Below are 227,999 nucleotides of genomic sequence, written 5' to 3'. Positions count from 1 at the left end.
TGTGCGGACAGCGCATTGCCGCGCTTTTCGTCGCAGTCAGCCGGTGCCGCCATCGCCGGCTGGACACCGTGGACGCTGGGTGGGAAGGCCGCACCGGCCGACTTCCGCCTGAGCGCGCTGGACGGGCAGACCGTGCTGCGCGCCGAAGCCGTCAATGCCGCGTCGGCGCTGATCCACGCCGGCCGCTTCGACACCACCGCAACGCCCTGGCTGAACTGGCGCTGGCGCGCCGACCGTCTGCCGGCCGGCAACCGCTTCGCCACTCGCGACGGCGACGACTACGTGCTGCGCGTCTATGTGCTGTTTGACTACGACATCGCCAAGCTGCCCTTCGGAGCCCGCACGAAGCTGCGCATCGCCCGCGCGCTGCACGGCGACCAGGTGCCCGCCGCCGTGCTCTGCTACGTCTGGGACAACCGCGTGCCTGCGGGCACGCGCGCCTGGAGCGCCTACACCGATCGCGTGCGCATGATCGCGGTCGAGGGCGACGGCGCGCCGACCGGCGTCTGGCGCAATGCCAGCCGCAACCTGCGCGACGACTTCCGCGAAGCCTTCGGCGAGGACGCTCCGCCGGTGATCGGCGTCGTCGTCGCGGCCGACACCGACAACACCGCCGGCAGTTCGCTCGGCCATTTCGGCGACCTGTCGCTCGACGCCCAGCCGCTGCCATGACAAAGCTGGTACTGCTCGGCGGCGGCCACGCCCAGCTCTTCGTGCTCGAAGCCTTCGCCCGACAGCGGCCGGACGCCGACATCCGTCTGATCACGCCCGAGGCATTGACGCCCTACTCCGGCATGCTGCCCGGCGTGCTGGCTGGTCACTACGGTGCGCGTCAGGCCTGCATCGACCTGCGCCCGCTGGCCGAACGCGCCGGCTGCCAGCTCATGCTGGATCGCGCCATCGGCATCGACGGCACACACCGCCGGATCACGCTGGCCGGCGGCGAAGTGATCGACTACGACCTGCTGTCCATCGACACTGGTTCGACCCCGCAGCGCCCCGACATTCCCGGCGCGGCCGAGTACGCGCAGCCGGTGAAGCCGATCGCCGACCTGCTCGCGCGCTGCGCAGTCGTGACGCCGGCTGCCGTCAGCGTGCTGGGCGGCGGCGCGGCCGGCGTCGAGGTGGTGATGGCCTTGCACCACCGCTGGCCCGCAGCGCACTGCACATTGATCGAGCGCGGCGCCACGCCACTCGGCGGACTGGGAGAGCGGCTGCAGCGCAGCATCGGCGCCGAACTCGCTCGTCAGCACATCGATGTCGTCACCGGCGCAGCCGTCACGCGGATCGACGCGGACGCCATCCGGCTGGACGACGGCCGCACCCTCGCCAGCGATTTCACCGTGCTCGCCACCGGCGCCGCAGCACCGGCCTGGCTGCGGGGCAGCGGACTGGCGCTGGACGCGCGCGGCTTCGTCGATGTCGGTGCCACGCTGCAATCGACCTCGCACCCCGAGGTGTTCGCCGCCGGCGACGTCGCAACGCTGAGTGCATCGCCGCGGCCGAAGTCGGGGGTCTACGCGGTGCGCGCCGGACCACCGCTGGCCGCCAACATCGCACGCGTGCTGGCCGGTCAGCCGCCGCTCGACTGGCGTGCGCAGCGGCACGCGCTGATGCTCCTCGCCTGCGGCCGCCGCCACGCCATCGCCGCGCGCGGCGGCTGGGTGCTCAAGGGTGACTGGGTCTGGCGCTGGAAGGACGTGATAGACCGCGGCTTCGTGCGCCGCTTCGATCCGCAGGCTGACAGCGAGACGGCCGCGGGCTGAGGACGATCAGTTCGGGGGCACAGGCGCGGCGCCCGTGCCGAAGCCGCGTCGCGGCCAGTGTCGCTCCGGCAATCCGCGCGCGGGCACGGTCAGAGGCCCGCAGGCGACGGCGACCTCCGGCCGCTAAGCCGCCATGCGCCCGGCAGCCAGCCGGATGCGTCGGCTGCAGCGGGCGGCCAGCGCTTCATCGTGCGTCACCAGCACCAGAGTCGTACCCTGTTCGGCGTTCATTTCGAACATCAGGTCGATGATTGAGGCGCCGGTCGCCGCATCGAGGTTGCCGGTCGGTTCGTCGGCCAGCAGCAGCTGCGGCTCGGGCGCGAAGGCGCGGGCGAGTGCGACGCGCTGCTGTTCGCCGCCGGACAGCTGGCGCGGATAGTGGGTCAGCCGGCCGCCCAGGCCGACGCGTTCGAGCAGGGCGACCGAGCGCTCGCGCACACGCTCGGCGTTGGCCAGTTCCAGCGGCAGCATGACGTTTTCGAGCGCCGTCAGCGCCGGCAGCAGCTGGAAGGACTGGAACACGAAGCCCACCTTGTCGCCGCGCAATTCGGCCCGTGCGTCCTCATCGAGCGAAAAGATGTCCTGGCCGGCAATGCGAACCGAACCGGCGCTCGGCAGGTCAAGACCGGCAAGCAGCCCGAGCAGCGTCGATTTGCCGGAACCGCTGGCACCGACGATGGCCAGCGCCTCGCCGGCCCCGACCTCGAAGGCGATATCCTGAAGGATTTGCAGTGGCGCGTTGCCGCTGCTGACCTGTTTTCCCAGCCCGCTGACTTCGAGCAGCGGGCCTGATTGCGGAGTGTCTGTAGGCATGAAGAAGCTTCTGTGGTCCCTGTTTGTCGTGTTTCTTACCGCCCTGCCCGCCGCCGCGCAGACCGTGCTGGTGGTCGGCGACAGTCTGTCCGCGGGCTACGGCCTGCGCCAGCAGGAAGCCTGGCCGGTATTGCTCGGCGACAGGCTGAAGCAGTCCGGTTACGGTCATGCGGTGGTCAACGCCAGCACCAGCGGCGACACCACCGCCAACGGATTGTCGCGCATCGACGCCGCGCTGGCCGCACACAAGCCTGCCATCGTCATCATCGCACTGGGTGCCAACGACGGCCTGCGCGGCCTGTCGCTGAAAACGATGCGCGACAACCTGGAAAGCATGACGCGCAAGGCGCAGGCTGGCGGCGCCAAGGTGCTGATCGCCGGTATGCAGCTGCCGCCGAACTACGGCCCCGACTACACGCAAAAGTTCGCCGCCACCTTTTCCGAGGTGGCGAAGTCCACCGGCTCGGCGCTGCTGCCCTTCCTGCTCGACGGCTTCGCCACCGATCCGCAGCAGTTCCTGCCAGACGGCATCCATCCGGTTGCTGCGGCGCAGCCGCGCATCGTGGACAATGTATGGACGCCGCTCCGCGCCCTGCTCGGCAAGCCGCTGGCGCGGCGCTGAGCACGCCGACGCGCACACCACGAACAGACAGGACACCCGCTGCATGAACGCCCCTTCCGGCCAGCGCCGCCCGGCCGGCATCGCCCAGGTCGACCAGCTCTACGGCTTCGACGCCATCATCGACACCCGCTCACCGGCCGAATTCGCGCTCGACCATGTACCGGGCGCCATCAACTGCCCGGCGCTCGACAACGAACAGCGGGCGGAGATCGGTACGCTGTACAAGCAGGTGTCGCCCTTCGTCGCCCGGCGGCGCGGCGCGGCGCTGGTGGCGATCAATATCGGCCGTCACCTGCTCGAACGCTTCCAGGACAAGGGGCCGGACTGGCGGCCGCTGATCTACTGCTGGCGCGGCGGCAAGCGCAGCGGCGCCTTCGTCACGATATTCCGCCAGGTCGGCTGGGATGCCCACCAGCTCGAAGGCGGTTACAAAGCCTATCGGCGCGACGTGCTGGCGCGGCTGGCGGCACTGCCGGCCGCTTTCGATTTCCGCGTGGTCAGCGGCCCGACCGGCAGCGCGAAGAGCCGCGTGCTCGAACGCCTGGCCGCACGCGGCGAACAGGTGCTGGACCTGGAGGCGCTGGCGGCGCACAAGGGCTCGGTACTCGGCCGCCAGCCCGGCATCGACCAGCCGCCGCAGAAACTGTTCGAGTCGCGCCTGCTGCACGTGCTGTCGGCACTCGACCCGGCGCGCCCGGTGTTCGCCGAGGCGGAAAGCCGCCGCATCGGGCTGGTCACCGTGCCGGACGCACTGATCGACCGGTTGCGCGCCGCCCCCTGCATCCGCATCGAGGTGCCGGCGGCGCCACGCACCGAATTCCTTCTGCGCGACTACGACTACATGACGCAGGACGCCGAAGCGCTGATCGAACGGCTGGAGCGTCTGATCGAGCTACGCGGCCGCGACACTGTGGCGACCTGGTCCGCACTCGCGCGCGCCGGGCAGTGGGCCGAGCTGGTTGCGGGCCTGCTCGAACAGCACTACGACCCGCTGTACCGCCGCTCGCAGTCGAACAACTTCAGCCGCCACACCGATGCCCCGACCGTCACCGCCGAGCGGCTGGACGATGCAGGCATCGATAGTCTGGCCGGGCAGATCGCCGCCGCCGCCGCTCAGCTCAGCACCGGCAGCACGTCCGAGCGCACCGCGCAGATGCGCTGAATCATCGCTGGCACCGGACGGGCGATCTCGCCCTGTTCGAAAGCGATCACGCTGCCCCAGCCGCGCACCCAATCCAGCAGTTCGTGCGGGCGCAGCAGGAAATCGGGGTTCGACGGCTTGCCGAAGCGCGCATTGCCGTCCATGAAGGTTTCGTAGATCAGCAGGCCGCCGGGCTTGAGCAATGCGGCGACTCGATTCAGCCGCGGCCGGAACAGGTAGCGGGTCACCACCACGGCATCGAAGCAGGCTTCGCCCCACGGCCAGTCGCCCTCCTCAAGGTCGGCGCACAGCGTGCGGATGCGCGGCTGCCCGTCCAGCGTCGCCAGCGCGGCGGCGTCACGGTCGGCCGCCAGCACGTTCAGATCGCGCCCGGCCAGCCAGCGCGCATGGCGACCACCGCCGCAGGCCAGGTCGAGCACGTCGGCGCCGTGCGGGATCAGTGCGCCGAAACGCGCGACCCAATCCGACGCGTCCTGCATTGAAAAATGAGGATGAGATGCCATCTGCGGGCCCTTATTCGGGTTTTCGTGTCGAGGGGTCGCATTATCATCCCGGGCATACCAAGGACAATAATGTTCCGCTCTCCGGACCTTCCGCCGCCCACCCGTGGCGCACGGACATTCTTTCTGTGGCGCGCACTGCCGCTCGCCCTGCTCGCCGCTGCGCTCGCCGCCACCGAGTCGCTGCCGGTCGGGCTCGCGGTGCTGGCCGCCAGCCTCGGCATCGGCGTGCTCGCGCTGCGCGAGCAGGACAGGCTGTCACGGGAGGTCGAGCAGCACCGGCTCGACGCCGCTCGCCTGCGCGACTACACCGATCTGGCAACCGACTGGCACTGGGAAACCGACGCCGCGTTGCGCCTTCAGTATTCGCGCGCCGAAGGTCACCTGGCCAGCGCACTGGACCAGCGCGCCGTGCGCAACCGTCGCCTGTGGGAAATCAACGCCCTGTCGCCGGTGCACGGCGACTGGGAGGAATGTCACCGCCAGTTCCAGAGCGGCAAATCGCTGCAGCTTCACCTGGTGCTGCACCGGCCGGACGGCGTGGTGCGCCACATCGAGCTGCGCGGGCGCCCGATCACCGACGGCAGCGGCCAGCTGTGCGGCTATCGCGGTACCGGCCGCGACGAAACCGCCTTCGTGCAGTCAACCCGGGCACTGCGCGAAGTCGAGACGCGACACCGCGAAATGGTGAATCACCTGCGCGAAGTCATCTTCCGCATCGACGCCCGCGGCCGTTTCACCTACCTGAACCGCGCCTGGGAAACGCTGACCGGTCAGCCGGTGAACCAGGCCATCGGCCAGCGCATCCTGCGCTGGCTCAGCAAGGACGAGGCGCGCTATCTGCTGGCACGGCTGGAGCCCATGCTCGACGGCCGCCGCGATTCGATGCAGATCGAGGTGCGTACCGGTACCGGCAGCGCGTCGGCACGCTGGCTGGAAATCGCCATCGGCGCCCGTTTCGACGGCAACGGCAAGCTGGAGAGTCTGTCCGGCAGCATCGAGGACATCACCCAGCGCAAACAGGCCGAGGCGACGCTGTACGACATGAATGCCGAACTGGAGCGCCGCGTGAAGCGCCGCACCGCCGAGCTGGAGGCGTCCAACCGCGAACTGGAGGCCTTCTCGTACTCGGTATCGCACGACCTGCGCAACCCGCTGCGCGCGATCGACGGCTTTTCGCAGATCATCCTGGAAGACTACGGCGACCAGCTGGATACGCAGGCGCACAGCCACCTCGCACGCATCCGCGCCGCTTCGCAGAAGCTGTCCACGCTGATCGACGATCTGCTCGAACTGGGCCGGCTCACGCGCACGCCGATCAGCCGCGCCGAGGTCGACCTGTCGGCGCTGGCGCGCGCCATCATGCGCGACCTGCGTGCGGAGTCGCCCGAGCGCGAGGGCAAACTGGCCATCGGCATGCACCTGATGGCGCGCGTCGACCCGATGCTGGCGCGCGTGCTGCTGGAGCACCTGCTGCGCAATGCCTGGACCTTCACCGCCGGCCGCGAGACGGCCGAGATCGAGTTCGATGCCCGCCTGCGCAACCGCGAAGTGGTGTTCCACATCCGCGACAACGGCATCGGCTTCGACATGGCGCACGCAGCGCAGCTGTTCAAGCCTTTCAATCGTCTGCACGATCAGTCGGACCGCAGCGGCACCGGCATCGGCCTGGCCACCGTGCAGCGCATCGTCAACCGCCACGGCGGCCGCATCTGGGCCGAAGGCGCACCGGACAAGGGCGCCTGCTTCTACTTCACGCTGCCCGACCCGACACACTGACGGCAGCCGACGCAAGGATGTAGGCTGCGCACCACACTCGCCGCGAAGTGTGGATTTCCACAAGCGGCATTTATGTTGCAATGCAATATACTGGGGTCCAACGTGCACGGGCGCACTGCTCACGGAAGCGCGCAGGGCGGACACCCCACACTGCCTGAAAGCCTTCCCAGACACGGGAGTTCATGATGCAGTACGAGCACTACCTCAAATCCATGTTCGAGCCGCAGTCGGTGGCCATCATCGGCGCCAGCGAGCGGCCCGACTCGATCGGCGCGGTCATCGTCCGCAACATGCTGGACGCGCAGTTCAGCGGCGAGCTGCACGCCATCAATCCGAAACACAAGGCGGTATTCGGCGTGCCCTGCGTGGCGCGCATCGACGATCTGCGCAAGCGGCCCGACCTGGTCATCATCTGCACGCCGGCACGCACGGTACCCGGCCTGATCGACGAATGCGGTCGCGCCGGCATCAAGGCGGCCATCGTGATCAGCGCCGGCTTCGCCGAGACCGGTCCGGCCGGTGCCGAACTGGTGCGCCGCACCCGCTCCGCCGCCAAACGCAATGGCGTGCGCATCATCGGCCCCAACTGTCTGGGCCTGATGCGCCCGCCGATAGGTCTGAACGCCACGTTCGCGCGCTCGCCCGGCAAGGCGGGCAGCATCGGTCTCATCTCGCAATCAGGCGCCGTCTGCACCGCATTGCTCGACTGGGCGCAATCGAATGGCGTCGGTTTTTCGACCGTGGTGTCGCTGGGCGCCTCGATCGATCTCGATTTCGGTGAAATCCTCGACTACATGATTGCCGACCCGAAGACGGAAAGCATTTTCATGTACATCGAAGGCATCCGCGATGCGCGCCGCTTCATGAGCGCGGTACGCGCCGCCGCCCGGGTGAAACCGGTGCTGGCGATCAAGGTCGGCCGTCATCCGGCCGGCACCCGGGCGGTTGCCTCGCACACCGGCGCCATGGTGGGCGCTGACGACGTGTTCGACGCGGCGCTGCGCCGTGCCGGCGTGGTGCGCCTGTCCACGCTGGGCCAGATGTTCTCCGCCGCCAATGCGCTGTTTACCGGCTTCAAGCCCGCGGGCAAGCGGCTGGCGGTCGTCACCAACGGTGGCGGGCCGGGCGTGATGGCCGCCGATCGCGCCGCCGACCTCGGCATTCCGCTCGCCCAGCTGGCACCGGAAACCCTGGAGACGCTGAACCGCGCGCTGCCACCGACCTGGTCGCACGCCAACCCGGTCGACCTGATCGGCGATGCCGACGATGCGCGCTACCGCGCGGCGCTGGAAGCGGTGCTGGCCGACCCCGGCGTCGATGGCGTGCTGACACTGCTGACGCCGCAGGCGATGACCCATCCGACCGCGGTGGCGGAGGCGGTGATCGATATCGCCAAGACCGCCAACAAGCCGCTGATGACCTGCTGGATGGGCTGCGACCAGGTGCGCGCCGCACGCTCGCTGTTCGAGGCGGCGCACATTCCGACCTTCCGCTCGCCCGAGCCGGCGGTCGAACTGTTCCATCACATTTCGTCCTACTACCGCAACCAGCAGCTGCTGCGCCACGCGCCGGCCTCGCTGGCGCAGGACCTCGATCCGCCGTCGGTGGAATCGGCCCGGCTGGTGATCGAAACCGCGCTGTCGGAACGCCGCACCGTGCTGACCGAGATGGAATCGAAGGCGCTGCTGGCGGCCTTCCGGATACCGATCGCGCAGACCGTGGTCGCGCGCAGCGCCACCGAGGCGATGGTGTACGCCGAGGAGATGGGCCTGCCGGTGGCGATGAAAATCGATTCGCCCGACATCACGCACAAGAGCGACGTCGGCGGCGTGCGCCTGCACGTCGACAACCTGCGCTCGGTGCGTGACTGCTGGCAGGAACTGATGGCCGAAGTCGGCCGCCGCAAGCCGGACGCCCGCCTGCGCGGCGTGTCGATCGAACCGATGGTGACCAAGCGCAACGCGCGCGAACTGTTCGTCGGCGTGGTGCACGACGACGTGTTCGGCCCGGTAATCAGTTTCGGTCACGGCGGAACCCGCGTCGAAGTGCTGCGCGACCGCGCGGTGACGCTGCCGCCGATCAACGTCGAACTGGCGCGCGACGCCATCCAGCGCACCCGCGTGTCGGCCATGCTGGGCGAGTTCCGCGGCATGCCGCCGATCGACATGGAGGCGCTCGAACGGGTGCTGATCCGCGTGTCGGAAATGGTGTGCGAGCTGCCGTGGATACGCGAGATGGACATCAATCCGCTGCTGGTCGACGAGAGCGGCTGCGTGGCGGTGGACGCCCGCATCATCCTCGCCGACGTGCAGCCGACGGCCACGCCCTACTCGCACATGGCCATCCACCCGTATCCGGCACGGCTTGAGCACGTGGTGAACCTGCCCAACGGCACGCGCGCCATCATCCGCCCGATCCGGCCGGAAGATGCCGACCGCGAAGCCAAGTTCGTGCGCGAGCTGTCGGCGGAAACGCGCTACCTGCGCTTCATGAGTACGATCAAGGAACTGCCGCCGCAATTGCTGGCGCGGCTGACGCAGATCGACTACGACCGCGAAATGGCGCTGGTCGCGGTCAGCGAGGGCGAAACCGAGGAACAGCTCGGCGTCTGTCGCTACGTGGTGAATCCGGACGGCGAAACCTGCGAGTTCGCCATCGTGATCGCCGACGCCTGGCAGCGTCAGGGTCTGGCCCGCATCATGATGAATCTGCTGATCGAAGCGGCGCGCGAGCGCGGCCTCAAGGTGATGGAAGGCGTCTTCCTCGCCAACAACGAACGCATGCTGCGTTTCGTGCAGAGCCTGGGCTTCCATATCAACCGCGATCCCGAAGACAGTTCGCTGGTCAATGGCGAACTGCTGCTGCGCCCGGCATGAACGCGGCGACCGCTCGTTGCACCTGGTGCGGGCAGGACCCGCTCTACGTTGACTACCACGACAGCGAGTGGGGCGTACCGGTGCGCGACGAGCGCGAACTGTTCGAGCGCCTGATCCTGGAAGGAGCGCAGGCCGGACTGGCGTGGATCACGATACTGCGCAAGCGCGACGGCTACCGGCGCGCCTTCGCCGGTTTCGATGCGCAGCAGATCGCCCGCTATGACGATGATGACCGGGCGCGGCTGATGGCCGACGCCGGCATCGTGCGCAACCGGCTCAAGATCGACGCCACGATAGGCAACGCACGCGCCCTGCTGGCACTGCACGAACGCGGCGGGTCACTGAGCGATCTGCTGTGGGACGCCGTCGGCGGACAGCCGATGGTGAATCACTGGCGACGGCACGGCGACTGTCCGGCCAGCACGCCGCTGTCCGACCAGCTGTCGAAGGAACTGGCGCGCCTGGGCTTCCGCTTCGTCGGCAGCACCATTGTCTATGCGTGGATGCAGTCGGTCGGCGTGGTGAACGACCATCTGGTCGACTGCTTCCGCCACCGCGAACTGATCCGTCCGCTGGACTGAAGTGCCCGCCGCATTCAGCCGACTGCGCGCAGCGGTCTGTCCGGCTCGCCCTGTATGGCGTCCAGCCCGCGCCAGCCGTCGATGAAAGCGGCGATCTGCGCTTCCGGCAGCGGGCGCGACATCAGGTAGCCCTGCGCATAGGTGCAGTCCTTGCCGGCCAGCGCAGCCCACTCGGCCGCGGTTTCGACGCCCTCGGCGGTGGTATCCAGGCGCAAGGCGTCGGCCAGGTTGATGATGGCACGCACAATGGCGCCGCCACCCTCCTCGCTGTTCAGGCTGGTGACGAAGGAGCGGTCTATCTTCAGCTTGGTCATCGGGAAGCTGCGCAGATAGGCCAGCGACGAATAGCCGGTGCCGAAGTCGTCGAGCGCGATGCCGATGCCCAGCACACGCAGCGCACTCAGCGTGTCGCGTGCCGCTGCGCTGTCGTGGATCAGCAGCGACTCGGTCACCTCGATCTCCAGCCGGTCCGGTGCCAGGCCGCTCTGCGTCAGCGCATCCTGCACCACCTCGACCACCGCGCCGCGCGCGAACTGGACGGCGGACACGTTCACCGCCACATGCATGTCGTCCGGCCAGCGCACGGCCGCCTGACAGGCCTGCTCCAGCGCCCAGCGGCCGATCGGCACGATGAGGCCGGTTTCTTCCGCAAGCGGAATGAATTCGCCCGGCGACACCAGACCGCGCTGCGGATGGCGCCAGCGGATCAGCGCCTCGAATCCGGCGACGCGACCACTGCGCATGTGGATCTGCGGCTGGTAGTGCAGTTCGAATTCGTCACGTTCCAGCGCGCCGAGCAGGTCGCTGTGCATGCTCAGGCGACGGCGTGCGCGCTCGTCCATGTCCTGTTCGAAGAAGCGCCAGGTGTTGCGTCCGGCGGCCTTGGCCGCGTACAGCGCCATGTCGGCATTCTTCAGCAAGGCATCGGGATCGCCGCCGTGCTGCGGCGCCAGCGCGATGCCGATGCTGCTGCCGATCTGCACGCTGACGCCGTCGATCACGACCGGCGAGGAGAAGGTATCGAGCAGGCACTGCGCCAGTTCCGCTGCGCACTCCGGTGTGCGGCAGCCCCAGCAGATCAGCGCGAATTCGTCGCCGCCCAGTCGCGACAGCACGTCGCCGGCGCGGATGCGCTCCTGCAGGCGCTGCGACACCAGTTGCAGCACACGGTCGCCGGCGGCATGGCCGAGCGAATCGTTCACGTTCTTGAAATCGTCCAGATCGAAGAAGTACAGCGCGCACGGCCGCGCCTCCTCCGAACCGGCCGGACGAATGGCCGCCAGCTGGTTGCGGAAGTGGTGCCGGTTGGCCAGCCCGGTCAGCGAATCGAAATTGGCCAGCGTCGACATTTCGAGCGCGGCGCGACGGCTGTCGGTGATGTCGGAGCACACGCCACGCCAGCCGGCGTGATGTCCGCCCTCGTCGAACAGCGGTTTGGCGGTGAGCGCCCACCAGCGTCGCTCGCCCCCGACCACCAGCGCGACCTGCACGTCGCGGAAAGGCACCGGCTGCATCAGATGCGCGGCCAGCGCGCTCAGCGCATCGCGCTCGGTGTCGTTCATGTCGCGGCCACCCTGGGCGAACAGCTCGATGAAGGGCTGCGCGCGCAATTCGTCGAGCGGGCGACCGAAGGTTTCGGCCAACCGCGCCGACACGTGCTGCAGGAAGCCGTTGCGGTCGGTGTCCCACAACCAGTCGCTCGAATGCGCCTCGAAGTCGTGCAGCAGCAGGCCGACCAGCTGCTTCTGCCGCTCCGCCTCGGCTTCGGCCAGCAGTCGAGCGCCGAAGGTGCGGGCGCTGGCGATGGCGCAGGCAAGCGCCAGCGCGGCATAGAAATTCATCAGCACCACGAGATCGAGGTTGCGTACCGGGTGGTCGATGACGAAGGCGAGCGAACTGGAGGCGCACAGCAGCAGCACATAGAGCACGGCTGCGCGGGGAACGTTGGCGAGTACGAAGCTGCCGGCGCACATCATGCCGCCGGAAATCAGCGTCACCAGCAGCGCGCTGTCGGCCTCGGCGCGGGTGAAGAACAGCAGCGACGGCACCGACCACAGCAGTGCCAGCACGCCGGCGTGCAGCACGGCGCGGCGTATGGCGCGTTCGGACGCCCGCACCGGCGGCGAGGCCTGGTCGCGGCGCCAGGCGCGCAGCGTCGAGCGCATCGCGACGGTCAGAGCAGCGAGCCACAGCAGCAGCACCCACGGCGGTTCGCTGTCCCAGAACACGACCACGATGAGCAGCGCATTGAACAGATTGGCGGTCAGCGTGAGCGGCGCGAACCGGAGCACCGAGCGCAGTTGCTGCGCGCGGATGCGGGCGGCCAGATGCGCATCGGCATTGGCGGTGCCGATGACGTCGTCCAGCCAGCGGTTCAGCCGCGACGAGATGCTCGCGGTGCTCGCCGAGGCGATTCCGGTTGTGCGCATGATCTGCAGACTCTTCTTTCCGGGATATGGCCCGCTGCGGCCACCCCTGCTTGAACATCGATCCGACGCGTTGCTTCGCTCATATCGGCGCGGCGGCGCGCCGACTTGAACGCGCGGCGGCCCCGATCGTCGCCGCACTGCAGCAGATCGACCTTGGCGGCGACTGTGCCGGATCGCGCCGGGCGCACGGCGAGCCGCTGGCGTGAAATGCCGCATTCCTCGGCACGATGGCGCCGCCGGGCATAGAATGCGCGCCTGTGCGCGCCGGATCCGTCGGTCCGGCGACAGTCCGGTCCGAGCATGCCCACCCCGAAAACCCTCAACACCTCATCGCTGACGGCGCTGTACAACGCCGACGCGCTGCGACGTATCGAGCGCCACTACGCGCCCGCCAGTTCGCCGCGCCTGATGGAGCGCGCCGGTGCCACCGGTGCGGCCAAGGTGATGCAGATCCTCGGCGGGCGCCACGGTCGCGTGCTGGTCATGTGCGGTCCCGGCAACAACGGCGGCGACGGCTTCGTGCTGGCGCGCCAGCTGCGGCAGACTGGCTTCGACGTGGTCGTCGCCTACCAGGGCGACGAGCACCCGCAGGCGAGCGACGCGGTGTCGGCCTGGGCGTCGTGGCGCGCCACCGGCGGCGTCACCGTGCCGCGTCTGCCGCGCGGCGACTTCTCCATCGTCGTCGATGCGCTGTACGGTATCGGCCTGACGCGCCCGATCGAGGGCGAACACGCAGCCTGGATAGACGCGGTCAACGACATGGACTGCCCGGTGCTCGCCATCGACGTGCCCAGCGGCCTGAATGCCGACACTGGCGCCGTGCTCGGCCGCGCGGTCCGCGCCTCGCACACCGCCACGATGATTGCGCTCAAGCCCGGTCTGCTGACGCTGGACGGCCCCGACCACTGCGGCGAGCTGTCGGTGCACGACCTCGGGCTCGACTGCGCTGCCGTCGTACAGCCCTCGGGCTGGCAGGTCGGCCGCGGCCTGTTCGATCACCTGCTGCGACCACGCGCGCGCAACAGCCACAAGGGCACGCACGGCAACGCGGTACTGGTTGGCGGCGCACGCGGCATGGCCGGCGCCGCGCTGCTGGCCGGGCGTGCCGCGCTGAAGGTGGGCGCCGGTCGCGTCTATGTCGGCATGCTCGACCACGCCGCACTGCCGCTCGACCCGGAACAGCCGGAACTGATGATCCGCACACCGGCGGAAGTACTGACCGGCGACCTCGCCACCTGCGTGGCGATCGGCCCCGGCCTCGGCCAGAGCCCGGCCGCACTCGACCTGATGCGCGACGCGGTGCAGTCGCCGGCCACGCTGGTGCTCGACGCCGACGCGCTGAACCTGCTGTCGCAGCACGCGGATCTCGAAAAGGCGCTGATCGACCGGGGCGCCGCAACACTGCTGACGCCGCACCCGATGGAAGCCGCCCGTCTGCTCGGCAGCACGACCGCCAGGGTGCAGCACGACCGCATCGCTGCGGCACGCGAGATGGCGCGCCGCTTCCGCGCCTCGGTCGTGCTGAAGGGCTGTGGCAGCGTGCTGGCGCTGCCGGACGGACGCTGGTTCATCAACACAACGGGCAATCCGGGCATGGCGTCGGCCGGCATGGGCGACGTACTGACCGGCCTGATCGCCGGCCTGCTGGCCCAGGGCTGGCCGGCCGACCTCGCGCTGATCGGCGGCGTGCACCTGCACGGACTGGCCGGCGACCGTCTGGTCGCACTTGGCAAGGGTCCGAACGGCCTGACCGCCGGCGAGGTGATCGAATCGGCCCGCGCCGCCTTCAACGCACTGATCGCCGGTGCCGATCTGCAGGAAGTCGGCCATATCCACCTCTGACCGCAGGCATCCGCTGATCGGCGTGGCCTTCATGCTGGCCGCTCTGTTCTGTTTCGCCGTGCTGGACACCACCGGCAAATACCTGTCGCAGCGCTACCCGGTCGGCGTACTGGTGTGGGCGCGCTACCTGGTGCCCGCCATCGTGCTCGGTGCGGTGCTGTGGCCGCGCATGCGCCGCGACCTGCTGGCAACGCCGCGCTGGCGGCTGCAGATGCTGCGCGCCGCACTGCTGGCGGGCGTGTCCTTCCTGATCATGGGCGGGCTGAAGACGATACCGATGGCCGAAGGCACCTCGCTGTTCTTCGTCACGCCGCTGATCGTGACGCTGCTCGCCGGGCCGGTGCTGGGCGAACGGGTGACGGCCGCCAACTGGCTGCTGGCGCTGTTCGGCTTTTCCGGTGTGCTGCTGATCGCGCGTCCGGACGGTCATCTGCCGCTGCTTCCGGTACTGATGCTGCTCGGCGGCTCGCTGCTGTATGCCTTGTACCAGCTGGCGACGCGCAAGCTGGCGCCGACCGAGCGGCCTTTGACCACGCTCTATTACACGGCTGTGGTCGGCGCAACGCTGTCCTCGCTGGCGCTGCCGGCGGCCGCGCACAGCGAACTGCCGGGGCCGGTCGACGCGCTGCTGGTGGTGTCGCTGGGCGTGTCCGGCATGGCCGGCCACTTCCTGCTGATACGCGCGATGGCTTTCGCGCCGGCGTCGGTGCTCAGCCCGCTCATTTACGTGCAACTGGTGTGGGCGACGCTGATGGGCTGGCTGGTGTTCGGCGACCTGCCAGGCGCCAGCGCCGTCGGCGGCGCCGGCCTCATCGTCGTCTGCGGACTGGCCAGTGCCTGGCTGGCCCACCGGCGCTGACGCTCAACCGGCGGCCAGTTCGAGCGGCTGCGGCGTGTTGGCCGCGTCGGCCTGCAAGCCCTCGCCCAGGCTGCGTGCCCGGTTCGACAGCTCGCCCAGCTGCCGGCTCTGCAGCAGCGCCTCGATCTCGCCCGCCGGCACTGGCCGTGAGAAGTAATAGCCCTGTATCAGGTCGCAGCCGAGCGCGCGCAGCGCGATCACCTGCTCCGAGCGCTCGACGCCCTCGGCCACCACCTCCATGCGCAGCGAGTGCGCAAGGCGGATGACCGCCTCGACCACGTGGCGCGCCTCGGTGACGTGGTCCATGTCGATGACGAAGGTGCGGTCTATCTTGAGCTGACGTGCCGGCAGTCGGCACAGATAGGCGAGGCAGGAATAGCCGGTGCCGAAGTCGTCGATCGACAGCGTGACGCCCATGGCCTTCAGTTCTTCGAGCACGCGACGCACGCTGGTCGAACTTTCCATCACCACCGACTCGGTGATTTCCAGCGCCAGCAGGCCAGGATCGATGTCGAATTCGTCGATGCAGGCGCGCACGCGCTCGACCAGGTCCGGCTGCCGGAACTGCTGCGGCGACAGATTCACCGCCACCGGTATGCGCCGGCCGGCGTGCATCCAGCTGCGGATCTGGCCGCAGGCTTCGCGCAGCGTCCAGAAGCCGATTGCGTTGATCAGCCCGAAGCGCTCGGCCACCGGGATGAATTCGACCGGCGGCACCATGCCGCGCTCCGGGTCCTGCCAGCGGATCAGCGCCTCGACGCCACGCAACTCGCCATCGACCGCACTGACCTTGGGCTGGTAGTGCAGCACGAACTCGTCGTTGTCGAGCGCACGGCGGATCGCGCGCTGCATGCCGAGGATGTCGGCGCCACCGCCATCCATGTCCTCGCAGTACAGGCGCCAGGTGTTGCGGCCGGCGTGCTTGGCGGCATACATCGCGGTGTCGGCGCAGACCAGCACGCGATTCTCGTCGCCGTCGTCGGGAAACAGCGCGACGCCGACAGACGCCGACACCTGTATCTCATGGGTGCCGATCAGCATCGGCTGGCTGGCGGCATCGACCAGCCGCTGCGCCAGCCGGCCGGCACCTTCGGCATCGATCGCGCCCTCGGACAGCATGACGAACTCGTCACCGCCGATGCGGGCCACCAGGTCGCCCTCACGCAGACCGTTGCGCAGCCGGCGTGCGACACACTTGAGCACCTCGTCGCCGACGTGGTGACCGAGCACGTCGTTGACCGGCTTGAAGCCATCGAGATCGACGAACAGCACCGCCAGTCGCGCCCCTCGCCCCCTCACGCGCTCGGCCGCCTCGGCCAGCGCAGCGTCGAAATTGACACGGTTCGGCAGATCGGTCAGCGGGTCGTGCAGCGCCGCGTGCATCAGTTCGCTGTTGGCCGCCTTCAGACGCATCGCGAGCTGCCGCGTGCGATGTTCCATGCGGGCATCGAACAGCGCGGCGACGCTGCCTATCCAGGTGAAGCCGATGGCCGCGACGGCGATGGTCAGCCCCAGCCAGGTCGGATCGATCTCGTGCTTGGCCAGGCTGACCGCGTTCGCCTCGAAGCGGGTGGCCGCCATGCAGATGTAGTGCACTGCGCACAACACGAGCCCCATCGCCATCGACGCCAGCACCTTGAACAGATAGAGCGCGCGGCCATCGAGCGCACGCATCCTCAGCAGCGCGCGGGCTGTCGCCACCGCCAGTACCCAGGCCAACAGCACGGCCAGCGCCAGCAGACCCGGCCGGTATCCGACCGCGGGTTCGATGCGCATCGCCGACAACGCAAGGTGGAACACCATGACGACACCGGCGCCGACCACCAGCGCCAGCGGTGCGCGCAGCCGCTGCGCCGGTGCCAGCCGACTGGCGCCCAGCAGTGCGAGCAGCGATATGCCGACCGACGTCAGCCAGGACTGCACGGTGATGATCAGGTCGAAACCGGTCTGCATCGGCAGCGCGTAGGCGAGCATGCCGACGAAGTTCACCGACCAGATGCCGGTTCCGAGCACCAGCGCACCGGAAAAGAGCCAGATGCGCGCGGCGCGCCGGTCGGTGCTGTGGATGCGTTGCGACAGATCGAGCGCTGACCAGGCGGCCATCACCGCCACCAGCAGTGACAGCGCGACCAGAAGCGGGTGGTATTGCCCCGTCATGGCAGCGGCGCCCCGCATCGACGAGCCGATGCCGGGCCGCGCGCCAGCGGCGCGTCCACGTGGATGAACATTTCCTTCTCCCCAAAAGGACGATGCGAGCGGAGCCTGTTCGAGTCGGCTCTCGTATAGATCCCCCAGCTACGGCAGCGGGCGGCGCAACTTTAAGCGGCGGCGTCCACACGTGACGCCGATTCGTGACGAACTTGGGAGGAAGGCAGGATTGCCTGTGCCAGCCTTGCGGCTCGCATGGGCCGGGGCAGGCCGATGCTAGAATGCGCCGCGACAAATACAGAAGACGAGCCATGCGGGAAAACGATCAGCTGTCCATCGAAATACAACGCAACGTGTCGCAGGCGCTGGCCGAAGATGTCGGCACCGGCGACCTGACAGCACGGCTGATCCCGGCCGGGCGTGCTGCCACCGGCATGGTGACGGCGCGCGAAGAAGCGGTGCTGTGCGGCCGCGACTGGTTCGAGGCCTGCCTGCGCGCACTCGACCCGAAGGCGACCGTCGCCTGGCACGTGGCGGAAGGCGAGTGGGTCGAGCCGGACCAGAAGCTGTGTGAAATCCTGTCGGAAACCCGCGCCCTGCTGACCGCCGAGCGTGCGGCGCTGAACTTCGTCCAGCTGCTGTCGGCCACGGCCACCATTACGCGTCGCTTCGTAGACGCCATCGCCGGCACCTCGGCACGCATCGTCGACACCCGCAAGACCCTGCCCGGCCTGCGCCTGGCGCAGAAGTACGCGGTCACCGTCGGCGGCGGCCTGAACCACCGCATGGGCCTGTACGACGGCATCCTGATCAAGGAAAACCACATCATGGCCGCCGGCGGCATCCGCCCGGTGCTGGCGCGCGCACGCGGCATCGCACCGTCGAATGCCTTCATCCAGATCGAGGTCGAAACGCTGGCCCAGCTGGGCGAGGCGCTCGACGCCGGCGCCACCATGGTGCTGCTCGACAACATGTCCATCGAACAAATGCGCGAAGCGGTCGCCATCAACGCCGGCCGTGCCGAACTCGAAGCGTCCGGCGGCGTGAACCTCGACCGCGTGCGGGCCATCGCCGAAACCGGCGTCGACCGCATCTCCATCGGCGTCCTGACCAAGAACGTCCGCGCCATCGACCTCTCACTTCGCCACGTCGAACGCTGAGCGTCCGGCGCCAGCCTCGTCCAGCCCCTATCCGCGGAGATTCCGTCTGATGTGGTTCATCCTGTACTACGTGGTGGCAATCACGGTGCTCATCCTGCACTTCACCGGCTTCCTCGCCCGCAACAACCTCGAATGGCTGGTGTTCGTACTGGCTGTCACTGTCTTCCCGGCCGTGCTCTACCTCTGAGCGGAGCCCGTCCCTCCCCCGCCTGAACCGGCGCGCATCAGCGCGCCGCAATCGCTCCCCGTCCAGTTCGAAATCCTCCGGTGCATGGGGTGGTCCGCCCCGCGCATCGTCGTTTCGTCGTCCGTCCTCACTGCATACATATCGAGAGCGAATCCTTACCGACATTGAGAAACATTTGCATTTCGTTTACATTGCGCGCGAATTGATTCCGGGGCGACGCCGGCTGCGTCGCGATTCCCGCCCCCATGACGTCACCACGGAGAAGAAACCCCGATGTCCGCACACCTTCGTACCCGGCGCGTCCGCACGACAGCCTACGCCCGCAGGATCGACCGTACGCTGCTGCCTCTGGGCGCCGCTCTGATGGCAGGCAGCTTCGGCATGAGCGCGCAGGCGAACGAAGGCGGTGTCGTCACGCTGCCTGCCGTACAGGTGGAAGGCCAGGCACCGGCGCCCTACAAGGCAGAAGTGCTCAGCTCGCCGAAGCGGCCGCAGGCCATCCAGGACATCCCGCAGACCGTGCAGGTCGTGACCGAGCAGCTGCTCGATGAACAGGGCACGAAGACGCTGCGCGACGCGCTGCGCAACGTGACAGGCATCAGCTTCCAGGCCGGCGAGGGCAATCCGCCGTCCGGCGACCAGCTCAAGATCCGCGGCTTCTCGGCGCGCGACGACATTCTGGTCGACGGCGTGCGCGACGCCGGCGTGTTCTTCCGCGATCCGTTCAACACTGAGCGCATCGAAGTGACCAAGGGCCCCGCCTCGGCCTTCGCCGGCCGCGGCTCGACCGGCGGCACGATCAACCAGGTGTCCAAGCTGCCGTCACTGAAGCAGAAGCGCGAGATCGAGGCCGGCATCGGCACCGACAGCCTTTATCGCATCACCGCCGACATCAATCAGCCGATCGAAGGCCTGAACGGCGCGGCCTTCCGGCTCAACCTGATGTCGCACCAGAACGACCAGCCGGGCCGCGATCACGTCGAAAACAAGCGCTTCGGCATCGCGCCTTCGCTGTCCTTCGGTCTGGGCACGCCGACCCGCGTCACGCTGAGCTATCTATACACGAGGCAGGACAACCGACCTGATTCGGGCCTGCCGAACGCGCGCAATTTCAGCCTGCGCAATTCCGGCTTCGGCGGAGGCGTGGCGCCGGTGAGGTACTCGAATTTCTATGGTCACTCGTCCGACTACCAGGACCTCGAAGCGCATCAGGCGAGCTTCCGCTTCGAGCACGACTTCAACGACAAAGTGAGCATCCGCAATCAGCTGCGCTACGGCTATACGCACAACGACTCGATTTTCTCGTCGCCGCGCTATTCGCCGGGCAACATCACGACCATCACCGGTGCGACCAATGTGGTCGGCAACCAGAAGCCGCGCGACCAGAAGACCGACCTGCTGATCAACCAGACGGATCTGACCTTCAAGTTCGCCACCGGCAGCGTCAAGCATCACCTGGTGACCGGTCTCGAGCTGTCACGCGAGGACAACGAGAACAAGCGCCGCCTTGACGCCAACGGACCGGCAACCAATCTGCTCGATCCGCAGCTGCGTCCAGCAGCGCTGATTCCATACAACGGCACCCGCGCCCAGCTCGACCTGGAAACGACGGCGCTTTACGTGAGCGACATCATCTCGCTGACGCCGCAATGGGACATCAATGCCGGTCTGCGCTGGGACCACGTCAAGACGACGGTGCGCGCGCTGAACGACGGCACGGTGCCGGCGTACAGCCAACACCTGTCGCGCACCGACAAGGAGGTGTCGGGCAATCTCGGCCTGATCTATCGTCCGGTTCCGACGCTCAGCCTGTATGCCGGCTACGGCAGTTCCTTCGACCCGAGCGGCCGCGCTGACATCGTCCAGCTCGCGGGTGGCAACAACAATCTGCCGGTAACTCCGGAAACCTTCAATCTGAAGCCGGAACGCACGCGCAGTTACGAGGTGGGTGCCAAGTGGAACGCGCTGGGCGACGCGCTGCTGATCCAGACCGCGCTGTTCCGCACCGAGAAATTCAACGGCCGCACGCCAGGCCTGCCTGGTGAACCGCCGCTGGTGCTGCAGGGCGTACAGGAGGTGCAGGGCTTCGAACTGTCGGCCAGCGGCCGCGTGACCAATCGTCTGAACCTTTTCGCCGGCTACACTTTCCAGGACAGTCAGGTGCGCAAGTCGAACAACCCGATCGAGGAAGGTCAGACGCTGGACAACACGCCGCGCCACAGCTTCAGTGGCTGGGCGACCTACCAGCTGACCGAAGCCCTCAGCGTGGGCGGCGGTGCGCAGTACATCGATACGCGCAACGCCATCATCCGCAGCAGCCTGACCGGCGATCTGGTGACGACGGTCGATGACTACTGGGTGTTCGACGCGGTTGCGCTGTATCAAGTCAGCAAGGATCTCAAGCTGCGCCTGAACGTGTATAACCTGCTCGACAAGAAGTACATCTTCGAACTTGCCAGCGGCCAGAGCATTCCGGGTGCGAGCCGCGCGGCCGTGCTCTCCGCGATCTACTCATTCTGATGCTGCTGACGATAGACGACCTGCTTTCCGGCGACGAAGTCGCCGCCCTCCGTGACCTGCTCGATCGTTCCGAGTGGGCCAGCGGCGCCCTCACCGCCGGATCGCAGGCGACTGTCGTGAAGAACAACCAGCAGGTCCCGGAAGGTGCGCCGACGCTGCCGGAACTGCGCCAGCGGGTGCTGGCCGCGCTCAACCGCGAGCCGCTGTTCTTCAGCGCCGCACTGCCGGCGAAGATCCTGCCGCCCTTCTTCAACCGCTATGCCGACGGCAGCAATCGCTACGGCCAGCACATCGACAACGCGATGCGCGCGATGCCGGACGGCAGCGGCTATGTGCGTGCCGACCTGTCGGCCACGCTCTTCCTTGCCGATCCGGACGAGTACGACGGCGGCGAACTGGTGATCGACGACACCTTTGGCCGTCACAGCGTCAAGCTGCCGGCCGGCAGCCTGGTGCTCTACCCGTCGTCGTCAGTGCACGAGGTGACACCGGTGACGCGCGGCGCCCGCGTCGCCTGCTTCATGTTCATTCAGAGCATGGTGCGCGACGCCGAGCAGCGCCGCCTGCTGTTCGACCTCGACATGGAACTGCTGACGCTGCGCCAGCAACTGGGCGAGACGACGTCCATGGTCAAACTGACCGGCATCTATCACAACCTGCTGCGCCGCTGGGGTTCGGCCTGAACACGCCGCTGAACCTGCAGCAGTCGATCGCCGGCTATCGTGAGCGGGCGCGCGAACTGCTGCATCCGGACATCTGGCACTACCTCGACGGCGGCCGCGACACCGTATGCGGTCGCGCCAACCGTACCGCGCTCGATGCCATGCCGCTGTGGCCGCGACCTCTGGTCGACGTGCGCGGCGGCCATACGCGGATCGAACTTTTCGGTGAGTCGCTGGGCCACCCGCTGCTGCTGGCGCCGATCGCCTACCAGCGCCTGCAACATCCGGACGGAGAGTGTGCGAGTGCGATGGCAGCCGCCGCGCAGGACGGGCAGATGGTGGTCAGCACGCTGGCCAGCCAGCCGCTCGAACAGATCGCCCGTGCGGCCGAGAAGCCCTTGTGGTTCCAGCTCTACTGGCAGAGCGACCGCGAGCGCACAGCGCGTCTGCTCGATCGCGCGCTTGCCGCCGGCTATCGCTGCGTGGTGTTCACCGTCGACGCACCGATCAAGCTCGCCGCCTCACCGCTGCCGGCCGACGTGCGCGCGGTCAACATCGAGCCGCCAGGCCAGCGCCAGTTGCGGCCGGGACAGAGCGAAGTGTTCGACGGCTGGATGGCTGACGCGCCCGGTTGGGACGACCTCGTCTGGCTGCGCGCGCGCACGCCGGTGCCGCTGCTGATCAAGGGTGTGCTGCACGCGGCGGATGCCGCGCGCGCCGTCGATCTCGGTTGCGACGGGGTCGTCGTATCGAACCACGGTGGGCGTGTGCTGGACTGCGCGCCACCGGCCCTGTCCTGCCTGACAGAGGTGATCGCTGCGGTTGGCGACCGCGTGCCGGTGCTGTTCGACAGCGGCATCGACAGCGGTGCCGACGCGCTGCGCGCGCTGTCGCTCGGCGCGCGAGCGGTCATGGTCGGTCGCCCCTATCTGTGGGGTCTGGCGGCCGGCGGCGCGCTCGGCGTCGCGCACGTGATCCGGCTGCTGCGCGACGAACTGGAAATGTGCATGGCGCTGTGCGGCTGCGCCACGCTGGCCGACGTCAGCGCAGATAGGTGCGGCTGATCTCGCGGAATTCTTCGGATCCTGCCGCGCCCAGCCATTCGAAGGCGACCATTTCGCGCGACACGATGACAACGCCGTGCTGGCGCAGACGCTCCAGCGCAAGACCGCGGTTGGACGGATCGCGCGAGGCGACGCAGTCGGCTACGACAAACACCTGGCGACCTGAGGTCTGAAGATCCATCGCGGTCTGCAGAACGCAGATGTGCGACTCGATGCCGACGATGACAACCTGCTCGCGCGCAGGATCGAGCAGCGGTTTCAGGCAACCGTCGGATACGCATGAAAAGTGCATCTTGGGCACGATGGATTCCGCCGGGATCAGATCGCGCAGGGCCTGCACCGTCGGCCCCAGGCCCTTCGGATACTGTTCGCTGACCAGCACCGGCACCGACAGTCGCTGCGCGATCTTCACCATCCAGACGACGTTGTCCAGCAGGCGGTCGGCGTCGTCCATCGCCGGCAGCAGGCGCTCCTGCATGTCGATCAGCAGCAGCGAGGAACGTTGGCGGTCAATCAGCATTTGAAGCACTCCATCGGCAAGGCAGCGGCGCAGCGTAGCAGGCCGGCCCGACGGTGAGAACCCGTTGCGTCAAAGAACCAGCATGGTGGTGATCGACAGCTCGTCGAGCTGCGCCAGCTCTTCGGTCTCCTGCCAGGCACGGTACTCGAACACGCCGGCCGCCACGGCGAGCACCAGCGCGGCGAGCGCAACGCCGGTCACCCAGCGTGGGCGCGGCAACGCGGCGCGACGCGGCGCGCCGTCACGCACGCGCGCCGCCAGTGCGGCATGCACCGGCGGTGGCGGCAGCGAACGCAGTGCGCTGCGCAGCGCATCATCGGAAAATCGTTCAGTCATCGTCAGTCTCCCCGGCCAGCAGGGCCTTCAGGCGCGTGCGCGCCCGGAACAGCAGCTGATGCGCGGCATTGTCGGCAATGCCGAGCTCGCGCGCGATCGCTGCCACATCGTACTCCTGCCAGGCCCACATCATCAGTGCCGCACGCTGGCGCTCGGGCAAACCTGCCAGGGCGGCGCGTAATGCGCCGCTTCGCGCCGCCGCGTGCCAGTGCTCCTCCGGCGTGGGCCGTGGATCGGCCAGCAATTCGAGCTCCGCCTCGTCGGCGCGCGGCCGGCTGCGCCTGAAGCGGTCCATGCACAGATTGCGCACGATGCTCAGGAACCAGGTGGACAGCTGCGCCCTTCCTTCGAAGCGGCCAGCGTGCTGCCACAGGCGGCAGAACGCCTCCTGCACGACGTCATCCGATTCGGCGGCGTCGCCGGTCAGTTTCCAGGCCAGCGCATGGGCTGGCGGCAGCAGGCGTTTCACCAGTTCGTCACTGGCCACCCGCTCACCCGCCCTCGCCTGCTGCAGCAACAGCGCGTCGCTGCGCCAGCCGGTCGGCAGCAGCACACCGAAGCCGGACAGCGCGCCCTCAGCGTTCAAGTTCACGTTTGAGCCGCCGGCGTTCTTCGGGCGTCATCCGTTCGAGCATTTCGCGACGCTCGCGCAACAGCGCGCGCCGCTCATCCGGCGACAGCGACTGTATGTAGGCGCGCCGTTCGGCGCGCAGGCGCTCGCGCTCGGTCGCGCTCATCGACTTCCAGTCCTCGCGCAGCCGCTCGCTCATTTCCCGGCGCTGTTCCGGCGGCAGCGACGACAGTCGCTCGCGCAGCCGGGCGCGGAACTCGCGCCGCTCCTCTGGCGTGGCCGCCTTCAGCTTCTGCCGCAGTTCGTGCGCCTGCGCTTCCCTGCGGTCGGCGGGCAAGGCACTCCAGGCACCCGGGTCCGGCACCGCCGGCACTTCGGCCTGCGCGACACCTGTCCAGAGCAGGCCACACAGCAGGGTGAGACGGAAAATCATCATCGCAGGCAGAGGGAGGGACACAACAGTTTGACGCCGCGGCGCGGCATTCCTTACGCGCGTGATCGCACATTACATCCGCTTACAGCGCCGGCGCGTAAGGGCCGGCCCGGGCGGCACGTCTCACGGTCACAGCAGACGCATCCCGCCGACGCTGAACCTGCGGAGAACACCATGAAATTCATTCCCGGCCTGCTCGCCATCACCACCCTGTTCGTCGCCGGCGGCGCGCTGGCGCAGACGCCCTCCGAGCGCATGGAGCAACGCATCGATGCGCGTCAGGCGCGACAGGAACAGCGCATCGACGGCGGCGTCGAAAGTGGCAAGCTCACCCAGCGCGAGGCAACGCGGCTCGAACACCAGCAGGCGCACATCGATCACGCCGAAAACCGGGCACTGGCCGACGGCTCGCTGAACAGGAAGGAGGCGCTGCGCATGGAAAACATGCAGGACCGCGCCAAGCGCAACATCCGCCACCAGAAGCACGATCGCCAGCACGCGCGCTGAATGCGCTGCCGCGCGCGGGACACTCAGCCGGCGGCAAGCTCGTCGCGCGGCTGTGCCAGCGCCTGGCTGACCGCACGTTCGAACATTGGCGCGGCATCGACGATACGCGCTTCGCCCCGCGCCAGCTGCAGCGCCAGCGCGTCGGGCGCGATTGAGGTGGCCCGCGGCGAACCGGGATTGGTGAACAGGTAGATACCACGCTGCGGACTGACCCAGTTCAGGCGCATGCGCGAAAAACTGCCGTCGGGCTGCTTGAACTCGACCCAGTCGCCACGCTTCAGCTCGGCCACCCGGCCCTCGTCGGCGATATCGAGATGTGCCGGCAGATTGAGCGAAATGTCCTCGTACTCGAGACCATCCTGCTCGACGTGCTCGGTCACCACCTCGGGCGCCGGCACCGCGTCGTTGGCCGAGCCCTCGCCCGGCACCCACTGCTTCACCGGCGGCGGCGCGCCGGGCGACACACCCGGCTTGATCCACTGCGCGTGCAGATCGAACAGGCCGTTGAGGAGCAGCAACTTGTCGGCCGGATGCGCCTCGGCCGTGTCGAAACCCTGATTCAGTCGGCGCAGCAGGCCGGGCAGCGCCTGCACGAGCTTGCGCCGCTCTTCCGGATCGCTCTTCGGCTGCACGCTCCAGATCAGTTCGTCGGCCGTCACCAGGGCCTGCCGGTAATCGACCTCAGTATCGGCCCCGCGCTCTGCCAGCGTGCGCAGCAGGCGGCGCCATACGCCGTCGAGCAGGTTCTGCACCACCGCAGGAAGCGGCGTGCGCAGACGGTCATCGACAGCGTCGTCGGCGGCGCGACGCGCATCGTCGCGGCGCAGACGTTCCTGTTCGCGCTCTTCGGCCAGACGGGCGGCCGTTTCGGCGCGCTGCGTCTCCTCGGATTCGAGCGCATTGATGAAGCTTTCGAGGTCGGTGTTGCAGGCCTCGAACAAGCTCATGTCGCGTTCGAAGTCGCGCAGGATTCGATCGACGATCTCCGCCAGCTTCACGTAGAGCGGGTCATCGTGGCCGACATCGCGCCCCCAGCGCAGCATCGCCTGCGAAATCAGATCGAGCAGATGCCGGGCCGGGTGTGCCTTGCTGGAGAAGAAACTGCGGTCCAGCATGGCCACCTTGACCAGCGGGATCTGCAGCCGTCCAACCAGCGCCTTGATCGGATCGGCGATATTGGCGTCGTCGAAGATGAGGTCGAACAGCATCGCGACGATGTCGACCGTGATCGCGTCGAACTGCCCGAGATGCCGCCCCAGATCCGAACTGCGGAAGTCCCGGAGCACGTTCACGGGCACCGGCATGCCGAGCCCCGGCGTCATGGGCAGGTGATCGGCCTCGGCCTGCAGCGCGCTCAGCGCCTCGAATACGAAGGGCGAAGCGGGCGTGAGTCCGGCGGCCGGCCCGCTGCCACCGGCAGCCGGCATCGGAATGCCCTGTGCCGCCATCTGCCCCTGCACCAGCTGGGCCAGCATCGCGTAGATGTCGCCCTCGCCATCGAAGCCGCCAACGCCGGACAGCGACGGATCGCCGAAGCCCTGATGCATCGACGCCGTGCCGAATCCCTGCGTCATCGATGCACTGCCGAAGCCCTGTACCGATGACACGGTACCGAAGTCCGGCCGCGGCATCGCCGGCTGCTCGCCGCCCGGTGCCGCCCCGGCGCCGCGCGGCCGCGCGCCGGCCATCGGTGCGCGGCGGAAGCCGCGGCGCAGTCCGGGCAGCACGTTCTGGCGCACCAGGCGGGTATTCAGTTCCTGATAGAGACGGGCCAGTTCGTTGGAAATCTGCTGTTCGAGTGATTGCAGCAGCACCAGACGCATCTGCACGCCCGGGTCCACTTCCTCGGACGCCGCGCGCAGCGCGTTGGCGATGGCTTCGGTGCCGATCGGGTTGTCGGCATCGGTCGGATCCTGCTTGCCAAGCAGACTGCCGAGGCGCTGTTCGACCGCGTACAGGTCCTCGTCGCAATGTTCCTTGAGCTTGCGGGTGATCTCGCTGACCGCCAGATCCTGGGTCAGCACGTCCTCTTCGACCAGACTCAGCTCGTCGAGCGATTTCGGCGTGGCGGCAGCCGACGCCTTCAGCGGCTCACCGCGTACGCGGGCGTCGAAATAGCGCGACAGATTGTCGATGAAGGCCTGCTCGATGCCGGCCCAGTTCTCGCGGGCCTTGCCGCAGGTGAACATGTAGAGGTTGCGCTGGTCGCGATCGAGCTCGGCTTCTGCACGCGCGACCAGATCTTCCTCGATCTTGGTCAGCATGCCATGCAGCGATTCGCGCAGACGACGCAGCGTGAAATCGCGGCAGTCGTTGATTACGCGTCCGCGTTCGGGCGGCAGATTGGGAGGCATCGGTGAAGCGGCGCTCATTGTTTACCTTTGCGGTCGCTCAAAGCGACCTGAAAAGGCCGAAACCCGGGCAAGGTTCAGGTCGGAGCGCAACCTGTGGCGCAGTATAGCGGCGGCCCCGCTGTCATGGGGTGTCGTCACCCTGTAGACCGGAAACTTTGCGTCGCCGTCTTTCGACGGGTTTGCCCTGGTTCAGCTGTTATCAGATTTCACCGAAATTAACGGTCCGCCGGACGCGGACTTGAGCTCCTCGGCCGGCGGTCAATGCAATCACACCTGCAGCGTTGCGATGACGGAGTCGATTTCCTCCTGCGACTCGGCCACCACCGCGTCGAGCGTTTCGTTGTCGATGTCGGCGGTGACGGTTTCGGCAATCGCCGCGTCGTGCTCAGCCGTCGCGCAGCAGAAGGGGTTGGGGAAGGCCGCCATGCTCTCGGCCAGGAAAAGCACATCGGCAAGTGAACGCGGCGGCACGACCGGGCCGGTGATCGACGGATCGTCGACCGCATCGATGATCTGCGTCGGTACCTTCAGCGATTCGAGCACTGCCCGGCCGACGCTGCGGCTGAAGCTGAACATCAGGCCGCTCAGTTCCTCCTCGCGCTGCAGCAGCGCCGGGAAGGCGGAAGCGCGGGCCAGAAGATAGAACTGGCCGATCTCATGCACGACGCCGGCGAACATGGCCGCATCGGCGTTCAGTCGGGACAGTCGGCGCGCGATCACGAAACTGAGCGCCGACACGTGGATGGTGTGCTGCCACAGGTCGTGCGTCATGACGCGCAGCCGCTCGTCGGCCCTCGCATCGACCATCTGGCGGACGATGAGCGACATCGTGAGCATGCGGATCGGCTCCGTGCCGACCCGGTTGACCGCGGTGCGCACGTCGGTGATTTCGTTGCCGCTGCGGTTGTAGGCGACCGAATTGGCCAGACGCAGCGCCTTCGCGCTCAGCACCGGCTCGGCGCCGACCAGGCGCGCGACTTCGTTGATGTTGATGTCCGGGTTTTCGAGCGCCTGGCGGATGCGCAGCGAAACGTCGATGCTGGTCGGGAACACGATGTCCCCCGATTCCAGTTCGGCCGAAAGTCGTTGCAGTGCTTCAAGCGATGCGTTCACCGGCTCACCCATGAGTTGTCCCCGTACATACACAGTTCGATGTACGGGTCTACGGCAGGCCGGCGAATGTCTTGAATCCGTGGGGCGACCGCCCCCGCGCTCAGCCGGCGTGGCGCGCGATGTAATCCTTCATGGCCGCCACGTCGGCATCCATCACCTCGAAACGCTGCGGCAGCGACTCAAGGTCTTCCATGCCGGCCGGGCGTACCGGTTCGCGACCCAGCGCCTCGACCACGGTTTCCGAGAACTTCGCCGGCAGCGCGGTTTCCAGCACGATCATCGGCACGTCGGCCTCGCGCCGCTCCAGCGCGACCTTGAGGCCGTCGGCGGTGTGCGTGTCGATGGCGCGCCCCCAGCGTTCGTCGGCCAGCCGCATCGTGGCGACGCGGTGCGCATGATTGCTGGCACCGGACTGGAATCCGTATTCGGAAGCCACCTTGCCGAACAGCGACGACGCCGACAGATCGAACGGACGGCCGCGATCGACCTCGCCCCACATTGCACGAACCTGGGCAGCGTCGTGGCCGACCAGGTCGTAGATAAAGCGCTCGAAATTGCTGGCCTTCGAAATATCCATCGACGGGCTGGTCGTGTGCAGCGTTTCGGCGGTGGCGCGCGGACGATAGACGCCGGTGCGGAAGAACTCGTCCAGCACGTCGTTCTCGTTGGTCGCGACCACCAGGTGACGGATCGGCAGGCCCATCATGCGAGCGATGTGGCCGGCGCAGACATTGCCGAAGTTGCCGGACGGCACGGTGAAGCTCACCTGTGCGCCGTTGTGCTTGGTCGCCGCGAAATAGCCCTTGAAGTAGTACACAACCTGGGCCGACACGCGCGCCCAGTTGATCGAGTTCACCGTGCCGATGCAGTACTTCGACTTGAACTCGAGATCGTTCGACACCGCCTTGACCATGTCCTGGCAGTCGTCGAACACACCGCGTACCGCGATGTTGAAAATGTTCGGATCCTGCAGGCTGAACATCTGCGCCGTCTGGAAACGGCTCATCTTGCCGTGCGGGCTCAGCATGAACACGCGCACGCCGTGCTTTCCGCGCATCGCGTATTCCGCGCTGGAGCCAGTGTCGCCCGAAGTTGCGCCGAAGATGTTCAGCTGCTGGCCGCTCTTTTCCAGCGCGTACTCGAACAGATTGCCGAGCAGCTGCATCGCCATGTCCTTGAACGCCAGCGTCGGGCCGTTGGACAGTTCGAGCAGGTGCAGTCCGGGCTCCAGCGTGTACAGCGGCGTGATGTCGCACGCGTCCGACCCGGACACCGTGTTGCGATACACCTCCGGCGTATAGGTGCGGTCGATCAGCGCCTTCAGGTCGGCGGCCGGAATGTCGTCGGCGAAGCGCGACAGGATGGCGAAGGCGAGCTGGCGGTAATCCATGCCGCGCATCGCTTCGAGATCACTCGCCGAGAACCGCGGGTACTGCACGGGTATGGCGAGACCGCCATCTTCCATCAGGCCGCCCAGCAGGATTTCGGTGAAGCGCTTCTGCGGCGCCTGGCCGCGGGTGGATACGTAATACATCGCGTCGTGCATCGGATTCGTGGTCGAGAAGCGGCGCGCTCAGCGCGCGCAAGGGGCATTAATCTAGCACAGCGCACCCGCTGCCCCGCGCCAGCGTTCCCATGGGAGAGGAGCCGGTGGAGAGGGGCCCGCAGTTATGGATACATGTTCGCACCAGAATGGGGCGTGCAGGTACACTGCGCGGTTTTGTCCGGACCGTATCGATGACCGGCCTGACCGAACTGCTGCGGCGCCACCTGGTATCGGATGCCCCCCCGCTGTCCCGCGCAGAACGCTGGCGCAGCACGCTCGCCGGCTTCTTCGGCCTGCTGCTGTTCGAAGGCGTGCTCTTCGTGCTGCCGCTCGGCACCGAGGAAAAACGCATCCTGGCGCCGCTGGGCGCGACCTCGGTCATCCTGTTCGCGCTGCCGCACAGCCCGCTGGCCCAACCGTGGTCGGTGATCGGCGGCCTGCTGCTGTCCGCGCCGCTGGGCTACGCCTGCGGTCTGTGGCTGCCGGCCGGACCGTGGGTAATGGCGGTCGCACTGGCGGCGTCGATCTGGCTCACCGCCTGGGCGCGCTGCATTCATCCGCCCGCTGGCGCGATGGCGCTGACCATGGCCATGGCCGCCGCGCAGGGGGCGGCCATCGAGCCCGCCTTGATGGCGACCGCTGCGAACACGATCGCCATCATGGTGGCGGTGATGGTGGTAAACAATCTCGTCCCCGGCCGCCATTATCCCCAGGGCACGCCGCCTGCCGCCCAGCAGCAGATGCATCAGGCGCCGCCCGTCATCGCCCATCGCGACCTGGAGGCGGCGTTGAGCGAGATCGACAGCTTCCTCGACATCCGCGAGGACGATCTGGTCGATCTGTACGAGCGTACGTTGCGGCATGCCTTCAAGCGCGTGCATCGCATGCGCTGCGGCGACCTGATCGATGGCGCGGTGACGGCGCCCGCTGTCGAATTCGCAACGCCGCTGGCGGATGCCTGGCTGCTGATGCGCAAGCTGCGCGTCGACACGCTGCCGGTGGTCGACCGCAGCCGGCGGGTGATCGGTCTGCTGTCGCTGGAGGACTTCCTGCGCGAGGTGTCGCCCGAGCCGAACCGCTCGATGGGCGAGGCCGTGCGTCATCTGCTGGCGCGTTCGCCGCACACGCATTCGGACAAGGCGGAAGTGGTCGGACAGATGATGCGCGAGGTGCGCGACGGCGTACTGGTGCTGCGCCAGAACGACAGCGTGGCCGACGCGGCGGAGGCGCTGGCCTCCGGTCGTCAGCCGGCAGTGCCGGTGATCAATGGCGCCGATCGTCTGGTCGGCATGCTGGATCGCACCGACGTGGTGGCGGCGCTCTACCACCGCATCGAACTGGCCGACGCGATGAGCGCCGAGCCGGCGCCGGCCGGCTGAACGCCGGCCCGCCCTGCCCGCTCAGCCGTTCAGTTCTTCCAGACGCAGGCGCGTCACCGCACCCACCGTGCTGTCCAGCGCCTCGATGCGGGCGATCGCCGCATCGACCTGCTTTTCACGCGTGACGTGGGTGAGCATGATGATGTTGGCCTGCTGTTCGCCTTCCGACGGTTCTTTCTGCATCATCGCGTCGATGCTGATGCCCTGGTCGGCGAGGACGCGCGTGATGTCGGCCAGCACGCCCGGCCTGTCCTGCACACGCAAGCGCAGGTAGTAGGCGCTCTCGACTTCGCTGATCGGCAGGATGGGGGTATCGGACAGCTGATCGGCGCGGAAGGCGAGGTGCGGCACGCGGTGTTCCGGGTCGGCGGTATGCAGGCGGGTCACATCGACCAGATCGGCGATGACCGCGCTGGCCGTCGGTTCGGCGCCGGCGCCGCGGCCGTAGTACAGCGTCGCGCCCACCGCGTCGCCCTTCACCACCACCGCGTTCATCACGCCCTCGACGTTGGCGATCAGGCGCTTGGCCGGAATCAGCGTCGGATGCACGCGCAGCTCGAAGCCGTCGGCCTTGCGTTTGGTGATGCCCAGCAGCTTGATGCGGTAGCCCAGCTCCTCGGCGTAGCGGATGTCTTCCGCGGTCAGTTTGGTGATGCCCTCGATGTGGGCGCGCTCGAACTGCACCGGGATGCCGAAGGCCAGCGCCGACAGCAGCGTGATCTTGTGCGCGGCATCCACACCTTCGATGTCGAAGGTCGGGTCGGCTTCGGCGTAGCCCAGACGTTGCGCGTCGGCCAGCGCGTCGGCAAAGGTGAGGCCCTTGTCGCGCATTTCCGACAGGATGTAATTGGTGGTGCCGTTGATGATGCCGGCGATCCAGTCGATGCGGTTGGCGGTCAGGCCTTCGCGTACCGCCTTGATGATGGGAATGCCGCCCGCCACCGCCGCCTCGAACGCCACCATGACGCCCTTGGCCTGCGCTGCGGCGAAGATTTCCTGGCCGTGCACGGCGAGCAGTGCCTTGTTGGCGGTCACCACGTGCTTGCCATTGGCGATCGCCTCCAGCACCAGCTGCTTGGCCACGGTGTAGCCGCCGATCAGTTCGACCACGATGTCGATGCTGGGGTCACGCACCACCTCGAAGGCGTCGCCGGTCACGCGGGCGGCACCACCGGTCATCGACTTCGCGCGCTCGACGTCGCGGTCGGCAACGGCGGTGATCTGGATCGGGCGACCGGCACGACGGGTGATTTCTTCCTGGTTGCGGGTGAGCACCGTCCAGGTGCCGCCGCCGACGGTGCCGATGCCGAGCAGGCCTACGTTGATGGGTTTCATGCTGTCCCTCGTCTTGTAATGGGTGCCGCGGACCGGTCAGGCCAGGTCACGCGAAAAATGAAAACAGGCGATGTGCATGCCTTCGCGATGGTAGAAGCGGTGCGCATCGACGCGATGGGTGCCGGAATCCAGCCGCAGCCGGGTCGCGCCGCGCGACTTCGCCTCGGCCGCCAGCCAGTCGAGCAGCCGCTTGCCGACCCCGCGCGAGCGCGCCGCCGGATCGGTCACCAGATCATCGACGTAGAAGAACACACCGCAGGACGTGTTGCGATAGCTGCGGAAGACCGTGACACCGACGACCTCACCGTCGGCGACGGCGACCGCGATCTCGCCACCGTCGGCCACGATGCCCCGCATCGTGCCGGCATAGTCGGCCGGCAGATCCGGCCGCAGCGCACGATGCACGGTTTCGGCCCGGGCGAGCCAGCCCGGTTCCGTAACCGCGCGGGCGGCTGCCACGCGCACCACGTCCAGCGCCGGCGACTCAGGTGCCATGGCGCTTGCGGTAGCCGTCGAGGAAGCGTGCGATGCGGCCGATGGCGTCGCGCAGATCGTCCTCGTGCGGCAGGAAGACAACGCGGAAGTGGTCCGGGCGCGGCCAGTTGAAGCCCGTACCCTGCACCAGCAGCACGCGCTGTTCTTCCAGCAGTTCGAGAATGAAGCGCTGGTCGTCCTCGATCGGGTAGATCTTCGGATCGAGCTTCGGAAAGAGGTAGAGCGAAGCGCGCGGCTTGACGCAGCTCACGCCCGGTATGTCGGTCAGCAGTTCCCACGCCACGTCGCGCTGGCGCGCCAGACGGCCGCCCGGCTTGATCAGGTCGTTGATGCTCTGGTAGCCGCCGAGCGCGGTCTGGATCGCGAACTGGCCCGGCACGTTCGAACACAGGCGCATCGACGCCAGCATGTTCAGGCCGTCGATGTAATCGCGCGCGTGGCGCTTGTCGCCGGACACCACCATCCAGCCCGCGCGGTAGCCGCAGGCGCGGTAGTTCTTCGACAGGCCATTGAAGGTGACGAACAGCAGATCGTCGGCCAGCGAGGCGATCGAGGTGTGGGTCGCGCCGTCGTACAGCGTCTTGTCGTAGATCTCGTCGGCGAACACGATGAGCTTGTGCTCGCGCGCGATCTGCACCAGGTCGCGCAGCAGATCGTCGGAGTAAAGCGCGCCGGTCGGATTGTTCGGATTGATGATGACGATGGCGCGCGTGCTCGACGTGATCTTCGAGCGGATGTCGTTGAGGTCGGGCATCCAGTCGGCGCCCTCGTCGCAGATGTAATGGCGGGCGGTACCGCCGGCCAGCGTCACTGCGGCGGTCCACAGCGGATAGTCGGGCGCCGGCACCAGCACCTCGTCACCGGTGTTGAGCAGGCCCTGCATCGCCATCACGATCAGTTCGGACGCGCCGTTGCCGATGAAGATGTCGTCCACGCCGACGCCGGGAATCTTCTTCTCCTGGCAGTACTGCATGATGGCCTTGCGCGGCGCGAACAGGCCGCGCGAGTCGGTGTAGCCGGCGGCGTCGGGCAGATTGCGGATCACGTCCTGCACGATCTCTTCCGGCGCATCGAAGCCGAAAGGCGCGAGGTTGCCGATGTTGAGCTTGATGATGCGGTGGCCGTCCTCCTCCATCTGGCGGGCCCGGGCGAGGACGGGGCCGCGGATGTCGTAACAGACGTTGGCGAGCTTGGACGACTTGGTGACCGGCGGATGCACGATGGCGGACTCGGAGGACTCTTTGGGCGTATGGCGGGACATGTGGATTACCTATGCGGCGGCGCGCGCGCACTTGCCGCTGCCCTGGCAACATTGCCGGCAGGCGAAAAAGGTATGATTGTAAGCGACCGCCGAAAGCAGGGCAAAACCGTTCTGGCGGCCACGACGATACAGTTGCGAACCACCCCGGACTTCTCCCCACGCGACGTGAAGCTGCACCAGACTCCCCGCCCCACCATTCCGCTGGTCACCGGCTTCGGCGACGGCTATCTGCAGATCGGCGAACGCCGGGTCACGCGCACCATCCTGATCGCGCCGGAGCAATTGCGCGAAGACTGGGGCGCCGACGACCTCGACCGCCTGAAGCCGGAAGACTTCACCGAACTCGCCGCGCTGCCGGTGCAGATCCTGCTGCTCGGCACCGGCCCGACCCAGCGCTTCCCGCACCCCTCTCTGCTGCGGCCGATGATCGAGGCCGGCATCGGCGTCGAGGTGATGGACACCCTCGCCGCCGCCCGCACCTACAACATCCTGGTAGCCGAAGGGCGAGCGGTGGCCGCCGCGCTGCTGCTGCCCGACGCGACATCCTGACCCCATCTTTCTGCAAGCACTGGAGACCGATACACGATGAGCGAAATCCGGGCTGACGACTTCACCCTGCCCTCCACCTCCGGCGCCGACTTCCTGCTGTCCGCCGCCGGCAAGCCGCTGGTGATCTACTTCTATCCGAAGGACAGCACACCGGGCTGCACCACTGAAAGTGCGGACTTCCGCGACCGCTACGCCGATCTCAAGGCGCTCGGCGCCGACGTGGTCGGCATTTCGCGCGACAGCATCAAGTCGCACCAGAACTTCAAGGCCAAGCTCGAGCTGCCTTTCGAACTGCTGTCCGACCCGGACGAGACGGCATGCACGCTGTTCGGCGTGATGAAGATGAAGAACATGTACGGAAAACAGGTGCGCGGTGTGGAACGCAGCACTTTCGTCATCGGTCCGGACAACCTTATCCTGCGAGAGTGGCGCGGCGTGAAGGTGCCGGGCCACGCGGAAGAGGTGCTCGCCTTCATCCGCTCGCTCTGAAACGCCGCACCCACGACACCACCCGAGACTTCACGCCCACAGGATCACATGGCCACCCGACGCCCCGCAGCAGCCCCTGCCCGCCGTTCCCGCAAGTCGCTCCCGGCCACCAAGCTCTTCGTTCTCGACACCAATGTGCTGATGCACGACCCGACGTCGCTGTTCCGCTTCGAGGAACACGACATCTTCGTGCCCATCATGACGCTCGAAGAACTGGACAACAACAAGAAGGGCATGACCGAAGTGGCGCGCAACGCGCGCCAGGTGAGCCGCCTGCTCGACGAGATCGTCAGCGGTGCCGAAGACAAGATCGCCGAGGGCATCCCGCTGGCCGCGGCATCAAGCGACCTCGCCAGCGGTCATCTGCTGCTGCAGACCGAAGCGATCAACGGCGTACTGCCGACCGCACTGCCGACCGCCAAGGCGGACAACCAGATCATCGCGGTGGTGATGCACCTGTCCGAGCGTCACCCGGGTCGTCAGGTCATCCTGGTGTCGAAGGACATCAATATGCGCATCAAGGCCCGCGCGCTCGGGCTGCATGCGCAGGATTACTTCAACGACAAGGTGCTCGAAGACACCGACATGCTCTACACCGGCACGCGCGAGCTGCCGGAGAAGTTCTGGGACGAGCACGGCGGCAACCTCGAGTCGTGGAAGGAAAACGGCCGCACGATGTACCGGGTCAAGGGTCCGCTGTGCCCGGACCTGCTGATCAACGAATTCGTCTACAAGGAAGCTGGCGCCAAGCAGGACAAGCCCTTCCACGCGCTGGTGCGCGAGCGCGCCGGCAAGACGGCGGTGCTGGAAACACTGGTTGACTACAGCCATCACAAGAATTCGGTCTGGGGCATCCTGGCGCGCAACCGCGAACAGAATTTCGCACTGAACCTGCTGATGAACCCCGAGGTCGACTTCATCACGCTGCTCGGTCAGGCCGGCACCGGCAAGACGCTGCTGACGCTGGCGGCGGGCCTCACCCAGGTTCTTGAAACCAAGCTTTACAGCGAAATCATCATGACCCGGGTGACCGTGCCCGTCGGCGAGGACATCGGCTTCCTGCCCGGTACCGAGGAAGAGAAGATGACGCCGTGGATGGGCGCACTCGAAGACAATCTGGACGTGCTGAACAAGACGGACGATCCGAATGGCTCAGGCGAATGGGGGCGCGCCGCGACGATGGATCTGATCCGCAGCCGCATCAAGGTGAAGTCGCTGAACTTCATGCGGGGGCGCACCTTCCTGAACAAGTTCCTCATCATCGACGAAGCGCAGAACCTGACGCCCAAGCAGATGAAGACGCTGATCACGCGCGCCGGCCCTGGCACCAAGGTCGTGTGCCTGGGCAACATCGCGCAGATCGACACCCCTTACCTGACCGAAGGCAGTTCCGGCCTGACCTATGTCGTCGACCGCTTCAAGGGCTGGCCGCACAGCGGTCACGTCACCTTGCAGCGCGGCGAACGTTCGCGTCTGGCCGACCACGCTGCCGAAGTACTCTGACACCTACGGAGGACATCGCCATGACCTTCATCGACCCGATGCTGCTGGACCAGCAGCTGTGTTTCGCCCTGTACGCCGCCGCCCACGCGATCACGCGCTGTTACACGCCGGGTCTGAAGGCGCTCGGGCTGACCTATCCGCAGTATCTGGTGATGCTGGTGCTGTGGCAGGAAGACGCGCTGACGCTGAAGGCGCTGGCCGAGCGGCTGGATCTCGATTCGCCGACGCTGACACCGCTGCTCAAGCGGCTTGAAGCGAACGGCTATCTCACCCGGGCGCGCAACCGCACGGACGAACGGGCACTCGAGATACGACTGACCGAGGCCGGCCACGCGCTGCGGGAACGAGCCGAGGAAGTACACGCGGAAGTCGCCCGTCAGTCCGGCCTGCCGCCGGACGCGATGGCGCGCATGCGGGCCGAACTGCAGCGCCTGAGCGCACAGCTCAAGGGCGCCGAACAGGCGCGGACACAGGCGGGTTGACCCACGCCCGGCGAGTGCGGCGGATCGGACATCAGTCGCCGAACAGCTTGCCGACGGCCTCCCCCACACCCTTTACCACCGAACTGCCGGCGTTGCCGACGCCGCGCACCAGGCCGCCAAGACTGACGCCGAGCGAATCGGCCATGGCGCTGGTGACGCGCGTCGCGAAGCCTTCGTTCAGCGAGAATTTCGGATCGTCGATGCGCCCTTCGAGCGTGAAATCGACGCTGATGCGCTCGTTCCTGTCCTTCATCAGCCCGACCACCGCCGCCCGCGGCATGCCCATGAAGGTGTTGCCGGAAGCCAGTTCGAGGCCGGTCAGCGTGAGCGTGCCCGGCGCCGTCAGGTGCTTGTCGGCAACGACTGGACGGATGTCCAGATCCATCGTGCCGCGCTTGACGCCGGTTTCCGCGGCCTGGATCAGATAGGGCTGGAAAGCGACCAGATCGACGCCGCGCAGCGAGAACTCGAGCTTCGCGTCGCGCGTGGCCAGCACGACCTCGCCATTCAGCGCCAGCCGACCGTCCTGTCGTGGCCCCTTGACGGTCCCGTCGATGACCAGCGTGGTCGTGCTGTCGAGCGCCGGCAGGTCGATCGGGCCGATGTCCGCGTTGAGCGCTGTCAGCGCCAGCCGGTGCGGCGTGCGCCGCACGCTGGCGTCGAAGAAGTCGAGCGTGCCGTCGCGCAGTTCGACTCGCGCGACGTGCACCGGCGGCATGCTGCCATCCGTGTCGGCAGCCGAGCCCGTTTCGAGCAGGGCGGGCAGCACGCGCAAGCCACCTTGGCGGGTACGCAGCATGGACAGATAGGCGCCCTCGACGGTAATGCGCGCGATGCGTACGCGCGCCGACAGCAGGTCGCGCAGTTGCGGCACCACCTCGACACGCTGCGCGCGCAGTTCGTCCTCAGCCGGCCACGGCGCGTCGCCGTCACGCTGCGCACGGATGCGCACTGCATGCAGCACGACCGCGTCCAACCCGACCTCGATGCTTGCCACCTCACCGCGCGGCCCCAGCGCCGCCTCGACCTGGCTGCGCAACATGTGCAACGCGAACTGGAAGGCGGCGACACCGACCACCGCCAGAACGGCGATGACGATGGCGAGGCGACGCAGCCAGACCGTCACGCGCTGCCTCAGTAGGAACCGGGCCGTGCGGCGTTGACGAACTTCGTGTGCTCGCCCTGGAAGCCGAGCACCACGGTGCCGGTCGGACCGTTACGATGCTTGCCGATGATGATTTCGGCGAGCCCTTTGTCCTGGGTGTCCGGGTTGTATACCTCGTCCCGATAGATGAACATGATGATGTCGGCGTCCTGTTCGATGGCGCCGGATTCGCGCAGGTCACTCATCACCGGCCGCTTGTTCGGACGCTGCTCCAGCGCGCGGTTCAGCTGCGACAGCGCGATGATGGGCACGTGCAGCTCTTTCGCCAGCGACTTGATCGCGCGCGAGATTTCCGAAATCTCTGCGGTCCGGTTCTCGCCGTCGCGGGTGCCGGACATCAGCTGCAGGTAGTCGATGACGATCAGACCGAGCTTGCCGCACTGACGATACAGCCGGCGTGCGCGTGCGCGCAGGTCGGTCGGGTTGATGCCGCCGGTCTCGTCGATATGGATCGGCGCCTCGTGCAGCTTGCCCAGCGCCATGGTCAGCCGGCCCCAGTCGTCGTCGGTCAGGCGGCCGGTGCGCAGGCGCCCCTGATCGATCTTGGCAACGGAGGACACGAAACGCATGGCCAACTGGGTACCCGGCATTTCGAGCGAGAAGATGGCGACCGGCAAGCCGAGCTCGACCGCGACGTGTTCGCAGATATTGAGCGCGAACGTGGTCTTGCCCATCGCCGGACGGCCGGCCACGATGATCATGTCTCCGGGCTGCAGGCCAGCCGTCTTGTCGTCCAGATCGACGTAGCCGGTCGGCACGCCGGTGACTTCCGACGGATCGTCGCGGTCGTACAGCTCCTGGATGCGATTGACCACCTGCACCAGGATGGGCTGGATGGCGACGAATCCGGTACTGGCCGAAGCGCCCGCTTCGGCGATCTCGAAAATCTTCGACTCGGCTTCGTCGAGCAGCGTCTTTGCATCGCGTCCGCGCGGCGTCAGCGCATTGGCTGCGATCTCGTCGCCGACGCTGACCAGCTTGCGCAGGATGGCGCGCTCGCGGACGATTTCAGCATAGCGTCGTATGTTCGCCGCTGACGGCGTGTTGTTGGCGATCTCGCCCAGATAGGCAAGGCCGCCGGTCTGCTGCGCCTCGTCGCCCTTCTCGATCGATTCATAGACGGTCACGACGTCGGCCGGCTTGCCCTGCTCGATCAGCTTGGCGATGTGGCGGAAGATGCGGCGATGGTCGTCGCGATAGAAATCGGATTCGCTGACCTGGTCGCCTACGCGGTCCCAAGTGCTGTTGTCCAGCAGCAGGCCGCCGATCAGCGATTGCTCGGCCTCGATCGAATGAGGCGGCAGCTTCAGCGCCGCCACCTGTCTGTCCTGCGCGGCCTGGGCGGCTTGGGCGTCCGGACCGGGTGCGTTGCGCACGCTGCTCATGATGTCTTTTTCATTCTGGAGAACTTGCCGGGGCAATCCCGCAATCTAGCCGCGCAGCGTCTGCACGACAACTGCACAAGCTGTGGAAAAGCTGTGGGCTTCGCTGTGGATGAAACGCTCGTCAGGACGGACGTCAACGAAAAAGGCCACCCGCAGGTGGCCTTTCCGACGCAGCCCGAAGGCCGACGATCAATGCTCGCCGAGCACCGACACCGTCACGGTGGCGATCACGTCCGAGTGCAGCGCGATCTCGAACTGGGCGTCGCCAACGGCCTTCAGCGGGCCGTCCGGCATGCGCACCATCGACTTGTCCACCGCGAAGTTCTGAGCGGCCAGCGCTTCAGCGATGTCGGCCGTCGACACGGAACCGAACAGGCGGCCATCGACACCGGCCTTGCGGGTGATCTGCACCATGAAGCCTTCCAGCTTCTCGGCGACGGCCTTGGCAGCGGCCAGACGTTCGGCAGCGGCCTTTTCCAGTTCGGCACGGCGAGCTTCGAAAGCCGCCAGATTTTCCGGCGTCACGCGCTTGGCGCGGCCGGTCGGGATCAGGAAGTTGCGGGCGTAACCGTCACGCACCTTCACCACATCGCCCAGATCGCCGAGCTTGGCGACCTTGTCCATCAGGATTACTTGCATGGTCGTCTCCCTCGATTACTGGTGCAGGTCGGTGTAAGGCATCAGCGCCAGGAAGCGTGCGCGCTTGATGGCGGTCGACAGCTGACGCTGGTAGCCGGCACGGGTGCCGGTCAGGCGTGCCGGCATGATCTTGCCGTTTTCGGAGATGAAGTCCTTCAGGATTTCAACGTCCTTGTAGTCGATCTCTTCGATCTTCTCTGCGCTGAAGCGGCAGAACTTGCGGCGCTTGAACATGCTGCGCGAGCCGCGATCGTCCTTCTTCTTGCCGTTCTTCGGTCTGAAAGCCATGGTGGTTTCCTTCCACTGTTGCGACGCCGGGCTCAGTTGCCCGAGGTCACGAATTCGATACGAGTTATGTGCATGACGCCCTGTCTGCTTTTCGCACTGCGGGCTGCCATGAATCCTTCTGCGATCAACGACGTTCCGAGCGGGGCTTGAGCGAGCATCCTTGCCAGGTCTCCCAGCAGCACGAAATCGGTTTCAAACCGTACTTCGCGTTGCGCACCGTTTTCGATCTGCTGCGAGAAGTGCTCAAGGCATCCACGCAGGATCGGCACGCCGGCCGGGGTCTGTCTCAGTGCGTCGCGTTCGATCAGCGTGGCGGACAAGGTGAAGCTGTTTGCCGCCGGGCCGACCGCACCCTGCCCTTCGGTCAAGCCGCCGGCTGTTCCGCAGCCGGGGCAGCGGCTTCAGCAGCCGGTGCCAGCAGCGAACGCGACTTCTCTTCCTTCATCATCGGCGACGGCGTAACGACAGCCTTGCGCATCTTGATGGTGAGGTGGCGGAGAACGGCGTCGTTGAACTTGAAGGCGTGCTCGAGTTCCGCCAGCGTTTCGCCGTCGCACTCGATGTTCATCAGCACGTAGTGAGCCTTGTGCACCTTCTGGATCGGGTAGGCCAGCTGACGGCGACCCCAGTCTTCCAGGCGGTGGATGCTGCCGTTACGGCCGGTGACCAGCGTACGGTAGCGCTCGACCATGGCGGGCACTTGCTCGCTCTGGTCCGGATGGACGATGAAAACCACTTCGTAATGTCGCATGTAATCTCCTTGCGGTTCAGTGCCGGGCAGATACGAGCCTGTCCGGCGGTTACACCTCCCGGCATGCGAATCCGGTGAGGCAAGGTAAGCCCGCGAGTATAGCGCGCGGGTCGTGATTCTTACAAGCCGGCCGTCAGCCGCCCTTTGCCGTGCGCTGGCGCCGCGCCTCGAACAGGCACACGCCGCTGGCCACCGACACATTCAGGCTTTCGACCGTGCCGTGCATCGGGATCGACGCCAGCACATCCACCGTTTCGCGGGTAAGCCGGCGCATGCCGTCGCCCTCCGCACCGAGCACCCAGGCCACCGCGCCCGACTGGTCGACCGCGTACATCGACTTGTCGGCCTCACCGGCCGCGCCGATGGTCAGAATGTCGCGTTCCTTCATCTCGCGCAGACTGCGCGCCAGATTGGTCACCGTCACGTACGGTACGGTGTCGGCCGCGCCACTGGCCACCTTGATCGCCGTTGCGTTCAGGCCGACCGCGCGGTCGCGCGGTGCGACCACGGCGTGCGCACCGGCCGCATCCGCCACGCGCAGGCAGGCGCCGAGGTTGTGCGGATCCTGGATGCCGTCGAGCACCAGCAGCAGCGGCGGCTCGGACAGCGTGTCCAGCACGTCGTCGAGCGAGCGATAGGGAATCTGCGCCAGCACGCGCGCCACGACGCCCTGGTGACGCGCGGCGCCGCCGGCGAGCCCGTCAAGGCGCGCCGGCTCCATCTGCACCCACTTGACGCCGGACGCCTCGGCAGCGCGAATCAGGTCGCGCATGCGACCGTCCTGGCGTGCAGTGGAAACGAACAGCTCCTTCACCGCATCCGGGGCGTGGCGGATCTTCGCGGTGACCGCGTGGAAACCGAAGATGTAGCGGGTATCGCTCATTCGCGCACCCTCCGCTTCGGCACTGCCGACTTCGGTGTGCGGGAGCCGCTCTTCTTGGCGGCGGACGGCTTCTTCGCCGGGGCTTTGCTCACTGCGCTCTTCTTTCCAGTCGTCTTCTTCGTTACGCTCTTCGCCGTCTTCTTCGCTGCCGGCTTCGGTGCCGCAGCCTTGCTGCCTTTGGGCTTGGCCGCCCGGGCGGGCGGTTCAGTACGCGGCGCGGGCGCTGTCACGTCCGGCGCAACGGGTTTTGCCTTTGCGTGCGATACCGGCTTCGCCTCCCGCGCAGACGCGTCGCTCTCGACACGCCGGCGCGAAGCCGCGCCGGTCGGCCCCGGCTTGGGCATCAGCTTCGCCTGCTGCGGCACACGACCGAAGTCCCGCTCGGCACCGCCAGCGAGTCGGAAATCGATGCGCGTGTTGTCGAGATCGACCCGCACGACCTGGATGCGCACGCGATCGGCCAGACGATAGATGCGGCCGCTGCGTTCACCAACCAGGCGATGCTTGCCTTCGTCGTAATGGAAGTAGTCGGCGCCGAGGTCGGAAATATGCACCAGGCCTTCGATGAACACGTCATCGAGCGCAACGAACAGGCCGAAAGGCACGACCGCCGACACGCTGCCCTCGAATTCCTCGCCGACACGGTCCTGCATGAAGTAGCACTTGAGCCAGTTCGTCACGTCGCGGCTGGCCTCGTCGGCGCGTCGCTCGGTGGTCGAGCAGTGCAGACCGATGTCGGACCAGTCGCCCGGCTCGTACTTCTTCTTCGCCAGCGCCGCCTTGATCGCACGATGCACGAGCAGGTCGGGGTAACGGCGGATCGGCGACGTGAAATGAGTGTACGCCTCGTAGGCCAGGCCGAAGTGACCGACGTTGTCGGGGCTGTAGATGGCCTGGCGCAGCGAGCGCAGCATCACCGTCTGCAGCAGCTGGCGGTCGGGGCGGTCGCCGATGCGTTCGAGCAGCGCAGCGTAGTCCTTCGCGTGCGGCTTGTCGCCGCCGCCAAGCTGGAAGCCGAATTCGCCGAGGAAGGCGCGCAGCTTCTGCAGGCGGTCTTCGCTCGGACCTTCGTGCACACGGTACAGCGTGTCCTGCCCGCTCTCCTCGAGGAAGCGCGAGGCGCAGACATTGGCCGCCAGCATGCACTCCTCGATCAGCCGGTGCGCGTCGTTGCGCGCGTACGGCACGATGCGCTCGATCTTGCCGGCATCGTTGAACAGCATCTGCGTCTCGACCGTTTCGAAGTCGATGGCGCCGCGCTTCGCCCGCGCCTTGCCGAACACGCGGAACACCGCGTCCAGCGCTTCGAGGCGCGGCAGCAGCGGCTTGAGCCGCTTGCGCGCGTCGGCGTCCTTGTCGTACAGCGCGGCGGCGACCTCGGTGTAGGTAAGGCGCGCCTTGGAATTCATCACCGCGGCGTAGAAGCGGTAACGCTGGATCACGCCCGCAGCAGACACGTCCATGTCGCACACCATGCACAGGCGGTCGACCTGCGGATTGAGCGAGCACAGTCCGTTGGACAGCTTCTCCGGCAGCATCGGGATCACCCGGCGCGGGAAGTAGACCGAATTGCCGCGCTCGAAGGCCTCGGCATCGAGCGCGGTGCCGGGCTTCACGTAATGACTCACGTCGGCAATCGCGACGACGAGGCGGAACCCCCTGCCCTGTTTCTCGCAGTAGACGGCGTCGTCGAAATCCTTCGCCGTTTCACCATCGATGGTGACCAGCTCCAGGTCGCGCAGATCGACGCGGCCAGCGCAATCCTTCTCGCGCACTTCGTCCGGCAGACGCTTGGTTGCCGCCAGCACCTTGGCCGAGAACTCGTGCGGCATGTCGTGCTTGCGCAGCGCGATCTCGATCTCCATGCCCGAGTCGCCGTAGTTGCCCAGCACCTCGACCACGCGACCGATGGGCGGCGTATAGCGCGTTGGCTGTTCGATCAGTTCGACCTCGACCACGGCACCGGCCGTCGCCTTCAGCGCGCGCTTGCCCTTCTCGGGAGCGGCCAGCACGATCTGCTGGCGGATGCGACGGTTCTCGGCGATGCAGAACTGCACGCCGTGCTCCTCGACCACGCGGGCGATCAGACGCGTGTTCGCGCGCTCGGTCACCTCGACCACCTTGCCCTCGGGCCGGCCGCGGCGGTCGGTGCCGCTGATGCGCACCAGCACGCGGTCACCGTGCAGCACGCTGCGCATTTCCTGCGCGCTCAGAAAGATGTCCTTGCGCTCCGCCTTGGCCCCGGGCGGCGTCTTGTCGTCGCCGACGATGACGAAGCCGAAACCATCGGGATGCCCCTCCACGCGACCGGCGATCAGATCGGCCTTGTCGGGGATGATGTAGGCGTCGCGACGATTGCGCATCAGCTGCGCCTCGCGCTCCATCGCGCCCAAGCGACGCACGAAGTAATCGCGCTCGTGCGGCAGTATGTCGAGTGCCTGGACCAGTTCGTCGGCACTCATCGGAACCGCTGCCTGCTCAAGCACTTGAACGATGTACTCGCGGCTCGGCAAGGGGTTTTCGTAGCGAGCGGTTTCACGCTCGAAGAAGGGATCCGCGCGGCGGATCTTGCTCAGTTTCACTTTTTTCTCTTTTTCTCTTGACAACGTAGATGCCTAGTATAAAATGCGCAGCCTCTTGCCCAGGTGGCGAAATTGGTAGACGCGCTAGTTTCAGGTACTAGTGCCGCAAGGTGTGGAGGTTCGAGTCCTCTCCTGGGCACCAAACAAGCCAGCAGAAAAGCCGACAGAAATGTCGGCTTTTTTGTTTTCTGCTGCCGCCAAAAACAAAAAATCCGCACGCCCCTTCTGGGGCATGCGGTTCATCAGGCCCGTCAACCTCACTCGAAAGGATGACGCAGCACGATGGTCTCTTCACGATCGGGGCCGGTCGAAATCATGTCGACCGGCACGTCGCACAAGGCCTCGATGCGCGCGATGTAGGCGCGCGCATTGGCCGGCAGATCCTCCACCCGCTTCGCTCCCACCGTCGTACCCTCCCAGCCGGGCAGCGTCTCGTAGATGGGCTCGCAGGCACCGACGCGCTCCGACCCCAGAGGCAGCAGGTCGGACACCTCACCGTTGACGCGATAGCCGGTACAGACCTGCAGTTCCTCGATGCCGTCGAGCACGTCGAGCTTGGTCAGACACAGGCCGGTCACGCCATTGATCTGGATCGAACGGCGCAGCGCAGCCGCGTCGAACCAGCCGCAGCGGCGCACGCGGCCGGTCACCGTTCCACGCTCGTGACCGATGGTCGACAGGTGATGGCCGACGCTGCCCTCTTCCTCGATCGGCAGTTCGCTCGGGAAGGGGCCAGAACCGACACGGGTCGTATAAGCCTTGGTGATACCCAGCACGTAATGCAGCATGCCCGGACCGACGCCTGCTCCGGCACTGGCTGCACCCGCCACGCAGTTGCTCGACGTGACGAAGGGATAGGTGCCGTGATCGACATCGAGCAGCGTACCCTGGGCGCCTTCGAACAGCAGGTTGTCGCCACGCTTGTGCGCGGCGTGCAGCAGCGCCGACACGTCGGCCACCATGGGCAGCAGGCGAGGCGCCAGCGCAAGGACGTCGTCCAGCGTCTGCTGGTAGTCGACCGGCTTGGCGCCAAGCTGCTTCTCCAGCAGGAAGTTGTGGAATTCCATCACCTCGCGCAGCTTCTCGGCAAAGCGCTCGGGATGGAAGAGGTCGAGCACGCGCAGCGCGCGGCGCGCGACCTTGTCTTCGTAGGCCGGGCCGATGCCCTTGCCAGTGGTACCGATCTTGGCGCCGCCACGTGCGTCTTCACGCGCGATATCGACCGCGCTGTGGAAAGGCAGGATGAGCGGGCAGGCCTCGCTCACCTTCAAGCGCGAACGCACCTCGATGCCACCCGCTTCCAGCTTGTCGATTTCCGACAGCAGATGGGAAGCCGACAGCACGACGCCATTGCCGATGTAGCAGGCGACGCCGTCGCGCATGATGCCGGACGGGATCAGGTTCAGCGCGTACTTCTGCCCCTTGATGACCAGCGTGTGGCCCGCGTTGTGGCCGCCCTGGAAGCGCACGACGCCCTGCGCGTGATCGGTCAGCCAATCGACGACCTTACCCTTGCCCTCGTCGCCCCACTGGCTGCCGATGACCACTACGTTCTTTGCCATGCTCAAACCTTTCTTTCGAGCGGCTTCACCTGCCACTCACCTTCAACAAATACCAGCTGGCGAGTGCACGCCAGTTCCTGCACATCGTCGTCGTGACCGGGCAGTGCCGCAATCACCGTTTCACCTTGCACCCGCAGCGCACTCACGCGGGCACGCAGCGCGGCGTCAGAGACCGCCGGCGCAAGAATGGCCGACTTCGCCTCGACCGTCGGTGCAAGCTGCGCCAACTGACGCAGATCGAGGCTGAACCCGCTTGCCGGCCGCGACCGTCCAAAAGCCTTGCCCACTTCATCGTAGCGCCCGCCCAGCGCGATTGCCTGCGCCTGACCGGCGCAATAGACCGCGAAGCTCACTCCGCTGTGATAGTGGTAGCCGCGCAGATCGGCCAGATCCACACCCGCCACGGCCGGATCGATTGCCGCCGCGAGCTGCGCCAATGCGTCCAGCGCCTGGCCGATGTCCGGCCAGTCCGGCAATTCCGCACGCGCCCTCGCCAGTACATCGATCTTGCCGTACAGCCCCGGCAGCGCCATGAAGGCGTCGCGCACCTGGGCCGGTTCGTCGACGAGCAACTGGCGCAGCGCCGGCAGGTCCTTGCACTGCAGCGCGGCAAACAGCTCCTGCTCGCCGTCCTCGCTGCGCAGCGCCGCGGATTGCAGGCGCGAAGCCAGTGCGCGGAACACGCCGACGTGGCCGAGATCGACGCGCGCCGGTTGCACACCCGCCACCTCGAGCGCACGCAACAGCAGGCCGATCAGCTCGACGTCGGCTTCGATACCTGCGTGACCATACAGCTCGGCGCCGAGTTGTATCGGCTCACGCGTCGCATTGAAGCCGGACGGCAGCGCATGCACGACCGGACCGCAGTAGCACAGACGCACGACACCGTTTCGATTGAGCAGGTGCGAGTCGATGCGCGCCACCTGTGGCGTGATGTCGGCACGCAGCCCCATGGTGCGACCCGACAGCTGATCGACCAGCTTGAAGGTACGCAGATCCATGTCGCGGCCACTGCCGGTCAGCAGCGACTCGATGTACTCGACCAACGGGGGGGAAACCAGCTCGTAACCGTGCAGAGCAAATTCGTCGAGCAATCCGCGGCGCAGACGCTCGACCTGCCGTGCTTCATCGGGGAGCAGGTCTTCTATGGATTCAGGAAGCAGCCAGCGACGCATCACTTGAACAGCGCGATCAGCGCGATACCGATAATCATTGAAGTCAGGCCAACGAAGCGCAACTGGCCGTCTGCCAGTTCGGTCGCCCGTCGGAAGGTGTCGCGCCACAGACGGGGCGCGACAAAGGGGAGCACACCCTCGATGACGAGCATGAGCCCCACAGCGATCAACAGGATTGATTCCATCAGCAAAAAAGGCACAGCCCGCAATGCGGGCTGTCGCCTTCGATCCGGTTCCCTTGTGGAACAACCCGTGGACTATACAGCACGCCCACCGGCTTCACCCGCTGTGTTTACTTCCCGGGCGCCTTCGAACCATTCTTCAGATAGCGGAAGAAATCCGAATTCGGCTCGATCACAAGCACGTCGCTCTTGCTGCGGAAACTTTTCTGATAAGCGTCCATGCTGCGATAGAAAGCGTAGAACTCGGGATTGGAGCCAAACGCACTGCCGTAGATCGCGGCCGCTTGGGCATCGCCCTCGCCCTTGATCTTCTGCGCTTCGCGGTAGGCTTCGGCAACGATGATTTCGCGCTGGCGATCGGCATCGGCGCGAATCTTCTCGGCCTCGGCCGAACCACGCGAACGCAGTTCGTTGGCCACGCGCTTGCGCTCCGCTTCCATCCGGCGGTAGACCGATTCCGACACTTCGCTCGGCAGGTCGACGCGTTTGAGACGCACGTCGACGATCTCGACGCCAATCTTCACCGCATCGACGTTGGCCTTGCTGCGCATGTCTTCCATGATCTTGTCGCGCTCGCCGGACACGACCTCGTGCACGGTGCGGCGACCGAATTCCTCGCGCAGGCCCGCATTCACGGTCTGCAGCAGGCGCGTTTCCGCCAGCCGTTCGTTGCCGCCCACCGAAATGTAGTACTGCTTGACATCAGTGATGCGCCACTTCACGAACAGGTCGACCAGCACGTTCTTCTTTTCCGACGTGATGAAGCGCTCGGGGTCGGCACTGTCCAGCGTCAGGATGCGACGGTCGAACACGCGTACGTTCTGCACCAGTGGCCACTTGAAATGCAGGCCCGGCTGTTCGATCACGTTACGGACTTCGCCAAGCTGGAAAACGATCGCGTACTGACGTTGATCCACCGTGAACAGCGAGGTGGACGCGAGCACGATGGCGAGGATGATGCTGCCCAGCAGCAGCGGAAGCTTTTCCTTCATCAACGCTCTCCCCGCTCACGCGAGCGCAGCGCTTCACGGTTGCGCGCATCATTTGCCGTCTGGTCGCTCATCAGCGGCGGCAGCGTCATCGGCTCAGCCGGACGGGCAACGCCATCAGTCGACACACCCGACTGCTGCATCAGCTTGTCCAGCGGCAGGTACAGCAGGTTGCCGCTGCCCTTGGCGTCGATCATCAGCTTGCTCGTATTGGTCATGATCTGCTGCATGGTGTCGATGTACATGCGCTGGCGCGTCACTTCGGGTGCCTTCACGTATTCTGAGAGCACCTGCTTGAAGCGGCTGGCGTCACCTTCCGCGGTCGCGATGATGCGCTGCTTGTAACCGTTGGCTTCTTCCATCAGACGCGAGGCGGTACCGCGCGCCTTCGGAATGACATCGTTTGCGTAGGCCTGACCCTCGTTCTTCTGCCGTTCAAGATCCTGACCCGCCTTCACCGCGTCGTCGAACGCGGCCTGAACCTGCTCCGGCGGCTGGGCGTTCTGCAGCGTCAGCTTGCTGATCTGGATGCCGGTCTGATAGCGGTCGAGGATCTGCTGCATGATGCGCTGCGCATCGACGGCGATCTGTTCGCGCCCTTCGTACAGCACGAAGTCCATCTTGCTCTTGCCGACGATCTCGCGCATTGCGGTCTCGGCCGCGTGCACCACCGTGTCTTCCGGCAGGCGGTTCTGGAACAGGTAGGCGACCGGATCCTTCAGGATGTACTGCACCGCGAACTGGATGTTGATGATGTTCTCGTCGTCGGTGAGCATCAGCGCTTCGTTCAGCACCTTGTTGCGCTCACTGCCGCGGTAGCCGATTTCGACCGTGCGCACGCCGGTCAGATTGACCAGCTCGTGCGAATCGATCGGAAACGGCAGGCGCCACTGCAGGCCCGGCTCGGTCGTTTCGTGCAGCTTGCCGAAGCGCAGCACGACGCCGCGCTGGCTGGCATCCACGATATAGAGACCGCTGGCCAGCCAGACGATGAGCACCAGGCCGAGAATGATGCCGATGCCACCACCGAACTGACGTGGGCCGACCGGCGGACGCGCCTCGTTGCCTCCATCGCCCGAGGACTTGCCGCCGAACATGCCGGACAGTCGACGATTGAAGTCACGCCAGAGATCTTCCAGATCGGGCGGTCCCTGGTTGCCGCCCTTGTTGCCGTTGCCGCCCTGATTGCCCCAGCGGGGGTCATTGAGCGACATCAAGATCGCATTGAGCACGTTCAGACTGGATAAGTAAGGATGGATGAGTCGGGTGAAGCGTTCGCTCCGTCGGCTGACGAAGCTTCATCACCCGCCGACGGTGAGATGACTGGGAGTGCAGACCTCGGAGAGGGTTCCAGATTCAGCCCACGCGGATCGTCGTTCGGCGATTTCCGGTTGGCGGCAGCTATTCGTTCGTCAATCAGGCGCTGTGTGACTGCCGCCCTCAGATCGGCGAGCCCTGCGCCCGTACGAGCGCTTACACGCGCCGTTTGAATGGTATCACAGGCCCCGGAATCGGCCCCGGGCGCCAAAGCGGGCACCAGATCGACCTTGTTCAGCACACGTATCTGCGGCACCGCATCGGCACCGATTTCCGCCAGCACCTTGTCCACCGCTGCGATCTGCGCGTCACGATCAGGGGCCGACGCATCGATCACGTGCAACAGCAGATCGGCGCCCGCGGTCTCTTCGAGCGTTGCATGGAAGGCGGCGACCAGCGTGTGCGGCAGATCGCGGATGAAACCCACGGTATCTGACAGCACCACCTGGCCGAAGTCGCCGAGGTAAAGCTGGCGCGATGTCGTGTCCAGCGTCGCGAACAACTGGTCCGCGGCGTAGGTGCCAGCTTTGGTCAGCGCATTGAACAGCGTTGACTTGCCGGCGTTGGTATAACCGACCAGGGCGACGACCGGCGTTTCCCGGCGCTCGCGCGACTTGCGCCGCACGCCACGCTGACGCTCGACGCGCTCGAGCTTTTCTTTCAGCGCCTTGACGCGTTGCCCGAGCAGACGGCGGTCGGTTTCGAGCTGGGTTTCGCCCGGACCGCGCAGGCCGATGCCGCCCTTCTGCCGTTCCAGGTGAGTCCAGCCGCGCACGAGGCGAGTCGCCAGGTGTTCGAGCTGAGCGAGTTCGACCTGCAGCTTGCCCTCGTGGCTGCGCGCACGCAGCGCGAAGATGTCGAGAATGAGCGCATTGCGGTCGATCACACGACGCGACAACGCGCGCTCTAGATTGCGCTGCTGGCCCGGCGACAGTTCGTGGTTGAACAGGACGATGTCGGCCTCGTTGGCGTTGGCCAGATCGAGGATTTCCGCGACCTTGCCCTTGCCGGCGAAGGTGGCCGGGTCCGGCGACTGCCGGCGCCCACCGACGCGAGCGACCGGCTCGGCACCGGCACTGCGCACCAGCAGCGTGAATTCGTCGAGACGGTCTTCGTAGTCCCTCGCGCCAAGGTCGAGCTGGACGATGACCGCACGCTCCCCACCTGACGGACGATCAAACATCCGCGCAGGCTTTCATGGAAGAGATCTGGAACGGAATCAACTGCCCTCGCCCTGGTCGTGCTGGATATTGACCGGACGGGCCGGCACGACGGTGGAAATCGCGTGCTTGTAAACCATCTGGGTGACCGTGTTCTTCAGCAGCACGACGTACTGATCGAAAGACTCGATCTGGCCCTGCAGCTTGATGCCATTGACCAGGTAAATCGCGACCGGAACGTGCTCACGGCGCAGGGTGTTGAGGAAGGGGTCTTGTAGCATTTGCCCTTTGTTGCTCATGGGAACACCTCTTGTATATTTGAAATTCAACTGTACTGGATTTTTTGATGCACCGCAGCCTTGGACGCGGCGTCAGCCGATTTGATCCCGGAGCGGCCGATCATTTTTCCCGTGCGGCAAAAGGGTTGTGCGCGGTGCGGAACTGAACCCGCAAGGGCGTGCCCTGAAGCTTGAAGGTTTCGAGGAAACTGCGTTCGAGAAAACGCCGGTAACTGTCGGCAATGTGCTCCAGCGCGCTGCCGTGAATCACGATGACCGGCGGATTCATTCCACCCTGGTGCGCGTAACGCATCTTCGGACGGAAAAGGCCGTGCTTGGGCGGCGCCTGCTTTTCGACCGCTGCCTGCAACGCCCGTGTCAGACGCGGCGTCGGCAGCTTGATCATCGCCGCTGCGTAGGCGGCGTCCACGGCGCCGAAAATGCCGCTGACGCCCTGCCCCTCCAGCGCCGAAATGTAGAGCTGGCGGGCGAAGCCGAGGAAACCCAGCTTGCGCGCAATCTCGCGCTTGAAGATTTCGCGGCGGTAGCTGTCAACCGCGTCCCACTTGTTGACCACCAGCACCAGCGCACGGCCGCTCTCGACGATGAAACCGCCGATGTGGGCGTCTTGATCAGACACTTCCTGGGTCGCGTCGAGCACCAGTACGCAGACGTTGGACTGCTCGATCGCCTGCACTGTCTTGATCACCGAGAACTTCTCGATCGACTCGAATACCCGGCCTTTGCGCCGCAGCCCGGCGGTGTCGATCAGCGTGTACTCCTTGCCGCCACGCTGGAACGGAATGCTGATCGCGTCGCGCGTGGTGCCGGCCTGGTCGAAGGCGATCACACGCTCCTCACCGAGCAGCGCGTTGATCAACGTCGACTTGCCGACATTCGGACGACCGGCCACGGCAATCTTCGGGCCGCGGACATCGTCTTCGTCCTGCGGATCCTGCGGGAAAGGTTCGAGGCAGTGATCGACCAGATTGCGCACGCCCTCGCCATGGGCCGACGAAATGACGTGGATGTCGCCCAGTCCGAGTTCATGGAACTCGGCCGCGACGATTTCGCGCCGCATGCCCTCGGCCTTGTTCACCGCCAGCACCAGCGGCTTGCCGACGCGGCGCAGCCGGGCCGCGATTTCGCGGTCGTGCGCGGTCAGACCGGCGCGGCCATCGACGATGAACACCAGCACATCGGCTTCGGCGATCGCCTGCTCGGCCTGCTGCGCCATCTCGACCATGATGCCGTCGCGCGCGGTCGGCTCGAAGCCGCCGGTGTCGACCACCAGAAAGGGGCGGTCGCCCATGCGGCCGTTGCCATAGTGGCGATCACGGGTCAGCCCGGGAAAATCGGCGACCAGCGCATCGCGCGTCTTGGTGAGGCGGTTGAACAGTGTCGACTTGCCCACATTGGGGCGACCGACCAGTACCAGTACGGGTTTCAAATCAATTCCTCAGCGTGCCGACAGCGCGCGCACGCTGCCGGCGCGGCTCTGGGCGATGAATGCGCGTCCGTAAGGCTGCATCGCCGCGTTGATGGCACTGCCGTCACCATTCAGGCGGGCGGCAAAAGCGCCGTTCTCGCGCTGCAGCAGGTGCACGATACCTTCGACATCGCTGACCGCAACAAATCCCTCAAGTGCCAGCGGCTTGCCGGGGAAACGGCCGGCCAGCTTGTCCTGCTTCCACAGGCTGGCGCCGGTGGCGCGATCCAGCGCATGCACGGCACCCTTGTCATCGCTGATGTAGAGATTCTGTGCATCGATGTCGATGCCGGCGCTGCTCGAAATGTCGCGCGTCCAGACGGTGGTTCCGCTGCTCAGCTCGAAGCAGGCGACGCGTCCCTGGAAGGCGGCAGCACACACTTCACGGCCGGCGATCACCGGCGGGCTGGTCACGTCGGCGATGCGCTCCAGCTCAGTCGAGCCCTTGGGCAGCGCGACGTTCGATTCCCACACTGCGGAACCGTTGGTGCGATTGATCGCCACCAGCTTGCCGCCGGGGAATCCGGCCAGCACCAGCGACGGCGTCGTGATCAGTCCGGCGTGGGTGCGTAGCGTCAGCGCCGGATTGGCGCGCTGGTAGTTCCACTTGCGGGCACCGTCGGCGGCCGCAAAAGCCTGGATGCGGCTGTCGGCGCTGCGCACGAACACCATGTCGTCCGACACTTCGGGCGCGCTGAGCACTTCCGACGTGACGCTGCCCTGCCACATCGGCTTGCCGTCGGCGGAAAAGGCGAGCACTTCGCCCTTTTCGGTACCGACCACCAGCATGCGCTCATTGGCGCCGACGCCGCCCGACAGATTCTTGCCGGCGTCGATCTTCCAGATCTGCCGGCCGTCGTCGATGCGCGCGATCGAACCTTCGCGCGAGGCGACATAGACCGTCCCGCCGATCACCGCCGGTTCGAACACGAAATTTTCCGACTTGCCGGCGCCGAAGCGCCATACCTCGGCCAGCTGCGCCGTCGGCTGGATCACGCCCAGCGGCGGAACCTTGGGTTTGGACGGGCCGCTGAACGGATTCAGACTGTCCAGCGACAGCGACGAACATCCGCTCAGCGCCGCGACGAGCAGCAGGGCCGAAGCACGTTTCACTGCTTGCCTCCCACGGCGTCCAGCTTGATTTCGATCACGCTGCGGTAGCCCTGCTGGGCCAGCGAAGCGGCCGCGCCTTCGGCCTTGATCATGTCGTCCAGCTTGGTCAGCGCGGACTGATAGGCGGCACGCGCCTCGTCACGCTGGTCGCGCATCAGGTGCAGGTCGCCACGTGCTTCGAGGAAGCGGGCCTCCAGCGAGGCCTCGGCCTTGCCGTCGAGCAGCTTCGCGGCGTCGTCGAACGCCTGCTCCTCGATCAAGACGTAGGCCAGGCGCAGGCGGGCCAGATCGCGCAGCACGTCCTCCGGCGCCTTGTCCTTCACCCATTCGAGCTGCGCGCGGGCCGTCTTGGTATCGCTGTTCTCGACATGCACCTTGGCCGACAGCAGTGCGCCCAGCGACGCATACGGGCTGCTGGCGTAGTGTTCGGTCAGTTCTCCAGCCGCTTCGCGCGTCTTCTTCAGGTCGCCTGCCAGTGCCGCCTCCTGCAGCGTGTCGAACACGGCACTCGCCTTGACCGACTGGTCACGGTTGTACCAGCTCCAGGCCTGCTGGCCGATGATGGCAGCCGAAATGGCGATCACCACCCAGGTGATCGCATTGCCCCACTGGTTCCACCACGCCTTGATGGCGGAGAGCTGTTCCTGTTCTTCCAGATCGAGTGCTGCCATGGTGTCGGCTCCTGCCCGGTAATCCGGTTATTGAAAGTTCGTTATTGGAAAGTGTCGTCGCGGTCGCTGACGAAGTCGTCCAGCAGCATCGCAGCCAGATGTTCGCCGACGTCGTCGAGATTGACGCGCATCTGCTCGCCACCGCGCAGCGGCTTGAAGGTCACTTCGCCGGCAGCGACCTCGTCCTCGCCGAGGATGAGTGCCACCATGGCACCGGACGCATCAGCGCGCTTCATCTGCGACTTGAAGCTGCCGCCGCCGCAGTGCATCAGCGTTGCGAAACCGCCGTCACGCAGACGCTCGGCCAGCGTAAAGGCGGCCGCCTGGGTGCCGGCGCCGGAGTGCGCGATGTAGACCTCGACCCGATCGACCAGCGCGTCGGCCTGCGTCGCGTCCCACAGCGCCATCAGGCGCTCGATGCCCATGGCGAAACCGGCGGCCGGCGCCGGCTTGCCGCCGAGCTGGGCGATCAGGCCGTCGTAGCGACCGCCGGCACACACCGTGCCCTGGGCGCCGAGCTGATCGGTCACCCACTCGAACACGGTGAGGTTGTAGTAATCCAGCCCGCGAACTAGGCGCGGGTTGATGCGGAACGGGATGTTGGCCGCGCGCAGCGTGTCCTGTATCGCGGTGAAATGTGCCAGCGATTCCTCACCCAGGTAGTCGGACAACTTGGGCGCCGCTTCGACCAGCGCCTGCATGGCCGGGTTCTTGGTATCGAGGATGCGCAGCGGATTGCTGTGCAGCCGGCGCTTCGCGTCCTCGTCGAGCTGCGCCTGATGTGCCTCGAAATAGGCGATCAGTTCGGCGCGGTGCTTCAGTCGTTCTTCCGGCGAACCGAGCGAGTTGATTTCGAGCTTGATGCCCATCAGGTCCAGGTCGTCCCACAGGCGCTGGCACATGATGATCAGTTCGGCGTCGATGTCCGGCCCGGCATAGCCCAGCGCTTCCACACCGACCTGATGGAACTGCCGGTAGCGGCCCTTCTGCGGACGCTCGTGGCGGAACATCGGACCCATGTACCAGAGCTTGCGCGGGCTGTCGTACAGCAGGTTGTGCTCGGTCACCGCGCGCACGCAGGAGGCCGTGCCCTCGGGGCGCAGCGTCAGGTTCTCGCCATTGAGCGCGTCCTCGAAGGAATACATTTCCTTCTCGACGATGTCGGTCACTTCACCGATGGCGCGCTTGAACAGCGGCGTGTGCTCGAGCAGCGGCATGCGGATCGGCCGGTAGCCGTAGCCGCGCAGCCAGTCGCGCACGATGATTTCGAATGCTTCCCAGCGTTCCGCCTCGTCCGGCAGGATGTCGTTCATGCCGCGAACGGCTTGCAGTTTGCTCATTGTTCTTCGTTCAGGCGCCGGTGCTGCCGGCGATCTTCTTGGTGTAGGTGCGGGCTACGTAGGCATCGACGATGCCGCGGAACTCCGCCGCGATGTTGTCGCCCTTCAGCGTGACGGTCTTCTCGCCGTCCTCGAACACCGGCGCGACCGGCGTTTCGCCGGTGCCCGGCAGCGAAATGCCGATGTTGGCGTGCTTGCTCTCGCCCGGCCCGTTCACGACACAGCCCATGACGGCCAGCGTCATGCGTTCGACGCCGTCGTAATGCGTCTTCCACTCCGGCATCTTGTCGCGTACATAGGTCTGGATGTCGGCGGCCAGTTCCTGGAAGAAGGTCGAGGTCGTGCGACCGCAGCCGGGACAGGCGGCAACCATGGGCGTGAACGCACGCAACCCCATGGTCTGCAGCATTTCCTGGGCAACGATCACTTCCTTCGTGCGGTCGCCGTTCGGCTCCGGCGTCAGCGACACCCGAATGGTGTCGCCGATGCCCTGCTGCAGCAGCACCGACATCGCCGCGGTCGACGCGACGATGCCCTTGGAACCCATGCCCGCTTCGGTCAGGCCCAGGTGCAGCGGGTAGTCGCAGCGCTTGGCCAGTTCGGAATAGATGGCGATCAGGTCCTGCACACCGCTCACCTTGCAGGACAGGATGATCTTCTCCGGCGACAGCCCCCACTCAACCGCCTGCGCCGCACTTTCCAGTGCCGAGGTAACCATGGCTTCGCGCATCACTTCGACCGCATCCTTGGGCTGCGGCCGACGCGCGTTTTCATCCATCACGCGGGCGAGCAGCGCCTGGTCCAGGCTGCCCCAGTTCACGCCGATGCGCACCGGCTTGTCGTAGCGGCAGGCGACGTCGATCAGTGCGGCGTACTGCTCGTCGCGCTTGCTGCCCTTGCCGACATTGCCAGGGTTGATGCGCAGCTTGTCGAGCACCTCGGCGCAGACCGGGTGTTCGCGCAGCAGCTTGTGGCCGTTGAAATGAAAGTCGCCGACCAGCGGCACGTCGACGTTCATCTTCAGCAGCTGCTCGCGCACCTTGGGCACCGCGGCCGCGGCTTCCATCGTGTTCACGGTGATGCGCACGATCTCCGAGCCAGCGCGCGCCAGTTGAGCGACCTGGATCGCGGTCGAGATGTGATCTTCGGTATCGGTGTTGGTCATCGACTGCACCACCACCGGTGCAGCCGATCCGATCACGACGCCGCCGACGCGCACGGTGCGCGTCGCACGACGGGAAATGGCAGAGGACAGTTCACTCATCATTCGAGCCTCAGACGGGCGACATCGACCTTGGTCGCCGGCGCCAGATCGTGCGGCGTGCCGTCGACGCTCAGACGGACCGATTTCGCATTGCCGATCACCAGCGATACCGGGAACACCACACCGACACTGCGCGAACTGCCGGCGCGATTGAGTTCGGACAGGACAATCCGATCCTGCGCGTCGCGGATCTCGACCCAGGAGTCGGCCGTGAAGGTGAATGCAAGCTGCCGCTGCCCCGCCACCGGCGGCGCACTGGCGGTTTCGGCCGGCGGCGGCGGGGAAGCCTCGGGCAAGGCTGCCGCGAGCGTCGCCTCGGTCGCGACCGCATCGGCCGCCTGCGCATCCGCGCTCGGGGTCGCCGGCTCGGTCTCGTTCTCGGGCTCGGCCACGGCGTCCACCGGCGGCATCACCGCTTCCTGCTCCACCTGCACTGACTCACCGGGCGGCGCGGTCCAGAACTCGGACCACAGATAGAGCGCGATCGCCACGACGACCGGCACGCTGAGTGCGAACAGCGGCAGCAACCACTTGCGGCGCGAAGACTGCACCGGCATCGCGACACCGACATCGGCCTGTTCGACCAGCAGCGGCGTCGCCCGGACCTGCTGCTGGTCGAGCTGCACCAGCAACGCTTTCGGATCGAGGCCGATCAGGGCCGCGTAGTTGCGGATGAAGCCACGGGCGTAGGTCGGATTCATCAGCTCCGCGTAGGCGTCGGCTTCGATGGCCTCGACCTGGCGCGCAGCCAGCTTGATCGCGGCGCCCACCCCTTCGACGGTCATGCCACGCGATTCGCGCGCGCGCCGGAGCTGCGCCCCGACCGACTGCTGCAAAGATGACTCCTGCACTGCGTTATCGACCGTCATCAGTCGTAGTTCCCCTGCATCAGCGCCTGGTGCTGCGGCGTACCGGCAAAGCGGCGGCGCAACTGACCGGCAAACCCCGATTCCGACGCCTTGTCACCGAGCTTGCGTTCGATACGCACGGCCAGCCAGAGACTTTCCGCCACCGGGTCGGTCTTGGCGTGGAAGTCGCTCAGATACTTGCGCGCCTCGTAGAAGTTCGCCCGGCGATAGAACAGGGCCGCGAGGTTGTAGAGCGCCTGCAGGTTGTCCGGATCGGCGTTGATCGCACGCAGGAAATTCACCTCGGCCCCGGCCAGATCGCCCGCCTCCATCGCACACAGACCGGCATTCGTGTAGGGGCGGGTCGGGTGCGCATAAAGCGGGTTCTTGATCGCCGTATTGAACAGTTCCATCGCACGTGCGTGCTCACCGCTCTGGCACAGGAACCAGCCGAAATTGTTGTTGATGTCCGGGTCGCTGGGCGACAGGCGCAATGCCTTTTCGAAGTTCTCCCGCGCCTGCGGACGCTCCTGCAGGTACATGTGGGCAAGACCCATCAGATTGTAGGCGGGGCCGTAGGACGAATCGTCGCGCAAGGCCTGCCGGCCTTCGTCCAGCGCCACCGCGACATTGCCCGCCTCCAGATAAGCCAGACCGAGCTCGGTGTGCGATTTGGCGCGGGTGCGGGCGGCGCCGGTAACGATGTTCTCGACCGGCCGGTAGTCGGACGCCGGCGTAGACGGGGCGTTCGGTGCGGCGGTGCCCGGCCGGGCCGTCTGGCCACCGGCGCACCCGGCCAACAGCCATACCGCGGACAGCGCGGCGGCCGCGCCTGCAATCAATCTTTTCACCGTGCGGGAACCTCCTGGATCGGAATGGTCTTGCGGGTGCGCCGGGTGCGGTCGAGCACCTGGCCGGCGAGCTGGCCGCATGCGGCATCGACGTCGTCACCGCGCGTCTTGCGCGTCGTGGTGACGATGCCTTCGGCCATCAGGATTTCGGAAAAGCGGCGGATGCGCTCCTTCGACGAACGCCCGAAAGGCGCCTGCGGGAACGGGTTGAACGGTATCAGGTTGTACTTGCACGGCACCTGGCGGGCGATATCCACCAGCTGGCGCGCATGATCGTCACTGTCGTTCACACCGTCGAGCATGACGTACTCAAAGGTGATGAAATCGCGCGGCGCGCGATCGAGATAACGCAGGCAGGCGGCCAGCAGCTCGCGCAGCGGGTACTTCTTGTTGATCGGCACCAGCTCGTCGCGCAGCGCATCGTTCGGTGCGTGCAGCGACACTGCCAGCGCCACCGGGCAGGCGTCGCGCAGGCGATCCATCGCCGGCACGATGCCCGAGGTCGACACCGTCACACGACGGCGCGACAGGCCGTAGGCATTGTCGTCCAGCATCAGCTTGAGCGCGGCCACCGTGGCGTCGAAATTGGCCAGCGGCTCGCCCATGCCCATCATGACGACGTTGGAAATCACGCGCTCACCGTCGTTCTCGCCGCCACGCACGGCGCCAAGCGCACGGTTGGCGAGCCAGAGCTGGCCGATGATTTCCGACACTTCGAGATTGCGGTTGAAACCCTGCTTGCCGGTCGAGCAGAAAGCGCAGTCCAGCGCGCAACCGGCCTGCGTCGAAATGCACAGCGTGCCGCGACGCTCTTCCGGAATGAACACGGTTTCCACCGCATTGCCGGCACCGACATCGATCAGCCATTTGCGCGTGCCGTCGGTACTGGTGCTGTCACGCACCGGCACCGGGGCCTCGACGCAGGCAATGTCCGCCAGCTTGGCACGCAAGGACTTGGCGACATCGCTCATCGCGTCGAAATCGCCTTCGCCATTGCGGTGTATCCACCGCATCACCTGCCGCGCGCGGAAGGGCTTCTCGCCCAGACTCGTGAAGAAGTCGGCGAAGCCCTCGGCGTCGAATTGCAGCAGGTTGGTGCGGGTCACTCGTGTGCTCTCAGCGCGAGTAAACGTTCAGCGCCGGGAAGAAGTAGGCGATCTCGACGGCGGCGGTTTCCGGAGCATCCGAACCGTGCACGGCGTTGGCGTCGATCGAGTCGGCGAAATCGGCGCGGATGGTGCCCGGCGCAGCCTTCTTCGGATCGGTGGCGCCCATCAGGTCGCGGTTCTTCAGGATGGCGCCCTCGCCTTCCAGCACCTGGATCATCACCGGGCCGGAAATCATGAAATCGACCAGATCCTTGAAGAAAGGACGCTCGCGGTGCACGGCGTAGAAGCCTTCGGCTTCGGCGCGCGACAGCTGGGTCATGCGGGAAGCGACGATCTTCAGGCCGGCGTCTTCGAAACGCTGGTAGATCTTGCCGATCACGTTCTTGGCAACGGCGTCGGGCTTGATGATCGAAAGGGTACGTTCTGCGGCCATGGGTATCTCCGGTAAAGGCGGCTAGGGAAACGGAAGGACAACCTGAGATTGTACCAATACCGGCGCGCCCCGTCTGCCTGCGTGCTGCACCGCAACGCCGGCGCGCGGGCGGAGGCCGACACTGCCCACGATCACGGATCGACGCCAGCCGCCTTCACGCACGACCGGTCCGTGGCCAGAGTCACGATCAGATCTTTCCGAAATTTCAGTATTTTCTGAAATTTGATTTATATTAACGACCATTCAGATAGCACTTGAAAAGTCCGAAGACCATGACACCGCTGGTACATAGCTTCGTTGCGCACTTCGGCGAGATGGGCAGCCGCTGGGGCATCAACCGCACGGTTGGCCAGATCTACGCGCTCATCTTCGTGTCGCCGAAGCCGCTGTGCGCCGACGAGATCGCCGAGACGCTGTCCTATTCGCGATCGAACGTCAGCATGGGGCTGAAGGAGTTGCAGTCCTGGCGGCTGGTGAAGCTCAAGCACGTGGCGGGCGACCGCCGCGAGTATTTCGAGGCACCGAGCGACGCCTGGGAAATCTTCCGCACGTTGGCGGAGGAGCGCCGACGGCGCGAGATGGAACCGACCCTGTCGATGCTGCGCAGCGCGCTGCTCGAAACACCGAGCTGCGAGGAAGACAGGGTCGCCCAGGAGCGCATGAAGGGCATGCACGACCTGATCGAACTGATGAGCAACTGGTTCGACGACGTACAGAGACTCGACGCCCAGACATTGGCCAAGCTGATGCGGATGGGCGCAAGAGTCCAGAAACTGCTGGAACTGACCGGCCAGCTCAAATCCGGCAGCAAGGAGTGAGACACACCGATGGATCTTGACCCCGTCCTGCTGGCGCGCATCCAGTTCGCCGCCAACATCACCTTCCACATCCTGTTCCCGACGATCTCGATCTCGCTCGGCTGGATGCTGCTGTTCATGCGCTGGCGCTGGCTGAAGACCAGCCACCGGCCCTGGCTGACCGCCTACCGCTTCTGGACCAAGGTCTTCGCGCTCACCTTCGCGCTCGGCGTGGTCAGCGGCATCACGATGAGCTTCCAGTTCGGCACCAACTGGCCGGGCTTCATGGAGAAAGTCGGCAACATCGCCGGACCGCTGCTCGGCTTCGAAGTGCTGACCGCCTTCTTCCTCGAAGCGACCTTCCTCGGCGTCATGCTGTTCGGACATGGACGGGTAAGCGAGCGCGTGCACATGCTTGCAACTTTCCTGGTCGCCTTCGGCACGACGATGAGCGCGTTCTGGATCCTCGTGCTCAATTCCTGGATGCAGACGCCGGTCGGTTACGAAATCATCAACGGCGAATTCCATGTCACGAGCTGGATGGAAATCATCTTCAACCCGTCCTTCCCCTACCGCTTCGCGCACATGCTGCTGGCCTCCTTTCTCACGATGGCCTTCCTGGTCGCCGGCGTGTCCGCATGGCAGGTATTGCGCGGCAAGGCCAACGCCTCGACGCCGCTGGCGCTGCGCGCCGCGATCACGCTGGCGGCGGTGCTGATTCCGGTACAGATCCTGGTCGGTGACATGCACGGCCTGAACACGCTGCAGCATCAACCGCAGAAGATCGCCGCGATCGAAGGGGTGTGGGAGACCGAGAAGGGCGCACCGCTGCTGCTGTTCGCGCTGCCCAACGAGACCGAGCGACGCAACGACATGGCCATCGGCATTCCGAAGATGGCGTCCCTCATCCTGACCCATGAATGGGACGGCGAACTGAGGGGCCTCAATGAGTTCGAGGCGCACCCGCCGGTCAAGCCGCTGTTCTTCGGCTTCCGCATCATGGTCGCGATCGGCACGCTGATGCTGCTGGTGAGCTGGGCAGGCTGGTGGCTGCTGCGCCGCCAGGGCTGGCAGCCCGAACACGCGCCGCGATGGCTCATGGTCAGCATCGCCGCGATGACCTTTTCCGGCTGGATCGCCACGGTCGCCGGCTGGTACGTGACTGAGATCGGTCGCCAACCCTGGATCGTGCACGGCCTGATCCGGACGGCCGACGCCGCCTCGACGACGCCGGCGCCGCACATCGCGATCACGCTGGCCGGTTACCTGATCACCTACGTGCTGCTGATCGCCGCATATATAAGTGTGCTGCGCTACATGGCCGAGAAACCATCCGACAGCTACGACCCTGCGCCCACCGGCGGCGCGGCGACGCTGCTCGGCACCCAACCCGCAAAGAAGGAAGGTGGCGCATGAGCTGGGCCGAAATCCTGCCGGTGATCTTCATGGGCCTGATGGGCCTGGCAATGTTCCTCTATGTCGTGCTCGATGGCTTCGATCTGGGCGTCGGCATGCTTCTGCATCGTGCCGACGACGGACAGAAGGACATGATGATCGCGTCCATCGGTCCCTTCTGGGACGCCAACGAAACCTGGCTGGTGCTGGGCGTCGGCATCCTGCTGATCGCCTTCCCGAAAGCGCACGGCGTCGTCATGACCGCGCTCTACCTGCCGATCGCGCTGATGCTGCTGGGCCTCATCCTGCGCGGCGTGGCCTTCGACTTCCGGGTCAAGGCACAGGACACGCACAAGCCCTTGTGGAATTTCATCTTCTTCGCCGGCTCGACCGTCACCTCGGTCGCTCAGGGCTGGATGCTGGGCCGCTTCATCACCGGCTTTGCCGACGGCGGTGCCTACGACCTGTTCGCACTGGCGATCGCCATCGCACTGCCCTGCGCCTATGTACTGATGGGGGCGACGTGGCTGGTGCTGAAGACCGAAGGCGAACTGCAGTCGCGCGCAGCGCACTGGGGACGGCTTGCGCTGATACCGGTCGTCGTTGGGATGGGCCTCATTTCGCTTGCCACGCCCTGGGTCAGCGATACGGTGAGCGCACGCTGGTTCAGTCTGCCGCAGTTCATCGGCCTGCTGCCGATCCCGTTTGCCACCTTCGCCTGCTTCGTCGCACTGTGGTGGACACTGAACGGCAAACGCGCATTGGGCACGCTGTGCTGGCTGCCCTTCGTCCTGACCGTGGGCGTATTCCTGATGGGCGGGCTGGGCCTCGCCTACAGCCTCTACCCCTTCGTCGTGATGGATCGCATCACGATCTGGCAGGCAGCGAGCTCCACTGCTGCACTGAATCTCATCCTTGCCGGCTGCGCCATCACTGTGCCGACCATTCTCGCCTACACCTTCTTTGCGCACCGTGTGTTCTGGGGCAAGGCGACGGAACTGCGCTACGGATGATGAAGAAGGGGCGCCGGAGGCGCCCCTTCTTCATCGTTCCGACTAACGCGCTGGAAACACCCAGATCTCCTCGCCATAGTCGAAATACAGCACGACGCCGCTGCCCGCGCAGCGCTCCGATGCGTCGACCGCTTCGCGCCAGCCGACAAACTTCCGTGCCTGCTCGACCGAGGGGGTCCAGCCCCAGCCCGCAGGCGCACCGGCGGGATCACAGACGGCGAGGAAAAGCGCCCCATCGTCCTTCTGCACGCCGAAACCAAGATACGTCGCATGCTCGGGCACACCGAGCTTCGCCTTCAACCAGGCCACCGGCGTGACCCGCTCCTCCTCGAACCCCGCACTCTTTTTTCTTATGACCACCCGCTTCTCCCCCTGAACGAAGTCATGAAACGACTTTGTCATATTACCAAGGTCATTCCGCGCCGCCGCACGAAAGAACACCGACGGAATGTGACGAATGGATACACACCGGTCGATGCCGCACACGTCATACGCGTACGGTGAAGTGGAGGAATGAAGGACGGAAGCCGGTAGCTGCAGAGTGCAGCCCGAGAGAGGGAAGGACAAAAGAAAAAGGCCAGTCAATCGACTGGCCTATCTCTTTGTTTCCCTGCGGTAAATTGGCGCGCCCGGAGCGATTCGAACGCCCGACCCCTTGGTTCGTAGCCAAGTACTCTATCCAGCTGAGCTACGGGCGCGCTGCAGAGAGGCAGAACTATAGCACATCTTTTCAATACTGCAACCATTTAAAGAATCAATGGTTGTTTGGCGGAGAGGGAGGGATTCGAACCCTCGATACAGGTTTTGGCCCGTATGCTCCCTTAGCAGGGGAGTGCCTTCGACCTCTCGGCCACCTCTCCGGTACTGCAAAAGCGCGCGAATCATACCGGTAAGCCCCGCTCCGGTCAAACCCGCGCGCGATTTATTCCGGCTGATTACTGCGCCGGCTGATCGAGTTCGAACGCGCGATGCAGAACGCGCACGGCGAGCTCGAGGTACTTCTCGTCAAGCACCACCGACACCTTGATTTCGGACGTCGAAATCATCTGGATGTTGATGCCCTCTTCCGCCAGTGTGCGGAACATCTTGCTGGCCACACCCGGGTGCGAACGCATGCCGACACCGACGGCCGACACCTTGCAGATCTTGTTGTCACCCTTGATCTCGCGCGCGCCGATGTGCTGACGGACGCTTTCGAGGATTTCCATCGCCCGTGCGAACTCGCCACGATTCACCGTGAACGAGAAATCGGTCGAGCCGTCGTGGCCGACGTTCTGGATGATCATGTCGACGTCGATGTTGGCGTCGGCGATCGGACCTAGGATCTGATAGGCGATGCCCGGACGGTCCGGCACGCCGAGCACGGTCAGTTTGGCCTCGTCGCGGTTGAAGGCGATGCCGGAGATGATGGGTTGTTCCATATTGACGTCTTCCTCGACAGTAATCAGCGTGCCCGGGCCTTCGTGACCCTCGTCCTCGAAACTGGACAGCACGCGCAGCTTGACCTTGTACTTGCCTGCGAACTCCACCGAGCGGATCTGCAGCACCTTGGAACCCAGGCTCGCCATCTCGAGCATCTCCTCGAAGGTGATGCGGTCGAGGCGACGGGCTTCCGGCACGATGCGCGGGTCGGTGGTGTACACACCATCGACGTCGGTATAGATCTGGCACTCGTCGGCACCGAGTGCGGCAGCCAGCGCGACACCGGTCGTGTCGGAACCACCGCGACCGAGGGTGGTGATGTTTCCCTTTTCGTCCACGCCCTGGAAACCGGCGACGACGACGACGTGACCTTCATCGAGATCGCGGCGGATATTGTGTTCGTCGATCGACAGGATGCGTGCCTTGGTGTGCGCGTCATCGGTCAGGATGCGCACCTGGCCGCCGGTGTAGCTGCGCGCCTTCAGGCCGAGATCCTTCAGGGCCATCGACAGCAGGCCGATGGTGACCTGCTCGCCGGTGGAGGCGATCACGTCGAGCTCGCGCGGATCGGGCGTCGGCGAAATCTCCTTGGCAAGGCCCAGCAGGCGGTTGGTTTCGCCGCTCATGGCCGACACCACGATGACCATCTTGTGGCCGCGGGCGACGTAGCCGGCGACCCGGCGGGCAACGCTCTTGATGCGGTCGGGCTTGCCGACCGAGGTGCCGCCGTATTTCTGGACGATGAGAGCCATCTGAACTTCCGGGACGTTGTACGAAAACCCGCGATTGTAACTGATCCGCCCGCGGTGACATGGCGCCTTGGCTTTTCCGGTTCAGGGCGCCCGAAGTCTGCGCGAAACGTCTTGCGAAAAACGCTGTCCACGACAATACCAAGCGACTTGCAAACATATGCAAAGCTGTTTGGTGCAGGACGTTGTGATCATTTATACTGGGTTTTGTCTATGACTTTAGTTATAGGCACGGGAGTAAGCAGCTATGCGAAGCGGCAGGCAGCCAGGCACCGGATTTTCAAGGATCCCGGCACCGAAGTTTCGATGTTCAACTCATCAAGGACAACGAGCATGAAAGCAACCGATACCATCGACGCACGTGAAATCCGCAAGAAGCTGGGCATGAACCAATCGCAGTTCTGGTCGCGCCTCGGCGTGACGCAAAGCGGCGGCTCCCGCTACGAAAGCGGCCGCAATATGCCGAAGCCGGTTCAGGCGCTGCTGCGTCTGGTGCACGTCGAGCAGATCGACATCAGCAAGATCCGTCGTGAAGACGTGGAAGTCGTCGAATACCTGCGCGCAACCGATCCGGATACGTTCAAGCGTCTGAAAAAGGAAGCCCGCGCGCACCGCAAGGCTGGCTGATAAAGCCTTCGCGGAGCGCGAAACGGACAAGGGGAAGGCAAACCGCCTTCCCCTTTTCTTTTGTGCGCGCGCCGCAGTATCTGCGACGCGTTTGGCTTACGGGCGGATCACGATATCCACCGGCGGCGGCGCGCTGATCTGCAGCGGATTGCCGTCTGCACCGATTGCCACGACGTTGCCCACCTGCACGCTGCTGGCGCCGGCCGGCGCATTCGGTGCGGCGCGGAAGCGCAGTTCGGCCCGCGCCTCCTGCCCCGCGCCCGCGGCGGACAGGGTTACCGCCGCCCGACCGGGCGCCGTCACCGTTCCGAGAGCCGTCAGCACGTTCGGATCATAGGCAATCTCTACCGTCGCGTTGCGCACGCCGGCGCCCGCCGTCATCGACACGATGACGCCCGCCTCGCCACCCGGCGCCATTTCGCCCGAGGACTGCATGCGCAGTTCAGCGCCACCCGCCTCTTCCTCGGGCTCCGGCGCGGGCGCCGGTTCCGGCTGAACCGCCCGCGACGGCGACGCGAACTGCACCGCACCGGCAGCCGGCGAGACACCGCCGCCCGAACTCGACAGACGCATGCCCTGATCCTTGCCCGACTGACGGATCGACAGCGACGCGGCGCCGACAGCCGCCTCGGTGCCGGCGGGCAAGGCGGGCGAGATGTGCGCCGGCCGGCTCAGGTTGCGCACGATTCGCGGCGTGATCAGCAGGACAATCTCCGTCTTGTTGTTGCTGCCACGCTCGCTGGAGAACAGCTTGCCGATCAGCGGCAGGTGACCCAGGCCCGGCAGGCGCGAGGCGCTGGTGCGCTCCTCGTCCGAAATCAGGCCGGCGAGGATCTGCGTCTCGCCGTCCTTCAACCGCAGCGCGGTCGCGGTCGAGCGCGTGCCGACCTGATAGGCGAGCGAACTCTGCGGGCCGGTTACCTCCTTGACGATGCTCGACACCTCCATCGTCATCTTGATGTCGACGTCGTCCTCCGGGTGGATCAACGGCTCGACGTCGAGCTTCAGACCGACGTCAAGGTAGGTGACCGACGCCGACACGCCGACGTTGGCGGTCGAGGTCGTCGTGAACACCGGCAGCTTCTCGCCGATATGCACCTTGGCCTTTTCCTTGTTCTTGACGCGGATGCGCGGATTGGCGAGCAGGTTGGCGGCGCCGTCGGTCGCCTTCAGATTCAGGATCAGACCGGGATTGCTGACATAGGGCACGACCAGCCCGTTGGTGTCCTTCAGATTGATATTGCCTTGCAGCAACTGACCGCCCAAGGTCGTCGAATTGGTCGTGACGCCAAGATTGCTCGTCGTAGTGCTGATGTTCGGCGTCAGGATGCCGTAGCCGATCTGGTCCGGGAAATCGATGCCCAGCTCCTTCATCTTGTTGCTGCTGACTTCCAGCACCTCGACTTCCAGCATCACCTCGGGCTCGGCAACGTCGACCGACTCAACCAGCTGCTCGGCCAGGCGCACCGCGTCGACGGTGTCCTTCATCACGATTACGTTCAGTCGCTCGTCGATGTAGATGTCCTTGGTCTTGATCACCGTCTTGATCAGGTTCTGCACCTGCTTCGCTTCGGCGTTGACCAGGAAGAAGGTGCGGGTGATCAGCTCCTTGTACTCGCGCACCTTGGCCGCGGTGTTCGGATAGATGAGTACGGTGTTTTCCGACAGCACGCTGCGCTCGAGCTGGTTGGTGATCAGGATGAGGCGCATCACCTCGGCCACGGTCGTGTTGCGCACGAACAGCGTCACCTTGATGTCTGGGCGCACATCCTTGTCGAACACGAAGTTGATGCCGGTGGAGCGCGCGATCGCCTCGAACACGTTGCGCATCGAGGTGTCGCGGAATTCCAGCGTCACCGTCTTCTGGAACATGTCGCCCAGTGCCGCCGGCGTCTGCTGTTTCGGCCGCGCCTCCTCGATCTGGCGCAGCAGTTCGCGCGCACCGGCGTGCGAGCCGTCCTGCCCCAGCACGTTGCGCACGCGGGCCTCGGCACCGGACACGTCCTTGCGCACGAACATCGCGTTCGCCTCGGTCACCATCGCGTCGTGACGCACGCCGCGCAGCAGCTGGTCACGCATCGAAATCGCGCGCGGGTTGCGCGCATCCATCGCCAGCACGCGGTCGAGTGCAGCAGCGGCGGCTTCGCGGTTGCCGGCGATGCGCGCGGCCTCCGCCTGTGCCAGCTGGCGCGCGATAGCCACTTCACGCTGACGGAACAGCGTGGCGCGGATTTCGGCGTTGTCCGGCGACTGCTTCGCCGCCTGTTCGAACAGGCCGAGCGCGCGATCCTGGTCGCCGGCCATCAGCGCCTGTTTGCCGTCCTCGAACGCCTTGTTGGTGGCGCAGCCGGCAAGTGCAAGCAGCGCCGCGAAAAGCAGGAAAGCCGCGCGCAGGCGGGGCGGGAAGAATGCAGTCATTTGGCGTTTCCGATGGACAAGGTCTGCCGCTGCTTGAGCGGCTCGAACATGAAGGTGACAGCGTTGGCGCTCACCGATTCGACGCGGTACTGGTTGTTCAGCAGATCGCCCTGGCGCGCGACCAGCATGCGCTCACCCTGGGCGAGGAAGACGACGGTGGCGTTGCCTTCGGTCATCCGGCCCTGGTAACGGAAGGGCAGCGGTGGCGCGACCGGCGCCGGCGGTGGTCCGGCCTGCACGCTCACCTTCGGCGGCGGCGGCAGGAAGCTGTGCGCGGCGAACAGGTCGTGCCCGACCTCGGCCGCGGTCCGCACCGGCAGCGCGGCGATCGCACTCCCCTGCTCCACCGCCGCCGTGCGGGCCGTCGTCCCGGCCGTGCTGCGCGAGGTGCGCGGTTCCGCGACCAGGCCAGCCGCGTCGCCAGCATCGTCCTCGATGCCGGCGGCGTACCACACCGCGACCAACGTCGCGATCAGTGCAATGACGAGGCTGCGGTTCATGGAGCCTCCTTCATCAGGATCGACACGCGCACCGTGGCATCGACCGTATCGCGCGCGATGTCTTCGCGGCGCAGCAGCACGTCATCGACCAGCACCGCCGGAGACAGGCGCTGGATGTCGGCCAGCCATGCGCGCAGAGCCGGGTAACTGCCGCGCAGCGGGAACACGTATTCCTGGCGTGCGTAGCCGGAACCCAGCGGCTGCGACTCGCGACTTTCGACGCGCGCCAGCGCAAGCTTGCCGGCGGTCGCCGTCTTCGACAGATCGGCCAGCAGCGACGGCAGGCGCTTGCGCTCGACCAGTGCCGCGTCGAAACGCGCCAGCTGTTCGCGCGGCGATTCGACCTTGACGCCCTGCGCCACCCGCTCGGCCAGCGCCTCTTGTTCGGCTTCGAGCGTGTCCAGTTCGGCCTGCAGCGGTGCTGCCGCGCCGAAGTGGATGGCCAGCGCGAACGCCAGCAGCGCCACGCCGACGGCGCCCGCCCAGCCGGCGCGGGCCACGGCGTAGATCAGATGTGCCTGCAGCCGCTTCATGCGCGCCTCCAGTTCAGACGCAGCGAGAACGCAACCACCTGCACGCCCTCGCGCTGCTTGAACTCGAACACCTCGATGCGCGGCGCCGCCAGCGACGACGCGTCGGCGAAGGACTCAGCGTAGGCGAACAGCGCATTCAGATCCTTCGCCTCGCCGGTCACGCGCAGCAGTCCGCGCGCGGCGTCCGGTTCCACCGACAGCAGCGCGACGTCGGCGTGTTGTCCGGCGAGTGCTTCGAGATCGGCGAACAGTGGCTGCCAGTCGCGTGCCATCTGCAGCGACAGCGTGCGCGCGACGTCGAGACGGGCGCGCAGACCGGCGTCCTCCTGGTCGCGTCGCGCCAGCACGCGCGCCTGCTCGGCGGCGCGCGCGGCGCGGCGATTGTCGGCGCGCTGCGCCTCGACCTGCCCACCGAGCGTGTCGTAGCGCTCGGCCGCGAAGGCGGCGGCGGCACAACCGAGTGCGAGGGCCAGCCAGCCCAGCCAGCCGGGCGCACGCCGGCGGATGACGAAATCGATTTCGGGAACGGCCGGACGCCTGCTCATGCGCCACCTCCGGCCACGCAGCGCCAGCCGCGCGGCAGCGTCACTGACGGCGAGCCGTGCAGGAAGAGCTGACCGCCCGACAGTTCGCCGTCGAACAGGCTGAGCCGGCGCTCGAGCACGGCCCCGATGCCGGCCGGGTCGGCCAGCGCCTCGCCACGCACGTGCAGCCAGCGGCCGCCCGACCACAGACCCATGCACAGCCAGCCGTGGCGCAGCTGTGCGAAGCCGCCGGTCGCCGCATCACCGCGCAACCCGGCGTAGGCGCGCAACCAGGCCGGCTGCATGCTCTTCAGCTTCACGCTGCGTGCGGCACACCAGGCCTGCAGGCGCTGGACCAGCGCGGCATCGAGTGCGCAGGCGAGCACGCTGGCCGCCGGCCGTGCGTCCCAGCTGAACACCCAGCTCTGGGCGGCGCTGCCGAACACCTCGATCATGCGAGCACGCACCAGCGCGTGCTGTTCGTCGTGGCCGACGATGCCGGGCGGCACCTCGATCACCTGCCAGCGCGCCCACGCATTGTCCACCGTCACCTGCAGCGCAGCGCGACGCGGCGTCGCCTCGGCCGGCAAGGCGTCGAGCGAGGCGGCCAGATTGTCCAGCGACAGCATCTGCGCCGCGCCGTGGCGGCCCAGCGACACGCCGTGCGGACCGACTTCGAGCGTCAGCGCCTCAGACGACAAAAGTGACACGGTTCAATTCCGCCAGACTGGTTTCGCCGCTGGCCACCAGGGCCAGACCGGCTTCGCGCAGGGTGCGCGTGCCGCGCGCACGCGCGGCCTCTTTCAGTTGTCGCATCGGGGCGCGGGTGACGATGAGCTCGCGCAATTCGTCGTCCAGCACCAGCAGTTCGGCGATCGCCCGCCGGCCCTTGTAGCCGGTGCCCCGGCAGTGGCCGCAACCGGTGCCGGCGCGGAAGTCGTAGCCGCCGGCGCCGATCAGTCCGGCCAAGCCGGATTCCTCCAGCAGCGCGGCCTCCGGCACCTGCGGTGCGGCGCAGTGACGACAGTTCAGCCGCAGCAGACGCTGGGCGACGATGCCATTCAGCGCAGACACCAGGTTGTACGGGTCCACGCCCATGTGCAGGAAGCGGCCGATCACGTCGAACACGTTGTTGGCGTGCACCGTCGTCAGCACCAGGTGACCGGTCAGCGCCGCTTGCACCGCGATCTCCGCGGTTTCGCCGTCGCGGATTTCGCCCACCATGATCTTGTCCGGGTCGTGCCGCAACACCGATCGCAGGCCACGGGCAAAGGTGAGGCCTTTCTTCTCGTTCACCGGAATCTGCAGCACGCCCGGCAACTGGTACTCGACCGGGTCCTCGATGGTGATGATCTTGTCCAGGCCGTGGTTGATCTCGCCGATGGTGGCGTACAGCGTCGTGGTCTTGCCAGAGCCGGTCGGGCCGGTCACCAGCAGCATGCCGTAGGGCTCGGCCGCCAGCTTGCGCAGCGCGGCGCGCGCGATGTCGTCAAAGCCCAGGCTTTCCAGCGTCAGCGCCTTCAGCTCTTCGGTCAGGTGTTCCTTGTCGAGCACCCGCAGCACTGCGTCCTCGCCATGCACGCTGGGCATGATGGACACCCGCAGGTCGATGTCGCGGCCGGCGTAGGCCACTTTGAAGCGACCGTCCTGCGGCACGCGACGCTCGGCGATGTCCAGTTCGGCCAGCACCTTGATGCGCGACACGACCTGCTCGGCGGTGTCGGCGCCAGCGATCTGGCCGACCCGCACCATCACGCCGTCGACCCGGTACTTCACCTGCATGCCGGCCGGCACCGATTCGAGGTGGATGTCGGACGCACCCTGCTTCAGCGCGTCGTACAGCGTCGAGTTGACCACCCGTACGACCGGACTGGCGTCGTCGGCGATGCGCGCCAGCGACAGCACCTCGGCCGAACTGCTGCTGACCTGCTCGCCTTCGTCGAGCAGGCCGGCGGAGGCGCGCTGACTTTCCTCGAAGCGCGCCAGCGCGGCGGTGATGTCGTCGCGCGTGGCGACGCGCAGCTCGAAGCTGTCGTGCAGCGTGACCGCCAGCCAGTCCTGCAGCGCAGCGTCGTAGGGATCGGCCACCACCGCGACGCGGGCGCCGGCCTCGTCGGTCGCCACCACCACCGAACGCGCAAGCGCCTCGGAGAAGCGGATGCTGCCCAAGGTCATCGTCAGCGCGTTGAGATCGGCGCTGTGCATCACGGGCAGACCCAGCTGGGCAGCGACCCGGGCGCACATGTCGTCAGACGTACTGCCGGACAGCTCGATCAGCGCCTGCATCACGGAGCCACGCCCCGCCTGGGCACGGGCGCGCGCCAGCAGATCGCCTGCAATCGGGGACGGCACGGTGATGGCGGGCAGCGCGCTCATTGCAGGCTCTCCGCCAGCTGGAAGATGGGCAGGTACATCAGCACGACGACGCCGCCGATGGCCAGACCGATCACCAGCATCAGCAGCGGACCGAACAGCCGGGTCGCGCGGTCGAGCCAGCGCGTCATTTCCTCGTCGTGGAAGGCGGCGATGCGTTCCATCATGTCGCCCAGGTTGCCTGCCCGTTCGCCGACGCGCAGCATGCGCGACGCCACGGCGGTGCTCAGGCCGACTTCGGTGAAGGCGTCCGACGCCGCGCGGCCCTCGCGTATCGACAGCAGCGCGCGCGTCAGACTCTGCTGCATCGGCAGCGGCAGCAGTTCGCGCACCAGTTCGAGCGACTGCACGACCGGAATGCCACCGCGCAGCAGCATGCCCACCGTGCGGAAGAAGCGCGCAAGGCGGAACACGCGCATCCGGCTGCCGATACCGGGCACCCGCTCGAACTGCGCCATCAGCCCCTGACGGAAGGCCGGCTGACGCACCGTCCACACGACACCGATCACCACGACGAGCAGGCCCAGCCCGAGCGAGGCCGAATGCGCCTTGACGAAATGGCCCCAGGCAAGCAGCCACTGTGACGCCAGCGGCAGTTCGGTGGAAATGTCTTCATACACTTTCGAGAACTCCGGCACCACGAACACCAGCAGGAAAAGCACCACCAGCATGCCCACCACCAGCAGGATGACCGGATAGGTGGCCGCTGCCACCAGCTTGCCGCGCAGGCTGTCGAGCTGTTCGCTGTAGGCGACGTAGCGTTCGAGTGCCTGGTCGAGGTCGCTGGTGCGTTCGGACGCACGGATCATTGCCACCAGCAGGTCGGGAAAGATGGCGGTCTGGGCGGACATCGCCATCGACAGCGTCTTGCCCTGGCGCAACGCGTCGATCAGCGCGCTCAGCACGGTGCGCGACAGCGTGCGCCCCTCCTTCTCGGCCATCACCTCAAGACCTTCGACCAGCGACAGGCCGGAGCGCAGCAGTGCCAGCAATTCCTGGCAAAACAGCAGCACCGGAAAGCGCTGCCGGTTGAACGACAGCGTGTGCGCACGCGAGGCCGACAGCACGGTCAGGCCGTCGGCCTGGACCTGTGCGCGTGCCGACGCTTCGTCGGACGCTTCGACCTGCAGCTGCGTGATGCGATTGGTGACGTCGAGTGCGCGGATGCGGAAAAGCATGTCACCAGTTCGTGATGTCGGCGGCTTCTTCGGTGCCACCTGCCTGGCCGTCCTTGCCGAGCGAGCTCAGATCGAATTCACCGTGTTCGCCAGGTGCCTTATATATATAGGGGCGCTCCCACGGGTCGAGCGGAACCGCCTTCTTCAGATAGGGGCCCGACCACTTGCTGGTCGTCGATGGACGCTCGACCAGTGCCTTCAGGCCCTCTTCGGTGGTCGGGTAGCGCCCGTTGTCGAGGCGGAACTGGTCGAGCGCCTTTTCCAGCGCGTCGATCTGCGCGCGCGCCGCCTTGACCTCGGACTTGCCGATCTGGCTGAAGAAGCGCGGGCCGACGTATCCGGCCAGCAGGCCGATGATGACCATCACCACCAGCAGTTCGAGCAAGGTAAAGCCGCGTTGAGAAATCCGGTTCATAGCCGTAATGTGACGTGTCATGATCGTATCGAGTCTAGTCGCCGTGCATCGACCGCATCAAGCAAACAAGGCCGATGCTTTCCGCTTTATTTCAATATCGCTGAAAACATTCCGCAGCATGCTTGCAATACCCGCAACTCTATCGCCCGCGTATTTCCTGCAGATGACTTCAACGACCACCCGATCCGTTTTCCTGCTGCTCGCGCTGCTGTGGGCCGTCGTGGCGCAGGCCGACGTCTATGTGAAGGAAGACGCCGACGGCGCGCTGGTGCTGACCGACGCGCCGGGCGGTGAAGGCTTCGAGCTGCTGCTGCGCAGCGAGCGTGACGCTGCCGCTGCGCCGGTGGCGGCGCGTGCCGAACATCCGTCGGCCCGGCTGCACGCGCCACGGATCGAACGCGCCGCACGCGCGGCCGGCGTCGACGCCAGTCTGCTGCACGCGGTCATCCGTGCCGAATCGGCGTACAACCCGAAGGCGGTGTCACCCAAGGGCGCAGCCGGTCTGATGCAGCTGATGCCGGCCACCGCCCGCCGCTATGGCGTGGCGGACCGTTTCGACCCCGACCAGAACGTGCTCGGCGGCGCGCTCTATCTGCGCGACCTGCTGGCCCGCTTCGACGGCCAGCTCGAACTGGCGCTGGCCGCCTACAACGCCGGAGAGGGCGCGGTGCAGAAGTACGGCGGGCGCATTCCGCCCTACGCCGAGACGCAGCGCTACGTGCCGCAAGTGATGCACAACTACCGCTCGCTGCAGTAAGCGAAGCCGCTGACGGACAAAAAAATGGCCTGCGCGAGCAGGCCATTTTCATTCCGGCGGGCGTCTCAGGCCCTGCGCCGGCGCGCCACCGCCGCCAGCACACCCAGCCCGGCGAGGAACATCGCGTACTCAGCCGGTTCCGGCACTGGCGCTGCCTGCCAGCCGATGTCGCGCAGGATGGCGTAATCGAGTGCGGTGAGCGCACGGCGCTCGCCGGTATTCAGCGTCTGCGTCATCAACGCGGTCTGCGCCACGCCATTGACGGTGCTGACCACGCTGTCGTCGAGGAAGCGCTCGTCGATGATTTCCTGATCGTTTTCCTCATCGTAACGGTAGTACACCGGCACGCCCTCGCCGTACTCGGCCAGTGCGTTGGCGCCGACGAAGGTGAGGTTCTCGCTGTCGACATTGGCGTGGTAGGACGCCACCGGGGTGCCCGCACCGCCGACGCCGTACCCCAGGATGCCGAGCAGACCGCGCAGCGCGACGGTGTAGAAGTCGTACTGGCCCTCGAAGGACTCCAGCGTCGAGATGTCGTCGTCGACGTAGAAGCTGGCTTCGCTGTCGAAGGCGAGCGAGCCGCCCCAGGGTGAATAGTCGGTCGGCGTCGAGGCGATGGCGCCAGGTTGGCCGCGGCTGCGCAGTTCGTCGCGGTAAGCGAGGAAGGCGGGGTCGTTCGCCGGCACCGAAGCCGGCCGCGTAGCGTTGCGCACGGCGCCGCTGAGCGCCAGGTGTGGCGCGCCGAGCGCAGAGCGCCCGCCGACGTACACATAGATCTGGTTGGCACCGATGGTATCGACCGCCCGCGACGAGGTGCCGGTGTCCGGCGGCGTGAAGAATATGCTGGGCGCGAAGTCGCCCTGCGGCGCGATCGCACTCAGCTGGTCGGAAATGCTCGCCTCTATCGTGCCGGCCGCCTGTTCGAGCAACGCCTTCATTTCGTTCGTCATGACGCCGTTGCCATCACGGCTGTAGTCGAACACGAATTCGATATTGGCCTGCGCGCCACCAGCCAGCGTCATCGACGCCAGCACACCGGCCAGCGCCTTGAATACGGGTCGCATGTCCATCCTCCTGTCTGTGAATGTTGTGCGGCGATGCAGCCGCCGTGGTCTGACTGTCTGCAGGAAGCATGCCGACTGACCGGGAGTCGATCCCCCGGCGCTGCCTTCCCCACAAACCGGCGACGCATTCCCGCCCGCCCGGTGTGACATGCCCGATGCGTCACCGGTCATGACGAAGGCAAACAACCACCCTGGTGCATTTCAACCACCACAATCGCGCCCGGAAGCTGCCTCACGCGCAAAGGCAGCGGTCGCGCCGTCGTCGGCGCAACTGGCCCCGCCCTTGCTTCTGGCCTCCAGCCCCGGCAGACCCGCCCGCACGCGGACGCTGCCGGGCTGCACACAAGGAAAACGTCCCGCCGGCTGGCGAGGGCGTTCGCAGCAGGTCACCGCGCCTGCCAGGAGGAGGAGCCGTTGCAATTCAATCTGCGTATCGCGGCGTACTGCCTGGCCGCGCTCTGCATCGACGCCGCTCAGGCACAGGCGCCGACCGAGAGCCCCGACGAGGTCGCAGGGCCGCCGGCGCCGGCAGCCGAACCCGAACCCGGGGCAGACGCCATCATTCTCGACCCCATCCTGATCCGCGAACGGCGGCCGCAGGACATCGGTCCGATGCCCGGCCTCGGACTGACGCGGGAGGAAATCCCGTCCAATGTCCAGAGCATCACGGCAAAGGACATCCGCGACAGCAACAGCCTGTCGCTGACCGATCTGATGAATTCGCAGATGCAGTCGGTCACCGTCAACGACTACCAGGGCAACCCCTTCCAGGTCGACGTGCAGTTCCGCGGCTTCACCGCCGGCCCGCAGGTTGGCACGCCGCAGGGGCTGTCGGTCTTCCTCGACGGCATCCGCATGAACGAGCCCTTCGGCGACGTCGTGAACTGGGACATGATCCCGATGAACGCACTGTCGCGCTTCGACGTGTTCCCGGGCTCGAATCCGCTGTTCGGCCTCAACACGCTGGGCGGCGCGCTGTCGATGCGCACCAAGAGCGGCTTCACCGACCCCGGCGTCGAGGCGAAGTATCTCGGCGGCTCGTGGGGGCGCAACCAGGTGCAGCTGTCGGCCGGTGGCAGCAAGGGGCCGGTCGCCGGCTTCGTCGCGCTGCACGGCTTCGCCGAGGACGGCTGGCGCGACAACTCGCCGAGCGCGCTGCGCCAGCTCTTCGTCAAGAACGAGATCGCCATCGACCGCCTGCTGCTGGGTTTCTCGATGCTCAAGGTCGACACCGACCTCGTCGGCAACGGCCTCATCCCGCTGGAGGACTACCAGCGCCGGCCGGAATCGGTGTTCAGTTCGCCCGACGAAACGAAGAACGAACTGAACCAGTACCAGTGGTCGGCCATGTTCGAGGTGTCGGAGAGCTTCAACATCACCGCGATGAGCTACCGGCGCAACAGCGAGCGCTCGGGCTTCAACGGCGACATCGACGAGGAAGGTTTCGAGGAACTGGACGACCGCCGCTCGGTGACCGCGCAATACAACCGCTACTGCGCCTATGCCGACCTGGACGAGGACTACTTCGCCGACAACAACATTCCGCTGAACGCGCCGTGTGACGCAGCACCCGTCAACTCCAATTTCGGGCAGGTGCGCAATGGCGCCAACGGTGCCGCCAACAATACAGCCGGGCCGGGCGTAGTGAACGGCACGCCGATCGCGGTCGGCACGCGCACCGCGCTGGACCAGGCCGGCCAGGGCATGTCGCTGCAGCTGAACTGGAACTTCGAGCGCCACAAGTTCATGGTGGGCGCATCGCTCGACCGCAGCGACACCACTTACTACAGCAGCCAGCGCCTCGGCCTGCTCGACGCCGACCGCCACTTCTATTACGGCAGTGTCGGCTACGGGCCGGGTCAGATCGATCCGCGGTTTTACGCCGCGCACAACGAGGTCGAGGTGAACGACTTCGGCGGCAGTTCGAAAACGCGCAGTTTCTACCTGAGCGAAACATGGACGCCGCGCGACGACCTGCATCTGTCGTTCGCCGCCCGCTACAACGTGACCAAGGTGAACAACTGGCTGCGCGGCCGTTCATCGACCGGAGAACTGACCGAGCTGAACAACGCGCCGCCAGCACAGAGCTCCATCCTGTGCTGGGGCAACTACCCGGACGAGTGTCACTACTTCCCGGAGTGGATTTCCTACGACCCGGCCGACGTGGCCCGCGCGGAAAAGCGGGAGAAGCACGTCTATCGCTCGTTCAACCCGTCCGCCGGTGTGAGCTGGCTGCCGAGCGAGAACGTGAACCTGTTCGCCAACTACAGCCGCGGGGCACGCGTGCCGTCGGTGATCGAACTCGGCTGCGCCATCGACCGCTCGACGGTGATCCGCGGTGGCTTCGAAATACCGGCGGCCACCGTGGCGCCGGTCTGCCATCTGCCGAACACGATGTCGGGCGACCCCTTCCTGCCGCAGATCCGTTCGCACTCCTACGAGATCGGCGCCCGCGGCACGCTGGACAATGGCATAGGCTGGAACATCACCGCCTTCCGCACCGATCTGAGCAACGACATCTACATGATCGGCGTGTCGCCCAGCCGCAGCTACTTCGACACCATAGGCAACACCCGCCGCCAGGGTCTCGAAATGGGCGTGAATGGCAAGCTCGACAAGTTCGACTTCCGCGTCAATTACGCCTACACCGAAGCGACCTTCGAATCCGATTTCTACATGAACAGCCCGCACAACAGCAGCGCGGACTTCGACCGGAACTCGCGGCCCAACGCCCCCCTCCCCGGCCCCGGGGCATCGCTGAACAGCGGCTACGGCACCTACCGGATGATCCACGTCGAACCCGGCGACACGCTGCCCGGCGTGTCGAAGCACAACATGAACCTCACGCTGGGCTACCAGGCGACCGAAAAGCTGCATTTCAAGCTGGGCATGGTCGCGCACTCGCCGTCCTTCCTGCGTGGCAACGAGAACAACGACCATGAAACCGGCGGCACCGACAAGGAAATCGGCACCTTCAGCTGCGGCAACCCACCTGCTTGCACCGTCCTCACGCAGGGACTTACGCCACCCGGCCGCGCCTTCCGCTACGGCGGCAAGCTGCCGGGCTACGCCATCTTCAACCTGACGACCACCTACAGGATCGATCGTCGATGGACGGCGCTGCTGCAGATCAACAACCTGCTCGACAAGGACTACTTCACCGCCGGCCGCCTGGGCGTCACGCCCTTCGCGCCCAGCGTGAACGGCGCCATCGGTGAAAGCGGCTGGAACTACAACTCGGCCGACTGGCTGAACACCACCATGGTCGCACCGGGCGCACCGCGCGCCGTGTGGCTGGGCATGAGCTATCGACTGGACCTCTAGGGCCACTCCTTTCGCGCGTGACGAGGTCACACGGGCAGCATCCCTGCATACCGGGGAGGGCTTTGCACGCCCGTACAAGATCATATACAAGTCATTGTTTTGCAATATTTTTCAAAGTGAAAACATCCCAAGCACTTGGGGGCATATATCCCTGAAGGAATCGCGTTTCACCTCCTAGTCTGCATAAGTCCATGCCAACGGGAAGGGCGGAGCCGGTCGCGGTTCCGGCAGGCAGCGGACACCGATCCGGCGGGCAGACCGCGCCGCCGGCCCATGTCTCGTCAGGAGGAATAACGATGCGAAGAACCTTGCTGTCCGGTGCACTGCTGGTCGCCTGCGGTGCGCTGTCCGCACCGGCGATGGCCGATTTCGTCACGCTGAACATGTCCGGCGCACTGGTCATGACCTCGTGCAACCCGACGCCCACCTGCCGCACCAGCGCATGGCCCGGCTCCAACCCCGGCGGCTATCTGCTGCTGAACGCTCGGCGCACCAACATCGTCGTGAACGCGGTGACGGTGGGCAAGGTGCTCGACCGGGTGTGGAAGAAGCCCTTTTCCAACACCTACGTGTTCGCCACCCGCGTCATCCTGAACGACAGCGACTGGGGCACCGGCTACCCGTTCGAAGTCGATGACATCTTCCGCTACGGCTTCTCCGGCAGCGCCTCGCTGGCGGCCGGCTGGCGCAATGCGCGGGTCAGTGACCAGGCGATCGACCAGGTCGGCCGCACCAGCGTCGGCCTGAACGAAGGCGAAAAGACCTTCGACCTCGGCGTGGTCGACTTCTTCTCGCCGCTCTTCGTCCAGATCCCGGAAGAAGGCGGCGGCGATGACGACGACGATGAGGAAGAGGTCGCCGGCGGCGAGGACGAGGACGAAACCCTCGACACCGGCTCGCCCGGCAAGGTGCGCACCGCCTGGTACTACGTCCGCACCACCGCCAGCGGCTACCAGCTGAACGCCAACGCGATCCGGCTGTGGAACGCCGGCGAAAGCGAGGGTCAGGAGCAGACCTCGCTGTGGTTCAGCGGCTTCGTGCCGACCCACTGAGCGCAGATCGCAGCCGGCGGCATTGCCGTCGGCCTCCATCGCAACAGAAATCAGCGTATCGGGGCCATCCGGTTCCCGTTTCAACAGCCTGTCCACTCAAGGAGAGCACCATGAAACATCGCCTGATCTGCGCCGCCGGCGCACTCGCCCTGGCCGGCGTCGCCGCCCCCTCGCACGCCGCCTTCGTGTCGCTGCCATCGACCGGCACCATCATGCAGGTGTGCGGCGACAGCGGCACCGGCAACTCGACCAGCGTCGCCTGCGGTGCTGGCTCGGTGTCCACCGCGACCTCCGGCTTCAGTCTGCTCACCAGCACCACGCGCACGCTGACCGCCGGCACCACGACGGTCGGCAGCCTGTCCGACCGTGTGTACGGCGACGGCGCCGGCACCTACATCTTCGGCATGCGGCTGGACATGAATGCCAGCGTGTGGGATTCGACTGGCTTCAGCTTCGAAGTGAACGACGCCTTCCGCAGCGGCTTTGCCAGCGCGACGAGCGTGCAGGGCGGCTATTCCAAGGTCGATATCACCGGGCCGGTCACAGACGAATACGCGCGCTCGATCGGCCGCTCGGCCGAAGGCATGAACGAGCCCGGCATCGGTACCTACGACGCCGACTGGGTGCGCTTCGAGACCGACGTAAACGTGGACGACCCGGATGGCAGCAGCCCGGGCACCTCGGCCTGGTACTGGGTCAAGATCACCGGCGCCAACGGCTGGACGACGGGCGAAGAAGCCATCCGCCTGCTGGAAGGCGGCGAGGAAGACCAGACTGAGTACTCGATCTTAGTGTCGGGCTATGTGCCGACCTATGCCAGCGCCCGCCTCGCGGCGTCGGCACTGGCGCCGGTGCCGGAGCCGTCCGAGTACGCAATGTTCCTGGCCGGCCTCGGCGTCCTCGGCTTCGCTGCACGCCGTCGCATGCGCTGAGCGCAACGTCCGGTCGCCGCGCCCGCCGCGGCGGCGGCCGGTTTTTTGCTTTGCAGCCACACGCCCTTCGCACACTCAACCCGAGGCCACGATGTACCGATCCCTGCTGCATGCGCTCGCTCTCTCCGCCGCCCTGTTGCTGGCGGCGCCTTCGTACGCCCTCAACGGCGGCAGCCCTACGAACGCCTTCAGCCACCTTGGCACGGTCGGCAGCAACGGCCTGGACGGCATCCTGATCGCGCCGAACTGGGTGCTGACCGCGGCCCATGTCGCGCACAGCGGCACCACCTTCCAGTCAGCCTACGGCAGCGCCACCATCGACGCCGCCTACGTCGCGCCCGGCGCCGCCTTCCCGAGCCATGACATCGCCCTGCTCCACCTCGACACACCGCTCGACGCCCCGCTCTTCCCGACCCTCAACGCGACCGTGATCGACTTCGCCGCCGCACCGGCCGGTGCCGAGGCGACGGCGGTGGTTGCGGCGCGCAGCGGACAGAACAGCCTTGCCTACACCACGCTGGTCGATGCCTTCGAAACTGCTGTCGACGACGACGGTGCGCAATTGACCGTCTGGTATATCGCAGTCGGCCCCGCCTCCAACGGCAACGTGCTGCTGCAGGGCGGCGACAGCGGCGGTTCGCTGTTCGCCGGCCAGGCCGACGACAGCAGCGGCCTGCTGATCGGCATCGCCTCCGCCAGCGACGGGCAGCTTTCCTATTTCGTGCAGCCCGGCGCCTACCGCGCATGGCTGGACAGCACGATGGCGACCGCCGGCCAGAGCGCCCTCTGGAGTGCCAGCCCGGTGCCCGAACCGGCGCCCGCACTGCTCTGGCTGGGCGCCCTGCCACTGCTGATCGCCAGCGCGCGACAACACCGGCGCTGAGTACACGACGGTCAGCAGAGGTGGTTGTGATCGACCACCCTGCATGACATCAACCACCGCCGGCAAGGCTCCATACGCACGGAGCATTCGGCCACTGCGCGCCGGGCCGCGTCGCACAGCGCAACGGTGATTCGCTCCCGCGGAAGGAACGGAATTTGCGTTGTGCCGCATGAAGTCATGACTGCGCGCAGCCACCCCTTGCGCGGCACACGTATCCAACAAACAGGAGGACAGACCTTGAACAACTTCCGCAGACTGGCACTTGCGCTCGCATTAGGATCGACCTTCGGCAGCGCCCACGCCTACGTGAACATCGTGTTCGATTACAGCTACGACAGCAGCGGCTTCTTCACCGCCGACCGCAGGGCGACGCTGGAGCAGGCCGCACAGGCCTTCGAGACACGGGTGTTCGACGACCTGACAGCCATCTCCTCGACCCCGGGTGGCAATGGCGTCGTACTTAATCTGGGCCCCCTCGGTAGCTCGAACGTCGGACAGCAGGTCACGAACGCCAACATCGCCGCGAAGGAGCTCCGCATCTACGTCGGCAGCAACAGCAATGGCGGTCTGAACTATGAAGAGAAGATTCCCGTATCGGCCGTATCAGGTGGCATGGGCCTCACGCCGACGACCACCGACATGGGCTATGGCAACGCCGCCTTCTCGCGCGGTCAGACGGGCTGGCCGGACAGCGAATCCGGTACCTGGGGCGGCACGCTGAACTACAGCAGCAATGTCAGCTGGTACGCCGACACCGACGTCAGCACGACCGAATCCTTCGCCGGGCAATGGGATCTCTACACGGTGACGCTGAAAGGGCTGGTCAGCATCCTGGGCGCCGCCGACGACGGCATCGACACCGGCTGGCTGTCGCTGATCAATGGCGTCGGCAACTTCAACGGCGCAAAGGCAAAGGCCGAATACGACGTGCGCAACAGTCGCGGCATTCTGCAAGCGGTGCCGCTGGAGGAGGTCTTCTCCGCCAGCACCCGCCTCCAGGCGAATATCCAGGGCGAGCTGGACGACGGCAGCATGCAACTGGCGCTGCTGGCCTGGGGGCTGTCCATGGGCGAGCGACGCCATATGACGGAACTGGACTACGCCATCCTCGACGACATCGGCTGGGACGTCACCGGCTTCACCGAAATGCCCAACACGCCGCCGGTGCCGGAACCGCAGACCTGGGCCATGCTGGCTGCCGGTCTCGGCCTGATCGGCCTGCAGGCGCGGAAGAAGATGCACGGCTGATCGCGCCGTCGCGTAACGAAGGGCTCCGCCAGGGCGGAGCCCTTTTCATTTCCGGGCCTGCGGCCGGCGCCGTTCAGTCCTCGACCGCGCCGCGCAAGCCGTGTTTTTCGATGCGATAGCGCAAGGTCATCCGGCTCACGCCGAGCCGACGCGCGGCCTCCGACACATTGCCGCGCACGCGGTCGAGCGTGCGTTCGATCAGCCAGCGCTCTGCCTCGTCCAGCGTCATCGACGCGAAGGGCACCGCGGCGGCCTCGGCGCCGGCGGCGCCGACCGACGGCAGGCCGAGGTCGGCCGCGCCGATATCCCGTCCCTGGCACAGCAGCACAGCACGCTCGATCAGGTGCTTCAGTTCGCGCACATTGCCCGGCCAGTGGTAGCGCTGCAGCGCCGCCAGCGCGACCGGGTCGAAGCCAGGCTGGTCGAGCGCGTAGCGGCGCGCCGTCTGTGCGGCGAAGTGACGGGCCAGCAGCGTCACGTCGTTGCCGCGCTCGCGCAGCGGCGGCATGGTCAGCGTAACCACGTTGAGCCGGTAGTAGAGGTCGGCGCGGAACTGCCCGGCGGCGATCATCGCCGGCAGGTCGCGGTTGGTGCCGGCGACGAAGCGCGCGGCAATCGGCCGCTCGCGCACCGAACCAACGCGCCGCACGACGCGTCGCTCGATCACGTTGAGCAGCTTGGCCTGCATGTCCAGCGGCAGTTCGCCGATCTCGTCGAGGAAGGCGGTGCCGCCCTCGGCCGCTTCGAGCAGACCGGCGCGCGCGCCCTGGGCACCGGTGTAGGCGCCCTTCTCGTGGCCGAACAATTCGGCTTCGATCAGTTCGCGCGGCAGCGAGGCGCAGTCGATCTGCACGAAGGGACGGTCCTGCAGCGGCCCGGCGCGATGCAGCAGGCGCGCCGCGACGTCCTTGCCGGTACCGGTTTCGCCGACGATGAGCACGGTGGGCGGCGGTGCGAAGCTGCTGCCGGTCAGGCCGGCCAGCGCCACCACCTGTTCGCGCGCCGCCCGCATGGCCGGGCTGTCGCCGAGCAGCAGCGCGTTCTCGCTGACCTGGCTGTGATGGCTTTCGCGGCTGCGCGAGTAATCCACCTTCTGCCGCAGGCCGGCGGTGCGCAGCACGCGCTCGACCACCAGTTGCAGCTCTTCCAGATCGACCGGCTTCTTCAGATAGTCGGCCGCCCCCAGCTTCATCGCCCTGACCGCGTCCTCGACTTCGCCGTAGGCGGTCAGCACGACCACCGGCGCAGCACGATTGTCGGCATTCAGTTCGGCCAGCAGGTCGAGGCCGTGGCCGTCCGGCAGACGCAGGTCGAGCAGTACCACGTCGGGCGCAAAGCCGCCCAGCGCCTCGCGCGCCTGCAGCAGCGTCGTCGCGTGCTGGCAGGCGTAGCCGGCGCTGCCGAGCCGGCGCGTCACCGCGCGCGCAAACAGCGCCTCGTCCTCGACCAGCAGCAGGCGCGCCGCGCTGGGCGGCGCCGGCGGCAAGGTTTCGTCGACGTCAATCGTTCCAGGGTTCGACAACATGCGCTTCCTTCGATGGCAGCACCATGACCGCTTCGGTGCCGGGGTCGTGATGGATGAATTCGAGCCGGCCGCCATGCACGTCGCACACCTTGGCGGCGAACGGAATGCCCAGGCCGCTGCCCTGCAGCTTGGTGGTGGCAACCGGCCGCAGCCCGCGCAACGCCGGACTGCCGTTCATGCCGCTGCCGTGGTCGCGTACCGACAGCGACACCTGGCCGCCAACGCTGGCGTGCCGCAGCACGATTTCGCCACCCGGCGACGACGCCTCGATGGCATTGATCAGCAGGCCGAGCAGCGCCTGTTCCATCAGCTGGGCATCCAGCTCGACCATGCCGCCCTCGCCCCAGCCGATGCGCCGCAGCCGGATTTCCCGTGCCTCCATGCGGTCGCGCGCCAGCTGGGCGACGGTGTCGAACAGCGCCGTCACCTGCAGCGGCACGCGCTGCGGCTGCAACGGATGCAGGTAGGACAGCAGTGAATAGGTCCACCCATCCAGGCGGTCGGCGGCGGCAATGATGCCTGCCAGCCCTTCCCTTACGTCGGCCGGCAGCGCCGCGTCGTCGATCACCTGCGCGGTGGCCCGTATGCTGGCCAGCGGATTGCGGATGTTGTGCGCCACCACCGGCACCAGCGCGCCAAGCGTGGCCTGCTTCTCGGCACACAGCAGCGCTTCGCGGCTGGCCGCCAGATCGGCCGCCATCGAATTGATCGCGTGCGACAGCCTGACCAGTTCGGCCGCACCGCGCTCCGGCACCCGGTGCTGCAGCTGCCCGCGACTGATGTTGCGGGTGGCCTCCATGATGGCGGCAAGCGGCTCGGCCACGGCGCTGCGCAGATAGCGCCGGAACACGATGAAGATGACGGTGGCCAGCAGCAGCGGCAAGGCGAGCAGCCAGGGCACCACCGCCTGCAGCACGCCGAGCCGGCGATCGACCGCGCGACGCTGTTGCTGCAGCTGGCTTTCGAACTCGCCAAGCCGCTGTTCGAAATCGTGGAAGGCGCCACGCTCCAGCTGCAGGTCGAGCCAGCTGCTCTCGGCACGCGCCGCGTCGGGCGACGCGCGCAGCAGCACTTCGCCGTAACCGCGCACGCCCTCGTAAGCCAGACGCAGCGCGTCGACGACTGTCCGTTCTTCAGGCTGTCGCACCTGCCGATAGACGAGATCGAAGTGGCGATCGATGTCGTCGGCGTAATGCGCGAACTCAACCGCCGCGCCGACATCGCCGAGAAAGGCGTGGTCGAACACCTCCTTGATCTGACGGTAGAGGCTGCCGCGCATCTCCAGTACCTCCGCGCTCATTCCGGCCAGCCGGTCGCGTTCGCCGGCGGCGTCCTGCCACAGCTGCAGTCCGCCCCAGCCCATTGCGCCGGAAAACAGCAGCAGGCCGAGATAGAACGCGGCGTAACGCAGCTGCAGTCTTTTCAGGGAATGCGCTTCACCGACGAAATGGCTGGCCAAGGCCCGGACACGCCTCATGGTTGGTCGGCGAAGACAGTGCAAGAAGCACGCCCGGAACCACACGGCGTGCGGCGATCGACGGCGACCGGCGCCGCCGTCACCCGCGGCGGCAGCGCGCGGACACCACATGACGTTGGCGAGACCTCGCTGACGCGGCCGACAGGCACCGCGAGGACGACGTCACCCGCGGAGAAACCACCCGAGGTACACAGCCGGATGGCTGATTGAAACCAGATCGTGTCATATCAACCACCATGAGAAACCGTCTGTCATGGTGGACCGACACCTCGCGGCGCGCCCGGGAAACACACCTGCATTACCGGTGAGCACCACCTTGAGCAGGTGACGTCGGCATCTGCGATGGCAAGGGATGCGTCGGCGACGACCGGGCAAACGCGCGCGCGAATTCGCGCATGGCCGGTCAAGGCGGCGCTGGCGCCCGACGCAAGCCTCCGGAACCGGAAACCGTAAACGAAAAAAGCGCCTGGAAGAATAACCAGGCGCTTGATTCGAAAGGACTTTTCAGTGGCGGAGAGGGCGGGATTCGAACCCGCGTTAGGTTTTCACCTAAACACGCTTTCCAGGCGTGCGACTTAAACCACTCATCCACCTCTCCGCGAAGACGCGAGACTATATCAGAAACCCTGCCGCTTGTTCGCACCCGGACGCGCCGCAAATGCGGTGGCCCGGAAAGCAGAAGGCCCGCTTTTGGCGGGCCTCTTGCCTTACAGGTGCCGGCTTTCGCGCGGGTTGCGCGGTCGGTCTAGGGATAGGCGGGGTCGTGCCTTCAGTGATCTACACCTCCGCCGGTCGGCGCGCTGCGCGCCGAAGTGCCGAGATTGGGGTAACGGACATGTTCGACCAGATCCTGCGTTTCGGCGTCAGGTGCAGGGGTCAGCAGGCTGACGACGATGAGCACGACAAAGCCGGTCGGAATGCCGAAGAAGCCGCTTGAAATCGATTCGATGCCGAACCAGGCGTTGCTGATGTCGCCGCCGAAGAAGGGATGGGTGATGGCCGCGTAGTAAAGGCACATGCCGAGCCCGGCTACCATGCCGGCGACGGCACCTGCCATGTTTGCCCGCTTCCAGAATACGCCGCACACCAGCGCCGGGAAGAAGGCGGAGGCGGCAATCGAGAACGCCAGGCCGACCATGAACAGGATGTTGTCCGGCTTCAACGATGCAGTGTAGGCGGCGATCAGCGCCACCACCAGCAGCAGCGTCTTCGAAATGACCAGCCGGCGCTGGGTCGAGGCGTTCGGGTCGATCACCTTGTAATAGACGTCGTGCGACATCGCGTTGGCGATGGTCAGCAGCAGGCCGTCGGCCGTGGACAGCGCTGCCGCCAGGCCGCCGGCGGCAACCAGTCCGGAAATCACATAGGGCAGGCCGGCGATTTCCGGTGTCGCCAGCACGATCACGTCGGTGTTCAGCGTCAGTTCGGCCAGTTGCAGGATGCCGTCGGCGTTGATGTCGTCTATCTTCACCAGCCCGACCTTGCCCCACGAAGCGACCCAGCCCGGCAGCGTGGAAATGGTCGAACCGACGAGGTTGTTGTACACCTCCCACTTCGCGAACACCGCGTAAGCAGGCGCCGTGAAATAGAGCAGGAAGATGAAGAACAGCGACCAGAACACCGATTCGCGCGCTTCCTTGACGCTGGGCGTCGTGTAGTAGCGCATCAGGATGTGCGGCAGCGAGGCGGTGCCTATCATCAGGCAGATCACCAGCGCGATGAAGTTCAGGCGCTTGCTGTCCGAGTCCGCCTGATCCTTGCCGGCGTGCGCTTCGGTATGCGCAAGCGGCGGCTTCGCCTTTGCTTCGGCCAGCTTGCGCGCCTCGCCCCACTTGCGGCGCGCTTCGGTTTCCGTCTTCGGAATGTTGCGCAGGGCCATTTCGGCGGCGGAGATCTGCTTGGCCGGCGCGTTGGCCGACTTCAGCTGGTCGAGTTTCGCGGTCAGCTGCGCGCGCTCGGCGTCGAGCGAGCCGGGCAGGCCCTGGATCTTCCTGTCGAAGTCATCGGCCCTGGCCTTGTACAGCGCATTGACCTCGACCTCCTTGGGCGCTGCGAACAGTTCGGTCTCCTTGACCGTGAGTTTCTGCAGCACCTGGCCGTACATCGCCTGCGGCACCGGCACGCCGGTCACCTTGGTCGACAGGATGACCACCGGAATCAGGTAGGCGACGATGAGGATGATGTACTGCGCGACCTGGGTCCAGGTCACCGCGCGCATGCCGCCAAGGAAGGAGCACACCAGGATGCCGGCCAGACCGACGAACACGCCGACCTCGAATTCCAGGCCGACGAAGCGGCTGGTGATCAGCCCGACACCGTAGATCTGCGCGACGACGTAGGTGAAGGACGCGAGGATGGCGGCGACGACGCCGATCAGGCGGGCCAGATTGCCGCCGTAGCGGGCGCCGAGGAAATCGGGAATCGTGAATTCACCGAACTTGCGCAGATAGGGCGCGAGGAAGAGCGCCACCAGACAGTAGCCGCCGGTCCAGCCCATCACGAAGGCGAGGCCCTGGTAGCCGCTGAAATACAGCGTGCCCGCCATGCCGATGAAGGAGGCGGCGGACATCCAGTCGGCGCCGGTCGCCATGCCGTTGAACAGCGCCGGCACCCGGCGGCCGGCGACGTAGTACTCGGCGACGTCGGCGGTGCGGCTCATGACGCCAATGCCGGCGTACAGCGCGATGGTCGAGAACATGAAGATGTAGCCGATCCACTGCGACGACATGCCCAGCTGTTCGGCAACCGCCAGGAAGGCGACGAACAGGAAGAAGCCGCCGGCGTACCAGCTGTACATCTTCTTCAGCTGCTGATTGAAGGTGGCCTGCGAATGCGGCATGGTCAGCGGTCCTCGCTCACGCCGTACTCACGATCGAGCCGGTTCATCACGCGCGCGTAGTAGCCGATGATGATCACATAGACGATGAGCGCGCCCTGCGCCCCCATGTAGAAGGCGAGCGGCCAGCCGAGGAAGGTGATTTCGTTCAGCGAACGCGCGAAATAGACCGGCACGAAGGTGACCAGGAACCAGATCGCCAGCAGAACGGCGGTGATGCGAAGATTCCGGCGCCAGTATTCGCGGTGCCGTTCTGACAACTGCATACAGGTCTCCTCCTGTGGCCTCGTGTCGGCGAAGTCGTCGCAACGCCTTGTTGTCGTCATGCAGATGCGCCGGCGTATTGCCGCGACACGAATACCGATGACGTGACGCACATCATGCAGTCCAATCTTACTGCCCGCTTACATCGGCTCGATATGGCGGTGCAGCATGCATTCAGGGTAGCTGCCAGTCGACACGGACGCGGTCGAGCAGACGCTGCGCCTGGACCAGCGCCTGCTTCAGCACGGCCCGGTCGAGCGCATTCAGCGCACGCGGGTCGACGCGGTTTGCCGCCGGATGCGCACCGGCTGACGCGCTCTCGCCCTGGTGCAGCAGCCGCAGTTGCTGGATGAAGAAAAAGGCGCGGATCATCGCCTCGACATCGTCGCCGGCCAGCCCGCCCTGCCGCGCCAGCGCCCGCAGCCGCGCACTGGTCGAGCGCGCTGCGACGCCGTCGCGCAGGGCCAGCAGCCGCGCGCAGTCGGCAAAGATGCGTGCGCCCCCCGCCTTCAGATCCAGTGTGTGCGGCGCATCGCGCGCGTCGTCGACGCGGAAGCGCCCCAGCAGGCCCAGCGGCACGCGTGCGCGCATCGCGTTCTGTGCCATCAGACGCAGGAAGCGGGTGCCGGCAGCCGCCTGGACCACCTGCTCCGTCAGCAGCGCGTCGGCCAGTGCGGCATCACCGTGCAGCGACCGCAGATCGAAGAAGATGTTGGCCGCGAGCAGCGCCTCGGGCTGCGGTTCGGCGATCCAGTCGACGAAGGCCTGGCGCCATTCGTCGAGCGACAGGCAACAGCGGGGCTGACCGGCCATCACGCCACCCTCGCACAGCGGAAAGCCGAGCCGTGCGAGCGCACGGTTGATGTCACCGGCGACACGCAGCAGTGCCGGTCGCACATCGTCCGCGGCAACACCGGGCGGCGTCTCGAACACCAGTCCGTTGTCCTGATCGGTGCAGAAGGTCTGTTCCATCCGCCCTTCCGAACCGAAGGCCAGCCAGCACCAGCGCACGCGGTCGAACACCGCGCCGTCCGGGTGCGCGGCGCGCACCAGATCGATGGCGCGTGCGGTCAACGCGTCGTTCAGCGCAGACAGGTGCAGCGTCAGCGCCTCGGCCGAACAGCCGTCGCTCAACTCGGCCAGGCCGAAACGACGCACCGCGCGCGCGGCGTCTTCCAGCGCGTCGATATCGCCCGCCGCGTGGATGCGACCGGCGAGCGAGCGGATGTCGCTGCGCAGCCGCGCGTACAGATCGTTCTGCGCAATCACGCCGAGCACGCGCTGGTCGTGATCGGTCACCGCGATGTGGCGCACGTCGTGGCGAGCCATCAGTCGCGCCGCGTCTTCGCCGCTGCAATCGGCGTCGAGCACATGCAGTGGGCTGCTCATTACTCGCGCTACCGGGGTGTCGAGCGACAGGCCGGGCAGTAGCACGCGCCCCGGCAGATCGGGCAGCGTCAGGATGCCGACCGCACGCCCCGCCTCGGTCACCAGTACCGAACCGACACGCTCGTCGTTCATGCGCGTCAACGCTTCGCGCAACGACGCATCCGCAGGCACGCAGACGGCTGCGCGACGGATCAGGCGATGCAGGGGAAGGTGGAGATCCGGCCCGCCGAGCGGCGGGCCGGAGGTCGGTGTGGTGTCAGCGGCACTCATCGACACCCCACCGGAACAGGCAGAGCCGCGGCGCAGGAGACGCGCCGCGGGCCCCGATCAGAGGGTTTGCGCCAGCTGATCGAGGATGGCCGGATTTTCCAGCGTCGAGGTGTCCTGCGTGATCTGCTCGCCCTTGGCGATCGAGCGCAGCAGGCGGCGCATGATCTTGCCCGAGCGGGTCTTCGGCAGGTTGTCACCGAAACGCAGATCCTTCGGCTTGGCGATCGGACCGATCTCCTTGCCCACCCAGTTGCGCAGCTCGTTGGCGATCTGCTTGGCTTCGTCGCCGGTCGGACGCGAACGCTTCAGCACGACGAAGGCGCAGATGGCTTCGCCGGTCAGATCGTCCGGACGACCCACCACGGCAGCTTCGGCCACCAGCGGGTGCGCCACCAGCGCCGACTCGATCTCCATCGTGCCCATGCGGTGACCCGACACGTTCAGCACGTCGTCGATACGGCCGGTGATGGTGAAGTAGCCGGTCTTCGCGTCGCGGATCGCGCCGTCGCCCGCCAGGTAGTAACGACCCTGGAAGTCGGCCGGGTAGTAGCTCTTCACGAAGCGGTCCGGATCACCGTAGATGGTGCGGATCATCGACGGCCACGGCTTCTTGACCACCAGGATGCCGCCCTGGCCCCAAGGTACGTCATTGCCGGTTTCGTCGACGATGGCGGCCTGGATGCCCGGGAAGGGCAGCGTGCACGAACCCGGCACCATCGGCGTGGCGCCCGGCAGCGGCGTGATCATGTGGCCGCCGGTTTCGGTCTGCCAGAAGGTATCGACGATGGGGCAACGGCTGCCGCCGACGTTCTGGTAGTACCACTCCCAGGCCGCCGGATTGATCGGCTCGCCGACCGAACCGAGGATGCGCAGCGACGACAGGTCGTAGCTCTTCGGGTGCACGGCGTCGTTCGCATCGGCCGCCTTGATCAGCGAGCGGATGGCGGTCGGCGCGGTGTAGAACACGGTCACCTTGTGGTCCTGGATCATCTTCCAGAAGCGGCCGGCGTCCGGGTAGGTCGGCACGCCTTCGAACACGATTTCGGTCGAACCGCAGGCCAGCGGGCCGTAGGTGATGTAGGTGTGGCCGGTGACCCAGCCGATGTCGGCGGTACACCAGAAGACATCGGAGGGCTTGATGTCGAAGGTCCACTTCATCGTCAGGATAGCGTGCAGCAGGTAGCCGCCGGACGAGTGCTGGACGCCCTTCGGCTTGCCGGTCGAACCCGAGGTGTAGAGCAGGAACAGCGGGTGTTCCGCCTCGACCCATTCCGGTTCGCAGGTGTCGGCCTGGCCTTCGAGCGCCTCGTGCAGCCACACGTCGCGGCCGGCAACCATGTTGCAGGCGCCGCCGGTGCGCTTGTAGACGATGACCGTCTTGCACGATTCGCAGCCGCCCATGCCGAAGGCTTCGTCGACGATGGGCTTGAGCGGGATGTTCTTGCCGCCGCGGCACTGTTCGTCGGCGGTAATCAGCATGACCGCGCCGGCGTCGCTGATGCGGTCGCGCAGCGACTGGGCGGAGAAGCCGCCGAACACCACCGAGTGGGTGGCGCCGATGCGGGCGCAGGCCTGCATCGCGACGATGCCTTCGATCGACATCGGCAGGTAGATGACGACGCGGTCACCCTTCTTGACGCCCTTCGAACGCAGCGCGTTGGCCAGGCGGCTGACGCGCACCAGCAGGTCGCTGTAGCTGACGCGGGTGACGGTGCCGTCGTCCGCTTCGAAGATGATCGCGGTCTTGTCGCCCAGACCCGCTTCGATATTGCGGTCCAGGCAGTTGTAGGACACGTTCAGCTTGCCGTCTTCGAACCACTTGAAGAACGGGCGATTGTCTTCATTCAGGGTACGCGTGAACGGCGTCTGCCAGGTCACATGCTCGCGAGCCAGACGAGCCCAGTACCCCTCATAGTCGCGTTCCGCCTCGGCGCACAGAGCCTTGTAGGCATCCATGCCGGACACGGCGGCATTGCTCACCATGTCTTGCGAGGGCTGGTACACGCGAACTTCCGTAGCTTCAGACATACAACCTCCTCCGTCATCTCAAATCTGCAAGCAGGCGGATGGAAACCGCCGTGCAACGTACGGCCTTGTGGGCCGCCGACAGGCGCAGAACTTCGCGCTCGTTTTTCTTCCATCGATTACAGCCTTTGCGGCTTACAGACCGCTTACGCTCGCGGACCGAAGCTGCAAGAACCGGATGGTAATATCGGCGCCGTCTTTTGTCTTATATTCGACTGCGCATGACTAATCTTGGACGTGTTCTAAAAAGCCTCATCTTTGCCAGTCGCTGGCTGCAGGCCCCGCTCTACTTCGGACTGATCGTCGCCCAGGCGGTGTACGTCTATCTGTTCATGGTCGAGCTGTCGCACCTGATCCACAAGATCGGCAACCTGACCGAAACCGACATCATGCTCATCGTTCTGGGCCTGATCGACGTGGTGATGATTGCCAACCTGCTCATCATGGTCATCGTCGGTGGCTACGAAACCTTCGTGTCGCGGCTGAACCTGGAAGACCACCCGGACCAGCCCGAGTGGCTGTCGCACGTCAACGCCGGCGTGCTGAAGGTGAAGCTGGCCACCGCCCTGATCGGCATTTCGGCCATCCACCTGCTGAAAACCTTCATCAACGCCGGCCAGCTCGACGACCGCGTCGTGCTGTGGCAGGTGGTGATCCACATGGTGTTCGTCGTGTCGGCCATGGCCATGGCCTACACCGACAAGCTGATGACGCAGACGCTGGTGCTCAACAAGGCGCACCACTGAGCGCAGCCCGGGCCGCCACGAGCGGCCCTCTTCAATACCCGAGGACCTTCCCATGAGCCAACCCATCCGCCAGGACGACTTCATCCAGTCCATCGCCGACGCCTTCCAGTTCATTTCCTGTTATCACCCGCTCGACTTCATCCAGGCACTGGGTGCGGCCTACGAGCGGGAACAGTCGCCGGCGGCACGGGACGCGATCGCGCAGATCCTGACCAACTCGCGCATGTGCGCCGAGGGCAAGCGCCCGATCTGCCAGGACACGGGGATCGCCGTGGTCTTTCTGAAGGTGGGCATGAATGTACGCTGGGATGCGTCGATGAGCGTGACCGACATGGTCAATGAAGGCGTGCGCCGCGCCTACATGCACCCGGACAACACGCTGCGCGCCTCGGTGCTGCTCGACCCGGCCGGCGCCCGCAAGAACTCGAAGGACAACACGCCGGCGGTCATCCACTACGAAATCGTGCCGGGTGACCACGTCGAAGTAATCTGCGCGGCCAAGGGCGGCGGCTCGGAGAACAAGTCCAAGATGGTCATGCTGAACCCGTCCGATTCCATCGTGGACTGGGTGCTGAAGACGGTGCCGACCATGGGTGCCGGCTGGTGCCCGCCGGGCATGCTGGGCATCGGCATCGGCGGCACGCCGGAAAAGGCCATGCTGCTGGCCAAGGAATCGCTGATGGAGCCGGTGAACATCCAGATCGTCGCCGACAAGGCGGCGCGTGGCGAAAAGCTCACGCGCATCGAGGAACTGCGGCTGGAGCTGATGGAGAAGGTGAACGCGCTGGGTATCGGCGCACAGGGCCTGGGCGGCCTCTCCACCGTGCTCGACGTGAAGATTCTCGACTACCCGACGCACGCCGCCTCGCTGCCGGTGGCGATGATTCCGAACTGCGCGGCGACCCGCCACGTGCATTTCCACCTCGACGGCTCCGGCCCGGCGAAGCTCGAACCGCCGCGCCTCGAAGACTGGCCGGCGGTGACCTGGCAGGCCGACACCAAAACCTCGAAGCGGGTCGACCTGAACACGCTCACGCCGGAAGAGGTCGCCTCGTGGAAGCCGGGCCAGACCCTGCTGCTGAACGGCAGGATGCTGACCGGCCGCGACGCCGCGCACAAGCGCATCGCCGACATGCTGGCCCGCGGCGAAAAGCTGCCGGTCGATTTCACCAACCGCGTCATCTACTACGTCGGCCCGGTCGATCCGGTGCGCGACGAAGTGGTCGGCCCGGCCGGTCCGACCACGGCCACCCGCATGGACAAGTTCACCGAGATGATGCTGGCGCAGACCGGCCTCATTTCGATGGTGGGCAAGTCGGAGCGCGGCCCGGCGGCAATCGAGGCCATCCGCACGCACAAGAGCGCCTACCTGATGGCGGTCGGCGGCGCCGCCTACCTGGTGTCGAAAGCGATCAAGGCTGCGAAGGTGGTCGGCTTCGAGGACCTCGGCATGGAAGCGATCTACGAGTTCGACGTGGTCGACATGCCGGTCACCGTCGCCGTTGACTCCGGCGGCACCTCGGTGCACGAAACCGGTCCGAAGGAATGGCAGGCGAAGATCGGGAAGATTCCTGTCGCCACCGCGTGATAGTCTCCAGCGCTACCTGAGGCCGGCACCGCCGGCCCGATAAGCGGACCGGCGCCAGCCGGTCCGCACAGCAACAACAGAGGCCGCCTGGAAGCGGTCCGTATTCCCCGCAGAAAAATCCGCCGTCGTGCCGCAGGCACGGCTTCTGTCTTCCCGCGCGCAGTGCGTGCAGAACGGAGGCGACGCGATGATCTTCGAAGCAGGTCGCATATTCACGCTGGTCGGCTGGCCGGCCGTTCTTCTGCTCGCCTGGCTGGCCGGCGAGATCTTCCATCGCGGGCTGGCGATACCGCGCGTCTGCGCCTATTCGCTCGCCGGCATCGTCTACGCCGCCTGGGGCGGCGCGCCACATGACGCCGAAACCCGGGCCGCCATGTCCTTCCTGGCCAATTTCTCGCTCGCGCTGTTCCTGTTCGAGCTGGGTCACCGCATCAACCTGCGCTGGCTGGTGACCAACTACTGGCTCACGCTGACCGGCATTGCCGAATCGCTGCTCACCTTCGTCGTGGTGCGCGCCATCGCCCTTGCAATGGGCCAGTCGCCGGAAATTGCCATGGTGCTCGGCGCGCTGTCGGTGGCGACCTCGCCTGCGGCCTTGGTACGCGTGGTGAACGATCTGCGCGGCTCCGGCCAGGTGACCGAACGCGCGCTGCATCTGTGCGCCATCAACTGCCTGATTTCAGTGCTGCTGATGAAAGGCGCGATCGGCTACTGGCAATTACTGGCGTCGGGCAGCGTGGTCAGCGCGGTGTGGAACAGCGCCGCCATCCTCGCCGTATCGGTCGGCTGCGGCATCCTGGTCGGCGTGCCGCTGCCCTGGCTGCTGCGCCGGCTGCGCGCCGACGAGCGCGGCGTCACCATCGTGTTCGCGCTGGCGGTCATGCTGGTCACGCTGCTCACCCAGGGCGTCAACGTATCGCCTCTGCTCGCCGCGCTGACGCTGGGCGTGCTGATGCGCCGCAAGCGCCTGGTGCTGACGCCGGCGCAGCGCAACTTCGGCGTGCTGGGCGAACTGCTGACGCTGTTCCTGTTCGTATTCGTCGCCGGCATGGCGACCTGGCCGACCACCGCCGCCGGCCTGGCACTGGCCGTGCTGCTGTCGCTCGGCCGCATTGCGGCGAAGATGAGCGCCACCGCCGCCTTTGCGCACGTGAGCGGCACCAGCACACGCAAGGGCGCACTGACCGGACTGGCGCTGGCGCCGCTGTCCACCTTCGCTTTGCTGCTGCTGGAATACAGCCGCACCGCCGGTTTCGGTCTCGCCGACAGCGCGCTGTCGGCCATCGCCGGCATGGTGATCGTGATGGAATTCATCGGGCCGGTGTTCGCCCAGTGGGCGCTGGTGCTGGCCGGCGAAGCACAGAGGACGGAGAACGCCTGATGCCGCTCGAAACCTTTCACGCCTCGTCGGCGCTCAGCATGGGCGTCGAACTCGAACTGCAGCTGGTCGGCGAACACGACCGCGACCTCGCGTCGGCCGCGGCCGACCTGCTGGAACTGGCACAGCGCCAGACCTTTCCCGGCGACATCAAGCCGGAAATGACCGACAGCATGATAGAGGTGGCCACCGGCATCCACGACAGCCACGCCACACTGCTCGCTCAATTGCGCCTGATGCGCGATGCGCTGGTGAAGGATGCGACACGGCTCAATGTATCGCTGTGCGGCGGCGGTACCCACCCGTTCCAGCAGTGGTCGGAACGGCGCATCTTCTCGGCCCCGCGCTTCCAGCAGCTGTCCGGCCTCTACGGTTATCTGGCCAAGCAGTTCACGGTGTTCGGTCAGCATGTGCACATCGGCATGCCCGATCCGGACAGTGCGCTGCGCGTGCTGCACGCGCTCGGACGCTATGTGCCGCACTTCATCGCACTGTCCGCCTCGTCGCCCTTTTCGCAGGGCAGCGACACGCTGTTCGACTCGGCCCGGCTGAATTCGGTATTCGCCTTCCCGCTCAGCGGCCGCGCGCCCTTCGTGCTCGAATGGTCGCGCTTCGAGCGCGACTACTTCGCACGGATGGAGGACACCGGCATCGTGCGCAGCATGAAGGATTTCTACTGGGACATCCGGCCCAAGCCCGAGTACGGCACGATAGAACTGCGCGTCTGCGACACGCCGCTGGGCGTCGATCGGGCAGCGCAGATCGCGGTTTACCTGCAGGCGCTGTGCCGGCTCATCCTGTCCGGCGAAGACCCTGAACCGGTCGAGGACGACTATCTCGTGTACACCTACAACCGCTTCCAGGCCTGCCGCTTCGGTCTCGACGGGCTGATCGTGCATCCGCGCAGCCACGCAGCGCTGCCGCTGCGCGACGACATCGCCGCCACGCTCGAACGGCTGGCGCCGCACGCCGACGCACTGCGTTCGTCGGACGCACTGGACGCGCTGCACCGCATGGTCCGCGGCGGCGGCAACGACGCCACGCGACTGCGCGCGGTGCACGCCCGCACACGCAACCTGCTGGCGGTGGTCGACGACGCGGTCGCCGCCTTCGCCCAGTGAGCGGCATGGACATCCTGCTGTGGGCAATCGCGGCACTGCTGGTGCTGATCGGGCTGGCCGGCGTCGTGCTGCCCGCCCTGCCCGGCATTCCGCTGATGTTCGGCGGCTTCCTGATGATGGCCTGGCTGGACGGCTTCGCTCACATCGGCACGGTCACGCTGACGCTGCTGGGCGCACTCACCGTGCTCGCCTGGCTGATCGATTTCGCGTCGGGCGTGATCGGCGCGCAGCGGGTGGGCGCCAGCACGCTGGCGCTGGTCGGTGCAGCGATCGGTACCGTACTCGGGCTGTTCGCGGGCTTGATCGGCCTGCTGTTCGCACCGCTGGCGGGCGCGGCGATCGGAGAGTTCATCGCACGCCGCGATGCCTTGCAGGCCGCGCGCGTCGGTGTGGCCACCTGGCTGGGCATGCTGATCGCGGCAGTCGCCAAGGTGGCCATCGCCTTCATGATGCTGGGGATCGCGCTGGCCGCCTGGCTGATCTGACGACCGCTTCAGCGCTTGCCGGTGTATTGCTCCTGCAGCGATCCTGCTGAACCGTCGGGTTGCGAAGCACCGCTGCCATCGCCGCCCTCTCCGACCGCGACCGGCGTGCTGCCCGCCGCAGATCCGGGCACGGACGGCGACGAACCCGGCGTGTCCTGCTGCGCAGGCGTGTCGGCCACCGGCACGAACAGCCAGTCGGCATGACGCAGATCGCCCGCCGGACGGGCGGCGGAGCGCGCCGTCGGACTGAGCGGTCCGGGCACGGTCTGCGGCTGACCCGGGACGGTCGCGGACGGCTGCGTCAGCGGCGTCTTGAGGCTGGTCGCCACCTTGTCGCCGGTCGCATCGACCCAGCGCGGCAGCACATGGATGCGCGCCACCTTTTCCGATCGGCTGTGTATCGCGCGTATCTGCCCCTGCGACATGACCAGCCCCCAGTCACGGTTGTTGGTCATCGGATCGACATAGATCTTGCGCAGATGGCGCATCGGCACCTGATGCCGCTTGTCTTCGAGCAGATCCTCCAGCCGTGCCGGATAGGCTTTCGGCTCCGCCGGCGAGGCGTCGTAATAACGCTGCAGCGCACGCGAGAACTCACCGCCGATGAACAGCAGTTCGCGCTCACGCTCGGTCTGCGACAGCGTGCTCCACATCAGCGCACTGCCGGCCGCGGCGATGCCCAGCGCGGCAACTGCGAACAGCAGCAGCAGATAGGAAAAGCCGCGCTGGTCCGCCCGCATCGCGTCAGAGCTCGGAATAGGCGACGCCGTCGCGCGACGTGCCTTCGGCACCGCTCTTCAGGTCGGCCACACCGCTCTCCGTCGCAGAATCGCGCGGCGGCACGACGATCCAGGTTTCGCTGCTGTCGGTGACCGGATCGAAAGGCAGCTTGCGCAGATACTGCTTGTCGACCAGTTCCTGCAGGCTCTGCGGCCAGGCACCGCGGTCACCGCGGAACTTGTCGATGGCATCGCGGGTGACCGCCAGCGTCTGCTTCAGCGTAGCTTCCTTCGAGCGATCGAGATGTTCGAAGTAGCGCGGTGCGGCGATGGTCAGCAGCACCGCGATGATGGCCATGACGACCAGCAGTTCGATCAGCGTAAAACCACGCTTGCGGACGAAGGAGAACATCACCAGTTCCGGTACGGGATGCCGTTCAGGCCGGTACGGCCGGACAGCGAGTAGACATCGAACACATCGGCGCCGGGCACGGGCTCGTCTGGCGGGCTGGCGTAGCTGCGCAGGCCCCAGGTCTGCTCGGGCGGCGTCGATGTATCGGTATGGAAGGGGTCGCGCGGCACACGGCGCAGGAAATAGATCTTCACGTCGTTCGGCTGCTTGACGTCGCGCACGCCATTGACCAGTACGTCGAGGCTGGGCGGATAGCCGCTGGCACCGACCTTCTTCTCGATGCGCCCCTCGTCCCAGGCCTTCTTGTAATCGTCGAGCGCGGTGCGGATCTGCCTCAGCGAGGTACGCAGTTCGGCCTCGTTCGCGCGCACGCGCGCCAGTTCCATCATGGGCATGGCCATGGTGGCGAGAACGCCGACGATGGCGATCACCACCATCAGTTCGATCAGCGTGAAACCGCGGGAAAGACGTGTATGACGCAGCATGCACCGCAGGTTAACACAGCACCATCACGGCACCGTGACAGCACAGCGCGGTCTTCCGCATCGGATCGGGAACGCACTCATGCAGCCGGTGCACTGCGTGACGAGGCGCCCTCAGGTGAGGCGATGCAGGAGGCGCGGAACGCCTCTAACTCAGATGACTGCGCCAGGGCTGAGGGCCGTCATGTTCGCGCAGCCATACGTAGCGCTGCGAACGCCACTCGCGCAGCGCGTTGAGCGCGGTGTCGAAGTCGGCATAGGGCAGCTGATACAGCAGCTGCAAGTCGAATGGCGCATCGTGCTCGAGCGCGTCGAGCAACTGCCGGAAGATGGATGCGCTGTTTCCGCTGTCCGCGGCGTGCGCCTTTTCGAACACGACTTGCAGGTGCATGAGCAATCCTCCCGGGCTGGTTCCGACCGACGGCGAGTTGCTGATTTAGCACGAAGCGGCGGTCGTCATCTATCGCGGCGCGCCGAGACTTTCTGCTCTCCGCGCGCGACGCGCGTCAGGCATAGCCCTGCGGGTTGCTGCGCTGCCAGTTCCACGCATCGGCGCACATCTGCGCGAGGTCGCGCCGCGCAACCCAGCCCAGAAGCCGGTTTGCGTGCGCCGGGTCGGCGTAGCACTGAGCGATGTCCCCCGGCCGCCGATCGACGATGCGGTAGGGCACCGCGCGTCCGCTCGCCTGCTCGAAGGCGCGTACGACCTCAAGCACGCTGTAGCCACGACCGGTACCCAGATTCACCGTCAGCAGGCCGGCATGCTCTGCAAGGTAGTCGATGGCGCGCACGTGGCCTTGAGCGAGGTCAAGCACGTGGATGTAGTCGCGCACGCCGGTGCCGTCCGGCGTCGGCCAGTCACCACCGAACACGCGTAGCTCGGCCAGCTTGCCTACCGCCACCTGGCTGACGAAGGGCATCAGATTGTTCGGCAGGCCATTGGGGTCTTCGCCGATCAGGCCGGATTCGTGCGCGCCGACCGGATTGAAGTAGCGCAGCAGTGCGATGCGCCAGGACGGATCGGCGACGACGAGGTCCTGCAGCAAGTACTCGACCATCCATTTCGAACGGCCGTAAGGATTAGTTGGCCCGGTCGGGAAATCCTCGCGGATGGGCACCGACGCCGGATCACCGTAAACCGTAGCCGAGGACGAGAAAGCCAGCGTCTTTACGCCGGCTTCGGCCATCACCTCGCACAGCGCCACCGTCCCGCTGACGTTGTTGTCGTAGTACTCGAGCGGCTTCGCGACCGACTCGCCGACCGCCTTCAGGCCCGCGAAGTGGATCACCGCGTCGATGTCGTGCGCCGCAAACACCGCGCGCATCGCGGCGCGGTCGCGGACATCGGCCTGCACGAAGGCCTGCAGCGCCTGCCCGGCAATGCGTTCGACGCGCGTCAGGGATTCGCGCTTGCTGTTGCACAGGTTATCTACAACCACCACCTGGTGGCCCGCAGCCATCAGTTCGATGCAGGTGTGCGAGCCGATATAGCCCGCGCCACCGGTGACCAGCACACGCGACATGGATGCTCCCTGACAGGATTTCGACGCAGCGCCCGACGGTGGGCGGAGAACGCCGGGGCCCTCGTCGGCGCCCGGCGGGGGACGATCTCAGTGGTGGTGGCCGTGGTCGCCGTGCACGTGACCGTGCGACAGCTCTTCCGCCGACGCCTGACGCACTGCCGACACCGAGCACGAGAACACCAGGGCGGTGCCGGCCAGCGGGTGATTGCCGTCGATCACGACGCGGTCGTCGGCAATGTCGGTCACGGTGTACAGGCCCTCTTCCTCACCATCTTCGCTGACGCGCTCGAACTGCATGCCGACTTCGATGTTGTCCGGGAAGTTCGCGCGCGATTCGATCTCGACCAGTTCTTCGTCGTACTCACCGAAGGCATCTTCCGGCTGCAGCTTCACGACCACTTCGTCGCCGACGGTCTTGCCTTCAAGTGCTTCCTCGATCGGCTGGAAAATACCGCCGTAACCGCCGTGCAGATAGGCCAGCGGGGCTTCGCCCGGATCGACCATATTGCCGTCCGGATCCGTCACGCTGTACTTAAGGGTGACGACCGAGTTCTTGCTGATGAGCATTCCTGATTCCTTTCATGTGCAGTGCGCGCACGCGTTCGAGGACTTCCCCGGCGTGCCCGCGCGGATTCACGCCATATTGCGCGTAACGTATGACACCCTTCCGATCGATGATGAATGTCGAGCGGGTCATGCAGAACCGCAGCTTTCCGTCGACCTCGCGCTCGCGCCAGACGCCATAGCGCCGGCTGACCTCGCCGTCGATGTCCGACAGCAGCCTGACCGTCAGGCCGTGCTTGTCGCGGAAATCTGCGTGTGTGAAACATTCGTCGCGGCTGACACCGAGCACGGTGCAGTCACAACGCCGGAAATCGTCGTCCAGATCGCTGAACTCGATGGCCTGAGCCGTACAGCCCGGCGTGTCGTCCTTGGCGTAGAAGTAGAGCACCATCAGATGCTGCCCGAGCTGGTCGCCCAGATTGAACAGCTCCAGATCGGCATCCGGCAGTTCGAACAGCGGAGCGGGTTGTCCTGCATTCAACATGCGCACCTCCCATCCACACGACGCGACCACGAAACATCGCACGCTCTGGAGTCCGGCGGATTCTAGCAGGCAGGCTTGCCGCGCCGTTGTAAAAAAAGCCGTCGCCGCATTGCACAAAAGTGGCCCTGACGCACCAAAGAGCATCACACCCCGGCTGAGTCGAACGTCCGTCAAAAAGAAACTTTATTAAATAAATTCAAATGGTTGAAAATTTATCTTCAGAAAGAGCAATGACAAACAGAAAGTGGTCTGAGTCTTGCATACCTGTTTCACCAGAACGCTGAGCTTCTCGCAGTGTGCGGAATGACCTCCTTACTTGTCGTTGCAAATGAGGGCGTCATCGCGGATTGTGGGGGGCTGATGTTCTTGCAAAAATCTGGGCTCCACTTTGTCACTTTTTGTGAAAGGACAGGATATGAAGAAAACCTTGGTCGCAGCTGTTGTATGCGGTCTGTTTGCAGTGGGAAGCGCGAATGCCGCGACGACCAGCTGGGACGACCACGCCACGATCGAAACCGGCATCGCCTCGCTGTCCGGCTCCTTCTCGGAAATTTTCACCTTTACGCTGACTGCTCCGACCACCTCGTTGTCCACGCTGGCCGTATCGGCAGAAGCATCGCCGTTCTTCGGTCTGAGTGAAGACAGCATGGTGTGGCTGTACAAGGAAACCGGAGCGGTGGACAAGTTTCTGTCCGCCTACAGCTTCGGCACCCTGTTCACCGCCAACGGCCTGCTCGCCGGCGATTACTACTACAAGGTGACCGGTTCCACGACCGGCAGCCTGGGTGGTGTGCTCGCACTGACCTCGACGACCGCTCCGGTCGCCGTGGTGCCGGAAGCAGACACCTACGCGATGATGCTGGCTGGCCTGGGCATGATCGGCCTGATGGCAAAGCGTCGCATGGGCTGAGCTTCACCTGCCTGAAAACAAAAAAGCACCTTCGGGTGCTTTTTTGTTGCCTGATCGAAACATCCGGGGCTGCTGCGCCGCAGCACTGTCAAGAATATCGACAGCCGGAACCTAGTACTTCTGTATTAGATGACCCGCCCGAACATCCTGTCATCCGGGCGCCACGGCAAAAATCCATTTCTTTTCATCGCACTGCACAAACCGCACTGACCTGCCTTGGCTGGCAGGGTGCACGCGAACACATCCCGCTCTGTAACAATTGTCGACAATCGACACCCGGCCTGCTTGCGTCATTATCGATAACTGTATAAAAATACAGTCCTCGTACAGCAAGCGCCCATCCCATGTCGAACGACAGCCTGACGTCCCGCCAGCAGGAAATCCTGCAACTGATCCGTGACGCAGTCAGCGAACGCGGCAGCCCACCGACGCGAGCCGAGATCGCGCAGGCCTTCGGCTTCCGTTCGCCGAACGCCGCCGAAAGCCATCTGCGCGCACTGGCACGCAAGGGTGTCATCAGTCTCGACGAAGGCCGCGCACGCGGCATCCGGCTGTCCGAGCCCGCAGGCATTCCACTGATAGGCCGGGTCGCGGCCGGCAATCCCATTCTTGCCGACGCCCACGTGCAGGGGCGCTATCAGGTCGACCCGTCGATGTTCTCGCCGCGCGCCGACTATCTGCTGCGGGTGCGGGGTTTGAGCATGCGCGACGCCGGCATCCTCGACGGCGACCTGATCGCCGTCCATGCCACCTCCGAGGCGCACAACGGCCAGATCATCGTCGCCCGGCTACACGATGAAGTGACCGTGAAGCGGCTGCGTCGCTCTGGCGCACAGGTCGAACTGCTTCCGGAGAACCCCGAGTTCAGCCCCATCGTCGTCGACACCCGGCGCGATCCGCTGGTGATCGAGGGCGTCATGGTGGGGCTGATCCGCAACGGCAGCGCGGTCTGACGCGATGAGCGCCTCCAGCCTGCATACCCTGTTGCACCGCCCGGATGTCTGGCGTGCCAACGACACGGCTACGGACGCGTGCCCCACCGTGTCCACCGGTCATCCGGCGCTCGACGCCGAACTGCCCGGCGGAGGCTGGCCGGTCGGCGACATGAGCGAAGTGCTGACCGACTGCTGCGGGCACGGCGAGGTGTCGCTGCTGCTGCCCATGCTGGCACAGGCCAGTCAGGCCGACGGTTGGGTGGTCTGGGTGGCACCGCCCTGGTATCCGAATGTTTCGACACTCGCCGCTGCAGGGCTGCGCACGCACCGCATGCTGGTGATCCAGGCGGGCAGCGCAGGCGAACGTGTCTGGGCGCTGCGTCACGCACTCAACTCGAGGGCGTGCAGCGCGGTCACCGGCTGGCTCGACCGGGTGGACACGGCCCTGCTGCGCCGGCTGCAGCTGGCGGTGCGCGAGGCCGCGCTGCCGCTGCTGCTGTTCCGCCCCGCCTCCGACGCACATATAGCCTCGCCAGCCGCCTTGCGCCTGCAGGTATCCGTCGCTGCGGAAGGCGAGGTACGCATCGACATCCTGAAGCGACGCGGTCGCCCCGCCAACCGGCCGGTTCACCTCGGCACACGTCCGGGCATCCCGGTACGGCGGGCCGACATCGTGCGACGACGCCCTGCCCTGGCGCTGGTCGGCTGACAGGCCTGCGCCATGGATCTGCGTACAACATGCTCTGGCTGGCACTGGTCTTTCCCGAATGGCCGCTTCAGGCGCGCTTCCGCGCCCAAGCCCATACACAGCCGCTGGCGGTGGCGGCGAAGCAGCGTGTGGTCGCGCTGGATGCGACAGCGCTGGCTCAGGGCGTGCGCCCCGGCCAGCGGCTGGCCGACGCACTGGCACTAGCGCCCGACCTGCTGATCAGCCCGCGCGAAAGTCAGGTGGAAGATGCGGCTCTGAAGGACGCCGCCGGCTGCGCACTGCATTTCACCCCTCATGTCGCCCTGGCAACCGACGGACTGCTGCTGGAAATCGCCGGCAGCATCCGTCTGTTCGGCGGCCTCGACGGTCTGCTGCGCGCCTTGCGCAGCGCGCTGGCCGCCGCTGGCTTTCATGCCCTCAGCGCCTGTGCCCCGACACCGCGTGCCGCGCGCTGGCTCGCCCTCGGCACACCCGGTCGTACGATACGCGGCCGTGGAGCCTTGCCGGCAGCGCTGGCCGCATTACCGCTCGACGTGACCGAAGCCGGTGAGGCTCGACTGGCCACCTTGCGCGAAGCCGGTCTGCGCAGCGTGGGAGATGCGATGAAGCTGCCGCGCGACGCACTGGCGCTGCGTGATGCACAGGCCCTGCGTCGCCTGATCGATCAGGCGCTCGGGCAGACCGCCGATCCGCGCACCTTCTTCTCGCCGCCTCCGGAAATCGACAGCCGGCTCGAACTCCCGGTGCCGCGTCACGATGCCGATGTACTGCTGTTCGCCGCCAGCCGGCTGTTCAACAGTGCGTGCACCCAGCTGGCCGCGGCACACGCCGGCATCGCCGAGTGCCTGCTCGAACTGCAGCACGAGCACGAAGCACCCACCCGGCTGGAACTGCGCACCGGTACCCCCACCCACGACGCCCGCCTGCTTGCATCGCTGACACGCGAGCATCTGGCGCGCATCGCCCTGCCGGAAGCGGTCACCGCGCTGAGACTGCGGGCACCCGACTGGATCGAACAGCCCGGTCGCAGCCGCGACCTGTTCGGCACCCAGGCGCCGTCGCCGCAGGACAGGCAGGAAGCCCGCGACGTACTGGTCGAACGGCTGCGCGCCCGCCTCGGGCGCGATGCGGTCTACAGCCTGTCGGCCAGCGGCGACCACCGTCCGGAACGGGCGCAGCAGCGAGGTGAGCCGGGTCGTGCGCAGCCGGCTGCCGGCAAGCCGCAGCGCCCACTGTGGCTGCTGCCGGAACCCGAACTGCTGGCCGAACGCGACGGTCAGCCCTGGCGCAACGGGCCGCTGCATTGCCTCGGCCGCGCCGAACGGATCGAGGCCGGCTGGTGGGACGATGCAGGCGACAACGACCATCCGGCCGAAGCGCTGCGCGATTACTACATCGCCGTCGGACCACGTCAGGAACGGTTGTGGATCTATCGCGAACACAGGGCACCGCATCGCTGGTATCTGCAGGGGCTGTTCGCCTGAAGTAGCATCCGTCCCGACACATTGCGCACGATGAAACGACAATCATGGACACCTTGCAGACACTCACTTCCACCTTCGCACACGCCGGACAGGTCACCTGGATAGGCGTACGCCCGGCGCGGATGCAGCCGCTGCGCGTCGTCGACACGGTACAGGCCATCGAATCGCTCGGGCTCGAAGGTGACCGCTACGCCAGCCCGGACGGCAAGCGGCAGGTCACGCTGATACAGGCCGAACACCTGCAGACGGTGGCCGACATGCTGGGGCTGGGCGAGGTCGATCCCGGCCTGGTGCGACGCAATATCGTGGTCAGCGGCCTGAACCTGCTGGCACTCAAGGGCAAACGCTTCCGCGTTGGCGATGCGCTGCTGGAATACACCGGCCCCTGCGATCCGTGCTCGCGGATGGAAACCAATCTGGGCAAGGGAGGCTACAACGTGATGCGCGGTCACGGCGGCATCACTGCGCGCGTGCTGCGCAGCGGCCTGATCCGCCAGGGCGATGCGGTGACGCCCGAGAACGAATGAACGGGTCCATTCTCCCACCCGCGCGATAATCGCTGCATCAGAAGAAGGAGAAAACGACATGGATCGACGACGCGTACTGACCACCCTGCTCGCCAGTGGTGCCGCCGCCCCGCTTGCCTTCGACGCACTGGTGCGCGAAGCCCTCGCCCGTGACAGCCGTACCGGATTGCGCGGCTTCCGTGGCGACGTCAGCGTCAATGGCGCACCGGCCAACTTTCACATGGAAATCCGTCCGGGCGACACGATACGCACCGGCCCGGGCGCCGAAGCGATCTATGTGCTCGGACGCGACGCCTTCCTGCAGCGCGGCGAATCGCACGTCGCCTTCGGCAGCGGTGCCGCCGCCGATCTGATGCGGGTGATCACCGGCAAGCTGCTGTCGGTATTCGACCGCGGCCAGAAACGCATCGCAACGCCGGCGGCGACGATAGGCATACGCGGCACCGGCTGCTACATCGAGGCGGCCGAGGAGCGGACCTATTTCTGCCTGTGCTACGGCGAGGCGGAACTGGCGCGCAACAGCGATCCAGCCCAGCGCGAAATCGTGCGCACCCGGCACCACGACAAGCCGATGTGGCTCAGCGACAAACCCGGCGCCGACATGATGTCGGCCGCCGGCGTGATCAACCACACCGACGCCGAACTGACCCTGCTCGAAGGTCTGGTCGGGCGCAAGCCGCCCTTCGCCGGCATCGGCTGGCCGCCGTCCACCGGTTATTGATCCACGCTGCCGGCTCAAGCCGGCGGTGCCACCTTCATCACTTCTTCCATCGTCGTCACCCCCTGCGCGATCTTCAGCGCACCGGACACGCGCAACGGGTACATGCCCTCACGATAGGCCTGGTCGCGCAGTGCCGCGATGTCCGCGCCGGCCGACACCAGCGACTTGATTTCCTGCGACATCAGCAGGATTTCGTAGATGCCGATGCGCCCCGAGTAACCGGTCATGCGACAGTCCAGACAGCCGACGGCCTGCGTGAAGCGTTCCGGCCGGGTGGCCTTCCATGGCGCCACCAGATCCTTCCACGCCTGCGGATCGGTGTCCTGCGGCGACGCCGGCTTGCGGCAGTGCGGGCACAACGTGCGCACCAGCCGCTGCGCCATCACGCCGAGCACGGTGGCGTTCAGCAGATAGCTGGGCACGCCCAGATCGAGCAGGCGGGTGATGGCGGACGGTGCGTCGTTGGTGTGCAGCGTAGACAGCACGAGGTGGCCGGTCAGCGCCGCCTGGATCGCCATTTCGGCAGTTTCGAGGTCGCGGATCTCGCCCACCATGATGATGTCCGGATCCTGCCGCATCAGCGAACGGATGCCGGCCGAGAAGGTGACGCCGATGTCTGCCGACACCTGCACCTGGTTGAACGCCGGCTCGATCATTTCGATCGGGTCTTCCAGCGTGCACACATTGACCTCGGGTGTGGCGAGGTTCTTCAGCGTCGAATACAAGGTGGTGGTCTTGCCGGAGCCAGTCGGGCCGGTCACCAGCACGATGCCGTTCGGCTGCGTGGTCATCTGCTTCCAGCGCCGCGCGTCCTCGTCGGAAAAGCCGAGGTCGCGGAAGTCGCGCACCAGCACTTCCGGGTCGAACACCCGCATCACCAGCTTTTCGCCGAAGGCCGTAGGCAGCGTGGACAGCCGCAGTTCGATCTCCTGGCCGTCCGGCGCGCGCGTCTTGATCCGCCCGTCCTGCGGCCGGCGCTTTTCCACCACGTCCATGCGCCCCAGTATCTTGATGCGCGAGGTCATCGCGCCCAGCACCGGCATCGGAATCTGGTAGACCTGATGCAGCACGCCGTCGATACGAAAGCGCACGACGCCGAAATCGCGCCGTGGCTCGATGTGGATGTCGCTGGCGCGCTGCTCGAAAGCGTATTGCCACAGCCAGTCGACGATGGTGACGATGTGCTGGTCGTTGGCATCCAGCGGCCGGTTGCTGCGCCCCAGTTCGACCAGCTGCTCGAAGTTCGACGCGCCTGCACCGCTGACGTCGCCCCGCTTGGCAGCCCCCTTGACCGACTTGGCCAGGCTGTAGAACTCGACCACATAGCGGGCGATGTCGTCCGGATTGGCGATGACGCGACGGATCGGGCGGCGCAGTATCGGCGCCAGCTCCTTTTCCCACTCGGTCATGAAAGGTTCGGCGGTGGCGATCACCACCTCCCGCGCCGACGCCTGCACCGGCAGGATGCGGAAGCGGTTGGCGTAGGCGCTCGACACCACCTCGGTCACCGCCGCGAAATCGACTTTCAGCGGATCGATGTGGTAGTAGTCGTGGCCACTCCAGCCGGCCATCCACTCGGTCAGCGCATCGAGATTGAGCACGCGGTGCGGCGGGTGCAGCGATTTCCACTTCTGGCCGGCCAGCACCACCAGCGGGTGGTCACCGCCCCGCCAGTAGCGACGGTCGTGCAGGAACACGCGCGCCACCGACTCGCCGAGCAGGCCGTCGGCCACCATGCCCTCCACCAGTTCCTGCAGCGTGACCTTGTGTTCCCGCGTGTCCTTGCCGGACGAAGCCTGTTTCATCAATGTCTCCGTGGATCGGGTCCGCATGCTCTGCGCCCGGCAGGCGCCGGGGGCGGATACCCCATCCTGTGCGCCCGACTATAGCCGAGCGGGCGCCGTCCGACGGCGAGCTGACGACAGCGGATCGTGCACCGCATCACCCGGGTGCCATCGTCAGGCAAGGCGACCGGCAAGCGCAGCCTGGGCCGTTCCGGCGAGGTGCACGACACCCTGCGCGGGTCATCCGGTGGCCCGCCGCAGGGTGCAATCAAATTTTCAAGCAAAACTGTTCCGCCTTGTCGTAACATGCACTTACAGGGTCAGACTCTGTCTGGATTCGTGCACCAGACAGCAGGAAAAAAAGGCAGGAAAACTGCCTCTCCAATTCGCCTCAAGAGGCGATTGTTTTCAGCATGCTTAAAGTCGGACATGCCGACGGAGGCTGAAATGGATCTGTTGACCCCGCGCCATGGAGCAGGACGGCACCTGCCGTATCGCTCCGGAAAGAGTATCGACGCTGCCGCGCCTGCCCGCGATGTATTTCGTATGGAGGCGTGCAATGCAGATCATTGATCGCACCCGTGCTCATCTGCACACGGTGCCGCTGCCGGGCATGGCCGCCAATGCGCCACGCCTGCTGTCCACACCCATCCTGACTTCACGCTACGAGGCGGAAACGCGCGCCTTGTGGATGTACGCCCACCCGACCGGACGCCCCTGCTTCACGCCGGAGCTGCTGGCCGACGTCGTGGCGCAACAACAGGAGGTGGAACTGGCACCGGGCACGGTGGATTTCTTCCTCAACTGCTCGGGCGTCCCCGGCGTCTATAACCTCGGCGGCGATCTCGACCTGTTCCAGAAGCTGGTCGAGGCAGGCGACGAGGCCGGACTGATGCGCTACGCCGAAGCCTGCATCCGCGCCATCAACAACAACGTCGCCGGTCTGCATGCCGACGCGGTGTCGATGGCCGTGGTCCAGGGCGACGCGCTGGGCGGTGGTTTCGAGGCGGCGCTGTCCTGCCACGTGGTGATCGCCGAACGCGGCGCCAAGCTGGGCTTCCCGGAAATGATGTTCAACCTGTTCCCGGGCATGGGCGCCTACAGTCTGGTCGCGCGCAAGGCGGGTCCGCGCGTGGCGGAAGACCTGATCCTGAACGCGAAGGTGCTGCCGGCCGAGAAGATGCACGAACTGGGTCTGGTCGATCACCTGGCCGAACCGGGCCGCGGCGAGTGGGTGGCGCGCGACGTCATGCGTTCGATGGCGTCCCAGCTCAAGGGCTTCCGCGCCTTCCAGCGCGCCAAGATGCACGCCTACGTGCGCCTGACCTACCAGGAACTCGAGGACGTGACGCGCGAGTGGGTGCGCGGCGCGATGAAGCTCGACCGCAAGGACCTGCGCACGATGGAGCGTCTGGTCAAGGCGCAGAACCGCATGCACGCGGCGAATCATCCGGGCACCGGCAGCGTCAGCGCCTGAGTACGCCTTCCGCCGGCCGGTGCGAGGCATGCACCGGCCGCTTCCTAACCATCAGTTCGCGTACTTCACCGAGCAGCCATAGGGCCGCGTCTGCGCCTTGGCGACCGGTTTCCCCGCCAGTACCGCATCGATCGCCAGCCGCGTCAGCGGCTCGGCCTTCGCAATGTCGTTCACCTCGGTCGACGCGATGCTGTCGATGCCGCCCATATAGGCGAGCCGGCCGTCCGGCGCGATGACGTACATGTGCGGCGTTACCTGTGCCGCGTAGGCGCGACCGACCTTGCCTTCGTAGTCCAGCAGGTAGTGGGTCGGCGCCGCGCCCTGCTCCTTCATCATGCGGTTGGCCGTCGGACCGTCGACGTGACCCTGCGTGCCCGGTGCCGAACTGAGCACGGTGAGCCACACCGCCCCCTTGCCGGTGGCGTCCTTCTGCAGCGCCTGCATGCCGCCGCCGTACCACTTCTGCACATAGGGACAACCGTGATTGGTCCATTCCATCACCACCGTCCGGCCGGCGAAATCGGACAGCTTCACCGTCCGGCCGTTGGAATCAACGGCGGTGAAGGCCGGTGCCGGCTCGCCGATGCGCGGCGCAGCATGGACGGCAGCAGCAAACAGTAGGCTGGCCAGCAGGCCGGTACGGAGCGCGGCTTGGGTGTTCATCGACGAAATCTCCTCATGAAGCGATGTGATCGAGCACGATCTGCGGCGTCAGGATCTGCGGCAGTACGACACCCTCCCGGCCGGGCGCGTAATACACGTAGAGCGGTACGCCGTCGCGACCGTGCGACTGCAAGAAACGGGTGATGTCCGGGTCGGCGCGCGTCCAGTCGCCTTTCAGATAGACGATGCCGCGCGCGGCGAAGGCGCCCTGCACGGCGTCGGTCGACAGGGCGACCTTCTCGTTCATCAGGCAGGTGACGCACCAGGCGGCGGTCATGTTCACGAACACCGGTGTGCCGGCAGCGCGCAGATCGGCCAGCCGCTGTACCGAGTAGGCACCTTCGGCTGTCTGCGCGACAGGCATCGTCGCCGCTGGCTCCGGCGTGCGACCGAGCGCCAGCAGGCCGGCCAGCAGTGCCAACGCTGCCGCACCGCGCCAGCTCCAGTTGCCCGCAGAGGCGCGCTGCGCGACACCGAACAGCCAGGCTGCCAGCGCCACCAGCAGCAGTGCGGCCAGCACGTGCAGCACGCCATCGGCCCCGCTCTGCTGGCTCAGCACCCAGACCAGCCAGGCGGCCGCACCGTACATCGGGAAGGCCAGCGCCTGCTTCAATCTTTCCATCCACGCGCCCGGTCGGGGCATGTGCGCAGCCACCGCCGGAAAGAAGGCGAACAGCAGATAGGGCAGCGCCATGCCCAGTCCGAGCGCGACGAAGATGCCCACGGTCACCGGCGCCGGCGCGCCCAGCGCCGCCGCGATCGCCCCGCCCATGAAGGGCGCGGTACAGGGTGTGGCGACCACCACCGCCAGCACGCCGGTGAAGAAGCTGCCCGCGAGCCCACCGCGCGAGGCCAGCGACTCGCCGGCCGACGCGAGCCGGGCGCCGATGTCGAAAACGCCGGAGAGGTTCAGTCCGATGCCGAACAGCAAGGTGGCCATGGCGGCGACGAACACCGGCGACTGGAACTGGAACCCCCATCCGGCCTGCGTGCCGGCGGCACGCAGCGCGAGCAGCAGAGCGGCCAGCAGCAGGAAACTCGCAACCACCCCGGCGCAGTAGGCCAGCGACTGCAGGCGCACTGCCGCGGCGTGGTCGCCCCCCATCTTTGCGAACGACAGCGCCTTGATCGCCAGCACCGGGAACACGCAGGGCATCAGGTTCAGCAGCAAACCGCCGGCGAAGGCGAACAGCAGCGGCCACAGTAGCCCCTCGTCGGCGGGCGCAGCGACCGGGCTCGCCGGTGCCGCGGGCGGCAAGGCATCGGCCGCCGCCAGACTGAGTGCCGGCGTGCGTACCGTCGATGCACCGGGCGTCGTCACCCACAGCGCCCGCTCGATGCCGTCGGCACCGCGCACGCGCAGCACGCCTTCGAGCGCCTTCTCCGGATCGAAGTCCGGGCCCGGCGTCAGCGCGATGCGCGCGGTATCGCCCGTCGTGCTCAAGGTCTGGGCGGCCCCGTGTTCGACACGCCCCCAATCGGCCGGGAAGAAGTCGGCCGCCTGCAGGGTGCCGGTGCCCGCCCCCTCCAGTGTCAGCACGCCCTGCGCATCGACCGTCGCACGCCACTCACTGCGTGTCGGCACGGCTGCGCGCGCCGCCTCGAACAGCGGTGCCTCGGCACTGTCCTGCGGCGAGCCGGCAGGCAGAGCCAGCCTGAACACACCCTCTTCCGGAATGCAGATGTCCTTGCACACCAGCCAGTTCGCCTTCACCGACAGCGCGGCTGCGCCGGCGAGGGCCGGCGGCAGCGTCACCGTGAAAGGCAGCAGCACCTCGCCCTGATGGACGAAAGTGGTGATCGGCCCATCGACATGACGTTCCGGCGCCGGCCAGTTCACGTCACCGAGCGCGCTGCCGGCGGGCGCGAACACCTCGATGCGCGGCGGCTGGCCGGCGTCGCCCGGATTCATCCAGTAGATGTGCCAGCCCGGCTGGAAACGGAAGTGCAGACCCAGATCGAGCGTCTGACCGGGGGCGGCCACGTCGCTCGCCGACAGCAGGGCGACGCTTGCGCGCGGACTGATCTGCGCTTCGCTGCGAGCGGCGTACAGCGCCGGGGCGGCGCTGGTCAGCGCAAGAACGCAACAGAGGTATGGGATGAGGGACATCGTGCGGAAGGCGAAAGTGGGGTTCCGAGCGCCAGACGCTCGTGTACGTGTCGGTCAGTCGACCATGATCGGCGATGCGGGTTCGCAGCTGTCGAACGGCGCACGGCACGCGCGCCGGGAGCGGCGCCCGCCATCCCGGGCACCGAGGAACTGCGTCACGGAAGAACGGGAGTTACGGCACTAACGATGCTCATGAATCCGCGCCCGGCGATCGTTATGACCCGGGATGCAGAGCGAAAACAAGAAGCGGCGCCCTCCGGGTGCGTCAGCACACATCGCACATGAGGAGCGCCGAGCCATGGCCCAGTACAAGAACATCGAAGTCGATACCGAGTTGGCGGGCGTCATCCGCCACATGGACAACGTCGAGGAGTACCGCGAACTGCTGCGCAACCTGCAGTCGGTCTGGGACAACCTCACCATGCTGGGTCAGCTGTCCGGAACCGGCACCGACATGAGCGGGACCCGGCACGCTTTCGCCGAACTGACCGGCACGCTGCTCAACCAGCTCGGCCACGAGGAACTGCGCACCTGCCGGCTGGACATGTCGGCCAAGGCACAGGTGGCGATCGATATCCTGGTGCGCAACCTGTTCGAGCGCACCGCCGACATCGGTTTCCTCGCCTGCGACGCCGACATCCGGCAGTTCATCGGCAAGGTCCGCCAATGCGCTGGAAACGTGCTGCTGGCGCGCGACCTGACCGCCGCGCGGACGCAACTGCGCGCGCGCTTCGCCGAGTACGCGGCGAAGTACACCGTGTATTCCGACATCGTGCTGACCGACACCGACGGCCACATCCTGCTGCGGCTGGACGACGCCGCGGCACCGGTGCAGTCGCACGACGCGCTGATCGCCGAGGCGCTGACGACCGACGCCGGCTACGTGGAGACCTTCCGCGCCATCGACTTCCTTCCGGCACAGACACAGTCGCTGGTCTATTCCTGCCGCGTCAGCGACGAGGCCGGCGATGCGATCGGCGTGCTCAGTCTGGTGTTCCGCTTCGACGACGAAATGCAGCGCATCTTCGACGGCCTGCTGACGGCCGACGACTGGGCCGTCATCCTGGTCGTCGACGCCGACCACCGGGTGATCGCCAGCTCCGACCGCTTCCACATTCCGCTCGGCGCCCGTCTGCCCTGCCCCGACGGTCCGGAAGTCCAGCGGCTGCGCTTCGCCGCGCGCGAATACCTCGCCATGCGCTGCCCGAGCCGCGGTTATCAGGGCTACGCCGGCCCCGGCTGGTGCGGGCTGGTGATGCTGCCGGTCGAGCACGCCTTCGCGCGCGAAGCGGCCGCACCGCTGCGCGCGCTGGGCGACGACGTCCGCCGCGCCATCATGTCCAGCCCGACACTGTTTTCCGAACAACTGCGGCGCATCCCGGAACAGGCCGACCGCATCCAGCGCACGCTGAACCGCTCGGTGTGGAACGGCAACGTCCGGCAGAGCAGTTCGCAGCGCGCACTGAACCCGGCCTTCTCGAAAATACTGCTGTGGGAAATCAGCAATACCGGCGACCGCACGCGCGACGTGTTCGAGCGCTCGATCGCCAATCTGCACGAAACCGTGGTGTCGGCCATCCTGCACGACAGCCGCTTCGCGGCGTCGCTGGCCATCGACATCCTCGACCGCAATCTGTACGAGCGCGCCAACGACTGTCGCTGGTGGGCGCTCACCTCGGTGTTCCGCGAGGTGCTGGCGGCACCGGTGGACGAAGCGGGTCGCCAGCGCGTAACCGAAGTGCTGCGCTACATCCACTCGCTATACACCGTCTATGCCAACCTGCTGGTGTTCGACGCGCAAGGCGTGGTCATCGCCGAATCGGGTTCGACCGCGGGTGGCGCGTCGTGGAGCGGGCGCGCGCCGGGTGAGGACTGGGTGCGCCGGACGCTGGCGCTGGAAGACTCGCAGGCCTGGGCGGTGTCCGCCTTCGCGCCAAGCGCGCTTTACGGCAACGCACCCACTTATATATATGGCGCAGCGCTGCGCGCGCCTTCGGCCGGCGACGAAAAGGCGGCGGCCATCGGCGGCGTCGGCATCGTGTTCGACAGCGCGCCGCAACTGCTCGCCATGCTGCGCGACTGCCTGCCGCGCGGCGCCGACGGCGCGGTCCGCAACGGCTGCTTCGCGGCCTTCATCGACGCCGACGCCCAGGTGATCGCCTGCACCGACGAGCGGTGGCGCCCCGGTCACCGTCCGCAGGAGGCTGTCGAGGCGCTGGCGCTGGCCGACGACGGCAGCGGCGTGCTGCGCATCGACGACCAGTACTTCGCAGTCGGCGTGGCGAACTCGCACGGCTACCGTGAGTACGGCAGCGGCGCGAACGCCGCCCGCACACGCGTTACCGCACTGGTATTCATGCCGCTGTGCATGGTTGCCGTGCAGTCCGCCGAAACGCGTTGCTCAGCGCCGGCGATCCGCGGCGACGCGAGCAGCGACGACACGGTGGAAATCGCCACCTTCCGCGTCGGCCGAAACTGGTTCGGACTGCGCACCGAGAAAGTCATCGAGGCGGTCGATGCGGCCGGTCTGACCGGCGTGCCCGGTGCCGGTGAAACCATGGCCGGCTATCTGATGTACGACGGCGTGCCGATCGCCGTATTCGATATCGCCAGCATGCTGCACGACGACGAATCGGTTGTCCCAGCCGCCGCCGACTCGACGCGACAGGTACTGGTGCTGCGCCGCGACGACGACACTCGCATCGGCATACTGGCCGACGCGCTGGGCGACATTCCGGAAGTATCGACCGCCCGCCTGCGCCCGATACCGGCCATGCTGGCCGGCGGCAATGTGCTGGGCGAATCGGTGCTGGGCGGCAGTGGCGACGGCGACGAAGCGCTGCTGCTGGTGCTCGGCGTCGAGCGCATCGTCAATCGCCTCGCCGGTGGGAGCACGCCGCCGGCCGCGGCCATTCCGCTGCCACGACGCGAAGCGGCGGCCGGTCGCTGAGACCGTGCCGGCTCAAGCGACGCCGAAAGCCCCGCTGCGCAGCTTGAAGAGCCGGTCGCGCGCCTCGGCCGCCTTTTCGAATTCCAGGTTCTTCGCGTGCTCGACCATTTCCTTTTCGAGCTTCTTGATCTCCCGCGCCAGATCCTTCTCGCTCATCGCCTCGAAGCGCGCGTGTTCCTCGGCCACCATCAGTTCGCGGGCGACCTCTTCCTGGTCGTAGACGCCGTCGATGATGTCCTTGATCCGCTTGACCACGCCCTTCGGCGTGATGCCGTGCGCCTCGTTGTGCGCGATCTGCTTGGCGCGCCGCCGCTCGGTTTCGGCGATGGCGCGCTTCATCGAGTCAGTCATGTTGTCGGCGTACAGGATGGCCGTGCCGTGCAGATGTCGGGCCGCCCGGCCTATGGTCTGGATCAGGCTGCGCTCCGAACGCAGGAAGCCCTCCTTGTCGGCGTCGAGGATGGCGACCAGCGACACCTCGGGGATGTCCAGGCCTTCGCGCAGCAGGTTGATGCCCACCAGCACGTCGAATTCGCCCAGCCGCAGGTCGCGGATGATTTCCACCCGCTCGACGGTGTCGATGTCCGAGTGCAGATAGCGCACGCGCACGCCGTTCTCGCTGAAGTAGTCGGTCAGGTCCTCGGCCAGTCGCTTGGTCAGCACGGTCACCAGCACCCGCTCGGACGCCTCGACCCGCTTGCGGATCTCGCCCAGCAGGTCGTCCACCTGCGTCGACGCCGGGCGGATATCGACCACCGGGTCGACCAGGCCGGTCGGCCGCACCACCTGCTCCACCACCTGGCCCTGGTTGGCGGCCTCGTAGGCGGACGGCGTGGCCGACACGAACACGGTCTGCGGCATCAGCTTCTCGAATTCGTCGAACTTGAGCGGTCGGTTGTCCAGCGCCGAGGGCAGGCGGAAACCGAAATCGACCAGATTGGTCTTGCGCGCCATGTCGCCCTTGTACATGCCGCCGATCTGCGGAATGGTCACATGCGACTCATCGATGAACATCAGCGCGTCCGGCGGCAGGTAGTCGATCAGCGTCGGCGGCGGCTCGCCCGGCTGGCGGCCCGACAGGTGACGCGAGTAGTTCTCGATGCCCTTGCAGAAGCCCAGTTCGTTCAGCATTTCGAGATCGAAACGGGTGCGCTGTTCGATGCGCTGCGCCTCGACCAGCTTGTGCTGGCTGACGAATTCCTTCGAACGCATTTCCAGCTCGGTCTTGATCGCGTCGATCGCCCGCAGCACGGTCGCGCGCGGCGTCACGTAGTGGCTGGACGGATAGACGGTGAAGCGGCCGATGCGGCTGCGCACCTGGCCGGTCAGCGGGTCGAACAGCGACAGTTCCTCGATCTGGTCGTCGAACAGCGACACGCGCAGCGCGTTCTCGGCGTGTTCGGCCGGGAAGATGTCGATCACGTCGCCACGCACGCGGAAAGTACCGCGCTTGAAGTCGATGTCGTTGCGCTGATACTGCATCTGCACCAGCCGCGCGATGATGTCGCGCTGGTGCAGCGTGCCGCCTTCGCGCAGGTGCAGGATCATCGCGTGGTAATCCACCGGGTCGCCGATACCGTAGATCGACGACACGCTGGCAACGATGACCACGTCGCGCCGCTCCATCAGGCTCTTGGTCGCCGACAGCCGCATCTGTTCGATGTGCTCGTTGATGGCGCTGTCCTTCTCGATGAACAGGTCCTTCGACGGCACGTAGGCTTCCGGCTGGTAGTAGTCGTAGTAGCTGACGAAGTACTCGACCGCGTTCTCAGGGAAGAACTCGCGGAATTCCGAATACAGCTGGGCGGCCAGCGTCTTGTTCGGCGCCATCACGATGGCCGGGCGACCGGTGCGCGCGATCACGTTGGCCATCGTGAAGGTCTTGCCCGAACCGGTCACGCCGAGCAGGGTCTGGAACATGAGCCCGTCGTCGATGCCCTCGACCAGTTTGGCGATGGCACCCGGCTGATCGCCGGCCGGCGGGAAGGGCTGGTGCAGCCGGTAGGGGCTGTTGTCAAAGGTTAACAAGGCGGGTGCGGCGACAGTTTCCGACATGGTAGAATTTTGCGTTGCACAAATCGTTTGCAGCCTGATGACCGCGCGACTTCGGCGGCGTCTAGGCAAAGGCAGACATTAGCGCGATTGTTGTCGGTTTTTCGACCTATCTTTAATAGCACGACGCACCGCCCGTACCGGGCAAACCAACCCTGCACACCGGAGCACGCATGAACCCGTCCGTTTTCTCGTCCGTCGAGATGGCCCCGCGCGACCCCATCCTGGGCCTGACCGAAGCCTTCAACGCCGATACCCGCACCACCAAGGTGAACCTGGGCGTGGGCGTGTACTACGACGACGCGGGCAAGCTGCCGCTGCTGCGCGCGGTGCGCACGGCCGAAGAGGCGCGCATGAAGAATGCGCCGCCGCGCGGCTACCAGCCGATCGAAGGTGCGCCGGCCTACAACAAGGCGGTGCAGGACCTGCTGTTCGGTCAGGGCGCGGCCCTGACCGCCGACGGCCGCGTGGTCACTGCCCAGGCCCTGGGCGGCACCGGCGCGCTGAAGATCGGCGCCGACTTCCTGAAGCGTCTGCTGCCGCAGGCCAAGGTGTATATCAGCGACCCGAGCTGGGAAAACCACCGTGCGCTGTTCGAAGCCGCCGGCTTTGAAGTCGATGTCTACCCGTATTTCGACGCTGACACCCGCGGCGTGCGCTTCGACGCGATGATCGCCCACCTGAAGGCGCTGCCGGCCAACCAGATCGTTCTGCTGCACGCCTGCTGCCACAACCCGACCGGCGCCGATCTGACCGACGCCCAGTGGGGCGAAGTCGTCGAGGTGTGCAAGTCGCGCAACCTGGTGCCCTTCCTCGACATGGCCTACCAGGGCTTCGCCGACGGCATCGACCAGGACGCCGTGGCGGTGCGCCAGTTCGTGCAGTCCGGCCTGAGCTTCGTCATTTCCAGCTCGTTCTCGAAGTCCTTCTCGCTGTATGGCGAGCGCGTCGGCGCGCTGTCCATCGTGACCGCGTCGAAGGACGAGTCGGCGCGCGTGCTGAGCCAGCTCAAGCGCACCATTCGCACCAACTACTCCAATCCGCCGACCCACGGCGGCGCCATCGTCGCTTCGGTTCTGGCGACGCCGGAACTGCGCACGATGTGGGAACAGGAACTGGGCGAAATGCGCGAGCGCATCCGCGCCATGCGCACCGGCCTGGTGGACAAGCTGTCGGCCCGCGGTGTGGCGCGCGACTTCTCCTTCGTCGTGCGCCAGCGCGGCATGTTCAGCTACACCGGCCTGACCGTGGCCCAGGTCGACCGTCTGCGCGACGAATTCGGCATCTACGCGGTGAGCACCGGCCGCATCTGCCTGGCCGCGCTGAACTCGAAGAACATCGATTACGTGGCCGACTCGCTGGCGACCATCCTGAAGTAATCGGCGCGCAGCTCCATACAAAAAGCCCACTCCGAGGAGTGGGCTTTTTGTTGGTCCTGACTCTGCCGCCGCGGACTGCGGCTTCGGTTCAGGCCGCTGTCGGGGTCAGAAGACCCCTCCCACAGAACCCCGGCTCCGACCACGGATCGCGCGCGATCCCTGTGGGAGCGGCCTTGGCCGCGACGCGGCTGTTGCCGGTCGCCGGCGCTACTTCAGGCGGCCAACGCCGGCACTCGTCCACTCCCGCGCGGCGGCGCGCGCGGGCGAACCCGTCAGACCACGCCCTGCCCCAGCATCGCCTCCGCCACCTTGACGAAGCCGGCGACGTTGGCGCCGTCGAGATAGCTGACGCGCCCGTCCTTGCGTTTGCCGTACTGCAGGCAGGCGCCGTGGATGCCCTGCATGATGTGCAGCAGACGGGTATCGACCTCGTCGCGCGTCCAGCTCATGCGGAGCGCGTTCTGGCTCATTTCCAGACCCGAAGTCGCGACACCCCCGGCATTCGATGCCTTGCCCGGCGCGTACAGCACGCCGGCCGCTTCGAAGGCCTTGGCCGCTTCGATGGTCGACGGCATGTTGGCGCCCTCGGCCACGCAACGGACGCCATTGGCGATCAGCGTGCGCGCGTCGTTCTCGTCCAGTTCGTTCTGCGTCGCGCAAGGCAGCGCGACATCGACCGGCACGCGCCACGGCCGCATGTTCGCCTCGAAAGCGGCGCCGACCTTCTTCGCGTAGTCGCTGACGCGGCCGTATTGCACGTTCTTCACTTCCATCAAGATGGCCAGTTTTTCCGGCGTGAATCCGTCCTCGTCGATCACCGTGCCACTGGAATCGGACACCGTGACCACCTTGGCGCCCAGCGCCATCGCCTTCTCCACCGCGTACTGCGCCACATTGCCCGAGCCGGACACGGCGACGCGCAGGCCGGCCATCGAATGGCCGGCGTGGCACAGCATTTCCTCGGCGAAATAGACGGTGCCGTAACCGGTCGCTTCCGGCCGGATCAGCGAACCGCCGAAGCTCAGCCCCTTGCCGGTGAACACGCAGTCGGCACGGTTCGACAGCTTCTTCATCATGCCCGCCATATAGCCGACCTCGCGGCCGCCGACGCCGATGTCACCGGCCGGCACATCGGTGTCCGAGCCGATGTGGCGGAACAGCTCCGACACGAAAGCCTGGCAGAAACGCATGACTTCGCCCTGGCTGCGTCCTTTCGGATCGAAGTCCGAACCGCCCTTGCCGCCACCCATGGGCAGCGTGGTGAGCGCGTTCTTGAAGGTCTGCTCGAAGGCGAGGAACTTCAGGATGGACAGGTTCACCGACGGGTGGAAGCGGATGCCGCCCTTGTAGGGGCCGATGGCCGAGCTGTGCTGGATGCGGTAGCCGCGATTGACCTGCACCTCGCCTTTGTCGTCCACCCAGCTGACGCGGAAGATGATGACCCGCTCCGGTTCGACCAGCCGCTCGAGCAGCGCCTGCTCGGCGTAGCGCGGATGCGCCTCGATGAAGGGCCACAGGCTTTCCATCACCTCGGTGACCGCCTGCATGAACTCCGGCTGCCCCGGATTGCGCGCCTCGACGACGCTCACGAACGACCTGAAATTGCTGTACTTCAACACTGTCTCCTGAATCTCGCACAAAGCTCTTTGCACCACAGCGGGGCATTTTGATCGATTTTGTTTCAGCAGGCACACTTTTAGTGCCATCAAACGGGCAACGCCCCGCCGCAGTGCGGACCACGCGCCGTCCATGACCCGCATCGGGAGCACGGCCCGGTGCGGCACGCCGGGCAATGCTCAATCGTCGTGCATCAACCGTCACCGGACCGTCACATTCTGGTGCGCTCCTTGCTAAACGCACCGCGATTGTGATTTCCGGAGCCCTCATGGACAGTTTCAAGACATCGACCGACGTGTTGTTCATCCTGCTCGGCGCCATCATGGTGCTGGCGATGCACGCCGGCTTTGCCTTCCTCGAAGTCGGCACGGTGCGGCGCAAGAGTCAGGTGAATGCACTGGTGAAGATTCTGGTCGACTTCTGCGTATCGACGCTGGTGTATTTTTTCATCGGCTACGGCATTTCCTATGGCGTGCACTTCTTCGGCAGCGCAGCTTCGCTGACACAGTCGAGTGGTTACGACCTGGTGAAGTTCTTTTTCCTGCTCACCTTCGCGGCCGCGATCCCGGCCATCGTGTCCGGCGGCATCGCCGAACGCGCGCGCTTCTGGCCGCAGGTGATGGCGACCGCGCTGATCGTCGGCCTGCTCTATCCGCTGTTCGAAGGCATGGTGTGGAACGCCAACTTCGGCTTCCAGAAATGGCTTGAAACGCAGTTCGGTGCCCCTTTCCATGACTTCGCCGGCTCGGTGGTGGTGCATGCCTTCGGCGGCTGGGTCGCGCTCGCCGCCGTGCTGCTGCTCGGCGCGCGGCGCGGCCGCTATTCGCGCGACGGTGGCATCTCCGCCCACCCGCCATCGAGCATTCCCTTCCTCGCCCTGGGCGCCTGGATACTGACCGTGGGCTGGTTCGGCTTCAACGTGATGAGCGCGCAGAAGCTGGAAGCGGTGAATGGCCTGGTCGCCGTCAATTCGCTGATGGCCATGGTCGGCGGCACGCTGGTCGCACTGGTGGCCGGTCGCAACGACCCCGGTTTCGTGCACAACGGCCCGCTGGCCGGGCTGGTCGCGGTCTGCGCCGGTTCCGACCTGATGCACCCGCTCGGTGCGCTGGCCACCGGTGCGGTCGCCGGCGGCCTGTTCGTACTGATGTTCACGCTGACGCAGAATCGCTGGAAGATCGACGACGTGCTCGGCGTATGGCCGCTGCACGGTCTGTGCGGCGCCTGGGGCGGCATCGCAGCCGGCCTGTTCGGACTGGAAGCGCTCGGCGGTCTGGGCTCGGTCACCTTCATGACTCAGCTGGTCGGCACCGTGGCCGGCGTCGCCATCGCGCTGGCCGGCGGCTTCGTCATCTACGGCACGATCCGCGTCTTCGTCGGACTGCGCCTCGACCCGGAGCAGGAATTCGAGGGGGCCGACCTCGCCATCCATCGCATCAGTGCGTCGCCGGAGCGGGAAACGCTGTGGTGAACACGCGGTAGGACGGCGCCTGCGTGCGGTCGGCTCATGCCGACAGCGCAAGGTGCCGGCGCCGAGGCAGAATCGCGGGCAGTCCACCCAGGAGCCTCGCCATGATCCGCCCGCGCCACGCCGCGTCCTTCCGTCCCGCCGCCACGCTGTTCGCGCTGCTCGGCGCACTGCTCGCCGCCCCCGCACAGGCTGACCTGCTGCTTGCCACGCGGCAGACCGTGGTCGATCCGGGTCTGCCGCTCACGCTCACCGTCGTGTCGACCACCGGCGACACACTGCCCGACGAACTGAAGGCGCGCATCATCGTCGGCGCCCGCGCCGCCGACGTGACGCTGCGTGCTGCCACGCCGACACAGGGCGGGCGACGCGACTACTCGGCAGTATTCCCGACCGATCTCGACGGCACCGGTCGTCTGGAACTGACCTCGGCTGCGTCCAGCGTACTTCTGGTGCAGCTCAGGCCGGCGCCGCTGGCCGCCGGCGCGGTCGCCGTCACGACGCCCGGCGCCACACGACCCGCCGCGACCGACGACCCGGACGCCGAACCGGCGGGCGTGGTCAATCTGGGCCGCAATCGCATCGGTCTGGGGACGCACGAACCGGTCTATTTCGTCGCCGGCTCACGCGGCGACACCACGGCGCGCTTCCAGCTGTCGTTCAAGTACCGCATCTTCGACCCGGAGGGCTGGGCGACCGAACTGCCGCTCGGCGATCTGCTGACCGGCCTGCACTTCGGCTACACCCAGACCTCGACCTGGGACTGGAGCGGCGACTCCAAACCCTTCCGCGACACCACTTACAAGCCCAGCTTCTTCTACGAGTTCGGCCCCTACCGGCAGATCGGTTCGCGTCACACGGTCAGCGCGCAAGCCGGCTACGAGCACCAGTCGAACGGACGCGACGGCAGCGAATCGCGCTCGATCGACACCCTGTTCGTGAAGCCCTCATGGCGCTGGGACATCGACCACAACACGCACGTCGGCGCCTCGGTGAAGCTGTTCGATTACACCGACCGCGACCCGACCAACCGCGACATTTCGAAGTACCGTGGCTACGCGCTGGTCGGCCTCGAAGTGGGCAATGACGACGGCTGGCTGCTGAAGGCGGAAAGCTATCCGGGCGACCAGGGCTCGCTGCAGCTCGACCTGTCCTACCGCCTGAAGCGCCGCCTGCTGGCCGATGCCGGCGCCGGCGGCTTCCTGCACTTCCAGTACTTCAATGGCTACGGCGAGAGCCTGATCGACTACAACCGCAGCGGTCCGGCGCAGTTCCGGGTCGGTTTTTCCATCGTGCGCTGAGGCAGCGGCAGGAGACGGGTCGGCGACTCGAGCGAAGGTTCTGTGGGAGCGACCTTTGGTCGCGATTGCGGCATGTACCGAAGCCGGCGGCCCTCGATCGCCGCATCGCGACCAAAGGTCGCTCCCACGAACACACTCCCGATCCGCGAGCTGAGCCGGGTTTCTGTGGGAGCAAGCTTGCTCGCGATTGCAGCCGACATCGAAGCCGACCACGTCGCGACGCCGCCCTTACGCGTGCGCCGGCCCCTCGGCGCCGCGGAACTGCGGTTCGGCCAGCAGGTGCACGCTGAAGCAGGTGCCCTCGCCCGGCGTGCTGCTGACCGTGATGGTGCCGCCATAGCGCTCGATCAGACCGAGTGACACCGACAGCCCGAGGCCGGTGCCTTCCGAGCGCTTGGTGGTGAAGAAGGGGTCGAATACGCGGCCGATGTGTTCGGGCGCGATGCCGTGGCCGGTGTCGCGCACGTCGATGCGCGCGCCGGGCGGATCGACGCTGTCGCGCGTGCTCAGCGTCAGTGTGCCGCCGTCGGGCATCGCGTGCAGCGCATTGACGACGAGGTTCACCAGCACCTGCTGCAGTTCATCGCGATTGATGCGCACGCGCGTCGTCGCCGCGGTATCGAACACGATGTCGACGCCCGACTTGCGCGCCTGGTGCTGCACCAGCGGCAGCGTGTCGTGCAGCAGCGCGCCGGTGTCCAGCTCGTCCACATAGCCGGCGAACTCGCCCGGTCGCGCGTACTGCAGCAGCTTGGTCACGATGACGCGGATGCGGTTGATCTGTTCGTCGAGCAGCCGGATTTCGGTCTTCACCGTATTGCCGGCCGGGCCGAGCAAGGCGCGCATCAGGTCGAGATTGCCCTGCATGACGGCGATCGGGTTGTTGATTTCGTGTGCCACGCCGGCGGTGAGCTGGCCGATGGCGGCCAGCTTTTCCGAGCGCACCAGCTGGCGCTGCGCCTCGCGCAGTTCGGCCGTGCGCTCGACCACCTTCTGGTCCAGTTCGGCATTGAGCTGTTTCAGCTCGGCTTCGCGCGCGGCCACAGTGTCGAGCAGCGTGTCGAGGTGACTGGCCAGACGGGCGATCTCCTCGCCACCCTCGACCGCACCGGTGCGCGCCGAGGGGTCGCCTTTCTCGACGGCGCCGATGGTGGCGTCCATCCGCTCGATCGGTCTGAAGATGCTGCGCGCACCGCGCAGCGACAGCACGACGCCGGCCGCCATGATGAGCGCGAACAGCCCGATCAGCGCCGCCAGGATGTTCTGCTTCACCTCGCGGAAGGGCGCTTCGAGAAAGCCGACGTAGAGCATGCCGATGCGCCGGTCGTCGCCATCGACCACCGGCTCATAGCCCGACACATACCAGTCGTTCACGACGAAGGCGCGGTCCAGCCAGCGCTCGCCGTTGTCGAGCACGCGGTGGCGCACCGCCGCCGATACGCGCGTGCCGAGCGCGCGGTCACCGCCGAACATGCGCACATTGGTGGCGATGCGCACATCGTCGAGAAAGAGCGTGGCGGTGCCGCGCGAGCCCAGCGGCAGTGCGCCGTCGTTGTAGACGAGGTCGTTGATGGTGTCGACGAAATCGAGATTGCGGTTCAGCAACTGACCGCCCTCGAGCACGCCGATCTGTTCGCCCTGCGCGTCGAGTATCGGCACCGCGATGTGGATCACCATGCCGCGGTCTTCCTCGCTGCGCGGATCGGGTCGGGCGTTGGTGGTCGGTACGATGGCGAGGCGGGCGCGCTCCAGCAGCGGCGGGCTGATCGCTTCGAGCCGAGCGGCGTCGAACACCGACAGCACGACCTTGGCGTCGCCTGCGAGCGCACCGCGCACCACCGGCCAGTCGGTGCGCGTCTCACCGGGCTTCGCGCCGTTGGATGCTGCACGCACCCGCCCCTCGCGATCGAGCACGTACAGATAGTCGAAGTGCTGCGAGCTCGCTTGAGCGCCCAGCAGCGCGCCGAGCTTCGCCGGGTTGTCGAGCACGCTGCGCAGCCTGCCCGATGCGGCGAGACCGGCAATCGCCTGTTTCTGGCCATCGAGTACGCGGTCGAAATACTGGCGCGCGATGGTCAGTTCGGCATTCACCTTGTAGATGAGCAGCTGGTCGTAGGCCGAATTGCCCCAGTGCACGACCAGCCCGATCAGCAGCGGCAGCATCAGCAATGGCGGCGCCAGCACCAGCATGACCAGCCGGGTGCGCACCGAACCGCGACGCAGGGAGTGGATGAATCGCATCCGGCGATGCTACTTCAGGCCTCGGGTTTGCGCTGCCGCCCGCTACACTCGCGCCTTTCGTCCATCCGCCCTCCCCGTCCATGCATGTCGACGTGATCGTGATCGGCGCCGGCGCGGCCGGCCTGATGTGTGCCGCCACTGCGGGAAGCCGCGGCCGCAGCGTGCTGCTGATCGACCACTATCCGAAGCTGGCCGAAAAGATCCGCATTTCAGGCGGCGGCCGCTGCAATTTCACCAACCGCGACCTCCGGCCGGACTGCTTCCTGTCGCAGAACCCGCATTTCTGCCGCTCGGCGCTGTCGCGCTACACGCCGCGCGATTTCGTCGCGCTGGTCGAGCGGCACGGCATCCGCTACCACGAGAAGACGCTGGGCCAGCTGTTCTGCGACGACAGTTCGCAGCAGATCATCGACCTGCTGAAGGCCGAGTGCGACATGGTCGGCGTGCGCTGGCAGCAGCCGTCGGCGGTGCTGGGCGTGACGCGCGAAGGCGATCTGTTCCGCGTCGATACCGACCAGGGCGTGCGCTTCGGCGCCTCGCTGGTGATCGCCACCGGCGGGCTCACGGTGCCCAAGATCGGCGCCACGCCCTTCGGCTACAAGGTGGCCGAGCAGTTCGGCCTCAAGGTGGTGTCGCCCAAGCCGGCACTGGTACCGCTGGCGCTGGACCCGGACTGGCTGGCCCGCTTCGGCGAACTGTCCGGCGCCTCCTTCGATTCGATCGCGTCCTGCGACGGCCCGGAATTCCGCGAACAGACCCTGCTCACCCACCGCGGCCTGTCCGGTCCGGCCATCCTGCAGGCTTCGAGCTATTGGCAGCAGGCGGGCGGCCGCGAGCCGGTACGCATCGACCTGCTGCCGGACGTGGACGACGCGGAAGGCTGGCTGCAATCGGCGCGTGCCGGCCGGCAGACACTGGCTGGACTGCTGGCGGAACACCTGCCGAAGCGCTTCGCCCAGCAGTGGGTGGATTTCGAAGGCGGCGGCCGATGGGACAGCGCACTGGTCGAGCTGCCCCGCGCTGCGCTGGCCGACATCGCGGCGAAGCTCAAGGGCTGGGCGCTGCATCCGTCCGGCACACTCGGCTACAACAAGGCGGAAGTGACGCTGGGTGGTGTCGATACGCGTGACCTCGACCAGAAGACGATGGCCGCTCGCCGGGTACCCGGCCTGCACTTCGTCGGCGAGGTGGTCGATGTGACCGGCTGGCTCGGCGGTTACAACTTCCAGTGGGCCTGGTCGTCGGGCTGGTGCGCCGGTCAGGCCGCCTGAGCGCGCCCTGTGCAGTTCAGCGGGCGAACGGGAAGAACACCGGCACCAGCAGCAGTACGGTCGCCCCATAGGCGACGCTGATCGGCAGGCCGACACGTACGAAATCCAGCATGCGGTAGCGCCCAGGCGAATAGACCATCAGATGGGTCTGGTAGCCGAAAGGGATCAGGAAGCCGGCACTGGCGCCGTACAGCACGGCCATCACGAAGGGCATCGGGTCGGCGTCGAAGGCGCGCGCGGTCGACAGTGCGATCGGAAAGGCCAGCGCGGCAGCGGCGTTGTTGGTCACCAGTTCGGTCAGGATGACCGTCAGCAGATAGATGCCGATGAAGGCGCCCACCACGCCGTGACCGTCGTACAGCGCACGCAACGCGCCGGTCATCAGTTCCGCGGCGCCGCTGTTCTCCAGCACCTGGGCGATGGCCAGCGACGAGCCGATGGTAAGCACCAGGTCGAACGGAAAGCGTCGCCGCATTTCGCCCAGCGTCAGCAGACCGCTGACCACGAGGCCACCGAGCAGCAGCAGCAGGCCGGTGAACAGCGGCACGATTTCCAGACCGGACAGCGCGATCACCGCTGCGAAGGCGCCCAGCGTGAGCCGGCTCTGCAGCGGCGTGAGCCGCGGTCGCACGGTGCCGCCGACCAGATGGAAGTTGCGGTCGATGTTGCGGTGATTGGCGAAATCGGGGCCGACCGCCAGCAGCAGGCTGTCGCCGACGTGCAGCGGCACGCGCCCGAGCTGGCCGGTCAGGCGCTTGTCGCCGCGGCGTATGCCGACCACGCCAGCGTCAAACATGGTGCGGAAATCAACTTCGCGCAACGTCTTATTCGCCAGTTCCGACTGGCTGGACACCACCACTTCGAGCAGGTTGGAGCGCAGCAGCGAACCCGCCTCGACGCCGAACACCTGCAGGCCGTCGAAGCGCTGCAGCGCGGCCATCTTGTCCACCTCGCCGGTGAAAATGAGCACGTCGCCCGACTCGATCACCTCGGTCGGCGCGACCGGCGAGATGAGCCTGCCGTCGCGCATGATTTCGAGCAGGAACAGGCCTTCGAGATTGCGCAGCCTGTTCTGCTCGATGCTGCGGCCGATCAGCGACGACGCCGGCTCGACCCGCGCTTCCAGAAAATAGGCCTGCTGCAGTTCGCGGTCGTTCGCCGCGTGCCGCGGCAGCAGGCGCACGCTCAGTGCCAGCACCGCCACGCACACCAGCGCCACTGGCACGCCGACCCAGCTCGGGTCGAACATGCCCAGCGGCTTCATGCCGGCATTCACCATCAGCGAACTGACCACCAGATTGGTCGAGGTACCGACCAGCGTCGTGACGCCGCCGACGATGGCGGCGAAGGAGAGCGGGATCAGCAACAGCGAGGCCGGGTGATGACGCTGCTTGGTCACCACGCCGAGCAGCGCACCCACCACCGCGGTGTTGTTCAGGAAGGCGGAGAACAGCGTGGTGACCGAGGTGAAGCGCACGACCGCCCAGCCGGGCGAGCCGCGCAGCAGCCGGTCGGACACGCGCTCCAGTATCGGCGAGCGCTCGATCACCAGCGACACCAGCAGCAGCATGACCAGCATGGCCAGCGCCGGATTGGTGTAACTGGCCAGCCAGGCCTTCTGGTCGAGCAAACCGGCCAGGTAGTAACTGGTGGCCAGCCCGGCGAACAACGGTGCCGGCGGGATACGCCCATGCACCAGCAGTGCGAGCAGCAGGCCGATGGAGGCGAGAACCAGCCAGGCGGTCATGACAGGGAACTCAGGCGCCGAGCCCCCAGGCCGCGAAGTGCGGGTTGGCGAAATCCGCTTTGCCGTAGCTGAACGGCGAGCCGTCGACCTGCTCGATGCGGCCACCGGCGGCGACCAGCACCGCGTGTCCGGCGGCGATGTCCCATTCCATCGTGCGGCCGAGGCGCGGATAGACGTCTGCTTCGCCGGCCGCGACCAGGCAGATCTTCAGCGACGAGCCGGCATTGCGCAGGTCGGCCACCTTGCGTCCGGCGAGGTAGGCGTCGAGCGCGGCCGCGTCGCCGTGCGAACGGCTGGCCACCACGGTGAGACCTTCGGCTGGCGGCACGCGACAGCGGATTTCGCGCGCGCCATCGGCATCCTCCAGCCAGGCGCCGACGCCGGCGATGCCGGAGAACAGGCGGCCCAAGGCCGGCGCCAGCACGACCCCGAGCACCGGCTGACCGTTTTCGATCAGCGCGATGTTGACCGTGAATTCGCCGTTGCGGTTGATGAACTCTTTCGTGCCATCCAGCGGATCAACCAGCCAGAAAGGCGCGCCATCCGCAGGGCGCTGACCAGCTTCGGTCGACTCTTCAGACACGATGAAAATATCCGGTGTCAGCGCCTTCAAGCGGGCAACGATCACCTCATCCGCCTTCTTGTCGGCTTGCGTAACCGGCGAATTATCTGATTTATCAGTAACTTCAAAGTCAGTCGCATACACATCCATCACGCACTTGCCCGCATCCCGGACGATGTCCAGCAGCGCCATGTGCAAGGTTTTCAGTTCGGCGACGTCCTTCATGTTCTCTCCTGACAAGCCAAGTTGTCCGTCGGTTTAACGGCCACTAAATAATTAATGCACATCATCTGCGCACTGAATGCTTGTACTCTACATGACGGATGACAACCCTGTCCGTGAAGAATGGACGCTAGAAACCTGCCTGCCGAAGAGTTGAACGAACGCCGCCGCGAAGCCGTCAGGCTGCGCCTGGCCGGCATGACCGTGGCCGCGGTGTCGGCCGCGGTGCGTCTGAGCGCGCCTACGGTCATCGCCGCCCACAAGGCCTATCTGGCCGGCGGCTGGGATGCGGTGCTGCTGCGCCGGCGCGGCCGCACCGCCGGCAGCGGCCGCAAGCTTGACGCCACGGTCGAGCGCACGCTGCTGACCGCCATGGTCGGACACCTCCCCGATGCGCTCGGCCTGCCGCAGCGACTGTGGAGCGACGAGGCGGTCGCTGCCTGGTTCGTGCAGCAGGGTCTGTCGGTACCGCCGCGGCGCAGCCTGGGGCGATACCGCGCTGGCTGGGGCCTGCAGCCCGTGCTGTCCGACGACGACGATCGGCAGGTGCACGCGCTGATGAAATCGGTCGCGCGCGACCACGACCCCTTCTGGTGCGGCGTCCTGCCGGGCACCGCTGCCGGGCGCCGTCACTGGCTGCTGTTCGCGCGCGGAAGCCGCGGCCAGCTGCACTGGGCGGCATGCCCACACGTGCCGGAAGCCGACGACTGGACACGCTTCTGGCAACGCCTCGCTGCCGAACGGCAGCGGCCGGTGCACCTGTTGCTGAGTGGCCTGACGCTGACACCGGGTGGCGAACTGGACCGCTGGATGTCGGCACAGACGCCACCGATACGCTGGACTGCGCTGCCGATGTCACCGACCGTGACGTCCGCCGCAGCCCGGTCGTCGAATCCGCCGCAAGTCGTGACGCGCTCGAACGCGCCCATCGCGGCTGCGCCCCATCATTCCGCGATCAAACAGAGAGCGCCCATGCAGACCACACCCGAAGTGATCGATCCCGACACCCTGACCCACCTGCAGCGACTGGAGGCCGAGAGCATCCACATCATGCGCGAGGTGGTGGCCGAGGCCGAAAACCCGGTCATGCTCTACTCCATCGGCAAGGACAGCGCGGTCATGCTGCACCTGGCGATGAAGGCCTTCTACCCGGCGGTGCCGCCCTTCCCGCTGCTGCACGTGGACACCACGTGGAAGTTCAAGGCGATGTACCAGTTCCGCGACGAAATGGCGAAGAAGCTGGGCATGGACCTCATCGTGCATATCAACCAGGACGGCGTCGCCAAGGGCATCAACCCGTTCACCCACGGCTCGGCCATCCACACCGACATCATGAAGACCGAGGGCCTGAAGCAGGCACTCGACAAGTACGGTTTCGACGTCGCCTTCGGCGGCGCCCGCCGCGACGAGGAAAAGTCGCGCGCCAAGGAGCGCGTGTTCTCCTTCCGTACCGCGCAGCACCGCTGGGACCCGAAGAACCAGCGGCCGGAGCTGTGGAATCTGTACAACGCACGCAAGCACAAGGGCGAATCAATCCGCGCCTTCCCGATCTCGAACTGGACCGAGCTCGACATCTGGCAGTACATCTACTTGCAGAACATCCCCATCGTGCCGCTCTACTTCTCGGCGCCGCGCCCGGTGGTCGAGCGCGACGGCACCCTCATCATGGTGGACGACGAACGCATGCCGCTGCGCGCAGGCGAGGTGCCGATGACGAAGAACGTCCGTTTCCGCACCCTGGGCTGCTACCCGCTGACCGGTGCGGTGGAGTCGAATGCATCCTCGCTGACCGAAATCATCCAGGAAATGCTGCTGACCAAGACCTCAGAGCGCCAGGGTCGCGTGATCGACCACGATTCCGCCGGTTCGATGGAAAAGAAGAAGCAGGAAGGGTATTTCTGATATGGCACACGTTTCCGACCTCATCGCCCAGGACATCGGCGCCTACCTGAAGCAGCACGAGCACAAGAGCCTGCTGCGCTTCATCACCTGCGGCAGCGTCGATGACGGCAAGAGCACGCTGATCGGCCGCCTGCTGTACGAGTCGAAAATGCTGTTCGAGGACCAGCTGGCGGCGCTCGAAGCGGACTCGAAGAAGGTGGGCACCCAGGGCGGTGACCTCGACTTCGCGCTGCTGGTCGACGGCCTGGCCGCCGAACGCGAGCAGGGCATCACGATCGACGTCGCCTACCGTTTCTTCTCGACCGACCGGCGCAAGTTCATCGTCGCCGACACGCCGGGGCACGAGCAGTACACCCGCAACATGGTCACTGGCGCCTCGACCGCCGATCTGGCCATCATCCTGGTCGATGCGCGCCACGGCGTGCAGACGCAGACCCGCCGCCACAGCTTCCTGGTGTCGCTGATCGGCATCAAGCGCGTCGTCGTCGCCATCAACAAGATGGATCTGGTCGGCTATTCGGAGGCCACCTTCCGCCGCATCCTCGACGACTACCGCGCCTTCGCCGCCCAGCTCGGGCTGGAGGACATCGTCGCGATACCGATGTCGGCGCTGAAGGGCGACAACATCACGTCACAGAGCGAACAGATGGGCTGGTACCACGGCCCGACGCTGATGGGCTATCTGGAAACGGTCGAGGTCGACCAGAAGCGCCGGCTCAAGGGCCCCTTCCGCCTGCCGGTGCAGTGGGTCAATCGCCCCAATCTCGATTTCCGCGGCTTCGCCGGCACCATCGCCAGCGGCGTGATCGAACCGGGCGCAGCCATCCGTGTGCAGCCATCCGGCCGCACCAGCACGATCAAGCGCATCGTCACCGCCGACGGCGACCTGCCGCGTGCCATCGCCGGTCAGTCGGTCACGCTGGTACTGGACGACGAGGTCGACATTTCGCGCGGCGACGTGATCTCGCACAAAGACGCGCCGGCCGAAGTGGCCGACCAGTTCGAAGCCACGCTGGTGTGGATGCAGGACGAGCCGATGATGCCCGGCCGCGCCTATCTGATGAAGATCGGCACGCGCACGGTCACCGCCACGGTCACCGACATCAAGCACAAGGTGAATGTGAATACGCTGGAACATCTGGCGGCCAAACAGCTGGCGTTGAACGAGATTGCAGTGGTGAAGCTCGGCATTGACCGGCCGGTCGCCTTCGACCCCTACGAATCGGTGCGCGAAACCGGCGGTTTCATCCTGATCGACCGCATCAGCAACGCGACCATAGGCGCCGGCATGCTGCGTTTCGCGCTGCGCCGCTCGCACAACATCCATGTGCAGCACGTCGATGTGGACAAGGCGACCCGTGGCGCGATGAAGGGCCAGAAACCCTGCGTGCTGTGGTTCACCGGTCTGTCCGGCGCCGGCAAATCGACGCTGGCCAACCAGCTCGAAAAGCGTCTGAATGCGCTCGGCCGTCACACCTATCTGCTCGATGGCGACAACGTGCGCCACGGCCTGAACAAGGATCTGGGCTTCACCGAGGCCGACCGCGTCGAGAACATCCGTCGCGTCGCCGAGGTGGCCAAGCTGATGGTGGACGCCGGCCTGATCGTGCTGACCGCCTTCATTTCGCCCTTCCGCTCGGAGCGCCGCATGGCGCGTGGTCTGCTGGAGGACGGCGAATTCATCGAAATCTTCGTCGACACGCCGATCGCGGTGGCCGAGGAACGTGATCCGAAGGGGCTTTACAAGAAGGCGCGACGCGGCGAGATCAAGAACTTCACCGGCATCGATTCGCCCTACGAAGCGCCGGAGAACGCGGAAATCCGCATCGACACCAGCGGCCGCGACATCGAACAGACGGTCGATGAAATGATGCAGCGCCTGCGCGATCTGGGCATCCTGATCGACGCCTGACGCCGGCAGTCGCCGCTATCAGCCAGTGAGCGCGCTGCGCCGTGCAGCGCGCTGCAGCGCGTCGATGCAGACCGTCACCCGTTCGCGCGCAGCGCTCAGACTGAGCGCTGCGGCCTGTGCTCCAGCCGCGTCGCCACGCTGCAGGCAATCGATGATGTCGGCGCCCAGTTCGTGCAGTTCACGGTGCGCCACATCGAGGCGCCGATACTCGTCGAGGCTGCCGTAGCGCTGTTCGCCCTCGGCGTGGAACCACAGTCCGAAGCGGCATTGCGTCGGGTCACGCACCTCGACGTCGCTCAGGCGCGCCGTCTGGCCGGCGGCGATCGCCAGCACGTCGTCAGCCCAGCGATTGAAGTCGCGTATCGCGGTAAATAGCGGCCTGTCGTCGATATCCCAGCTGAAATCCCGCCATTCCGTCCACCGCGGGTCCGGCACCCAGGCCGCCAGCCAGGGCAGCAGATCGGCCGCCGGCATCGGTCGCGCGATGCCGTAGCCCTGCACCTGGTGACAGCCCAGACGCATCAGCAGCAGCCCGTGCTCCGCAGTCTCGACACCTTCGGCCACCGATTCCCGACGCAGCGCGCGCGCCAGCGCGATGACCGCCTGCACGACCTCGAAATCGTCCTCGTCGTCCAGCATGTCGAGTACGAAGGACTTGTCTATCTTGACGACGTCGACCGGCAGCCGGCGCAGATAGCCCAGCGAGGCGTAGCCGACACCGAAGTCGTCGATTGCCACCCGCACGCCCAGTCGACGGATGTCGCTGACCACGTTGGCGGCGCGCTCGATGTCGTTCAGCGCCACCGATTCGACCACCTCGATCTCGAGCACGCGACGCGGCAGTTGCGGCTGTTCGGCCAGCAGTTCGGCCAGCCGCATGACGAAGCCCGGCGCCAGCAGATGCGGGGCTGAAATATTGACCGACACGCTGAAGTGCGCACCGGCCGCCCACCAGGTCGCCAGATGGCGCAGCGCGTCGCGGATCACCCACTCGCCGAGACGGTGGATCTCCAGATCGTTGTCGATCAGTGGCAGGAAGCTGTCCGGCGACAGCAGGCCTTCCTCCGGGTGCTGCCAGCGCACCAGCGCTTCGGCACTGACCATGCGCCCTTCGCGCATATCGATGCGCGGCTGGAAGTACAGCCTCATTTCGCCGCGCGTGATCGCCTCGCCGATGCGCTCCTTGCGGCGCAGGCGTTCGACCGATTCCTGGCTGTGCTCGAAATCGAACAGCCGGTAGCAGCGCCCGCCGGCTTGCTTGGCCGCGTACATGGCCTGGTCCGCGTGGCGCAGCAGCGCGTCGGCCTCGCTGTCGTTGAGCGGGTAGAGCGTGACGCCGATGCTGGCCGGCGTGCTCACTTCCTCGCCGGCGAGATGCAGCGGCTCGGCCAGCGCGGCCAGCATGCGTTCGAGACAGGCTTCCATCTCGCCGACATCGCCGAGCGAACCGAGCAGCACGACGAATTCGTCGCCGCCCAGCCGCGCCACCGTGTCGTCCATGCGCACCGACGCGCTGAGGCGGTGCGCGATGGCCTGCAGCAGTTCGTCACCGGCTTCGTGGCCGAGCCGGTCATTGACCGCCTTGAATTCGTCGAGGTCGAGCACGCATACCGCGAGCAGCTTGTCCTGGCGGCGGGCGCGCGCCATGGCCTGGGTCAGGCGATCCTCCAGCAGCAGCCGGTTGGCCAGACCGGTCAGCGGGTCGTGCGTGGCCTGCCAGCGCAGGCGCTCCTGCATGCGGTGGCGGTCGGTGGCGTCACGGAACACGACCACCGCACCGCAGACGCCGCCCTGCGCATCGCGTATCGGCGCGGCCGAGTCCTCGACCACACGCTCCTCGCCACTGCGCGACACCAGCAGCGTTTCGCCTTCCAGCGGCGTCACGACCTGCTGGCGCAGCACCTCGATCGCCGGATCGGGACGCGGCTGTCGGGTGACGCCGTCGACCAGGCGCAGCACCTCCGCCAGCGGTCGGCCCGCCGCCTCGTCGTTGGACCAGCCGGTCAGGTGCTCGGCAACCGGGTTCAGGAAATCGATGCGGCCGTCCTCACCGGTGGAGATCACCGCATCGCCGATCGACAACAGGGTGACGCGCAACCGCTCCTTCTCCGCCGACAGATTCCGCTCCAGCCGGATCCGGGCCGAAATGTCGCGCAGCGTCCACAGCGCCCCCTGCTGCGCGTCGCCGACGCGGATGGGCAGGAAATCGCGCTCGATCACGCGGCCGTCCTTCAGGTGCACGCGCTCGCCGATCACTGCCTCGCCGCGCTGCGCGATGTCGAGTGCACGCTGCACACCGGCCGCACCGTCGGCGAACAGCGCCTGCGCGTCGATCAGCAGGTCCTCGCGTCGCCGACCGATGAAGTCGGCCGGATCTCCCGACACCGACAGCAGATCGCAGAAAGCGTGGTTGCACAGTGCGATACGCCCGTCTGCATCCTCCATCACGACGCCGATGTACATCTGCGCGAGCAGGCTGTAGAGGCGCGATCGCTCGAGCGCGAGGCCGGCTTCGGCGTTCTTCAGCGGCGTGATGTCGGTGTGGGTGCCACTCATCCGCCGGGCGTGTCCGCCGGGGTCGCGCACCGCCGATCCGCGCGACATGATCCAGCGCCAGCCGCCGTCGCGATGTCGTACGCGAATGATGATTTCGTAGACCGGGATGCGCCCTTCGAGATAGTCGTTGATGCGATCGAGAAGGCGCGGCAGATCATCCGGATGAACGCGATCGAGAAAGGCGTCGGGACGATTGCCCAGCTCGTCGTCGGAATAGCCGAGCATCTGCTTCCAGCGCGGCGAGTAATAGACATCGTTACTCGCCAGGTCCCAGTCCCACACGCCGTCGTTCGAGCCCTTGACGGCGAGCTCGAGCCGCTCCTGAGTCTGCTGCAGCACGCGGTCGTTGCGCATCAGCGTATCGAGCGTGTCGTTGATGCCGTCGAACAGGTGACCGAGTTCGTCCTGGCGGCGATGCGACAGACGCTGCGACAGATCGCCTTCACGCACCCGCTCGAACAGGCCGCGTGCGCGGCGCAGGTCCGCGGTCAGACCGCGCGCCAACAGCATGGCCAGCAGGGTGCCGATAACGATGGCCGTCAGCGCATAGAGCGCACCATCGAGCACTGCGCGCTGCAGCGCAACCGCCTCGCTCTGGTGGTTGCGTGCGATGCGCACCCAGCCGACCAGCCGGTCGCCGTAGTGCACGGGCGCCAGCGCGTCGCTCAGTTCCGCCGTCTGCTGCAACAGCCGCGCACCTTGGCCCACGCCCGCAGAAAGAGCGGACAGGCTGAGCGTGTCCGACAACACCGTACCGCTGCGCTCGGCCTCGGTATGGACCAGCACCCGGCCGTCAGGATCCAGATACATCGCGTATTCGATGCCGGGCGAACTGCGCACGCTCTGCAGCAGCTCGTCGAGGCCGGCGAGATCGTTCGCCAGCACCCATTCCCGGCCGCTGCGTGACAGCAGTTCGACCTCGGCCAGCAACGCCTCGCGCGACTGTGCCAGCAGCACCTCGCGCTCACGGCGAACCAGATCGCTGACGAAGAACGAAATCAGCACCGCGTGCAGCACGGCGATCGACAACACCAGCCGACGCGTCAGCGATGCCGTAAACAGCGTGCGCAGTCGGGCGGTGAAGGTAGCGGCGAGCGTCATGGTCCGATCGGGCCTATCAATTCCGCGTAGCGGGCGAGCATCGCCTTCACCGGCGCGTAGCGGGCATCGGTCGCCGGTTCGAAGCCGGCAATCTCGGCATTGACCAGCAGCCGCCGCCCTTCGTCGGTCGCCGCCAGACCGAACAGGAACTGCGCAACACGTTCGACCAGTTCAGGCTCCAGATCCGCCCGCGCCATCAGGCTGTTGTTCGGAAGGTTGTCGGTAACCCAGGCGACCTCGAGCTGGGCAGCGAGCTCCGGGTAGTCCTTCTGGAACGCACGCCAGGGCGGCGGCCAGGTTGCACCAGCGTCAACCAGGCCACGCGCCACGTTCAGGATACTGGATTCCTGCGAGCCGACCGTCCTGACGTCGAGCTGGCGAGCGACGTCGAGACCCGCCTCGCGCAGATGCAGCAGCGGCAGCATGCAGGCCGCCACCGCGGTGCGCGACGGACAGCTGAAGGTCGCCCCGCGCAGGTCGAGCGGCTGCCTGATCGGACTGTCGCGACGCCGCAGTATCAGGCCATGAAAGTCCTCGTCGCCAGACACCTTGCCGAAGACGCGGTAGGCAGGCGCCGCGACCGAGACCGTCTGATAGGGATTGGGCAATGCCAGATCGAGCGTCCGCTCGCGCAGCTTGCGTTCGTAATCCGCGTAGTCACGCGAGGCCTCCAGACGGATCACGACATCGGGCAGCGCTTCGTTGAGCGCTTCGACGATAGGGCCGTAGAGCGCCATCAGACGCCCGGGGTTGTGCAGAGGGTGCACGCCGAAGCTGAGGCGACGCAACTGCGGCACCGCATCGGCTCGTGCGTACTCGGGCCGCTGCACAACCGGCGCGTCGTCGGCACAGCCGGAAAGCAGCGAAACGGCAATTGCGCCCAGTAAAGCGCGCACGCTGCGGCGCAACGTTTCGACGTATCGCCGCTGCATTCGAGCGGCTTCAGGCACCGTCGCAGTTATCAAGTGGTCTCCTGTTCCGCGTCCACGTCAGTGCACATCATGCATTCACTTTGTACCGGATAACGTCAGTCCGTGAGCCGTACTGAAGCGTTGCCGGCAATCGCTGCTTACGTGCAAACAATGCATCAGTGAAAATACCATTTGCGTCGCGCGCGCTATTCCCGTATAAGCACGTCTGTAGGTGATTTCAAGCATGAACGTGTTGTGCGTCGGTTCTCGATTTTCAAGTCAGTACTCCGCTTGCCATATTCCCCTTGAGGTTTCCCTGCGCTACGGTCTTCGCGTGTCGCGATGACTTGTTCAAAACTACGTATTCAAAGGAATTCAAAAATGGCAACTGGTACTGTCAAGTGGTTCAATGACGCCAAGGGTTTCGGTTTCATCTCCCCGGACGACGGCGGTGAAGACCTGTTCGCGCACTTCTCCGCGATCCAGGGCAACGGCTTCAAGTCGCTGCAAGAAAACCAGAAGGTGTCGTTCGAAGTGACCCGCGGCCCGAAGGGTCTGCAGGCCTCCGAAATCAAGCCGCTCTGATTCTTCAGACGGTTGAGATCGCCGCAAGGCGATCCGCACTGAAAGAAAGCGCACCTCACGGTGCGCTTTTTTTTCGCCCCTAGCCCTCGTCCGGCAAATGGTGCAGGCGAAAAAAAAGCCCCGCCGAAGCGGGGCTTCCTGCTGCAGCGCCGATTACTTTTCCTTGGCGTGCGCAGCGAACTTCAGCCAGGTATCGACCACCGTGTCCGGGTTCAGCGACACGCTCTGGATGCCCTCGTCCATCAGCCACAACGCGAAATCCGCGTGGTCGGACGGGCCCTGACCGCAGATGCCGACATACTTGCCCAGACGGTTGGCGGTACGGATCGCCATCGACAGCAGCATCTTGACCGCGGGGTCGCGCTCGTCGAAGGCGCCAGCCACCAGGCCGGAATCGCGGTCCAGACCCAGCGTGAGCTGGGTCAGGTCGTTCGAGCCGATCGAGAAGCCGTCGAAGTGCTCGAGGAACTGTTCGGCCAGCAGCGCGTTGGACGGGATCTCGCACATCATGATCAGGCGCAGGCCGTTCTCGCCGCGCTTCAGCCCGTGCTCGCCGAGCAGCTTCACCACTTCGGCCGCCTCGCCGACGTTGCGGACGAAGGGCACCATCAGTTCGACGTTGGTCAGACCCAGCTCGTCGCGCACGCGACGCATCGCGCGGCACTCGAGCTCGAAGCAGTCGCGAAAGCTGTGCGCGATATAGCGCGACGCACCGCGGAAGCCCAGCATCGGGTTCTCTTCGTCCGGCTCGTAGATGTCGCCGCCGAGCAGCTTCTTGTACTCGTTCGACTTGAAGTCGGACAGGCGCACGATGACCGGCTTCGGCCAGAAGGCGGCGGCGATGGTGGCCACGCCTTCGACCAGCTTGTCCACGAAGAAGGCTTCCGGATTCGCGTAACCGCGGGCGCGACGGCGGATTTCCTCGCGCAGGCGGGCCGGCGCCTGGTCGATCTCCAGAATCGCCTTCGGGTGAATGCCGATCGTGTTGTTGATGACGAACTCGAGCCGGGCCAGACCGACGCCGGCGTTCGGCAGCTGGCAGAAATCGAAGGCCAGTTCCGGGTTGCCGACGTTCATCATCACCTTGAGGTCGAGGTCGGGCAGATTGGACAGGTCGGAGGTGACCACTTCGAAGTCCAGGCGGCCGCGATAGATGTTGCCGGTATCGCCCTCGGCGCAGCTGGCGGTGACTTCCTCGCCTTCGGTCAGCGTTTCGGTTGCGTCGCCGCAGCCGACAATGGCCGGAATGCCCAGTTCGCGGGCGATGATGGCCGCGTGGCAGGTACGGCCGCCACGGTTGGTGACGATGGCCGCCGCCTTCTTCATGACCGGTTCCCAGTTCGGATCGGTCATGTCGGTGACGAGCACGTCACCGGCCTGCACCTTGTCCATTTCGGCTGCGCTCTCGACGATGCGCACCGGGCCGGCGCCGATCTTCTGGCCGATGGCGCGGCCGCTGGCCAGCACCTTGCCGTACTGCTTCAGGCGGAACTTCTGCTGCGACATGCCGGACTCGTGCGACTTCACGGTTTCCGGTCGCGCCTGCAGGATGTAGAGCTGGCCATCGACGCCGTCCAGGCCCCATTCGATATCCATCGGACGCGCGTAATGCGCTTCGATGGTCATCGCGTAGCGCGCCAGTTCGAGCACCTGTTCGTCGGTCAGCGAGAAGCGCTGGCGGTCGGTGTCGGTCACGTCCACCGTCTGCACGCTGCGACCGGCCGCTGCGGTTGCCGCGAACTCCATCTTGATCATCTTGCTGCCGAGGGTACGGCGGATCACCGCCGGACGGCCCTGGGCCAGCATGGGCTTGTGCACGTAGAACTCGTCCGGATTGACCGCGCCCTGCACCACCGTTTCACCCAGACCGTAGCTGGAGGTGATGAACACGACGTCGCGGAAACCGGATTCGGTATCCAGCGTGAACATGACGCCGGCCGCACCCTTGTCCGAGCGCACCATGCGCTGCACGCCGGCCGACAGCGCGACACCCGCGTGCATGAAGCCTTTGTGCGCGCGGTAGCTGATCGCGCGGTCGTTGTAGAGCGACGCGAACACCTCGCGGATCGCGTGCAGCACGTTGTCGATGCCGGAAATGTTCAGGAAGGTTTCCTGCTGGCCGGCGAAGGAGGCGTCCGGCAGATCCTCGGCAGTGGCCGAACTGCGCACCGCGAAAGAGCCGTTGCCGGCGGCGTCGAGCTGCGCATAGAAGCTGCGGATATCGGCTTCGAGCTGGGCCGGGAACGGGGTGTCCATCATCCACTGACGGATCTGCGCGCCGGTACGGGCCAGCGCATTGACGTCATCGACATCCAGCGCCTCGAGGGCCGCGTGGATGCGATCGGCCAGGCCGTCCTGCGCCAGAAACTCGCGGAAGGCTTCAGCCGTGGTGGCAAAACCTCCGGGTACGCGCACGGACTTCGGGAGCTGGCTGATCATTTCGCCCAGCGACGCATTCTTGCCACCGACGCTTTCGACGTCGGTCATGCGCAGCTGTTCGAACGGGATGACGTAGCGAGACATGGGTATCCTCTCTTGAACATGGGGCGATCGCTTGTTGCGGCGACCGTGTACTTTCCTGTCGCACCGGGTGGGTGCGCGGGAAGCCGGCATTCTAGTTAAAGTCGCTGTTGCGCTGCGGAAATTTTTCCGTCCAACGTGATGTTTACGTTCTGATTCCTGAGCAAATGGCCATGAGAACCGTCTTCTTCATCTCCGACAGTACCGGCATCACCGCAGAAACCCTGGGCCGTAGCCTGCTCTCCCAGTTCGAGGGCATGAAATTCCGGCAAACCCGTGTTCCCTTCGTCGATTCGGTCGATAACGCGCTCGATTGCGTCGAACGGATGACCGAAGCCAAGATGCGCGACGGCGAGCGGCCCATCGTCGTCACTTCGATCGTCAATGCCGAGGTGGCGCGCACGGTGCGCCAGGCCGATGCGCTCTTCCTCGACATGTTCGAGCACTTCGTCGGCCCTCTCGAAGAAGAGCTGGGCCAGGCGGCGAACCACAATGTCGGCCGCCAGAAAGGCATGGAAGAAAGCGCCGACTACCAGCGTCGCATCGAGGCGATCAATTTCTCGCTGGCACACGACGACGGGATGTCGCACAAGGAACTGGCGCAGGCGGACGTGATCCTGGTCGGCGTATCCCGCTCCGGCAAGACGCCGACCAGCCTCTATATGGCGATGCAGTTCGGCGTGAAGGTGGCGAACTATCCATTGATTCCTGAGGACTTCGAGCGCAACAAGCTGCCGACCGAGCTGGTGAAATACCGCGCCAAGCTGTTCGGTCTGACCATTTCGCCGGAGCGCCTGTCGCAGATCCGCGAGGAGCGCCGCCGCGGCAGCCACTACGCATCGATCGAGAACTGCCGCTTCGAGGTCGATGCGGCGCAGAAGCTGATGCGCATGGAAGGCATCCGCTGGCTCGACTCGACCCACAAATCGATCGAGGAGATCGCCGCCATCGTGCTGCAGGCGGTACAGGTAGACGAAAACGCCTACTGATGGAGCGAATAGACCGCAACGCTGTCGCGACACGGCAGCGCTGACCACGGCAGGCCCTCCTCGTCGTCCAGCGGTCCGCGCAGCAGGCGGGCGTAGCGCCGTGCCGCGGTCGCCACGTCGTAATCACGGGCGACGTCGGCGCGCGCCTCGCGCCCATAGCGCTCGGCAGTTGCCGCGTCGTCGAGCAGTCCGATCGCCGCATCGCCCAGTGCTGCGGAACTCGCCACCTCCACCAGACATCCGCTCACGCCGTCGCGCAACACCTCGCGCGCAGGCGCGTGTCCCGGCGCAACCACCGCGCACCCGCTTGCCATCGCCTCAAGCGCCGACTGGGAACTCCGGCCCGGGTGCAGATGCACCCTGGACAAAGCCAGCAGAGCACCCCGACGCGCATCTCCCGGGTCTTCGATGAGATCGATACGGGCGATGTCAGCCGCGCTGCCGCTGACCGACGGAAGCGGACGCCCGATCACCAGCACCCGACAATCGGTGCGGGCGCGCAGCACCTGTTCGAGCGCGCCGGCGAGCGCCTGCGCATCGTCCGGGTCGGCCCAATCGTCCATCAGCACGCTGAGCACGGGCTCTCCGCGAAACAGCGGACGGCCGTCCCGGCTGAGCACTTTGCCGACGGCGTGGGACGGGGCGCTGGCAATGCCTTCGTGGATGACATCGATGCGCGAACGCAGCACTTCCGGGTGACGATCGCGCTGCCACCAGCTCGAGCAGACGACGGCGTCGAAGCCGGCTGCGTCGGCCGGATCGGTCCGCTCATCGACATGAAAGACCTGATGCGCCTCGGGAAAGTCGCGCAGCACGCGCGCCGCCGTTCCGGGATCGGTATCCACCAGCACCGCGTGCGGACGCATCGCTGCAGTCGGCAGGCGCATCGACGCCAGATTTGCCGCCGAACGGACCTGCCAGCCCGGCAACTGCGCCCAGTGCGGGATGAGCGGACTGAACCGCCCGCGTACCGCACGTTGTACGACCAGCAGGCGGAATTCGCGCCGCGGAGAACCCTCGGACACGCGGGGAAAGAACACTGATGAGCACACTCGGGCCATGCCAGCCTCCTTCAGTCTGCCTCGCGACGACCCCATGCCGACGCGCCGCCGGAAACAGCGACGCTACACGGGACGATCAAGCTGAAGAATAATGCAAATGTACTAATCCGGCGGCAAATCCGTGGCTGTGGTGCAATAGCTGTCCGTATCAGACTGCTTTTCGCACCATGTTCAACCCCTCCCGCGACCAGGCTCGCCAGTTCTTCATCGACACCTGGGCCAAGCGCGGCGGTAACCAGCCGCTGACGCAGATGGAAACGCTGGCACTCACCCTGATGGGCCGCCATCCGGAGTACCACGCGCTGCTCGATCAGGGCGAACGCGCACTGACCCGTGAATACCCGCCGGAGCTGGGCGAAACCAACCCTTTTCTGCACCTGTCGCTGCATCTGGCGATCGAGGAACAGCTGGCCATCGATCAGCCGCCCGGCATACGCGCAGCCTTCGAGGCGCAGCGCGCCAGGTTGGGCGACGAGCACGAAGCGCTGCATCGTGTGCTGGACTGCCTCGGCGAGACCATCTGGCGCGCGCAGCGCGATCGCCAGCCGCCGGACGGCGCCGCCTACGTCGCCTGCGTGCGAGCCGGTCTGGACGACTGACGCACCGCAAGCGCTACCATGTGCGCCCTCTATTCCTGCCGCCGCCCGCAATGACCTCGACCGACGCATCTGTTCACACCATAGACTTTCACGGTCAGCCCGCGCTCGAACTGCGCGCGCCCGACGGCGCCACCTGCGTGGTCAGCCTGTTCGGCGCGCAGGTGCTGTCCTGGGTTCCGGCAGGCGGCAAGGAGAGGCTGTATCTGTCACCGCAGGCGCGCTTCGACGGCCGCAGCGCGCTGCGCGGCGGCATTCCGGTCATCTTTCCGCAGTTCGCCGAGCGTGGACCAGGCCCGCGCCACGGTTTCGCGCGCACCCTCGTCTGGCAGGTCGATCAGACCCGCGTATCGAAGGACTTCGCCATCGCGACGCTGCGCCTGACCGACGACGAAGCAACGCGCGCGGTCTGGCCGCACGCCTTTGCGCTGGAGCTGACCGTGGTGATCGGCGGCAACCGGCTTGACCTCGAACTTTCGGTCGAGAACACGGGTGACACCGCCTTCGACTTTGCCGCCGCGCTGCACAGCTATCTGCGCGTCACCGAAGTCGAGAACTGCCGCCTCGAAGGCCTGCGCAACACGCGTTACCTCGATGCCACCGACGGCGACAAGGCGAAGGACGACCGGCTGGACGCACTCATCGTCGAGGACGAGGTCGATCGCCTGTACCGCCGCGCACCCGACACGGTCGTGCTGCACGACGGCTCCCGCGCCTTCGGTTTCCAGAGCGAAGGCTTCCCGGATCTGGTCGTATGGAATCCGTGGGAACACAAGTGCCGGGCGCTGAACGACATGCCCGACCTCGATTTCCGCCGCATGATCTGCATTGAGCCGGCGATCGCCGAGCGCCCGCAGACGCTGGCGGCTGGCGAACAGTGGAGCGGTCGCCACACCATCGTCGCCGCCTGACGGAAAAGACAACGGAAAGAAAAAGGGCACCCGCAGGTGCCCTTTTTGCGTAACGCCGCGGCTCAGCCCAGCGCCTGGCGCACCTGATCCAGCGTCGTCGGATCGTCCAGCGTGGTCAGATCACCCGGATCGCGCCCTTCCGCAATCGCCTGGATAGAACGGCGCAGCATCTTGCCGGAGCGGGTCTTGGGCAGACCATTGACGAACACGACCCGGCCCGGGCGCGCGATCGCGCCGAGCAGGCCATCCACGGTCTGCATCACTTCCTTCTCCAGCTTGGCGCGGTCTTCCGCAGTTGCGGTCCGGGCCGGGTCCTTCACCACCGCAAAAGCCAGCGGCATCTGACCCTTCAGCTGATCGGCGACGCCGACCACGGCAACCTCGGCAATCGCCGAATGCGCCTGGATGGCCTCCTCGATCTCGCGGGTACCGAGGCGGTGACCGGCCACGTTGATCACGTCATCGGTACGGCCGAGGATCTTGTGATATCCGGCCTCGTCGCGGATGCCCCAGTCGAAGGACGAATAGACCAGCGGCGACTTGAACAGCGAGAAATAGGTGCGCACGAAACGGTCGTCGTCGCCCCAGACGGTGGACAGGCAGCCGGGCGGCAGCGGCGGCACGATGCCGACGATGCCCTTCTCGTTCGGACCGCATTCGCTGCCGTCCTCGCGGAAGATGCGCAGGTCGTAGCCATACACCGGCGCCCCTGGCGAACCGAGCTGGATAGGCGTCTTCTCGACGCCCGGCAACTCGCACAGGATGGGCCAGCCGGTTTCAGTCTGCCAGTAGTTGTCGATGACCGGCTTGTCGAGTGCCGTCATCAGCCATTCGTGCGTCGGCTCGTCCAGCGGTTCGCCAGCGAGGAAGATGTGGCGCAGCGACGACAGGTCGTGCTTCTTCAGGTAGGCGGGGTCCTGCTTCTTCAGCACGCGCGCGGCGGTCGGTGCCGAGAACATGACCGACACCTTGTACTTCTCGACCAGGCTCCACCAGATGCCGGGATCGGGGCGCAGTGGCGTGCCCTCGTACATCAGTGTCGCCATGCCGGCGATCAGCGGACCGTAGATGATGTAGGAGTGACCGACCACCCAGCCGATGTCCGAGGTCGTGAACATCGTTTCGCCCGGGTTGCCGCAGTAGATGTGCTTCATCGACGCGGCCAGCGCCACCGCGTAGCCGCCGGTGTCGCGCTGCACGCCCTTCGGCTTGCCGGTGGTGCCCGAGGTGTAGAGGATGTAGGACGGCTCGCTCGACTCCAGCCAGACGCAGGGCACTTTCGCGTCCATGTGCTGTGCGCGCAACGTCGCGTAATCGACGTCGCGGCCCTCGGTGCGCGGGAAATCCTTCTCCAGCCCGCGATCGACCATGAGCACCTTTTGCGGCGGATACTCGGCCAGCGAGCAGGCTTCGTCCAGCAGATGCTTGTAGGGCACGACCTTGCCGCCGCGCATGCCGGCCTCGGCCGACACGATCACCTTGGGTCGGGCGTCATCGATGCGCGTGGCCAGCGACCCGGAAGCGAAGCCGCCGAACACCACCGAGTGGATGGCGCCGATGCGCGCGCACGCCAGCATGGCGAAAGCGGCCTCGGCAATCATCGGCATGTAGATCAGCACGCGGTCGCCGCGGCCCACGCCGAGCGACTGCAGGATGGCTGCTGTGCGCTCGACCTCGCGCTGCAGTTCGGCAAAAGTGTAGGTCTTCTCGGTGTCGGTCTCGGTCGACACGAAGATCAGCGCCGGCGCGTCGGGACGCTGCGCGGCATGACGGTCGACCGCGTTGTGACACAGATTGGTGGTACCGCCGACGAACCACTTGGCAAACGGCGGACGGGAAAAATCGCAGATCTGCTGCGGCGGCGCCTGCCAGTCGATCAGACCGGCCTGCTCGGCCCAGAACTCATCGCGTTTGGCGATGGAGCGGGCACGGAACTCCTTGCTTGCTGACATTCAACTCCTCCAACCCCGCACCACTGTGAATTGACCTGATTGATCTTGTTATTGTGTTTCGCTTGCTTAGCCTGGCTGCTGCTTGCCGAGGAGCGAAGTATCGGCTTCGGCTGCGTGCTCGCGCAAGCAGTCGAGCGGAATGTTGCAGTCGTACTTGACTCCGATCAATTCGAGCAGCGGCAGCAGCCGATAGATCAGCGCCGGCAGTTGCGGCTCGATTTCGGCCTGTGCGCCCGACTTGATCAACAGCAGCGCACGTTCGATGCTGACGATGCCGGCCGTCCAGGCGAATTTCTGCGGCTCGCCGCCGGTACTGCGCACCGCGTTGCCGCCCTCGCGGTGCGCCAGATCGGCGCGCGCCACCGCCAGGCCCAGCATCTGCGACACCGATTCGGCCTGGTCGGCCAGACTATTGGCGACGCCGATGTTCAGGCTGATGCGCAGCGTCTGGCCGCGATACTGCATAGCCGTCGCACCGATCACGCTGCGCATCCGGTTGGCGAACTGTTCCGCGCTCTGCAGGCTGATGTCCGGCGTGATGATGGCGAACTGGCCGTCGCCGATCTGCGAGAAGGTGTCTTCCTTGCGCACTTTCGTGGCGAGCACCTTGGCCAGCTTGCGCATGATCAGGTCGGTCACGTGGCGACCGAAGTTGCGGGTGATCTCGCCGAAGTTGTCGATGCCGACGATCAGTACGCTGACCTGACCGTGGTAGCGCGCCGCCGCCGACATCAGCTGCGCGCCGTGGATTTCCATGTACTGCGGCGTCGCCATGCCCGAATCCGGGTCGATCGGCGACGCGGCGGCCAGCGCCTCACGGCTATCGGCGAGTTCGCGGGAGGTCTTGCTGAGCCGGCTGGCGGATTCGATGCGCGACAGCAGTTCGACCGTGCCGATGCCCTTGGTGATGAAGTCGGTAGCGCCGAGCGCCCGCGCACGCTCACGCGCGGCGTCGTCCTCATCGCCGGAAATCATGATCACCGGAATGTCGGCGATGCGCTGGATGTGCGAGGCGCGGATGCGTTCGAGCAGGCCGTAGCCATCGAGGTGCGGCATGCTCAGATCGGACAGCACGACCTGGATCGAGTCATCGACCAGCAGCGTCGCCCAGCCGGCTTCGCCGTCGGCCTCCTCGCGACACTCGAAGCGGTCGCGGATGCGCTTGATGATGGACGCGCGCACCATGCGCGAGTCGTCTACGACGAGCACCTTGGCGTGCATCACATCATCGCTGGACGGGGAATCACTCATGGGCCGCGCGTCGGCTGGGATGGTCGGACCCGCGATTGTAGGGGAAGCCGGCGCGCTGTCGCGCAACATGTTGGCGGTGTCGGAAAACTTGGCAGATGGGGGCAGCGTCGGTATATTCCGGCCCCATGCTCCGAATATCCCTTTTCCGGATGTGGTTGTGCGCCGTTTCTGTCTGCGCACTTCTCGCCTCCCCCGCCGTTCGGGCCGAGCCCGCTGCGGCACCGGAAAGCGGCGTATTCACGACGCTCTACGGGCCCTTCTCCGGCGAGCGCGTGATCGAGCACGCCAACGCCGCAGCCGACGCAGTCACCGGGCTGATCGACAACGGCCTGTCGTTGCTCGGCATCCGCTACCGCTTCGGCGGCAACACGCCGCAGAGCGGCTTCGACTGCAGCGGTTTCGTGCGCCACGTTTTTTCCGATGCGCTGGGTGTGCTGCTGCCGCGCACCGCGGTCGAAATGGCACGGGTCGGCGAAACGATTCCGAAGGACGAACTGCAGCCGGGCGACCTGGTGTTCTTCAACACGCTGCGTCGCTCGTTCTCGCACGTCGGCATCTACCTTGGCGACAACAAGTTCATGCACGCCAATTCGCGCGGCGGCGGCGTGCGCGTCGACGACATGACCGGCCGCTACTGGGCCAAGCGCTTCAACGGCGCACGCCGGATCGACGTCGATCAGGGCAGCAGCATTTCGCTGCGCTGATTTCTTACGGTCGGCTTCACTTCGCGCGCGGACACGCCGCGCACTTGACCGCGCCGCACCCTTCCAGCGCTGTTTTCAACGCACACACCGAACGACGGCAGGCCACCACCGGCACGCCGCTGTCGCGTGCCGCGTCACGATAGGCTTTCATCACGTTGTGGCCGAGAAAGTCGGTAAACAGGATCACCACGTCGGTCCCACCGGGCAGGCGCTGGGCCTGCCGCTGGTGCTTGGGATCGCGACCGGTGATGTGATGACGGATCTTCAGGCCGAACTCGGCCAGCACCTCGGGAATGTTGCCGAGGCGATCGGCCCCGACCAGAACAGCGTCCATGCGAACATCCTTTTGAGAACGATTCGCATTCACGGTAGCGCAATTGCGAATGCTTTGCAATTGCGAATTGCTTCTGCTAATTTCCGGCCGCATCGTGACGCACTGATTCGCGCACGAACCTTGCGACCGTATCTCCTGGAGCGACCATGAAATCCCGACTCATCCGCCTCGCAACGGCGCTGACCGCCGCCTTCGCGCTGACCCCGGCGCTTGCGCAGGAAAAGGTGCTGAACCTCTACTCGGCCCGTCACTATCAGACGGACGAAGCGCTGTACTCGAACTTCACGCGCCAGACCGGCATCAAGATCAACCGCATCGAGGGCAAAGAGGACGAACTGGTCGAGCGCATCCGCAACGAAGGCGCCAACAGCCCGGCCGACGTGTTCATCACGGTGGACGCCTCACGCCTGGCCCAGGCTGATGCGCTCGGCCTGTTCGCGCCGGTGAAGTCCGCCGTGCTCGAAGAGCGCATCCCGGCCCACCTGCGTGACCCGGAGAACAACTGGTTCGCATTCTCGACCCGCGCCCGCGTCATCATCTACAACAAGATGAAGCTGAAGTCGGCCGACGTCGCCAACTACGAAGACCTGGCCAAGCCGGCGCTGAAGGGCAAGCTCTGTTCGCGCTCGGGCGCCCATCCGTACAACGTGTCGCTCGGCGCTGCGCTGATCCAGCACTGGGGCGAGGCCAAGACCGAAGAGTGGGCACGCGGCGTGGTCGCCAACTTCGCCCGCGCGCCGAAGGGTGGCGACACCGACCAGATCAAGGCGGTGGCGGTCGGCGAGTGCGACGTGGCCGTGTCGAACACCTACTATCTGGTGCGCCTGCTGCGCTCGGGTAAGGCGGAAGACCGCTCGATGATGGAAAAGGTGGGGGTGGTGTGGCCCAACCAGTCCAGCTTCGGCACCCACATCAACATTTCCGGTGGCGGCATGCTGAAGACGGCGCCGAACAAGGACGCCGCGGTCAAGTTCCTGGAGTACCTCGCCTCGGACGAAGCCCAGGCCTATTTCGCCAACGGCAACAACGAGTGGCCGGTCGTGAAGTCGGCGGTGGTGTCCAACCCCGAACTGAAGTCGCTCGGCAACTTCAAGGCCGACACGCTGAATGTGGGCGAACTGGCGCGCACGACGGCGCAGGCGCAGAAGGTGTTCGACCGCGCCGGCTATCGCTGATCCGGCGAAGTCCACGCTGTCCGCAGGCCCCGGTACCGCAAGGACCGGGGCCTTTTCACATCCGCGGACGCCGTAGAATCCGGTCATGTCTCGCCGCCGGAGGTCGTCATGCTCGCGTCGCTCACCCTGCTGCTGGTGCTGCAGCTGATCGGGGAAGTGCTGGTCCAGTGGCTGGGGCTGCCGGTGCCGGGCCCGGTGGTTGGCATGGCCCTGCTGTTCGCCGCCCTGATGGTCCGCGGCGAAACACCGGCACCGCTGCGCGAAACGGCCAACACCCTGCTGCAGCACCTGTCGCTGCTGTTCGTGCCGGCCGGCGCCGGCATCATGGTGCACGCCGGCCTGCTCACCCGCGAGTGGCTGCCGACATTGACCGCTGTCGTGCTGAGCTGCGCAATCACGCTGCTGGTCACCGCCGCCGTGCTGCGCCTCGGAGCGCGTGGTCGATGAGTGGCGAGTTCCGCGAGCTGTGGGTCTATCTGTCGGCCAGCCCGCTGCTCGGCCTCACGCTGACGCTGCTGGCCTATCAGGCGGCGCATGCGCTCTACCTCAAACTCGGGTCACACCCGCTGGCCAATCCGGTCGCCCTCGCCGTCGCGCTCATCGTCGCGCTGCTCACGCTGACCGGCACGCCCTACGGCGTCTATTTCGACGGTGCCCAGTTCGTGCACTTCCTGCTCGGCCCGGCCACCGTCGCCCTGGCGGTGCCGCTTCATGCGCAGTTGCCGCGACTGAAGCAGCTGTTCGGCCCCTCCATGCTGGCGCTGCTGGCCGGGTCGGTGGTGTCGGTGCTGTCGGTGTGGTGGATCGCGCAGGCACTCGGCGCCGAGCCGCGTACGCTGCTGTCGCTGGCGCCGAAATCGGTCACCACGCCGATCGCCATGGGCATTTCGGAAAAGATAGGCGGCCTGCCCTCGCTGACCGCCATCCTGGTCATCCTGACCGGCATCGTCGGCGCCGTGATCGGCCCCGCCCTGCTCAAGGCCACCGGCACCCGTGACCCGGCGGTGACCGGCTTCGCCATCGGCATGAGCGCGCACGGCATCGGTACCGCGCGCGCCTTTCAGCTCGGCGAGACCGCCGGCGCCTTCTCGGCGCTTGCAATGGGATTGAATGGTGTCGTCACGGCGATTGTCGTGCCACTGATCGCCCGCTGGTTAAGCTGACCGTGCCGCCCAGAGCACAACATGGGCCATACTTACGCCCCTTGGCCTGCCCCTGCACTCGCCTGCAGGCCCCAACACAAAGCAGCACATGAGCACGCAACCCAGTGAAAAGAAGTACCGCGCCATCGGCCACCTGCCGGAAGGCGACACCGCCGGCCGCCACCCGGCCGACGCCACCGCGCACGCGACCGCACCGTCGGACATCGTGTGCCGGCTGCCCACCCGCTGGGCCGACTTCACGCTGCACGGCTACGCCGACCCGAAGACCGGGCTCGAACACGTTGCGCTGACGCTGGGCGACTTCAGCGACGGCGCCCCGGTCATGTTGCGCCTGCACTCCGAATGCCTGACCGGCGACACGCTGTTCAGCCTGCGCTGCGACTGCGGCCCGCAGCTCGAAGCGTCGCTGCGCGCAATCGCTGCCGAAGGCCGCGGCGCGCTGGTCTACCTGCGGCAGGAGGGGCGCGGCATCGGCCTGATCAACAAGATTCGCGCCTACGCGCTGCAAGACAGCGGCGCCGACACGGTGGACGCCAACCGCATGCTGGGTTTCGAGGACGACGCACGCGATTACCGCTACGCCGCGCACATCGTGCGCAGCCTCGGCATCCGTCAGGCCCGCCTGCTCACCAATAACCCGCTGAAAGTGCGGGCGCTGGAGAGCGAGGGCGTCGAAGTGGTCGAGCGCATTCCGCTGCACGCCGGAGCCAACCCGATGAATCACCGCTACCTCGCGACCAAGGCCCAGCGTATGGGCCACATCCAGGACTGATGAGCCACGCCGACGCGCAGGACTTCTGGTCCGACAAGTACCGCGCCGTCGGCGAGGCCTACCTTTTCGGCACCGCGCCGAACCGCTTCCTCGCTGCACAGGCCGGCCTGCTCCGCGCAGGACAGCGGGCGCTCAGCGTAGCCGACGGAGAAGGCCGCAACGCAGTCTGGCTGGCCGAACAGGGGCTGGACGTGACGGCGACCGAACTGTCGCCGGTGGCGCTGGAAAAAGCCGAGGCACTCGCCGCCGCGCGCGGTGTAAGGGTCGATTTCGCACTGGCCGACGCGCTGAACTGGACCTATCCGGACGAAACCTTCGACCTGGTGGTGGCCATCTTCATCCAGTTCGCCGCACCCGACGAACGCGCCCGGCTGTTCGAAAATCTGAAGCGCACGCTGCGCCCGGGCGGTTGCATCGTGCTGCAGGGCTATACGCCGAAGCAGCTCGACTACCGCACCGGCGGGCCATCCGCGGTCGAGAACCTCTATACCGTTGCACTGCTGCGCGAAGCCTTCGGCGACTTCGACATCGAGCGGCTGGACGAATACGAGGACGTGCTCGACGAAGGCTCCGCGCATCGCGGACAGTCGGCACTGGTGGGGATGGTGGCGAGAAAACCCGGCTGAACAAGCGCGGGCTGGTGCCCAGGAGAGGACTCGAACCTCCACGCCTTGCGGCGCTGGAACCTAAATCCAGTGCGTCTACCAATTTCGCCACCTGGGCACGCGGCGCGGATTGTACACCCGCCCCCGGTATACTCGGCGCCCCATGTCGGTCGAACACTACGAAAACTTTCCGGTCGCCTCCCGCCTGATGCCGCCCGCGCTGCGCGAGCCGGTCGCGGCCATCTACTGGTTCGCCCGCAATGCGGACGACATCGCTGACGAGGGCGACGCCGCCCCGGAAGCGCGACTGGCCGCGCTCGAACTATGCCGCGCACAGTTGCGCGTCATCGAACGTGGCGGCGTGCCGGACGACCCGATACACGCCCGGCTGGCCCGCGCCGTCCGCGCCTGGTCACTGCCGCTGCCGCTGTTCCACGACCTGCTCGACGCCTTCGCGCAGGACGTCGTGAAAACCCGCTACGCGAACGACACCGAACTGCGCGACTACTGCCGCCGCTCGGCCGACCCGATCGGACGGCTGCTGCTTTGCCTGTACAAGGTCGATGACGCGGAGAGCCTCGCGCAGTCCGATGCGATCTGCAGCGCGCTGCAGCTGATCAACCACTGGCAGGACGTCGCGATCGACATCGACAAGAATGCCGACGGCCTGCCGCCTGGCCGCATCTACATTCCGCTCGACACAATGGCGCGCTTCGGCGTGACCGAGGCGCATCTGCGCGACGCACGCTGCGACGACGCCTTCCGCGCCATGATGAAACATCTGGTCGATGACGCCCGCGCACTGATGCGCTCCGGCATGCCACTGGCACGCCGCCTGCCCGGCCGACTGGGCTGGGAATTGCGCCTTGTCGTGCAGGGCGGGCTGCGCATTTTGCAGCGCATTGAACAGGTCGATTACGATGTGTTCCGCCGCCGCCCGAAACTGGGCCGAACCGACTGGCCGCTGATAGCCCTCAAGGCCCTCACCTACCGATGACCCCCGACGAATACTGTCAGGACCGCGCCGCCAAGAGCGGCTCGTCCTTCTATTACAGCTTCCTCTTCCTGCCGCCGCCGCGCCGGCGTGCAATCACCGCGTTGTACGCCTTCTGCCGCGAGGTCGACGACGTGGTCGACGAAACCGAGGACGTCGGCATTGCGCGCACCCAGCTGGCCTGGTGGCGTGCGCAGATCGATGCCTGCTTCGACGGCACGCCGGAGCACCCGGTCTGCCTGGCGCTGCTGCCGGCGATACGCGACTACGGTCTGCCGCGCGAACAGCTGCTCGAAATCATCGACGGCATGGAAATGGACCTCGACCAGTCGCGCTATCTCGACTTCAAGGGCCTGCAGCTCTACTGCTACCGCGTCGCCTCGGTGGTCGGCCTGCTCGCCTCACAGATCTTCGGCTCGACCCACCGCGACACGCAGAAGTATGCGCACGACCTGGGCATCGCCTTCCAGCTCACCAACATCATCCGCGACGTCGGCGAGGACGCGCGGCGCGGACGCATCTACCTGCCGGTCGAGGAGCTGCAGCGCTTCAACGTGCGCGCCGCCGACATCCTGAACGCGCGCTACAGCGACGAATTCCGCCAGCTGATGGAGTTCCAGATCGCGCGCGCACGCCAGTACTACGAACAGGCGATGGCCGCGCTGCCCAAGCAGGACCGCGCAGCGCAGCGACCGGGTCTGGTGATGGCGGCGATCTACCGCACGCTGCTCGACGAGATCGAGCGTGACGGCTGCCGCGTGCTCGACCGCCGCATCGCGCTGACGCCGCTGCGCAAGTTGTGGCTGGCGTGGAAAACCTGGCTGAAAAGTTGAGCACAACGGTCGCCATCGTCGGTGGCGGCTGGGCCGGCCTGGCCTGCGCGGTCGACTGCGTGCGCCGCGGTCTGCAGCCGACCGTGTTCGAAGCCGCGCCCCAGGTCGGCGGTCGCGCGCGCACCGTGCGCATGGACGGTCTGCCGCTGGACAACGGCCAGCACATCCTGATCGGCGCCTACAGCGAAACGCTGGCGCTGATGCGCGCGGTTGGCGCCGACCCCGACGCGCTGCTGCAGCGCCTGCCGCTGGCGCTCGAATTCGACGATGGCTTTTCGCTGTGCGCGCACGGCAGCGGACGCGCCAGCATCGCCCTTGCCTTCCTGCGCGCGCATGGCATGAGCTGGCGCGACCGTCTGGCCGCGCTGCGGCTGATGCGGACGATACGCCGTGCGCCGCCGGCCGACGAGACCGTGGCCGCCCTGCTCGTCCGTACCGCACAGACGCCGGGCTCGATCACGCACCTGTGGGCGCCGCTGTGCGTCGCCGCACTGAACACCACGATCGAACAGTCCAGCGCCCGCGTATTCGCGCGCGTGCTGAACGACAGCCTGCTGGGGCCGCCCGGGTCGGCCGACCTGCTGCTGCCGCGTGCCGACCTCGGCAGCCTGCTGCCGGAGCCGGCGCTGTTCTGGCTGCGCGCGCACGGCGCATCGGTGAACACCGGAACGCGCGTACGTACCGTGCGCGCGCAGACCGACGGCTTCGCCATCGACTGCGCCGACGGCAGGCGCCACGCCGACCGCGTCGTGTTCGCCTGCAGCCCGCATCAGCTGCCGGCGCTGCTCGGCGATCTGCCGGACATGGAGGACATCGCGCGACAGGTCGCAGCGCTGGAGTACGAAGCCATCACCACCGTCTATGCCGCCTTCGACGCTCGCACGCGTCTGCCCGCGGCGATGACCGGGTTCGTCGCCGGTGAACCGCACTGGGTGTTCGATCGTGGTCAGCTCGGCGGTCCGCCCGGCCTGCTGGCCGGTGTCGTATCCGCCGCGGGCGGTACGCGGGAAGAGACGGAAGGCACCGTATTGTCCGCGCTGCGCAGCCAGTTCCCCTCGCTGTCCGATCCGCTGTGGGTGCGCACGATCAGCGAACGCCGCGCCACCTTCCGCTGCACGCCGGGGCGCGCCGCGATCGAACAGCCGCGCGACACCCGCATCGCACTCGCCGGCGACTACCTCGTCGCCGACTATCCGGCCACGCTGGAAGCGGCCGTGCGCAGCGGCCTAGCCGCTGCCAGCCGGGTTGCCGGCGCGAGCCGCAAGACGCAAGACTCAAGCGGCAAGTAGAAGCGCGGCCTCTTGCACCTTGAATCTTGCAGCTTGAAGCTGCCGTTCACCGAACGGCAATCCGCACGCCATCGCACTCCACCACCTGACCGGCGCGGATCTTGGCGGTACGACGCGATTCCGGCTGGCCGTCCACCATCGCGCCACCGGCATCGACACGGGCCTTGCCTTCGCCACCGCTGGTGACGACACCGGCAATCTTCAGCAGGTCGCACAGGGCAACGTATTCGCCCCGCAATTCGAAATCGACGTTTTCCATCATCACTTTCAGTAGGCGCACAGGCGCTCGCACGCCTGCTCGATGAGCGCTTCGCTCTTGGCGAAGCAGAAACGGATGAGCTTCGCGTCGAAGCCATCGTGGTGGAAGGCGGACACCGGTATGGTGGCCACGCCGGCTTCGCGCATCAGCCGGCGTACGAACACGGCGTCCGGCTCGTCGCTGATCGCGTCGTAGCGGGCGAGCTGGAAATAGGTGCCGGCGCAGTCCAGCAGTTCGAAGCGCGAGCTGGCCATGCGGGCACGGAAGTCATCGCGCTTCTTCTGGTAGAAGGCGCCGAGGTCGAGATAGCGCGAAGCGTCGGCCATGTAGTCAGCCAGGCCGAGCTGGCAGGGCGTGTTCACGGCGAACACGTTGAACTGGTGCACGCGGCGGAATTCGGCGGTCAGCGACGGCGGCGCGCAGACGAAGCCGACCTTCCAGCCAGTCACATGGAAGGTCTTGCCGAAGCTGGACACCAGCAGAGTGCGCGCCGCCAGTTCCGGCACGCGGCAGGCGCTGGCGTGTTCGCGGCCGTCGAACATGATGTGTTCGTACACCTCGTCCGAAATGACCAGGATGTCACGATCGTCGCACAGCGCGGCCAGCCGGCGCTGGTCGTCGAGCGACCAGGCGGCGCCGGTCGGGTTGTGCGGCGTGTTGGTGATGATGAGCCGGGTGCGCGGCGTGATCGCGCGTGCGACTGTGTCCCAGTTCGGCAGGAAGTGCGGCGCCTCCAGCCGGACAAATACCGGCGTCGCACCCGCCAGCCGGATGCCCGGCAGATAGCTGTCGAAGGCCGGCTCGAAAATGATCACCTCGTCGCCCGGCCCGGCCAGCGCGGTGATCGCGGTGTAGACGGCCTGAGTGGCTCCGGCGGTGATGGTGATTTCGGTCTCCGGGTCGTACTGCGCGCCATACACCGCGGCCATCTTGGCGGATACCGCTGCGCGCAGCGCCGGCTGGCCGGCCATCGGCGAATACTGGTTGTGGCCGGCGTGCATGTGCCGCGCCACCGCGTCGAACAGTTCCGGCCCGGCAGTGAAGTCGGGAAAGCCCTGCGACAGGTTCAGCGCGCCCAGTTCGGCGGCTTCGCGCGAAATGACGGTGAATATCGTGGTGCCCACGTCGGGCAGCTTGGACGGCACGTGGCCGCTGTAATCCTGCATGGCAGACATCGCTCTGGCTTGGAGGGCGGATTATGCTTCAGGCCCCGACGCAATACGGTACGCCCGCCCCGCTCCATGACCGACACCCCCAGTCCGCTGCGCATCGACAACGATGTGCTCCACATCCTCGACCAGACCCGCCTGCCCTTCGCCGAACACGAATTGCGCCTCGACACCGCCGCAAAGGCGGCCCACGCGATCGCCTCGATGCAGGTGCGCGGCGCGCCGCTGATCGGTGCCGTCGGTGCCTTCGGTCTGGCGCTGGCGCTGCGCGAGGCGGCAGACGACGCGGCGCTAGACGCCGCGCAGCGCATGCTCGCCGCGACCCGGCCGACCGCGGTCAACCTGGCCTGGGCGCTCGATCGTGTCGCCCGCGCAGTGCGGTCGTTCGCGCCGTCCGCGCGCGCCGAAGCAGCCTGGCGCGAGGCGCTGGCGATCTGCGACGAGGACCGCGCCGCCAACCGCGCGATCGGCGAGCACACGCTGGCGCTGATCCGCGCGCTGCCCGCATCCGGTCGCATCAATCTGATGACCCACTGCAACGCCGGCTGGCTGGCCACCACCGGCTGGGGCACCGCGCTGTCCGGCATCTATCTCGCGCAGCAGGCGGGGCTGGACATCCACGTGTGGGTGTCGGAAACGCGGCCGCGTAACCAGGGCCTGCTGACCGCCTGGGAACTGGCGCGCGCCGGCGTGCCGCACACGGTGATCGCCGACAACGCGGCCGGACAGCTGATGCGTGAAGGGCGCGTCGACGCGGTGGTGATCGGCGCCGACCGCATCGCGGCGAATGGCGACACCGCGAACAAGGTGGGCAGCTATCTGAAGGCGCTGGCCGCACGCGCGCACGCGCTGCCGTTCTGGGTCGCCGCGCCGTGGTCGACCATAGACCTGGCCTGCGTCGACGGCGACGCGATTCCGATCGAGGAGCGCAGCGGCGACGAGGTGCGCGTGGTGCGCGGCGCCGAGGGTGGCGTCACGGTGCTCGACGCCAGCCGCGCTGTCGCCAATCCGGCCTTCGACGTGACGCCTGCGGCACTGCTCACCGCCATCGTGACCGAGCGCGGCCCGATCGACTGTGCGGCCGGGCAAACCCCGAAACAGTTCGCGACCTGACTTCATCCACAGAAGTTAATGTTGTTTCGAGAAAAATAGAACCCTTATCCGCAAAGGGTTTCCGGCCGACGATAGGGCGAAACCACTGACGGATCGTCAACGTTTAACGTGGACACGCTTGTAATCCGTGGCGCGTTGGGGATAATCGGCGGCACTCCACAATACAGGGGCACACCCTGATGACTGAGGTCAGCGGCGCCGACGTGCATTCTGCGGCTCGCCGGTTGGAAGCGTGCGGACTGAACCGCGGTGCGGCTGGCAATGTCAGTGCGCGCCGCGGCACCGCATTCCTGATCACACCGAGCGGACTCGAACCGGATGCGTGCACGCCGGACGACATGGTTCTGGTCGACCAGGACGGCGGTTTCGCAGGCAGGCTCAAGCCCTCCTCGGAATGGCGCATCCATCGCGACATCTATCAGGCCCGGCCCGAAGCCGGTGCAGTCGTGCACACGCATGCCCCCTTCGCCACCGCGCTCGCCTGCGTCGGTGCAGACATTCCGTCCTTCCATTACATGATTGCGCGCTTCGGTGGCGCCACCGTGCGCTGCGCGCGCTACGCCACCTTCGGCGAACAGGCGCTGTCCGACGCGGTGATCGAAGCACTGGACGGCCGCTGCGCCTGCCTGATGGCCAATCACGGCATGCTGGTGTTCGGCCGCGATGTGCCGCAGGCGGTGGCGCTGGCGGTCGAGTTCGAAACCCTGTGCGAACAGTATTGGCGGGCGCTGCAGATCGGCACGCCGCGGCTGATCGACGACGCGGAGATGGCGCGCGTGCTGGTCAAGTTCGGGAGCTACGGCCAGTGAGCCGGGCGCGCCGCCACGGCCGGCCGGTTAAAGAAACCGTGCCCACAGTCGTGAACCGGAAATACTCCTTTTCATTGGGCCTCATGGCCGACTGCCCTGCGAGCTGAGCCGGTCATGCCTACCACTCTTCTGTCACACGGCACCACACCGCGCAATGAAGCCACTGAACGCCAGGTCGAGGCGGAGCTGGTGGCGCTCGCCTATCGCCTGACACCCTTCACGCTGCTGATGGCCATCGTGCTGGCCAGCCTGATCTGGGGCGTGCTGCACAACATCGTCGATCCGCGCGCACTCAGCATCTGGCTGGTGGCGATGGTGGTCGTGAACGTCGGCCGCTACGGCCTCATCCTGGCCTGGCGCCACGTGTCGCCGGGCATCAACGAAACGCTGATCTGGAAGTGGCTGTTCATGCTCGGCGTGCTCGTCGCCGGCTCGGCCTGGGGATCGCTCGGCGTGTTCCTGATGCCGCCGCCGGGACATCCCTACGAAATGGTGGTGCCGCTGTGCCTGGTGGCCGTTTCCGCGGTCGGGCTGTTCTCGCTGACCGGCATGTGGAAGGCCTATCTGTGCATGGCGCTGCCCACACTGCTCCCCACCGCCTATTTCTATCTGCGCTCGCCCGAACCCGAACGCGAAGTGCTGGGCGGCTTCATCCTGCTGTTCCTGATGATCGCCGTGGTCAATGCACGTCGCTTCCAGCGCAATACGGCGGAGTTCATACGGCTGCGCCTGCACCACGCCAAGGTGGCGCAGGAGAACGAGGAGGCGAAGGAGAACGCCGAACAGGCCAACCAGGCGAAGAGCCAGTTCCTGGCGAACATGAGCCACGAAATCCGCACACCGATGAATGGCGTGCTGGGCATGGCGCAGCTGCTGCTGCGCAGCGAACTGAACGGCGAGCAGCGGCGCTACCTCGAAACGCTGTACCGCTCCGGCGAAAACCTGCTCGATCTGCTGAACGACATCCTCGACCTGTCGAAGATCGAAGCCGGCCGCTTCGATCTCGTGCGCAGCGAATTCGACCCGCGGCGCACGCTGCGCGAAGTGACCGAGCTACTCGGCGCGCAGGCACGCGAAAAGAACCTGACGCTGGCACTCGACGTCGACGACGCGGTGCCCGGGCGGATCGAGGGCGACCCCGGTCGCCTGCGCCAGATCGCCGTCAACCTGATCGGCAACGCCATCAAGTTCACCGACCACGGCGGCGTGTTCGTCACGCTGCGCGCGCACTCGATGGACGACGACCTGATGCTGCACGACCGCCCGACCAGCGGTTCGGTGCGCATGGTCATGTCGGTGCGCGATACCGGCATCGGCATCGCCCACGACGACCAGGCACGCATCTTCGACGCCTTCGCCCAGGCCGACAACACCGCCTCGCGCCGCTTCGGCGGCACCGGCCTCGGTCTGGCGATTTCGCGCCAGCTGGCCGAAATGCTCGGCGGCTCGGTCACGCTGCGCAGCGCCCAGGGCATAGGCTCCACCTTCACGCTGTCGCTGCCGTGCAAGGTGGTATCGACCGGCATCGAGGAAGCGCAGAACAGCCTGTCGCTGCCCACCTTGCCGCGCCTGTCCGGCAGCGTGCTGCTGGTCGAGGACAGCCCGGTCAATGCCGAAGTCGCGTCCCACATGCTGGAGGCCTTCGGTCTGCGCTGCACGCTGGCGCGCGACGGTCGCCAGGCGCTGCAGGAGCTTGAGCACGCCCGCTTCGACCTCGTGCTGATGGACTGCCAGATGCCCGGCATGGACGGCTTCGAGGCCTGCGAACGCATCCGCGACCGCGAACGCCTGGTCGGCCTGCCGGCCACGCCGCTGATCGCGCTGACCGCCGGCGCCAACGACGGCGACCGCGAGAACTGCATCGCCGCCGGCATGGACGACTACCTGGCCAAGCCCTTCCGCGAGGACGACCTGTACGCCATCGTGCGCAAGTGGCTGCCGGACAATGCCGTGTCCGGTACGCAGTCGATCTCGATCGACGCGATCAACCAGCAGGACCGCGCCCGCTTCGCCGCGCTGTACGAGAAGGAGTCGCAGCGCAACGTGCTGGCCATGCAGGAAGCGCTGCGCGAGCGCGACGAGAACACGCTGCGCCGCGCCGCCCACACACTGAAGTCGCTGGCCGTGCATGCGCAGGCCTTCGACCTGCACGACACGATGCGTCGCCTCGAAGCGGCCGCGCTGGAAAAGGACTGGGCACTGGCCACCACGCTGGTGCCGATCGCCAGCCGCATGCAGCTCGAGTCAGCGCGCCGCGTACTCGAATGCAGTCTGGACAGCGAAGGCGCGCAGGGCGCACTGCCGGACGCGCTGGACATCCTGATCGTCGACGACGACGAGGCGGAACGCTTCCTGATGCGTCGCTCGCTCGAAGGCGCCGGCTGCACGCACATCCGCGAGGCGGAGAGCGGCGAGCAGGCGCTGTTGATGGTGGGCCAGCAATGCCCGCACGTGCTGCTGCTCGACGGCCTGATGCAGGGCATGGACGGCGTCGCCACCTGCAAGGCGCTGCGCGAACACTACAGCGCCGACAAGCTGGTCATCGTGATGCTGTCCGGCATCGAGGACCCGGCCTGGCAGCGCGCCGCGATGGACGCCGGGGCGAGCTGCTTTGTCGCCAAATCGGTGTCGCGCGACAAGCTGATGGACACGCTGACCGCGCGTCTGGCAGAACTCGACCGCCCGCTACGCAGTCGACTGCGTGGCAAGCCGCGCCTCAGCGTGGCCTGATCGTCGCCCCGTCCTGCGCGGCGATCCACCGCAAAGGAGTCCTCGATGCGATCAATCTTCCTTGCACTCGCGCTGTGCGCATGCAGCAGCGCCTACGCCATCGATCCCGCCGCCGTGCCGCCGGACAAGCGCACGGTGCTGGACCGCTATCTGACCTCGGCCGAGGCGCACCGCATGCTGAGCGACAACCCCGGCGGCACGCTCTTCCTCGACGTGCGCACCCAGGCCGAGGTGAGCTATGTCGGCGTACCGGCAGGCATGGATGCCAACGTGCCCTTCATGCTGGTCGACTTCGACCACTTCGACACCAAGTCGCGCCGCTTCACGCTGCACAAGAACCCTGAATTCATCCGCTCGGTCGAGCAGCGCCTGCAAGCGAAGGGACTGGACCGCAACGCCGACATCGTGCTTATCTGCCGCTCCGGCGACCGCACGGCGCGCGCAGTCAATGCGCTGGCCGCGGCCGGTTTCACCCGCGTATGGACGGTGATCGACGGTTTCGAGGGCGACACCGCGGACAGCGGTGCCGAGCGCGGCAAGCGCACCGTCAATGGCTGGAAGAATGCGGGCCTGCCGTGGAGCTACGCGCTCGACCCGGCACAGGTCTGGCTGCCGGCCGGCGCGCGCTGATCAGCGCCCGGGCAGCATGCGCGACAGCAGCCCGTCGCGATCGATGAAGTGATGCTTCAGCGCGGCCACCACGTGGCCCGCCACCACCAGCATGAAGAACCAGTTCAGCAGCCGGTGCGTCAGCAGCAGCGCCTCGCCCAGCGCCTCGTCCTTGGACAGCAGATCGGGCAGCGGCAGCACGCCGAACCAGACGGTCTGGAAGCCCTTGGCCGAACTCATCAGCCAGCCGGACAGCGGCACGATCACCATCAGCAGATAGAGCAGATGATGGCCGGCCTTGGCCGCCGTCACCTGCCAGGCCGGTATGCCGGCCGGCAGTGCGGGCGGCCGGTGCGTGATGCGCCAGGCGAGGCGCGCGAGCACCAGCAGGAACACGGTGACGCCGGCCCACTTGTGATACGAGTAGAACTTCAGCTTCTGCGGCGACAACGGCAGTTCGACCATGTAGAGGCCGAATGCAAACATGCCGAACAGCATCAGCGCGATCAGCCAGTGCAGCGACATCGCGGTGCGGGTGTAGCGCATCGTTGTTTTCCTGTGCGAGGGGTGAAGCAGGCTGGAGGCGCGTCGGCCTCCGCGAGGTTCGGCATTGTCGGTGCGTCGCAGTTCCGGCGGAAGCCCCGGCCGGTGCGGCCGGGAAAATTGCCCGCGGCCACGCCAGCCGTTCAGAGACTGATCTGCGTCCCCAACTCGACCACCTGATTGGGTGGCAGGTGGAAGTAGTTCGCCGGCCCTTCCGACTGCCGCATCATCCAGCCGAACAGCGCACGCCGCCACGACTGCAGGTCGTCGCCCTGCCCTTCGACCACAGTCGCCCGCGCGACGAAATAGGTGGTGCTCATCGGCTCCAGTTCGAGGCCCAGATCGGCCAGCGCAGCGAGCGCCTTCGGAATGTCCGGTTCCTCGCGAAAGCCGTAGCGCGCCTCCACCGTGTAGTGCTCGCCACCGAGCTTGTGCACTTCGATGCGGTCGATGTCGGGCACGCGCGGCACGTCCTCGATCATCACGTGCAGGAAGAACACGCGCTCGTGCAGCACCTTGAAGTGCTTCAGATTGTGGAACAGCGCACTGGGCACGGTTTCGGTATCGGACGTGAGGTAGATCGCCGTACCCGGCACGCGCGGCACGTCCAGCGGCGGTCCGCCGATGAAGTCGGCCATCGGGATGTTGATGCGCCGGCGTTCGCGGGTGATCAGCGCGGTGCCCCGCTTCCACGTCGTGAGCATCGTGAACAGCGCACCGCCGAGCAGCATGGGCAGCCAGCCGCCGGCCATGAACTTGGTCAGGTTGGAGGCGAAGAACAGCATCTCGACCAGCAGGAAGACGCCAAGCACGGCGAGCAGCAGGGTCTTCAGGCGACGCTGCGACATGGTCGTGATGAACAGCATCAGCAGCGTCGTGATGATCATGACGCCGGACACGGCAATGCCGTAGGCCGCCGCCAGCTCGCTCGACGTATCGAACTCGAGCACCAGCACGACCACCACGACCAGCATCATCCAGTTCACTGCCGGGATGTAGACCTGCCCGCGCTCGGTGTCCGAGGTATGCAGCTGGCGCAGGCGCGGCAGGTAACCGAGGCGGGTCGCCTGGGCAGTGATCGAGAAGGCGCCGGAGATGGTCGCCTGCGACGCGATCACGGTGGCCATCGTCGCCAGACCAACCAGCGGCAGCCGCCAGCCCTCGGGCGCCAGCATGAAGAAAGGATTGCTGACCGCCTCCGACGCCCGCAGCACCAGTGCGCCCTGACCGAAGTAGTTGATCAGCAGCGCCGGCGACACGATGAAGTTCCAGGCCAGACGGACCGGGCGCCGGCCGAAATGACCCATATCGGCATACAGCGCCTCGCCGCCGGTCAGCGCAAGGAAGACCGCACCGAGCAGCAGGAAGGCCTGCCCCGGCTTGTCGATCGCGAACGAGACGGCGTAGGCCGGATTCAGCGCACGCAACACCTCGGGCGTCTGCGCGATGCTCGATGCACCCAGCAGCGCCAGCACGGCGAACCAGACGATGGTGATCGGCCCGAAAAAACGCCCGACGACAGCCGTACCGGTGCGCTGCACACAGAACAGCAGGACCAGGATGACGATGGTGATCGGTTCGATCCAGTGCTCCAGGGTGGGCGTCACCACGGCAATGCCCTCGACCGCCGACAGCACCGAAATGGCCGGCGTGATCACTGCGTCACCATAGAACATCGCGGCGGCGAACACGCCAGCCGCGGTGACCGCTGCAACGCGGCGACGTACGCCGGTGCGCGCCGAACGCTGCGCCAGCGAAGCCAGCGCCAGCGCGCCGCCTTCGCCCTCGTTGTCGAAGCGCAGCACGATGAACACGTACTTGAACGAAATGATCAGCGTGACCGCCCAGAACAGCGCCGACAGCGTGGCCAGCACATTGGCCTCCGACAGCGGCAGTCCGTGTGATCCGGCGAAGGCTTCCTTGAAGGCGTAGAGCGGGCTGGTACCGATGTCGCCGAACACCACGCCGAGTGCGGCAAGCATCAGCGGCGCAAGGGCTTTCGGCTCTTGATTGGCCTGGGTCATCAGGGATACAGGTTGGAAGACGCGTCGATACTGCGCCGCACCATTTGCAAGATCAAGTCTTGACGGCGACGCAAGAATGGAGTTTTGCAACAATCACACACCTTCGTTACTTCGATCACGCCATGCCGTCGCACACCGACACCACCGACCTGTCCGCCTTGCGCGACCTGATCCGCCAGTTCGTCGATGAACGCGATTGGGCGCAGTTCCATACGCCGAAGAATCTGGCGATGGCGATGAGCATCGAAGCCGCGGAGGTGATGGAGCACTTCCAGTGGCTGCCCACCGGCCGCGAACTGGCCGACGACAAGCGCACCGCGGTCGGCCACGAACTGGCCGACGTGCTGGTCTATCTGGTGCGTCTGGCCGACGTGCTGGACATCGACCTGCCGGCCGCGGTGACCGACAAGATGGCGCTCAACCGTCAGAAGTACCCGGCCGACCGGGTGCGCGGCGACGCGCGCAAGTACGACGAGTACCCCGATCGCGAATGAAGCGGGCGAGGCGGCGCAACCGGTTTCCGGGATAATCGCGCCTCTGCCGTCACCGGTGGCGCCCGAACGTTCGGGCGCCCCACCGCTCTACCCGCACATGACTTCATCGCCCTCCCTGCTGTCCCGTCTTCCCCGCCCGCGCGCCGGTGGTCGCACCGACTGGCCGAAGCTGCCGGGCGGTGCCCAGGCGCTCGCGCTGTCCGAACTGGCGCGCGAACTGGGCGCCCCGCTGGTGATCGTGGCGGCGCGCCCGATGGACGCCCAGCGCCTGCTCGACGAATTGCGCTGGTTCGCGCCGGCCCTGCGTTCATTCCAGCTGCCGGACTGGGAAACCCTGCCCTACGACCAATTTTCGCCGCACGCCGATCTGGTGTCCGAGCGGCTGGAAACGCTGTACGCACTGATGCGCGGCGATCTGGACGTGCTGGTGGTACCGGCATCAACCGCGCTCTACCGTCTCGCGCCGCGCGAATACCTGGCCGCTCACACCTTCTTCGTCAAGCAGGGTGCGAAGCTGGACGTCGAGGGCCTGCGCCTGCAGCTCACGGTGGCCGGCTACAGCGCGGTCACCCAGGTGGTAGCGCCGGGCGAGTACAGCGTGCGCGGCGGCCTGGTCGACCTCTACCCGACCGGCTCCGCCCTGCCCTACCGCATCGACCTGTTCGACGACGAGGTCGAAAGCATCCGCACCTTCGACGTCGACACCCAGCGCACCGTATTCCCGACGCAGGAAATACGGCTGCTGCCGGCGCGCGAATTCCCGATGGACGACAAGGCGCGTGCCGCCTTCAGGTCGCGCTTCCGCGAAACCTTCGAAGGCGATCCGTCGAAATCGGTCATCTACAAGGACGTGTCCAACGGCGTGCCCAGCGCCGGCATCGAGTACTACATCCCGCTGTTCTTCGAGCGCACCGACACGCTGTTCGATTACCTGCCGGCCAACGCGGTGGTGGCGCTCGACTACGAGGTCAATGACGCCATCGCCGACTTCTGGCGCGACACGAAAAGCCGCTTCGACCTGATGAAGGGCGAGCGCGCGCGACCGATGCTGCCGCCGCCGGATCTGTTCCTGTCGGAAGAACAGTTCCACGTGTCGCTGGCCAATCGCCCCATCGTGCGTCTGGGCCGCGGCGACGAAGTGGCCGCTGTCACGCCGCTGCCCGACCTTGCTGTCGAGCGCAAATCGGACGACCCGCTGTTCCGGCTGCGCGCGCTGGTCGCCGCGCAGCGCGTGCTGGTGGTGGCCGAATCGGCCGGCCGGCGCGAAACGCTGACCGACTACTTCACCGAATACGGCCTGACCAACGCCGCCTGCGACAGCTTCGACGCGGCGCTGGCGAGCGAGGCACGCCTGCTGATCGCCACCGGCCCGCTGGCCGAAGGCTTCGCGCTGACCTCGCCATCGATTGCGCTGGTCACCGAAAGCGAGCTCTACCCGTCGCAGGCCCGCGCGCGCAGCAAGCGCGACGGCCGCAAGGTGACCGCCGAGAACTTCCTGCGCGATCTCACCGAACTGAAGGTGGGCGACCCGGTGGTTCATCTGCAGCACGGCATCGGTCGCTACATCGGCCTGATGCACATGGACCTCGGCGAGGGCGAGACCGAGTTCCTGCATCTGGAGTACGCAGACGGCGACAAGCTCTACGTGCCGGTGTCGCAGCTGCACCAGATCAGCCGCTACAGCGGTGCGCCCGGCGACCAGATCACGCTGCACAAGCTCGGCTCCGGCCAGTGGGAAAAGGCGAAGAAGAAGGCGGCCGCCCAGGTGCGCGACACCGCCGCCGAACTGCTCGCGCTGTACGCGCAGCGCTCGGCGCGCAAGGGCCACACCTTCGGCTTCAGGCAGCACGACATGGACGCCTTTGCCGAAGGTTTCGGTTTCGAGGAAACGCCGGACCAGCTCAACGCGATCAGCGCGGTGGTGGGCGACATGACCTCCGGCCGGCCGATGGACCGACTCGTATGCGGCGACGTCGGCTTCGGCAAGACGGAGGTCGCGCTGCGCGCCGCCTTCGTCGCGGTGGCCGACGGCAAGCAGGTCGCCGTGCTGGCGCCGACCACGCTGCTGGCCGAACAGCATTACCAGACCTTCTCCGACCGCTTCGCCCAGGTGGCGCACGAGTGGCCGGCGCGCATCGCCGAGATTTCGCGCTTCAAGAGCGCGAAGGAACAGACGCAGGCGCTGAAGGAGGCGGCCGAAGGCAAGATCGACGTGCTGATCGGCACCCACCGCCTGCTGCAGAAGGACGTGAAGTTCGCCCGCCTGGGCCTCGTGATCATCGACGAGGAACACCGCTTCGGCGTGCGCCAGAAGGAGGCGCTGAAGGCGCTGCGCGCGGAGGTGGACGTGCTCACGCTGACCGCGACGCCGATTCCGCGCACGCTGGCCATGTCGCTCGAAGGCATCCGCGACTTCTCGGTCATCGCCACCGCGCCGCAGAAGCGGCTGGCGATCAAGACCTTCGTCAGCCCGTGGTCGCGCGGGCTGATCCGCGAAGCAGTGCTGCGCGAATTCAAGCGTGGCGGCCAGGTGTACTTCCTGCACAACGAGGTCGACACCATCGAGGAAATGAAGACGCGGCTGGCCGACCTGCTGCCGGAGGCGCGCATCGTGGTCGGCCACGGCCAGCTGCCGGAGCGCGAACTGGAGCGCGTGATGCGCGAGTTCACGCAGCGGAAGCACAATGTGCTGCTGTGTACCACCATCATCGAAACCGGCATCGACAACCCGAACGCCAACACCATCATCATCAACCGCGCCGACCGCTTCGGTCTGGCCCAGCTGCACCAGCTGCGCGGCCGCGTCGGCCGCAGCCATCACCAGGCTTACGCCTACCTGCTGACCGACGCGCACGCCAAGCCGACCGAACAGGGCCGCCGTCGCCTCGAAGCGATCCAGATGATGGAAGAGCTGGGCTCCGGCTTCTTCCTTGCCATGCACGACCTGGAAATCCGCGGCGCCGGCGAAGTGCTGGGCGACTCGCAATCCGGCGAAATGCAGGAAGTAGGTTTCAACCTCTACACCGAAATGCTGAAGAGCGCGGTGAAGGCGCTGCAGAAGGGCGAGGAAGCCGATCTGACGCAGCCGCTGGACATCGTGTCGGAAATCAACCTGCACACGCCCGCCCTGCTGCCGACCAAGTACTGCCCCGACGTGCATGAGCGGCTCACGCTGTACAAGCGACTGGCCAACTGCGAAACCGACGACGAACTGGGCGGCCTGCGCGAGGAACTGGTGGACCGCTTCGGCCCGATGCCCGACCAGACCCGCGCACTGCTCGAAACGCACCGCCTGCGCATCGCCGCAAAGCCGCTGGGCATCACCAAGATCGACGCGCACGAAACGCTGATCCTGATCACCTTCTGCCCCAACCCGCCGATCGAGCCGATACGCATCATCCAGCTGGTGCAGAAGGACCGGAACTTCAAGCTGGCCGGACAGGACAGACTGTCGTGGAAGCGATCCAGCCCCGACCTCGACAGCCGGGTCGGTGCCGTGCGCGAACTGATGAAGAAGCTGAGCGGCTGATCGCCGCACCGGGCGCAATGCAATGTACCGGTGTGGCGACCGGCACAGCCCGGCCACACCCGCCCCGGCCTGCGCCGGTGCGGCTTATGCTGTAGCGCCCCGTTCTGGAGTGACAACGATGCGCATACTGATACTGGGTGCCGGTGGCATCGGCGGCTACTTCGGCGCCCGACTGCAGCACGCCGGTGCCGACATCACCTTCCTCGTTCGCCCGGCGCGCGCCGAACATCTGCGCGAACACCGGCTGCGCGTGTGGAGTCCCTTCGGCGACCTGCAACTGACGCCTGAGCTGCTGACTGCCGTCGACACGCCCTTCGACCTTGTGCTGCTGTCATGCAAGGCCTACGACCTGGCGTCCGCGCTCGATGCCATCGCACCGGCGGTCGGACCAAAGACCGTCGTGCTGCCGCTGCTCAACGGTATCGCCCACCTCGATCTGCTGGACGCCCGCTTCGGCCGCGAGCGCGTGGCCGGCGGCGTCGCTCACCTGGCGCTGACGCTGGACGAAAGCGGCGGCATCCGCCATCTGAACGCCAGCCAGCGCCTCATCATCGGCGCCCGCCACCCGGCGCAGTCGGCGGCCATCGACACACTGGGCGCGGTACTCACCGGCATCTCGCCCGATTACTCGGTGTCGGCCGACATCGAACAGGACATGTGGGACAAGCTGGTGTTCATCGCCACGCTGGCCGGCGCCACCTGCCTGATGCGCGCGTCGGTCGGCGACATCCTCGACACGCGCGCCGGTCGCGCGCTGATCGAAGGCATGCTGGAGGAAGGCGCGGCGGTGGCCGCCGCCTGCGGCCGGGCACCGGCCGCGCCGCGCATGAGCGGCTACCGCGCACAGCTGACCGAAGCCGGCTCGACCCTCACCGCATCGATGCTGCGCGACGTGCTGCGCGGCGCGCGCACCGAAGCCGATCACATTCTCGGCGACCTGTGCCGGCGTGCTGACGCGCAGTCGGTGGCGGTGCCCAAGCTTGATCTGGCCTGCTCGCACCTGCAGGCTTACGAGGCGGCGCGGGCGCGGCTGTCGGAATCGTCCGGCTGATCGCCGGGCGCGGCCTGCCTATGATGCAGCCGGTCCGTCATCCTCTCCCCTCTCCGATGCCCCAGTCCTCTCCTTCCGCCGACGCACCGCTGTTCATCGTGCTCAATGCCGGTTCAGGCAGCAGCGACGCCGAGCGCACGCGCGAAACGATCGAATCGGTGCTGTCCGGAGTCGGTCGCGCGCACCGCATCCTCTACGTCGAGGACGCGCGCCGGCTGCATACGGTCGCCTGGCAGGCGGTGCAGGAGGCGCGTATCCAGAAGGGCATCGTGGTCGCCGCGGGCGGCGACGGCACGATCAACGCGGTGGCGCAGGTGGTGGTCGGCAGCGGCGTCGCGTTCGGCGTGCTGCCGCAGGGCACCTTCAACTACTTCTCGCGCGAGTACGGCATTCCGGCGGATACCGCGGAGGCGACGCGCCTGCTGCTGAGCGGTCGCATACGGCGCGTGCAGGTCGGCTGGGTGAACGAGCGTATCTTCCTGGTCAACGCCAGCCTCGGCCTCTATCCGGCGCTGCTCGAGAACCGCGAGGAATGGAAGCAGCAGTTCGGCCGCAGCCGCATCGTCGCGCTGTGGGCGGGCCTGGCCACGCTGCTGCGCGGACATCGCCGGATGACGCTGGAAATGGAACACGCCGGCCGGCTGCGCACGCTGCACACGTCGACGCTGTTCGTCGGCAACAACCGGCTGCAGCTCGAACGGATAGGCGTCGACGAAGCGACGGCGCTGGACGAAGGCCGGCTGGCCGCGCTGGCGCTGCGCCCGACCGGCCGGCTGGCCATGCTGTGGCTGCTCGCACGCGGCGCCTTCGGCCGGCTGGGCGACGCCGACGAGGTGCAGAGCTTCAGCTTCGAAACACTGCGTCTGAGCGTGCTGCGGCGCGGCCGCCGCCGTGGCCGCATCAAGGTCGCCACCGACGGCGAGGTCGGCTGGATGCGCACACCAATCGAGTTCCGCGTCATTCCCGACGCGCTGTCGCTGATCGTCCCGGCCGACGGGGCGGACGGATGAGCGCACTGCTGCTGCAGATATCGGACACCCATTTCGGCACCGAGCGCCCGCAGGTGTGCGAAGCACTTCGCCGCCTCGCGCACGCACAGCGGCCGCAGGTGCTGCTGCTGAGCGGCGACATCACGCAGCGTGCGCGCCGGGCGCAGTTCGCCGCGGCACGCGCGTTTGCCGACAGCCTGCAGATTGCGCAGCGGATGGTGCTGCCGGGCAATCACGACATTCCGCTGTTCAATCTTCCGGTGCGCCTGTTCGCGCCCTATCGCGAGTACCACCGCGCCTTCGGACAGGCGCACGACGCCGTGCTCGACGCCGACGGCCTGCGCCTGATCGGCCTCGACAGCACCCGACGGCTGCGCCATGTCGACGGCCAGCTGTCGGCGGCACAGATCGAGCGCACAGCCCGCTGGCTGCAGCAGTCACCGGCGGGCGCGCTGCGCGTGGTCGCGCTGCACCACCCGGTGGCGGTCACCCGCGCCAGCGAGCGGCACAACCGTGTTCACGGTCATGCCGAAGCGCTGCGGCGCTGGCTGGAGGCCGGGGTGGATCTGGTGCTGGGCGGACACATCCACCTGCCCTTCGTGCGCCCGCTCGACGGCAGCGGTCGCGCCGGCTGGGCAGTGCAGGCAGGCACCGCGGTATCGAGCCGCACGCGGCGCGACGCCGGCAATTCGGTCAACCTGATCCGCCGCCGCACGCACGCGGGGCGCCCGATCTGTACGATCGAACGCTGGGACTACCGCAGCGCGGCCGACGAGTTCGAAATGGCGGCACTCAGTGCGCTGCCGCTCGGCCACTGACCTTCGCACGCCCATGCACGCCTCACTGAGCACGCCCGCACTGCTGGCCGAAGCGGTCGCCGCCAACCTGCTGCCGCTGTATTTCGCGCTGCTCGCCGGCGCCCTGGCGCTCGCCGCATCGACCCTGCTGTCCTGGCGCCGGCTGCGCCCGGGCGGCGCGGCGTCGGCCGCGCGCATCGCCAGCGCCGGGGCACTCGGCGTCGCCCTCGCCGGCGGCATCTTCGCGTTGATCGCCACCGCCGTGACGGCCGGCCACGCGCTGGCCGAGTTCGACGACGCGCTGGTCGCTGCGCTGCGCGCCACACAGCCGGCTGACACCTTGCGCGTGTTCGCACGTCTCACCCATTTCGGCGACACCGAAACGCTCACCGCACTCGGCATCGGCGGCGCGCTGCTGCTGGCCTGGCGACGACACCTTCTGCTGGCGGCCACCTGGGCGGCGGCGATCGCCGGTAATTCGCTGCTCAACGTGTCGTTGAAGGCGCTGTTCGAGCGTGTGCGGCCGGTGCACGACCACGGCTTCACGATCGAGACCAGCTGGAGCTTTCCGAGCGGCCACGCATCCGGCACGGTGGCCGCCTGGGGCATCGCCGCCTACGTGCTGCTGCGGCTGCTGCCGCAGCGCTGGCACCTGCCGGTGGTGCTGGCGGCGGTGGCCATCGCCGTCACCACGGCGGTAAGCCGCGTCGTGCTGCAGGTGCATTTCGCCAGCGACGTGCTGGCCGGCATGGCGTCCGGAGCGGCCTGGCTGACGCTGTGCATCACGCTGTCCGAGTTGCTGCGCCGACGCGTGCCGTGAAAAGATGCACCCGCCCTGCTGCCCCCGGAGACCCCGCATGATCGACACTTCCCGCTTCGATGCCGCCTGGTGGGGCGGTTTCATCGGCGACGCGCTGGCGATGCCGGTGCACTGGTACTACACGCGCCACCGCATCGCCGAGGACTACGGCGACATCACCACCTATCTGCCACCGCACAACCCGCACCCGGACAGCTTCCTGTGGCGCAGCGAGTACGCCTGCACCGGCAGCACCGACGACATCCTGCACGAGCAGGCTCGCTGGTGGAGCGGCCCGCGCGACATCCACTATCACCAGTTCCTGCACGCCGGCGAGAACACGCTGAACGTGCGGCTCGCCACCCTGCTGGCCGAATCGCTGTTGGCCTGCGGGCGCTACGACCGCGACGACTACGCGCACCGCTACACCGATTTCATGCTGACGCCGGGCATGCACGGCGACACCTATGTCGAGGAATGCCACCGCGCCTTCTTCCGCAACTACGGCAAGGGGCTGGAGATCGACGACTGCGGCGGAGTGGACATCCACATCGGCGGGCTGGCCACGCTGGCGCCGCTCATCCTGTTCCACGCCGACGACCGCGATGCGCTGCGCGCAGCGGTGATCCACCATGTCGACCTGACGCACAAGGGCGAGGAAATGTCGGCTGCGGCGGCGCTGTACGCCGACCTCGCCTTTCATCTGCTGCACGGCGCGACGATCGACGACGCGCTGTCGCGCGCCGAACCCGCCGGCCATCCGGCGCTCGCCTTCCCATACCACGACTGGGCGGCGACGCGCGCCGACGACGAGGTGATCGGGCAGCAGTTCAGCCCGGCCTGCTATCTGAAGGATGCGCTGCCGGCGACGCTTTACCTGGCGGTGAAGTACGCCGCCGCGCCGCGCGACGGACTGCTTGCCAATGTGCGGATGGGCGGCGACAACTGCCATCGCGGCGTCGTGCTCGGCACGCTGCTCGGTGCGGCGAACGGCATGCCGACGCTGCCGGCGGAATGGGTCGACGGCCTGTACGCAGCCGCCGACTGCCGGCGGTTGCTGGAGGCGCTGCGCGCCCGTATGAGCTGAGCTTCAGGCCAGGACGGCGCGATTGCGACCGGCTTCCTTGGCGGCGTAGAGGCGCTCGTCGGCGGTGCGGAACACGTGCATCAATTCGTCGTTGGCGGCATCGATGAAGGCGCCGCCAGCCGACGTCGTCACCACGCCCCAGTCGGCGTTGCGCTCGTGCGGAATCGCCAGGCCGCGCACTTCGGCGATCACCGTTTCGGCGATGCGCTCATAGACCGGCTTGCTGGCCACCGGCATCAGCACGGCAAATTCCTCGCCGCCGTAGCGGGCGGCGAAAGCGCCTTCGGTCAGGCGTTCGGCGTTGAAGCGCTCGACCACGCCCGACAGGGCCTGAGCGACCGCGCGCAGGCAGTCGTCGCCGGCCAGGTGGCCGTAGTGGTCGTTGTATTTCTTGAAATGGTCGATGTCGAGCATCAGCAGCGCAAACGGCCGACCGCTCTCGCGCGCCTCGCTCCACGCCAGATCCAGCGTCAGGTCCATGTGCCGGCGGTTGCTCAGACCGGTCAGACCGTCGCGGCTGGCCTGTTCCTTCAGCAACCGGTTGGCGATCGACAAGCGCTTGCGCAACGCGGCGATGCGGGTCATCGCCTTCATCTTCGCCTGCAGCACCGCTTCCGCCACTGATTTGACGAGAAAGTCGTCGCCGCCGGCCTCGATCGCGGTGATCAGGTTTTCCTGCGTGTCGGAGGCGGTGAGGAAGAGGATAGGCGTCCATGCCCAGTCCTGCGTGGCCTCGATCGCGCGGATGCGCGCAGTCGCCTCGAAGCCGTTCATCACCGGCATTTCGATGTCCATCAGGATCAGATCGGGCGCGAGCTGCGCGAACTGCGCCACCGCGGCCTCGCCGTGCTCGGCCACGGTCACCTCGTAGCCAAAGGAGGCCAGACGCACCGACATGACAGCCGCCATGGCGCGGCTGTCCTCAACCAGAAGAATCTTCATGTGTTCCCCGCATTGCGTACTTTTTGTTGTCGTTGTGCACGCTACTTCGGCAGGAAACGTCAGGTCTTTAGGCAGCTTTTGCAGATGTGCGAGCGGCCGCCAGTTCGCGCGTCAGGGCCGGCACGGCCTCGAACAGATCGGCCACCAGTCCGTAGTCGGCAATGCCGAAGATGGGTGCGTCGGCGTCCTGGTTGATGGCGACGATGACACGCGAATCCTTCATGCCCGCCACGTGCTGGATGGCGCCGGAAATCCCCACCGCGATGTACAGCTCGGGCGCGACGACGCGGCCGGTCTGGCCGACCTGGCTGTCGTTGCCGACGAAGCCGGCATCGACTGCGGCGCGGCTGGCGCCGAGGGCGGCATTCAAGCTGTCGGCCAGCGGTTCGAGCAGGCGGCGGAAGTTGTCGGCGCTGCCCAATGCGCGGCCGCCCGACACCACCACACGTGCGCTGCCCAGGTCCGGGCGTCCGCCCTGCACCTGCTGGCGCGCGATCAGACGCGAGCAGGCCGGATCGGTGGCAGCGGCCAGCGGCAGCACCGGGCAGTCGCCGCCGGTTGGCGCCGCGGCGAAAGCCGTCGCGCGCACAGTGAGCACCTTCAGCGCATCGAGCGATTGCACGGTGACGAGCACGTTGCCTGCGTAAATCGGGCGCACGAAAGTATCGGGCGATTCGATGCGCACGGCGTCGGTGATCGGCGCCACACCCAGCCGCGCCGCCACCCGCGGCAGCAGGTTGCGGGCAAAGCCGCCGGCCGCTGCGACCACGTGCGTGTATTGATCCGCCGCACCGGCGAGCACCGCGCGCAGCAGTTCGGCCAGCGGCTCGGCCAGCTGATCGGCGTAGTGCGCGGCGTCGGCGTGCAGCACGCGGGCGACACCAGCGATCCTCCGCGCCTGTCCCACCACCGCGGCGCAGTCATGACCGGCCACCAGCAGATCGATCTCCCCACCGCACTGCAGCGCTGCCGTCACCGCGTGCAGCGTGACCGGCTGCAGCACGGCGTTGTCGTGCTCGGCCATCACCAGGATTCTCATCGCATCTCTCCTCAGATCACCTGCGCCTCGGCGCGCAGGCGTTCCATCAGTTGGGCCACGCTGTCGACGCGCACGCCCGGTGCACGCGTCGGCGGCGGCGCCATGCGCAGCGTGCGCAGGTGTGGCGCGACGTCGACGCCCAGCGATTCGGGCGTCACGCTGTCGACCGGCTTCTTCTTCGCCTTCATCAGATTGGGCAGCGACACGAAGCGTGGCTCGTTCAGTCGCAGGTCGGTGGTGACCACGGCGGGCAAGGTGAGCGCCAGCACTTCGCTGCCGCCGTCGATCTCGCGCGTCACTTCGATCTGGCCGTCACCGGGCAGCAGCTTCGACGCGTTGGTCGCCTGCGGCCAGTCGAGCAGCGCCGCCAGCATCTGGCCGGTCTGGCCGGCGTCGTCGTCGATCGCCTGCTTGCCGCAGATCACCAGTTGCGGCTGCTCACGCTCGCACAGCGCGTGCAGCAGACGGGCCACCGCCAGCGGCTGCAGTTCGGCCGCGGTATCGACCAGCACGGCGCGGTCCGCCCCCATCGCGAGCGCGCTGCGCAAGGTGTCCTGGCAGGCGGCGACGCCGCAGGACACGACCACCACCTCGCTGGCGACGCCGGCCTCCTTCAGCCGCACGGCCTCCTCCACCGCGATCTCGTCGAACGGGTTCATCGCCCGCTTGGCGCTGCCGATGTCCACATCGCTGCCATCGGCCAGCACGCGCACCTTCACGTTGTGATCGACCACGCGCTTCACCGCCACCAGCACCTTCATGACACGCCCTCCTCCAGCTCGCGCAGATAGGCCCACGGATAGATGCCGCGCCGGTGGCCGTCGGAGAACACGAGGTTCAGGCCGGCGTCCGCCATCGCGTGCGCCTCGGTCAGCACGACGCCGCTGCAATCCTCGGGTACGGCACCGGCGCGCGCCGCCTTCGTGCAGAAGGCGCAGCGGCAGCGGGCGCGCAGCAGCGCGTGCGGCAATGCGCTCTCGCTGCCGTCGTCCCATTCGATGCACAGCAGGCGCGACGCGCTGTGCACGGTGACCGACCGCGGCAGCGCATTCACAGCATCGCTCCCACGCCTTCGGCGCCGACGTGCCAGTCGTGGCCGGCCAGCCCGCCCTCCTTCAGCTCGCCGCCCATCGCCGCCAGGCTCTCTTCGCGGATGAGCGCCTTCAGCTGGCGGTGCAGCGCGAGGAAGGTGGGTGACGAGGTCATATCCGGCGTGCGCGGACGCGGCAACGGCACCGGGATTTCCGCCTTGATGCGGCCGGGGCGCGCGGTCATCACGTAGATCTTGTCCGACAGGAAGATGGCTTCTTCGATGTCGTGCGTAATGAACAGCACCGACAGCTGCAGCTGCTGCCACATATTGGTCAGGATTTCCTGCATCACCACGCGGGTCTGTGAATCGAGCGCGCCGAAGGGCTCGTCCATCAGCATCACCTGCGGGCTGGTGGCCAGCGCGCGGACGATGCCGACGCGCTGCTTCATGCCGCCCGAAAGCTGGTCCGGATAGTGGTTCTCGAAGGACAGCAGGCCGGCCAGGCCGAGCAGCGTGCGCGCCTTCACTTCGCGCGTGCTGCGGCTCACGCCCTGCATCTTCAGCCCGAACTCGACGTTCTGCCGCACGCTGAGCCAGGGGAACAGCGAGTACTGCTGGAACACCACGCCACGGTCGGCACCCGGCGCGGTGACGGCACGGCCATCGACGGTGACCGTGCCCTCGTCGGCGCGCAGAAAGCCGGCGACGATGTTCAGCAGCGTCGATTTGCCGCAGCCGGACGGTCCGACGATGGACACGAACTCGCCCGGCTTCACGTCCAGCGACACGTTCTTCACCGCGTCGAAGGGCACGCCGTTCTGTGTGAAGCGGATGTTCACGTCACGGATGTCGATGTGGCCGGTGGCCGATCGGGTCTGTACGGTCGATGCGTTCATCGCGAGTTCTCCTTTCCGCTGCTTGCCTGCCAGGGCATCAGCAGCCGGCCGAGCAGGCGGATGCCGCCGCTGCACACGAGGCCCAGCACGCCGATCACCAGCATGCCGATGACGATGTTCGAGTACTCGATCAGCGAGTACGCCTCCCAGGTGAAGTAGCCGACGCCGTACTGACCGGAAATCATCTCGGCAGCGATCAGCGACACCCAGGCCACGCCCATGCCCACCGCCAGACCGGTGAAGATGTGCGGCATCGCACCGCGCAGCACCACCTGCGTCATCAGCGCGAACTCGGTCGCACCGAGACAGCGCGCCGCCCGCACCAGCACCGCATCCATCGACGCCACGCCGTGCATGGTGTTGAGCAGGATGGGGAAGAAAGCGCCGATGAAGGTGATGAACACGATGCTGGTTTCGGTGGTCGGCCACAGCATGATGGAGATCGGCACCCAGGCGATGGCCGGAATCGGGCGCAGGATTTCCATCGCCGGGAACAGCAGGCTGCGCACCTGACGGTAGCGCCCGATCAGCAAGCCGAGCGTCACGCCGAGCACGGTGGCGATGGCGAAGCCCAGCATGATGCGACGCAGGCTCAGCATCACGTGCGTCGTGAAGCCCTTGTTGCCGAACAGGTTCAGCGCGTCGCTGAATACCTCGACCGGACCCGGCACGTTGGTGAAGCGGATGTAGAACACCCAGCGGTAGGTGGTGGCCAGGTGCCAGAAGCCGATCAGCAGCACGATGGACAGGGCACCCAGCGCCCAGGTGGGCAGTTCGCGGCGCAACGTGCGCCCCAGCCGTTGCGCCGGCGTCAGCCGGGGCGGTGCGGCGACGGCCGGGGCGGCGGGCGCCCCGCCGGGCACCGCGACCGGCGCCACCGCGCGCACCGGCGCGGGGGCGTCGGCCGGCATGGCATCCGGCGGGGCGGCGTCATCGATCGTGTGCATCCTCATGACGGTCGACATGGCTCATTTCCTCACGGTGGCGATGGCCAGTGCATCGGCGTAACTGCCCAGCTTTCCGCCATGGGCGGCGGCATGCGCCTCGGCATCCTTCTTCAGCAGGAAAGGCGTGATGGCCGCACTTCCTTTGCCGCCCAGCGAATAGAAGGCCTTGTCGGCGAACAGCTTGATCTTGAAGCTCTGGTCGAACACGAAGGCCACACCCACCTTCTTGCCCGTCTTGGTCGCCGCATTGACCGCCGCCAGCGTGCATTCGGCCGACTTGTAGGCGGTCAGCGCACCGCCTTCGATCCACACCTCACCGGCTTCGCGCGGCTTGTCGATGCTGCCGCCGCACAGAGGGTCGGTGCCGGAGATTTCGTAGCTGGCGAAGCTCGCCTTCTGCTTGGCGTAGTCGAGACCCAGTTCCTTGTAGGCCTGCATCAGGTAGGACTCGTCCGCCCACGCGTCGGCGTCGAATTCCTTCACCCGGCCCATGCGCTGCAGCACGCCGTGGTCGTACTTCACCGTTTCGATCCACTTCGGCTTGATGGTCGGGTCCAGCGTATGCACGCCGCCCGGGCCGAGGAACATGTAGGCCACTTCCTTCTCGACCCGCGTCCACTCCTCGATCTTGGTCGCTGCCTCGACCGGATTCTTGCGCACCCACTCGTTCGCCTCCATCAGCGCCTTGATGTAGGCGACGACGAACTCCGGATACTTCTTCGCGAAGTCCTCGCGCACCACCACGCCGTGGAAGGTGGGCACCTTGGTTTCGACGCCGTCGAAAATCTTGCGCGCGAAGCCGCGGTAGGGCAGCAGCTCGGCGAAGGGTACGAAGTCGGCGTGACCGTCGATGCGCTTCTCCTGCAGGCTGGAGGTGCCGACCTCCGGGCTCTGGCTCGACAGTTCCCAGACATCGCTCTTCCAGCCCTTGTCCTCCATCGCCTTCAGCAGCATGCCGTGCGCAGCCGAGCCGAAGGGCACCGACACTTTCTTGCCCTTCAGGTCGGACAGCTGGTAGTAGGGCGAATCCTTGTGCACCACGATGCCGTTGCCGGCGCCGTCGGCGTTGTAGGCGATCAGCGCAATCAGACGGCTTTTCGTTTCCGGGCTGGCCTGGAAGGTGGCGCCATTCACCAGCAGCGGGTAGTCGCCCATCATGCCGATCTGCAGCGTGTTGGCCACCATGCCGTTGGTCACCGGCGGGCCGGAGGTGAAGTTCTGCCACTCGAACTTGAACTGGATGTCCTTGTACTTGCCGGTCTTCGGCAGGTGCTTTTCGAGCAGACCCAGTTCCTTGATGATGATGCCGCCGGTCACCGTGTTGGTCGTCGTGTTCTGCGTGCCGATGCCGACGGTGACGACCTCGGCCAGTGCGCCGGTGGCACAGCTGCCCAGCGCTGCGCCGAGCAGCAATGCGCGGGTCGTGCCGGTGACGCGACCCAGGGTCTTCTTCATTACGTTCATGGCTTCACCTCTTCCTGTCAGTTCAATGAATGAATCGAAGATTTGCTGCGTGCTTGCGGTGTGCTGGCCGGCGCTCAGGCGCTCTCGAACAGGTAATGCTTCTTGTCCTTCACGTTGGCCCATTCGTCCGCCTCGGGCAGCGGATCGCGCGCCGCGGTGATCAGCGGCCATTCGGTGGCGAGGCGGGCGTTGATGGCGACGAACTCGATCTGGTCGGCCGGCAGGTCCTCCTCGGCGAAGATCGCCTCGGCCGGACACTCCGGAACGCAGACGCCGCAGTCGATGCAGGCCGCGGGGTCGATGACGAGAAATTCCGGCCCTTCGTGAAAGCACTCGACCGGACAGACCGACACGCAGTCGGTGTACTTGCAGCGCACGCAGGCTTCGGTGACGACGAAGGTCATGGTGTTCTCCCTATTTCTGGGCCAGAGAAATGGCGGTCAGCGCGAGGCGGGACAGCTTGCGCACGTCCGGGTCGGCATCGTCGAGCGCCTTTTCCAGCGCCGGGATGGCGCGCGGGTCGGCCAGTTCGCCGAGGGCGATGGCCGCTTCCTTGCGCAGGTTGCCTATCGGGTGGGCCAGCGCCTCGACCAGCGCCGGAAGCGCAGCCGCGGCCTTCAGCAGACCGAGGCTGCGCGCCGCCTTGACGCGCACCTGCCAGTATTCATCCTGCATCGCGCGGATCAGGTCGGGCGCGGCCAGCGCGAGCCGCAGCTTGCCCAGCGTCTGCGCTGCCTCGTCGCGCACCATCCAGGCGACGTCGGTCAGCGCACGGGTCAGCGACGGCAGCACGCTCACTTCGGTCGAATAGCCGATGGCACCGATGGCGATGCGCCGCACTTCCGGGTCGGGGTCGCGCGCCGCGATCTCGGCCAGCGCACCGACCGCTTCCGCCTTGCGCAGATAGCCGAGCACGCCGACCGCCTCGCGCCGCACCGCGGGGTCGCTGTCCTGCAGCGCCTCCATCGCCGGCGCGAAGGCGGCATCGACGCGCAACGCCCGCACCGCGCGCAGCGCCAGCATGCGCACCTCGGCGGAGTGGCCGCTGAGGAAGGGAATCAGCGGCGCTGCAGAAGCGCTTTCCTTCAGTTCCGACAGCACCTCGCCAGCGGCCGCCCGCACGGCGGCGTCCTCGTCGAGCAGCATCGGTGCCAGCGCCTCGACCACCTCGGTGTCCTCGTAGCCCTCGAGCGCACGCACCGCCTCGGTCCGCACGGTGGCATCGACGTCCTTCAGCCGCGGCAGCAGCAACGGCACGATGTCGTCCTCGTCGCCGTAGGGCAGGTCGATCACCGCCAGCCGGCGCACTTCGGCGTCCGGGCTTTCCAGGCGCTCGGCCATGGAACAGGTCAGGGTATCCATCGTCGGCTCCTCAGCGCAGCAGATAGGGAATCGACACGCTGACCGCACCGGTCGGGCAGTCGGTTTCGCACGGCAGGCAGTACCAGCACTCGTCGAACTTCATGAAGGCCTTCTTGGTGAGCATGTCGATGGCCAGCACGTCGAGCGGGCAGACGTCGACGCACACCGTGCAGCCCTTCTCCGCAATGCATTTGTCGTTGTCGACACTTACCGGCACCTGGGTCGGCGTAGCAGCGATGGTCATGGCGAACTCCTTGATGAATGTGTCGGTGGAATCAGGCGGCTTCGGCGTTGCGGGCGACGCGCAGGCGCTGATAGGCGCTGCGTTCCTCTTCGTCGATCGGCACGATGTAGGGCTCGATCGGCTTCTTGCGCATCTGCATGCGGCCGTCCTCGCCCTTGCTCAGCAGCGTGTGGCAGAACCAGTTCTCGTCGTCGCGCTCGGGGTGATCGACGAAGTAGTGGTAGAGGCCCCAGCGGCTCTCGGTGCGGAACAGCGAGGCACGCGCGGCCATTTCGGCGCAATCGAGGATGGAATGCGCTTCCATCGCGCGCATCAGTTCGTGCGGGTTGGAGGCGAACATGGCTTCGGTGTCCTCGCGGATTTCGTCGAAGCGGCGCAGCGCGATTTCGTACTTGCGAGTGATCTTCGGCGGCTGCAGGTAGTCGTTCACCAGGCGGCGCGTCTTGTATTCGATCTGGAAAGGCGTAAGGCCGTCGGTACGGCCGAGCGGCGCCAGGATGCGCGCCTCTTCTGCCGCCACGTCGCCGGCGCTGACCGCACCCAGGCCATGCTCGGCGCAATAGGCGGCGGCGTTCTCGCCGCACAGCCGGCCATAGACGAAGGCACCCAGCATGTAGTTGTGCGGCACGCTGGCGCAGTCGCCGGCGGCATACAGGCCGGGCACCGAGGTCGCGCCGCGCGCGTCGGTGTGGATGCCGGACGCGCTGTGGCCGCTGCAGAAGCCGATCTCGGAGATGTGCATCTCGACCATCTGCTTGCGGTAGTCGTTGCCGCGCTTTTCGTGGAAGCGGCCGCGGCTCGGGCGTTCGTTGGTGTGCAGGATGTGCTCGATCTCGCTGATAGTCTCCTCGGCGAGGTGGTCGAGCTTGAGGAAGACCGGGCCGTTGCCGCCTTCGAGTTCGTTGTAGAACTCCATCATCATCTGGCCGCTCCAGTAGTCGCACTCGATGAAGCGCTCGCCCTTGGAGTTGGCGGTGAAGCCGCCGAACGGACCGGTCACGTAGGCACAGGCCGGACCGTTGTAGTCCTTGATCAGCGGGTTGATCTGGAAGCACTCGAGGTTGGCCAGGTCGGCGCCGGCGTGATAGGCCATCGCGTGACCGTCGCCGCAGTTGGTCGGGTTCTCGTAAGTGCCCATCAGGTAGCCGGAGGCCGGCAGACCGATGCGGCCGGCCGCGCCGGTGCTGAGCACCGCCGCCTTGGTGCGGATGACATAGACGTCGGCGGTGCGGCAGTCGAAGCCCATCACCGCGACCACTTCACCGCTTTCGCCGGTCAGTACGCGGGTGACGACGACGCGATTGGTCACCTCGACGCGCGCCTTCTTCAGCTGGCGGTAGAGGATCTTCTTCATGTGGTGACCTTCGGGCATCGGCAGCACGTAACTGCCCAGGTGATGCACCTTGCGCACCGCGTAGTCGCCGGTTTCGTCCTTCTCGAACTTGACGCCCCAGCGGTCCAGTTCGTTGATCATGTCGAAGCTGTTGGCGGCGTAGGCCATCACCGCTTCCTGATCGACGATGCCGTCGTTGGCGATGGTGATTTCCTTGACGTACTGCTCCGGCGTCGCGTGCCCGGGAATGACGGCGTTGTTGAGACCGTCCATGCCCATCGAGATGGCGCCCGAACGCTTCACGTTGGCCTTGTCGATCAGCAGCACGCGCAGCTTGGGGTTCTTTTCCTTGGCCTTGACTGCGGCCATCGGGCCGCCGGTACCACCGCCGATGACGACGAGGTCGAATTCCATGTCGATGCGTTTCATGTTCTCTCCTTGATTTGGGGCTGCACTGTCGCGCCAGGGCGCGCCGTTGCGAACGAAGAATTCCTGCGTTGCTTTCCAGCGGTGGATCAACTTCGGTCTATGCGCAGGCGGTACTGGAAGGCATCGCCGCGGTAGTAGAGGAATTCGAAATCGATGGGCCGGTCGTCGGCCCAGGTCAGGCGCTCGATGCGCAGCAGCGGCGAGGCCTCGGCGATGTCGAGATGACGGGCCAGCGACTCGTCGGCGGAGATCGCCTCGATCTGCACGTCGGCGTGCGTGAGGTTGCGGCCGAGGTCGTTTTCGAGAATGACGAAGATGTCGCGCGTGGCCAGGTCTTCCTGGGTCAGCCGCTCGCCGATGTCCGGCGGGAAGTAGCTCACGTCGACCGAGATCGGTTCGCGGTTCAGGTAGCGCAGGCGCTGTATTTCGAACACCGGCGCTTCCGGCTTCAGCTGCAGTCGCTGCGTCACCACGGCGCTGGCGGCGACCTGTTTCGCGCTGAGCAGCAGCGAGTAGGTTTCGTAGCCGGAGGTGGACATCGCCTCGCCGAAACCCTGCAGCCGCGACAGACTCTGGAAGGCCTTGGGCTTGGCGACGAAGCTGCCCTTGCCCATCACCTTGAAGATGAGCCCCTCCTTCTGCAGGTCGCCCAGTGCCTGCCGTATCGTGATGCGGCTGACATCGAATGCCGACATCATCTGGCTCTCCGACGGCATCTGCGAATGCGGCGGGTAACTGCCGTCGAGAATGCGCCGGCGCAGGATTTCGCGGATCTGCGTGTACAGCGGCATCTGCGATACCGGCGACAGCGCGTCCTCGACCTCCGCCGCGCCCGCGGGCGCGATCTGCTTGCGGTGGGGTGCCATGTTCGAGCTCCTGTTCAAGAACCTGTTATGACGGGTCATGTCATGCAAAGTCAGTGCCAATTTTTTCGCTCCGCACAACACGTTCAGAAATCGTTGATTTGACTGCGATTTTCGACGAAAGACCGGTTCAGAACCGGCTGTCGGATGCACCGCATTGCTGCACCGCCACAGTGCCCTGCACCAGTGCGACCGCATGCACCGGCCAGGCCGCGAGCGCACCGGTCGCCATCAGCAGGCACAGCACGACGCGACGGAAATGCCGCGGATCCAGCCACCGGTAGAGCCGCTCGCCGATCAGTCCGCCGCCGTGAAAAAGCGGCGCCAGCAACAGCCCCTGCAGCAGCAGCGACAGCCCGAACAAGCCGGACAGCACGATGGCGATCAGCGCCAGCGGATAGAGGCAGCCGAAATAGACGAGGAAGCTGGCGCGCGCCCGGTGGCTGTCGGTTTCCACGCCCAGCAGATAGAGAATCGCCGGCGGTCCGCCGACACCGCCAAAGCCGGTCAGCACGCCGCTGAACAGACCCGCTCCGAGGGATCCAGCATGACTGCGACCGCGCACCAGCCGAACGCCGGTCAGCAGCACCGCAGCACTGGCGATCACCGCGACGCCGATCACCTGACCGAACAGCCGCGCCGGCAGGACGCTGACCAGCCACAGCCCGAGTGGAATGCCGGCACAGGCCGCACCGAGCATGGGCAGCAGCACCCGGTGATCGACCAGCCGGCGCACCGACGGCGCCAGTGCATGCGTCAGCGGCAGCGCGTTCAGCAGCGTCACGATGCACAGCGTGTCGCGCGCCGACGCCACCGTTGAGAGCAGTGGCGCCATCAGCAGCGCCGCGCCGAAGCCGGTCATGCCGCGCAGCACGCCGCCGGCGATCACCGCGCCGGCAATCACCGACCAGCTCGCCAGCGCGCGGTCCGGCCACAGCGTGTTCAGCAGCGAAGCATCCAATCGGTTCTCCCCGGCGGGACGGACCGCCTGCGAATTCGGCAGCGCCCGCACCCAACCTGTCATGACAGGTCATGTCGAGCAAAAGCCGGACCAGCTCGCGCACGTGCAGCGCACCCGTCGTCAAACCCTTTGCGGTCGAGGCTTCCGTGGGTGCGCAGCCGTTCATGCGCAGCACTACGACAGCCCGGCACGGTGCGCCGGCCTCCGCGATGCCCTGCTTGCGTGCGTTCATGCCAGTGCTCCGAGGCTGACCAGACCGAAGCCGGCAAGCAGCAGCCACAGCCACAGCAGTGCCGCCAGTGCCCACACGCGCCAGCCGGCCTGCGCCATGTCGGCCAGCCGGGTGTTGGCACCGAGCGCCGCCAGACCGACGGCGAGCAATGCCTGGGCCGTTTCGGCGCCGGCCGCCTGCAGCCATGACGGCAGCAGTCCGGACGCGTTGAGCGTAATCATCGCGACGAAGCCATACAGAAAGAGCGGCACGCCTGGGCTGCGCAGCGTCGTGGCGCCCGGCGCACGCAGTCCGGCGGCGATCACCATCACCACCGGCGCCAGCAGCATCACGCGCATCATCTTTTCGACCAGCGCACCGGCCGCCGCCTCGGGTCCGGCCGCCGCTGCACCGGCAACGACATGGCCGAGCTCATGCACGGAAAGACCGACCCAGAGGCCGAAGGACAGATCGTCGAGACCGCTCAGAGGCCGCAGCAGCGGCAACAGATACATGCCCAGCGTGCCGAACACGACCACCGCCAGCACCGCCGCCGAAACATGGCGCGCGCGCGCACCGATCACGCTGTCGGCAGCCGCCACCGCCGCCGCACCGCAGATCGCGCTGCCGCAGCCGATCAGCACCGCCGCCTGGGTGTCGAGACCGAGCCGGCGTCCCAGCGTCAGGGCCAGTGCCAGCGTGCTCAGCACGATGACCAGCGCCATCGCCAGCCCGCTCCAGCCCACGCTGCCCAGTTCGTCGATGCCGATGCGCAGGCCGTACAACGCGATGCCGGCGCGCATCAGCGTGCCGCGCGCCAGACGGAATCCGTCGGCGCCGCGCGTCGGCAGCGCAGGCCACAGATTGCCGACCACGATGCCCAGCGCCACCGCCAGTGGCAGCCAGCCGAAGCCGTGCGCCGACACGCCCGGCACGGCGGACAGCGCCGCCGCGGCAGCCGCAACGGCCACCGACGCGACGAGGCCGGTCGGCAGGCTGGAAGCAGTGAGGGCGGTGGTCGAATTCATGGATGCGTCGCGGGCTGCAAGAAAGTGAGTGCAGCGTAAGCGGCGCGCCATTCATTCTTCTATATCATGCAAATCACTGATCGATTACCTTGGGTAATGCATGAACCTGCATCTTCTGCGCATCTACGTGAAGGTCGTCGAGGTCCAGAGCTTTTCGCGCGCAGCGGAGGCGCTGGACATCACGCAGCCCGCCGTGTCGAAAGCGGTGCGCGAACTCGAATCCCAGCTCGAAACGGTGCTGCTGGACCGCCGCGGCAAGACCTTCCGGCCGAGTGAATCGGGTCGGGCACTCTATGAATACGGGCGCAGCATCCTGGCGCTCGAACGAGAGGCGACCGAAACCATCCGCGCCTACAGTTCGCTCGAACGCGGGCGGCTCACGATAGGCGCCAGCACCACCATCGCCACCTACTGGCTGCCGTCTTTCCTGGTCGATTTCCACGCCCGCCACCCGCAGGTCGAACTGCAGGTGATCAGCGGCAACACCCGGCAGATCGCCGACTTGCTGCTCGATTGCCGGGTCGACGTGGCGCTGGTCGAAGGCGACGTGGACGACGCGCGGTTGAACCGCCGCATCTGGCGGCGCGACGAAATGGTCATCATCGCGCCACGCGACGCCGAACTGCCGCCAGGTGGCGCGCTGCGCCCGGCCGATCTGGCCGACCACAGCTGGATCGTGCGCGAACGCGGTTCCGGCAGCCGTGCCGCCACCGACCGCGTGCTCGACGAAATGGGGCTGACGCCAGCGCGCACGATAGAGGTGGGCAGCAACGAAGCCATCGTGCAGACCGTGGCCGCCGGCCGCGGTCTGGGCATGGTGCCGCGCATCTGCGCCCGCGACCAGCTGGCGCTCGGCCGCATCCGTCGCCTGCATCCGGGCGGCGCAGCGATCCAGCGCACGCTCTACCGCATCCGCCTGCCCGAGCGCCCGATCAGCCCCGCCGCCCTCGCCTTCGAGGCGCTGATCGCGGACGCACAGGCGATGGCCGAGGAAGGAAAGACCTGAGCGCCTTGCACAACCGATCAGCGCAAAGCGCATAAAAGGTCATCCAACGCTTGCCGCTGTATTCAACTTTGAGTAACTTGAACACAAGATTATTTCAGGAGTCAGCCATGTCGCGGACGACGACCACCACCATGACGGTGCGCCTCAGCGGAGCGCTGAGCGAATTCGTCGCCGCCAACGTCGGTGAGCACGGCGACTACGAAAACGTAAGCGAGTACGTGCGCGACCTGATCCGTCGCGACAAGGCACGCAAGGAGCAGGATGCCTTCGAGCGCTTGCGGGCCGAACTTGCCCACGCCTTCTCGGCGCCCGAGTCCTCCTATCAACCCTTGACTGCCGCCGAGGTCATCGCGCGCAACAAGGGCTGAGGACGTGACCAAGGTCCTCGTTCAGGAGGCGGCATCCTGGCGGATCGACGAAATCTACCGCTACACGCGCGATCGCTGGGGTACCGAACAGGCCGACCGCTACATCACCGGTCTGTTCGAGGCATTCGACGGCATCGCCACCCGTCGCACAGCGTCCCGGCCCATCCCGGCCGACTTCGGCATCGAAGGCTATTACTTCCGTTACGAACGGCACTTCGTCTACTGGCGCGTGCTCGCGAATGGTGACATCGGTATCGTCACCATCCTGCACGAGCGGATGCACCAGATCGACCGCTTCAGGGACGATTCGGGCTCATGAGCGTAAAGGGGGAACCGCTCTTCCACTCCAGATTGCGTCCTCGCACATCGGTATCTCGGGCTCAGATTTGATCGACTACAGGCGTTTGTCAACGCCGATCACTCCGCTTCTCAGGTTCCGCCTTCTCGATGCGCCATTTCCCAATAACGGCCATGGAGTCCACGGAACCGACCGCGAAATCGAGAAGAACGAGTTCGAGCGCGAGTGACGTTCAGCAGCCCTGCTGAACTCGTCCTCGGCGCGGTCCAGTGAAGTACCGTGCTGAAGTAGCCGCGAAAAGAAGAAGCCGGCTCGCGGCCGGCTTTTTCACTGCATCGACGTGTGGATCAACCCACCCACACCCGCGCATTCCTGAACATGCGCATCCACGGGCTGTCTTCGCCCCAGTGCGCCGGATGCCAGCTCATCTGCACCGTGCGGAACACGCGTTCCGGGTGCGGCATCAGGATGGTGACGCGGCCGTCGTCGGTGGTGACCGAGGTGATGCCGGCCGGCGAGCCGTTCGGGTTGCGCGGGTAGCGCGTGGCGATGGCGCCGTCGTGGTCGATGTAGCGCATCGCGACCTGCGCCAGCGACTGCGCCTGTTCGTCGTCGAACACCGCGCGGCCTTCGCCGTGCGACACGACGATGGGCAGCTTGGAGCCGGACATGCCGCGGAACAGGATGGACGGCGAATCCGCCACCTCGACCATGGTGAAGCGCGCTTCGAACTGCTCCGAGCGGTTGCGCTCGAAGCGCGGCCAGTGCGCGGCGCCCGGGATGATGTCGCGCAGCTGGCTCATCATCTGGCAGCCGTTGCAGACGCCCAGTGCGAAGGTGTCTTCACGGTCGAAATAGGCGGCGAAGGCGTCGCGCAGTTCCGGGTGGAACAGGATGGACTTGGCCCAGCCGGAACCCGCGCCCAGCACGTCGCCGTAGGAGAAGCCGCCGCAGGCCGCCAGGCCCTTGAAGTCGGCCAGCTTGACGCGGCCGGCCATCAGATCGGACATGTGCACGTCCTGCGCGTCGAAGCCGGCGCGGTCGAAGGCGGCCGCCATCTCGACCTGACCGTTCACGCCCTGCTCACGCAGGATGGCGATGCGCGGGCGCACACCGCGGCTGATGTAAGGTGCTGCGATGTCCTCCTGCGGCTCGAAGGTGAGCGCCGCAAACAGGCCGTTGTCAGCCTTGTCGTCGAGCAGCGCGAATTCCTCGCGTGCGCAGTCGGCGTCGTCGCGCAGCAGTGCAATGCGGTGGCTGGTTTCGGTCCATGCCTTCTGCAGTTCGGCGCGCGGCTCGCTGAAGATGACCTTGGCGTTGTGCCAGAGGCGGATTTCGTCGCGGTCGTTCGGGCTGCCGATGCCGTGCGTGACGCCTGAAAGACCCGCCTCGCGCAGGATGTCCATCACCTGCGAGCGCTGGTCCACGCGGATCTGGATCACCGCGCCCAGTTCTTCGGCGAACAGCGCCGTGAAGGTGCGGTCGTTGAAACGGCCGCGCACCGCGTCCGGCTTCTTGGCCAGCGAATCGACATCGACCAGCAGCGGGTCGTAAGCCAGCGTGTCGAGATTGATCGACAGGCCCACTTTCGATGCGAAGGCCATTTCGCACAGCGTGGCGAACAGGCCGCCGTCCGAGCGGTCGTGATAGGCCAGCGCCAGACCGGCGTCGCGCAGGCGGTTGATCGCCGGCAGGAAGCGGCCGAGCAGCACGGCGTCGGCGTCCGGCGCGTGTTCGCCGACCACGCCGTAGGCCTGCGCCAGCGCCGAACCGCCGAGGCGGTTCTTCATCTGGCCGAGGTCGAGCAGCAGCAGTTCGGTATCGATTTCCGGGTCGATCAGCAGTTGCGGCGTCAGCGTCTTGCGCACGTCCTCGACGCCGGCGAAGGCGGTGATGACCAGCGACAGCGGCGACACCACTTCCTTCTGCGCCTCACCTTCAGTCCAGCGCGTCTTCATCGACAGGCTGTCCTTTCCGACCGGAATCGCCAGGCCCAGCGCCGGGCAGAAGTCGAGCGCCACCGCCTTGACCGTGTCGAACAGCGCGGCGTCCTCACCCTTGTGGCCGGCCGCTGCCATCCAGTTGGCCGACAGCTTGATGCGCTCGAAACTGCGCACGTCGGCGGCGACCAGATTGGTGATCGCCTCGCCGATGGCCATGCGGCCGGAAGCCGGGCCGCTGAGCAGCGCCACCGGCGTGCGTTCGCCCATCGCGAACGCTTCGCCGCGGTAGCCGGTGAAGCTTTCGGTGGTGACGGCGACGTCGGCCACCGGCACCTGCCACGGGCCGACGAACTGGTCGCGCGCGGTGAGACCGCCGACCGAGCGGTCACCGATGGTGATCAGGAAGGATTTGCTCGCCACCGCCGGCATGCGCAGCACGCGGTAGGCGGCGTCCTTCAGGTCGTAGCCGGCGACGTCCATCGGCGGCGCGTAGGCCGGACGGCGCTGCACCGTCCGGTGCATCTTCGGCGGCTTGCCGAGCAGCACGTCCATCGACATATCGACCGGCTTGCTGTTGAACAGCGGATCGGCCACCGTGAGCTGGCCGTCGGGCGTCGCTTCGCCGAGCACCGCGAAGGGGCAGCGCTCGCGTTCGCACAGCGCGCGGAATTCATCGATGCGCTCAGGGGCGATCGCCAGCACGTAGCGCTCCTGCGATTCGTTGCACCACAGTTCGGCCGGGCTCATGCCCGACTCTTCGCTGTGGATGGCGCGCAGATCGAACCAGGCACCGTGACCGGCGCCGTGCGCCAGTTCGGGCAGTGCGTTCGACAGGCCGCCGGCGCCGACGTCGTGCACGGCGAGGATGGGGTTGTCCTCCTGCATCTGCCAGCAGCGGTCGATCACTTCCTGCGCGCGGCGCTCGATCTCAGGGTTGCCGCGCTGTACCGACGCGAAGTCGAGGTCGGCGGTATTGGTGCCGGTGGTCATGCTCGACGCCGCTCCGCCGCCCAGGCCGATCAACATGGCCGGGCCGCCGAGCACGATGAGCTTGGTGCCGGCCGGGAACTCGATCTTCAGCGCGTCACGCGCGGCGATGTTGCCGATGCCGCCGGCGATCATGATGGGCTTGTGATAGCCGCGCATCTCGCCCATGAAGGGCAGTTCGAAGGTGCGGAAGTAACCCGCCAGATTGGGGCGGCCGAATTCATTGTTGAAGGCGGCCGCACCCAGCGGGCCGTCAATCATGATCTGCAGTGCCGAGGCGATGCGCTCCGGCTTGCCGTAGAGCTCGCCGTCGACACGCTCCCACGGCTGCTCGAAGCCGGGGATGTTCAGGTTGGACACCGAGAAGCCGGCCAGACCGGCCTTGGGCTTCGCGCCACGGCCGGTCGCGCCCTCGTCGCGGATTTCGCCGCCGGCACCGGTGGCGGCGCCGGGGAAAGGCGAAATCGCGGTCGGGTGATTGTGCGTTTCAACCTTGGCCAGGAAATGCATCGGTTCGGAATGCCAGCCCCAGCGGCCATCGCGGTCCGGGTAGAAACGGTCGACCGGCGCCGTGGTGGCGCCCTCGATCACCGCTGCATTGTCCGAATAGGCGACCACGGTGTGCTGCGGCGTGGCGCGATGGGTTTCGCGGATCATGCCGAACAGGCTCATGTCCTGCGTCGCGTAGTCGATGTTCCAGCTAGCGTTGAAGATCTTGTGCCGGCAGTGCTCGGAATTGGCCTGCGCGAACATCATCAGCTCGACGTCGGTCGGATCGCGGCCCAGCTTGGTGTAGGCGTCCAGCAGGTAATCGATTTCGTCGTCCGACAGCGCCAGGCCCAGTTCGACGTTGGCGCGCTCCAGCGAGCCGCGGCCGTCGGCCAGCGACACGCTGACCAGCGGGCGTGGTGCGACGTGGCTGAACAGCGCCTCGGCGTCGTCGAGCGAGCTCAGCACCGATTCCGTCATGCGGTCGTGCAGCAAGCCCGCCAGCGCGGCACGCTCGGCCTCGTCGGGGCCACCGCCCAGCAGACCGCGCGCCAGTTCCAGCTCGTACAGCACGCCGCGCTCGATGCGCTGCACGCCGTCCAGCCCGCAGTTGCGGGCGATGTCGGTTGCCTTCGACGACCACGGCGAAATCGTGCCCAGACGCGGCGTCACCAGCAGGGCATCGCCTTCGACGGCGGCTGCCGGTTGCGCATTGAGCAGCGCACACAGCTTGTTCAGTTCGTCAGCCGACGGCTGCGCCGTACATTCAACGAAGAAATACTGGGTAGCGGTCAGCTCGCGCAGCTTGGGAAGCGCAGTGCGGCATTCGTCGGACAGGCGCGCCAGACGCGCGGCGGAGTATGCGGGCGAGCCGCAGAGCTTGAGGAGATGGGCCATGAAAGGACAGCGGGGAAGTGGGCCGCGCACCTGTGTGCGCGGATAAAACCCGATTATACGGGTTCGCCCCGCCCGCTGCCCCTGCGTGCTTACTGCTGGAAGCGGGCCTTGGCCTGCTCGACGCACGCATCCTTGGCGTTGCCGCTCATTTCATTACAACGTGCCTTGGCGGCCGCGTATTGGGCTTCGAGACGGTCCTCCGCCGTGTCGGCCCGCGCCTCCCCGGCCTTGCGCTTCACTTTGGCGTCGGCCATGGCAGATTCGCGAGCGGCCTTGGCTTCCTTGACGCAGGTCTTCTTGGCGCTCGAATCCAGCGCATCGCAGCGGGTTTTCGCCGCATCGTAATCCATGTCGGCGCGCTTCTTCGCCGCGTCGTACTGGGCCTCGGTCTGCGCCTCGATGCGGTCTTCGACGTCGGCGGATGCCGCAGGCAGCGAGAACGCGGTCAAGGCGATCGAACACAGTACGGTCAGCAATCGGGCTTGAGTCTTCATTAGGCACTCCTTATTTCGTTTGATGAAAGCCCCGGCAAACGAGGCAGTCGGATGTTTCAGAGGCAGCACAAGCAGGGCCGCGCCCCGATGACTTCAGCCTAGCCCCGGCGGCACTGGCGGCGCGTAAGACGTCGCGGCGCGCCATGTAGGAGAACACCACCCGCGGCTGTCGGACGCGCCGAACTGGCGGAACACGCCCGCTTCGCAATAGCATCTGCACCTGCGGCATGCTCGGCCGGTCACTGCACCGGGACACCGACCGGCGTGTCGGCCGGCGAGCGCCGCGCGAAAAGGAGCCGAAGCACGATGTCCGCAGTTGTCCCCCAACCCGATGTGATCGACGCGAACCTGACCAACTTCCAGCGCGACGTGATCGACGTATCGCAGCGCATGCCGGTACTGGTCGACTTCTGGGCGCCGTGGTGTCAGCCCTGTCGCACCCTGACCCCCAGACTGGAGGCGCTGGCCGCCGATTACGCCGGCCGGGTGCGTCTGGCCAAGATCAATTCCGACGACAACCCGGAACTGGCGCGCCGTTTCGGCGTGCGCGGCATCCCCAATGTGAAGGCCTTTGTCGGCGGCGTGGTGGTCGACGAATTCACCGGCGTGCTGCCGGACCGCGAACTGCGTGACTTCATGGACGCGCTGCTGCCCTCGCCCGCCCTGTCCGCTTTCGAAGAGGCGCAGGCCGCACTCGCCCGCGGCGACGCCACCGCCTCGCTCGGCCTGTTCCAGGGCGCGCTGGCCATCGACCCCGGCTTCGAACCGGCGGTGCTCGGTCGGGTCGAGGCGCTGATCGCGCTCGGCCGTCTCGACGACGCCCAGTCCGCACTCGACGCACTGCCCTATGAGCAGGAAGACCGCGCCCGCATCGGCACGCTGTACGCGCGCATCGCCATCGCGCGCCGCCAGCCGGGCGATGGCGACGAGAACTACGCCGCCCGCATCGCCCGCAACCCGGGCGACCTGAGCGCCCGTCTCGCCTTCGTTGCAGAGCTCGCCGCGCGCGAACAATGGGAAGAAGCGATGGAACAGGCGCTCGAAGTGGTCCGTCGCGACCGCAGCTTCGAGGACGACGCCGGTCGTCGCGCCCTGCTCGACCTGTTTGCGCTGCTTGGCTCGAACGACGAACGGGTACGCCGCTACCGGCGCGAGCTGGCCGCGGTACTCAATCGCTGATCGCCGTGAACGAGCGGGTGCGTTGCTTTCCGCCGGTGGCCGATCCCGACACCGCGCGCATCCTGATACTGGGCTCCATGCCCGGCGTCGCCTCACTGGCCGCACAGCGCTACTACGCCCATCCGCGCAACCAGTTCTGGCCCATCATGGGCGCGCTGTTCGGCGCCGGTCCCGACCTGCCCTACGCCGAGCGGCTGCGCGCACTGACCGGCGCCGGCATTGCGCTGTGGGACGTGCTGGAAAGCTGCGAGCGCGCGGGCAGCCTGGACGCCGCGATCGACGTCCGCAGCGCGCAGGCCAACGACTTTGCCGCCTTTTTCGATGCGCACCCGGGCATCGTGCGCATCGCCTTCAACGGCGGCACGGCAGAAAAGCACTTCCGTCGCGACGTGATGCCGCATCTGCGACCCCCTGTGCGGGCGCTGGATCTGCTGCGCCTGCCCTCGACCAGCCCTGCGCACGCGGGCATGGGTGCGCAGGAAAAACTCGCGCGCTGGCGCGCGGCGCTGCAACCCCTGTGCGCGTCTGCGGTCGAAGCGCCGCTTTCAACCGACATCGTTCACACATGACCACCCTGCTCCTGTTCGCGCTCGGTCTGGGCGCACTGATCGCCGGCGCCGAACTGCTGGTGCGCGGCGCCTCGAAACTGGCCCTGTCCTTCGGCATCTCGCCGCTGGTGGTCGGCCTCACCATCGTCGCCTTCGGCACCAGTTCGCCGGAAATGGCGGTGTCGGTGCAGTCGGCCTGGGCCGGCAAGACCGATATGGCGGTCGCCAACGTGGTGGGCAGCAATATCTTCAACGTGCTGTTCATCCTCGGACTGTCGGCGCTGATCACGCCTTTGCTGGTCGACAAGCAGCTGATACGGCAGGAAGTGCCCATCATGATCGGCGCCACGCTGCTGTTCGCCGGCCTGACGCTGGATGGCGGCCTGTCGCGTACCGAGGGCGGTCTGCTGTTCGGCCTGCTGATCGCCTACACCGCCTTCCTCATCGTGCAGAGCCGCCGCCAGAACGCCGGCTTGGGCGAGGAATACGCGGAAAGTCTGCACAGCGAGGAGATCGCTGCCCACCCCGAAGCCTGGGACGCCAAGCTGCCGGTGCAGCTTGCCCTGATCGCCGGCGGTCTGGGCCTGCTGGTGCTCGGCTCCAACCTGATGGTCGACGCCGCCATCGTGTTCGCCCGTCATCTGGGCATCAGCGATACCGTGATCGGTCTGACCGTGGTCGCCGCCGGCACCTCGCTGCCTGAGGTCGCCGCGTCGATCACCGCGGCACTGCGCGGCCAGCGCGACATCGCGGTCGGCAACGTGGTCGGCAGCAACACCTTCAACCTGCTGGGTGCGCTCGGCCTGTCCGCCGTGGTCGCACCGGACGACCTGGCGCTCGGTTCGGCCATGCTGTCCTTCGACATTCCGGTCATGGTGGCCGTCAGCCTCGCCTGCCTGCCCATCTTCGCCACCGGCAACCTGATCGCGCGCTGGGAGGGTGGCCTCTTCTTCGCCTACTACTGTGCCTACACGCTGTATCTGATCCTGGCCGCCAAGGACCACGACGCGCTCGCCGACTACGCGTTCGTGATGCAGACCATCGCGCTGCCACTGACGGCGGTGACGCTGATCGTCATCAGCGTGCGCCACTGGCGTCGCCACCGGAGCTAGCCCGGCCGTACTTCGGCGGCGCGCATGCCGTCAGCGTCGCGCAAGCAATCCGCAGGCATACTGGACAGATGAGCCGATCGACGCCATTGCCGACCGCACGCCGCACAGGTGCATGTGAACGATGACGCTTCGCCGACCGACATCGATCGCAGGACTGCTGATCGTGCTCATCGTCACCACCGTGTCGGTGCTGCTGGCAGCGGTCGGCGCGCTGGCCTATCGCGCGTACAGCGTCGCCGAGCATGGAGAATTCGAGCGCTCGATCGAGTTGGCCGCCGATCAGCTCGCGGTCGGACTGGCGCCGGCGGCGTGGAATCTCGAATACGAGCAGGTGCGCAAGCTGATGGAAAGCCGCATGCGCGACCGCTCGATCTATGGCGTCGTCGTGCAGCTGGACACCGCACGTTTCGCACTGCAGCGCAACCAGGACTGGGAACTGCAGTCGGTCGATGGCGACATCGACAGCAAGGGCCTGTTCGTTACCGAGCAGCCGGTGAGCTTCGGCGAACAGCGGATCGGTCAGGTACGCGTCATCGGCAGTCCGCGCTTCGTCGACCAGGATCTGCGCAGCGCACTGGCCACCATGGTGCTGTTCACCGTGCTGCTCGATGTGGTGCTGACGCTGGCGCTCTATATCGCGCTGCAGCGCATGGTGCTGCAGCCCCTGCGCCTGGTCGAGCGCCATGCCGACGAAGTGGCGCGGCACGGTCGTTCCACCACCGCGCTGGGCGATCTGAGCTTCCTCGGCGAACTGCACGGCCTGACCAAGTCGGTCGACGCCATGGTGACGCAACTCGAAGCGCGCAATGCCGAGCTCGAGCGCTCGAACGAGCGCTTCCGGCGAGTGATCCGCCTGCTGCCGCTGCCGATCAGCCTGTTCGATCGCGACGGCCGCATCCTGTACGTGAACGACTGCTTCGTGGACACCTTCGGCTACACGCTCGACGACATTCCGGACGCGCACACCTGGTTCGGACTGGCCTATCCCGACCCGACCTATCGCGCCGAAGTCCTGCAGACCTGGGGACAGGAACTGGTGAGCGCCCAAGGCGCGTCCGGACTGGTGCGCGCCCGTCCCTACGTGGTGACCTGCAAGGACGGCAGCCGCAAGATCGTCGAGATCGGCGGCATGCTGGCCGACGACCCCAACATCACGGTGCTCAACGACATCACCGACCGCACCCGCGCCGAAGAGGAACTGGCGCGCCACCGCGATCATCTGGAAGAACTGGTATCCAGCCGCACGGCTGAGCTCGAAGCGGCCAATCGGCGGCTGGAGGAAACCCAGTTCGCGCTCGATCATGCAGGCGTCGCGATCCAGTGGATCGACGCCGCCAGCGGCTGTTTCAGCTATGTGAACGATCACGCCTGCACGCTCTACGGCTACCCGCGCGAACGCCTGCTCGGCATGCCGGCACACAACGTGATCGACGACTTCACAGGCGCACGCCTGAGCGCGCTCGAACCGGCGCTGCGCGCGCAGGGCCAGGCACGGATAGAGGCCGATGCGCGGCGCGGCGACGGTCGCGTCGTGCCGGTCGAGATCGGCATCTATTTCGATCCGCCGGCTGGCGGCGGTGCGGCGCACTACATCGCCTTCTCGATCGACATCACGCCGCGGCGGGAAGCGGAAAAAGCCCTGATCGCCGCGCGGCTCGCCGCCGAAAGTGCGGCGCAGGCGCGCAGCGAGTTCCTGGCCAACATGAGCCACGAAATCCGCACGCCGATGAACGCAGTGATCGGCATGACGCGGCTGGCGCTGCAGACCGAACTGACCGCGAAGCAGCGCAATTTCGTGGCCAAGGCCAACGCGTCGGCGGTCGCGCTGCTGGGCATCCTGAACGACATTCTCGATTTTTCGAAGGTCGAGGCGGGCCAGATCACCATCGAATCGGTGCCTTTCCGGCTGGACCGCGTATTCGAATCGCTGCTGTCCGTGGTGTCGCTGCGCGCCGAGGAAAAGGGCCTGGACCTGCTGTTCGACGTCGCGCCCGACGTACCCCCGGTGCTAGTCGGCGACCCGCTGCGCCTGGGCCAGATACTGACCAATCTGGCCGGCAACGCGATCAAGTTCACCGAGCGCGGCGAGGTGCTGGTGTCGTGCCGCGTCATTGCGCGCGAAAGCCAGCACGCGACGCTGGCCTTCGGCGTGCGCGATACCGGCATCGGCATGACTGCCGATCAGCTGGGCGGCCTGTTCCGCCCCTTCATGCAGGGCGACACCTCGATTTCACGGCGCTTCGGCGGCACCGGTCTCGGCCTCGCGATCAGCCGGCGCCTGGCCCAGCTGATGGGCGGCACTCTGAGCGTGCACAGCGTGGAAGGCCAGGGCAGTACCTTCACCTTCACCGCACGCTTCGAAACCGGCGAGCTGCCGGACAGTGCCCTGCGTACGCTGCCGTCGGCACTGCACAAGCGTCGCGTGCTGGTGGTCGACGACAATCCGGAAGCGCTGCAGATCCTTTGCCGCGACCTCGAACACCTGGGACTGAGCACCGAGCGCGCGCAGTCAGGCCCGCAAGCGCTCGAACTGCTGCGCAGCCGGCCACCGTTCGCGCTGCTGGTGTGCGACTGGAAGATGCCGGGCATGGACGGCATCGAACTGATACGCCGCGTGCAGTCGTGCGACGATCTCGCGCATCCGCCGGCCGTCGTCATGGTGAGCGCCTATGGCGCGGATGACCTGCAGCATGCCGGCGCCGGTCTGGCCATCGCCGGAGTGCTCACCAAGCCGGCCAGCACCTCGTCGCTCTACGCCGCCATCGTTTCGGCGCTCGGTCATCAGGTCGCCGCCGAGGGCGGCAGTGGCGACGCCCCGGGCAGCTTCCGCAGCGACGCGCTGCGCGGACGCCGCGTGCTGCTGGTCGAGGACAATCCGATCAACCAGGAACTGGGCGTTGAAATCCTGACCGGCGCAGGTGTCCAGGTCACTGTCGCGGAGAATGGTGCCGAAGCATTGCGACGGCTCGACGCGGAGCCCTTCGACTGCGTGTTGATGGACGTGCAGATGCCGGTGATGGACGGACTCGAAGCGACGCGTGAAATCCGCCGTCGCGAGCGGCTCAACAAGCTTCCTGTGATCGCGATGACCGCCGGTGCAATGCCCTGGGAACGGGAACAGACACGTGCGGCCGGCATGGACGATCACGTGACCAAGCCGGTCGATGTCGACGAACTGCTGCGCACGCTGACTCGCTGGCTGGGCAGCGTGCCGCCGGCCGAGCCGGCAGCGGACAGCGCTGCACAGTCGGCCGGCTCCGCGCCGCTGCTCGACACCGCTGCCGCGCTGCGCAGCATGAACGGCGCAATGGCGACCTATCGACGCGTGCTAGGCATGTTCCTCGAAAGCGCGGACGCTGCGCAGAGGCAGATGAAGCAGGCGTGGGTCGGTGGCGACTTCGATGCCCTCGGACAGCTGGCGCACCGGCACAAGGGCAGCGCGGCGGCGGTCGGCGCACGTGCCCTGACTGCGGCGCTGGGCGATGTGGAAATCGCCTGCCGCGGTGGCGATGCGGCTGCGATCGATGCCGCGATGACGGACTGCACGCCGGTGTTCGTCGCCACCGTCGAAGCGATGAAGACGCAGGCAGGCGCCGGATCGGCCGCACCTCCGTCGGCTGACGAGCTGGACAGGCTGCACGCCCTGCTGAGCAGCAACGACAGCGACGCCCAGGACGCGATCGCCCATCTGCTGGCGCGCCCCCAGCCTGCCGGCATCCTGCCAGCACTGCGGCAGATGTCGCGTGCGATGGAGCGCTATGACTTCGACGCCGCCCTGCTGCAGCTGGCGCAGTTGCGTGCCGCGATCAGCGCTGGCGAAGCGGACGCGGGCGGCTAGGGCTTCAGGTAACCCGAATCGCGCATCAACCGCGTCACCTCGGCCTGCGATCTGCGCAGCGCGGTATCCACGTCCTGCTCGCCCTGCAATGCACGCGCCAGCTCGGTGCCGACGGCATGACCGATGGCAGGAAATTCCGCGATGCCGACCCACTGCACGCCGCTGTAGTGGCGCCCCGGCAGTCGCGTGTGCGAGCTGGCGATGGCTTCGTTCACGAAACGCGAGAAGGCCGCGGCGTCGCGATAGCCGGGTGCATCGTAGGTCGACTGCCGGGTGCCCGGCGGCACCGTGACCCAGCCCCGGCGCGCCGCCACCAGACGAACGTAATCGGCCGACGTCGCCCATTCGACAAAGCGGCGTGCCAGCGCCTTGTTCGGCGACGATTCAGGCACCGCAAGCGACCACACCCACAGCCAGTTCGCGCCGTCCCGGACGCGCTCGACCGGCGCCGGCGCAAAGCCGAGGCTGGCGGCAACCGACGAGGTCCGCGGATCGAACAGCATGCCGGCCGCCACCGTGGCATCGATCCACATCGCGCAGCGGCCGCGGGCGAACAGGTCGAGCGTTTCCGGAAAGCCGTTGAGGTGCGCGTCGGGCGGTCCGTAACGGCGCAGCAGATCGACGTACAGCGACGCCGCCTCGCGCCACGGTGCGCTGTCGATTTCCGGTCGCCACAGCGGGTCGAACCAGCGGCCGCCGAAGGTATTCACCATGGTCGTGAGCACCGGCACGTTCTCGCCCCAGCCGGGGCGCCCGCGCAGGCAGATGCCGTAGATGCCCTTGGCCGGATCGTGCAGCCGCGCCGCCAGCTGCCGGATTTCGTTATAGGTCGGCTGCGCCGGCATGACGAGGTCGGCGGCGCGGAACAGATCGCGCCGGTAGAAGGTCATCGAGCTCTCCGCGTAAAAGGGCAAGGCATACAGCTCGCCACTGAAAGACAGGCTGTCGCGCACCGGCGCCAGCAGGTCGCCGACGCGGTAGGCGGCCGGCAGATCGCGGAAAGGCGTGAGCCAGCCGCGCGCGGCCCACAGCGGCGCTTCGTAGGAGCCGATGGTCATCACGTCGAACTGGCCATCGGCAATCGCCAGATCGGTCATCAGACGCGTGCGCAGCGAGTTCTCGTCCAGCACCCGCCATTCGATCTGCACGCCCGGGTTCTGGCGCGTGAACTCGGCGGACAGCGACTTCAGCAGCAGCATGTCCGGATTGTTGACCGTGCCCACCGTGATCACGTCGCGCCCCGAGGCCTGTGGCTTGCGCACGCTCAGTCCGTGCCGCATCAGGATGTCCTCGACGCGCCCTTCGCGCACCAGTGCCGACAGCCCGCGGTTGAAGTCGGCGCGCAGCCGCTCGTGCCGCGGCGCGCGCCGCGAGAAGGCGACATGAAAATCGCTGCGGAACAGCGGTGGCCGCAGGAATTCGAGCTGCCCGATCAGGTGCGGCCGGTGCAGGATCATCAGATCGCTGGCGCGGAATTTGTCGACCACCATCAGATCGATGCGGCCCAGCGCCAGCTTGTCGAGATTCTGCAGATCGCGATCGACGTACTCGCGCTTGAGGAAATCGGCGCCGTCGAAGGCGGCCGACACCGATGCGCCACGCACTGCGCCAAAGCGCAGGTGCGACAGCTGGCGCAGCGTGTCCAGCGGTCGTGTAACCGCGTCGGCCGGATAGGGAATGGCGAGCGACCGCTTCTTGAGCAGGCCGCCGTTGGCGCCGGGAAACGGCGCCGACAGCACGAACTCGCTCTCCAGCGAACCGGTGTCAGGCGCCGGCAGCAGACCATCGACCTGCCCCGATGCGGCGACGCTGCGCGCGCGCGCCGGCGGATAGAAGCGGATATCCACCGTGTAGCCGACGCGCTCAAACGCGCTACGGACAAGCTCTGCAACATAGCCCTCGCGTGCGTGCGTCGGACCGATGTACGGCGACAGTTCGGCAGCGACCAGGCGGACCGTGCCCGCCGCGCTGGCCGCGGACGCGCCGAAAGACAGCGCGAGCAGGCAAGGCAGAAAGACGCACAGGAAAAAACGGGACTTGAGCGGACGCACGGATGCTGCACCTCATGCCTGAGCATAGCGGCCCAGCATATCGCGCCGCTGGCGGGGACGCATCGACATTACGACACGCCCGCGCGCGCGGCAGGCGTCATACAGGGGAGGTGGCGGGTCTGAAAAGCAGAACGGGGACGCCTCGAAAGGCGTCCCCGTTCTGGGTGTTGGAGCGGGAAACGAGGCTCGAACTCGCGACCTCAACCTTGGCAAGGTTGCGCTCTACCAACTGAGCTATTCCCGCGTATCGGCACTTGCGTACCGACCGAATTGTCCTGGAGGCGAGGGTCGGAATCGAACCGGCGTCCACGGCTTTGCAGGCCGCTGCATGACCACTCTGCCACCTCGCCGGTGGTGCAGCCCGGTCAGGGGCTGCAAATAAAAAGGGGAAGAAGAACTTCCCCTTTTTCAAATCTTGGAGCGGGAAACGAGGCTCGAACTCGCGACCTCAACCTTGGCAAGGTTGCGCTCTACCAACTGAGCTATTCCCGCAAGACAGGCGCGCATTATAGGCCTGCCGAAAAAGCTGTCAACACTTCGCGCCGAAGATTTTTGCGGCGCGCTCAGATCGCCTTGCGCGCACGCAGTTCGGGCCATGCCTTTCGCATGTAGTACACCATGGACCACACGGTGAGCACCGCGGCGATCCAGATCAGCTTGCCGCCGATGAAGCCGACGTCGATGCCGAACAGCGGATCGAAGTACAGCAGCATCGGGATGGCGATCATCTGCGCCGTCGTTTTCACCTTGCCTATCATCGACACGGCGACGCTGCGCGCCGCCCCCACCTTGGCCATCCATTCGCGCAAAGCGGAAATGGTGATTTCGCGACCGATGATGATGAGGGCGATGACGGTGCTGGTGCGGTCGAGCTCGACCAGCATGATCAGGGCTGCCGCCACCATCAGCTTGTCGGCCACCGGGTCGAGGAAAGCACCGAAGGCGGACGTCTGGTTCAGCGTGCGCGCGAGGTAGCCGTCGAGCCAGTCGGTGATGGCCGCGATGACGAACACGACGGTCGCGATCAGGTTCTTGTCCGGCATCACCAGCGTCTGGTCAGGCAGGAAGAAAACGCCGACGAACAGCGGAATGAGCAGGATGCGCGCCCAGGTCAGCGCGGTTGGCAGCGTAAACATGTGCCCTAGTTTAACTGCCGCTGTATCTGTTCGGCGAGCTTGCGGCTGATGCCTTCGACCCGGCACAGGTCTTCGACCGTGGCATTGCGCACGCCGGCCAGCCCGCCGAAGGTGGTGAGCAGGCGCTTGCGGCGCGCCGGACCGATGCCCGGAATGTCTTCCAGCGTCGACGTCAGCCGCTTCTTCGCGCGCTTGGCGCGGTGACCCGCGATGGCGAAACGGTGCGCCTCGTCGCGGATTTCGGCGATCAGGTGCAGGGCCGGGTGGTCGGGACCAAGCACCAGGCCCGCGGCGACACCCGGGCGTATCAGCTCCTCGGCGCCCATCTTGCGCTCTTCGCCCTTGGCCACGCCGACCAGCGGCAGATCGAGCCCGAGTTCGGCCATCACCTCGACGGCGATGCCGAGCTGGCCCTTGCCGCCGTCGATCAGCACCAGATCGGGCCGCGCGCCCTCGCCGCTCGCCACCTTCTCGTAGCGCCGCGTCAGCACCTGACGCATCGCCGCGTAGTCGTCACCCGGCGTGATGCCGTCGATGTTGTAGCGGCGGTACTCGCCGTTGCGCATCGCGCCGTTGGCCCACACGACACAGGAGGCGACGGTCGCTTCACCCATCGTGTGACTGATGTCGAAGCATTCGATGCGCTCCGGTGCGATATCGAGTTCGAGCGCCTCGACCAGTGCGGCGACGCGGTGCGACGCGCGCGCGCCGGCGTCGATCTTCGCGCGCAGCGCGATCTCGGCGTTCTTCAGCGCCATGTCCGCCCACGCGCGTTCGCGTTCGTTGCGGGCGAGCGCAAGTGTCGAGCCGGGCAGCGGGGCCTCCACTTCATCCTCCGGCAGCACATTGACAACGATGCGCCTGGGCGCGTTGCCGCTTGCGTAGTGCTGGCTGAGGAAAGCCACCAGCATGTCGGCCGCGCTGCCCTGCCCGGCCGCCGGGAAGTGGGCGTGATCGCCGAGGTGGCGGCCGCCGCGCACCATCGCGTGATTGACGCAGGCGGCGCCGTCGCGCTCGATGGCCACGACGATGTCGAGGTCCTCGTCGCGCGCGCTGTCAGCGAACTGCTTGTGCAGCACCTTGGACAGCGCACGGATCTGGTCGCGTATCTGCGCCGCCTTCTCGAAGGCGAGCGCTTCGGCGGCGGCGTTCATCTGCGCCGACAGCTTGTCGATCACCTCGGAATGACGGCCATTCAGGAAAAGCGCGGTCAGTCGCACGTCCTCGTCGTAGTCCTCCTTCGACACGAGGTCGACGCAGGGCGCTGAACAGCGGTGGATCTGGTGCAATAGACAGGGCCGCGAACGGTTGGCGAACACGCTGTTTTCGCAGGTGCGCAGCAGGAAGGCACGCTGCACCAGCTGTATCGTGTCGCGCACCGCCCAAACGTTCGGCAGCGGCCCGAAGTAACGCGCGTCGCGCCCCACGGTGCCGCGGAAGAAGCCGATGCGCGGAAAGCGGTCGTTGCTGATGCGGATGTAGGGGTAGGACTTGTCGTCCCGGAACAGGATGTTGTACTTCGGCCGCAGGCTCTTGATCAGGTTGTTCTCGAGGATGAGGGCCTCGGCTTCCGACCTGACGACGGTGATGTCCACCCGCGCGACCTGCGCCACCATGAGGCCGATGCGCGGGCTCGACGGCGTGCGCTGGAAGTAGGACGACACGCGCCGGCGCAGGTTCTTCGCCTTGCCGACGTAGAGCACGTCCTCCTCGGCGCCTATCATGCGATAGACGCCGGGATCCTCCGGCACCGTCGGCAACCAGGCCTTCGCGTCGAAACCCATGCCTCGCGGTGTCCTCTGTCAGGCGATCAGGCGCTGCACCGTGCCGAGCGCATCGCGATAGCGTGCGTCCTGTGCCAGCACCGTGCGATCCCCGTAGGGTTGTTTCGGCATCAGCGACTCGACGCGCGCACTGCGCACGCTGTCGAATGCAGGGCGCCAGCCGTCGATCAGCTTCACCGCCTGGTCGCGCGCATTGCACACCAGCACCATGTCGCAGCCCGCATCCCACGCCGCTTCGGCGCGCGCGACCACGTCGCCCGCCACTGACGCGCCTTCCATCGACAGGTCGTCGCTGAACACCACGCCATCAAAAGCGAGCTTCTCGCGCAGGATGCCCTGCACCCAGGCGCGCGAAAAACCGGCCGGCATGCGATCGACCGCGGGATAGATCACGTGCGCTGGCATGACCGCGTCGATCTGCTTGCCGAGGTCGATGTAGGGACGGATGTCGTCGGCCCAGATGGTGTCGAAGTCGCGCTCGTCGACCGGAATCGCGACGTGCGAATCGGCCTCGGCAAAGCCGTGGCCGGGGAAGTGCTTGCCGACCGACTTCATGCCGGCCGCGCGCAGGCCCTCCGCCAATGCACCCGCCAGCGGCGCGACGATGGCCGGGTCACGGTGGAAGGCGCGATCGCCAATCACGCCGCTGCGACCGAAATCGAGATCGAGCACCGGCGTGAAGGACAGATCAACGCCGAGCGCGCGCAGTTCGGCCGCCAGTACATAGCCGGCGGCACGTGCGTCGGCCAGCGCGCCTTGTGCGTCCGCCTCGTAGCGAATACCCAGCGTGCGCATCGACGGCAGATGGGTAAAGCCATCGGACTTGAAGCGCTGCACCCGGCCACCTTCGTGATCGACCGCGATCAGCAGCGGCGGCCTGCGCACTGCGTGGATGGCATCGGTCAGCGCGGCCAGCTGTTGCGCGTCATGGAAGTTGCGCGCGAACAGGATGAGCCCACCGACCGACGGGTGAGCCAGCAGCTCGCGGTCTTCGGCATCCAGTTCGAAGCCGGCCACGTCGATCATGACCGGTCCGGGCGGGGTCGTTCTCATGCAGTGTTCTCCGTGCGCTCGACCACCACGAAGGCAAGCGCGTGTTCGGTTTCGTCGGATAGCGACAGATGGGCACGCAGGCCGCGTGCGCTCATCCACGCCGTCAACGTTTCGTCGTAGGCGAAGGCAGGTTTGCCCAGATCGTCGTGCGTCACGGCAATCGAACGCAGCAGCACCGGCGTACGGATGCCGGTGCCCAGCGCCTTGCCCAGCGCCTCCTTGGCAGCGAAGCGCTTGGCCAGGAAATGCGCCGGCTGCTTCGCCGATTCGTACTCGGGCACTTCGGCGGCGGCGAGGATGCGCCGCGCGATGGCGTCACCGTCCTCGGCCAGCATGCGCTCAAAACGCGCGACGCCGCACAGGTCGGTGCCGACGCCGAAGATCACGCAGCCCTCCCGGCCGCCTCGCGCATCAGTGCCTTCATTTCGCGCACCGCTTCGCGCAGACCGACGAACACCGAGCGGCTGACGATGGCGTGGCCGATGTGCAGTTCGCGCACGCCCGGCAGTTCGGCCACCGGCTGCACGTTGGCGTAGTTCAGCGCGTGGCCGGCGTTGAAACGCATGCCGAGGTCGCGGATGAGCTTGCCGCCGGCGCGCACCTTATCGAGCTCGACCACCACCGCCTGCGATTCGCGATCGCGGCCGAGGCCGTGGAAGGCGTGAGCGTAGGGGCCGGTGTGCACCTCGCATACCTGGGCACCGATGCGCGCGGCCGCCTCGATCTGCGCTGGCTCGGCGTCGATGAACACGCTGGTGACGATGCCTGCGTCGCGCAGGCGGCCGACCACACCGGTAAGACGCTCTTCCTGCGACACGATGTCCAGCCCGCCCTCGGTCGTCACCTCGTGCCGGCCTTCCGGCACCAGCATCGCCATTTCCGGCTTCAGCGCGCAGGCAATGCCCACCATTTCCTCGGTGGCCGCCATTTCGAGATTGAGCTTGATGTGCACCAGATCGCGCAGCCGGCGCACGTCGTCGTCCTGGATGTGGCGGCGGTCTTCTCGCAGGTGCACGGTGATGCCGTCGGCACCGCCCAGGTGGGCCTCGACCGCCGCCCATACCGGATCCGGTTCATAGGTGCGGCGGGCCTGCCGTATCGTGGCCACGTGGTCGATATTGACGCCCAGTTCGATCATGTTCAGAGATCCTGTAGTTCGATGAAAACGCGCCGCGTGCGCAGCTCCTGTCCCTGCAGATAATGCGCGATCAGCACGCGCATCAGTGTCTTCGCCAGCCGCGCAACCTGCGCGTCGGCGTAGTCGTCGGCGTGGATGGCCAGCGCCTGCGCACCGCTCAGGCTGACCTCGTCCACACCGCCCTCACCTTCGAGCAGACCGAGTTCGGGCTTGTACATGTAGTGCGCCGCCGGATCGATCGCGTCACCGTTGGCATCGTGATCGAGCGTCAGTCCGTAGCCCAGTTCGCGCAGCAGCGCCTTCTCGAAACCGCGCAGCAGCGCCTCGTGGCGCACCGTCTCGGCCGGCGCCAGCGCGAGCTTCTGCACCGCCTCGGCGTACAGGTCGAACAGCGCCGGATGCGCATCGTCGCGCGCCAGCAGGCGCTGCAGCAATTCGTTCAGATAGTAGCCCAGCAGCAGACGCGGACCGGACAGCATGGGCCATGCACGCTGCCATTCGGCACGCGCCAGCGTGCGCAGTTCGCCGGCACCGAACCAGCCCAGATCCAGCGGCTGGAATTCGACCAGCACGCCACGCAGCTGCGAACGCGGCCGTTTGGCGCCGCGCGCCACCAGGCCGATGCGGCCGAAGTCGCGGCTGAACACGTCGACCACCAGGCTCGTTTCGCGATAGGGGTGTGCCTGCAGCAGGAAGGCCGGCTGGCCGTCCACCCGCTGCTTGCCGGAGCTCACGGCACGGCCTTCCCGGCAGTGGGCCCGTCAGCGCGGATGGCGCGCATCACCGAAGTGGTCATGGCTCGAAGCCCAGGCTCTTCAGCGCGCGCTCGTCGTCGGCCCAGCCGCTGCGCACCTTCACGTGCAGTTCGAGAAAGACCTTGGAACCGAACACTTTCTCCATATCGCTGCGCGCGGCCGAACCGACCGACTTCAGTACCTCGCCGCCCTGCCCGATCACGATGCCCTTGTGCGCCTCGCGGCTGACGATGACACAGGCGGCGATGCGGCGCAGAGTGCCTTCCGCCTCGAAGCGCTCGATCTCGACCGCCAGCCCGTAAGGCAGTTCGTCACCCAGTTGCCGGAACAGTTTTTCGCGAATGTATTCGGCGGCGAGGAAGCGCTCGCTACGGTCGGTGAAGTCGTCGGCGTCGAACATCGCCTGACCTTCCGGCAGCAGTTCGCCGGCCACCTTCAGCAGCGCATCGAGCCCGTCGCCGCGCTGCGCGCTGACCGGCATGATGGCGTGGAAGTCGTGCAGCTTCGCGATGCGTTCGACGAAGGGCAGCAGCTTGGCGCGGTCGCCGGTCTTGTCGGTCTTGTTCAGCAGCAGCAGCACTGGGCGGTCCTTCGGCAGCAGCGCGATCACCTCTTCGTCGGCCTCGGTCAGCCGACCGGCTTCAATGACGAACAGGATCACGTCCACGTCGGCCAGCGCCTGCGTGACCGCGCGATTCATCACGCGGTTGAGCGCATTGCGGTGCTTGGTCTGGAAGCCGGGCGTATCGACGAACACGAACTGGTGCGCGTCGCGCGTCAGCACGCCGTGGATGCGGTGACGCGTGGTCTGCGCCTTGGCCGAGGTGATGCTCACCTTCTGGCCGATCAGCCGGTTCATCAGCGTCGACTTGCCGACGTTGGGTCGACCGACGATGGCGATGAAGCCGCAATGAGTGATGTCGGTCATGACTGCCCCTGAAGTTGTTCGAGTGCGCGCGTGGCGGCGGCCTGCTCGGCGTGGCGGCGGCTGCGCCCTTCGCCTTCGGTGCGCAGACCATAGGCTTCGACGATGCAGGCGGCGCAGAACACCGGCGCGTGCGCCGGCCCGGAGGTGGAGGCGATTTCGTAGCGCGGCGGTTTCTTGGCCCGCGCGTGCAGCCATTCCTGCAGCGCCGTCTTCGGGTCGCGGGCGTCGCGCTCGGGATTCAGTGCATTCAGGCGGGCATCAAGCAGCCGTGCGACCACCTTGCGCGCCGCCTCGTAGCCGCCTTCGAGGAAGACTGCGCCGATCAGCGCTTCGAGTGCATTCGCCAGCAGCGCCGGGCGGCTGCGACCGCCGGTCTTCAGCTCGCCCGCGCTGAGCCGCAGCGCGTCGCCGACAGCGATGGCGGCAGCGATTTCGGCCAGCGTGTCTTCCTTCACCAGCGACGCGCGCAGCCGCGACAGCAGGCCTTCGGGCACGTCCGGAAAGCGACGGAAAAGCAGGTCGGTGGCGACGCAGTCGAGCACCGCGTCGCCCAGCAGTTCGAGCCGCTCGTTGTGGGTAGAAGAGAAGCTGCTGTGCGTCAGCGCCTGTGCGAGCAGTGCGCGCGACGCGAAAACGTGGCCGAGCGCCTGCTCGATCTGGGCATCCGGGTTCAACGCGTCAGTTCGACCCCGAGGCCGACCCTTCGAATTCGAACAACAGGCTCACCGGCCCCCACAGCGGTACCTTGCGCTGGTAGGCGAAGGAAATCTCGACGCCCTGGGTGTCCTTGACGATGTCGAGATCGGCCGGCGTGACGCTGGACATTTCGTCCATGATGGCGCGCTTGGCGTAGGCATTGCGGTAGTCGGCGACGGTGCCACCCTTGACCTCGCCGCTCTTCACGATGGCTTTCACGTTCTTCAGGATGGTGTAGTACTCGATCACCGCCGGCACCGACTTCATGCCGAGGATGACGACGATGGCAACCAGACCCGCCACCAGAATGAATCCCACCATGCTCAGACCGGACTGCTTGCGCTGCATCGCTGTCTCCCTGTTGCCTGTTCTGATTGTCTGACGCTGCCTGATCAACGGAAGCTGCCGATGCGGCCGAAATCGATGCCCTTCGGCGGCACGATGGCATCCGCGTGGAACCAGACGAAGAAGGCCTTGCCGACGATGTTGGCGTCCGGCACGAAGCCCCAGACGCGGCTGTCGGCACTCTGGTCGCGGTTGTCGCCCAGCACGAAATAGTGGCCGGCCGGCACCTCGCAGCTCACCCCTTCGTGATTGTAGACACAGTTCTCGCGGCCCGGAAAATCGAGCGCCATCGGTACGTCGGCGCGCGCGTCGCGGTCGTTCAGGATGGAATGTTCGACCTCGCCCAGCGTTTCCGAGTAACGATTGGAATAGTAGGCACGTTCCTTGTGGAAGTAGTCCTCCTGCGCCTTCACCGGCACCTCGACGCCGTTGATGGTGAGTCGCTTGTTCTGGTAGGCGATCTTGTCGCCCGGCAGACCGACCACGCGCTTGATGTAGTCGACCGACGGATCGGCCGGGTAGCGGAACACCATCACATCGCCGCGCTGCGGATCATTCATGTCGACGATCTTGGTGTTGAGCACCGGCAGCCGCACGCCGTAGGTGTATTTGTTCACCAGGATGAAGTCGCCCACCAGCAGGGTCGGAATCATCGAGCCGGACGGAATGCGGAAGGGTTCGACGACGAAACTGCGCAGCGTGAACACGACGATGATGACGGGGAAGAAACTGGCGCCGTACTCAACCCACCACGGATCGGGCGTACCGGCCGGGCGTTGCTTGGCGAACACCGCCTTGTCCATCACCCACAGAATGCCCGTGAGCACACACAGCACAAAAAGAATCAGTGCGAAATTCAAGATGGGAATCCAGTCGCGTTTTAGGTCTGATCGGTCGTCCGGAGGGCCGCCGTCTTATTTGTCATCCACCCGCAGCACGGCAAGGAAGGCTTCCTGCGGAATTTCCACATTGCCCACCTGCTTCATGCGCTTCTTGCCGGCCTTCTGCTTTTCCAGCAGCTTCTTCTTCCGCGTGATGTCGCCGCCGTAGCACTTGGCCAGCACGTTCTTGCGCAGCGCCTTGATCGTTTCGCGCGCGATGATGTGCGCACCGATCGCCGCTTGCACCGGCACGTCGAACATCTGGCGCGGAATCAGTTCGCGCATCTTCGCTGCCACCTCGCGGCCGCGGAACTGCGCGTTGGCCCGATGGACGATGACCGACAGCGCATCGACCTTTTCGCCCGCCACCATCAGATCGAGCTTCACGACGTCGGCGGCGCGGTATTCCTTGAACTCGTAGTCGAGCGAGGCATAGCCGCGTGACACCGATTTCAGCTTGTCGAAGAAGTCGAACACCACTTCGGCCATCGGCAGGTCGTAGGTCAGCTGCACCTGACGGCCGTGGTAGAGCATGTTCACCTGCTGACCGCGCTTCTGCTCACACAGCGTGATCACCGCACCCAGGTAATCCTGCGGCATGAAGATGACCGCCTTGATGATGGGCTCGCGGATTTCGGCGACCTTGGACGTCTCCGGCAGCTTGGACGGGTTTTCCACCATGACGACGCTGCCGTCGTTCATCAGCACCTCGTACACCACGGTCGGCGCCGTCGTGATGAGGTCCATGTCGAATTCGCGTTCCAGCCGCTCCTGCACGATCTCCATGTGCAGCATGCCGAGGAAGCCACAGCGGAAACCGAAGCCCAGCGCCTGCGACACTTCCGGCTCGTACTGCAGCGAGGCGTCGTTCAGCTTGAGCTTTTCCAGCGACTCGCGCAGCTGGTCGTACTCGCTGGCTTCGACCGGGTAAAGACCGGCGAACACCTGCGGCTTGATCTCCTTGAAGCCAGGCAGCGGCGCATCGGCGCGGCGGTCAGCCAGCGTGATGGTGTCGCCAACCTTGGCGGCCTGCAGTTCCTTGATGCCGGAAATGATGAAGCCCACCTCGCCGGCGGACAGACTGGTCTTCTGCACCGACTTCGGCGTGAACACGCCGACCTGGTCGCACTGGTACTGGGCACCGGTCGACATCAGCAGCATCTTGTCCTTGGGCTTCAGCGCGCCATCGACCACGCGCACCAGCATCACCACGCCGACGTAGTTGTCGAACCAGGAATCGATGATGAGCGCCTTCAACGGCGCCTCCGGATCACCCTTGGGCGCCGGAATGCGCGCGATCACCGCTTCGAGGATGTCGTCGATGCCCATGCCGGTCTTGGCCGAACACGGAATGGCGTCGGTCGCGTCGATGCCGATCACGTCCTCGACTTCCTGCTTCGCGTTGTCCGGATCGGCCTGCGGCAGGTCCATCTTGTTCAGCACCGGCACCACCTCGACGCCGAGGTCGAGCGCGGTGTAGCAGTTGGCCACCGTCTGCGCCTCGACGCCCTGAGAGGCGTCGACCACCAGCAACGCGCCTTCGCAGGCGGACAGCGAGCGGCTCACCTCGTAGGAAAAGTCGACGTGGCCCGGGGTGTCGATCAGGTTCAGGTTATAGACCTGACCGTCCTTGGCCTTGTACGACAGCGCAGCGGTCTGCGCCTTGATGGTGATGCCGCGCTCGCGCTCCAGATCCATCGAGTCAAGTACCTGCGCCTCCATCTCACGGTCGGACAGGCCGCCGCAGCGCTGGATCAGCCGGTCCGCCAGCGTGGACTTGCCGTGATCGATGTGGGCGATGATGGAAAAATTTCGGATGTGCTGCATCAGTCGAATGGAATCGGGAACGGAATCAATAAAGGGCGGCGGAAAACAAAAAAGGGCGCCGTGGCGGGCACCCCTGTGCGGTCAGCCGGACCGGGCCTGCAGTCAAGCGCGCGATTCTAGCAGATAGGCCCGTACCGCCCCCTCGTCCAGCCGGTGCCGGCACAGTTCGCGATCGCCGGCACAGAGCACCGGAATGTGCTCGCCATAGGCGTCCTCGAATTCCTCGTGCTCGTCGATATCGATTTCGCGCACGCTGATCCCCTGACCGGCGATCAGCGGCTCGAGCGCCTCGATCAGTTCGTCGCACAGATGACACCAGCGCCGCAGGTAGAGCGTCAGTTCGCGCTGAGCGCCGCTCACTTGCCGTCGCCCTGCCCGTTCGGCGCGCGCAGCGTCAGGAAGGTCTGGCTGTCGCCGCGGCGCACCAGCACCGTCAGCCCGACCTTGGGTTCGATACTGGAGAGGATCTTGTTGAACTGCTCCAGCGTGCCGACCGGCGTCTGCTTGCCGCGGGCGATTACCGCCAGGATGACATCGCCGGCCCGCAGATCGGAGCGCTGGTTGCCGGCAACCTCCTCGACCTTCAGCCCGCCGTCGACCTTCAGTTCGCGTTTCTGCTGCGGCGTCAGCTCGGACAGCACCAGGCCCAGCCGGTTGGGCGCGGGTGCCGCCTCGGGGGCTGCGCCACGGCGAGCCTTGCGCGGGTCGATGCGTTCGTCGCTCAGTTCGGCCACAGTGACGCGGATGTCACGCGTCGCACCGTTGCGCCAGATCTGCGCGACCGACGCCGTGCCCGGCTTCGTCCCGCCCACCAGTCGCGGCAGATCGCCCGACTTCTCGACCTGCTTGCCGTCGAACCGCAGGATCACGTCGCCCGGTTCGATGCCCGCCTTCTCCGCCGGGCCACGCGGCTCGACCGAACTGACCAGCGCACCTTCGGCGTTCGGCAGGCCGAAGGAGTCAGCCAGTTCCTTCGTCACTTCCTGTATGACCACGCCGATGCGTCCGCGCTGTACGCGGCCGGTGGCGCGCAGTTGCGACTGCACATCCATCGCGACGTCGATCGGAATGGCGAAGGAGAGGCCCATGAAACCGCCGTTGCGGCTGTAGATCTGCGAATTGATGCCCACCACCTCGCCGCGCAGATTGAACAGCGGCCCGCCCGAATTGCCGGGATTGATGGCGACGTCGGTCTGGATGAAGGGAACGAAGTTTTCCTGCGGCAGCGAACGTCCCTTGGCCGACACGATGCCGGCGGTGACCGAGCTCTCGAAACCGAAAGGCGAGCCGATGGCCACCACCCACTCGCCGACCTTGAGCTTGTTGGCGTCACCGAAGCGGACGACCGGCAGGCCGGTGGCGTCGATCTTGAGCAGCGCGACGTCGGTGCGCTTGTCGGCACCGATCACGCGCGCCCGGAATTCGCGCTTGTCGGACAGGCGGACGGTGATTTCGTCGGCTTCGTCCACCACGTGCGCGTTGGTCATCAGATAGCCGTCGGCCGAAATGATGAAGCCTGACCCGAGCGAGCGAGCGTCCTGCGAACCCGGCCCACCGGGTTGCTGCGGAATGAAGCGGCGGAAGAAATCGAACATCGGGTCGTCTTCGTCCAGCCCCGGCGGCAACTGCGGCATCGCCCGCGTACTGACCTTCTGCGTCGTGCTGATGTTGACCACTGCCCGGCCCTGCTGCTCGACCAGTTGCGAAAAATCCGGCAGTTCGCGCTGCGCGCTGGCCGGGGGAACGAGGGCAAACAGGCAACTCAGGCTGAACACCGCAGCCGCGAACAGGGATTTCATGATCTGGGCGAAAGGTCGCGACCGGAAAGGATACGCACGGAAGGAATGAGCGTGCTGCGCGAGCGGCTGCCGCGCAGCCAGAGCACTGCCGCGATCAGACCGACCACGGCCCCTGCGGCCACTGAGAGGTCCGAATCGCCGGCAAGCAGCATCGCCAGTGCAACGCCCACGAACAGCGCGAGCAGCGCCACGCCGTAGGTCAGCAGCGCGGCGATCAGCGGCGCCCGCTGCGACACGACGACATCGACGCGTTCGCCTGGCAGCACGGCGACGTCGACGGGTATGACGTAGGTCGCGGCGGCCGATTCACAGGCCCGGCCACAACCGCCACTTTCTGCACATCGACCGCAACCACTCTGGCGCTCGACGTCGACCCAGGCGAAACCATCGGCAACGCGGCGGACCTGACCCGAACGGACGTTCATCAACGCTTCTGTCCCACCGCGTCCGCCATGCGCTGCAGACTGTGCGGCGGCACTTCGCCGAGCGCGGTGATGACGTAGCCCGCCAGCCGTCGCTTGTAGACGTTGACCGCACCGTGCTTCATCGGCCCGACGACGTTTCCGTCCTCCTTGCGGTAGGGCTCGATGAATACCGAGATCGCAGCGAGGCCGTCGGAGAACACCATATGGACCATGTCGGGGCGGTCCGGGCCGAGCGAGCGCTTCATGCCGGCGATCTGGCGGAAGCCCGGCACGTCGCCATTCATCGTCCAGCCGAGGTCGGCATTCTGGGCCTGGGTCGAATTCGCCGTGTGCACCTTCCAGCCGGACGACGAGGCGGCCAGCCTGGATTGCACGTCCTCACGCGTCAGCGCCGGACCGAGCTGCAGCTGGGCGAAGGCGAACTGTTCGATCGGTTCGCTGCGCTCGTTCACCATGCGAGCCTTCAGCAAGAGACCGGTCTGTGCCTCGATCCAGAACATGTGACCGTAGCGGTAACCGTCCTTCGGCTCGAGCAGCACCGACTGGGTATCGAAGCCCGCGACGCGGCCAGGTGGGCCTTTGCGAACCGTGTAGTAATCGCTGAGCGCGCCGACCGATTCCGGCAACAGCGACGGGAAAGTCTTCCGTGCGCCACGCCGGTCCTCGATGATGATTTTTTCCTTCGGCAGGTAGCAACGCACCTCGTCATTGACGCGGATGACCTCGCGCGGGCTACCGTCAAGCACTTCCAGCCGTTCCACCGAATTGCCTTCGGTGTCGACGTAGTGCGCGACTCGCGAGGTTTCGACGTTCGAACCGCTCTGATAGACAAAGGTGCCGATGTAGGAGGTGCGCTGCGAGGCGCTCACCGCTCGCCCGAGGAGAGACAGCGCTTCAGGCTGCCCCTGGGCCAGCGCGCCCTGCGCAAACAGCAGGGACGCAAACAGCCAGACTGCCCGCACGATCATCGACGGTCGTCGGTCTGCGGATCCGAAACGCCGCGCGCGTAGAGCGCGACGCCCTGCATGCTGCCGGTCGGCGAGTAACCCTGATGCGCGACCAGATAGGCGCGAAGGGGCGATTCAGTCTGTGCGAGCTGCACCGGCACGACCACCGGAGCAACCGCCAGTTGCGGCTGCACGTCGGGAGCGGACATGAGGTCGAGCCCCAACCAGGACACCAGCGCGACGCCGGCAACGGCCGCCGCGGCGGGCATCCACAGCCGCTTCGCCTCGGGCTGGACGCGGAAGGCGACCGGCGCCAGCACCGTGGGCTCGTCGTCGAGCCGGCTCATGACCGACGCCGTGAAACGCGCGTCGAAACCGCCGTCGCCACGCAGCACATCGCCAATCATCACCTGCAATGCAAACTCATCGCGCAGATCGCCGTCCGCGTGCAGGCGGTCCAGCACCTGCTGCGACGTGCGCTCATCGAGCTCGTCGTCGATGAATGCGCTCAGATTCTCTTTCATGCCTGTTACCACCTCTTGTCGGGAGCCGTGTCGAGCAGCGGCCGCAGCTTCTCGGCGATCGCCTCCCGGGCACGGAAAATGCGCGAACGCACCGTCCCGATCGGACAATCCATCACTGTCGCGATCTCCTCGTAGGCCATGCCTTCGAGCTCACGCAACATGATGGCTGTGCGCAGTTCTTCGGGCAGTGCTTCCATTGCGGAGGTCACCGTCTGTCCGATCTGCTTGGTCAGCAGCAGCCGCTCGGGGGTGTTGATGTCCCGGAGGTTGTCGCTGTCGTCAAAGTTTTCCGCCTCTTCGGAATCGAACTCCGTGCTGGTCGGGGCTCTGCGCCCCTGCGACACGAGGTAGTTCTTCGCCGTATTGACGCCTATCCTGTACAGCCACGTGTAAAACGCGCTTTCACCGCGGAACGAGGGCAGCGCACGGTAAGCCTTGATGAAGGCCTCCTGTGCCACGTCTTCCACTTCGGCCGGGTCGCGTATCAGGCGCGACAGCAGCCGTCCGAGCTTGCGCTGATACTTGCTGACCAACAGACCGAAGGCCTGCTTGTCGCCGCGTTGCGCACGCTCGACAAGCAGCTGGTCAACCTCTCGCTCGCTCATCTGGGCCGATGTTGTGCCACCCGGGTCTTTCACCGGCGCGGGTTTTGAACTGGCGCGCAGTATATCCGAGCGCGCAGGCCTGGGTACCACTTGGAGGGGGTGTAGTGTCGCGTCCATGCCTGCACAGACCGGGGGCTTACGACAAAGTTCATTGCAGCGGGTACATCTGCGGCCGGCATCCTCTCGCTGCGCTGCGATATAGTGCAGCCCTCCCATTGAAGTGCTGATCGCCGTGCAGACATTCGACGTGCTGGTACTCGGAAGCGGCCTGGCCGGACAGGCGCTCGCTTTGCGACTGGCGGAAGCCGGTCGCCAGGTCGCCCTGGTCACCAAGCAGAAGCTGGAGGACTCGGCGTCCAGCTGGGCCCAGGGTGGCGTGGCTGCCGTGCTCGACAGCGAGGACTCGGTCGAGGCGCATCTGCGCGACACCCTGGTCGCCGGTGCCGGACTGTGCGACCCGGAAGCCAGCCGCTTCGTGGTCGAGAACGGCCGACGGGCAATCGAATGGCTGATCGGCCGCGGCGTTCCCTTCACGCGCGACGACCAAACTTCGCTCGGTTACCACCTGACGCGCGAGGGCGGCCACAGCCACCGCCGCATCGTGCATGTGGCCGACGCAACCGGCTCGGCCATCCAGATGACGCTGACCGGACAGGTCAAGGCGCACCCGAACATCCATATCTTCGAACGCCATCTGGCGGTCGATCTGATCGTCGGCTGGAAGATCGGTCGCCCCGAACTGGGCTGCGCCGGCGCCTACGTCCTCGATATCGAGAACGAACGCGTCGATACCTTTGCGGCGCCAGTGGTCGTGCTGGCAACCGGCGGTGCCGGCAAGGTCTATCTATACACGACCAATCCGGACACCGCGACCGGCGACGGCATCGCGATGGCCTGGCGCGCCGGTTGCCGGGTGGGAAACATGGAGTTCATCCAGTTCCATCCGACCTGCCTCTACCATCCGCACGCCAAGTCTTTCCTGATCACCGAGGCGATGCGCGGCGAGGGCGGCCTGTTGCGGCTGCCCGACGGCGAGCGCTTCATGCCGGCGCACGACGAGCGCGCCGAACTGGCGCCGCGCGATGTCGTGGCACGGGCGATCGACTACGAAATGAAGAAGCGCGGTCTCGACTGCGTCTATCTCGACGTATCGCACAAACCGGCCGACTTCCTGATCAGCCATTTCCCGAATATCCATGCCCGCTGTCTCGAACTGGGCATAGACATTACGCGGCAACCCATCCCTGTCGTGCCGGCGGCGCACTACACCTGCGGCGGCGTCAAAGTCGACCAGCGTGCGCACACCGATGTCGACGGCCTGTACGCGATCGGTGAAACCAGTTACACCGGCCTGCACGGCGCCAACCGGCTGGCCAGCAACTCGCTGCTCGAGTGCCTCGTCTATGCGGAGTCTGCGGCACAGGACATTCTCGCCCGCCCCGGCTCTTCCCTGCCCGAGCTGCCGGCCTGGGACGAAAGCCGCGTGACCGACGCCGACGAAGAGGTGGTGATCGCGCACAACTGGGACGAACTGCGCCGCTTCATGTGGGACTACGTCGGCATCGTCCGCACCAACAAGCGCCTTGAACGCGCACTGCACCGCATCCGTCTGCTCGAACGCGAAATCGACGAGTACTACGCGCACTTCCGCATCAGCAATGACCTGATCGAATTGCGCAATCTGGTCATGACCGCCCATCTCATCGTGCGCAGCGCGATGCAGCGGCACGAAAGCCGCGGCCTGCATTTCAGTCGTGACTACCCCGATACCAGCGACGCAGCCAGCCCGACCATCCTGCGTCCGCGTCGCTCGCGTCAGCCTGAAGAACTGCACGCAACCACAGCCTGAAGCGTCGGTAGTCGTCGATGCTGTCGAACTGATCCGCAAACAGCAGCAACAACTGCCGCCGCCCCCCCTCCTCCTCCAGTTTGACTGAGGTCCACGAACGCCCCATCCGTGCGGCGCGCGGACGGCCACGCAGCGCCTCACCTGCTGACTGCGCGCACGTGAGGGATTCACCGTCGTCGCTCGCCAGCCCGCACACGCGTGCGGCCCGCCTGCACGCCGCCACGGTCAGCAGCAGCGCAATCGTACAGAGCACGATGACAATAGGGCGCCCCAACAGCGCAGACGCGAGGATGGCAAGCAGTGAGGCGAAAAAAAGGGCCACGTCGCGAAGACGTGACCCTTTCAGATGCATCTGCCGGAAGCCCTGAAGCCGCTCGCGGTTCAAGGCCGGTCGCTCACATGCGACGGAAGACCAGCGTCGCGTTCGTGCCGCCGAAACCGAAGGAATTCGACAGCGCGGAACGGATGTTGATCTCGCGCGGCACCAGCGGCACGTAATCGAGATCGCAGGCCGGATCCTGGTCGCGCAGATTGGCGGTCGGCGGCGCGATCTGCTTGTGGATCGCCATCACCGTCACCACCGCCTCGATACCCGCGGCCGCGCCCAGTGCGTGACCGGTCATGGACTTGGTCGAGCTGACGCACAGCGTTTTGGCGTGCTCACCAAAACAGCGCTTGATCGCCACCGTTTCGGCAATGTCGCCCAGCGGCGTGGATGTACCGTGAGCGTTGATGTAGTCGACTTCGTCCAGTGCCACACCACCGTTGCGCAGTGCATTCGCCATGCTGCGCGACGCACCTTCGCCGTCCTCGCAGGGCGCGGTGATGTGATGCGCGTCGGCACTCATGCCGTAGCCGGCGAGTTCGCAGTAGATGCGTGCGCCGCGGGCCTTCGCATGCTCGTACTCCTCGAGCACCAGCACGCCAGCACCTTCACCCAGCACGAAGCCGTCACGACCGCTGTCCCACGGACGGCTGGCGGTCTCCGGATCATCGTTGCGGCCCGACAGCGCCTTGGCAGCGGCGAAGCCGGCCACGCCCAGCGGGCACATCGTCGATTCGGCACCACCGGCAATCATCACGTCGGCGTCACCATACTCGATCAGGCGCATCGCTTCGCCAATCGAGTGGTTGGCCGTCGCGCAGGCACTGACGGTCGCAAAATTCGGGCCCTTGAAACCGTAGTTGATGGCCACGATGCCGGAGATCATGTTGATGATCGAGCCCGGCACGAAGAACGGCGACACTTTGCGCACGCCGCCCGCCAGCATGGCGTTGTGCGTTTCCTCGATCATCGGCAGGCCGCCGATGCCCGAGCCGACGCAGACGCCGATGCGCTCGGCGTTGGCCGGATTCGCCTCGAGTCCGGCATCGCGGATGGCATCCATCGAGGCAGCGATGCCGAAATGGATGAAGGTGTCGAAACGCCGTGCCTCTTTCGGAGACAGGTAGTTGGCGACGTCGAAATCGCGCACTTCGCCCGCGATCTGGACAGGCAGTTCGGACGGATCGAAACGCGTGATGCGACGGATCCCCGACTTTGCCGCCAGGATGTTCTCCCAGGCTTGTCCGACCGTGTTCCCGACCGGGGAAATGATGCCCAAGCCGGTGACAACTATTCTTTTACGTGCCAAAACGTACTCCGCTCGATGAAACGATCAGGCCTTGCTGGCCAGATGACGGTTCACGTAATCGATGGCCTGTTGCACCGAGGTGATCTTCTCGGCTTCTTCGTCGGGGATCTCGCACTCGAACTCTTCTTCGAGCGCCATGACCAGTTCAACCGTATCGAGCGAGTCAGCGCCCAGATCGTCGACGAAGGACGATTCGTTCTTGATCTCGGCTTCGTTGACGCCCAGTTGTTCGGCAACGATCTTCTTGACGCGTTGTTCGATGTTTTCCATTGCGGTACTCCTTCCCTGTGTATGCCCTGACTAGAGCGTGAGAGCGCGAAAAAAAAGTGGCGCGAGTGTAACAGAAAGCCTGGCCCACTTCGCCTTTGGAGGTGTATGGCGCTTGCGCGCCGCACACCGCCGAATATCAATGCATGAACATCCCGCCATTCACATGCAGCGTACTGCCGGTCACGTAGGCGGCGAGCGGCGACGCGAGGAACACGACAGCGGCGGCCACTTCGTCGGACGAGCCGAGGCGACCCAGCGGAATCTGGCCCAGCAGGGCGTCACGGGCGGCATCGCCCAGCGCCTCGGTCATATCGGTGGCGATGAAGCCCGGCGCCACGCAATTCACGGTGATGTTGCGCGAACCGAGTTCGCGCGCCAGCGCCATGCTCATGCCGGCGACGCCTGCCTTGGCGGCGGCATAGTTGGCCTGCCCCGGATTGCCGGTCTCGCCGACCACCGATGTGATGTTGATGATGCGGCCGCTACGCGCCTTCATCATGCCCTTCATCACGGCACGCGACATCGTGAACACCGCCTTCAGGTTGGTGTCGATGACCGCCTGCCACTCGTCGTCCTTCATCCGCATCGCGAGATTGTCGCGCGTGATGCCGGCGTTGTTCACCAGCACGGAAACGGTGCCGAAGTCCTTCTCGATCGCGCTGATCGCGGCGGGAATCGCCGCAGTATCAGTCACGTCGAGCACGATGCCCCGCCCCCGGACGCCTGCGGTCTCGAACGACTGCTGTATGCCTGCAGCGCCGGCTTCACTGGTCGCGGTGCCGATCACCGTGGCGCCCGCCTGGCCGAGCGCCAGCGCAATCGCGCGACCGATGCCCCGGCTGGCGCCGGTCACCAGCGCAATCTGTCCGTCGAGAACACCCATCAATTCACTCCGATCTGTTGAGCAAGCTGTTCCAGCGCAGCACCGTCGGACAGCGCCACGCCATTCAGGTTGCGGTCGATGCGTTTGGTCAGGCCGGCCAGCACCTTGCCCGGGCCGCACTCGGCGACCGTGATGACGCCCAGTTCTGCCATCCGCTGGATTACCTCGACCCAACGCACCGGCGCTGCCGCCTGACGGACCAGCGCGTCGCGGATCGCGTCCGGCTCTTCCGGCGAGGCAACGTCGACGTTATTGACCAGCATGATCTGCGGCCGGCGGAATTCGACGTCGGGCAGCGCCTGGGCCAGCTTTTCGGCGGCCGGCTGCATCAGGCTGCAATGGAAGGGCGCACTGACCGGCAGCGCGACCGTACGCTTGGCACCGCGCTCCGACAGCAACGCCATCGCCCGCTGGACGGCGGCGGCGTGGCCGGCGATCACCGTCTGCTCGGGCGAGTTGAAATTCACTGCAGCGACCACTTCACCTTGTGCGGCGGCGTCGCAGCAGGCCTGCACTGCAGCGGCGTCCAGACCCAGCACGGCGGCCATCGCGCCGGTACCGGCCGGCACGGCGTCCTGCATCGCCTGCGCGCGCAGACGAACCAGCGGCACGGCATCCTTCAGCCTGAGCACACCGGCAGCGACCAGCGCTGCGTACTCGCCCAAGCTGTGCCCGGCGACGACATCAGGGGTACGACCGGTACGCTTGACCCAGCTGCGGAACACCGCGACGCCGGCAGTCAGCATCAGCGGCTGCGTGTTGGTGGTCAACGACAGACGCTCAGCGGGACCATCGGCCGCCATCGCCCACAGGTCCTCACCCAGCGCGAGCGAGGCCTCGTCAAAAGCCGCGCGGATTTCGGCATCGTCGCCATAGGCGGCCATCATGCCGACCGATTGCGAACCCTGGCCCGGAAAAACGAATGCGAATTTCTGCATGGAAGACATCGGAAAATCGGTGGATCGGAAGCGAGTGGATCAGAAGCGGAGCAGCACGCCGCCCCAGGTGAAACCGCCGCCCACACCCTCGAGCATCACGTTCTGGCCCCGCTTGATGCGGCCGTCACGGACGGCGATATCGAGCGCCAGCGGCACCGACGCAGCCGACGTATTGCCGTGCTCGGCCACCGTGGTAACGACCTTGTCCATCGACATGTCGAGTCGCTTGGCGGTCGACTGCAGGATGCGGATATTGGCCTGGTGAGGCACCAGCCAGTCGAGCGCCGTCATCGGCAGTTCGGCCGCCTGCATCAGTTCGACTGCGGTGTCGCCCAGCACGCGCACGGCGAACTTGAAAACCGCCTGGCCGTCCATCTGCAGCAGGGGCGTGCCGGCAATGGCGCCATTGCAGACCTGGCCCGGCACCGACAGGATGTCGTGATAATGGCCATCGGCATGCAGCGCCGACGACAGGATGCCCGGCTCGCTCGATGCCTCAAGCACCACCGCGCCGGCACCGTCACCGAACAGCACGCAGGTGCCGCGGTCGTTCCAGTCGAGAATGCGGGAGAACACCTCGGCCCCGACCACCAGTGCGCACTTGTGCGAACCGGAACGGATGAACTTCTCGGCGATGGTCAGCGCATAGACGAAACCCGAGCACACCGCCTGCACGTCGAACGCGGTCGCCGCGCGGTTGCCGAGCTTGTGCTGCAACAGGCAGGCGGTACTCGGGAAAACCTGATCGGGCGTCGACGTAGCGACGATGATCAGATCGACCTCGCCGGCCTCGCGACCCGCCATTTCGAGCGCCTTGCGGCTCGCGTTCAGCGCGAGGTCGCTGGAATGCTCGTGCTCGGCCGCAAAGTGACGGAAGCGGATGCCCGTACGGTCGGCAATCCACTCGTCCGACGTCTCGATGCCCCGTGCGACCAGATCATGGTTCGACACCGGCGCGCCGGGCAGATAGCCGCCCGTGCCGGTGATGCGGCAAAAACTCATGCAGCTACCTCGGTACGTGTCATGCATTCGGTGATGCGGGCGATCAGATCGTTGCGCACTGCGTCTGCCGCGCGGGCGATGGCCTGCTCGAATCCGTAGGCATCGCTTGAGCCGTGGCTCTTCACGACGACACCGCGCAGGCCGAGCAGACTGGCGCCATTGTAACGACGATGATCGACACGGCGGCGGAAGGCGGCAATGACCGGTCGGGCAACCAGGTACATCAGCTTGCGCAAAGGCCCACGGCTGAATTCCTCACGCAGGAAGGTGCCTATCATCTGCGCCAGACCTTCGGAGGTCTTCAGCGCGACGTTGCCGACGAATCCATCGCAGACCACGACATCGGTCGTGCCCTTGTAGATGTCGTTACCCTCGACATTGCCGTAGAAGTTGAGATCGCTGGCGCGCAGCAGATCGGCTGCCCCCTTCACCGCCTCGTTGCCCTTGATCGCTTCTTCACCGATGTTGAGTAGCCCTACGCTCGGGCGCTCGCGCGACTCGAGTGCCGATACCAGCATCGCGCCCATCAGGCCAAACTGGAACAGGTGCTCGGAGGTGCAATCGACATTGGCGCCGAGGTCCAGCACGTAAGTGTGGCCCTTGACGGTCGGCAGAATGGAAGCGATCGCCGGCCGGTCAATGCCGGGCAGCGTCTTCAGGACGAACTTGGAGATCGCCATCAGTGCGCCGGTGTTGCCGGCGGACACTGCGGCCTGCGCGCGACCTTCCTTCACCAGGTCGATCGCCACACGCATCGATGAATCCTTCTTGCCGCGCATGGCTTGCGCGGGCGGCTCGTCCATGCCGACCACTTCGGACGCATGGACGACAGAAATCCGCGACTCGTTGCTGGCACCGAGACGCTTCAGTTCAGCGTCGAGCACATCCTTGAGCCCGACGAGCAGCAGGCTGCAGGCCGGATCCCTGCGCAGATAGGCAAGGGCGGCAGGCAGGGTGACAGACGGACCATGATCCCCGCCCATGCAATCGATGGCCAGGGTGTAGCTCATGCCGCGCATCCGATCAATTCAAAGTCGCCCGGGGAGGCCGCACAGCTGCGGCGTGCCGGAAAAAACGACAAAGCGATGATCACTCGCCCTTGGTCTTGAGCACCTTCTTGCCGCGGTAGAAACCGCTCGGCGAGATGTGATGACGCAGGTGGACTTCACCCGTGGTCGACTCGACGGCGGTGGCCGGCGCGGTCAGAAAATCATGCGCACGGTGCATGCCGCGCTTCGACGGCGACTTCTTGTTTTGCTGGACAGCCATGAACAACTCCCCCGGATAACCGGATAAAAAACCACACAACCGCGCCCGCCGGATCGGGTGATCCAGCCGGCCTCATTCAATTCCGTTTCAACTGCCCGAGCACCGCAAACGGTGACGGCTTCGCCGAAGTCGTTTCCTGCTCGTTCACTCCTGCTATCGCCGGCGCCTCGCACTGCTGATGCAGTGGTACCGCGGGCAACGCAAGCAGCACTTCGTCCTCGACCAGCGCTGCCAGATCCAGCGGCCCGTCGAGTTCCAGCGCCTCGAAGCTGTCGTCGTCGAGATCTTCGTCGCCCCAGGCCTCGCCGGCAAATACCAGGCGGAAGCGGGACTCGCTATGCACATCGATCTGCACGTCGCCGAGACAGCGCTGGCATTGCATCACCACATCTGCCGCCACCGCGAGGGTCAGCCAGCAGGCGCCCTCGGCATCTACGGAACCCGTGAGCGACCACTCGATTCCGTCGGCACTGCGGCACTCCGCCGCCAGTCGCCCGAATGACGCCAACGCGACACGACCGGTCAGACGCTGCTGCGCACGCGCTAGCTGCTGTGCGTCGAGCCGGACACGTACTTCGTCACCGCTCGATTCATTGCCGGCCGACACTTTATCCGTCGACTTTCCGGCTCCGGCTGCTTCGGTCATGAACGTCTGCTTGCCCGATGATGCGATGGGCGGAGAAACAAACCCAAAATGATACTATCCCCTTGAAGCTGCTGTCAAAGAACGTTCAGACTTTCGGCCTGCGAAGGAGCGGGCCGGCACTCCGTTTCCCTCGTCCGCACATGTCCCCAGATCTTCCTCCACTGGTCCTCGGCTCGTCCTCACGCTATCGCCAGGAGCTGCTGTCCCGGCTGCGCATTCCCTTCACCACTGCGGCACCGGACATCGACGAGTCGATGCTCGGCCACGAAACGCCCCGCGAACAGGCCGTACGCCTCGCACGCAGCAAGGCCGAGGCGATCGCGGCGCGCTTTCCCGGCGCCTGTGTTATCGGCTCCGACCAGGTCGCCTCCTGCGGCGGACGTCGCTACGGCAAGCCGGGTAGCCGCGATGCCGCCATTGCCCAACTGGCGGAACTGAGCGGCCGGACCGTCGTGTTCGACACGGCGCTGTGCGTGATCGATGCTCGCAACGGCACACGGCATGAAGCTCTGGTGCCGACCGAAGTCGTATTCCGTACGCTGTCGCGGCCGGAAATCGAGCGCTACATCGATCTCGACGACCCGCTGGACTGCGCTGGCGCCGCCAAATCCGAATCGCTGGGCATTGCATTGCTGGAAAGGCTGAG

Annotated in this window: 208 protein-coding genes, 8 tRNA genes and 1 riboswitch (2 of these 217 running past the window's edge); of the genes, 85 read left to right on the top strand and 131 right to left on the bottom strand. The window is 66.3% G+C overall.

The window, feature by feature from the left end; translation table 11 throughout:
* Both METFAM1_RS0102880 and METFAM1_RS0102875 read left to right on the top strand, forming a co-directional pair.
* Positions 1-672 carry the 3' portion of a DUF3047 domain-containing protein gene (locus METFAM1_RS0102880; RefSeq protein ID WP_019918036.1) on the top strand. It extends 60 nt beyond the left edge of the window, so the window shows 672 of its 732 coding nt (coding positions 61-732); its start codon lies off the left edge, out of view; it ends in the stop codon at positions 670-672.
* Entirely contained in the window at positions 669-1,766 is a 1,098-nt protein-coding gene (locus METFAM1_RS0102875) for a slr1591 family oxidoreductase (protein ID WP_019918035.1), read from the top strand. Before METFAM1_RS0102880 ends, METFAM1_RS0102875 begins: the two co-directional genes overlap by 4 nt.
* 123 nt (positions 1,767-1,889) lie before the next feature.
* Here METFAM1_RS0102875 and METFAM1_RS0102870 read toward each other — a convergent pair whose 3' ends face one another.
* Positions 1,890-2,579, bottom strand: a complete 690-nt coding sequence (locus METFAM1_RS0102870) for an ABC transporter ATP-binding protein (RefSeq protein ID WP_019918034.1) — start codon at positions 2,577-2,579, stop codon at positions 1,890-1,892.
* On the opposite strand from METFAM1_RS0102870, the gene METFAM1_RS0102865 reads away from it, so the two are divergent.
* Both METFAM1_RS0102865 and mnmH read left to right on the top strand, forming a co-directional pair.
* Positions 2,578-3,201, top strand: coding sequence for an arylesterase (locus METFAM1_RS0102865; RefSeq protein WP_019918033.1), 624 nt, complete (start codon positions 2,578-2,580; stop codon positions 3,199-3,201). The two genes, METFAM1_RS0102870 and METFAM1_RS0102865, sit on opposite strands and share 2 nt — an antisense overlap.
* 43 nt (positions 3,202-3,244) lie before the next feature.
* Positions 3,245-4,363, top strand: a complete 1,119-nt coding sequence (mnmH, locus tag METFAM1_RS20085; protein WP_024300405.1) for a tRNA 2-selenouridine(34) synthase MnmH — start codon at positions 3,245-3,247, stop codon at positions 4,361-4,363.
* On the opposite strand, the gene METFAM1_RS0102855 is transcribed toward mnmH, so the two are convergent.
* Positions 4,315-4,842, bottom strand: coding sequence for a class I SAM-dependent methyltransferase (locus METFAM1_RS0102855; protein ID WP_019918031.1), 528 nt, complete (start codon positions 4,840-4,842; stop codon positions 4,315-4,317). The two genes, mnmH and METFAM1_RS0102855, sit on opposite strands and share 49 nt — an antisense overlap.
* Positions 4,843-4,935: 93 nt before the next feature.
* Here METFAM1_RS0102855 and METFAM1_RS20315 point away from each other — a divergent pair, with 93 nt between their 5' ends.
* From METFAM1_RS20315 to METFAM1_RS0102840, 3 genes are all read left to right on the top strand, one after another.
* A complete protein-coding gene (locus METFAM1_RS20315; RefSeq protein ID WP_019918030.1) occupies positions 4,936-6,642 on the top strand; it encodes a sensor histidine kinase in 1,707 nt (568 codons plus the stop codon).
* Positions 6,643-6,827: 185 nt separating this feature from the next.
* Positions 6,828-9,518 carry a bifunctional acetate--CoA ligase family protein/GNAT family N-acetyltransferase gene (locus tag METFAM1_RS0102845; RefSeq protein ID WP_024300404.1) on the top strand — a complete coding sequence of 897 codons (2,691 nt, stop codon included), beginning with the start codon at positions 6,828-6,830 and terminating at the stop codon, positions 9,516-9,518.
* Complete coding sequence (locus METFAM1_RS0102840) at positions 9,515-10,099, top strand: DNA-3-methyladenine glycosylase I (protein ID WP_019918027.1); 585 nt, start codon at positions 9,515-9,517, stop codon at positions 10,097-10,099. The genes METFAM1_RS0102845 and METFAM1_RS0102840 overlap by 4 nt, the downstream gene beginning before the upstream one ends.
* A 14-nt stretch (positions 10,100-10,113) precedes the next feature.
* On the opposite strand, the gene METFAM1_RS0102835 is transcribed toward METFAM1_RS0102840, so the two are convergent.
* A complete protein-coding gene (locus tag METFAM1_RS0102835) occupies positions 10,114-12,528 on the bottom strand; it encodes a putative bifunctional diguanylate cyclase/phosphodiesterase (RefSeq protein WP_019918026.1) in 2,415 nt (804 codons plus the stop codon).
* A 50-nt stretch (positions 12,529-12,578) separates the two neighbouring features.
* Here METFAM1_RS0102835 and METFAM1_RS20075 point away from each other — a divergent pair, with 50 nt between their 5' ends.
* The 3 genes from METFAM1_RS20075 (at position 12,579) to METFAM1_RS0102820 (ending at position 15,229) form a co-directional block, all read left to right on the top strand.
* Positions 12,579-12,734 carry a hypothetical protein gene (locus METFAM1_RS20075; protein ID WP_019918025.1) on the top strand — a complete coding sequence of 52 codons (156 nt, stop codon included), beginning with the start codon at positions 12,579-12,581 and terminating at the stop codon, positions 12,732-12,734.
* Positions 12,735-12,828: 94 nt separating this feature from the next.
* Entirely contained in the window at positions 12,829-14,370 is a 1,542-nt protein-coding gene (locus tag METFAM1_RS0102825; protein ID WP_019918024.1) for a bifunctional ADP-dependent NAD(P)H-hydrate dehydratase/NAD(P)H-hydrate epimerase, read from the top strand.
* The gene (locus tag METFAM1_RS0102820; protein ID WP_269745041.1) at positions 14,333-15,229 is read left to right on the top strand and encodes a DMT family transporter; all 897 of its coding nucleotides are present in this window, start codon (positions 14,333-14,335) and stop codon (positions 15,227-15,229) included. Before METFAM1_RS0102825 ends, METFAM1_RS0102820 begins: the two co-directional genes overlap by 38 nt.
* Positions 15,230-15,232: 3 nt before the next feature.
* Here the strand turns inward: METFAM1_RS0102820 and METFAM1_RS0102815 are convergent, their stop codons facing one another.
* Positions 15,233-17,386 carry a putative bifunctional diguanylate cyclase/phosphodiesterase gene (locus METFAM1_RS0102815; protein WP_019918022.1) on the bottom strand — a complete coding sequence of 718 codons (2,154 nt, stop codon included), beginning with the start codon at positions 17,384-17,386 and terminating at the stop codon, positions 15,233-15,235.
* Positions 17,387-17,688: 302 nt separating this feature from the next.
* Between METFAM1_RS0102815 and nadC the strand changes: the two genes are divergently transcribed.
* The 5 genes from nadC to METFAM1_RS0102785 all read left to right on the top strand — a co-directional run bounded on the left by nadC (position 17,689) and on the right by METFAM1_RS0102785 (position 22,970).
* Complete coding sequence (nadC, locus tag METFAM1_RS0102810) at positions 17,689-18,537, top strand: carboxylating nicotinate-nucleotide diphosphorylase (protein WP_019918021.1); 849 nt, start codon at positions 17,689-17,691, stop codon at positions 18,535-18,537.
* A 49-nt stretch (positions 18,538-18,586) separates the two neighbouring features.
* Complete coding sequence (locus METFAM1_RS21000; protein WP_008059032.1) at positions 18,587-18,724, top strand: hypothetical protein; 138 nt, start codon at positions 18,587-18,589, stop codon at positions 18,722-18,724.
* 273 nt (positions 18,725-18,997) lie between these two features.
* Positions 18,998-21,244, top strand: coding sequence for a TonB-dependent receptor (locus METFAM1_RS0102800; RefSeq protein WP_027490996.1), 2,247 nt, complete (start codon positions 18,998-19,000; stop codon positions 21,242-21,244).
* A complete protein-coding gene (locus METFAM1_RS0102795; protein ID WP_019918019.1) occupies positions 21,244-21,927 on the top strand; it encodes a Fe2+-dependent dioxygenase in 684 nt (227 codons plus the stop codon). The genes METFAM1_RS0102800 and METFAM1_RS0102795 overlap by 1 nt, the downstream gene beginning before the upstream one ends.
* Positions 21,928-21,998: 71 nt before the next feature.
* Entirely contained in the window at positions 21,999-22,970 is a 972-nt protein-coding gene (locus METFAM1_RS0102785) for an alpha-hydroxy acid oxidase (RefSeq protein WP_232419853.1), read from the top strand.
* Here the strand turns inward: METFAM1_RS0102785 and METFAM1_RS0102780 are convergent.
* The 4 genes from METFAM1_RS0102780 to METFAM1_RS0102765 form a co-directional block, all read right to left on the bottom strand.
* A complete protein-coding gene (locus METFAM1_RS0102780; RefSeq protein WP_019918017.1) occupies positions 22,948-23,490 on the bottom strand; it encodes a hydrolase in 543 nt (180 codons plus the stop codon). The two genes, METFAM1_RS0102785 and METFAM1_RS0102780, sit on opposite strands and share 23 nt — an antisense overlap.
* Positions 23,491-23,559: 69 nt before the next feature.
* Positions 23,560-23,826, bottom strand: a complete 267-nt coding sequence (locus METFAM1_RS0102775; RefSeq protein WP_019918016.1) for a hypothetical protein — start codon at positions 23,824-23,826, stop codon at positions 23,560-23,562.
* A complete protein-coding gene (locus tag METFAM1_RS0102770) occupies positions 23,819-24,418 on the bottom strand; it encodes an RNA polymerase sigma factor (RefSeq protein WP_024300401.1) in 600 nt (199 codons plus the stop codon). Before METFAM1_RS0102770 ends, METFAM1_RS0102775 begins: the two co-directional genes overlap by 8 nt.
* A complete protein-coding gene (locus tag METFAM1_RS0102765; RefSeq protein WP_019918012.1) occupies positions 24,402-24,833 on the bottom strand; it encodes a DUF3106 domain-containing protein in 432 nt (143 codons plus the stop codon). Before METFAM1_RS0102765 ends, METFAM1_RS0102770 begins: the two co-directional genes overlap by 17 nt.
* A 171-nt stretch (positions 24,834-25,004) precedes the next feature.
* Here METFAM1_RS0102765 and METFAM1_RS0102760 point away from each other — a divergent pair, with 171 nt between their 5' ends.
* Positions 25,005-25,337 (top strand): hypothetical protein, encoded by a 333-nt coding sequence (locus METFAM1_RS0102760; RefSeq protein ID WP_019918011.1) that lies wholly within the window; start codon positions 25,005-25,007, stop codon positions 25,335-25,337.
* A gap of 23 nt (positions 25,338-25,360) precedes the next feature.
* Here METFAM1_RS0102760 and METFAM1_RS0102755 read toward each other — a convergent pair whose 3' ends face one another.
* From METFAM1_RS0102755 to thrC, 3 genes are all read right to left on the bottom strand, one after another.
* Positions 25,361-27,709: a DUF1631 family protein gene (locus tag METFAM1_RS0102755; protein ID WP_232419630.1), complete on the bottom strand. Its 2,349-nt coding sequence runs from the start codon at positions 27,707-27,709 to the stop codon at positions 25,361-25,363.
* Positions 27,710-27,796: 87 nt separating this feature from the next.
* A riboswitch (cyclic di-GMP riboswitch) is annotated at positions 27,797-27,885 on the bottom strand.
* Positions 27,886-27,958: 73 nt separating this feature from the next.
* Positions 27,959-28,804, bottom strand: coding sequence for an HDOD domain-containing protein (locus METFAM1_RS0102750; protein WP_232419629.1), 846 nt, complete (start codon positions 28,802-28,804; stop codon positions 27,959-27,961).
* Between the two features lie 100 nt (positions 28,805-28,904).
* Positions 28,905-30,350: a threonine synthase gene (gene thrC / locus METFAM1_RS0102745; protein ID WP_019918007.1), complete on the bottom strand. Its 1,446-nt coding sequence runs from the start codon at positions 30,348-30,350 to the stop codon at positions 28,905-28,907.
* 191 nt (positions 30,351-30,541) lie between these two features.
* Here thrC and METFAM1_RS0102740 point away from each other — a divergent pair, with 191 nt between their 5' ends.
* Entirely contained in the window at positions 30,542-31,729 is a 1,188-nt protein-coding gene (locus METFAM1_RS0102740) for an HPP family protein (RefSeq protein ID WP_019918005.1), read from the top strand.
* Positions 31,730-31,750: 21 nt separating this feature from the next.
* On the opposite strand, the gene METFAM1_RS0102735 is transcribed toward METFAM1_RS0102740, so the two are convergent.
* From METFAM1_RS0102735 to METFAM1_RS0102725, 3 genes are read right to left on the bottom strand one after another with little or no spacing between them, the layout of a single operon-like run.
* A complete protein-coding gene (locus tag METFAM1_RS0102735; protein WP_019918004.1) occupies positions 31,751-33,064 on the bottom strand; it encodes a homoserine dehydrogenase in 1,314 nt (437 codons plus the stop codon).
* A gap of 36 nt (positions 33,065-33,100) precedes the next feature.
* Positions 33,101-33,559 (bottom strand): GNAT family N-acetyltransferase, encoded by a 459-nt coding sequence (locus METFAM1_RS0102730; protein WP_019918003.1) that lies wholly within the window; start codon positions 33,557-33,559, stop codon positions 33,101-33,103.
* Positions 33,549-34,820 (bottom strand): pyridoxal phosphate-dependent aminotransferase, encoded by a 1,272-nt coding sequence (locus tag METFAM1_RS0102725; RefSeq protein ID WP_019918002.1) that lies wholly within the window; start codon positions 34,818-34,820, stop codon positions 33,549-33,551. Before METFAM1_RS0102725 ends, METFAM1_RS0102730 begins: the two co-directional genes overlap by 11 nt.
* Before the next feature lie 132 nt (positions 34,821-34,952).
* Between METFAM1_RS0102725 and METFAM1_RS0102720 the strand changes: the two genes are divergently transcribed.
* Genes METFAM1_RS0102720 through METFAM1_RS0102705 form a run of 4 tightly spaced genes read left to right on the top strand, consistent with a single transcriptional unit; the run spans position 34,953 to position 37,843 of the window.
* The gene (locus METFAM1_RS0102720; protein WP_232419628.1) at positions 34,953-35,369 is read left to right on the top strand and encodes an Mth938-like domain-containing protein; all 417 of its coding nucleotides are present in this window, start codon (positions 34,953-34,955) and stop codon (positions 35,367-35,369) included.
* 36 nt (positions 35,370-35,405) lie between these two features.
* A complete protein-coding gene (locus METFAM1_RS0102715; protein ID WP_019918000.1) occupies positions 35,406-35,858 on the top strand; it encodes a peroxiredoxin in 453 nt (150 codons plus the stop codon).
* A 48-nt stretch (positions 35,859-35,906) separates the two neighbouring features.
* Positions 35,907-37,361 (top strand): PhoH family protein, encoded by a 1,455-nt coding sequence (locus METFAM1_RS0102710; protein WP_019917999.1) that lies wholly within the window; start codon positions 35,907-35,909, stop codon positions 37,359-37,361.
* 20 nt (positions 37,362-37,381) lie between these two features.
* Positions 37,382-37,843, top strand: a complete 462-nt coding sequence (locus METFAM1_RS0102705; protein ID WP_019917998.1) for a MarR family winged helix-turn-helix transcriptional regulator — start codon at positions 37,382-37,384, stop codon at positions 37,841-37,843.
* A gap of 31 nt (positions 37,844-37,874) precedes the next feature.
* Here the strand turns inward: METFAM1_RS0102705 and METFAM1_RS0102700 are convergent, their stop codons facing one another.
* From METFAM1_RS0102700 to rnr, 8 genes are all read right to left on the bottom strand, one after another.
* Positions 37,875-38,969, bottom strand: a complete 1,095-nt coding sequence (locus METFAM1_RS0102700; RefSeq protein ID WP_019917996.1) for a DUF748 domain-containing protein — start codon at positions 38,967-38,969, stop codon at positions 37,875-37,877.
* A gap of 8 nt (positions 38,970-38,977) precedes the next feature.
* Positions 38,978-40,393: a replicative DNA helicase gene (dnaB, locus tag METFAM1_RS0102695; protein WP_019917995.1), complete on the bottom strand. Its 1,416-nt coding sequence runs from the start codon at positions 40,391-40,393 to the stop codon at positions 38,978-38,980.
* A 189-nt stretch (positions 40,394-40,582) separates the two neighbouring features.
* Positions 40,583-41,032: a 50S ribosomal protein L9 gene (gene rplI, locus METFAM1_RS0102690; protein ID WP_024300398.1), complete on the bottom strand. Its 450-nt coding sequence runs from the start codon at positions 41,030-41,032 to the stop codon at positions 40,583-40,585.
* Between the two features lie 15 nt (positions 41,033-41,047).
* Positions 41,048-41,320, bottom strand: coding sequence for a 30S ribosomal protein S18 (rpsR, locus tag METFAM1_RS0102685; protein ID WP_008058994.1), 273 nt, complete (start codon positions 41,318-41,320; stop codon positions 41,048-41,050).
* A 32-nt stretch (positions 41,321-41,352) separates the two neighbouring features.
* Positions 41,353-41,688 carry a primosomal replication protein N gene (gene priB, locus METFAM1_RS0102680; RefSeq protein WP_019917993.1) on the bottom strand — a complete coding sequence of 112 codons (336 nt, stop codon included), beginning with the start codon at positions 41,686-41,688 and terminating at the stop codon, positions 41,353-41,355.
* Positions 41,685-42,071: a 30S ribosomal protein S6 gene (gene rpsF, locus METFAM1_RS0102675; RefSeq protein ID WP_008058992.1), complete on the bottom strand. Its 387-nt coding sequence runs from the start codon at positions 42,069-42,071 to the stop codon at positions 41,685-41,687. The genes priB and rpsF overlap by 4 nt, the downstream gene beginning before the upstream one ends.
* Before the next feature lie 133 nt (positions 42,072-42,204).
* Positions 42,205-42,954 carry a 23S rRNA (guanosine(2251)-2'-O)-methyltransferase RlmB gene (rlmB, locus tag METFAM1_RS0102670; protein WP_019917991.1) on the bottom strand — a complete coding sequence of 250 codons (750 nt, stop codon included), beginning with the start codon at positions 42,952-42,954 and terminating at the stop codon, positions 42,205-42,207.
* Positions 42,951-45,536, bottom strand: coding sequence for a ribonuclease R (rnr, locus tag METFAM1_RS0102665; RefSeq protein ID WP_019917989.1), 2,586 nt, complete (start codon positions 45,534-45,536; stop codon positions 42,951-42,953). Before rnr ends, rlmB begins: the two co-directional genes overlap by 4 nt.
* A 57-nt stretch (positions 45,537-45,593) precedes the next feature.
* On the opposite strand from rnr, the gene METFAM1_RS0102660 reads away from it, so the two are divergent.
* Positions 45,594-45,678, top strand: a tRNA-Leu gene (locus METFAM1_RS0102660).
* A gap of 115 nt (positions 45,679-45,793) precedes the next feature.
* Here the strand turns inward: METFAM1_RS0102660 and METFAM1_RS0102655 are convergent.
* The 16 genes from METFAM1_RS0102655 to ndk form a co-directional block, all read right to left on the bottom strand.
* Positions 45,794-47,098, bottom strand: a complete 1,305-nt coding sequence (locus tag METFAM1_RS0102655; protein WP_019917988.1) for an adenylosuccinate synthase — start codon at positions 47,096-47,098, stop codon at positions 45,794-45,796.
* 2 nt (positions 47,099-47,100) lie between these two features.
* A complete protein-coding gene (locus METFAM1_RS0102650; RefSeq protein ID WP_019917987.1) occupies positions 47,101-48,273 on the bottom strand; it encodes an ATP phosphoribosyltransferase regulatory subunit in 1,173 nt (390 codons plus the stop codon).
* On the bottom strand, positions 48,273-48,458 hold the full coding sequence (locus METFAM1_RS0102645; RefSeq protein ID WP_019917986.1) for a DUF2065 domain-containing protein: 186 nt from the start codon (positions 48,456-48,458) through the stop codon (positions 48,273-48,275). Before METFAM1_RS0102645 ends, METFAM1_RS0102650 begins: the two co-directional genes overlap by 1 nt.
* A gap of 107 nt (positions 48,459-48,565) precedes the next feature.
* Positions 48,566-49,447 (bottom strand): protease modulator HflC, encoded by an 882-nt coding sequence (hflC, locus tag METFAM1_RS0102640; RefSeq protein WP_019917985.1) that lies wholly within the window; start codon positions 49,445-49,447, stop codon positions 48,566-48,568.
* On the bottom strand, positions 49,447-50,658 hold the full coding sequence (gene hflK, locus METFAM1_RS0102635; RefSeq protein WP_024300397.1) for an FtsH protease activity modulator HflK: 1,212 nt from the start codon (positions 50,656-50,658) through the stop codon (positions 49,447-49,449). The genes hflC and hflK overlap by 1 nt, the downstream gene beginning before the upstream one ends.
* A 20-nt stretch (positions 50,659-50,678) precedes the next feature.
* Positions 50,679-51,944 carry a GTPase HflX gene (gene hflX, locus METFAM1_RS0102630; RefSeq protein WP_019917983.1) on the bottom strand — a complete coding sequence of 422 codons (1,266 nt, stop codon included), beginning with the start codon at positions 51,942-51,944 and terminating at the stop codon, positions 50,679-50,681.
* Positions 51,945-51,980: 36 nt separating this feature from the next.
* On the bottom strand, positions 51,981-52,220 hold the full coding sequence (gene hfq, locus METFAM1_RS0102625; RefSeq protein WP_019917982.1) for an RNA chaperone Hfq: 240 nt from the start codon (positions 52,218-52,220) through the stop codon (positions 51,981-51,983).
* 100 nt (positions 52,221-52,320) lie between these two features.
* Positions 52,321-53,649 carry a ribosome biogenesis GTPase Der gene (der, locus tag METFAM1_RS0102620; RefSeq protein ID WP_019917980.1) on the bottom strand — a complete coding sequence of 443 codons (1,329 nt, stop codon included), beginning with the start codon at positions 53,647-53,649 and terminating at the stop codon, positions 52,321-52,323.
* 9 nt (positions 53,650-53,658) lie between these two features.
* Positions 53,659-54,801, bottom strand: a complete 1,143-nt coding sequence (gene bamB, locus METFAM1_RS0102615) for an outer membrane protein assembly factor BamB (protein ID WP_019917979.1) — start codon at positions 54,799-54,801, stop codon at positions 53,659-53,661.
* Positions 54,798-55,472, bottom strand: a complete 675-nt coding sequence (locus METFAM1_RS0102610) for a YfgM family protein (protein ID WP_019917978.1) — start codon at positions 55,470-55,472, stop codon at positions 54,798-54,800. Before METFAM1_RS0102610 ends, bamB begins: the two co-directional genes overlap by 4 nt.
* Before the next feature lie 41 nt (positions 55,473-55,513).
* Complete coding sequence (hisS, locus tag METFAM1_RS0102605) at positions 55,514-56,812, bottom strand: histidine--tRNA ligase (RefSeq protein WP_019917977.1); 1,299 nt, start codon at positions 56,810-56,812, stop codon at positions 55,514-55,516.
* A gap of 10 nt (positions 56,813-56,822) precedes the next feature.
* Positions 56,823-58,076 carry a flavodoxin-dependent (E)-4-hydroxy-3-methylbut-2-enyl-diphosphate synthase gene (ispG, locus tag METFAM1_RS0102600; protein ID WP_019917975.1) on the bottom strand — a complete coding sequence of 418 codons (1,254 nt, stop codon included), beginning with the start codon at positions 58,074-58,076 and terminating at the stop codon, positions 56,823-56,825.
* Entirely contained in the window at positions 58,076-58,912 is an 837-nt protein-coding gene (locus METFAM1_RS0102595) for a helix-turn-helix domain-containing protein (protein ID WP_157256656.1), read from the bottom strand. The genes ispG and METFAM1_RS0102595 overlap by 1 nt, the downstream gene beginning before the upstream one ends.
* A 32-nt stretch (positions 58,913-58,944) precedes the next feature.
* Complete coding sequence (pilW, locus tag METFAM1_RS0102590; RefSeq protein WP_024300396.1) at positions 58,945-59,775, bottom strand: type IV pilus biogenesis/stability protein PilW; 831 nt, start codon at positions 59,773-59,775, stop codon at positions 58,945-58,947.
* Positions 59,772-60,881, bottom strand: coding sequence for a dual-specificity RNA methyltransferase RlmN (gene rlmN, locus METFAM1_RS0102585; protein WP_019917971.1), 1,110 nt, complete (start codon positions 60,879-60,881; stop codon positions 59,772-59,774). The genes pilW and rlmN overlap by 4 nt, the downstream gene beginning before the upstream one ends.
* Before the next feature lie 10 nt (positions 60,882-60,891).
* Complete coding sequence (gene ndk, locus METFAM1_RS0102580; protein ID WP_008058959.1) at positions 60,892-61,317, bottom strand: nucleoside-diphosphate kinase; 426 nt, start codon at positions 61,315-61,317, stop codon at positions 60,892-60,894.
* Positions 61,318-61,571: 254 nt separating this feature from the next.
* On the opposite strand from ndk, the gene METFAM1_RS0102575 reads away from it, so the two are divergent.
* Genes METFAM1_RS0102575 through METFAM1_RS0102565 form a run of 3 tightly spaced genes read left to right on the top strand, consistent with a single transcriptional unit; the run spans position 61,572 to position 64,522 of the window.
* Positions 61,572-62,135, top strand: coding sequence for a GbsR/MarR family transcriptional regulator (locus METFAM1_RS0102575; RefSeq protein WP_232419627.1), 564 nt, complete (start codon positions 61,572-61,574; stop codon positions 62,133-62,135).
* Between the two features lie 9 nt (positions 62,136-62,144).
* A complete protein-coding gene (locus METFAM1_RS0102570; protein ID WP_019917968.1) occupies positions 62,145-63,530 on the top strand; it encodes a cytochrome ubiquinol oxidase subunit I in 1,386 nt (461 codons plus the stop codon).
* Positions 63,527-64,522 (top strand): cytochrome d ubiquinol oxidase subunit II, encoded by a 996-nt coding sequence (locus tag METFAM1_RS0102565; RefSeq protein ID WP_019917966.1) that lies wholly within the window; start codon positions 63,527-63,529, stop codon positions 64,520-64,522. Before METFAM1_RS0102570 ends, METFAM1_RS0102565 begins: the two co-directional genes overlap by 4 nt.
* A 42-nt stretch (positions 64,523-64,564) precedes the next feature.
* Here METFAM1_RS0102565 and METFAM1_RS21130 read toward each other — a convergent pair whose 3' ends face one another.
* The 4 genes from METFAM1_RS21130 to METFAM1_RS0102545 form a co-directional block, all read right to left on the bottom strand.
* A complete protein-coding gene (locus METFAM1_RS21130; RefSeq protein WP_232419626.1) occupies positions 64,565-65,008 on the bottom strand; it encodes a hypothetical protein in 444 nt (147 codons plus the stop codon).
* A gap of 135 nt (positions 65,009-65,143) precedes the next feature.
* Positions 65,144-65,220, bottom strand: a tRNA-Arg gene (locus tag METFAM1_RS0102555).
* 68 nt (positions 65,221-65,288) lie between these two features.
* Positions 65,289-65,382: transfer RNA gene (locus tag METFAM1_RS0102550), tRNA-Ser, on the bottom strand.
* A 75-nt stretch (positions 65,383-65,457) separates the two neighbouring features.
* The gene (locus METFAM1_RS0102545; RefSeq protein ID WP_019917963.1) at positions 65,458-66,696 is read right to left on the bottom strand and encodes an aspartate kinase; all 1,239 of its coding nucleotides are present in this window, start codon (positions 66,694-66,696) and stop codon (positions 65,458-65,460) included.
* A gap of 330 nt (positions 66,697-67,026) precedes the next feature.
* Here METFAM1_RS0102545 and METFAM1_RS0102540 point away from each other — a divergent pair, with 330 nt between their 5' ends.
* Positions 67,027-67,320, top strand: coding sequence for a helix-turn-helix domain-containing protein (locus tag METFAM1_RS0102540; protein ID WP_019917961.1), 294 nt, complete (start codon positions 67,027-67,029; stop codon positions 67,318-67,320).
* Positions 67,321-67,416: 96 nt separating this feature from the next.
* On the opposite strand, the gene METFAM1_RS0102535 is transcribed toward METFAM1_RS0102540, so the two are convergent.
* The 8 genes from METFAM1_RS0102535 to gspG are packed head-to-tail and all read right to left on the bottom strand — an operon-like array spanning position 67,417 to position 75,261.
* Complete coding sequence (locus tag METFAM1_RS0102535; protein ID WP_019917960.1) at positions 67,417-69,738, bottom strand: secretin GspD/PilQ domain-containing protein; 2,322 nt, start codon at positions 69,736-69,738, stop codon at positions 67,417-67,419.
* A complete protein-coding gene (locus METFAM1_RS0102530) occupies positions 69,735-70,238 on the bottom strand; it encodes a hypothetical protein (protein WP_019917959.1) in 504 nt (167 codons plus the stop codon). The genes METFAM1_RS0102535 and METFAM1_RS0102530 overlap by 4 nt, the downstream gene beginning before the upstream one ends.
* On the bottom strand, positions 70,235-70,771 hold the full coding sequence (gene pilO, locus METFAM1_RS0102525) for a GspMb/PilO family protein (RefSeq protein ID WP_019917958.1): 537 nt from the start codon (positions 70,769-70,771) through the stop codon (positions 70,235-70,237). Before pilO ends, METFAM1_RS0102530 begins: the two co-directional genes overlap by 4 nt.
* Entirely contained in the window at positions 70,768-71,316 is a 549-nt protein-coding gene (locus METFAM1_RS0102520) for a hypothetical protein (protein WP_019917957.1), read from the bottom strand. Before METFAM1_RS0102520 ends, pilO begins: the two co-directional genes overlap by 4 nt.
* A complete protein-coding gene (locus METFAM1_RS0102515; protein ID WP_232419624.1) occupies positions 71,313-72,005 on the bottom strand; it encodes a hypothetical protein in 693 nt (230 codons plus the stop codon). Before METFAM1_RS0102515 ends, METFAM1_RS0102520 begins: the two co-directional genes overlap by 4 nt.
* On the bottom strand, positions 71,986-73,671 hold the full coding sequence (locus METFAM1_RS0102510; RefSeq protein WP_019917954.1) for a GspE/PulE family protein: 1,686 nt from the start codon (positions 73,669-73,671) through the stop codon (positions 71,986-71,988). The genes METFAM1_RS0102515 and METFAM1_RS0102510 overlap by 20 nt, the downstream gene beginning before the upstream one ends.
* Entirely contained in the window at positions 73,668-74,846 is a 1,179-nt protein-coding gene (locus METFAM1_RS0102505) for a type II secretion system F family protein (RefSeq protein ID WP_019917952.1), read from the bottom strand. Before METFAM1_RS0102505 ends, METFAM1_RS0102510 begins: the two co-directional genes overlap by 4 nt.
* Before the next feature lies 1 nt (position 74,847).
* Positions 74,848-75,261, bottom strand: coding sequence for a type II secretion system major pseudopilin GspG (gspG, locus tag METFAM1_RS0102500; RefSeq protein WP_024300395.1), 414 nt, complete (start codon positions 75,259-75,261; stop codon positions 74,848-74,850).
* 163 nt (positions 75,262-75,424) lie between these two features.
* On the opposite strand from gspG, the gene METFAM1_RS0102495 reads away from it, so the two are divergent.
* Positions 75,425-76,018 carry a lytic transglycosylase domain-containing protein gene (locus tag METFAM1_RS0102495; RefSeq protein WP_019917950.1) on the top strand — a complete coding sequence of 198 codons (594 nt, stop codon included), beginning with the start codon at positions 75,425-75,427 and terminating at the stop codon, positions 76,016-76,018.
* A gap of 65 nt (positions 76,019-76,083) precedes the next feature.
* On the opposite strand, the gene METFAM1_RS0102490 is transcribed toward METFAM1_RS0102495, so the two are convergent.
* Positions 76,084-77,082 carry a PEP-CTERM sorting domain-containing protein gene (locus METFAM1_RS0102490; RefSeq protein ID WP_232419623.1) on the bottom strand — a complete coding sequence of 333 codons (999 nt, stop codon included), beginning with the start codon at positions 77,080-77,082 and terminating at the stop codon, positions 76,084-76,086.
* A 414-nt stretch (positions 77,083-77,496) separates the two neighbouring features.
* Here METFAM1_RS0102490 and METFAM1_RS0102485 point away from each other — a divergent pair, with 414 nt between their 5' ends.
* The 5 genes from METFAM1_RS0102485 to METFAM1_RS0102465 all read left to right on the top strand — a co-directional run bounded on the left by METFAM1_RS0102485 (position 77,497) and on the right by METFAM1_RS0102465 (position 84,521).
* Entirely contained in the window at positions 77,497-80,406 is a 2,910-nt protein-coding gene (locus METFAM1_RS0102485) for a TonB-dependent receptor (protein WP_019917948.1), read from the top strand.
* A 296-nt stretch (positions 80,407-80,702) separates the two neighbouring features.
* Complete coding sequence (locus METFAM1_RS0102480; RefSeq protein ID WP_232419622.1) at positions 80,703-81,458, top strand: hypothetical protein; 756 nt, start codon at positions 80,703-80,705, stop codon at positions 81,456-81,458.
* A gap of 110 nt (positions 81,459-81,568) precedes the next feature.
* Entirely contained in the window at positions 81,569-82,390 is an 822-nt protein-coding gene (locus METFAM1_RS0102475) for an FxDxF family PEP-CTERM protein (RefSeq protein ID WP_019917946.1), read from the top strand.
* A gap of 91 nt (positions 82,391-82,481) precedes the next feature.
* Entirely contained in the window at positions 82,482-83,273 is a 792-nt protein-coding gene (locus tag METFAM1_RS0102470) for a trypsin-like serine protease (protein WP_019917944.1), read from the top strand.
* 237 nt (positions 83,274-83,510) lie between these two features.
* Positions 83,511-84,521, top strand: a complete 1,011-nt coding sequence (locus METFAM1_RS0102465) for a PEP-CTERM sorting domain-containing protein (RefSeq protein ID WP_019917943.1) — start codon at positions 83,511-83,513, stop codon at positions 84,519-84,521.
* Between the two features lie 73 nt (positions 84,522-84,594).
* Here METFAM1_RS0102465 and METFAM1_RS0102460 read toward each other — a convergent pair whose 3' ends face one another.
* The 7 genes from METFAM1_RS0102460 to acs all read right to left on the bottom strand — a co-directional run bounded on the left by METFAM1_RS0102460 (position 84,595) and on the right by acs (position 94,310).
* Entirely contained in the window at positions 84,595-86,046 is a 1,452-nt protein-coding gene (locus tag METFAM1_RS0102460) for a sigma-54-dependent transcriptional regulator (RefSeq protein WP_019917942.1), read from the bottom strand.
* Positions 86,021-87,505, bottom strand: coding sequence for a sensor histidine kinase (locus tag METFAM1_RS0102455; protein ID WP_019917941.1), 1,485 nt, complete (start codon positions 87,503-87,505; stop codon positions 86,021-86,023). Before METFAM1_RS0102455 ends, METFAM1_RS0102460 begins: the two co-directional genes overlap by 26 nt.
* A 526-nt stretch (positions 87,506-88,031) precedes the next feature.
* A tRNA-Ser gene (locus tag METFAM1_RS0102450) sits at positions 88,032-88,121 on the bottom strand.
* A 171-nt stretch (positions 88,122-88,292) separates the two neighbouring features.
* Positions 88,293-90,362 carry a sodium:solute symporter family protein gene (locus METFAM1_RS0102445; protein WP_019917940.1) on the bottom strand — a complete coding sequence of 690 codons (2,070 nt, stop codon included), beginning with the start codon at positions 90,360-90,362 and terminating at the stop codon, positions 88,293-88,295.
* Between the two features lie 2 nt (positions 90,363-90,364).
* Positions 90,365-90,625: a DUF4212 domain-containing protein gene (locus METFAM1_RS0102440; protein ID WP_019917939.1), complete on the bottom strand. Its 261-nt coding sequence runs from the start codon at positions 90,623-90,625 to the stop codon at positions 90,365-90,367.
* Between the two features lie 172 nt (positions 90,626-90,797).
* Positions 90,798-92,282, bottom strand: coding sequence for a DUF294 nucleotidyltransferase-like domain-containing protein (locus METFAM1_RS0102435; protein WP_088178175.1), 1,485 nt, complete (start codon positions 92,280-92,282; stop codon positions 90,798-90,800).
* A 57-nt stretch (positions 92,283-92,339) separates the two neighbouring features.
* Positions 92,340-94,310, bottom strand: coding sequence for an acetate--CoA ligase (gene acs / locus METFAM1_RS0102430; protein ID WP_024300394.1), 1,971 nt, complete (start codon positions 94,308-94,310; stop codon positions 92,340-92,342).
* 218 nt (positions 94,311-94,528) lie between these two features.
* Here acs and METFAM1_RS0102425 point away from each other — a divergent pair, with 218 nt between their 5' ends.
* The 5 genes from METFAM1_RS0102425 to METFAM1_RS0102405 all read left to right on the top strand — a co-directional run bounded on the left by METFAM1_RS0102425 (position 94,529) and on the right by METFAM1_RS0102405 (position 99,625).
* Positions 94,529-95,053, top strand: a complete 525-nt coding sequence (locus tag METFAM1_RS0102425; RefSeq protein WP_024300393.1) for a TIGR00645 family protein — start codon at positions 94,529-94,531, stop codon at positions 95,051-95,053.
* 52 nt (positions 95,054-95,105) lie between these two features.
* The gene (locus METFAM1_RS0102420) at positions 95,106-96,641 is read left to right on the top strand and encodes a fumarate hydratase (protein WP_019917935.1); all 1,536 of its coding nucleotides are present in this window, start codon (positions 95,106-95,108) and stop codon (positions 96,639-96,641) included.
* Positions 96,642-96,828: 187 nt separating this feature from the next.
* Positions 96,829-98,022 carry a cation:proton antiporter gene (locus METFAM1_RS0102415; protein WP_019917934.1) on the top strand — a complete coding sequence of 398 codons (1,194 nt, stop codon included), beginning with the start codon at positions 96,829-96,831 and terminating at the stop codon, positions 98,020-98,022.
* Positions 98,022-99,140: a YbdK family carboxylate-amine ligase gene (locus METFAM1_RS0102410; RefSeq protein WP_019917933.1), complete on the top strand. Its 1,119-nt coding sequence runs from the start codon at positions 98,022-98,024 to the stop codon at positions 99,138-99,140. Before METFAM1_RS0102415 ends, METFAM1_RS0102410 begins: the two co-directional genes overlap by 1 nt.
* Before the next feature lie 5 nt (positions 99,141-99,145).
* Entirely contained in the window at positions 99,146-99,625 is a 480-nt protein-coding gene (locus METFAM1_RS0102405; RefSeq protein ID WP_019917932.1) for a DUF456 domain-containing protein, read from the top strand.
* Positions 99,626-99,633: 8 nt separating this feature from the next.
* Here the strand turns inward: METFAM1_RS0102405 and METFAM1_RS20065 are convergent, their stop codons facing one another.
* The 7 genes from METFAM1_RS20065 to METFAM1_RS0102370 all read right to left on the bottom strand — a co-directional run bounded on the left by METFAM1_RS20065 (position 99,634) and on the right by METFAM1_RS0102370 (position 103,953).
* Positions 99,634-100,365, bottom strand: coding sequence for a hypothetical protein (locus METFAM1_RS20065; protein ID WP_019917930.1), 732 nt, complete (start codon positions 100,363-100,365; stop codon positions 99,634-99,636).
* A gap of 4 nt (positions 100,366-100,369) precedes the next feature.
* Positions 100,370-100,756, bottom strand: a complete 387-nt coding sequence (locus METFAM1_RS0102395) for a type II secretion system protein (RefSeq protein WP_019917929.1) — start codon at positions 100,754-100,756, stop codon at positions 100,370-100,372.
* Entirely contained in the window at positions 100,756-101,241 is a 486-nt protein-coding gene (locus tag METFAM1_RS0102390; RefSeq protein WP_019917928.1) for a type II secretion system protein, read from the bottom strand. The genes METFAM1_RS0102395 and METFAM1_RS0102390 overlap by 1 nt, the downstream gene beginning before the upstream one ends.
* 145 nt (positions 101,242-101,386) lie before the next feature.
* The gene (locus tag METFAM1_RS0102385) at positions 101,387-101,629 is read right to left on the bottom strand and encodes a hypothetical protein (RefSeq protein WP_019917927.1); all 243 of its coding nucleotides are present in this window, start codon (positions 101,627-101,629) and stop codon (positions 101,387-101,389) included.
* Positions 101,630-101,744: 115 nt separating this feature from the next.
* Complete coding sequence (galE, locus tag METFAM1_RS0102380) at positions 101,745-102,761, bottom strand: UDP-glucose 4-epimerase GalE (protein ID WP_019917926.1); 1,017 nt, start codon at positions 102,759-102,761, stop codon at positions 101,745-101,747.
* Positions 102,762-102,848: 87 nt separating this feature from the next.
* Positions 102,849-103,328 carry an FKBP-type peptidyl-prolyl cis-trans isomerase gene (locus tag METFAM1_RS0102375; protein ID WP_019917925.1) on the bottom strand — a complete coding sequence of 160 codons (480 nt, stop codon included), beginning with the start codon at positions 103,326-103,328 and terminating at the stop codon, positions 102,849-102,851.
* The gene (locus tag METFAM1_RS0102370) at positions 103,294-103,953 is read right to left on the bottom strand and encodes a peroxiredoxin (RefSeq protein WP_332308735.1); all 660 of its coding nucleotides are present in this window, start codon (positions 103,951-103,953) and stop codon (positions 103,294-103,296) included. The genes METFAM1_RS0102375 and METFAM1_RS0102370 overlap by 35 nt, the downstream gene beginning before the upstream one ends.
* Before the next feature lie 271 nt (positions 103,954-104,224).
* Here METFAM1_RS0102370 and METFAM1_RS0102365 point away from each other — a divergent pair, with 271 nt between their 5' ends.
* The 6 genes from METFAM1_RS0102365 (at position 104,225) to METFAM1_RS0102340 (ending at position 109,095) form a co-directional block, all read left to right on the top strand.
* Positions 104,225-104,719: an FxDxF family PEP-CTERM protein gene (locus METFAM1_RS0102365; protein ID WP_019917923.1), complete on the top strand. Its 495-nt coding sequence runs from the start codon at positions 104,225-104,227 to the stop codon at positions 104,717-104,719.
* Positions 104,720-105,063: 344 nt separating this feature from the next.
* Positions 105,064-105,672, top strand: coding sequence for a transcriptional repressor LexA (lexA, locus tag METFAM1_RS0102360; protein WP_024300392.1), 609 nt, complete (start codon positions 105,064-105,066; stop codon positions 105,670-105,672).
* Between the two features lie 4 nt (positions 105,673-105,676).
* Positions 105,677-106,363 (top strand): translesion DNA synthesis-associated protein ImuA, encoded by a 687-nt coding sequence (gene imuA, locus METFAM1_RS0102355; protein WP_019917921.1) that lies wholly within the window; start codon positions 105,677-105,679, stop codon positions 106,361-106,363.
* A 29-nt stretch (positions 106,364-106,392) separates the two neighbouring features.
* Positions 106,393-107,847, top strand: coding sequence for a Y-family DNA polymerase (locus METFAM1_RS0102350; protein ID WP_019917919.1), 1,455 nt, complete (start codon positions 106,393-106,395; stop codon positions 107,845-107,847).
* A gap of 44 nt (positions 107,848-107,891) precedes the next feature.
* Positions 107,892-108,374 carry an MOSC domain-containing protein gene (locus tag METFAM1_RS0102345; RefSeq protein ID WP_019917918.1) on the top strand — a complete coding sequence of 161 codons (483 nt, stop codon included), beginning with the start codon at positions 107,892-107,894 and terminating at the stop codon, positions 108,372-108,374.
* 58 nt (positions 108,375-108,432) lie between these two features.
* Entirely contained in the window at positions 108,433-109,095 is a 663-nt protein-coding gene (locus METFAM1_RS0102340; RefSeq protein ID WP_019917917.1) for a FecR family protein, read from the top strand.
* A gap of 14 nt (positions 109,096-109,109) precedes the next feature.
* On the opposite strand, the gene METFAM1_RS0102335 is transcribed toward METFAM1_RS0102340, so the two are convergent.
* Positions 109,110-110,900: a type IV pilus assembly ATPase TfpB gene (locus METFAM1_RS0102335; RefSeq protein ID WP_019917916.1), complete on the bottom strand. Its 1,791-nt coding sequence runs from the start codon at positions 110,898-110,900 to the stop codon at positions 109,110-109,112.
* A 126-nt stretch (positions 110,901-111,026) separates the two neighbouring features.
* Between METFAM1_RS0102335 and METFAM1_RS20750 the strand changes: the two genes are divergently transcribed.
* Positions 111,027-111,452, top strand: a complete 426-nt coding sequence (locus METFAM1_RS20750; RefSeq protein ID WP_157256655.1) for a hypothetical protein — start codon at positions 111,027-111,029, stop codon at positions 111,450-111,452.
* The gene (locus METFAM1_RS0102330) at positions 111,439-112,356 is read left to right on the top strand and encodes a crotonase/enoyl-CoA hydratase family protein (protein WP_019917915.1); all 918 of its coding nucleotides are present in this window, start codon (positions 111,439-111,441) and stop codon (positions 112,354-112,356) included. Before METFAM1_RS20750 ends, METFAM1_RS0102330 begins: the two co-directional genes overlap by 14 nt.
* A 51-nt stretch (positions 112,357-112,407) precedes the next feature.
* On the opposite strand, the gene METFAM1_RS0102325 is transcribed toward METFAM1_RS0102330, so the two are convergent.
* A complete protein-coding gene (locus tag METFAM1_RS0102325) occupies positions 112,408-113,019 on the bottom strand; it encodes a redoxin domain-containing protein (RefSeq protein WP_019917914.1) in 612 nt (203 codons plus the stop codon).
* A gap of 13 nt (positions 113,020-113,032) precedes the next feature.
* On the bottom strand, positions 113,033-115,129 hold the full coding sequence (locus METFAM1_RS0102320) for a protein-disulfide reductase DsbD family protein (protein ID WP_019917913.1): 2,097 nt from the start codon (positions 115,127-115,129) through the stop codon (positions 113,033-113,035).
* A 298-nt stretch (positions 115,130-115,427) separates the two neighbouring features.
* Here METFAM1_RS0102320 and METFAM1_RS0102315 point away from each other — a divergent pair, with 298 nt between their 5' ends.
* Positions 115,428-118,079 carry a chemotaxis protein CheW gene (locus METFAM1_RS0102315; RefSeq protein ID WP_019917911.1) on the top strand — a complete coding sequence of 884 codons (2,652 nt, stop codon included), beginning with the start codon at positions 115,428-115,430 and terminating at the stop codon, positions 118,077-118,079.
* Positions 118,080-118,091: 12 nt separating this feature from the next.
* On the opposite strand, the gene uvrB is transcribed toward METFAM1_RS0102315, so the two are convergent.
* Positions 118,092-120,134, bottom strand: coding sequence for an excinuclease ABC subunit UvrB (gene uvrB / locus METFAM1_RS0102310; protein WP_019917907.1), 2,043 nt, complete (start codon positions 120,132-120,134; stop codon positions 118,092-118,094).
* Positions 120,135-120,304: 170 nt separating this feature from the next.
* Between uvrB and METFAM1_RS0102305 the strand changes: the two genes are divergently transcribed.
* Positions 120,305-121,510, top strand: coding sequence for an amino acid aminotransferase (locus tag METFAM1_RS0102305; RefSeq protein ID WP_024300391.1), 1,206 nt, complete (start codon positions 120,305-120,307; stop codon positions 121,508-121,510).
* 272 nt (positions 121,511-121,782) lie between these two features.
* Here METFAM1_RS0102305 and gdhA read toward each other — a convergent pair whose 3' ends face one another.
* A complete protein-coding gene (gene gdhA, locus METFAM1_RS0102300; protein ID WP_019917905.1) occupies positions 121,783-123,126 on the bottom strand; it encodes an NADP-specific glutamate dehydrogenase in 1,344 nt (447 codons plus the stop codon).
* Positions 123,127-123,395: 269 nt separating this feature from the next.
* Between gdhA and METFAM1_RS0102295 the strand changes: the two genes are divergently transcribed.
* Both METFAM1_RS0102295 and METFAM1_RS0102290 read left to right on the top strand, forming a co-directional pair.
* On the top strand, positions 123,396-124,598 hold the full coding sequence (locus METFAM1_RS0102295) for an ammonium transporter (RefSeq protein ID WP_019917904.1): 1,203 nt from the start codon (positions 123,396-123,398) through the stop codon (positions 124,596-124,598).
* A 101-nt stretch (positions 124,599-124,699) separates the two neighbouring features.
* Positions 124,700-125,896, top strand: a complete 1,197-nt coding sequence (locus METFAM1_RS0102290; RefSeq protein ID WP_019917903.1) for a phospholipase A — start codon at positions 124,700-124,702, stop codon at positions 125,894-125,896.
* Positions 125,897-126,124: 228 nt separating this feature from the next.
* Here the strand turns inward: METFAM1_RS0102290 and METFAM1_RS0102285 are convergent, their stop codons facing one another.
* Positions 126,125-128,137: a cache domain-containing protein gene (locus METFAM1_RS0102285; RefSeq protein WP_019917902.1), complete on the bottom strand. Its 2,013-nt coding sequence runs from the start codon at positions 128,135-128,137 to the stop codon at positions 126,125-126,127.
* 80 nt (positions 128,138-128,217) lie between these two features.
* Between METFAM1_RS0102285 and METFAM1_RS0102280 the strand changes: the two genes are divergently transcribed.
* Positions 128,218-129,408, top strand: a complete 1,191-nt coding sequence (locus tag METFAM1_RS0102280) for a BaiN/RdsA family NAD(P)/FAD-dependent oxidoreductase (protein ID WP_019917901.1) — start codon at positions 128,218-128,220, stop codon at positions 129,406-129,408.
* A 16-nt stretch (positions 129,409-129,424) separates the two neighbouring features.
* Here METFAM1_RS0102280 and METFAM1_RS0102275 read toward each other — a convergent pair whose 3' ends face one another.
* Complete coding sequence (locus METFAM1_RS0102275; RefSeq protein ID WP_019917900.1) at positions 129,425-131,155, bottom strand: SLC13 family permease; 1,731 nt, start codon at positions 131,153-131,155, stop codon at positions 129,425-129,427.
* A 10-nt stretch (positions 131,156-131,165) separates the two neighbouring features.
* The gene (gene cysQ / locus METFAM1_RS0102270) at positions 131,166-131,942 is read right to left on the bottom strand and encodes a 3'(2'),5'-bisphosphate nucleotidase CysQ (RefSeq protein WP_019917899.1); all 777 of its coding nucleotides are present in this window, start codon (positions 131,940-131,942) and stop codon (positions 131,166-131,168) included.
* Between the two features lie 969 nt (positions 131,943-132,911).
* Between cysQ and cysD the strand changes: the two genes are divergently transcribed.
* Positions 132,912-133,841, top strand: a complete 930-nt coding sequence (cysD, locus tag METFAM1_RS20995) for a sulfate adenylyltransferase subunit CysD (RefSeq protein WP_029644286.1) — start codon at positions 132,912-132,914, stop codon at positions 133,839-133,841.
* A gap of 1 nt (position 133,842) precedes the next feature.
* A complete protein-coding gene (cysN, locus tag METFAM1_RS0102260) occupies positions 133,843-135,753 on the top strand; it encodes a sulfate adenylyltransferase subunit CysN (protein WP_019917897.1) in 1,911 nt (636 codons plus the stop codon).
* 18 nt (positions 135,754-135,771) lie between these two features.
* Here the strand turns inward: cysN and METFAM1_RS0102255 are convergent, their stop codons facing one another.
* On the bottom strand, positions 135,772-139,410 hold the full coding sequence (locus METFAM1_RS0102255) for an EAL domain-containing protein (protein ID WP_019917896.1): 3,639 nt from the start codon (positions 139,408-139,410) through the stop codon (positions 135,772-135,774).
* Positions 139,407-140,342: a phosphate/phosphite/phosphonate ABC transporter substrate-binding protein gene (locus tag METFAM1_RS0102250; RefSeq protein ID WP_019917895.1), complete on the bottom strand. Its 936-nt coding sequence runs from the start codon at positions 140,340-140,342 to the stop codon at positions 139,407-139,409. Before METFAM1_RS0102250 ends, METFAM1_RS0102255 begins: the two co-directional genes overlap by 4 nt.
* A gap of 360 nt (positions 140,343-140,702) precedes the next feature.
* Between METFAM1_RS0102250 and METFAM1_RS0102245 the strand changes: the two genes are divergently transcribed.
* Positions 140,703-140,906, top strand: coding sequence for a cold-shock protein (locus METFAM1_RS0102245; RefSeq protein ID WP_019917894.1), 204 nt, complete (start codon positions 140,703-140,705; stop codon positions 140,904-140,906).
* Positions 140,907-141,059: 153 nt separating this feature from the next.
* Here the strand turns inward: METFAM1_RS0102245 and ppsA are convergent, their stop codons facing one another.
* Positions 141,060-143,429, bottom strand: a complete 2,370-nt coding sequence (gene ppsA / locus METFAM1_RS0102240; RefSeq protein ID WP_019917893.1) for a phosphoenolpyruvate synthase — start codon at positions 143,427-143,429, stop codon at positions 141,060-141,062.
* Between the two features lie 170 nt (positions 143,430-143,599).
* On the opposite strand from ppsA, the gene ppsR reads away from it, so the two are divergent.
* Positions 143,600-144,415, top strand: coding sequence for a posphoenolpyruvate synthetase regulatory kinase/phosphorylase PpsR (gene ppsR, locus METFAM1_RS0102235; RefSeq protein WP_024300389.1), 816 nt, complete (start codon positions 143,600-143,602; stop codon positions 144,413-144,415).
* Here the strand turns inward: ppsR and METFAM1_RS0102230 are convergent.
* Complete coding sequence (locus METFAM1_RS0102230; RefSeq protein ID WP_232419621.1) at positions 144,409-145,281, bottom strand: glycosyltransferase; 873 nt, start codon at positions 145,279-145,281, stop codon at positions 144,409-144,411. The genes ppsR and METFAM1_RS0102230 overlap by 7 nt on opposite strands.
* Positions 145,282-145,643: 362 nt before the next feature.
* Here METFAM1_RS0102230 and METFAM1_RS0102225 point away from each other — a divergent pair, with 362 nt between their 5' ends.
* Positions 145,644-146,075 carry a DUF1841 family protein gene (locus METFAM1_RS0102225; RefSeq protein WP_019917889.1) on the top strand — a complete coding sequence of 144 codons (432 nt, stop codon included), beginning with the start codon at positions 145,644-145,646 and terminating at the stop codon, positions 146,073-146,075.
* Between the two features lie 50 nt (positions 146,076-146,125).
* On the top strand, positions 146,126-146,983 hold the full coding sequence (locus tag METFAM1_RS0102220) for a D-hexose-6-phosphate mutarotase (protein ID WP_019917888.1): 858 nt from the start codon (positions 146,126-146,128) through the stop codon (positions 146,981-146,983).
* Between the two features lie 62 nt (positions 146,984-147,045).
* Here the strand turns inward: METFAM1_RS0102220 and METFAM1_RS0102215 are convergent, their stop codons facing one another.
* Positions 147,046-148,935, bottom strand: a complete 1,890-nt coding sequence (locus METFAM1_RS0102215; protein ID WP_019917887.1) for a propionate--CoA ligase — start codon at positions 148,933-148,935, stop codon at positions 147,046-147,048.
* A 66-nt stretch (positions 148,936-149,001) separates the two neighbouring features.
* Complete coding sequence (locus tag METFAM1_RS0102210; RefSeq protein WP_024300388.1) at positions 149,002-150,186, bottom strand: GGDEF domain-containing response regulator; 1,185 nt, start codon at positions 150,184-150,186, stop codon at positions 149,002-149,004.
* A 272-nt stretch (positions 150,187-150,458) separates the two neighbouring features.
* On the opposite strand from METFAM1_RS0102210, the gene METFAM1_RS20060 reads away from it, so the two are divergent.
* Positions 150,459-150,890: a C40 family peptidase gene (locus METFAM1_RS20060; protein WP_019917885.1), complete on the top strand. Its 432-nt coding sequence runs from the start codon at positions 150,459-150,461 to the stop codon at positions 150,888-150,890.
* A 16-nt stretch (positions 150,891-150,906) separates the two neighbouring features.
* Here METFAM1_RS20060 and METFAM1_RS0102200 read toward each other — a convergent pair whose 3' ends face one another.
* The gene (locus METFAM1_RS0102200) at positions 150,907-151,224 is read right to left on the bottom strand and encodes a DUF2325 domain-containing protein (protein ID WP_019917884.1); all 318 of its coding nucleotides are present in this window, start codon (positions 151,222-151,224) and stop codon (positions 150,907-150,909) included.
* A 146-nt stretch (positions 151,225-151,370) separates the two neighbouring features.
* Here METFAM1_RS0102200 and METFAM1_RS0102195 point away from each other — a divergent pair, with 146 nt between their 5' ends.
* From METFAM1_RS0102195 to METFAM1_RS0102175, 5 genes are all read left to right on the top strand, one after another.
* Entirely contained in the window at positions 151,371-152,399 is a 1,029-nt protein-coding gene (locus tag METFAM1_RS0102195) for a Fe(3+) ABC transporter substrate-binding protein (protein WP_019917883.1), read from the top strand.
* Positions 152,400-152,507: 108 nt separating this feature from the next.
* The gene (locus tag METFAM1_RS0102190) at positions 152,508-152,846 is read left to right on the top strand and encodes a CidA/LrgA family protein (RefSeq protein WP_019917882.1); all 339 of its coding nucleotides are present in this window, start codon (positions 152,508-152,510) and stop codon (positions 152,844-152,846) included.
* Positions 152,843-153,562, top strand: coding sequence for an LrgB family protein (locus METFAM1_RS0102185; protein WP_019917880.1), 720 nt, complete (start codon positions 152,843-152,845; stop codon positions 153,560-153,562). The genes METFAM1_RS0102190 and METFAM1_RS0102185 overlap by 4 nt, the downstream gene beginning before the upstream one ends.
* Positions 153,563-153,650: 88 nt before the next feature.
* Positions 153,651-154,334 carry a GTP cyclohydrolase II gene (ribA, locus tag METFAM1_RS0102180; protein WP_019917879.1) on the top strand — a complete coding sequence of 228 codons (684 nt, stop codon included), beginning with the start codon at positions 153,651-153,653 and terminating at the stop codon, positions 154,332-154,334.
* Positions 154,334-154,960: an SAM-dependent methyltransferase gene (locus METFAM1_RS0102175; RefSeq protein WP_019917878.1), complete on the top strand. Its 627-nt coding sequence runs from the start codon at positions 154,334-154,336 to the stop codon at positions 154,958-154,960. Before ribA ends, METFAM1_RS0102175 begins: the two co-directional genes overlap by 1 nt.
* A gap of 12 nt (positions 154,961-154,972) precedes the next feature.
* Here METFAM1_RS0102175 and METFAM1_RS0102170 read toward each other — a convergent pair.
* A tRNA-Leu gene (locus tag METFAM1_RS0102170) sits at positions 154,973-155,057 on the bottom strand.
* 45 nt (positions 155,058-155,102) lie between these two features.
* Here METFAM1_RS0102170 and hpnC point away from each other — a divergent pair.
* From hpnC to hpnE, 3 genes are read left to right on the top strand one after another with little or no spacing between them, the layout of a single operon-like run.
* Positions 155,103-155,936, top strand: a complete 834-nt coding sequence (gene hpnC / locus METFAM1_RS0102165) for a squalene synthase HpnC (protein ID WP_019917877.1) — start codon at positions 155,103-155,105, stop codon at positions 155,934-155,936.
* Positions 155,933-156,766 carry a presqualene diphosphate synthase HpnD gene (gene hpnD / locus METFAM1_RS0102160; RefSeq protein ID WP_019917876.1) on the top strand — a complete coding sequence of 278 codons (834 nt, stop codon included), beginning with the start codon at positions 155,933-155,935 and terminating at the stop codon, positions 156,764-156,766. Before hpnC ends, hpnD begins: the two co-directional genes overlap by 4 nt.
* Positions 156,763-158,055 carry a hydroxysqualene dehydroxylase HpnE gene (gene hpnE / locus METFAM1_RS0102155; RefSeq protein ID WP_024300386.1) on the top strand — a complete coding sequence of 431 codons (1,293 nt, stop codon included), beginning with the start codon at positions 156,763-156,765 and terminating at the stop codon, positions 158,053-158,055. The genes hpnD and hpnE overlap by 4 nt, the downstream gene beginning before the upstream one ends.
* Positions 158,056-158,101: 46 nt before the next feature.
* Here hpnE and METFAM1_RS0102150 read toward each other — a convergent pair whose 3' ends face one another.
* Positions 158,102-158,314, bottom strand: a complete 213-nt coding sequence (locus tag METFAM1_RS0102150) for an RNA-binding S4 domain-containing protein (protein WP_024300385.1) — start codon at positions 158,312-158,314, stop codon at positions 158,102-158,104.
* Between the two features lie 8 nt (positions 158,315-158,322).
* Positions 158,323-159,489, bottom strand: a complete 1,167-nt coding sequence (locus tag METFAM1_RS0102145; RefSeq protein ID WP_269745040.1) for a methionine aminotransferase — start codon at positions 159,487-159,489, stop codon at positions 158,323-158,325.
* A 66-nt stretch (positions 159,490-159,555) separates the two neighbouring features.
* On the opposite strand from METFAM1_RS0102145, the gene mtnA reads away from it, so the two are divergent.
* From mtnA to METFAM1_RS0102125, 4 genes are all read left to right on the top strand, one after another.
* A complete protein-coding gene (gene mtnA, locus METFAM1_RS0102140) occupies positions 159,556-160,596 on the top strand; it encodes an S-methyl-5-thioribose-1-phosphate isomerase (protein WP_019917872.1) in 1,041 nt (346 codons plus the stop codon).
* Between the two features lie 179 nt (positions 160,597-160,775).
* The gene (locus METFAM1_RS0102135) at positions 160,776-161,405 is read left to right on the top strand and encodes a class II aldolase/adducin family protein (protein WP_024300384.1); all 630 of its coding nucleotides are present in this window, start codon (positions 160,776-160,778) and stop codon (positions 161,403-161,405) included.
* 114 nt (positions 161,406-161,519) lie between these two features.
* Positions 161,520-164,135: a response regulator gene (locus tag METFAM1_RS0102130; RefSeq protein ID WP_019917870.1), complete on the top strand. Its 2,616-nt coding sequence runs from the start codon at positions 161,520-161,522 to the stop codon at positions 164,133-164,135.
* Positions 164,136-164,180: 45 nt separating this feature from the next.
* Positions 164,181-164,765 carry a rhodanese-like domain-containing protein gene (locus METFAM1_RS0102125; protein WP_019917869.1) on the top strand — a complete coding sequence of 195 codons (585 nt, stop codon included), beginning with the start codon at positions 164,181-164,183 and terminating at the stop codon, positions 164,763-164,765.
* On the opposite strand, the gene METFAM1_RS0102120 is transcribed toward METFAM1_RS0102125, so the two are convergent.
* Together METFAM1_RS0102120 and METFAM1_RS0102115 are read right to left on the bottom strand one after the other, a co-directional pair.
* Positions 164,766-165,290 (bottom strand): cytochrome b, encoded by a 525-nt coding sequence (locus METFAM1_RS0102120; RefSeq protein ID WP_019917868.1) that lies wholly within the window; start codon positions 165,288-165,290, stop codon positions 164,766-164,768.
* A 140-nt stretch (positions 165,291-165,430) separates the two neighbouring features.
* Positions 165,431-167,311: a potassium transporter Kup gene (locus METFAM1_RS0102115; protein ID WP_019917867.1), complete on the bottom strand. Its 1,881-nt coding sequence runs from the start codon at positions 167,309-167,311 to the stop codon at positions 165,431-165,433.
* 122 nt (positions 167,312-167,433) lie between these two features.
* Between METFAM1_RS0102115 and METFAM1_RS0102110 the strand changes: the two genes are divergently transcribed.
* The 7 genes from METFAM1_RS0102110 (at position 167,434) to METFAM1_RS0102080 (ending at position 176,057) form a co-directional block, all read left to right on the top strand.
* Entirely contained in the window at positions 167,434-167,805 is a 372-nt protein-coding gene (locus METFAM1_RS0102110; protein ID WP_019917866.1) for a nucleotide pyrophosphohydrolase, read from the top strand.
* 97 nt (positions 167,806-167,902) lie between these two features.
* Positions 167,903-171,334, top strand: coding sequence for a transcription-repair coupling factor (gene mfd, locus METFAM1_RS0102105; RefSeq protein WP_024300383.1), 3,432 nt, complete (start codon positions 167,903-167,905; stop codon positions 171,332-171,334).
* 118 nt (positions 171,335-171,452) lie between these two features.
* Positions 171,453-172,385 carry a ketopantoate reductase family protein gene (locus METFAM1_RS0102100; RefSeq protein WP_019917863.1) on the top strand — a complete coding sequence of 311 codons (933 nt, stop codon included), beginning with the start codon at positions 171,453-171,455 and terminating at the stop codon, positions 172,383-172,385.
* Between the two features lie 56 nt (positions 172,386-172,441).
* A complete protein-coding gene (locus METFAM1_RS0102095) occupies positions 172,442-173,395 on the top strand; it encodes a diacylglycerol/lipid kinase family protein (RefSeq protein WP_019917862.1) in 954 nt (317 codons plus the stop codon).
* Positions 173,392-174,192, top strand: coding sequence for a metallophosphoesterase family protein (locus METFAM1_RS0102090; protein WP_019917861.1), 801 nt, complete (start codon positions 173,392-173,394; stop codon positions 174,190-174,192). The genes METFAM1_RS0102095 and METFAM1_RS0102090 overlap by 4 nt, the downstream gene beginning before the upstream one ends.
* 13 nt (positions 174,193-174,205) lie before the next feature.
* Entirely contained in the window at positions 174,206-174,991 is a 786-nt protein-coding gene (locus METFAM1_RS0102085; RefSeq protein ID WP_019917859.1) for a phosphatase PAP2 family protein, read from the top strand.
* 37 nt (positions 174,992-175,028) lie between these two features.
* Positions 175,029-176,057, top strand: coding sequence for an ADP-ribosylglycohydrolase family protein (locus tag METFAM1_RS0102080; protein ID WP_019917858.1), 1,029 nt, complete (start codon positions 175,029-175,031; stop codon positions 176,055-176,057).
* Between the two features lie 3 nt (positions 176,058-176,060).
* Here the strand turns inward: METFAM1_RS0102080 and METFAM1_RS0102075 are convergent, their stop codons facing one another.
* The 14 genes from METFAM1_RS0102075 to METFAM1_RS0102010 form a co-directional block, all read right to left on the bottom strand.
* Complete coding sequence (locus METFAM1_RS0102075; RefSeq protein ID WP_019917857.1) at positions 176,061-176,999, bottom strand: GGDEF domain-containing response regulator; 939 nt, start codon at positions 176,997-176,999, stop codon at positions 176,061-176,063.
* A 67-nt stretch (positions 177,000-177,066) separates the two neighbouring features.
* The gene (locus METFAM1_RS0102070) at positions 177,067-178,038 is read right to left on the bottom strand and encodes an electron transfer flavoprotein subunit alpha/FixB family protein (RefSeq protein WP_024300382.1); all 972 of its coding nucleotides are present in this window, start codon (positions 178,036-178,038) and stop codon (positions 177,067-177,069) included.
* An 11-nt stretch (positions 178,039-178,049) separates the two neighbouring features.
* Entirely contained in the window at positions 178,050-178,799 is a 750-nt protein-coding gene (locus tag METFAM1_RS0102065; RefSeq protein WP_019917855.1) for an electron transfer flavoprotein subunit beta/FixA family protein, read from the bottom strand.
* A complete protein-coding gene (locus METFAM1_RS0102060; protein ID WP_019917854.1) occupies positions 178,796-179,092 on the bottom strand; it encodes a DUF971 domain-containing protein in 297 nt (98 codons plus the stop codon). Before METFAM1_RS0102060 ends, METFAM1_RS0102065 begins: the two co-directional genes overlap by 4 nt.
* Positions 179,089-179,967 (bottom strand): ABC transporter ATP-binding protein, encoded by an 879-nt coding sequence (locus METFAM1_RS0102055; RefSeq protein ID WP_019917853.1) that lies wholly within the window; start codon positions 179,965-179,967, stop codon positions 179,089-179,091. The genes METFAM1_RS0102060 and METFAM1_RS0102055 overlap by 4 nt, the downstream gene beginning before the upstream one ends.
* Complete coding sequence (locus tag METFAM1_RS0102050; protein ID WP_019917852.1) at positions 179,964-180,932, bottom strand: ABC transporter permease; 969 nt, start codon at positions 180,930-180,932, stop codon at positions 179,964-179,966. Before METFAM1_RS0102050 ends, METFAM1_RS0102055 begins: the two co-directional genes overlap by 4 nt.
* A gap of 3 nt (positions 180,933-180,935) precedes the next feature.
* Positions 180,936-182,378: an ABC transporter substrate-binding protein gene (locus tag METFAM1_RS0102045; RefSeq protein WP_232419620.1), complete on the bottom strand. Its 1,443-nt coding sequence runs from the start codon at positions 182,376-182,378 to the stop codon at positions 180,936-180,938.
* A 74-nt stretch (positions 182,379-182,452) separates the two neighbouring features.
* A complete protein-coding gene (gene fdxA / locus METFAM1_RS0102040; protein ID WP_019917849.1) occupies positions 182,453-182,782 on the bottom strand; it encodes a ferredoxin FdxA in 330 nt (109 codons plus the stop codon).
* Between the two features lie 10 nt (positions 182,783-182,792).
* Positions 182,793-183,740 carry a HEAT repeat domain-containing protein gene (locus METFAM1_RS0102035; protein WP_019917847.1) on the bottom strand — a complete coding sequence of 316 codons (948 nt, stop codon included), beginning with the start codon at positions 183,738-183,740 and terminating at the stop codon, positions 182,793-182,795.
* Positions 183,741-183,750: 10 nt separating this feature from the next.
* A complete protein-coding gene (locus tag METFAM1_RS0102030; protein ID WP_019917845.1) occupies positions 183,751-183,984 on the bottom strand; it encodes a 4Fe-4S dicluster domain-containing protein in 234 nt (77 codons plus the stop codon).
* Positions 183,985-184,015: 31 nt separating this feature from the next.
* On the bottom strand, positions 184,016-185,746 hold the full coding sequence (locus METFAM1_RS0102025) for a fumarate reductase/succinate dehydrogenase flavoprotein subunit (protein ID WP_019917844.1): 1,731 nt from the start codon (positions 185,744-185,746) through the stop codon (positions 184,016-184,018).
* A gap of 86 nt (positions 185,747-185,832) precedes the next feature.
* Positions 185,833-186,612, bottom strand: coding sequence for a GntR family transcriptional regulator (locus METFAM1_RS0102020; RefSeq protein ID WP_019917843.1), 780 nt, complete (start codon positions 186,610-186,612; stop codon positions 185,833-185,835).
* A gap of 127 nt (positions 186,613-186,739) precedes the next feature.
* Positions 186,740-187,570 (bottom strand): sulfite exporter TauE/SafE family protein, encoded by an 831-nt coding sequence (locus METFAM1_RS0102015; RefSeq protein ID WP_019917842.1) that lies wholly within the window; start codon positions 187,568-187,570, stop codon positions 186,740-186,742.
* Between the two features lie 228 nt (positions 187,571-187,798).
* Positions 187,799-188,809: a YeiH family protein gene (locus METFAM1_RS0102010; protein ID WP_019917841.1), complete on the bottom strand. Its 1,011-nt coding sequence runs from the start codon at positions 188,807-188,809 to the stop codon at positions 187,799-187,801.
* 100 nt (positions 188,810-188,909) lie between these two features.
* On the opposite strand from METFAM1_RS0102010, the gene METFAM1_RS0102005 reads away from it, so the two are divergent.
* From METFAM1_RS0102005 to METFAM1_RS0101995, 3 genes are all read left to right on the top strand, one after another.
* Positions 188,910-189,815, top strand: coding sequence for a LysR substrate-binding domain-containing protein (locus METFAM1_RS0102005; protein ID WP_019917840.1), 906 nt, complete (start codon positions 188,910-188,912; stop codon positions 189,813-189,815).
* A 107-nt stretch (positions 189,816-189,922) separates the two neighbouring features.
* On the top strand, positions 189,923-190,183 hold the full coding sequence (locus METFAM1_RS0102000; protein ID WP_019917839.1) for a ribbon-helix-helix domain-containing protein: 261 nt from the start codon (positions 189,923-189,925) through the stop codon (positions 190,181-190,183).
* A gap of 4 nt (positions 190,184-190,187) precedes the next feature.
* Positions 190,188-190,502 (top strand): type II toxin-antitoxin system RelE/ParE family toxin, encoded by a 315-nt coding sequence (locus METFAM1_RS0101995; protein ID WP_019917838.1) that lies wholly within the window; start codon positions 190,188-190,190, stop codon positions 190,500-190,502.
* A 326-nt stretch (positions 190,503-190,828) separates the two neighbouring features.
* On the opposite strand, the gene purL is transcribed toward METFAM1_RS0101995, so the two are convergent.
* A complete protein-coding gene (gene purL / locus METFAM1_RS0101990; RefSeq protein ID WP_019917837.1) occupies positions 190,829-194,797 on the bottom strand; it encodes a phosphoribosylformylglycinamidine synthase in 3,969 nt (1,322 codons plus the stop codon).
* 89 nt (positions 194,798-194,886) lie between these two features.
* Complete coding sequence (locus tag METFAM1_RS0101985) at positions 194,887-195,291, bottom strand: hypothetical protein (RefSeq protein WP_019917836.1); 405 nt, start codon at positions 195,289-195,291, stop codon at positions 194,887-194,889.
* Between the two features lie 306 nt (positions 195,292-195,597).
* Here METFAM1_RS0101985 and METFAM1_RS0101980 point away from each other — a divergent pair, with 306 nt between their 5' ends.
* The 4 genes from METFAM1_RS0101980 to METFAM1_RS0101965 all read left to right on the top strand — a co-directional run bounded on the left by METFAM1_RS0101980 (position 195,598) and on the right by METFAM1_RS0101965 (position 201,968).
* Positions 195,598-196,470: a tetratricopeptide repeat protein gene (locus METFAM1_RS0101980; RefSeq protein ID WP_027490990.1), complete on the top strand. Its 873-nt coding sequence runs from the start codon at positions 195,598-195,600 to the stop codon at positions 196,468-196,470.
* Between the two features lie 5 nt (positions 196,471-196,475).
* Positions 196,476-197,039, top strand: a complete 564-nt coding sequence (locus METFAM1_RS0101975) for a DNA-deoxyinosine glycosylase (protein ID WP_024300381.1) — start codon at positions 196,476-196,478, stop codon at positions 197,037-197,039.
* On the top strand, positions 197,036-198,130 hold the full coding sequence (locus METFAM1_RS0101970; RefSeq protein WP_019917830.1) for a calcium/sodium antiporter: 1,095 nt from the start codon (positions 197,036-197,038) through the stop codon (positions 198,128-198,130). The genes METFAM1_RS0101975 and METFAM1_RS0101970 overlap by 4 nt, the downstream gene beginning before the upstream one ends.
* 121 nt (positions 198,131-198,251) lie before the next feature.
* Positions 198,252-201,968 carry a response regulator gene (locus METFAM1_RS0101965; protein WP_019917829.1) on the top strand — a complete coding sequence of 1,239 codons (3,717 nt, stop codon included), beginning with the start codon at positions 198,252-198,254 and terminating at the stop codon, positions 201,966-201,968.
* Here the strand turns inward: METFAM1_RS0101965 and METFAM1_RS0101960 are convergent.
* The 21 genes from METFAM1_RS0101960 to rpoE all read right to left on the bottom strand — a co-directional run bounded on the left by METFAM1_RS0101960 (position 201,965) and on the right by rpoE (position 218,862).
* A complete protein-coding gene (locus METFAM1_RS0101960; RefSeq protein ID WP_019917828.1) occupies positions 201,965-204,019 on the bottom strand; it encodes an extracellular solute-binding protein in 2,055 nt (684 codons plus the stop codon). The two genes, METFAM1_RS0101965 and METFAM1_RS0101960, sit on opposite strands and share 4 nt — an antisense overlap.
* Positions 204,020-204,187: 168 nt before the next feature.
* Positions 204,188-204,263, bottom strand: a tRNA-Gly gene (locus METFAM1_RS0101955).
* A 32-nt stretch (positions 204,264-204,295) separates the two neighbouring features.
* A tRNA-Cys gene (locus METFAM1_RS0101950) sits at positions 204,296-204,369 on the bottom strand.
* Positions 204,370-204,435: 66 nt separating this feature from the next.
* Positions 204,436-204,511 (bottom strand) — tRNA-Gly (locus METFAM1_RS0101945).
* Between the two features lie 71 nt (positions 204,512-204,582).
* Complete coding sequence (gene pgsA, locus METFAM1_RS0101940) at positions 204,583-205,155, bottom strand: CDP-diacylglycerol--glycerol-3-phosphate 3-phosphatidyltransferase (RefSeq protein ID WP_019917827.1); 573 nt, start codon at positions 205,153-205,155, stop codon at positions 204,583-204,585.
* 5 nt (positions 205,156-205,160) lie between these two features.
* Complete coding sequence (gene uvrC / locus METFAM1_RS0101935; protein WP_019917825.1) at positions 205,161-206,939, bottom strand: excinuclease ABC subunit UvrC; 1,779 nt, start codon at positions 206,937-206,939, stop codon at positions 205,161-205,163.
* A gap of 18 nt (positions 206,940-206,957) precedes the next feature.
* On the bottom strand, positions 206,958-207,992 hold the full coding sequence (nagZ, locus tag METFAM1_RS0101930; protein WP_027490989.1) for a beta-N-acetylhexosaminidase: 1,035 nt from the start codon (positions 207,990-207,992) through the stop codon (positions 206,958-206,960).
* Complete coding sequence (acpS, locus tag METFAM1_RS0101925) at positions 207,989-208,378, bottom strand: holo-ACP synthase (protein ID WP_019917823.1); 390 nt, start codon at positions 208,376-208,378, stop codon at positions 207,989-207,991. Before acpS ends, nagZ begins: the two co-directional genes overlap by 4 nt.
* Positions 208,375-209,130 (bottom strand): pyridoxine 5'-phosphate synthase, encoded by a 756-nt coding sequence (locus METFAM1_RS0101920; RefSeq protein ID WP_019917822.1) that lies wholly within the window; start codon positions 209,128-209,130, stop codon positions 208,375-208,377. The genes acpS and METFAM1_RS0101920 overlap by 4 nt, the downstream gene beginning before the upstream one ends.
* Before the next feature lie 2 nt (positions 209,131-209,132).
* Positions 209,133-209,864, bottom strand: a complete 732-nt coding sequence (gene recO / locus METFAM1_RS0101915) for a DNA repair protein RecO (protein ID WP_019917821.1) — start codon at positions 209,862-209,864, stop codon at positions 209,133-209,135.
* A 58-nt stretch (positions 209,865-209,922) separates the two neighbouring features.
* On the bottom strand, positions 209,923-210,813 hold the full coding sequence (era, locus tag METFAM1_RS0101910; RefSeq protein WP_019917820.1) for a GTPase Era: 891 nt from the start codon (positions 210,811-210,813) through the stop codon (positions 209,923-209,925).
* Positions 210,810-211,487: a ribonuclease III gene (gene rnc, locus METFAM1_RS0101905; protein ID WP_019917819.1), complete on the bottom strand. Its 678-nt coding sequence runs from the start codon at positions 211,485-211,487 to the stop codon at positions 210,810-210,812. The genes era and rnc overlap by 4 nt, the downstream gene beginning before the upstream one ends.
* Positions 211,488-211,491: 4 nt before the next feature.
* Entirely contained in the window at positions 211,492-211,857 is a 366-nt protein-coding gene (locus METFAM1_RS0101900; RefSeq protein WP_019917818.1) for a DUF4845 domain-containing protein, read from the bottom strand.
* A gap of 44 nt (positions 211,858-211,901) precedes the next feature.
* On the bottom strand, positions 211,902-212,714 hold the full coding sequence (lepB, locus tag METFAM1_RS0101895) for a signal peptidase I (protein ID WP_019917817.1): 813 nt from the start codon (positions 212,712-212,714) through the stop codon (positions 211,902-211,904).
* A gap of 54 nt (positions 212,715-212,768) precedes the next feature.
* Positions 212,769-214,562, bottom strand: a complete 1,794-nt coding sequence (gene lepA / locus METFAM1_RS0101890; RefSeq protein ID WP_019917816.1) for a translation elongation factor 4 — start codon at positions 214,560-214,562, stop codon at positions 212,769-212,771.
* Between the two features lie 102 nt (positions 214,563-214,664).
* Positions 214,665-214,922, bottom strand: coding sequence for a glutaredoxin family protein (locus METFAM1_RS0101885; protein WP_019917815.1), 258 nt, complete (start codon positions 214,920-214,922; stop codon positions 214,665-214,667).
* The gene (locus METFAM1_RS0101880; protein WP_019917814.1) at positions 214,919-216,361 is read right to left on the bottom strand and encodes a DegQ family serine endoprotease; all 1,443 of its coding nucleotides are present in this window, start codon (positions 216,359-216,361) and stop codon (positions 214,919-214,921) included. Before METFAM1_RS0101880 ends, METFAM1_RS0101885 begins: the two co-directional genes overlap by 4 nt.
* Positions 216,358-216,786: a SoxR reducing system RseC family protein gene (locus METFAM1_RS0101875; RefSeq protein ID WP_019917813.1), complete on the bottom strand. Its 429-nt coding sequence runs from the start codon at positions 216,784-216,786 to the stop codon at positions 216,358-216,360. Before METFAM1_RS0101875 ends, METFAM1_RS0101880 begins: the two co-directional genes overlap by 4 nt.
* Positions 216,786-217,754, bottom strand: a complete 969-nt coding sequence (locus tag METFAM1_RS0101870; protein ID WP_019917811.1) for a MucB/RseB family sigma factor regulatory protein — start codon at positions 217,752-217,754, stop codon at positions 216,786-216,788. Before METFAM1_RS0101870 ends, METFAM1_RS0101875 begins: the two co-directional genes overlap by 1 nt.
* A complete protein-coding gene (locus METFAM1_RS0101865) occupies positions 217,751-218,257 on the bottom strand; it encodes a sigma-E factor negative regulatory protein (protein WP_019917810.1) in 507 nt (168 codons plus the stop codon). The genes METFAM1_RS0101870 and METFAM1_RS0101865 overlap by 4 nt, the downstream gene beginning before the upstream one ends.
* A gap of 5 nt (positions 218,258-218,262) precedes the next feature.
* A complete protein-coding gene (rpoE, locus tag METFAM1_RS0101860; RefSeq protein ID WP_019917809.1) occupies positions 218,263-218,862 on the bottom strand; it encodes an RNA polymerase sigma factor RpoE in 600 nt (199 codons plus the stop codon).
* Between the two features lie 232 nt (positions 218,863-219,094).
* On the opposite strand from rpoE, the gene nadB reads away from it, so the two are divergent.
* A complete protein-coding gene (gene nadB, locus METFAM1_RS0101855; RefSeq protein WP_024300380.1) occupies positions 219,095-220,711 on the top strand; it encodes an L-aspartate oxidase in 1,617 nt (538 codons plus the stop codon).
* On the opposite strand, the gene METFAM1_RS21375 is transcribed toward nadB, so the two are convergent.
* The 9 genes from METFAM1_RS21375 to METFAM1_RS0101815 all read right to left on the bottom strand — a co-directional run bounded on the left by METFAM1_RS21375 (position 220,611) and on the right by METFAM1_RS0101815 (position 227,353).
* Positions 220,611-221,063, bottom strand: a complete 453-nt coding sequence (locus METFAM1_RS21375) for a protein YgfX (protein ID WP_408630420.1) — start codon at positions 221,061-221,063, stop codon at positions 220,611-220,613. The two genes, nadB and METFAM1_RS21375, sit on opposite strands and share 101 nt — an antisense overlap.
* A 43-nt stretch (positions 221,064-221,106) precedes the next feature.
* A complete protein-coding gene (fabF, locus tag METFAM1_RS0101850; RefSeq protein WP_024300379.1) occupies positions 221,107-222,345 on the bottom strand; it encodes a beta-ketoacyl-ACP synthase II in 1,239 nt (412 codons plus the stop codon).
* Positions 222,346-222,369: 24 nt separating this feature from the next.
* Positions 222,370-222,615, bottom strand: a complete 246-nt coding sequence (gene acpP / locus METFAM1_RS0101845) for an acyl carrier protein (RefSeq protein ID WP_019917806.1) — start codon at positions 222,613-222,615, stop codon at positions 222,370-222,372.
* A 136-nt stretch (positions 222,616-222,751) separates the two neighbouring features.
* Complete coding sequence (gene fabG, locus METFAM1_RS0101840; RefSeq protein ID WP_019917805.1) at positions 222,752-223,498, bottom strand: 3-oxoacyl-ACP reductase FabG; 747 nt, start codon at positions 223,496-223,498, stop codon at positions 222,752-222,754.
* Positions 223,498-224,436, bottom strand: coding sequence for an ACP S-malonyltransferase (gene fabD / locus METFAM1_RS0101835; RefSeq protein ID WP_019917804.1), 939 nt, complete (start codon positions 224,434-224,436; stop codon positions 223,498-223,500). Before fabD ends, fabG begins: the two co-directional genes overlap by 1 nt.
* 39 nt (positions 224,437-224,475) lie before the next feature.
* The gene (locus tag METFAM1_RS0101830) at positions 224,476-225,438 is read right to left on the bottom strand and encodes a beta-ketoacyl-ACP synthase III (RefSeq protein WP_019917803.1); all 963 of its coding nucleotides are present in this window, start codon (positions 225,436-225,438) and stop codon (positions 224,476-224,478) included.
* The gene (gene plsX, locus METFAM1_RS0101825; protein ID WP_024300378.1) at positions 225,435-226,448 is read right to left on the bottom strand and encodes a phosphate acyltransferase PlsX; all 1,014 of its coding nucleotides are present in this window, start codon (positions 226,446-226,448) and stop codon (positions 225,435-225,437) included. Before plsX ends, METFAM1_RS0101830 begins: the two co-directional genes overlap by 4 nt.
* Positions 226,449-226,527: 79 nt before the next feature.
* Positions 226,528-226,707, bottom strand: a complete 180-nt coding sequence (rpmF, locus tag METFAM1_RS0101820) for a 50S ribosomal protein L32 (RefSeq protein WP_019917801.1) — start codon at positions 226,705-226,707, stop codon at positions 226,528-226,530.
* 76 nt (positions 226,708-226,783) lie between these two features.
* The gene (locus tag METFAM1_RS0101815) at positions 226,784-227,353 is read right to left on the bottom strand and encodes a YceD family protein (RefSeq protein WP_019917799.1); all 570 of its coding nucleotides are present in this window, start codon (positions 227,351-227,353) and stop codon (positions 226,784-226,786) included.
* Between the two features lie 140 nt (positions 227,354-227,493).
* Here METFAM1_RS0101815 and METFAM1_RS0101810 point away from each other — a divergent pair, with 140 nt between their 5' ends.
* A protein-coding gene (locus METFAM1_RS0101810; protein ID WP_019917797.1) for a Maf family protein crosses the window boundary here: on the top strand, positions 227,494-227,999 show its 5' portion. 85 nt of this gene lie beyond the right edge of the window; the window shows 506 of its 591 coding nt (coding positions 1-506); its start codon is at positions 227,494-227,496; its stop codon lies off the right edge, out of view.

The sequence above is a fragment of the Methyloversatilis discipulorum genome (assembly GCF_000527135.1).
Classification (GTDB): domain Bacteria; phylum Pseudomonadota; class Gammaproteobacteria; order Burkholderiales; family Rhodocyclaceae; genus Methyloversatilis; species Methyloversatilis discipulorum.
Note: the sequence above shows the minus strand (reverse complement) of the source record. Positions and strands in the feature narration are given on the sequence as shown.

Coding starts and splice junctions, on each gene's coding strand:
- METFAM1_RS0101965 (WP_019917829.1), top strand. CDS start 198,252: ATGACGCTTCGCCGACCGACATCGATCGCAGGACTGCTGATCGTGCTC.
- METFAM1_RS0101880 (WP_019917814.1), bottom strand. CDS start 216,361: ATGAAATCCCTGTTCGCGGCTGCGGTGTTCAGCCTGAGTTGCCTGTTT.
- METFAM1_RS0102800 (WP_027490996.1), top strand. CDS start 18,998: ATGTCCGCACACCTTCGTACCCGGCGCGTCCGCACGACAGCCTACGCC.
- fabG (WP_019917805.1), bottom strand. CDS start 223,498: ATGGGTGTTCTCGACGGACAGATTGCGCTGGTGACCGGCGCCAGCCGG.
- uvrB (WP_019917907.1), bottom strand. CDS start 120,134: ATGTCGGAAACTGTCGCCGCACCCGCCTTGTTAACCTTTGACAACAGC.
- METFAM1_RS0102055 (WP_019917853.1), bottom strand. CDS start 179,967: ATGAACGCATCGACCGTACAGACCCGATCGGCCACCGGCCACATCGAC.
- METFAM1_RS0102540 (WP_019917961.1), top strand. CDS start 67,027: ATGAAAGCAACCGATACCATCGACGCACGTGAAATCCGCAAGAAGCTG.
- METFAM1_RS0102415 (WP_019917934.1), top strand. CDS start 96,829: ATGATCTTCGAAGCAGGTCGCATATTCACGCTGGTCGGCTGGCCGGCC.
- METFAM1_RS0102100 (WP_019917863.1), top strand. CDS start 171,453: ATGCGCATACTGATACTGGGTGCCGGTGGCATCGGCGGCTACTTCGGC.
- METFAM1_RS0101985 (WP_019917836.1), bottom strand. CDS start 195,291: ATGAAGACTCAAGCCCGATTGCTGACCGTACTGTGTTCGATCGCCTTG.
- METFAM1_RS0102330 (WP_019917915.1), top strand. CDS start 111,439: ATGCAGATCATTGATCGCACCCGTGCTCATCTGCACACGGTGCCGCTG.
- METFAM1_RS0102010 (WP_019917841.1), bottom strand. CDS start 188,809: ATGAATTCGACCACCGCCCTCACTGCTTCCAGCCTGCCGACCGGCCTC.
- METFAM1_RS0102115 (WP_019917867.1), bottom strand. CDS start 167,311: ATGACCCAGGCCAATCAAGAGCCGAAAGCCCTTGCGCCGCTGATGCTT.
- METFAM1_RS0101875 (WP_019917813.1), bottom strand. CDS start 216,786: ATGAACGTCCGTTCGGGTCAGGTCCGCCGCGTTGCCGATGGTTTCGCC.
- METFAM1_RS0102350 (WP_019917919.1), top strand. CDS start 106,393: ATGCTCTGGCTGGCACTGGTCTTTCCCGAATGGCCGCTTCAGGCGCGC.
- gspG (WP_024300395.1), bottom strand. CDS start 75,261: ATGAACCGGATTTCTCAACGCGGCTTTACCTTGCTCGAACTGCTGGTG.
- METFAM1_RS0101830 (WP_019917803.1), bottom strand. CDS start 225,438: ATGAGTTTTTGCCGCATCACCGGCACGGGCGGCTATCTGCCCGGCGCG.
- fabD (WP_019917804.1), bottom strand. CDS start 224,436: ATGCAGAAATTCGCATTCGTTTTTCCGGGCCAGGGTTCGCAATCGGTC.
- METFAM1_RS0101970 (WP_019917830.1), top strand. CDS start 197,036: ATGACCACCCTGCTCCTGTTCGCGCTCGGTCTGGGCGCACTGATCGCC.
- METFAM1_RS0102075 (WP_019917857.1), bottom strand. CDS start 176,999: ATGAAGATTCTTCTGGTTGAGGACAGCCGCGCCATGGCGGCTGTCATG.
- METFAM1_RS0102865 (WP_019918033.1), top strand. CDS start 2,578: ATGAAGAAGCTTCTGTGGTCCCTGTTTGTCGTGTTTCTTACCGCCCTG.
- ppsR (WP_024300389.1), top strand. CDS start 143,600: ATGAGAACCGTCTTCTTCATCTCCGACAGTACCGGCATCACCGCAGAA.
- ispG (WP_019917975.1), bottom strand. CDS start 58,076: ATGAGTGAACTGTCCTCTGCCATTTCCCGTCGTGCGACGCGCACCGTG.
- METFAM1_RS0102385 (WP_019917927.1), bottom strand. CDS start 101,629: ATGCACCTGCAAGTCGTGTTCGAAAAGGCGCACGCCGCGGACAGCGGA.
- hflK (WP_024300397.1), bottom strand. CDS start 50,658: ATGTCGCTCAATGACCCCCGCTGGGGCAATCAGGGCGGCAACGGCAAC.
- ppsA (WP_019917893.1), bottom strand. CDS start 143,429: ATGTCTCGCTACGTCATCCCGTTCGAACAGCTGCGCATGACCGACGTC.
- METFAM1_RS0102020 (WP_019917843.1), bottom strand. CDS start 186,612: ATGGCACCCCACCGCAAGCAGATCGCGCCCGCGGGCGCGGCGGAGGTC.
- nadC (WP_019918021.1), top strand. CDS start 17,689: ATGCGGGAAAACGATCAGCTGTCCATCGAAATACAACGCAACGTGTCG.
- METFAM1_RS0102365 (WP_019917923.1), top strand. CDS start 104,225: ATGAAGAAAACCTTGGTCGCAGCTGTTGTATGCGGTCTGTTTGCAGTG.
- METFAM1_RS0102250 (WP_019917895.1), bottom strand. CDS start 140,342: ATGCAGCGGCGATACGTCGAAACGTTGCGCCGCAGCGTGCGCGCTTTA.
- plsX (WP_024300378.1), bottom strand. CDS start 226,448: ATGAGCTACACCCTGGCCATCGATTGCATGGGCGGGGATCATGGTCCG.
- METFAM1_RS0102655 (WP_019917988.1), bottom strand. CDS start 47,098: ATGGCAAAGAACGTAGTGGTCATCGGCAGCCAGTGGGGCGACGAGGGC.
- METFAM1_RS0102210 (WP_024300388.1), bottom strand. CDS start 150,186: ATGAGTGATTCCCCGTCCAGCGATGATGTGATGCACGCCAAGGTGCTC.
- mtnA (WP_019917872.1), top strand. CDS start 159,556: ATGACCGACACCCCCAGTCCGCTGCGCATCGACAACGATGTGCTCCAC.
- METFAM1_RS0102135 (WP_024300384.1), top strand. CDS start 160,776: ATGACTGAGGTCAGCGGCGCCGACGTGCATTCTGCGGCTCGCCGGTTG.
- METFAM1_RS0102145 (WP_269745040.1), bottom strand. CDS start 159,489: ATGTCTGCCATGCAGGATTACAGCGGCCACGTGCCGTCCAAGCTGCCC.
- METFAM1_RS0102390 (WP_019917928.1), bottom strand. CDS start 101,241: ATGCTGCGTCATACACGTCTTTCCCGCGGTTTCACGCTGATCGAACTG.
- ribA (WP_019917879.1), top strand. CDS start 153,651: ATGAGCACGCAACCCAGTGAAAAGAAGTACCGCGCCATCGGCCACCTG.
- METFAM1_RS0102195 (WP_019917883.1), top strand. CDS start 151,371: ATGAAATCCCGACTCATCCGCCTCGCAACGGCGCTGACCGCCGCCTTC.
- METFAM1_RS0102410 (WP_019917933.1), top strand. CDS start 98,022: ATGCCGCTCGAAACCTTTCACGCCTCGTCGGCGCTCAGCATGGGCGTC.
- METFAM1_RS0102255 (WP_019917896.1), bottom strand. CDS start 139,410: ATGACGCTCGCCGCTACCTTCACCGCCCGACTGCGCACGCTGTTTACG.
- METFAM1_RS0102565 (WP_019917966.1), top strand. CDS start 63,527: ATGAGCTGGGCCGAAATCCTGCCGGTGATCTTCATGGGCCTGATGGGC.
- METFAM1_RS0102280 (WP_019917901.1), top strand. CDS start 128,218: ATGCATGTCGACGTGATCGTGATCGGCGCCGGCGCGGCCGGCCTGATG.
- METFAM1_RS0102000 (WP_019917839.1), top strand. CDS start 189,923: ATGTCGCGGACGACGACCACCACCATGACGGTGCGCCTCAGCGGAGCG.
- METFAM1_RS0102425 (WP_024300393.1), top strand. CDS start 94,529: ATGACTAATCTTGGACGTGTTCTAAAAAGCCTCATCTTTGCCAGTCGC.
- METFAM1_RS0102325 (WP_019917914.1), bottom strand. CDS start 113,019: ATGAACACCCAAGCCGCGCTCCGTACCGGCCTGCTGGCCAGCCTACTG.
- METFAM1_RS0102375 (WP_019917925.1), bottom strand. CDS start 103,328: ATGCTCATCAGCAAGAACTCGGTCGTCACCCTTAAGTACAGCGTGACG.
- METFAM1_RS0102840 (WP_019918027.1), top strand. CDS start 9,515: ATGAACGCGGCGACCGCTCGTTGCACCTGGTGCGGGCAGGACCCGCTC.
- METFAM1_RS0101870 (WP_019917811.1), bottom strand. CDS start 217,754: ATGATCGTGCGGGCAGTCTGGCTGTTTGCGTCCCTGCTGTTTGCGCAG.
- hpnC (WP_019917877.1), top strand. CDS start 155,103: ATGTCGGTCGAACACTACGAAAACTTTCCGGTCGCCTCCCGCCTGATG.
- METFAM1_RS0102875 (WP_019918035.1), top strand. CDS start 669: ATGACAAAGCTGGTACTGCTCGGCGGCGGCCACGCCCAGCTCTTCGTG.
- METFAM1_RS0101865 (WP_019917810.1), bottom strand. CDS start 218,257: ATGAAAGAGAATCTGAGCGCATTCATCGACGACGAGCTCGATGAGCGC.
- nagZ (WP_027490989.1), bottom strand. CDS start 207,992: ATGAGAACGACCCCGCCCGGACCGGTCATGATCGACGTGGCCGGCTTC.
- METFAM1_RS0102295 (WP_019917904.1), top strand. CDS start 123,396: ATGGACAGTTTCAAGACATCGACCGACGTGTTGTTCATCCTGCTCGGC.
- METFAM1_RS0102395 (WP_019917929.1), bottom strand. CDS start 100,756: ATGTTCTCCTTCGTCCGCAAGCGTGGTTTTACGCTGATCGAACTGCTG.
- acs (WP_024300394.1), bottom strand. CDS start 94,310: ATGTCTGAAGCTACGGAAGTTCGCGTGTACCAGCCCTCGCAAGACATG.
- METFAM1_RS0102495 (WP_019917950.1), top strand. CDS start 75,425: ATGACTTCAACGACCACCCGATCCGTTTTCCTGCTGCTCGCGCTGCTG.
- hflX (WP_019917983.1), bottom strand. CDS start 51,944: ATGTTTGATCGTCCGTCAGGTGGGGAGCGTGCGGTCATCGTCCAGCTC.
- lepA (WP_019917816.1), bottom strand. CDS start 214,562: ATGCAGCACATCCGAAATTTTTCCATCATCGCCCACATCGATCACGGC.
- METFAM1_RS0102825 (WP_019918024.1), top strand. CDS start 12,829: ATGCCCACCCCGAAAACCCTCAACACCTCATCGCTGACGGCGCTGTAC.
- cysD (WP_029644286.1), top strand. CDS start 132,912: ATGCAGACCACACCCGAAGTGATCGATCCCGACACCCTGACCCACCTG.
- METFAM1_RS0102610 (WP_019917978.1), bottom strand. CDS start 55,472: ATGGCAGCACTCGATCTGGAAGAACAGGAACAGCTCTCCGCCATCAAG.
- rpsF (WP_008058992.1), bottom strand. CDS start 42,071: ATGCGACATTACGAAGTGGTTTTCATCGTCCATCCGGACCAGAGCGAG.
- METFAM1_RS0102335 (WP_019917916.1), bottom strand. CDS start 110,900: ATGAAACAGGCTTCGTCCGGCAAGGACACGCGGGAACACAAGGTCACG.
- METFAM1_RS0102420 (WP_019917935.1), top strand. CDS start 95,106: ATGAGCCAACCCATCCGCCAGGACGACTTCATCCAGTCCATCGCCGAC.
- METFAM1_RS0102320 (WP_019917913.1), bottom strand. CDS start 115,129: ATGTCCCTCATCCCATACCTCTGTTGCGTTCTTGCGCTGACCAGCGCC.
- METFAM1_RS0102220 (WP_019917888.1), top strand. CDS start 146,126: ATGACCTCGACCGACGCATCTGTTCACACCATAGACTTTCACGGTCAG.
- METFAM1_RS0102775 (WP_019918016.1), bottom strand. CDS start 23,826: ATGACTGAACGATTTTCCGATGATGCGCTGCGCAGCGCACTGCGTTCG.
- METFAM1_RS0102520 (WP_019917957.1), bottom strand. CDS start 71,316: ATGAGCAGGCGTCCGGCCGTTCCCGAAATCGATTTCGTCATCCGCCGG.
- METFAM1_RS0102535 (WP_019917960.1), bottom strand. CDS start 69,738: ATGACTGCATTCTTCCCGCCCCGCCTGCGCGCGGCTTTCCTGCTTTTC.
- METFAM1_RS0102650 (WP_019917987.1), bottom strand. CDS start 48,273: ATGCGTCGCTGGCTGCTTCCTGAATCCATAGAAGACCTGCTCCCCGAT.
- pilO (WP_019917958.1), bottom strand. CDS start 70,771: ATGAAGCGGCTGCAGGCACATCTGATCTACGCCGTGGCCCGCGCCGGC.
- cysQ (WP_019917899.1), bottom strand. CDS start 131,942: ATGAAGGACGTCGCCGAACTGAAAACCTTGCACATGGCGCTGCTGGAC.
- pgsA (WP_019917827.1), bottom strand. CDS start 205,155: ATGTTTACGCTGCCAACCGCGCTGACCTGGGCGCGCATCCTGCTCATT.
- METFAM1_RS0102735 (WP_019918004.1), bottom strand. CDS start 33,064: ATGAAACCCATCAACGTAGGCCTGCTCGGCATCGGCACCGTCGGCGGC.
- thrC (WP_019918007.1), bottom strand. CDS start 30,350: ATGCACGACGCGATGTATTACGTATCCACCCGCGGCCAGGCGCCGCAG.
- METFAM1_RS0102645 (WP_019917986.1), bottom strand. CDS start 48,458: ATGGAATCAATCCTGTTGATCGCTGTGGGGCTCATGCTCGTCATCGAG.
- purL (WP_019917837.1), bottom strand. CDS start 194,797: ATGGCCCATCTCCTCAAGCTCTGCGGCTCGCCCGCATACTCCGCCGCG.
- METFAM1_RS0102710 (WP_019917999.1), top strand. CDS start 35,907: ATGGCCACCCGACGCCCCGCAGCAGCCCCTGCCCGCCGTTCCCGCAAG.
- cysN (WP_019917897.1), top strand. CDS start 133,843: ATGGCACACGTTTCCGACCTCATCGCCCAGGACATCGGCGCCTACCTG.
- METFAM1_RS0102370 (WP_332308735.1), bottom strand. CDS start 103,953: ATGCTCTTTGGTGCGTCAGGGCCACTTTTGTGCAATGCGGCGACGGCT.
- METFAM1_RS0102285 (WP_019917902.1), bottom strand. CDS start 128,137: ATGCGATTCATCCACTCCCTGCGTCGCGGTTCGGTGCGCACCCGGCTG.
- METFAM1_RS0102070 (WP_024300382.1), bottom strand. CDS start 178,038: ATGAGAATCCTGGTGATGGCCGAGCACGACAACGCCGTGCTGCAGCCG.
- METFAM1_RS0102715 (WP_019918000.1), top strand. CDS start 35,406: ATGAGCGAAATCCGGGCTGACGACTTCACCCTGCCCTCCACCTCCGGC.
- METFAM1_RS0102090 (WP_019917861.1), top strand. CDS start 173,392: ATGAGCGCACTGCTGCTGCAGATATCGGACACCCATTTCGGCACCGAG.
- METFAM1_RS0102705 (WP_019917998.1), top strand. CDS start 37,382: ATGACCTTCATCGACCCGATGCTGCTGGACCAGCAGCTGTGTTTCGCC.
- METFAM1_RS0102845 (WP_024300404.1), top strand. CDS start 6,828: ATGCAGTACGAGCACTACCTCAAATCCATGTTCGAGCCGCAGTCGGTG.
- METFAM1_RS0102405 (WP_019917932.1), top strand. CDS start 99,146: ATGGACATCCTGCTGTGGGCAATCGCGGCACTGCTGGTGCTGATCGGG.
- imuA (WP_019917921.1), top strand. CDS start 105,677: ATGAGCGCCTCCAGCCTGCATACCCTGTTGCACCGCCCGGATGTCTGG.
- METFAM1_RS0102345 (WP_019917918.1), top strand. CDS start 107,892: ATGGACACCTTGCAGACACTCACTTCCACCTTCGCACACGCCGGACAG.
- METFAM1_RS0102085 (WP_019917859.1), top strand. CDS start 174,206: ATGCACGCCTCACTGAGCACGCCCGCACTGCTGGCCGAAGCGGTCGCC.
- METFAM1_RS0102050 (WP_019917852.1), bottom strand. CDS start 180,932: ATGTCGACCGTCATGAGGATGCACACGATCGATGACGCCGCCCCGCCG.
- hisS (WP_019917977.1), bottom strand. CDS start 56,812: ATGAGCAAACTGCAAGCCGTTCGCGGCATGAACGACATCCTGCCGGAC.
- METFAM1_RS0102445 (WP_019917940.1), bottom strand. CDS start 90,362: ATGCCGCATTCGCAGGCCACCTTCAATCAGCAGCTGAAGAAGATGTAC.
- METFAM1_RS0102290 (WP_019917903.1), top strand. CDS start 124,700: ATGATCCGCCCGCGCCACGCCGCGTCCTTCCGTCCCGCCGCCACGCTG.
- METFAM1_RS0102175 (WP_019917878.1), top strand. CDS start 154,334: ATGAGCCACGCCGACGCGCAGGACTTCTGGTCCGACAAGTACCGCGCC.
- METFAM1_RS0102725 (WP_019918002.1), bottom strand. CDS start 34,820: ATGTCCCGCCATACGCCCAAAGAGTCCTCCGAGTCCGCCATCGTGCAT.
- METFAM1_RS0102570 (WP_019917968.1), top strand. CDS start 62,145: ATGGATCTTGACCCCGTCCTGCTGGCGCGCATCCAGTTCGCCGCCAAC.
- METFAM1_RS0102130 (WP_019917870.1), top strand. CDS start 161,520: ATGCCTACCACTCTTCTGTCACACGGCACCACACCGCGCAATGAAGCC.
- METFAM1_RS0102765 (WP_019918012.1), bottom strand. CDS start 24,833: ATGATGATTTTCCGTCTCACCCTGCTGTGTGGCCTGCTCTGGACAGGT.
- rplI (WP_024300398.1), bottom strand. CDS start 41,032: ATGCAAGTAATCCTGATGGACAAGGTCGCCAAGCTCGGCGATCTGGGC.
- METFAM1_RS0102120 (WP_019917868.1), bottom strand. CDS start 165,290: ATGCGCTACACCCGCACCGCGATGTCGCTGCACTGGCTGATCGCGCTG.
- METFAM1_RS0102870 (WP_019918034.1), bottom strand. CDS start 2,579: ATGCCTACAGACACTCCGCAATCAGGCCCGCTGCTCGAAGTCAGCGGG.
- METFAM1_RS0102545 (WP_019917963.1), bottom strand. CDS start 66,696: ATGGCTCTCATCGTCCAGAAATACGGCGGCACCTCGGTCGGCAAGCCC.
- hflC (WP_019917985.1), bottom strand. CDS start 49,447: ATGAAGGAAAAGCTTCCGCTGCTGCTGGGCAGCATCATCCTCGCCATC.
- ndk (WP_008058959.1), bottom strand. CDS start 61,317: ATGGCCGCAGAACGTACCCTTTCGATCATCAAGCCCGACGCCGTTGCC.
- hfq (WP_019917982.1), bottom strand. CDS start 52,220: ATGAGCAACAAAGGGCAAATGCTACAAGACCCCTTCCTCAACACCCTG.
- METFAM1_RS0102225 (WP_019917889.1), top strand. CDS start 145,644: ATGTTCAACCCCTCCCGCGACCAGGCTCGCCAGTTCTTCATCGACACC.
- METFAM1_RS0102095 (WP_019917862.1), top strand. CDS start 172,442: ATGCCCCAGTCCTCTCCTTCCGCCGACGCACCGCTGTTCATCGTGCTC.
- METFAM1_RS0102080 (WP_019917858.1), top strand. CDS start 175,029: ATGATCGACACTTCCCGCTTCGATGCCGCCTGGTGGGGCGGTTTCATC.
- METFAM1_RS0101900 (WP_019917818.1), bottom strand. CDS start 211,857: ATGCAGCGCAAGCAGTCCGGTCTGAGCATGGTGGGATTCATTCTGGTG.
- METFAM1_RS0102305 (WP_024300391.1), top strand. CDS start 120,305: ATGAACCCGTCCGTTTTCTCGTCCGTCGAGATGGCCCCGCGCGACCCC.
- METFAM1_RS0102780 (WP_019918017.1), bottom strand. CDS start 23,490: ATGCTGATTGACCGCCAACGTTCCTCGCTGCTGCTGATCGACATGCAG.
- mfd (WP_024300383.1), top strand. CDS start 167,903: ATGACTTCATCGCCCTCCCTGCTGTCCCGTCTTCCCCGCCCGCGCGCC.
- METFAM1_RS0102185 (WP_019917880.1), top strand. CDS start 152,843: ATGAGTGGCGAGTTCCGCGAGCTGTGGGTCTATCTGTCGGCCAGCCCG.
- METFAM1_RS0102190 (WP_019917882.1), top strand. CDS start 152,508: ATGCTCGCGTCGCTCACCCTGCTGCTGGTGCTGCAGCTGATCGGGGAA.
- METFAM1_RS21000 (WP_008059032.1), top strand. CDS start 18,587: ATGTGGTTCATCCTGTACTACGTGGTGGCAATCACGGTGCTCATCCTG.
- hpnD (WP_019917876.1), top strand. CDS start 155,933: ATGACCCCCGACGAATACTGTCAGGACCGCGCCGCCAAGAGCGGCTCG.
- METFAM1_RS0102835 (WP_019918026.1), bottom strand. CDS start 12,528: ATGCGCACAACCGGAATCGCCTCGGCGAGCACCGCGAGCATCTCGTCG.
- METFAM1_RS0102215 (WP_019917887.1), bottom strand. CDS start 148,935: ATGTCAGCAAGCAAGGAGTTCCGTGCCCGCTCCATCGCCAAACGCGAT.
- METFAM1_RS0102035 (WP_019917847.1), bottom strand. CDS start 183,740: ATGGATACCCTGACCTGTTCCATGGCCGAGCGCCTGGAAAGCCCGGAC.
- METFAM1_RS0102755 (WP_232419630.1), bottom strand. CDS start 27,709: ATGAGCGCCGCTTCACCGATGCCTCCCAATCTGCCGCCCGAACGCGGA.
- fdxA (WP_019917849.1), bottom strand. CDS start 182,782: ATGACCTTCGTCGTCACCGAAGCCTGCGTGCGCTGCAAGTACACCGAC.
- METFAM1_RS0102440 (WP_019917939.1), bottom strand. CDS start 90,625: ATGCAGTTGTCAGAACGGCACCGCGAATACTGGCGCCGGAATCTTCGC.
- METFAM1_RS0102340 (WP_019917917.1), top strand. CDS start 108,433: ATGGATCGACGACGCGTACTGACCACCCTGCTCGCCAGTGGTGCCGCC.
- rpmF (WP_019917801.1), bottom strand. CDS start 226,707: ATGGCTGTCCAGCAAAACAAGAAGTCGCCGTCGAAGCGCGGCATGCAC.
- METFAM1_RS0102110 (WP_019917866.1), top strand. CDS start 167,434: ATGCCGTCGCACACCGACACCACCGACCTGTCCGCCTTGCGCGACCTG.
- METFAM1_RS0102760 (WP_019918011.1), top strand. CDS start 25,005: ATGAAATTCATTCCCGGCCTGCTCGCCATCACCACCCTGTTCGTCGCC.
- METFAM1_RS0101815 (WP_019917799.1), bottom strand. CDS start 227,353: ATGACCGAAGCAGCCGGAGCCGGAAAGTCGACGGATAAAGTGTCGGCC.
- METFAM1_RS0102480 (WP_232419622.1), top strand. CDS start 80,703: ATGCGAAGAACCTTGCTGTCCGGTGCACTGCTGGTCGCCTGCGGTGCG.
- mnmH (WP_024300405.1), top strand. CDS start 3,245: ATGAACGCCCCTTCCGGCCAGCGCCGCCCGGCCGGCATCGCCCAGGTC.
- galE (WP_019917926.1), bottom strand. CDS start 102,761: ATGTCGCGTGTGCTGGTCACCGGTGGCGCGGGCTATATCGGCTCGCAC.
- METFAM1_RS21375 (WP_408630420.1), bottom strand. CDS start 221,063: ATGCATCTGAAAGGGTCACGTCTTCGCGACGTGGCCCTTTTTTTCGCC.
- METFAM1_RS0102475 (WP_019917946.1), top strand. CDS start 81,569: ATGAAACATCGCCTGATCTGCGCCGCCGGCGCACTCGCCCTGGCCGGC.
- METFAM1_RS0101920 (WP_019917822.1), bottom strand. CDS start 209,130: ATGATCGAACTGGGCGTCAATATCGACCACGTGGCCACGATACGGCAG.
- METFAM1_RS0102795 (WP_019918019.1), top strand. CDS start 21,244: ATGCTGCTGACGATAGACGACCTGCTTTCCGGCGACGAAGTCGCCGCC.
- METFAM1_RS0102740 (WP_019918005.1), top strand. CDS start 30,542: ATGACCGGCCTGACCGAACTGCTGCGGCGCCACCTGGTATCGGATGCC.
- METFAM1_RS0102065 (WP_019917855.1), bottom strand. CDS start 178,799: ATGAAGGTGCTGGTGGCGGTGAAGCGCGTGGTCGATCACAACGTGAAG.
- era (WP_019917820.1), bottom strand. CDS start 210,813: ATGACCGACATCACTCATTGCGGCTTCATCGCCATCGTCGGTCGACCC.
- rpsR (WP_008058994.1), bottom strand. CDS start 41,320: ATGGCTTTCAGACCGAAGAACGGCAAGAAGAAGGACGATCGCGGCTCG.
- METFAM1_RS0102510 (WP_019917954.1), bottom strand. CDS start 73,671: ATGAGCGCGCTGCCCGCCATCACCGTGCCGTCCCCGATTGCAGGCGAT.
- lexA (WP_024300392.1), top strand. CDS start 105,064: ATGTCGAACGACAGCCTGACGTCCCGCCAGCAGGAAATCCTGCAACTG.
- rlmB (WP_019917991.1), bottom strand. CDS start 42,954: ATGAGCGATACCCGCTACATCTTCGGTTTCCACGCGGTCACCGCGAAG.
- METFAM1_RS0102125 (WP_019917869.1), top strand. CDS start 164,181: ATGCGATCAATCTTCCTTGCACTCGCGCTGTGCGCATGCAGCAGCGCC.
- METFAM1_RS20065 (WP_019917930.1), bottom strand. CDS start 100,365: ATGCGGGCGGACCAGCGCGGCTTTTCCTATCTGCTGCTGCTGTTCGCA.
- METFAM1_RS0102230 (WP_232419621.1), bottom strand. CDS start 145,281: ATGCGTCCGCACGCGGTGCTGGTGGATACCGATCCCGGAACGGCGGCG.
- METFAM1_RS0102470 (WP_019917944.1), top strand. CDS start 82,482: ATGTACCGATCCCTGCTGCATGCGCTCGCTCTCTCCGCCGCCCTGTTG.
- METFAM1_RS0102815 (WP_019918022.1), bottom strand. CDS start 17,386: ATGACGGGGCAATACCACCCGCTTCTGGTCGCGCTGTCACTGCTGGTG.
- METFAM1_RS0102030 (WP_019917845.1), bottom strand. CDS start 183,984: ATGACCATCGCTGCTACGCCGACCCAGGTGCCGGTAAGTGTCGACAAC.
- acpP (WP_019917806.1), bottom strand. CDS start 222,615: ATGGAAAACATCGAACAACGCGTCAAGAAGATCGTTGCCGAACAACTG.
- METFAM1_RS0102435 (WP_088178175.1), bottom strand. CDS start 92,282: ATGAGTGCCGCTGACACCACACCGACCTCCGGCCCGCCGCTCGGCGGG.
- METFAM1_RS0102005 (WP_019917840.1), top strand. CDS start 188,910: ATGAACCTGCATCTTCTGCGCATCTACGTGAAGGTCGTCGAGGTCCAG.
- METFAM1_RS0101980 (WP_027490990.1), top strand. CDS start 195,598: ATGTCCGCAGTTGTCCCCCAACCCGATGTGATCGACGCGAACCTGACC.
- rpoE (WP_019917809.1), bottom strand. CDS start 218,862: ATGAGCGAGCGAGAGGTTGACCAGCTGCTTGTCGAGCGTGCGCAACGC.
- METFAM1_RS0102855 (WP_019918031.1), bottom strand. CDS start 4,842: ATGCAGGACGCGTCGGATTGGGTCGCGCGTTTCGGCGCACTGATCCCG.
- METFAM1_RS0102150 (WP_024300385.1), bottom strand. CDS start 158,314: ATGGAAAACGTCGATTTCGAATTGCGGGGCGAATACGTTGCCCTGTGC.
- METFAM1_RS20315 (WP_019918030.1), top strand. CDS start 4,936: ATGTTCCGCTCTCCGGACCTTCCGCCGCCCACCCGTGGCGCACGGACA.
- METFAM1_RS0102045 (WP_232419620.1), bottom strand. CDS start 182,378: ATGAACGTAATGAAGAAGACCCTGGGTCGCGTCACCGGCACGACCCGC.
- METFAM1_RS0102530 (WP_019917959.1), bottom strand. CDS start 70,238: ATGAACCGCAGCCTCGTCATTGCACTGATCGCGACGTTGGTCGCGGTG.
- METFAM1_RS0102490 (WP_232419623.1), bottom strand. CDS start 77,082: ATGCGACCCGTATTCAAGGCGCTGGCCGGTGTGCTGGCGTCGATGACG.
- uvrC (WP_019917825.1), bottom strand. CDS start 206,939: ATGGGTTTCGACGCGAAGGCCTGGTTGCCGACGGTGCCGGAGGATCCC.
- METFAM1_RS0102275 (WP_019917900.1), bottom strand. CDS start 131,155: ATGACCGCCTGGCTGGTTCTCGCCTCCATCGGCCTGCTGCTCGCACTG.
- METFAM1_RS0102245 (WP_019917894.1), top strand. CDS start 140,703: ATGGCAACTGGTACTGTCAAGTGGTTCAATGACGCCAAGGGTTTCGGT.
- METFAM1_RS0102730 (WP_019918003.1), bottom strand. CDS start 33,559: ATGGCACCTGAGTCGCCGGCGCTGGACGTGGTGCGCGTGGCAGCCGCC.
- METFAM1_RS0102505 (WP_019917952.1), bottom strand. CDS start 74,846: ATGCTTTTCCGCATCCGCGCACTCGACGTCACCAATCGCATCACGCAG.
- METFAM1_RS0102460 (WP_019917942.1), bottom strand. CDS start 86,046: ATGTTGTCGAACCCTGGAACGATTGACGTCGACGAAACCTTGCCGCCG.
- METFAM1_RS0102025 (WP_019917844.1), bottom strand. CDS start 185,746: ATGAAACGCATCGACATGGAATTCGACCTCGTCGTCATCGGCGGTGGT.
- METFAM1_RS0102200 (WP_019917884.1), bottom strand. CDS start 151,224: ATGGACGCTGTTCTGGTCGGGGCCGATCGCCTCGGCAACATTCCCGAG.
- METFAM1_RS0102315 (WP_019917911.1), top strand. CDS start 115,428: ATGGCCCAGTACAAGAACATCGAAGTCGATACCGAGTTGGCGGGCGTC.
- dnaB (WP_019917995.1), bottom strand. CDS start 40,393: ATGAGCAGCGTGCGCAACGCACCCGGTCCGGACGCCCAAGCCGCCCAG.